186 protein-coding genes, 5 tRNA genes and 4 pseudogenes (2 of these 195 only partly in view) are annotated in these 230,686 nt (G+C 65.1%); 100 read left to right on the top strand and 95 right to left on the bottom strand.

Annotated elements, in window-relative coordinates:
- Positions 1-2,638: the 5' portion of a response regulator gene (locus tag ABDW49_RS09510; protein WP_343611462.1), read on the bottom strand. 815 nt of this gene lie to the left of the window's left edge; the window shows 2,638 of its 3,453 coding nt (coding positions 1-2,638); the start codon lies at positions 2,636-2,638; the stop codon falls past the left edge of the window.
- A 346-nt stretch (positions 2,639-2,984) separates the two neighbouring features.
- Positions 2,985-3,185 carry a hypothetical protein gene (locus tag ABDW49_RS09505; protein WP_343614220.1) on the bottom strand — a complete coding sequence of 67 codons (201 nt, stop codon included), beginning with the start codon at positions 3,183-3,185 and terminating at the stop codon, positions 2,985-2,987.
- Between the two features lie 166 nt (positions 3,186-3,351).
- Here ABDW49_RS09505 and ABDW49_RS09500 point away from each other — a divergent pair, with 166 nt between their 5' ends.
- The 5 genes from ABDW49_RS09500 (at position 3,352) to ABDW49_RS09480 (ending at position 8,081) form a co-directional block, all read left to right on the top strand.
- Entirely contained in the window at positions 3,352-3,636 is a 285-nt protein-coding gene (locus ABDW49_RS09500; protein ID WP_343611460.1) for a hypothetical protein, read from the top strand.
- A gap of 229 nt (positions 3,637-3,865) precedes the next feature.
- Complete coding sequence (locus ABDW49_RS09495; protein WP_343611458.1) at positions 3,866-5,074, top strand: GGDEF domain-containing protein; 1,209 nt, start codon at positions 3,866-3,868, stop codon at positions 5,072-5,074.
- 71 nt (positions 5,075-5,145) lie between these two features.
- The gene (locus ABDW49_RS09490; RefSeq protein WP_343611457.1) at positions 5,146-5,817 is read left to right on the top strand and encodes a hypothetical protein; all 672 of its coding nucleotides are present in this window, start codon (positions 5,146-5,148) and stop codon (positions 5,815-5,817) included.
- Between the two features lie 482 nt (positions 5,818-6,299).
- Positions 6,300-7,571, top strand: a complete 1,272-nt coding sequence (locus ABDW49_RS09485; RefSeq protein ID WP_343611456.1) for a hypothetical protein — start codon at positions 6,300-6,302, stop codon at positions 7,569-7,571.
- A 336-nt stretch (positions 7,572-7,907) separates the two neighbouring features.
- The gene (locus tag ABDW49_RS09480) at positions 7,908-8,081 is read left to right on the top strand and encodes a YezD family protein (protein WP_343611455.1); all 174 of its coding nucleotides are present in this window, start codon (positions 7,908-7,910) and stop codon (positions 8,079-8,081) included.
- Positions 8,082-8,087: 6 nt separating this feature from the next.
- Here the strand turns inward: ABDW49_RS09480 and ABDW49_RS09475 are convergent, their stop codons facing one another.
- Positions 8,088-9,191: a L,D-transpeptidase gene (locus ABDW49_RS09475; RefSeq protein ID WP_343611454.1), complete on the bottom strand. Its 1,104-nt coding sequence runs from the start codon at positions 9,189-9,191 to the stop codon at positions 8,088-8,090.
- 175 nt (positions 9,192-9,366) lie between these two features.
- On the opposite strand from ABDW49_RS09475, the gene ABDW49_RS09470 reads away from it, so the two are divergent.
- The 7 genes from ABDW49_RS09470 to ABDW49_RS09440 all read left to right on the top strand — a co-directional run bounded on the left by ABDW49_RS09470 (position 9,367) and on the right by ABDW49_RS09440 (position 16,448).
- Complete coding sequence (locus ABDW49_RS09470; RefSeq protein WP_343611452.1) at positions 9,367-9,939, top strand: hypothetical protein; 573 nt, start codon at positions 9,367-9,369, stop codon at positions 9,937-9,939.
- A gap of 184 nt (positions 9,940-10,123) precedes the next feature.
- Complete coding sequence (locus ABDW49_RS09465; protein ID WP_343611450.1) at positions 10,124-11,530, top strand: FAD/NAD(P)-binding protein; 1,407 nt, start codon at positions 10,124-10,126, stop codon at positions 11,528-11,530.
- Between the two features lie 31 nt (positions 11,531-11,561).
- Positions 11,562-12,119, top strand: a complete 558-nt coding sequence (locus ABDW49_RS09460) for a helix-turn-helix transcriptional regulator (RefSeq protein ID WP_343611448.1) — start codon at positions 11,562-11,564, stop codon at positions 12,117-12,119.
- Between the two features lie 58 nt (positions 12,120-12,177).
- Complete coding sequence (locus ABDW49_RS09455) at positions 12,178-13,359, top strand: MFS transporter (RefSeq protein WP_343611446.1); 1,182 nt, start codon at positions 12,178-12,180, stop codon at positions 13,357-13,359.
- A gap of 31 nt (positions 13,360-13,390) precedes the next feature.
- On the top strand, positions 13,391-14,662 hold the full coding sequence (gene serS, locus ABDW49_RS09450; protein ID WP_343614219.1) for a serine--tRNA ligase: 1,272 nt from the start codon (positions 13,391-13,393) through the stop codon (positions 14,660-14,662).
- A 20-nt stretch (positions 14,663-14,682) separates the two neighbouring features.
- A complete protein-coding gene (gene surE / locus ABDW49_RS09445) occupies positions 14,683-15,447 on the top strand; it encodes a 5'/3'-nucleotidase SurE (protein WP_343611445.1) in 765 nt (254 codons plus the stop codon).
- A complete protein-coding gene (locus tag ABDW49_RS09440; RefSeq protein WP_343611443.1) occupies positions 15,444-16,448 on the top strand; it encodes a M23 family metallopeptidase in 1,005 nt (334 codons plus the stop codon). The genes surE and ABDW49_RS09440 overlap by 4 nt, the downstream gene beginning before the upstream one ends.
- 254 nt (positions 16,449-16,702) lie before the next feature.
- Here ABDW49_RS09440 and ABDW49_RS09435 read toward each other — a convergent pair whose 3' ends face one another.
- The gene (locus tag ABDW49_RS09435) at positions 16,703-17,059 is read right to left on the bottom strand and encodes a DUF1761 domain-containing protein (protein WP_343611442.1); all 357 of its coding nucleotides are present in this window, start codon (positions 17,057-17,059) and stop codon (positions 16,703-16,705) included.
- A gap of 82 nt (positions 17,060-17,141) precedes the next feature.
- On the opposite strand from ABDW49_RS09435, the gene rimO reads away from it, so the two are divergent.
- From rimO to ABDW49_RS09410, 5 genes are all read left to right on the top strand, one after another.
- Complete coding sequence (gene rimO / locus ABDW49_RS09430; protein ID WP_343611441.1) at positions 17,142-18,533, top strand: 30S ribosomal protein S12 methylthiotransferase RimO; 1,392 nt, start codon at positions 17,142-17,144, stop codon at positions 18,531-18,533.
- Between the two features lie 287 nt (positions 18,534-18,820).
- Positions 18,821-19,444: a hypothetical protein gene (locus ABDW49_RS09425; RefSeq protein ID WP_343611440.1), complete on the top strand. Its 624-nt coding sequence runs from the start codon at positions 18,821-18,823 to the stop codon at positions 19,442-19,444.
- Positions 19,445-19,454: 10 nt separating this feature from the next.
- Entirely contained in the window at positions 19,455-20,231 is a 777-nt protein-coding gene (locus ABDW49_RS09420; RefSeq protein WP_343611439.1) for a molybdopterin-binding protein, read from the top strand.
- The gene (locus tag ABDW49_RS09415) at positions 20,231-20,761 is read left to right on the top strand and encodes a hypothetical protein (protein WP_343611437.1); all 531 of its coding nucleotides are present in this window, start codon (positions 20,231-20,233) and stop codon (positions 20,759-20,761) included. The genes ABDW49_RS09420 and ABDW49_RS09415 overlap by 1 nt, the downstream gene beginning before the upstream one ends.
- Before the next feature lie 52 nt (positions 20,762-20,813).
- On the top strand, positions 20,814-21,389 hold the full coding sequence (locus ABDW49_RS09410) for a YqgE/AlgH family protein (RefSeq protein ID WP_343611435.1): 576 nt from the start codon (positions 20,814-20,816) through the stop codon (positions 21,387-21,389).
- 360 nt (positions 21,390-21,749) lie between these two features.
- Here the strand turns inward: ABDW49_RS09410 and rplA are convergent, their stop codons facing one another.
- The 8 genes from rplA to ABDW49_RS09370 form a co-directional block, all read right to left on the bottom strand.
- Positions 21,750-22,451 carry a 50S ribosomal protein L1 gene (rplA, locus tag ABDW49_RS09405; protein WP_343611434.1) on the bottom strand — a complete coding sequence of 234 codons (702 nt, stop codon included), beginning with the start codon at positions 22,449-22,451 and terminating at the stop codon, positions 21,750-21,752.
- Positions 22,452-22,455: 4 nt separating this feature from the next.
- The gene (rplK, locus tag ABDW49_RS09400) at positions 22,456-22,887 is read right to left on the bottom strand and encodes a 50S ribosomal protein L11 (protein ID WP_343611433.1); all 432 of its coding nucleotides are present in this window, start codon (positions 22,885-22,887) and stop codon (positions 22,456-22,458) included.
- A gap of 155 nt (positions 22,888-23,042) precedes the next feature.
- Positions 23,043-24,098, bottom strand: coding sequence for an acyltransferase (locus ABDW49_RS09395; protein ID WP_343611431.1), 1,056 nt, complete (start codon positions 24,096-24,098; stop codon positions 23,043-23,045).
- A 40-nt stretch (positions 24,099-24,138) separates the two neighbouring features.
- A complete protein-coding gene (locus tag ABDW49_RS09390; RefSeq protein WP_343611430.1) occupies positions 24,139-25,218 on the bottom strand; it encodes an acyltransferase in 1,080 nt (359 codons plus the stop codon).
- A gap of 130 nt (positions 25,219-25,348) precedes the next feature.
- The gene (gene nusG / locus ABDW49_RS09385; RefSeq protein WP_343611429.1) at positions 25,349-25,885 is read right to left on the bottom strand and encodes a transcription termination/antitermination protein NusG; all 537 of its coding nucleotides are present in this window, start codon (positions 25,883-25,885) and stop codon (positions 25,349-25,351) included.
- Between the two features lie 66 nt (positions 25,886-25,951).
- Positions 25,952-26,170 carry a preprotein translocase subunit SecE gene (gene secE, locus ABDW49_RS09380; protein ID WP_343611428.1) on the bottom strand — a complete coding sequence of 73 codons (219 nt, stop codon included), beginning with the start codon at positions 26,168-26,170 and terminating at the stop codon, positions 25,952-25,954.
- Between the two features lie 175 nt (positions 26,171-26,345).
- Positions 26,346-28,046, bottom strand: coding sequence for a hypothetical protein (locus tag ABDW49_RS09375; RefSeq protein ID WP_343611426.1), 1,701 nt, complete (start codon positions 28,044-28,046; stop codon positions 26,346-26,348).
- Positions 28,047-28,467: 421 nt separating this feature from the next.
- Positions 28,468-28,543: transfer RNA gene (locus ABDW49_RS09370), tRNA-Trp, on the bottom strand.
- Positions 28,544-28,694: 151 nt separating this feature from the next.
- Between ABDW49_RS09370 and aat the strand changes: the two genes are divergently transcribed.
- Entirely contained in the window at positions 28,695-29,615 is a 921-nt protein-coding gene (aat, locus tag ABDW49_RS09365; protein ID WP_343611424.1) for a leucyl/phenylalanyl-tRNA--protein transferase, read from the top strand.
- Between the two features lie 35 nt (positions 29,616-29,650).
- On the opposite strand, the pseudogene ABDW49_RS09360 reads toward aat, so the two are convergent.
- The 3 genes and pseudogenes from ABDW49_RS09360 to ABDW49_RS09350 form a co-directional block, all read right to left on the bottom strand.
- Positions 29,651-30,094, bottom strand: a pseudogene (locus ABDW49_RS09360) (DUF2155 domain-containing protein); the annotation flags it as partial.
- Between the two features lie 29 nt (positions 30,095-30,123).
- Entirely contained in the window at positions 30,124-30,528 is a 405-nt protein-coding gene (locus ABDW49_RS09355; RefSeq protein ID WP_343611422.1) for an NADH:ubiquinone oxidoreductase subunit NDUFA12, read from the bottom strand.
- A gap of 109 nt (positions 30,529-30,637) precedes the next feature.
- Positions 30,638-31,288, bottom strand: coding sequence for a regulatory protein RecX (locus ABDW49_RS09350; protein ID WP_343611420.1), 651 nt, complete (start codon positions 31,286-31,288; stop codon positions 30,638-30,640).
- 196 nt (positions 31,289-31,484) lie between these two features.
- On the opposite strand from ABDW49_RS09350, the gene ABDW49_RS09345 reads away from it, so the two are divergent.
- From ABDW49_RS09345 to acs, 7 genes are all read left to right on the top strand, one after another.
- Positions 31,485-33,269 (top strand): fatty acyl-AMP ligase, encoded by a 1,785-nt coding sequence (locus ABDW49_RS09345; protein ID WP_343611419.1) that lies wholly within the window; start codon positions 31,485-31,487, stop codon positions 33,267-33,269.
- Between the two features lie 226 nt (positions 33,270-33,495).
- On the top strand, positions 33,496-34,644 hold the full coding sequence (locus ABDW49_RS09340) for a polysaccharide pyruvyl transferase family protein (RefSeq protein WP_343611417.1): 1,149 nt from the start codon (positions 33,496-33,498) through the stop codon (positions 34,642-34,644).
- Positions 34,645-34,725: 81 nt separating this feature from the next.
- Positions 34,726-35,931 (top strand): toxic anion resistance protein, encoded by a 1,206-nt coding sequence (locus ABDW49_RS09335; RefSeq protein WP_343611415.1) that lies wholly within the window; start codon positions 34,726-34,728, stop codon positions 35,929-35,931.
- A gap of 3 nt (positions 35,932-35,934) precedes the next feature.
- The gene (locus ABDW49_RS09330; protein WP_343611413.1) at positions 35,935-36,672 is read left to right on the top strand and encodes a hypothetical protein; all 738 of its coding nucleotides are present in this window, start codon (positions 35,935-35,937) and stop codon (positions 36,670-36,672) included.
- A gap of 156 nt (positions 36,673-36,828) precedes the next feature.
- Complete coding sequence (locus tag ABDW49_RS09325) at positions 36,829-37,215, top strand: c-type cytochrome (RefSeq protein ID WP_343611411.1); 387 nt, start codon at positions 36,829-36,831, stop codon at positions 37,213-37,215.
- Positions 37,216-37,255: 40 nt separating this feature from the next.
- A complete protein-coding gene (locus tag ABDW49_RS09320) occupies positions 37,256-38,032 on the top strand; it encodes an energy transducer TonB (protein ID WP_343611409.1) in 777 nt (258 codons plus the stop codon).
- A gap of 90 nt (positions 38,033-38,122) precedes the next feature.
- Positions 38,123-40,054, top strand: coding sequence for an acetate--CoA ligase (gene acs / locus ABDW49_RS09315; RefSeq protein ID WP_343614217.1), 1,932 nt, complete (start codon positions 38,123-38,125; stop codon positions 40,052-40,054).
- 54 nt (positions 40,055-40,108) lie between these two features.
- On the opposite strand, the gene ABDW49_RS09310 is transcribed toward acs, so the two are convergent.
- From ABDW49_RS09310 to ABDW49_RS09260, 11 genes are all read right to left on the bottom strand, one after another.
- Complete coding sequence (locus ABDW49_RS09310) at positions 40,109-40,870, bottom strand: helix-turn-helix transcriptional regulator (RefSeq protein ID WP_343611407.1); 762 nt, start codon at positions 40,868-40,870, stop codon at positions 40,109-40,111.
- 144 nt (positions 40,871-41,014) lie between these two features.
- Complete coding sequence (locus tag ABDW49_RS09305; RefSeq protein ID WP_343611405.1) at positions 41,015-42,466, bottom strand: efflux transporter outer membrane subunit; 1,452 nt, start codon at positions 42,464-42,466, stop codon at positions 41,015-41,017.
- Positions 42,466-45,642, bottom strand: a complete 3,177-nt coding sequence (locus ABDW49_RS09300) for a CusA/CzcA family heavy metal efflux RND transporter (RefSeq protein ID WP_343611403.1) — start codon at positions 45,640-45,642, stop codon at positions 42,466-42,468. Before ABDW49_RS09300 ends, ABDW49_RS09305 begins: the two co-directional genes overlap by 1 nt.
- A gap of 7 nt (positions 45,643-45,649) precedes the next feature.
- Complete coding sequence (locus ABDW49_RS09295) at positions 45,650-46,948, bottom strand: efflux RND transporter periplasmic adaptor subunit (protein WP_343611401.1); 1,299 nt, start codon at positions 46,946-46,948, stop codon at positions 45,650-45,652.
- Between the two features lie 628 nt (positions 46,949-47,576).
- Positions 47,577-49,436: a glycogen debranching protein GlgX gene (glgX, locus tag ABDW49_RS09290; protein WP_343611399.1), complete on the bottom strand. Its 1,860-nt coding sequence runs from the start codon at positions 49,434-49,436 to the stop codon at positions 47,577-47,579.
- 2 nt (positions 49,437-49,438) lie between these two features.
- The gene (locus tag ABDW49_RS09285) at positions 49,439-51,079 is read right to left on the bottom strand and encodes an alpha-D-glucose phosphate-specific phosphoglucomutase (RefSeq protein WP_343611397.1); all 1,641 of its coding nucleotides are present in this window, start codon (positions 51,077-51,079) and stop codon (positions 49,439-49,441) included.
- Positions 51,076-52,614 (bottom strand): glycogen synthase GlgA, encoded by a 1,539-nt coding sequence (gene glgA, locus ABDW49_RS09280; protein WP_343611395.1) that lies wholly within the window; start codon positions 52,612-52,614, stop codon positions 51,076-51,078. Before glgA ends, ABDW49_RS09285 begins: the two co-directional genes overlap by 4 nt.
- 1 nt (position 52,615) lies before the next feature.
- Positions 52,616-53,884 carry a glucose-1-phosphate adenylyltransferase gene (gene glgC / locus ABDW49_RS09275; protein ID WP_343611394.1) on the bottom strand — a complete coding sequence of 423 codons (1,269 nt, stop codon included), beginning with the start codon at positions 53,882-53,884 and terminating at the stop codon, positions 52,616-52,618.
- A complete protein-coding gene (gene glgB / locus ABDW49_RS09270) occupies positions 53,881-56,145 on the bottom strand; it encodes a 1,4-alpha-glucan branching protein GlgB (protein WP_343611393.1) in 2,265 nt (754 codons plus the stop codon). Before glgB ends, glgC begins: the two co-directional genes overlap by 4 nt.
- A complete protein-coding gene (locus ABDW49_RS09265) occupies positions 56,142-58,553 on the bottom strand; it encodes a glycogen/starch/alpha-glucan phosphorylase (protein WP_343611392.1) in 2,412 nt (803 codons plus the stop codon). The genes glgB and ABDW49_RS09265 overlap by 4 nt, the downstream gene beginning before the upstream one ends.
- Positions 58,554-58,829: 276 nt before the next feature.
- Entirely contained in the window at positions 58,830-60,923 is a 2,094-nt protein-coding gene (locus ABDW49_RS09260; protein ID WP_343611391.1) for a bifunctional (p)ppGpp synthetase/guanosine-3',5'-bis(diphosphate) 3'-pyrophosphohydrolase, read from the bottom strand.
- A gap of 265 nt (positions 60,924-61,188) precedes the next feature.
- Between ABDW49_RS09260 and ABDW49_RS09255 the strand changes: the two genes are divergently transcribed.
- Complete coding sequence (locus ABDW49_RS09255; protein WP_343611390.1) at positions 61,189-63,021, top strand: M28 family peptidase; 1,833 nt, start codon at positions 61,189-61,191, stop codon at positions 63,019-63,021.
- 119 nt (positions 63,022-63,140) lie between these two features.
- On the opposite strand, the gene ABDW49_RS09250 is transcribed toward ABDW49_RS09255, so the two are convergent.
- The 5 genes from ABDW49_RS09250 to sdhC all read right to left on the bottom strand — a co-directional run bounded on the left by ABDW49_RS09250 (position 63,141) and on the right by sdhC (position 67,905).
- Entirely contained in the window at positions 63,141-63,458 is a 318-nt protein-coding gene (locus tag ABDW49_RS09250) for a hypothetical protein (protein ID WP_343611389.1), read from the bottom strand.
- 124 nt (positions 63,459-63,582) lie between these two features.
- Complete coding sequence (locus ABDW49_RS09245; protein WP_343611388.1) at positions 63,583-65,061, bottom strand: M28 family peptidase; 1,479 nt, start codon at positions 65,059-65,061, stop codon at positions 63,583-63,585.
- Between the two features lie 236 nt (positions 65,062-65,297).
- Positions 65,298-67,106, bottom strand: a complete 1,809-nt coding sequence (gene sdhA, locus ABDW49_RS09240; RefSeq protein WP_343611386.1) for a succinate dehydrogenase flavoprotein subunit — start codon at positions 67,104-67,106, stop codon at positions 65,298-65,300.
- A gap of 1 nt (position 67,107) precedes the next feature.
- A complete protein-coding gene (gene sdhD / locus ABDW49_RS09235) occupies positions 67,108-67,491 on the bottom strand; it encodes a succinate dehydrogenase, hydrophobic membrane anchor protein (RefSeq protein WP_343611384.1) in 384 nt (127 codons plus the stop codon).
- Between the two features lie 12 nt (positions 67,492-67,503).
- Positions 67,504-67,905: a succinate dehydrogenase, cytochrome b556 subunit gene (gene sdhC / locus ABDW49_RS09230; protein ID WP_343611382.1), complete on the bottom strand. Its 402-nt coding sequence runs from the start codon at positions 67,903-67,905 to the stop codon at positions 67,504-67,506.
- A gap of 222 nt (positions 67,906-68,127) precedes the next feature.
- Here sdhC and ABDW49_RS09225 point away from each other — a divergent pair, with 222 nt between their 5' ends.
- Positions 68,128-69,159, top strand: coding sequence for a 50S ribosomal protein L11 methyltransferase (locus ABDW49_RS09225; RefSeq protein WP_343611380.1), 1,032 nt, complete (start codon positions 68,128-68,130; stop codon positions 69,157-69,159).
- A 274-nt stretch (positions 69,160-69,433) separates the two neighbouring features.
- Here ABDW49_RS09225 and ABDW49_RS09220 read toward each other — a convergent pair whose 3' ends face one another.
- From ABDW49_RS09220 to ABDW49_RS09195, 6 genes are all read right to left on the bottom strand, one after another.
- Positions 69,434-70,198 carry a methyltransferase gene (locus ABDW49_RS09220; protein ID WP_343611379.1) on the bottom strand — a complete coding sequence of 255 codons (765 nt, stop codon included), beginning with the start codon at positions 70,196-70,198 and terminating at the stop codon, positions 69,434-69,436.
- 109 nt (positions 70,199-70,307) lie between these two features.
- Positions 70,308-72,479: an NAD-dependent DNA ligase LigA gene (ligA, locus tag ABDW49_RS09215; RefSeq protein ID WP_343611377.1), complete on the bottom strand. Its 2,172-nt coding sequence runs from the start codon at positions 72,477-72,479 to the stop codon at positions 70,308-70,310.
- 10 nt (positions 72,480-72,489) lie between these two features.
- Positions 72,490-73,167 carry a GNAT family N-acetyltransferase gene (locus ABDW49_RS09210; RefSeq protein WP_343611375.1) on the bottom strand — a complete coding sequence of 226 codons (678 nt, stop codon included), beginning with the start codon at positions 73,165-73,167 and terminating at the stop codon, positions 72,490-72,492.
- A 268-nt stretch (positions 73,168-73,435) separates the two neighbouring features.
- Positions 73,436-75,121, bottom strand: a complete 1,686-nt coding sequence (gene recN, locus ABDW49_RS09205; protein ID WP_343611373.1) for a DNA repair protein RecN — start codon at positions 75,119-75,121, stop codon at positions 73,436-73,438.
- A gap of 71 nt (positions 75,122-75,192) precedes the next feature.
- Positions 75,193-75,423, bottom strand: a complete 231-nt coding sequence (locus tag ABDW49_RS09200) for a hypothetical protein (protein WP_343611371.1) — start codon at positions 75,421-75,423, stop codon at positions 75,193-75,195.
- 136 nt (positions 75,424-75,559) lie between these two features.
- Positions 75,560-76,036, bottom strand: coding sequence for an Rrf2 family transcriptional regulator (locus ABDW49_RS09195; RefSeq protein ID WP_343611369.1), 477 nt, complete (start codon positions 76,034-76,036; stop codon positions 75,560-75,562).
- A gap of 232 nt (positions 76,037-76,268) precedes the next feature.
- Here ABDW49_RS09195 and ABDW49_RS09190 point away from each other — a divergent pair, with 232 nt between their 5' ends.
- Complete coding sequence (locus tag ABDW49_RS09190) at positions 76,269-76,730, top strand: hypothetical protein (RefSeq protein ID WP_343611367.1); 462 nt, start codon at positions 76,269-76,271, stop codon at positions 76,728-76,730.
- Positions 76,731-76,809: 79 nt separating this feature from the next.
- On the opposite strand, the gene ABDW49_RS09185 is transcribed toward ABDW49_RS09190, so the two are convergent.
- Positions 76,810-77,589, bottom strand: coding sequence for an outer membrane protein assembly factor BamD (locus ABDW49_RS09185; RefSeq protein WP_343614215.1), 780 nt, complete (start codon positions 77,587-77,589; stop codon positions 76,810-76,812).
- 293 nt (positions 77,590-77,882) lie between these two features.
- Here ABDW49_RS09185 and ABDW49_RS09180 point away from each other — a divergent pair, with 293 nt between their 5' ends.
- A complete protein-coding gene (locus tag ABDW49_RS09180; RefSeq protein WP_343611365.1) occupies positions 77,883-79,619 on the top strand; it encodes a diguanylate cyclase in 1,737 nt (578 codons plus the stop codon).
- 103 nt (positions 79,620-79,722) lie between these two features.
- Here the strand turns inward: ABDW49_RS09180 and dapA are convergent, their stop codons facing one another.
- The gene (gene dapA / locus ABDW49_RS09175) at positions 79,723-80,604 is read right to left on the bottom strand and encodes a 4-hydroxy-tetrahydrodipicolinate synthase (protein ID WP_343611363.1); all 882 of its coding nucleotides are present in this window, start codon (positions 80,602-80,604) and stop codon (positions 79,723-79,725) included.
- 110 nt (positions 80,605-80,714) lie between these two features.
- Between dapA and ABDW49_RS09170 the strand changes: the two genes are divergently transcribed.
- A complete protein-coding gene (locus ABDW49_RS09170) occupies positions 80,715-82,976 on the top strand; it encodes a lytic transglycosylase domain-containing protein (protein ID WP_343611361.1) in 2,262 nt (753 codons plus the stop codon).
- 2 nt (positions 82,977-82,978) lie between these two features.
- The gene (locus ABDW49_RS09165) at positions 82,979-83,518 is read left to right on the top strand and encodes a molybdenum cofactor guanylyltransferase (protein ID WP_343611359.1); all 540 of its coding nucleotides are present in this window, start codon (positions 82,979-82,981) and stop codon (positions 83,516-83,518) included.
- Between the two features lie 3 nt (positions 83,519-83,521).
- Here the strand turns inward: ABDW49_RS09165 and cobA are convergent, their stop codons facing one another.
- Together cobA and ABDW49_RS09155 are read right to left on the bottom strand one after the other, a co-directional pair.
- Positions 83,522-84,298, bottom strand: coding sequence for a uroporphyrinogen-III C-methyltransferase (gene cobA / locus ABDW49_RS09160; protein ID WP_343611357.1), 777 nt, complete (start codon positions 84,296-84,298; stop codon positions 83,522-83,524).
- Positions 84,299-84,565: 267 nt separating this feature from the next.
- On the bottom strand, positions 84,566-85,555 hold the full coding sequence (locus ABDW49_RS09155) for a LysR family transcriptional regulator (protein WP_343611355.1): 990 nt from the start codon (positions 85,553-85,555) through the stop codon (positions 84,566-84,568).
- 511 nt (positions 85,556-86,066) lie between these two features.
- Here ABDW49_RS09155 and ABDW49_RS09150 point away from each other — a divergent pair.
- The 8 genes from ABDW49_RS09150 (at position 86,067) to ABDW49_RS09115 (ending at position 108,762) form a co-directional block, all read left to right on the top strand.
- Positions 86,067-88,847 carry an EAL domain-containing protein gene (locus ABDW49_RS09150; RefSeq protein ID WP_343611353.1) on the top strand — a complete coding sequence of 927 codons (2,781 nt, stop codon included), beginning with the start codon at positions 86,067-86,069 and terminating at the stop codon, positions 88,845-88,847.
- A 92-nt stretch (positions 88,848-88,939) separates the two neighbouring features.
- A complete protein-coding gene (locus ABDW49_RS09145) occupies positions 88,940-90,589 on the top strand; it encodes a TolC family protein (RefSeq protein ID WP_343611352.1) in 1,650 nt (549 codons plus the stop codon).
- A 120-nt stretch (positions 90,590-90,709) separates the two neighbouring features.
- Positions 90,710-99,004 (top strand): hypothetical protein, encoded by an 8,295-nt coding sequence (locus ABDW49_RS09140; protein ID WP_343611350.1) that lies wholly within the window; start codon positions 90,710-90,712, stop codon positions 99,002-99,004.
- Positions 99,005-99,027: 23 nt separating this feature from the next.
- Positions 99,028-100,701 carry an ABC transporter transmembrane domain-containing protein gene (locus ABDW49_RS09135; RefSeq protein WP_343611349.1) on the top strand — a complete coding sequence of 558 codons (1,674 nt, stop codon included), beginning with the start codon at positions 99,028-99,030 and terminating at the stop codon, positions 100,699-100,701.
- Complete coding sequence (locus ABDW49_RS09130; RefSeq protein ID WP_343611348.1) at positions 100,701-102,866, top strand: ATP-binding cassette domain-containing protein; 2,166 nt, start codon at positions 100,701-100,703, stop codon at positions 102,864-102,866. The genes ABDW49_RS09135 and ABDW49_RS09130 overlap by 1 nt, the downstream gene beginning before the upstream one ends.
- Positions 102,866-104,197 (top strand): HlyD family type I secretion periplasmic adaptor subunit, encoded by a 1,332-nt coding sequence (locus ABDW49_RS09125; RefSeq protein ID WP_343611347.1) that lies wholly within the window; start codon positions 102,866-102,868, stop codon positions 104,195-104,197. The genes ABDW49_RS09130 and ABDW49_RS09125 overlap by 1 nt, the downstream gene beginning before the upstream one ends.
- A gap of 6 nt (positions 104,198-104,203) precedes the next feature.
- On the top strand, positions 104,204-105,226 hold the full coding sequence (locus ABDW49_RS09120) for a response regulator (protein WP_343611345.1): 1,023 nt from the start codon (positions 104,204-104,206) through the stop codon (positions 105,224-105,226).
- Between the two features lie 65 nt (positions 105,227-105,291).
- Positions 105,292-108,762, top strand: a complete 3,471-nt coding sequence (locus ABDW49_RS09115; RefSeq protein ID WP_343611343.1) for an ATP-binding protein — start codon at positions 105,292-105,294, stop codon at positions 108,760-108,762.
- Here the strand turns inward: ABDW49_RS09115 and ABDW49_RS09110 are convergent.
- The 6 genes and pseudogenes from ABDW49_RS09110 to ABDW49_RS09085 form a co-directional block, all read right to left on the bottom strand.
- Positions 108,714-109,691 carry a nitronate monooxygenase family protein gene (locus ABDW49_RS09110; RefSeq protein WP_343611341.1) on the bottom strand — a complete coding sequence of 326 codons (978 nt, stop codon included), beginning with the start codon at positions 109,689-109,691 and terminating at the stop codon, positions 108,714-108,716. The genes ABDW49_RS09115 and ABDW49_RS09110 overlap by 49 nt on opposite strands.
- Positions 109,692-109,711: 20 nt before the next feature.
- Positions 109,712-111,353, bottom strand: a pseudogene (locus tag ABDW49_RS09105) (electron transfer flavoprotein-ubiquinone oxidoreductase).
- Between the two features lie 5 nt (positions 111,354-111,358).
- Complete coding sequence (locus tag ABDW49_RS09100; protein ID WP_343611340.1) at positions 111,359-111,796, bottom strand: PaaI family thioesterase; 438 nt, start codon at positions 111,794-111,796, stop codon at positions 111,359-111,361.
- An 8-nt stretch (positions 111,797-111,804) separates the two neighbouring features.
- On the bottom strand, positions 111,805-113,595 hold the full coding sequence (locus ABDW49_RS09095) for an acyl-CoA dehydrogenase C-terminal domain-containing protein (RefSeq protein ID WP_343611339.1): 1,791 nt from the start codon (positions 113,593-113,595) through the stop codon (positions 111,805-111,807).
- 36 nt (positions 113,596-113,631) lie between these two features.
- The gene (locus tag ABDW49_RS09090) at positions 113,632-115,947 is read right to left on the bottom strand and encodes a 3-hydroxyacyl-CoA dehydrogenase NAD-binding domain-containing protein (protein WP_343611337.1); all 2,316 of its coding nucleotides are present in this window, start codon (positions 115,945-115,947) and stop codon (positions 113,632-113,634) included.
- Positions 115,947-117,092, bottom strand: coding sequence for a thiolase family protein (locus ABDW49_RS09085; RefSeq protein WP_343611335.1), 1,146 nt, complete (start codon positions 117,090-117,092; stop codon positions 115,947-115,949). The genes ABDW49_RS09090 and ABDW49_RS09085 overlap by 1 nt, the downstream gene beginning before the upstream one ends.
- Positions 117,093-117,279: 187 nt before the next feature.
- On the opposite strand from ABDW49_RS09085, the gene ABDW49_RS09080 reads away from it, so the two are divergent.
- From ABDW49_RS09080 to ABDW49_RS09060, 5 genes are all read left to right on the top strand, one after another.
- Complete coding sequence (locus tag ABDW49_RS09080; RefSeq protein ID WP_343611333.1) at positions 117,280-117,726, top strand: DUF2147 domain-containing protein; 447 nt, start codon at positions 117,280-117,282, stop codon at positions 117,724-117,726.
- A 55-nt stretch (positions 117,727-117,781) separates the two neighbouring features.
- Positions 117,782-119,125 carry a porin gene (locus ABDW49_RS09075; protein ID WP_343611331.1) on the top strand — a complete coding sequence of 448 codons (1,344 nt, stop codon included), beginning with the start codon at positions 117,782-117,784 and terminating at the stop codon, positions 119,123-119,125.
- A gap of 41 nt (positions 119,126-119,166) precedes the next feature.
- A complete protein-coding gene (locus tag ABDW49_RS09070; RefSeq protein WP_343611329.1) occupies positions 119,167-120,840 on the top strand; it encodes a long-chain fatty acid--CoA ligase in 1,674 nt (557 codons plus the stop codon).
- A 62-nt stretch (positions 120,841-120,902) separates the two neighbouring features.
- On the top strand, positions 120,903-121,340 hold the full coding sequence (locus ABDW49_RS09065; RefSeq protein ID WP_343611327.1) for a MerR family DNA-binding transcriptional regulator: 438 nt from the start codon (positions 120,903-120,905) through the stop codon (positions 121,338-121,340).
- Positions 121,341-121,438: 98 nt separating this feature from the next.
- Positions 121,439-121,993 (top strand): DNA-3-methyladenine glycosylase, encoded by a 555-nt coding sequence (locus ABDW49_RS09060; protein WP_343611325.1) that lies wholly within the window; start codon positions 121,439-121,441, stop codon positions 121,991-121,993.
- On the opposite strand, the gene ABDW49_RS09055 is transcribed toward ABDW49_RS09060, so the two are convergent.
- Together ABDW49_RS09055 and ABDW49_RS09050 are read right to left on the bottom strand one after the other, a co-directional pair.
- Positions 121,982-122,365, bottom strand: a complete 384-nt coding sequence (locus ABDW49_RS09055; protein ID WP_343611323.1) for a glyoxalase superfamily protein — start codon at positions 122,363-122,365, stop codon at positions 121,982-121,984. The two genes, ABDW49_RS09060 and ABDW49_RS09055, sit on opposite strands and share 12 nt — an antisense overlap.
- A 14-nt stretch (positions 122,366-122,379) precedes the next feature.
- A complete protein-coding gene (locus ABDW49_RS09050; protein WP_343611321.1) occupies positions 122,380-123,120 on the bottom strand; it encodes a glutaredoxin in 741 nt (246 codons plus the stop codon).
- A gap of 67 nt (positions 123,121-123,187) precedes the next feature.
- On the opposite strand from ABDW49_RS09050, the gene ABDW49_RS09045 reads away from it, so the two are divergent.
- Both ABDW49_RS09045 and ABDW49_RS09040 read left to right on the top strand, forming a co-directional pair.
- Positions 123,188-123,631, top strand: a complete 444-nt coding sequence (locus ABDW49_RS09045) for a MerR family DNA-binding protein (RefSeq protein ID WP_343611320.1) — start codon at positions 123,188-123,190, stop codon at positions 123,629-123,631.
- A gap of 25 nt (positions 123,632-123,656) precedes the next feature.
- A complete protein-coding gene (locus tag ABDW49_RS09040) occupies positions 123,657-124,439 on the top strand; it encodes a hypothetical protein (protein ID WP_343611318.1) in 783 nt (260 codons plus the stop codon).
- A gap of 34 nt (positions 124,440-124,473) precedes the next feature.
- Here the strand turns inward: ABDW49_RS09040 and ABDW49_RS09035 are convergent, their stop codons facing one another.
- A complete protein-coding gene (locus tag ABDW49_RS09035) occupies positions 124,474-125,910 on the bottom strand; it encodes a diguanylate cyclase (protein WP_343611316.1) in 1,437 nt (478 codons plus the stop codon).
- Positions 125,911-126,088: 178 nt separating this feature from the next.
- Between ABDW49_RS09035 and ABDW49_RS09030 the strand changes: the two genes are divergently transcribed.
- Positions 126,089-127,426 (top strand): anti-phage deoxyguanosine triphosphatase, encoded by a 1,338-nt coding sequence (locus ABDW49_RS09030; RefSeq protein WP_343611314.1) that lies wholly within the window; start codon positions 126,089-126,091, stop codon positions 127,424-127,426.
- A gap of 4 nt (positions 127,427-127,430) precedes the next feature.
- On the opposite strand, the gene ABDW49_RS09025 is transcribed toward ABDW49_RS09030, so the two are convergent.
- From ABDW49_RS09025 to ABDW49_RS09015, 3 genes are all read right to left on the bottom strand, one after another.
- Entirely contained in the window at positions 127,431-128,111 is a 681-nt protein-coding gene (locus ABDW49_RS09025) for a LamG domain-containing protein (protein ID WP_343611313.1), read from the bottom strand.
- A 77-nt stretch (positions 128,112-128,188) separates the two neighbouring features.
- Positions 128,189-130,105 (bottom strand): acyltransferase family protein, encoded by a 1,917-nt coding sequence (locus ABDW49_RS09020; protein WP_343611311.1) that lies wholly within the window; start codon positions 130,103-130,105, stop codon positions 128,189-128,191.
- Positions 130,106-130,193: 88 nt separating this feature from the next.
- The gene (locus ABDW49_RS09015; protein WP_343611309.1) at positions 130,194-130,796 is read right to left on the bottom strand and encodes a hypothetical protein; all 603 of its coding nucleotides are present in this window, start codon (positions 130,794-130,796) and stop codon (positions 130,194-130,196) included.
- Positions 130,797-130,985: 189 nt separating this feature from the next.
- Between ABDW49_RS09015 and ABDW49_RS09010 the strand changes: the two genes are divergently transcribed.
- On the top strand, positions 130,986-131,897 hold the full coding sequence (locus tag ABDW49_RS09010) for a hypothetical protein (RefSeq protein ID WP_343611308.1): 912 nt from the start codon (positions 130,986-130,988) through the stop codon (positions 131,895-131,897).
- 165 nt (positions 131,898-132,062) lie between these two features.
- Here ABDW49_RS09010 and ABDW49_RS09005 read toward each other — a convergent pair whose 3' ends face one another.
- A complete protein-coding gene (locus ABDW49_RS09005; RefSeq protein ID WP_343611307.1) occupies positions 132,063-132,344 on the bottom strand; it encodes a hypothetical protein in 282 nt (93 codons plus the stop codon).
- Positions 132,345-132,549: 205 nt separating this feature from the next.
- Here ABDW49_RS09005 and ABDW49_RS09000 point away from each other — a divergent pair, with 205 nt between their 5' ends.
- From ABDW49_RS09000 to ABDW49_RS08985, 4 genes are all read left to right on the top strand, one after another.
- A complete protein-coding gene (locus ABDW49_RS09000) occupies positions 132,550-133,557 on the top strand; it encodes a hypothetical protein (protein ID WP_343611306.1) in 1,008 nt (335 codons plus the stop codon).
- Positions 133,557-133,889: a hypothetical protein gene (locus ABDW49_RS08995; protein ID WP_343611304.1), complete on the top strand. Its 333-nt coding sequence runs from the start codon at positions 133,557-133,559 to the stop codon at positions 133,887-133,889. Before ABDW49_RS09000 ends, ABDW49_RS08995 begins: the two co-directional genes overlap by 1 nt.
- 28 nt (positions 133,890-133,917) lie before the next feature.
- Complete coding sequence (locus tag ABDW49_RS08990; protein ID WP_343611302.1) at positions 133,918-134,931, top strand: lysozyme inhibitor LprI family protein; 1,014 nt, start codon at positions 133,918-133,920, stop codon at positions 134,929-134,931.
- A gap of 75 nt (positions 134,932-135,006) precedes the next feature.
- Entirely contained in the window at positions 135,007-135,348 is a 342-nt protein-coding gene (locus ABDW49_RS08985; RefSeq protein WP_343611301.1) for a hypothetical protein, read from the top strand.
- Between the two features lie 40 nt (positions 135,349-135,388).
- On the opposite strand, the gene ABDW49_RS08980 is transcribed toward ABDW49_RS08985, so the two are convergent.
- Complete coding sequence (locus ABDW49_RS08980) at positions 135,389-136,351, bottom strand: aldo/keto reductase (RefSeq protein WP_343611300.1); 963 nt, start codon at positions 136,349-136,351, stop codon at positions 135,389-135,391.
- Positions 136,352-136,737: 386 nt separating this feature from the next.
- On the opposite strand from ABDW49_RS08980, the gene pncB reads away from it, so the two are divergent.
- Positions 136,738-138,042, top strand: coding sequence for a nicotinate phosphoribosyltransferase (pncB, locus tag ABDW49_RS08975; RefSeq protein WP_343611299.1), 1,305 nt, complete (start codon positions 136,738-136,740; stop codon positions 138,040-138,042).
- Between the two features lie 102 nt (positions 138,043-138,144).
- On the opposite strand, the gene ABDW49_RS08970 is transcribed toward pncB, so the two are convergent.
- Entirely contained in the window at positions 138,145-138,762 is a 618-nt protein-coding gene (locus ABDW49_RS08970) for a flavin reductase family protein (protein ID WP_343611298.1), read from the bottom strand.
- Between the two features lie 127 nt (positions 138,763-138,889).
- Between ABDW49_RS08970 and ABDW49_RS08965 the strand changes: the two genes are divergently transcribed.
- The 4 genes from ABDW49_RS08965 to ABDW49_RS08950 all read left to right on the top strand — a co-directional run bounded on the left by ABDW49_RS08965 (position 138,890) and on the right by ABDW49_RS08950 (position 143,539).
- The gene (locus ABDW49_RS08965; protein ID WP_343611297.1) at positions 138,890-141,343 is read left to right on the top strand and encodes an ATP-binding protein; all 2,454 of its coding nucleotides are present in this window, start codon (positions 138,890-138,892) and stop codon (positions 141,341-141,343) included.
- A 95-nt stretch (positions 141,344-141,438) separates the two neighbouring features.
- A complete protein-coding gene (locus ABDW49_RS08960) occupies positions 141,439-141,765 on the top strand; it encodes a hypothetical protein (RefSeq protein ID WP_343611296.1) in 327 nt (108 codons plus the stop codon).
- 131 nt (positions 141,766-141,896) lie between these two features.
- A complete protein-coding gene (locus ABDW49_RS08955) occupies positions 141,897-142,979 on the top strand; it encodes a hypothetical protein (RefSeq protein ID WP_343611294.1) in 1,083 nt (360 codons plus the stop codon).
- 104 nt (positions 142,980-143,083) lie between these two features.
- A complete protein-coding gene (locus ABDW49_RS08950; protein ID WP_343611293.1) occupies positions 143,084-143,539 on the top strand; it encodes a host attachment family protein in 456 nt (151 codons plus the stop codon).
- Positions 143,540-143,590: 51 nt separating this feature from the next.
- Here the strand turns inward: ABDW49_RS08950 and ABDW49_RS08945 are convergent, their stop codons facing one another.
- The gene (locus ABDW49_RS08945) at positions 143,591-144,088 is read right to left on the bottom strand and encodes an Lrp/AsnC family transcriptional regulator (RefSeq protein ID WP_343611291.1); all 498 of its coding nucleotides are present in this window, start codon (positions 144,086-144,088) and stop codon (positions 143,591-143,593) included.
- Positions 144,089-144,172: 84 nt separating this feature from the next.
- Between ABDW49_RS08945 and ABDW49_RS08940 the strand changes: the two genes are divergently transcribed.
- Genes ABDW49_RS08940 through ABDW49_RS08930 form a run of 3 tightly spaced genes read left to right on the top strand, consistent with a single transcriptional unit; the run spans position 144,173 to position 147,516 of the window.
- Positions 144,173-145,081 (top strand): DMT family transporter, encoded by a 909-nt coding sequence (locus ABDW49_RS08940; RefSeq protein WP_343611289.1) that lies wholly within the window; start codon positions 144,173-144,175, stop codon positions 145,079-145,081.
- A gap of 54 nt (positions 145,082-145,135) precedes the next feature.
- On the top strand, positions 145,136-147,043 hold the full coding sequence (locus tag ABDW49_RS08935; protein WP_343611287.1) for an ABC-F family ATP-binding cassette domain-containing protein: 1,908 nt from the start codon (positions 145,136-145,138) through the stop codon (positions 147,041-147,043).
- On the top strand, positions 147,043-147,516 hold the full coding sequence (locus ABDW49_RS08930) for a GreA/GreB family elongation factor (protein WP_343611285.1): 474 nt from the start codon (positions 147,043-147,045) through the stop codon (positions 147,514-147,516). The genes ABDW49_RS08935 and ABDW49_RS08930 overlap by 1 nt, the downstream gene beginning before the upstream one ends.
- A gap of 6 nt (positions 147,517-147,522) precedes the next feature.
- Here the strand turns inward: ABDW49_RS08930 and ABDW49_RS08925 are convergent, their stop codons facing one another.
- A complete protein-coding gene (locus ABDW49_RS08925; protein WP_343611284.1) occupies positions 147,523-147,795 on the bottom strand; it encodes a hypothetical protein in 273 nt (90 codons plus the stop codon).
- Positions 147,796-147,985: 190 nt separating this feature from the next.
- On the opposite strand from ABDW49_RS08925, the gene ABDW49_RS08920 reads away from it, so the two are divergent.
- The 6 genes from ABDW49_RS08920 (at position 147,986) to phoB (ending at position 155,370) form a co-directional block, all read left to right on the top strand.
- Complete coding sequence (locus tag ABDW49_RS08920; RefSeq protein WP_343611283.1) at positions 147,986-150,418, top strand: TonB-dependent receptor; 2,433 nt, start codon at positions 147,986-147,988, stop codon at positions 150,416-150,418.
- Positions 150,419-150,614: 196 nt separating this feature from the next.
- On the top strand, positions 150,615-151,295 hold the full coding sequence (locus ABDW49_RS08915; RefSeq protein WP_343611281.1) for a Fe2+-dependent dioxygenase: 681 nt from the start codon (positions 150,615-150,617) through the stop codon (positions 151,293-151,295).
- Complete coding sequence (locus tag ABDW49_RS08910; RefSeq protein WP_343611279.1) at positions 151,292-152,383, top strand: alpha-hydroxy acid oxidase; 1,092 nt, start codon at positions 151,292-151,294, stop codon at positions 152,381-152,383. Before ABDW49_RS08915 ends, ABDW49_RS08910 begins: the two co-directional genes overlap by 4 nt.
- A gap of 149 nt (positions 152,384-152,532) precedes the next feature.
- Positions 152,533-153,756, top strand: a complete 1,224-nt coding sequence (locus ABDW49_RS08905; protein ID WP_343611278.1) for an ATP-binding protein — start codon at positions 152,533-152,535, stop codon at positions 153,754-153,756.
- Positions 153,757-153,916: 160 nt separating this feature from the next.
- The gene (gene phoU, locus ABDW49_RS08900; protein ID WP_343611277.1) at positions 153,917-154,597 is read left to right on the top strand and encodes a phosphate signaling complex protein PhoU; all 681 of its coding nucleotides are present in this window, start codon (positions 153,917-153,919) and stop codon (positions 154,595-154,597) included.
- Positions 154,598-154,680: 83 nt separating this feature from the next.
- Complete coding sequence (gene phoB / locus ABDW49_RS08895; protein ID WP_343611276.1) at positions 154,681-155,370, top strand: phosphate regulon transcriptional regulator PhoB; 690 nt, start codon at positions 154,681-154,683, stop codon at positions 155,368-155,370.
- An 86-nt stretch (positions 155,371-155,456) separates the two neighbouring features.
- On the opposite strand, the gene ABDW49_RS08890 is transcribed toward phoB, so the two are convergent.
- A complete protein-coding gene (locus ABDW49_RS08890) occupies positions 155,457-156,959 on the bottom strand; it encodes an amino acid permease (protein WP_343611275.1) in 1,503 nt (500 codons plus the stop codon).
- Between the two features lie 186 nt (positions 156,960-157,145).
- Between ABDW49_RS08890 and panB the strand changes: the two genes are divergently transcribed.
- Both panB and ABDW49_RS08880 read left to right on the top strand, forming a co-directional pair.
- Entirely contained in the window at positions 157,146-158,015 is an 870-nt protein-coding gene (panB, locus tag ABDW49_RS08885) for a 3-methyl-2-oxobutanoate hydroxymethyltransferase (protein ID WP_343611274.1), read from the top strand.
- A 22-nt stretch (positions 158,016-158,037) separates the two neighbouring features.
- On the top strand, positions 158,038-159,090 hold the full coding sequence (locus ABDW49_RS08880; RefSeq protein ID WP_343611272.1) for a DUF475 domain-containing protein: 1,053 nt from the start codon (positions 158,038-158,040) through the stop codon (positions 159,088-159,090).
- Between the two features lie 211 nt (positions 159,091-159,301).
- On the opposite strand, the gene prsR is transcribed toward ABDW49_RS08880, so the two are convergent.
- The 3 genes from prsR to ABDW49_RS08865 are packed head-to-tail and all read right to left on the bottom strand — an operon-like array spanning position 159,302 to position 164,182.
- Complete coding sequence (gene prsR, locus ABDW49_RS08875; protein WP_343611271.1) at positions 159,302-160,690, bottom strand: PEP-CTERM-box response regulator transcription factor; 1,389 nt, start codon at positions 160,688-160,690, stop codon at positions 159,302-159,304.
- Positions 160,687-162,774 (bottom strand): XrtA/PEP-CTERM system histidine kinase PrsK, encoded by a 2,088-nt coding sequence (gene prsK / locus ABDW49_RS08870; RefSeq protein ID WP_343611270.1) that lies wholly within the window; start codon positions 162,772-162,774, stop codon positions 160,687-160,689. The genes prsR and prsK overlap by 4 nt, the downstream gene beginning before the upstream one ends.
- A gap of 22 nt (positions 162,775-162,796) precedes the next feature.
- Complete coding sequence (locus ABDW49_RS08865; protein WP_343611269.1) at positions 162,797-164,182, bottom strand: TIGR03013 family XrtA/PEP-CTERM system glycosyltransferase; 1,386 nt, start codon at positions 164,180-164,182, stop codon at positions 162,797-162,799.
- Between the two features lie 462 nt (positions 164,183-164,644).
- On the opposite strand from ABDW49_RS08865, the gene ABDW49_RS08860 reads away from it, so the two are divergent.
- A complete protein-coding gene (locus ABDW49_RS08860) occupies positions 164,645-165,520 on the top strand; it encodes a sulfotransferase family 2 domain-containing protein (protein ID WP_343611267.1) in 876 nt (291 codons plus the stop codon).
- A 43-nt stretch (positions 165,521-165,563) separates the two neighbouring features.
- Here ABDW49_RS08860 and ABDW49_RS08855 read toward each other — a convergent pair.
- The 3 genes from ABDW49_RS08855 to efp all read right to left on the bottom strand — a co-directional run bounded on the left by ABDW49_RS08855 (position 165,564) and on the right by efp (position 167,192).
- Positions 165,564-165,647 (bottom strand) — tRNA-Leu (locus ABDW49_RS08855).
- Positions 165,648-165,745: 98 nt separating this feature from the next.
- Positions 165,746-166,567: an inositol monophosphatase family protein gene (locus ABDW49_RS08850; RefSeq protein WP_343611265.1), complete on the bottom strand. Its 822-nt coding sequence runs from the start codon at positions 166,565-166,567 to the stop codon at positions 165,746-165,748.
- A gap of 61 nt (positions 166,568-166,628) precedes the next feature.
- Positions 166,629-167,192, bottom strand: coding sequence for an elongation factor P (gene efp / locus ABDW49_RS08845; RefSeq protein WP_343611263.1), 564 nt, complete (start codon positions 167,190-167,192; stop codon positions 166,629-166,631).
- Between the two features lie 114 nt (positions 167,193-167,306).
- On the opposite strand from efp, the gene ABDW49_RS08840 reads away from it, so the two are divergent.
- Positions 167,307-167,657: a hypothetical protein gene (locus tag ABDW49_RS08840; RefSeq protein WP_343611261.1), complete on the top strand. Its 351-nt coding sequence runs from the start codon at positions 167,307-167,309 to the stop codon at positions 167,655-167,657.
- A 106-nt stretch (positions 167,658-167,763) separates the two neighbouring features.
- Here the strand turns inward: ABDW49_RS08840 and ABDW49_RS08835 are convergent, their stop codons facing one another.
- From ABDW49_RS08835 to tkt (ABDW49_RS08805), 7 genes and pseudogenes are all read right to left on the bottom strand, one after another.
- A complete protein-coding gene (locus ABDW49_RS08835; protein ID WP_343611259.1) occupies positions 167,764-169,728 on the bottom strand; it encodes an oligopeptide transporter, OPT family in 1,965 nt (654 codons plus the stop codon).
- A 90-nt stretch (positions 169,729-169,818) separates the two neighbouring features.
- Positions 169,819-170,551, bottom strand: a pseudogene (gene thiE, locus ABDW49_RS08830) (thiamine phosphate synthase).
- Between the two features lie 300 nt (positions 170,552-170,851).
- Positions 170,852-171,763, bottom strand: coding sequence for a class I fructose-bisphosphate aldolase (locus ABDW49_RS08825; protein ID WP_343611258.1), 912 nt, complete (start codon positions 171,761-171,763; stop codon positions 170,852-170,854).
- Positions 171,764-171,880: 117 nt separating this feature from the next.
- Positions 171,881-172,921, bottom strand: a complete 1,041-nt coding sequence (locus ABDW49_RS08820) for an acyltransferase (RefSeq protein WP_343611257.1) — start codon at positions 172,919-172,921, stop codon at positions 171,881-171,883.
- Between the two features lie 86 nt (positions 172,922-173,007).
- Positions 173,008-174,207 (bottom strand): phosphoglycerate kinase, encoded by a 1,200-nt coding sequence (locus ABDW49_RS08815; protein WP_343611256.1) that lies wholly within the window; start codon positions 174,205-174,207, stop codon positions 173,008-173,010.
- 112 nt (positions 174,208-174,319) lie between these two features.
- Positions 174,320-175,327 carry a type I glyceraldehyde-3-phosphate dehydrogenase gene (gene gap, locus ABDW49_RS08810; protein WP_343611254.1) on the bottom strand — a complete coding sequence of 336 codons (1,008 nt, stop codon included), beginning with the start codon at positions 175,325-175,327 and terminating at the stop codon, positions 174,320-174,322.
- Positions 175,328-175,382: 55 nt separating this feature from the next.
- A complete protein-coding gene (gene tkt / locus ABDW49_RS08805) occupies positions 175,383-177,383 on the bottom strand; it encodes a transketolase (RefSeq protein WP_343611253.1) in 2,001 nt (666 codons plus the stop codon).
- A gap of 211 nt (positions 177,384-177,594) precedes the next feature.
- Between tkt (ABDW49_RS08805) and ABDW49_RS08800 the strand changes: the two genes are divergently transcribed.
- From ABDW49_RS08800 to ABDW49_RS08785, 4 genes are all read left to right on the top strand, one after another.
- Positions 177,595-177,822, top strand: a complete 228-nt coding sequence (locus ABDW49_RS08800; RefSeq protein ID WP_343611252.1) for a hypothetical protein — start codon at positions 177,595-177,597, stop codon at positions 177,820-177,822.
- Positions 177,819-178,253, top strand: a complete 435-nt coding sequence (locus tag ABDW49_RS08795; protein ID WP_343611251.1) for a cell division protein ZapA — start codon at positions 177,819-177,821, stop codon at positions 178,251-178,253. Before ABDW49_RS08800 ends, ABDW49_RS08795 begins: the two co-directional genes overlap by 4 nt.
- A 222-nt stretch (positions 178,254-178,475) precedes the next feature.
- On the top strand, positions 178,476-179,048 hold the full coding sequence (locus tag ABDW49_RS08790) for a 5-formyltetrahydrofolate cyclo-ligase (RefSeq protein ID WP_343611250.1): 573 nt from the start codon (positions 178,476-178,478) through the stop codon (positions 179,046-179,048).
- Entirely contained in the window at positions 179,048-179,290 is a 243-nt protein-coding gene (locus ABDW49_RS08785; protein WP_343611249.1) for a DUF2842 domain-containing protein, read from the top strand. The genes ABDW49_RS08790 and ABDW49_RS08785 overlap by 1 nt, the downstream gene beginning before the upstream one ends.
- 99 nt (positions 179,291-179,389) lie before the next feature.
- Here the strand turns inward: ABDW49_RS08785 and ABDW49_RS08780 are convergent.
- Positions 179,390-179,466: transfer RNA gene (locus tag ABDW49_RS08780), tRNA-Asp, on the bottom strand.
- 33 nt (positions 179,467-179,499) lie between these two features.
- Positions 179,500-179,576, bottom strand: a tRNA-Asp gene (locus tag ABDW49_RS08775).
- A gap of 266 nt (positions 179,577-179,842) precedes the next feature.
- Between ABDW49_RS08775 and ABDW49_RS08770 the strand changes: the two genes are divergently transcribed.
- Entirely contained in the window at positions 179,843-180,373 is a 531-nt protein-coding gene (locus ABDW49_RS08770; RefSeq protein WP_343611247.1) for a hypothetical protein, read from the top strand.
- Positions 180,374-180,439: 66 nt separating this feature from the next.
- Here ABDW49_RS08770 and ABDW49_RS08765 read toward each other — a convergent pair whose 3' ends face one another.
- On the bottom strand, positions 180,440-181,030 hold the full coding sequence (locus ABDW49_RS08765) for a YdeI/OmpD-associated family protein (RefSeq protein ID WP_343611245.1): 591 nt from the start codon (positions 181,028-181,030) through the stop codon (positions 180,440-180,442).
- Positions 181,031-181,042: 12 nt separating this feature from the next.
- Positions 181,043-181,996 (bottom strand): thymidylate synthase, encoded by a 954-nt coding sequence (gene thyA / locus ABDW49_RS08760; protein WP_343611243.1) that lies wholly within the window; start codon positions 181,994-181,996, stop codon positions 181,043-181,045.
- Positions 181,997-182,176: 180 nt separating this feature from the next.
- Between thyA and ABDW49_RS08755 the strand changes: the two genes are divergently transcribed.
- A tRNA-Pro gene (locus ABDW49_RS08755) sits at positions 182,177-182,253 on the top strand.
- A gap of 88 nt (positions 182,254-182,341) precedes the next feature.
- Here ABDW49_RS08755 and ABDW49_RS08750 read toward each other — a convergent pair.
- Complete coding sequence (locus ABDW49_RS08750; RefSeq protein ID WP_343611241.1) at positions 182,342-183,250, bottom strand: bestrophin family protein; 909 nt, start codon at positions 183,248-183,250, stop codon at positions 182,342-182,344.
- A gap of 171 nt (positions 183,251-183,421) precedes the next feature.
- Between ABDW49_RS08750 and dapF the strand changes: the two genes are divergently transcribed.
- From dapF to ABDW49_RS08730, 4 genes are read left to right on the top strand one after another with little or no spacing between them, the layout of a single operon-like run.
- Complete coding sequence (gene dapF / locus ABDW49_RS08745; protein WP_343611239.1) at positions 183,422-184,237, top strand: diaminopimelate epimerase; 816 nt, start codon at positions 183,422-183,424, stop codon at positions 184,235-184,237.
- Positions 184,234-185,400: a MiaB/RimO family radical SAM methylthiotransferase gene (locus tag ABDW49_RS08740; protein WP_343611238.1), complete on the top strand. Its 1,167-nt coding sequence runs from the start codon at positions 184,234-184,236 to the stop codon at positions 185,398-185,400. The genes dapF and ABDW49_RS08740 overlap by 4 nt, the downstream gene beginning before the upstream one ends.
- Entirely contained in the window at positions 185,397-186,323 is a 927-nt protein-coding gene (ftsY, locus tag ABDW49_RS08735; protein ID WP_343611236.1) for a signal recognition particle-docking protein FtsY, read from the top strand. Before ABDW49_RS08740 ends, ftsY begins: the two co-directional genes overlap by 4 nt.
- Positions 186,320-186,958 (top strand): inner membrane-spanning protein YciB, encoded by a 639-nt coding sequence (locus tag ABDW49_RS08730; protein ID WP_343611234.1) that lies wholly within the window; start codon positions 186,320-186,322, stop codon positions 186,956-186,958. The genes ftsY and ABDW49_RS08730 overlap by 4 nt, the downstream gene beginning before the upstream one ends.
- A 114-nt stretch (positions 186,959-187,072) precedes the next feature.
- On the opposite strand, the gene ABDW49_RS08725 is transcribed toward ABDW49_RS08730, so the two are convergent.
- The 7 genes from ABDW49_RS08725 to tkt (ABDW49_RS08695) form a co-directional block, all read right to left on the bottom strand.
- The gene (locus tag ABDW49_RS08725; protein ID WP_343611233.1) at positions 187,073-187,699 is read right to left on the bottom strand and encodes a hypothetical protein; all 627 of its coding nucleotides are present in this window, start codon (positions 187,697-187,699) and stop codon (positions 187,073-187,075) included.
- A gap of 35 nt (positions 187,700-187,734) precedes the next feature.
- Positions 187,735-188,064 (bottom strand): hypothetical protein, encoded by a 330-nt coding sequence (locus tag ABDW49_RS08720; protein WP_343611231.1) that lies wholly within the window; start codon positions 188,062-188,064, stop codon positions 187,735-187,737.
- A 102-nt stretch (positions 188,065-188,166) separates the two neighbouring features.
- Complete coding sequence (locus ABDW49_RS08715) at positions 188,167-188,988, bottom strand: Cof-type HAD-IIB family hydrolase (RefSeq protein ID WP_343611230.1); 822 nt, start codon at positions 188,986-188,988, stop codon at positions 188,167-188,169.
- 10 nt (positions 188,989-188,998) lie between these two features.
- Positions 188,999-190,435 carry a glucose-6-phosphate dehydrogenase gene (gene zwf, locus ABDW49_RS08710; protein WP_343611228.1) on the bottom strand — a complete coding sequence of 479 codons (1,437 nt, stop codon included), beginning with the start codon at positions 190,433-190,435 and terminating at the stop codon, positions 188,999-189,001.
- Positions 190,435-191,415 carry a phosphogluconate dehydrogenase (NAD(+)-dependent, decarboxylating) gene (gnd, locus tag ABDW49_RS08705; RefSeq protein WP_343611226.1) on the bottom strand — a complete coding sequence of 327 codons (981 nt, stop codon included), beginning with the start codon at positions 191,413-191,415 and terminating at the stop codon, positions 190,435-190,437. Before gnd ends, zwf begins: the two co-directional genes overlap by 1 nt.
- Positions 191,416-191,463: 48 nt before the next feature.
- The gene (locus ABDW49_RS08700; protein WP_343611225.1) at positions 191,464-194,292 is read right to left on the bottom strand and encodes a bifunctional transaldolase/phosoglucose isomerase; all 2,829 of its coding nucleotides are present in this window, start codon (positions 194,290-194,292) and stop codon (positions 191,464-191,466) included.
- Positions 194,289-196,406 carry a transketolase gene (gene tkt, locus ABDW49_RS08695; RefSeq protein ID WP_343611224.1) on the bottom strand — a complete coding sequence of 706 codons (2,118 nt, stop codon included), beginning with the start codon at positions 196,404-196,406 and terminating at the stop codon, positions 194,289-194,291. Before tkt (ABDW49_RS08695) ends, ABDW49_RS08700 begins: the two co-directional genes overlap by 4 nt.
- Before the next feature lie 213 nt (positions 196,407-196,619).
- Between tkt (ABDW49_RS08695) and ABDW49_RS08690 the strand changes: the two genes are divergently transcribed.
- Complete coding sequence (locus ABDW49_RS08690; protein ID WP_343611222.1) at positions 196,620-197,195, top strand: DNA-3-methyladenine glycosylase I; 576 nt, start codon at positions 196,620-196,622, stop codon at positions 197,193-197,195.
- 114 nt (positions 197,196-197,309) lie between these two features.
- Positions 197,310-198,542: an acyltransferase gene (locus tag ABDW49_RS08685; protein ID WP_343611220.1), complete on the top strand. Its 1,233-nt coding sequence runs from the start codon at positions 197,310-197,312 to the stop codon at positions 198,540-198,542.
- Here ABDW49_RS08685 and ABDW49_RS08680 read toward each other — a convergent pair.
- The 3 genes from ABDW49_RS08680 to amyA form a co-directional block, all read right to left on the bottom strand.
- Entirely contained in the window at positions 198,531-199,658 is a 1,128-nt protein-coding gene (locus ABDW49_RS08680; protein ID WP_343611218.1) for a glycosidase, read from the bottom strand. The genes ABDW49_RS08685 and ABDW49_RS08680 overlap by 12 nt on opposite strands.
- A gap of 86 nt (positions 199,659-199,744) precedes the next feature.
- Positions 199,745-200,071, bottom strand: coding sequence for an alpha-amylase domain-containing protein (locus tag ABDW49_RS08675; protein ID WP_343611216.1), 327 nt, complete (start codon positions 200,069-200,071; stop codon positions 199,745-199,747).
- Between the two features lie 186 nt (positions 200,072-200,257).
- A complete protein-coding gene (gene amyA, locus ABDW49_RS08670; protein WP_343611215.1) occupies positions 200,258-201,232 on the bottom strand; it encodes an alpha-amylase in 975 nt (324 codons plus the stop codon).
- Between the two features lie 439 nt (positions 201,233-201,671).
- Here amyA and ABDW49_RS08665 point away from each other — a divergent pair, with 439 nt between their 5' ends.
- The 14 genes and pseudogenes from ABDW49_RS08665 (at position 201,672) to purQ (ending at position 217,166) form a co-directional block, all read left to right on the top strand.
- Entirely contained in the window at positions 201,672-203,405 is a 1,734-nt protein-coding gene (locus ABDW49_RS08665) for a Tad domain-containing protein (protein WP_343611213.1), read from the top strand.
- Positions 203,402-204,010 (top strand): TadE family protein, encoded by a 609-nt coding sequence (locus ABDW49_RS08660; RefSeq protein WP_343611211.1) that lies wholly within the window; start codon positions 203,402-203,404, stop codon positions 204,008-204,010. The genes ABDW49_RS08665 and ABDW49_RS08660 overlap by 4 nt, the downstream gene beginning before the upstream one ends.
- A 14-nt stretch (positions 204,011-204,024) precedes the next feature.
- Entirely contained in the window at positions 204,025-204,723 is a 699-nt protein-coding gene (locus tag ABDW49_RS08655; protein ID WP_343611209.1) for a TadE/TadG family type IV pilus assembly protein, read from the top strand.
- Between the two features lie 198 nt (positions 204,724-204,921).
- Entirely contained in the window at positions 204,922-206,028 is a 1,107-nt protein-coding gene (locus tag ABDW49_RS08650; RefSeq protein ID WP_343611208.1) for a PLP-dependent cysteine synthase family protein, read from the top strand.
- Between the two features lie 197 nt (positions 206,029-206,225).
- On the top strand, positions 206,226-207,011 hold the full coding sequence (gene purC, locus ABDW49_RS08645) for a phosphoribosylaminoimidazolesuccinocarboxamide synthase (RefSeq protein WP_343611206.1): 786 nt from the start codon (positions 206,226-206,228) through the stop codon (positions 207,009-207,011).
- Between the two features lie 91 nt (positions 207,012-207,102).
- A complete protein-coding gene (locus ABDW49_RS08640; protein WP_343611204.1) occupies positions 207,103-209,934 on the top strand; it encodes an insulinase family protein in 2,832 nt (943 codons plus the stop codon).
- Between the two features lie 372 nt (positions 209,935-210,306).
- Positions 210,307-211,527, top strand: coding sequence for an efflux RND transporter periplasmic adaptor subunit (locus tag ABDW49_RS08635; RefSeq protein ID WP_343611202.1), 1,221 nt, complete (start codon positions 210,307-210,309; stop codon positions 211,525-211,527).
- A 9-nt stretch (positions 211,528-211,536) separates the two neighbouring features.
- Positions 211,537-211,968, top strand: coding sequence for an efflux RND transporter permease subunit (locus ABDW49_RS08630; protein WP_343611201.1), 432 nt, complete (start codon positions 211,537-211,539; stop codon positions 211,966-211,968).
- Positions 211,922-212,293 carry an efflux RND transporter permease subunit gene (locus ABDW49_RS08625; protein WP_343611199.1) on the top strand — a complete coding sequence of 124 codons (372 nt, stop codon included), beginning with the start codon at positions 211,922-211,924 and terminating at the stop codon, positions 212,291-212,293. Before ABDW49_RS08630 ends, ABDW49_RS08625 begins: the two co-directional genes overlap by 47 nt.
- A gap of 282 nt (positions 212,294-212,575) precedes the next feature.
- Positions 212,576-214,447, top strand: a pseudogene (locus tag ABDW49_RS08620) (efflux RND transporter permease subunit); the annotation flags it as partial.
- 70 nt (positions 214,448-214,517) lie between these two features.
- Positions 214,518-214,724 (top strand): efflux RND transporter permease subunit, encoded by a 207-nt coding sequence (locus ABDW49_RS08615; protein WP_343614213.1) that lies wholly within the window; start codon positions 214,518-214,520, stop codon positions 214,722-214,724.
- On the top strand, positions 214,721-216,148 hold the full coding sequence (locus ABDW49_RS08610) for an efflux transporter outer membrane subunit (RefSeq protein WP_343614211.1): 1,428 nt from the start codon (positions 214,721-214,723) through the stop codon (positions 216,146-216,148). The genes ABDW49_RS08615 and ABDW49_RS08610 overlap by 4 nt, the downstream gene beginning before the upstream one ends.
- A 107-nt stretch (positions 216,149-216,255) precedes the next feature.
- Positions 216,256-216,492, top strand: a complete 237-nt coding sequence (gene purS, locus ABDW49_RS08605) for a phosphoribosylformylglycinamidine synthase subunit PurS (RefSeq protein ID WP_343611197.1) — start codon at positions 216,256-216,258, stop codon at positions 216,490-216,492.
- Complete coding sequence (purQ, locus tag ABDW49_RS08600; protein WP_343611196.1) at positions 216,489-217,166, top strand: phosphoribosylformylglycinamidine synthase subunit PurQ; 678 nt, start codon at positions 216,489-216,491, stop codon at positions 217,164-217,166. Before purS ends, purQ begins: the two co-directional genes overlap by 4 nt.
- 283 nt (positions 217,167-217,449) lie before the next feature.
- Here the strand turns inward: purQ and ABDW49_RS08595 are convergent, their stop codons facing one another.
- The 3 genes from ABDW49_RS08595 to ABDW49_RS08585 all read right to left on the bottom strand — a co-directional run bounded on the left by ABDW49_RS08595 (position 217,450) and on the right by ABDW49_RS08585 (position 222,154).
- The gene (locus tag ABDW49_RS08595) at positions 217,450-219,738 is read right to left on the bottom strand and encodes an EAL domain-containing protein (RefSeq protein WP_343611195.1); all 2,289 of its coding nucleotides are present in this window, start codon (positions 219,736-219,738) and stop codon (positions 217,450-217,452) included.
- Positions 219,739-219,846: 108 nt separating this feature from the next.
- On the bottom strand, positions 219,847-221,232 hold the full coding sequence (locus ABDW49_RS08590; protein WP_343614209.1) for a mannitol dehydrogenase family protein: 1,386 nt from the start codon (positions 221,230-221,232) through the stop codon (positions 219,847-219,849).
- Between the two features lie 148 nt (positions 221,233-221,380).
- The gene (locus ABDW49_RS08585) at positions 221,381-222,154 is read right to left on the bottom strand and encodes a FadR/GntR family transcriptional regulator (RefSeq protein WP_343611193.1); all 774 of its coding nucleotides are present in this window, start codon (positions 222,152-222,154) and stop codon (positions 221,381-221,383) included.
- Positions 222,155-222,264: 110 nt separating this feature from the next.
- Between ABDW49_RS08585 and manD the strand changes: the two genes are divergently transcribed.
- Positions 222,265-223,473: a D-mannonate dehydratase ManD gene (gene manD, locus ABDW49_RS08580; RefSeq protein WP_343611191.1), complete on the top strand. Its 1,209-nt coding sequence runs from the start codon at positions 222,265-222,267 to the stop codon at positions 223,471-223,473.
- 423 nt (positions 223,474-223,896) lie between these two features.
- A complete protein-coding gene (locus tag ABDW49_RS08575) occupies positions 223,897-224,034 on the top strand; it encodes a hypothetical protein (RefSeq protein WP_343611190.1) in 138 nt (45 codons plus the stop codon).
- A 239-nt stretch (positions 224,035-224,273) separates the two neighbouring features.
- Here the strand turns inward: ABDW49_RS08575 and glmS are convergent, their stop codons facing one another.
- Complete coding sequence (gene glmS, locus ABDW49_RS08570) at positions 224,274-226,097, bottom strand: glutamine--fructose-6-phosphate transaminase (isomerizing) (RefSeq protein ID WP_068081434.1); 1,824 nt, start codon at positions 226,095-226,097, stop codon at positions 224,274-224,276.
- Between the two features lie 81 nt (positions 226,098-226,178).
- Positions 226,179-227,552 (bottom strand): bifunctional UDP-N-acetylglucosamine diphosphorylase/glucosamine-1-phosphate N-acetyltransferase GlmU, encoded by a 1,374-nt coding sequence (gene glmU / locus ABDW49_RS08565; RefSeq protein WP_343611187.1) that lies wholly within the window; start codon positions 227,550-227,552, stop codon positions 226,179-226,181.
- A 61-nt stretch (positions 227,553-227,613) separates the two neighbouring features.
- Between glmU and gph the strand changes: the two genes are divergently transcribed.
- Together gph and ABDW49_RS08555 are read left to right on the top strand one after the other, a co-directional pair.
- A complete protein-coding gene (gene gph / locus ABDW49_RS08560; RefSeq protein ID WP_343611186.1) occupies positions 227,614-228,342 on the top strand; it encodes a phosphoglycolate phosphatase in 729 nt (242 codons plus the stop codon).
- 45 nt (positions 228,343-228,387) lie between these two features.
- Positions 228,388-229,485 carry a hypothetical protein gene (locus ABDW49_RS08555; RefSeq protein WP_343611184.1) on the top strand — a complete coding sequence of 366 codons (1,098 nt, stop codon included), beginning with the start codon at positions 228,388-228,390 and terminating at the stop codon, positions 229,483-229,485.
- On the opposite strand, the gene ABDW49_RS08550 is transcribed toward ABDW49_RS08555, so the two are convergent.
- The 3 genes in view from ABDW49_RS08550 to ABDW49_RS08540 are tightly spaced (at most 57 nt apart) and all read right to left on the bottom strand, a layout consistent with a single transcriptional unit that may run on beyond the window.
- Entirely contained in the window at positions 229,482-229,823 is a 342-nt protein-coding gene (locus tag ABDW49_RS08550) for a DUF2794 domain-containing protein (RefSeq protein WP_343614207.1), read from the bottom strand. The two genes, ABDW49_RS08555 and ABDW49_RS08550, sit on opposite strands and share 4 nt — an antisense overlap.
- 57 nt (positions 229,824-229,880) lie before the next feature.
- Positions 229,881-230,582, bottom strand: a complete 702-nt coding sequence (epsC, locus tag ABDW49_RS08545; protein WP_343611182.1) for a serine O-acetyltransferase EpsC — start codon at positions 230,580-230,582, stop codon at positions 229,881-229,883.
- Positions 230,583-230,627: 45 nt separating this feature from the next.
- A protein-coding gene (locus tag ABDW49_RS08540) for an ATPase (protein WP_343611180.1) crosses the window boundary here: on the bottom strand, positions 230,628-230,686 show its end. 562 nt of this gene lie beyond the right edge of the window; only the last 59 of its 621 coding nucleotides appear in the window; the start codon falls outside the window, past its right edge; it ends in the stop codon at positions 230,628-230,630.

Below are 230,686 nucleotides of genomic sequence, written 5' to 3'. Positions count from 1 at the left end.
GGTGCATGCGCTGGGCGAGCTTGGCCTCCAGACGGCGCAGCACCTCGGCCAGATCCTCGCGTTTCACGGGTTTGAGCATATAGCCCACCGCGCCCAGCGAGAGCGCGGTCTGCGCGTGATCGCTGCCCGAAACGACATGGATCGGGATATGCCGCGTCTGCACATCACGCTTCAACCGATCAAGCACCGACAGCCCCGACTGATCGGGCAGACCCACGTCCAGCACCACCGCGCTGGGCATATATTGCTGAGCCAGCACCATGGCCTCTTCCGCCGTGCTGGCGACCAGCGCCTGGAAGCCCATCTCACGCGAGAGATCGCGCAGGATACCCGCGAAAGCCTCATCATCCTCGATCACCAGCAGGATACGGCGGGTCTGGTCGACGGCCTCGCCCAGATGGTCGCGGTCATCCTCCACCTTGCGCGGCAGCACCAGAGGGGCCAGCGCGGGCGGCGCCGGTTCGGCGGCGACAGGGGCCTGTGCGATGCTGGCCGTGGGCCGGTCGGGCCGGGGCTGCACCGCCGCCGGATCATAAGCGATCGGCAGCTCGACCGAGAAGGTGCTGCCCTCGCCCAGCGTGCTTTCCAGACTGATCGTGCCCCCCAGCAGCCGTGCCAGCTCGCGCGAGATCGACAGGCCAAGCCCCGTGCCGCCATATTTGCGGCTGATCGTGCCGTCGGCCTGACGGAAGGCATCGAAAACGCTCTGCTGCTGCTCGGGCGACATGCCGATGCCGGTGTCGCGCACCGACAGCGCCACACGCCCCTCGCCCACGCGCTGCAGCGCCAGTTCGACCCGGCCCTTCTCGGTGAATTTGAAAGCGTTGGAGAGCAGGTTCTTGAGCACCTGCTGCAGGCGCTGCACATCGGTCTCGATCACATCGGGGCAGCCCGGCGCGACCTGAATGGAAAATTCCAGCTTCTTCTCGCGCGCGATGGGCTCGAAGGTCTGCTGCACCTCCTTGACCAGCCGGTCGACCGAGGCGCTTTCCGGGCGGATCTCGACATGCCCCGCCTCGATCTTCGACAGGTCCAGAATATCGTTGATCAGATTGAGCAGATCGGTGCCCGAGGACTGGATCGTGCGGGCAAACTTCACCTGCTCTGCGGTCAGGTTCTCCAGCGGATTGTCCGACAGCAGCTTGGCCAGAATCAGCAGCGAATTGAGCGGCGTGCGCAATTCATGGCTCATATTGGCAAGGAAATCAGACTTGTACTGGCTGGCCTGCTCCAGCTCGCGCGCCTTGAGCTGTACCGCGCTGGCCGTGCGGACCAGATCGTCGCGCTGGGTTTCAAGCTGCTGGGCCTGTTCCTCAAGCTGGGAATTGGTGGTTTCCAGCTCGGCCTGCTGCTGCTCCAGCCGGACCTGCGATTCCTTGAGCGCCCTGCTCTGCTCCTCCAACTCCTCGTTGGAGACGCGCAGTTCCTCGCTCTGGACCTGCAGTTCCTCGGACTGGCGCTGGGTTTCCTCGATCAGATCCTGCAATTCGCTGCGGTAATCGGCCGAGCGGATCGCCACGCCAATCGCCTCGGACGCCTGGCCGAGCAGCTCCAGCGTCATCCTGTCCATGGCATGGATAAAGCCGAGTTCGATCACCGCATTGACGCTGCCATCCATGCCCGCCGTCGAAACGACCAGATCGCGCGGCTTGTCACGCCCCAACGCGGAGCCGATGGTGAGATAGCCCTCGGGCACATCGCGGATGACGATGGGCCTACCCTCGGCGGCCGTCTGGCCCAGCAGGCCCTCGCGCATGCCGAAACGATCGGGCAAGGGCGCGTCACTGGGCACGCCATAGCTGGCGACCCGGCGGAAATCCCCGCCCGAACGCACGAAAAGCGCCCCGGCATGAGCGTCGAGATAGCGCGCCAGAAACTGCAGGATGTTGTCGCCCAATTCCTCGGTGCGCTGGTCGCCCTGCATGGCGGCGGCAAGGCCCATCTGGCCTGACTGCAGCCACTCCTGACGCTGACGCGCCGCCGTTGCCCGCATGATCAGAATGCCCACCACACCGGTCAGCAGCATGCCGAGCAGGCCCGAGAGAATGCCGCTGGCCAAGGCCGTCTGATAGGCGCCGTCCATTTCGGTGAGGCGCGACTGGCGCAGCGCGGCCTCTTCCTGATCCATCACCGCAAGCTGGGCGCGGATCGTGTCCATCTCCGCCTTGCCCCGGTCGGAGCGCACCACCGCAAGCGCCGCTTCCTCGCCCTTGCCGCGACGCAGGTCGATGGTTTCGCGCAATTCGCCCAGCTTGGCCTCGACATGCAGCCGCAGCGGCTTGATGCGCGCCTGCTGCTTGGCATTGTCGCGCGTCAGCTCCGCCAGCGTGGCGATCTGCCCCTGCAGCGAGAGCACCGCCGCGCGATAGGGCTCCAGATAGCGCTCATCCCCGGTCAGCAGAAAGCCGCGCTGGCCGGTTTCGGCATCCTTCACGCTGGAGAGCAGCTCATCGAGCGTGCCGATCACCTCATGCGAATGGATGATCAGCTCATTGTCCTGCTTGAGCGTGCGGATGTTGAACCAGGCAATCCCGCCCACGATCAGGAAAAAAACCAGAACGGCCGCAAGGCCTGTCATCACGAGGGGTTCCAACGCCGATTGACGCTTGGCGGTGGCAGGCGCGGAGATGGTGTTCATGGAGGCTTTCACAGGGAAGGTGGGGCACAGGAAGGATAAGGCGCCGGAGTGTCATGCATGGCGCCGACCGAAAAGCATATGGGGAAAGAGGCCGCGGAGCCTCAACGCGATTGGCGCATGATCGCTTTTACGAAAGGCCGGACATCAGCCTGCCGCATCGGCCCTGCAACAAAGGTTTCTGAATGCCCGGTTTTTGCACATATCCCCCATTGATGCGCGACCACCGGCTTTAAACACCCTTGTCGGCACATGGTTCCATGGGTTTGCGTATTTTTGCGCGAACTGCGCGCATCGGGCAGGACGCGCGCAGCATTAACCTTTATCTCTCGCGAATTGACGGGCCTTTTCAACCCTTGGGCGTCACCCAGACCTCGACCGGCGCAACGAATTTCCCCGGCGCGGGCTTGCCGACATGGACGCGGTCGGCGGTGACCAGTTCACCACTGGCAAGATTGAAGCTGACCCAGGGTTTGGGCATCCGGCCGAAGGTCATTTTCTGGATCGGCTGGCCGGTGGTCGAATTCATGATGGTGGCGATGATGCTCATCCGCCCGCCGCTAGCGCCGCCCGCCCCCTCGCGTCCACCGCCGGCCACCGGTTTTCCACGAGGCGGCAAAAGCTTCGCCATGGATCAATTGAGGCAACCGGCGCTTTCATCCCGGCACCCTGAACCATCAGGGGCCATCCGCAGCAGCAAACCGAAAGGAATGTTCATGAGGTTCCATCCCAAGACCACCCTGCCCTTCACCGCCGTGGCGCTGGCCGCCATGGTCAGTGTCGCGGCCCCCGCCTCGGCGCAGGTCACGCATGAGACCCAGGAACACCACAGCACGAGCACCAACACCACCGTGCCGGGCAATGTCTCGACCAACAAGGTGAAGACCGTGCACATCAAGAAGCATTTGGCAGCCCCGGCCAAACCCGCGCCCGGCTCCGCCGTCCACACCACGGTGACCAAGACGGAGCATCGCAGCGCTTCGAGCCAGTCGGGCCAGTAACGTCCCTTTGGCCAGCCGGCCATAACGCCGCCCGCCTCTTCCCCCAAGAGGCGGGCGGCTTTGCCTGATGCGCGCATCCCGCGGCTTGAGCGCAATCGATGGCACAGCCCAAACGAAGGCAAGACCTCCGTTTTTTCACGGGACGGCATGCTCGCGGAAAATTTAACTCAAAATTTTTCTCTCCACGCCATGGTGCGTCGCAACACGCCACGTAACCACGGCCATACCCATGCATGTCGACCTGACCACCCTTTATCTTCTTGTCATCGGAACGCTGCTGGTCAGCGCTGGCATGACCCTGTGGGAGCGCAAGATCCGCCCGGAGCGCAGCCTGTCGCTCGACCTGTGGGCGTCGGGTTACGTGATGCTGGCGCTGGGCTGCTTCGCGGCGACGGACCGGGGCCATCTGCCCGGCGTCTGCGGCGCGGCGCTGAGCAATCTGGTGATCATGAGCGGCTATCTGCTGATCCTCAACGGCGTGGCCTCGCTCAGCGGTCGGCATTATCGCCTGTCCTCGATCGGCATGCTGGCGGGCCTTGCGCTTATGTGGTCGCTGGGCGGCACGCGCTGGCAGGGTGTCATCTGGGCCTATATCTCGGCAGGGCCGATCGCGCTGGTCAGCGCGGCCACGGCATGGGAAATGCTGCGCTGCAAGGGTCTGCGGCATCTGCGCTCCAGCCGGATCGTCATCGCCGCGACCAGCGCCTATGCCCTGCTCTATGCCGCGCGGGTGGTGCTGCTGCCGTTTCTCACCAGCCTTTACGGACAGGACTTCCTGGCCTGGGCCAGCGTGGTGACGATGTATGGCGGCGTGCTCTATTCGGTCGGGCTGCCCATGGCGCTGCTGACGCTGATGCGGGAGGAAGCCCATGACCGCCTGCTCCAGCTCTCGCTCACCGATTATCTGACCGGGCTGGGCAACCGCCAGTGGTTCTTCGAGCAGGGCGCGAAGGTGCTGGGCAGCGCGAAACGCTCGCTCTCGCTGCTCGCCTTCGACATGGACCATTTCAAATCGATCAACGACCATCATGGCCATGCCACCGGCGATGAGGTGCTCAAGGTCTTCGCTCGCATCGCGCGCAGCCTGCTGGGCCCCGATGCCGTGATCGCCCGCATCGGCGGCGAGGAATTTGCCGCCCTGCTGCCCGATTGCGATGGCACACAGGCGCGCCACATCGGGCAATTGGTGGTCCAGACCTTCGGCAGCACCGTCGCCCTGACCGCCAGCGGTGTGGCTGTGCGCTCGACCGTCAGCATCGGTCTGGCGGAAATGAACTGTGCCCGAGCTCCCCATTCAGCCTCCGAAAGCGAGCTGCGCAAGGATCTGGCGGCGCTGCTTTCGGCGGCGGATCGCGCGCTTTATGCCGCCAAGGCTCTGGGGCGCAACCGGGTGGAAACCGCCGCATCTGCCGGGCTGCCGCGTGTCTCCTTCGGCTGAGATAAAATTTCCATACGAAAGGCACCCGTCGAGCGCTTGACGCAAGCGTGATCGCGTGATGGAAGGCCTCGGTGACCGACCAGCTCAAACCCGAATCGTCCGCCGAAAACCGCCCTCACGCCAAGGCCGAGGTGCGCGCCGCCGAAGCCGCAGCGATCCGCCGCCGCTGGATCACGCTGGGCGAGGTGCTGGCCGTGCTGGCGGTGATCATCTCGGCGCTGACCCTGTGGAACAACTGGAGCGAGCGCCACGCCAGCGATGCGGTGAAGAATGCCGATGCGGCCAAGGCCTCGGCGCGGGCGGGCACTTTGCTGCTGGTCGCGATCAATTCGGGCAAGAGCGAGCTGGTGCTCAAGCCGGGTTCGGCCGAGCAATCGGTGCAGAGCCAGCAGATCAGCTTCCCCTCGGCCCTGGGCATCGCGCCTGCCGAGACCACCGGCGAGCCGCGCCTTGAGGCCGCCTGGTTCGACAGCGCGCTGAAAAAGGCGCGCAGCGACGCGCAGATGCCCGATGACAGCCGGGGCGACGAACGCCTTCCCGTGATCATCACCACCCATTTCCTGGTCGATGGCGAGCCGCATGAGGATGTGGCGCTTTACGACATCGGCTACAGCATTTCCGGCCGCTGGCTGGGCGGCCACAGCGTGACCCTGCGCGGTGTCTCGCTGGTGTCACGCACGAAGGGCAATCATGCCCAGGCCGCGCTCGATGCGCGATGGAGCCGATTGTTTCCCAAGACATAATCCGGCAGCTTAGGTCTCACCCCGAGGCCGTCGGGGCATGCGGAGAATGGCATGCGCACAATCCTTCTCGGGCTGACTTTGAGCATCTCCGCCGCGCAGGTCGCGGCCCAGCCTGCCCCTCCCGGTCAGGCGCCATCCCCGCCGCCCTCCACCTCCGGCGGCCATGACATTCTGGTCAAGGCCACTCCGGGCAAGAGCAGCGGCTGGCGTCGCGCCGAAACCGACCATTTTATCGTCCTGAGCGATGGCAGCGAAAGCGAATTGCGCCGCGTCACCGCCAATCTGGAAACCTTGCGCCATCTGCTGACCCGGCTCTATCTGGGCGGCGAGAAGGACGATCCCACCGCCCGGCTGACGATCACCCTGCTGCCCTCGCGCGATGCCCTGCGCGATCTGGGGCTGGCAATCAGCACTATCGCGAAGGCCCCTATGGCGGCGGGATCGGCGATCAGCGCTATTATGACCCGCGTGAGGATGGCGCGGTGCTGGCGTTGGCCCGTGTCGACCAGAACCTCCCGATGGACACCGCGAAAGCCCGCGACCGCGATTGCGAGGATATGGCGGCCCAGGGTCTCGACTGCATCGACGCGAAGCCCGTCTATCACCCCGCCCTGGTCCGCACATGGCAGGCGGTGCTTTATGGCGCCTATGCCCAGCACTTCATCCTTTCGCATCAGCCCGCCGCCTATCCGCGCTGGTATCTCGACGGGATCGGCGCGCTGTTCTCCACGGTGGAGTATCGCCGCGATGGCGCCGTGGATTACGCCGGACCGCCGGAGAATTATCGGCAGGTCACGCGCTCCTACGGGCTGCTCAACATCAGGGATGTGCTGACGGGGCGCTATCTCGATCCGGCCTATCACCCCATGGTCTGGACGCCCTATCACGCCTGGCTGATGGCGCAGTTCTTCCTCTACTCCCCGATCAAGCCTGAGCGGCGGGAGCAATTGTCCCGCTATATGGCGGCCATTGCGCAGGGCACGCCGATGGCGCGGGCCGCCACGGTTTTCGGCGACATGCAGCACCTGCAGCGCGAGTTCGAGGTCTATGCCGAAAAGCCCGCCAGTCTCGCGCGCACCGACAAGCATGCCGTCCAGTCCGCCGAACCGGTGATCGCTGCCCTGTCGCCCGAGCAGGCCGCGCTGATCGCGCCGCGCATCCAGCTCGCCGGATGGACCTCCACACCCGATGCTTCCGGCGCGGAGCGGTTGAACCAGTTGCAGCAGGGCCTTGCGGGGCTTGGGCAGGACAGCGACGCGCTCCTCCTGGCCGCTCAGGCCGATTGCCGTGCTGGCCATGCCGAGCGCTGCCTCGCTCAGGCGGAGCAGGTGCTGGCACGCACGCCCGACAATGCCACGGCGCTTGCTTGGAAAGGCATTGCCCTGACCGATCGCGCGCTCTCGGGGCCCGCCGCTGACCGCGCCGCTGGTCTGGCCGCCGCTCGCGACGTGCTAGGCCGGGCGATCCACGCCGATGACAGCGCGACCCTGCCGCTGATCTTCTATTTCGAAAGCTTCACCCGCGCGGGCGAGCCTGTGCCCGAACCCGCGATGCAGGGCATGGTGCGCGTGGCGCGGGCGATGCCCGAAGCACCGCAGCCCCGGCTCGAACTGGCCGGAGAGCTGCTGCGCGAGGGCAAGGCGGATCTGGCGCGGCGGGTGATCGCGCCTGTGCTCTATGATGCCGATGAAACCCCGGACAGGATCCGGGCGCAAAGCCTCTTCGCGATGAAGGATACGGCAGCGCATCCCTGATCTACAGGCAAAAAAGCGACGGAGGCGGGGCTTGGCCGCCCCCGTCGCGAGATCAAAGGGTCATGCGCCGGATGAAGAGCAGCCTTCGATCGCGGCGGCGCATCGACGCGGAGGGTCCAGATGGGCAAGATCCGGCTTCCGCGTCGATCGGTTAATCCCTACTCATAAAATAGGATATTGTCCTGCAACGCATCTTTTGCCCCGCCGAAGAAAAACTTCGATGCCCGCGCCTTGCGCGATTTTCGGGGTTTATCGCCTGACAGAACAAGTTTATTCCTATTTATCAAATAGGGTTTAACCTGAGCGTCATGGCGCCCCCGCCGGATGGAGACAATCATGACCCTGCCCACCCCGATCCAGCGCGGCGATGATCATGCCTCTGCGCTGGAAAACAGCCTCGCCGAGGTGCGCAATGCGCTGCAACGCCTGAAATATGGCCAGATCGCCATCACCATTCATGATGGCAGGGTGGTGCAGATCGACGTGACCGAGAAAAAGCGCTTCGCCTGAGCCGCCTCAGCCCGCTTCACGCTCCCCCATGAAGTGGACCAATATGCCCGGCAACACACCCGCCGCCAGAGCGTTGGCATCCCAATTGGTCATCCGCACGCAGCCATGGCTGGCGGTCTTGCCAATCTTGTCGGGATCGGGCGTGCCGTGCAGGCCATAGCTGGGGGCATTGAGATCGATCCACACCGCGCCGACCGGATTGTTCGGCCCCGGCTTGATCACCAGCTTGCCCGCCTTGCGCGGCCCCCAGTTCAGCTTGGCCGGATCATAGGTGTAATCGGGGTTGAAGGCCACACCCACCACCTTATGCGTGCCGCTTGGCGAGGGGCGATCGGTTGATCCGACGGTCGCCGGATAAAAGGCGATCAGCTTGCCATCCTTGCCATAGGCGCGCACCGCTTCCTGTGCCTTGGCGACCTCGATCCGGGAGACATCGCCCTTGGCCAACGCCGGCGCCCCGGCGTCGACCACCAGGATCCGCTGGCCGGCTTTCGTGAAATCCACCCCGGCATTCAGCGCCTTGAGCAGGTCCTGGCTCATATGGAACCGCTCGGCCAAGGCCTCGACCGGATTGGTGAATTGCGGGCCGTTTGGCAGGGCCGCCAGCTTGACGAAGTCCTCGCCCACATCCTGCGCGAAGGGCCCCTGCACATCCTGAGGCGTCAGTGTGTAAAGCTGCGCCACCCCGCGCCCGCCCTGAGCCTGCGCCAGCAGCGCCTGCCACGTCTTGCCATCGATGCTGCCGTTGTCGGGCAGATCATGCGCGCTCTGGAAAGCCGCGACCGCGTGACGCAGATTGGTGCCCAGTTTCCCGTCGATCACCCCCGGAGAAAAGCGCGCGCGGGCCAGCAGCACTTCGGCTCGAATGATAAAGGGATCAGGCGCGGCCTGAGCCGCCGGGCTGGCAGGCATCGGCGCAACACCCTCGGGCAGGGGCAGCGCCTGATTGATCCGCGCCACATCGCCCGCACGCGGATCGGGAGAGGCCGGCGCGCTCGCCCCGGCTGATGCGGCACTCTGCCCGGCTTGTCCCACCGCGGCCTGACCGGGGCCATTGTCGCAGGCGCAAGCCAGTAAGGTCAGCGGCCACAGGACAAGCTGTTTCTTCATGATATCACGACCCTTTACGGTTAAGCTTGCCTATCGGAAGCCGCGCGCCGGGGGCTTTGTTCCACAAGCATCTCACCCCATCGCAAGGACGGAACGCGCCGCGCCCCGCTTCATCCACCGTTCAGCCAGCGCCGATAGATTTCCGGGCACTTGAGACGGAGAGGAGCCACACCCAATGCGCATGTCGCCCAAAGTCCTGATCACCGCCGCCGCCCTGTCGCTGGCGGTGGCCTGCACGGCGCAGGCCGCCACGGCCAAGCTTCACACCATGCTGGTCAATCTGCCCGACGGCACCGTCGCCCATGTCAGCTATGCCGGCGATGTGGCGCCGAACATTGTGTTCCAGCCGGTCGATGCGCCTCAGGAGGCCGCCATGGAGACCCGTGCCATGGCCGATCCTTTTGCCCAGATGGCGATGATCTCGGCCATGATGGACCGCCAGACCGATGCGATGATGCAGCAGGTCGCCGCCATGCAACAGGCAGCCGCCACGCAGGGCAGCGCGCCGGGCATGACCGCCACCGGCGCCCAGGCTCTGCCTCAGGGCATGCATATGACCTATGTGTCGACCACGCAGGATGCCAATGGCTGCACCCGCACGATCTCCTATTCCTCGGACGGCACACAGGCCGCCCCCAAGGTGACCGAGGCCGCCTCGCACGGCTGCGGCGCCGCCACGCCCGGCCAGCAGGCCGCTCCGGGCAAGGCCCCTGCCGAGCAGGCCGTTTCGCCCGACCGCCGCGTCTGATTTTCACCACACCCGAACCATGCGCGAGCGGTTCCCGATGGGAGCCGCTCGTTTGCTTTGAGCCGAAGCCATGGAGCCGCAAAGAATTTCTTGTAAGACGATATGGTTGGTAGAGTTTACACGAAGGCTCACCGGCCCCGCCCGTCATGGCAGGCGCCCGGAACAGTCTTCAGGATGGAATAATATGGTTCAGACAACACCCCATCCTCTGGCCGATATCGAAACCGCCCCCCTTCCCATTGCTATCGTCGGCGCCGGATTTTCAGGGACACTGCTGGCGATCAACCTGCTGGCGCAAGGCGCCCATGTCGTGCTGGTCGAGCGCCAGCGCGAGAAGCTGGCGCAGGGTCTGGCCTATCAGACAAAGCAGCCCGAGCATCTGCTCAACGTCCGCGCCAACAATATGAGCGCCTATGCCGACGACCCGGACCATTTCCTGCGCTGGCTGGAACAGGGCCAACCGGCTTCCGCCACATCGAGCGAGGAACAGGCCAACCGTTTCGTCCCCCGCCCCACCTATGGCCGCTATCTGCGCGAGCAGTTGATGAAAGCCATGGCCAGCGCGCCGGGCCGCTTCACGCTCAAGGAACAGGATGCGGTCGCGGTCGAATGGCGTCAGGACCGCGCGGTGCTGCAACTCGACAGCGGCGAGGTGGTGCATGCCGCCTCGCTGGTGCTGGCACTGGGCCATGTCGAGCCCTCGCCCTTGCCGGTCTTCGCCCATCTGCCCCCGCATCTTGCGGTGAGCAACCCGTGGTCTCCCCGCGCCATCGAGGGCCTGGGGCCAGACGACCATATCCTGCTGGTGGGCACGGGGCTGACGATGGTCGATGTCGCCATGTCGCTCGATGCGGCGGGATGGCGCGGGCGGATCACGGCCTGCTCGCGCCGGGGGCTGCTGCCGCGGGTTCATGCCGAGACGGGCCCCAATGTGACGCCGGTCTTCCCGCCGCAGAAACATGGTTCATGGCTGCTTCACCATCTGCGCGAGCGGGCAAGGCAGGTCGACTGGCGTCAGGCCGTGGATGAGATCCGCCCCCATGCGCAAAGCCTCTGGCGCCTGCACGACACAAGCGAACAGGCCCGTTTTCTGCGCCACGTCCGCCCGTGGTGGGATGTGCATCGCCACCGCATGGCCCCGCCCGTGGCCCAGCGCCTTCACGCCATGCAGGAAGACGGTCGCCTGACCCTGCTGGCCGGGCGGATCGAGGCGGCGCAGCAGCAGGGCGATGCGCTGAACGTCACCCTTCAGCCGCGCGGCACCGAGCGGGTGGAAACCTTGCGCGTCACGCGCATCATCACCTGCACCGGGCCCGAGGGCGATATCACGCTGAACCCTGCTCCGCTGCTGGCCGCCCTGCTGGCGCAGAAGCGCGCGCGGCCCGATGTGCATCGCATGGGGCTCGATGTCGATCGGCGGGGCCATGTGCTCAACACCGTGGGCAAACCGCAGCCACGCCTCTTCGCGGTCGGCCCGATGACACGGGGCGAGGCATGGGAGACGGTCGCCGTGCCCGATATCCGCCGTCAGGTCTGGCATCTGGCGCGCACGCTGACGGACTCGCATTGGGTCGAGGGCGACGGGCTTTGACGCGATAAGCGCGCGGGGATAGAAACGGGCCATGGATGACGCTCTGTCAGACCCTTTGTCGCTTGGTCGCGCGCTGCGCCGTTTCCGGCGGCTGCATGCCATCAAGCAGACCCATCTGGCCGAGATGCTGGGGGTGAGCCAGGGCAGTGTTTCGCGCTGGGAAAGCGGCACGCATCAGCCCGACCCGGCACAGCATGACCGCCTGCTCGACCTGATGGCGGCGCGCGCCGATGCGGTCGGCGATGCCGCCCTGAAGCGCCTGATCGCCACCTCGACCGCGCGGGTTCATCTGGTCTGCGATGTGACGCATCGGCTGCTGGCGGTGTCTCCGGCGCGGGCGGCATCGTGGGGCGGGGATGTCGGGGCCTATATGGACCGCTCGCTCTGGCGCTTTGCCACGCCCGAGATCGTTGAGGCGCAGGAAGGCCTTGCCACGCAGGGCTGGTTCGAGCGGCCCTTCGGCACGAAACGCTTCCGCACCAGCGCCAATGGCAGCAACACCATCTCGATCCAGCCCGGCATCATGATGTGGGAAAGCCTGCCGCTGGCCGATGGCCGGGTCGGGCGCCTGACCACCGCGCTGGATTGAGGCTCCACGCATAATTCATTCGTGGGCGCGGCGGCGATGGCGGCGCAGAGACGCCGCCATGAACAGACCCTGGAACACCATCACCCTGCTGTGGCTGACCGGCGTGATCGCCGCCGCCCAGCTTGCCAAATTCTCCGCATTGGCGCCGTTGCTGCGCGATATCTTCGGGCTCGATCTGATGCGGGTCGGGCTGCTGATCTCGCTGCTGGAGGTGGGCGGAGCGCTGCTGGGCTTTCCCGCCGGGCTGATGCTGGGGCGGATCGGCAGCCGGAGGGCGCTGCTGACCGGATTGGTTGTGCTGGCGGTGGCCAGTCTGGTCGAGGCCTGTTCTCAAGCTCCGGGCCTGCTCTTCGCCACCCGCGCCATCGAGGGGCTGGGCTATGTGCTGGTCGTGGTGGGCGCCCCCACGCTGATCACCGCCATCGCCGGTGATGGGCCACGACGCGGCAAGGCGATCATCCTGTGGAGCAGCTTCGTGCCCGTCGGGCTGGGGCTGGGCACCATGCTGACCGGCTTTGTCGCCGGACTGTCGAGCCCGCGCATCGCCATCGCGCTGTGGTCCCTGCCGTGCCTGCTGGCGCTGGTGCCGGTTCTGCGCCTCGATGCGGAGGCGAATGCCTCGCGCGCCAGGGCATGGCCAGCGCCGGGCGCATGGCTGCTGGCGGCGGGCTTCGGCTGCTACACGATGTTTGTCTGCGCATTGGGCGGGCTGCTCCCCAGCTTTCTGATCGAACGCCACGGCGCCAGCCTGACCGATGCCGCGCTTGCCGCCGGTCTGGTCTCGCTGGCCGCGCTGCCCGGATCGCTGCTGGCGCTGCCGGTGCTGCGGCTGAGCGGCAGGCCGGGGCGTGTGCCCTGCCTTGCGCTGCTTGGCGCGGCGGTGCTGGCGCCGCTGGTCCTTCGCGCCTCGGGGATGATCGCCTGCACGGCTCTGGCCATCGCGCTGGTGGTGCTCAGCGGACTGGCGCGCAGCATGCTTTTTGCCCGGCTTCCGGTGCTGAGCGGTAGCGAGCGGCCTGGCGATCCGCGCATCGCCTCGGCGCAGGGGCTTTTGACGCAATGCGGCGCGGGCGGTGCTCTGCTGGGCCCGCCGCTGGGCGCCTGGGTGGTGGAGCGCGCCGGGTGGGACGGGCTTGGCCTGCTGGCCTGCGGGCTGATCCTGCTGCTCACCCTGCTTTACGCGGCCGCAGAACATGCTGAAAGCCACCGTCATCGTGCATTGCGGCAAGCCAGTGCTTGACCCGGTGCGGGCGGGCCAATACCCCGCAAACATGCACGATATCCGATTCATCCGCGAAAACCCGCAAGCCTTTGACGCAGGCCTCGCCCTGCGCGGACTGGCCCCTCTGGCTGACAGCATTCTGGCCGCCGACGCCTCGTCGCGCTCGATCCAGAACAGCCTGCAGGAGCTGCTGGCCGAACGTAACGAGGCCTCCAAGGCCATCGGTCAGGCCAAGGCGAAGAAGGATGAGGCGCTGGCCGCCCAGTTGATGGAGCGCGTCACCGCGCTGAAGGAAACGATCCCCGCTCTGGAAGCCCAGCACCGCGAGGCGGCCGAGGCTGTCAGCACCCTGCTGGCGGGCCTGCCCAACCTGCCGAGCGAAGGCGTGCCCGAAGGCAAGGATGAGGACGAAAACGTCGAGGTCAAGCGCTGGGGCGATCCCAAGCCTGCCGAGGGCGCGAAGGAGCATTTCGACATTGGCGCCCCCCTGGGCCTCGATTTCGAAAGCGCCCAGAGCGTTTCGGGCGCACGTTTCGCCTATCTGCGCGGCGGCGTGGCGCGGTTGAGCCGCGCGCTCGGCCAGTTCATGCTGGACACGCACACCACCAAATTCGGCTATGAGGAAGTCGCCCCGCCCGTGCTGGTGCGTGACGAGGCGCTGTTCGGCACCGCCCAGCTCCCCAAGTTTTCCGAAGATCTGTTCCAGACCACCGATGGCCGCTGGCTGATCCCCACCGCCGAGGTGAGCCTCACCAATCTGGCGCGCGACCAGATCGTCGAGACCGCCGCCCTGCCCCTGCGCTTCACGGCGCTGACCTCCTGCTTCCGCAGCGAAGCCGGTGCGGCGGGCAAGGACACGCGCGGCCTCATCCGCCAGCATCAGTTCGACAAGGTGGAACTCGTCTCGATCACCACGCCCGAGGAGTCGGACGCCGAGCATGAGCGGATGACCGCCGCTGCCGAGTATATTCTCGAAACGCTGGGCCTGCCCTATCGCCGCATGCTGCTCTGCACCGGCGACATGGGCTTTTCGGCCCGCCGTACCTACGATCTGGAAGTCTGGCTGCCGGGTCAGGGCAGGTATCGCGAGATCAGCTCCTGCTCGAACTGCGGCGATTTCCAGGCCCGCCGGATGGATGCTCGCTACAAGCCCGAAGGCCAGAAGAGCACGCGCTTCCTGCACACGCTCAACGGTTCGGGTCTGGCCGTGGGCCGCACGCTGGTCGCCGTGCTGGAAAATTACCAGAACGAGGACGGCAGCGTGACCGTGCCCGAGGCCTTGCGCCCCTATATGGGCGGCCTCGACGTGCTGCGCCCCTGAATTCAATAGAAAGTTGCCCCATGCGTATCCTGCTGACCAATGACGATGGTATCCACGCCCCCGGCCTGAAGGTGCTGGAAGCCATCGCCCGCCAGCTTTCCGACGACATCTGGATCTGCTGCCCCGAAGAGGAACAGTCGGGCGCGGGCCACTCGCTGACGCTCAGCCGCCCGGTGCGCATGCGCCAGTATGAGGAGCGCCGTTTCGCCGTCAGCGGCACGCCCACCGATTCGGTGACCATGGCGCTGAAGAAGATTTTGCCCGCCGCGCCGGACCTGATCCTGTCAGGCGTCAACCGCGGCGCCAATCTGGGTGATGATGTGACCTATTCGGGCACCGTCTCCGCCGCGATGGAAGGTGCGCTGGCCGGAATCCGCTCGATTGCGCTCAGCCAGGTCTATTCCAAGGAGGGCATGGGTGATTCGGTGTCCTTCTCGGCGGCGGAAGCATGGGGATACAAAGTTTTACAGCCATTGGTGAATGCCCCGATTGCGCCACGCACCTTGGTTAACGTAAATTTCCCTCCGATTGCGGGCGATCAGGTGAGGGGCATTCGCGTGGTGAGGCAGGGTTTCCATGATTACGCACGCGGCTCGGTGGTCGAGGGGACCGATCCGCGCGGCTATCGCTACTTCTGGTTCGGCCTGCATGGCATCGAGCACACCACCGGCCACAACACCGATCTGGAGGCCATTGCCGACGGTTTCGTCTCGGTGACGCCGCTGCAGCTCGACCTGACGCATGATGCCTCTCTGGCCGCGCTGGGCGCAAGGTTTCAGGCGTGAAGGCGCTGCCGCTGCTGGCAGCAGCTCTGGTGATCGCCGCTCCCGCTGTTGCCGCGCCCGAAAAGGCGCCCGCGAAAAAGCACAAGCCTGCCGAGGCCAAAGGCGAGAATGACGTCCCGCTCGACCGCGAGCATGTCCATATGGTCAAGCCCGGCGAGACGCTGGGGGGCATCGCTCACCGCGCCAAGGTGCCGCGCATCCTGATCATCGAGGCCAACTCGATCAAGCCGCCCTATGACGTCCATGCCGGGCAACGCCTGATGCTGCCCCGCACCCGCCGCCACACGGTGAAGGAAGGCGAGACCGGCTTCGACATCGCCTATCACTATGGTGTGCCACTGTCCTCGATCCTGGTCGCTAACGGCCTGAAGGATGGCACCAAGCTGGATGTGGGGCAGTCGCTGCTGATCCCGACGATGCTGTCGTCGGGCAAGCAGGCCGCCGCCGCACCGTCAGAGGACAAGCCCGCCAAAAAGGACAAGCCGGCCGCCGACAGTGATCCCGCTGACACCCCCGCCCCGCGCGAGGCCAAGGCGGATCATGGCGACGGCGGCTCGGCCAAAAGCGCGCCGCATTTCTCATGGCCGCTGGCCGGCAACGTACGCCGTGGCTACACCCCGCGCGGCAAGGCCAACTTCCACGACGGGCTCGATATCGTGGCGCCGGAAGGCAGCGCCGCGCGTGCCGTCGCATCGGGCACCGTGCTCTTCGCCAAGGAAGAGCCCGACAGCTTCGGGCGTCTGGTGGTGATCGACCACGGGAATGGCTGGCAGTCGGCCTATGGCTTCCTCAACAAGATCACCGTGAAGGAAGGCGATCCCGTCAAGGCGCATGAACGAATCGGTCTGGTCGGCCACTCCGGCAAGGCCACGCGCGACGAGCTGCATTTCGAGATCCGGCAGGATAATCATCCCGTCGATCCGGCGGGCTTGCTGCCTGCGGCTCCGGTTGTAGTTAATGCGGAGAAGCTCGCTGTTAAGAAGGTCGTGAAGAAAAAGTGAGGAATGCGAGGGCCATCGCCCTCGCGCTCCCTTTACTGTCTACGTCGCGCTTCGGGTTCGACCTTGGGCCCAAGATCGCTGCGCCGCAGGCTTTAAAACCCAAAGACCGCTTTGATGGATCACTGCCTGCGGCGCTTTGGTTCGCGCAGGTGGAGAGACGGAGCACTCCGATGCGGGATCACCGCCCTATCGCCGGAAGACGTTATGGGAGCGCGAGGGGGTAACCCCCTCGCATCTTTCTTACCTTCAACCCCTTACCTCAAAACCCAGAACACCGTCCCCATCCCCAGAAACGCAACCATCCAATACCCGGCATCCACCAGCGTTTCCCGCCAAGCCACCCCATGCCGCCCATCGGCCACAACCTGCGCGGGGATGATGATCGACAAGGCAAAGCCCCCGCTCATCATCCAGTAAAGCCATGGCTTCACCGCCAGCGCATCCACACCGATCCGCGCGAAATTGTGCCCGATCAGCGAGGTGGGGATGAACAGCGCCAGCAGTCGCCACGCCGGAGGCACGCTGCGGCGGCACAGGGCATACCATGGCCACGCGATGCCCGCGGCCACCGCCGCTCCGAGGATCACCGCGATCCAGTTGACGGGCCCCATAGGTGCAATCCTTTCGCGCGCATTCACGATATAACGCCAGCAGTAGCGTTTTGGGCGCTTTGGGTGTAGGGGCGCGTCCGTTATGTCCAGCGAAAACACGATCACCGTTCTTCCCGATGCTCCCAAGGTCGGCATGGTCAGCCTTGGCTGTCCCAAGGCCCTTGTCGATTCCGAGCGGATTCTCACGCGTTTGCGGGCCGATGGCTATGCCATGAGCCCCGACTATGCCGGCGCCGATGTGGTGCTGGTGAACACCTGCGGCTTCCTCGATTCCGCCAAGGAAGAATCGCTGGCCGCCATCGGCGAGGCGATTGCCGAAAACGGTCGCGTGATCGTGACAGGCTGCATGGGCAATGAGGCCGATGTGATCCGCGCCCGCTTCCCCGATGTGCTGGCCGTCACCGGCGCGCATCAGTATGAGCAGGTGGTCGACGCGGTGCACACCGCTGCGCCGCCCTCGCAGGGGCCCTTTGTCGATCTGATCCCGAGCCGCGATGGCGAGGTGAAGCTGACGCCGCGCCACTATTCCTATCTGAAGATCTCGGAAGGCTGCAATCACTCTTGCTCCTTCTGCATCATCCCGCAACTGCGCGGCAAGCTGGCGAGCCGCCGCATCGATGCCGTGCTGCGCGAGGCGGAAAAGCTGGTTGCGGCAGGGACGCAGGAACTGCTGGTCATCAGCCAGGACACCTCGGCTTATGGCGTTGATATCCGCCATGAAAGCCGCATGTGGAAGGGCCGCGAGGTCCGCGCGCACATGACCGATCTGGCGCGCGAGCTTGGCAATCTGCGCACCGCCGACGGCACGCCGCCCTGGGTGCGCATGCATTACGTCTACCCCTATCCGCATGTGGATGACATCATTCCGCTGATGGCCGAGGGGCTGATCACGCCTTACCTCGACATTCCCTTCCAGCACGCCGCGCCCAATGTGCTGCGCGCCATGAAGCGCCCCGCCAACGAGGCCAAGGTGCTGGAGCGCGTGAAGAAGTGGCGCGAAATCTGCCCCGATCTGGCGATCCGCTCGTCCTTCGTGGTGGGCTTCCCCGGCGAGACCGAGGAGGATTTCCAATATCTGCTCGACTGGCTGGATGAGGCGCAGCTCGACCGCGTCGGCGGTTTCCGTTTCGAGCCCGTCGAAGGCGCCACCGCCAACGATCTGCCCGGCGCCGTGCCCGAGGCGGTCAAGGAAGAGCGCTACGCCCGCCTGATGGAAAAGACCGAGGCGATCAGCGCCGCGCGGTTGCAGGCCAAGATCGGCCGCACCATTCCCGTCATCATCGACGAGGTGGGCGAGGCTGACGAAGAGGGCGATCGCGGCGCCACCGGCCGCAGCCAGGCCGATGCGCCGGAGATCGACGGGCAGGTGCTGCTGCGCGATGTGCCGGCGGATCTGGCGCCGGGCGACATCGTGCGCGTGCATGTCGAAGATGCCGATGCGCATGATCTTTTTGGGGTGATTGTCGAAAATTAACCTCGTTTCAGCGACGAACCGTGCCTCAATGCAGGGTGAATTGCTGGAACGAAATCCTCAGTTGCATTTATTGCAATGCACTACGTCATTTTCGCATTTGCAACAACAACCGTTTTCCGGCTTAAGGAGCAGGCCTTTCAGGCATCCTCTCCCAAAACTTTCATAGCCCGGTCGCAAGACCGGGCTTTCTTTTTGCCGGCATCCGGTCGGGCGGAGACCGCCTTCCTTTTCAACCATCGCGGCGCAGGCCAATTGCCGCGCGGATCAAGCCATGTCACCTTGCTGTCATGCTGCTTCTCGCCCTGGCCCTGCTTGCGCAGGATGCATCTTCGCCCTCCCCTCAGGACGCCATCAGGGCGCAGATGGGAGCTTGCGGCTTTCCCCATGCCAAGGTGGAGGAAGCCTATGACAGCTATGCCGTCACCCTCAATCCGGCCACCCCGCCCGGCGATCAGCAACTCGAATGCGCCGCCAAGCTGATGGTGGCCGACAAGCTGTGGCCCGGCGACAATGCCCCGGCGCTGGCCCAGCAATTGCGCCGCTTCCTGCTGCCCGCCATGCTCAGCAACGGGGAAGACATGCGCCAGCAGATGATCGAGCGCGACCAGCTTGCCCCGCAGATCGCCAAGCTCGACGCGGTGCGCAACGATGCCCCGGCACTGGCCAAGCAATTGGGCGATCTGTGCGGGCCCCACAGCAAGGCCATGCTCAAGCTGGTCAGTGCCCCCGGCGGCGGTCAGCCCAGCCTGGCGCTGGGCCGCATTACCAATCCCGGCCATAATGCCGCAGAGACCGACAAGGCCTTTCTCTGCCTGCTGAAACTCTCCTCCGCCGCCGATCTGCACATCGGCTTTGTGGGCGATGAAGGGGGCAAGTCAGCCCCCCTTCCCAGCCCGGCTCCCGCCCGCTAATCCTCCCTCCATGTCAGCAGCTTCCCCCGAGTCCGCCCGCATCTACACCGCCGCCCTGATCGTGATCGGAGACGAGATCCTCTCGGGCCGCACGCATGACAAGAACATCGCCCAGATCGCCAGTTGGCTGGGGGTGCAGGGCATCCGCCTGCGCGAGGTGCGCGTGGTGCCCGATGTCACCGAGGCCATCGTCGAGGCGGTGAACGCGCTGCGGGTGCGCAACGACTACCTCTTCACCACCGGCGGCATCGGCCCGACGCATGACGACATCACCGTCGATGCCATCGCTCAGGCGCTGGGCGTGCCCGTGGTGGTCCATGAGGAAGCGCGCGCCATCCTCGAGGCCTATTACACCAGCAAGGGCAGCACGCTGACCGAGGCCCGCCTGCGCATGGCCCGCGTGCCCGAGGGTGCCGGCCTGATCCCCAACCGCTATTCCGGCGCGCCGGGCATCCAGTGGGGCAACATCTACATCATGGCGGGCGTGCCCCATATCACCGCGGGCATGCTCGACGCGCTGACCGGATCGCTGGAAGGCGGCGCCCCGGTGCTCTCGGCCACGCTGGGCTGCTGGGTGGGCGAAAGCGAGATCGCCGACCTGCTCGCCAGCACCGAAAAGGCTTTCGCGGGTGTGCAGATCGGCAGTTACCCCTTCTTCCGTGATGGCAAGACCGGGGTCAATTTCGTGATCCGCTCCACCGATGCCGAAGAGCTGGCTGCCTGCACCACCCAACTGACACAGGATCTGGCCGCTCAGGGACATCACGCGATCGAGGGAGGCATCTGATGCTGCTCCCCCTGCTGATCGCCCTCCAGGCCGCTCCCGAGGCCCCTCACGGCAAGCTGATCGACCAGTTCGAGGCGACGCTCAACAGCACCGACAGTGCCACCATGGCGCTCACCCAATGGTGCGGCCAGCGCAAGATGATGCCCGAGCCGCGCATCACCGCCACGCTGGTCAAGGGCGAGGACGCCTTGCCCGCTCCCGACCTCTCCGAAACGCTGGGCACCGAAGACCCCGGCTACCGCCATGTGCGCCTGAGCTGTGGGCCCCACGTGCTCTCCGAGGCGCACAACTGGTACAATCCCGAGCTGCTGACGCCCGAGATGAACAAGCTGCTGGCCACCACCGACACCCCTTTCGGCAAGGCCGTCGCCGCGCTGCATTTCAGCCGCGAAAAGCTGGCAAGCCGCCGTGGCCCGCTGCCCGGCTGCCCCGCCGACACGATCCTTGCCAACCGCGCCCTGCTCCGCCTGCCCGATCATCGCGTGCTGGCCCTGGTGGTGGAGTGCTATACGTCGGCCAATCTGCGCTGAAGCGGAGCTTCTGCCCATTGCGCCGGGCGGCAGCTCGCCTTACCTTGGGCCTATGACTGTGGCCCCCTCTCTCGATGCCTGCCACCTCGACGGGCACCTGCTGCTCGCCCTGCCCGGCATGCCCGATACTCGCTTCGAGGATGCGGTGATCGCCCTGTGCCTCCACAATGCCGATGGCGCGATGGGCATTGGCATCGGCCATGAGCTGGACGGCATTTCGCTCCACATGCTGCTGAAAGATCTGGAGATCGACCCCGGCACGGCGCCGGATGCCGCGATCCACTTCGGCGGCCCGGTCGAGCCACAGCGCGGCTTCGTCATCCACTCGCCCGACTACACGGGCGCGGGCACGATCACGCCCAGCCCGCTGTGGTCCGTGACCGCCAGCCGCGAGATCCTCACCAGCATCGCGCAAGGCCATGGGCCAAGGCACTGGCTGGTGGCGCTGGGCTATTCAGGCTGGGGCGCCGGGCAGCTTGAGGATGAGATGCGAGAGCACGGCTGGTTCGCCGCTGACAGCCATCCGCGTATTCTGTTCGAAACACCCGTCGATGATCGATGGCATGCGATCTGGATGGCGGAAGGGATCGATCCTTCGCATCTGTCCGGGCAGACTGGGCGGGCTTGAGGTTTTTCAAGGTATTAAGGCAAGAAGTTAAGAGGAAATGCGAGGGCCATCGCCCTCGCGCTCCCTTTAATGTCTACGTGGCGCACCGGGTTCAGCCTTGCGCCCAGCTTGCCGCGCCGCAGGCTTTCATATCCCAAGCGCAGCCTATGATATCCGCTGCCTGCGGCGCCTTGCGTTACGCAGGTGGAGAGGCCGGGCGCTCGGATCGGGAGCCACTGCCGCATCGTCGGAAGACGTTCCGGGAGCGCGAGGGTGTAACACCCTCGCATTTTCTTTTCTTCCCTCCTGCACCGCAGACAAAAGAAAAGGCCGGAAGGTTTCCCTCCCGGCCCAATCTCTGTCAGCAAAACGACTGAAAAATCAGCCGCCCTGCACCTGGCTCAGGTCGACCTTCAGGCCGGGGCCCATCGAGGTCGAGAGGCCGATCTTGCGCAGGTACTTGCCCTTGGCGCCCGACGGCTTGGCCTTGACGATGGCATCGACGAAAGCGTCGAAGTTGGCGCGCAGCGCTTCGTTCGAGAACGAGAGCTTGCCAATGCCGCCGTGGATGATGCCGGCCTTTTCGACGCGGAACTCGATCTGGCCGCCCTTGGCAGCCTTGATCGCTTCAGCGACGTTCGGGGTCACGGTGCCCAGCTTCGGGTTCGGCATCAGGCCCTTGGGGCCCAGCAGCTTGCCGAGGCGACCCACGACGCCCATCATGTCGGGCGTGGCGATGACGCGACCGTAGTCGAGGTTACCGGCCTGCATGTCTTCCAGCAGGTCCTCGGCACCAACCTTGTCGGCGCCGGCGGCCAGAGCGGCCTCAGCCTTGTCGCCACGAGCGAAGACGGCAACCTTGACGTCCTTGCCGGTGCCCGAGGGCAGGGTGACCATGCCGCGGACCATCTGGTCGGCGTGGCGGGGGTCAACGCCCAGGTTCAGCGAGATCTCGAGGGTCTCGTCGAACTTGGCGCTCTTGAGGTCCTTCAGGAACTGGATGGCATCGTCGATGCCGTGCAGGTTCTGGTTGTCACCCAGCTTTTCGGTGAGCGACTTCTGCTTCTTGGTCAGCTTGGCCATGGTGTCAGCCCTCCACAATCTTCAGGCCCATCGAACGGGCCGAACCTTCGATGATCTTCGCGGCAGCGACGATATCGTTGGCGTTGAGGTCCTTCATCTTGGACTCGGCGATCGACTCGAGCTGAGCACGCGTGATCTGGCCGACGCTGTCCTTGCCGGGAGCCTTCGAACCCGACTTCAGGCCCAGAGCCTTCTTGATGAAGAAGGTGGCGGGCGGGGTCTTCGTCACGAAGGAGAAGGACTTGTCCGAATAGACCGTGATGATGGTCGGCAGCGGGGTGCCCTTTTCGACTTCCTGAGTCGCGGCGTTGAATTCCTTGCAGAAACCCATGATGTTCACGCCGCGCTGACCCAGTGCGGGGCCGATCGGCGGGCTGGGCTTTGCTTCACCAGCTGCGATCTGCAGCTTGATGTAACCGTCAATTTTCTTGGCCACAGTGGCCTCCTTTCACTCTGTCGGGGATGGTTTGGGCCAGCCCCCTCAAGTCAAGCGGTCAAGCGGGGCGGAGCCCCTCCCGCACGGACACCCGGCGGCGCATGCCACCGGGAAGCGGTGCCCTTAGACGGATCAGGCGAAAAAGCAAGCAAAAATCAGGCAGGTTGCATGCCCGCTGCCGGATCATGCGCCTGGCGCGCGGCCCAACGAGCGCGGATCGCGCGGCGGGCGGGCACTTCGACCAGCCGATAGGCCGCCTCGGCCGCCAGCAGGGCCAGCAGCAGGATCATAGCCTGGCTCAGCGCCAGGGCCGCCATGCTCAATCCTTGCGGCGGCCAGATCGTATCGACCGTTTCGACCACCAGCATATGCATCATGTAGAGGCCGAAGGAGCGTTCGCCGAGCCATAAAAACAGCCCGCGATCCAGCAGAGACAGACGCAAGGCCAGAACCACCAATGACGTCCAGGACAGCACCAGCAGGGGCACCAGCGCGCCGATCCTTGTGTCATTGAAGTACAAACCGGCTCCGGCGGCCAGCACCAGCACCAGCCAGGGCACTCGCGCCAGAGGCCCTCGCCCCCGCCAGAGCAGTTGCCCCAGAAAGAACCCCAATCCGCCGCGTGGCAGGAATTCCCCCGTCCAGGCTCCCGGCAGAGACCCCATAGAGGCCAGCCACACTCCACAGACCATCACCATCAGCAGGCTGACCGCCAACAGCGCACGATCTCCGGCGCGCGCGCCCAAGCTGAACAGCGCATAGCAGGCCATTTCAATGCTAATCGACCAACTCACCCCATTGAAGGCGGTGGCGGCGACAGGATCGAAGCCCTGGAGCATCGCCAGATGCCACGCCAGAGTGCGGATCGTGTTGTCACCGCCCCATGCGAAGAGCGCGAAGCTTCCCAGCGTCACCAGATGCAATGGCCACAACCGGGCCACCCGCGCCACCCAGAAATCTGCCAGCGCGCCGGGACGGCCAAGCTGTTGCGGCGCTCCATAGACATGAGCGAAGACATAGCCGGAAAGCACGAAGAACAGATCCACCAGTGTCCAGCCCCAGCCAAACAACCAATGGAAAGGCCAGATCAGCACAGGATGGAGATGCGGCCAACTGGCCATGTGATAGACAACCACACCCATGGCCGCCAAACCGCGCAAGGCGTCCAGCCGGGTCAGGCGAACTCGGCCTTCTTGTGCCGTTATCCCCATCCGCAGTCTCCTGAATACTGCGGCACACGGCAGGGAGAGCTCATGCCATCTGCTCCCTTCCCGTCGCGAAACCTGTGCGCCACGCACTCCAGCGCGCGCGGATCATTCTGCGCGATGGCACTTCCACGAGCCGATAGGCAGCGTCCGCCAGAACGAGAATGAGTCCAGCAGCCAGCAGTTGAACCAGCAACATCATCGGCCGTTCAAGCTGCGCCAAGGGCAGGACGCTCCGCAAGGCGCGGATCACCCCCATATTTACCAGATAGATGCCATAGGAGCGCTCCCCCAGCCACAGCATCAGCCTAGCCTCCATCAAAGGGAAGCGCAGCGCCAGCATCAGCAGCGACGGCCAGACCAGCAGGCCCAGAGGCACCAACGGACTATAATCCCCCACCTGCCACCAGAAACCCGCCATGGCCAGCAGCCCCCAAATCGCCGTCGGCACGCGCTCCAGATGGCGGTGGTTGCGCCACAGCAACATCCCGCCGAAGAAGCCCAGCAAGCCGCGCGGCAGGGCGTCAGCGACCCAGGGGCCACCCGGCTGCCCCACCATGGCGCACCACCACAGCCCCGCGCCCCATGAAAGGCCAACAATCCAACCGCCCCGGCGTCCGCCTAGCCAGCTGGCCAGGCAAAAGATCGCATAACAGGTCAGCTCGATAGTCAGCGACCACGCCGCATTGTCGAAGCTTCGTACAACGGGCGCAACAAAGCCCTGCAGCATCAATAGATGAGCCAGAAAATGCGGCCCATCATGAGCTGGCTCACCCCATGCGAAGAGAGCGAAGAACCCCAGCATCACCAGATGAAGCGGCCACAGGCGCGCCACCCGTGCGACCCAGAAATCGCCAAGCGCCGAGGCGCTTTTCAATTGCCCCGGCGCTCCATAGACGTGCGTGAACACCGCTCCCGATAACAGAAAAAACAAATCGACAAGGCTCCAGCCCGACGTCCAGAGCCAATCGGTCATCCAGCGGAGGGGCACTGGCGCGAGAGGCCAGCCTCCCATGTAATAAAACATATGATGCAGCGCGACACCGAAGGCGGCCACGCCGCGCAAGCCGTCGAGCCGGGCAAGACGGGGCGCCCTGTCTGAAACGGTGGATGGGGCGTTAAGCATGATGGTTCCGCGAATGCACCATCACGCCTCTACCCGCACGATGGTTAAGAACCGGTGCCAAACAGCGCCCACAAACAAAACAGGCCCCTTTCAGGGCCCGTTTTCCGTTTCCCGCAAAAAGCGGAAAGGCTTACTTCGAGAGTTCGACGTGCTCGAAGTCCAGCTCGACCGGGGTGGCGCGGCCGAAGATCGACACCGACACCTTGACGCGGTTCTTGTCGAAATCCAGCTCTTCCACGATGCCGGTGAAGCTGCTGAACGGGCCGTCGAGCACCTTGACCGAATCGCCGATCTCGTAATCGACCGCGACATGCTTCTTGACCTGCGAGGCGACAACCTCGCGGTTGCCGAAGTAACGCTCGGCATCGCGCTCGCTGATCGCCTGCGGCTTGCCGTTCAGGCCCAGGAAGCCGGTCACCTTGGCGGTGTTCTTCACCAGGTGGTAGATGTCGTCGTTCATCGCCAGCTTGGCCAGCACATAGCCGGGCATGGTCTTGCGCTCGACCTGAACCTTCTTGCCGCGCTTGACCTCGGTCACCTGCTCGGAAGGCACCTCGATCTGCTCGACCAGCTTTTCCAGACCCAGGCGCTCGGCCTCGGCGATGATGGCTTCCTTGACCTTGCTCTCAAAGCCGGAATAGGCGTGAATGATATACCAGCGGGCCATGTTTGCCTCTTGTCGTCAATGGTTTGCGCCAGAAGCGCAATGAATGGGTGAAAACGGGCGCGAAGCTTACGCCAGGGACAGCAGGAACTGCACCAGCTTGCCGAACACGGTGTCGATGCCCAGGAAGAACACGGCCAGGATCAGCATCAGGATGCCGACGAAGATACCGGTCGTCAGCGTTTCCTGACGGGTGGGCCACACCACCTTGCGTGCCTCGACCTTCACCTGATTGATGAATTCGCCGGGGCTCAGCTTGGCTCCGTCATTGGCGGCGCGGTCATTCATGCCTGTCACATCCTTGGCAGTTTCATCATGCCTTCCGCCAAGGGCTCCGCGCCGCCCCGGATCAGGTCCGGGAGGGGCTTTTCAGAACATCCATGTCGGGAGGTTTCTTTGGACTTAATGCGGACAGCCGGATTTTGCAAGCACCGGGCGCGCAAAACGCCCGAGACGCCGCGCTTCAGTCATCATCACGCGGCGGGTGAGGATTGGCGCTGCCCTCCAGCTTCAGGTCAGGCATATGCTTGAGCTTGGCGTCGATCTTCCGCTGCGCCGGCGAATCGGGCAGACGCGGCTTCTTGCAGCGATCGGGCACGATGCCGGTGTTGGGCAATTGGGCCAGCAGCACATCCTTGCCCTGCCACACCAGTTGCGCGTGATCCGGCAGCGTTTCAGGCACCTTGGCGCCGACATAGAGCAGCCAGTCGGCATGATAGGCCGGACGGATGCAGTCAAGCCGCACCGGCTGGTAGATCGACTGCAGCAAGCGGTGCGAGGGGTCGGCGAAACCGGGGCCGCCCTCCTTCACATGCAGCATATGGATATGCGGCAGGGCGAAATTCATGTTCACCAGCGCATGGCGCCGGATCACGATGTAGCCGCCGACATGCTCCTGCTTGTTGAACCACCAGAATTCGCGCGGGGTCAGCACCACGCTGGCCACCTTGGCGCCTTCGGGAAGATAGTTCAGCGCGGTGAGGATCTCGTCGGTCTGGCGCGAATCTTCCTGCCAGCTCAGCGTGGTGGTCGCCAGACGCACGGCATAGAGACCCGCGGGCGCGCTCAGCACCCACCATGGCGGACACCAGTCGATCGCCATCACGCAGACCATCAGCCCGGTGGTGATCAGGCGATAGTCGGCCAGATCGCCGCCCGAAATATGGCGGGGCACCACCCAGCTCAGGATCAGCAGGCCAAGCCCGGCCCAGCCCAGACGGCCGTCGATCCAGCGCCGCCCGTCAAGGAACCACCAGCCGCCCTTCCAGCGCTTGAGCCCCATGGACAGCGCCGTCAGCAACAGGCCAAGCACGATCGCGCTGCCCATCGCCCAGAGCGACACATGGTCGAGCAGCCAGTTGGTGTCGCGCATCGCGCGTTCCCAGGTCGACTTCTTGTAGAGCCACCAGAAACGCCCATAGCTGTTGTCGCTGGAAGTGCCGGGGATCAGCACCATCACGATGACGGGCACGAACATCGGCAGGCTGGTGAGCGCGGGGCGCCACCAGCGCCGCCAGCCCTCGCCCAGCCGCTGGCTGAAATCGGCGCCCGCGACCATCACGATCAGCACCGCCCAGGCCGAGATATGGCTGACCCATACCACCAGCCCCGCCGCCAACAGCAGCAGCCAGCGCCAGTCCATGGCGCGCTGCCATACGCCGCGCGGCCCCATCTCCACCCAGGCGGCGAAGAAGATCAGCGCCAGCGCCTGCCCCAGCGCATAATTGACCAGCCCCAGATTGAGCATCGGCGACCAGATGAAGGACAGGCCCAGCAGCGTGCCCACGCCGATCCGGCGGCGCAGCGCCCATTCGCTCCACACGATGCCGATGCCCGTCAGCGGCGGCACCAGCGCGACGATGATCCGCGCGCCCGCTTCCAGCCCGAAGATTTTGGCGAAGGGGAAGATCAGCAGATCGACGCCCAGATTGCCGGTCCATTTCCATTCGAAGCTGTAATATTGGGCGAACCACGGATTGGCGCCATGATCGAGCATGACCGCATAACGCGCCATATGCGCGGGGAAATCGATCATCTCGGTATGCGGCGCCATCAGCACCGGCAGTGCCGATGCCAGAGCAAGGATCAGCGCCGCCCACACCGACGCCGAGCGATACCAGGATCGCGACCGGATCAATGCCTCATCGGCCGTGCGAAGCAACATGGATACCCTATCCCCCGAGCGCCGCCATCCCGTGCGAGGCCGTGTTCAAAATCGTAAAAACGCACAGGCGCCCTCAAAGGACGCTTTTGTGCAAACCACGCCTGTTAGCCGCCGCTCCGACGAAATCAAGCCACCTGCTGAGTGATGCGGGGCATCGATCCCGTTCGTCTGGCAGAGGGTTGATCCACGAAAATCGGCTGATCGGCAAGAAAACGCGCAAATGGAACACCGCCAAGCCGCTGTCTGGCGAGGGATTTTCACATGAATTCACAAGGCTGTTCGCGGCAGCGGCATGGTGGCACGAATCGCCACCATCATGCGCATCGTCCCGTCGGCCAGGATGCGCCAGGCGCGAAAACAATTGAGGCGGTTCACGCTTAGCATGAACCGCCTCAATTTTTACCCTGTCGCCATTCGAAAATGGCAGGAGCGGAGGGACTCGAACCCACGGCCCTCGGTTTTGGAGACCGATGCTCTACCAACTGAGCTACGCTCCTGCGGGGTTCGCGGCCACTAGAGCGAGCGAACCGGGATGGCAAGGGCAAACAGGCAGGCCGATGTGAAATTTTCCGAGTTTATTCACAGCCACGCTCCATTTCGGTGTCAGCAATATCTGGGTCAGGCGCGACGAACTGCTATAATGGGACGATGGATGATCGCAGCAGCCCCCTCATCGACCCGTCACTGGTGATGCTGGCCTATCGCAGCGGTATCTTTCCCATGGCCGACCGGCGCGACGACCCCGACATCTTCTGGGTGGAGCCCAAGCGGCGTGGCATCCTGCCGCTCGACAGGTTTCGCTGCTCGCATTCGCTGGCCCGCACGCTGAGGCGCGGCAGGCTGCGCGTCACCTGCAACGCAGCCTTCTCACAGGTGCTGGCCGCCTGCGCCGCCCCCCGCATGGCGCACAGCGGCGATTCGGGCGAGGAAGCATCAGGGGAAACCTGGATCAGCCATCGCATCGCGGGCACCTATGAAAAGCTGCATACGCTGGGTTTCGCCCATTCGCTCGAATGCTGGCAGGATGGGCCCGATGGCGCGCCCGTGCTGGTGGGCGGCCTTTATGGCGTGGGTTTCGACCGGGTGTTCTGCGGGGAAAGCATGTTCTCGCGCGTCAGCGAGGCATCGAAAGTGGCGCTGGCCTGGTTGGTGGTGGCGCTGCGCATGGGCGGGGTCGAGCTGCTCGACTGCCAGTTCATCACACCGCATCTGGCCTCGCTAGGGGCGGTGGAGATCAGCCAGAAGCGCTATCTCTCGCTGCTGCGCCATGCGCAAAGGGGCGAGGGCTATGAAACCTCGCACCGCTCGGCCGAATTGCTGAGCGCACAGCAGGCGCATCAACTGGCCAAACCTCAATTGGCCAAACCTCAATTGGCCAAACCTCAATTGGTAGGCGGAGCATCCCCGCCATCAGCCTCATTCCCGCCCGGCAGCACCGGCGGCGGGGTCACCACCGGCGTGCTGGCGCTGCCCGAAGCCTTCGGCGCCTTGGAGGCGGCCTTGAAGTCTTCCGGTGCTTCTTCCTCGCCGGGGAATTTCATCGCGCAGTCCTTGACCCAGACGTCATAGACCGGGTGCTCGACGACATTGAGCGAGGGGCTGTTCTTGAACAGCCAGCCCGAGAACACCTTGCGCCACACCAGCGGCTGCGACACGCTGGTCCGCTCATGCACCAGCACCTGCACGAAAGCGCCGATCTCCTGAGGGCTTTCCCAGGGCGCGGTCTTCTCGCAGGTGGCCAGACGCACCACCACATTGCCGATGGTGCGCTGCTCGCCCGATTTGAGCTTGAACTCTTCGGTCAGATTGTTGCGCTTGTTGATGATGCCCAGCGTGGCGACCCGGTCCTTGACCGGCGTGCCATACTGCGTCTCCACCGTACCGCCAGCGGGGCGCGCGGTGGGTTTGGGCGCATCCTTGTCCGAACTGTCACCGCCGCCGATCTTCTGGCAGCCGCCCAGCGCCAGCAGGGCCACGCCCGCACACACCAAGGCGCGCGGACGAAGCCCGCGCAACACCGGGGCGACTCGCAGAACGGAAAGGACCATCAGCAGGACGCCCGGCGCTCAGCTTGCGCTCAAGCCTCGGGCGACCAGGCTTCGTAATCGCCCGTCGCGGCGGGGCGATGGCCACCAGCGGCCAGCGAACCGGCGGGGTGATGCGCCTTGGCGGTGCCGGTGGCGTTGGGGGTGTACTCCACCTCCCAGATGCGCGGCGGGGGCAGATGGCTCTCGGGCACGCCGTCATAGGAATTGTGCAGCCAGCCGTGCCATTCGGCGGGCACGCGGCTGGAATCATTGTTGCCGTTGTAGATCACCCAGCGACGCTCACGCCCGGCGAAGGGGCTGTTGGCGCCAGCGGGGATCTTCTTGGTGCTGCGGTAATACTTGTTGCCCTGAAAGTCGGTGCCGACATGCTCACCGTGCAGCTTGTTGTTGAGCCAGGTTCCGAACGTCGAACCGTTCCACCAGGTGAAGAGCATCGGACACATCCTTCAAAAGACAAAGCCAGGCCAAAGCCAAGCATTACGCCTGCCGCCTAGCGGAGGAAAGGGGGCAAGGGCAATAGGCGATAAGGCGAAAGAGGCAGGATCAGTCCCAAAATCCGCCCGACGGCGTTTCTCCGGCCTCCGCCACCCAGCTTTCCGCCTCTTCCGGCGAGGTCTGGGCCAGCAGGGCGCGGGCCACACCCATGGCGTGCCCGGCGCGCAGCAGGCTGGCCATCTGCTTTTCGCGCAGGGCCGGATCGAGCCTCTCGCCCTCGCCCAGCCCGCGCGTGAAAGGCCCCAGCCCCTTGCGCCGGGCGAGCGCGAAAACCGCGCGGCGGGCGGCACCTTCGTCGGGGGCATGATCCGAGCGGATCGCCTCGCTGATCCCCGCCGCATTCAGATCCTGGGCGATGCGCCTTGCCCCATAACCCCGGCGCAGCAGGCTGGTGGACCGCATCCGCGCGAAACCGGCATCATCGACATAGCCAAGCTCCGCAAAGCGCGCGAGCAGCGCCGCGATGGCCTCGCGCCCGTCCCCCTCGCCGTCCCAGCCGCGCTCCTGCAGCTTGCGGGCCAGATAGGCTTCCAGCTTGCCCGCGCTGGTGGCGAAGCGCGCGACATAGGCCAGCGCCATCTCCTCCAGCCGCGCGGGGGCCAGCGGGCGCGGGGCCTTGCGCTCCTTGCGATCACGGGATGGGCGCCCACGGGATGGTAAATCGTCCTGGCTGTCCATATCTGCCTTATTGTCCATCATGCGGCCTTAATCGTGCCACAGTCGCGCCGCAAAGGGGAGCCTGCCGCTGCCCCTGCAAGGTGGTGAACAGACAGTTTTTGAACCCGGCCTTCCGTCTCTCGCGGCCGAATCAGCCGGATACACACGGAGGCGCCTCCCCTAAAGCGCCCCGCCGGAGGATGCGAGAGGAGGGCCGAGACCGATGGACCCGAGACCCATGAGCGAAGTGTCGCAAACAAACGTGCTTGAACGCAGCGAAACCATTCTGCAGCCCACGCCCAACGCGTGTTCGGTGCCCCGTCGTCTGGGCACCTTCGGCACTTTTGGCGAGGCGCTGGACTATGCCGCCAGCGGCAGCCGGGGCATGAATTTCCACGATCCGCGCGGCAATCTGACGCGCCCCTATCCTTTCTCGGAACTACGCAAGGACGCGCTGGGCGTCGCCTATCGCCTGATCGCGCGCGGCGTGAAGAAGGGCGACCGCATCGCCCTGGTGGCCGAGACCGGCCCGCAATTCGCCGCCCTGTTCTGCGGCGCGGTCTATGCCGGCGCCTGGCCGGTGCCGCTGCCCCTGCCCACCAGCTTTGGCGGCAAGGACAATTACATCGACCAGCTCGCCGTTCAGCTTCGCAGCTCGGACCCGTCGCTGTTCTTCTATCCGCCCGAGATCGCCGCGATGGGCGATGCCGCCACCGCCGCCCATAACGATGCCAATGGCGCTGCCTGCCTCGGCCTTGGCTGGGACGTGCTCTATGGCGAGCCTGTCGTCCCCGCCGATCTGCCCGCCGTGTCGGGCGATGACATCTGCTATCTGCAATATTCCAGCGGCTCGACGCGCTTCCCGCATGGCGTGGCCGTGACGCATGCCTCGCTGCTCAACAATCTGGCCGGCCATGGCGAGGCGATGAGCCTGATCGAGAGCGATCGCTGCATCAGCTGGCTGCCCTGGTATCACGACATGGGTCTGGTCGGCTGCTTCCTGTCGATCATCGCCAATCAGGTGTCGACCGACTATCTGCGCACCGAGGATTTCGCCCGTCGTCCCCTCGCCTGGCTCGACATGATCAGCCGCAACGAGGGCACCTCGATCAGCTATTCGCCCACCTTCGGCTATGACATCTGCGCCCGCCGCATTTCCAGCCAGACCCATGTGGACGAGCGTTTCGACCTGCACCGCTGGCGTCTGGCCGGCAATGGCGCCGACATGATCCGCCCGGACGTGATGCAGGGCTTCGTCAACGCCTTTGCCCCCGCCGGTTTCAAGGCCAGCGCCTTCCTGCCCTCCTATGGTCTGGCCGAGGCGACGCTGTCGGTCACCATCATGCCGCCGGGCGAAGGCATCCGCGTCGAGCTGGTCGAGGAAGAGCGCCTGTCGGGCACGCCGCGCGATCTCTCGCGTCCGGCCCGCTATCGCGCCATCGTCAATTGCGGCAAGCCGGTGAAGGACATGGTCGTCGAAATCCGCGACGGCGTCGGCCACATTCAGGCCGACCATCACATCGGCAAGGTGTGGTGCAAGGGCCCCAGCGTCATGCACTCCTATTTCCGTGATCCCGAAGCGACCGAGGCCTGCATGGTCGACGGCTGGCTGGACACCGGCGACATGGGCTACATGGTGGATGGCTATCTGTTCATCGTGGGCCGCGCCAAGGACATGATCATCATCAACGGCAAGAACCACTGGCCGCAGGACATCGAATGGGCCGTGGAACAGCTTCCCGGCTTCCATCAGGGCGACATCGCCGCCTTCAGCCTTGAGACCGCCGCTGGCGAGGAAACCGCCGCCGTGCTGGTGCACTGCCGCGTCTCCGACCCCGAAGAGCGCGTCAAGCTGAAGAATGCCGTGGCCGAGAAGGTCCGCTCGATCCTGGGCCATCCGGCCGTGGTCGAGCTGGTGCCGCCGCGCACGCTGCCCCGCACCTCCTCGGGCAAGCTGAGCCGCGCCAAGGCCAAGAAGCTGTATCTCTCCGGCGAGATCGAGCCGTTCCAGCTGGCGGCATGATCGCGCCCCGCTGAGAACAGGCTTGTGGAACGGCCCGGTGCGACTGTCGCACCGGGCCGTTTTGCTGTCTGGGCTTCGGGCATCCATATCCGGAATGGAGGGGATGAGGCCCGGATTGCGGACAATGCGCTGAATTGCCTTCGTAACGGTTGCTTCCTCGCCTTGGCGGATGAGGATGCGCTGCGCATGCTCGGCTCCGATGGTTCCCACCATAAAGGATGCGACCTTGAGCAAGCGCCCCCTGCTGATCTTTTGCGATACGCTGGTCAATCTGGGCGATCTGGCCCTGCTGGCCCAGAGCGTGGCGGCGGGGCGAAGCCAGGGACGGCAGGTCTATGTTCGCCAATGGGCGCCTCCGCCGCCCGTGATCGCCCGACAGGTCGAGGCTCTCGGGGCCACCATCGTCTCGGAACGCGAGCTGGCGGCCCTGCTGCGTCTGGCCCCACGCTGCGATGCGGTGATCGGTGGCGGGCAGATGGTGCGGGGCAATGTCTCGCTGCCCAGCCTGATCGCCATGATCTGGACCCTGATGCTGGTCAGGCTGGGCGGCGGCAGGGTGTCGGGATGGGGCATGGGCGTCGGGCCGGTGCGCGGGCGGCTGACGCGCAGCCTGTGGCGTCTGGTGTTCAGGCCGGGCGAGCGGATTGCCGTGCGCGATGCGCGCTCGCTGGATCACGCAAGGCGGCTGTTTCCGGCACGCACGGTGGTGCAGAGCGCCGATATGGCCTTTCTGCCGGGCACTCTGCACCGCAGCCTCACCGCGCCGGACAGCGAGCGCACCACCGTCCTGATCGCTCCCTGCATCGAAGGCAGCGAGGGCCGCTCGATCGATGGCGACGGCTTTCCCACCCTGCTGGCCTGCGTGCGGCAACAGATGCCCAAGGCGCCGCTGGTGCTGGCCTGCCATGACCCCAGACCCGAGGTCGATGGCGGGGCCGCCGACTGGCTGATCGCCTATTACGACCTCAACGATGCCCAGAAGCTGGACGACAGCCAGCTTTCCACCCTCTGCGAAGCCTATCGCCATGCCATGCTGACCATCACCAACCGGCTCCATGCCAGCATCTTCACCCTTTTGTCGGACGGAGCCTTGCTGGTGGTGGATGATGGATCGGACAAGATGCGCGCGCTGTGCCGCGATTTTGGCATTCCCTCGATCCGCATCAGCGGGCCGCCCGATGCCGCAGTCATCGCCAAAACCCTGACGGCGGCGCTGAATTTCGACCGCAAGGCCCGGAAAAAGGCCATGGTCCGTATCGCGCGGCGGGCTCAGGGCAATCTGCTGGCACTGGGTGGGCATGCCGGCACGCAACCGCTCGACAGATCTGGTCTGGTCGCGGCGCAAAGCCCGTCTGCCGCGCGCCAAGCGCCTTAGTCTCGCAATACAGCTTGCAGTCAGCGGCTTGATGCCCCACATCATAAGGCCATTCATGTCGTTGACGAAAAGCAGGTGCCCATGGCCTCCACGCCCACGCAACTCGATGCTCCCACCATCACGCTGACGCCGCCCGATCCGGTGCCGGTGGTCGCGCCCGCACAAGCCGCCGGGCTTGTGCCGCTGTCGAACGAGCAGACCAGCAAGCTGGACCAGAAAGTCGATGCCTTTGTCGCCGATCTGGTGGCGCAGGATTCGGCCAGCCCGGAATTCGGCAAGCGCGTCGACCAGCTCACTTCCATGGGCCGCAAGGAGATCGCGGCCGCCGCCGGCCTGTCCAACCGCTTCCTCGACCGGCCCATCCGCGCCATGGACAAGGACAGCGGCGTGGGCGCCAATCTGCTCGAACTGCGCAAGACGGTCGAGGATCTCGATCCGGGCAAATCGGGCATCATGGGGAAGCCGCGCAAGCTGCTGGGGATCATCCCCTTCGGCGGCAGTGTGAAGAAATATTTCGACGGCTATGTCTCGGCGCAGAGCCATATCAAGGCCGTGCTGGACAAGCTCTCCAGCGGCAAGGACGAGCTGCTGATGGACAATGCCGCCATCGATGTGGAGCGCGGCAAGCTGTGGGAGGCGATGGGCAGCCTCGAACAGATGATCCATATCTCCAAGAAGCTGGACGAGAAGATCGAGGACAAGGCGAACGATCTGGACGCCACCGATCCCGCCAAGGCCAAGGCCCTGCGCGAATCGGCACTGTTCTACACCCGCCAGCGCACGCAGGATCTGCTGACGCAGATGGCGGTGACGGTGCAGGGCTATCTGGCGCTCGATCTGGTCAAGAAGAACAATGTCGAGCTGATCAAGGGCGTCGAGCGCGCCAGCACCACCACCGTGGGCGCGCTGCGCACCGCCGTGACCGTGGCGCAGGCCATGACCAACCAGCGGCTGGTGCTGGGGCAGATCACCGCGCTCAACACCACCACCGCCAACATCATCGATTCGACCAGCGCCCTGCTGAAGGACCAGACCAGCAAAATCCACGAGCAGGCCGCCAGCAGCACCATCCCGGTCGAGACGCTGCAGCGCGCCTTCCAGAACATCTATGACACGATGGACACGATCGACACCTTCAAGCTGAAGGCGCTCGATTCGATGAAGCAGACGGTCAACACGCTCTCGGGCGAGGTCGAGAAATCGCGCGCCTATATCGCCCGCGCTCAGGGCACGGCCCAGGCGCAGGTGGCGCATGACACGCCCAACCTGCTCTCGCTGGAAGGCTGAGCCATGGCGGATTCAGCCCGCGATTCCGATGCGATCCTGGCCGCCGCGCGTTCGACGTTGAACCAGCAGCGCGCCGGTGGCCGCCGCGTGCAAGGTGCCATCGGCCAGCGCTCGGCAGCGATCCGGCGTGAGGCGCAGTGGCGCCAGTTGCGCAAGATCATGGTGGCGCTGATTGCCGGTCTGGCGCTGATCGGCATGGGGTCGTTTATCCTCCACGCCATCAGCACCATTCTGGTGGTGGTTGTGCTGGCGCTAATCGCCGTGGCGGTGCTGGCCCTGGGGCGCCAAACCGCGGTGAAGATCCCCAAGCTGGACGATCTGCGCAAGGCCCCCGCCAAGACGCTGGTGGGCAACACGCAGCTCTGGCTGGAGGCGCAGCGCCCCGCCCTGCCCGCGCCTGCACTGAACCTGGTCGGCCAGATCGGCGGGCAGTTGGATCTGCTCGGCACGCAACTCGACAAGCTGGATGAAAGCACGCCCGCCGTGGCGCAGGTGCGTACGCTGGTCGGCCAGAACCTGCCCGATCTGGTGAATGCCTACACCGCTATCCCTCAGCCTCTGCGCTCGCAAAAGCAGGGCGATGCTTCGCCTGACGAGCAGCTTGCCGCCAGCCTTGGGCGGATCAGCACCGAGATCGACAGCGTGACCCGGCAGTTGGCGGAGGGCTCGATCGACAACCTCGCCATTCAGACGCGGTTTCTGGATTACAAATACGGCGGGGATGAGGTTTCCAAGGAATAGAGGGCATCGGTCTTTCCGATTCTTACGCGAAGAACAGTCCTGCATGTGCATGCCCAACATTCGCATACGTAATAGCCGGTTGATCCGTAGCGCCCCCTTGTGACAAGCCGGGCAGGACATGGCGGAAAACTATCCGCATGATTCGGAGAGATTAGCATGGTTCTGCGTTCAGCCGTTGTGGGTGGGTTTATTGCGGCCGCCCTGTCCTTCAGCCTGCCGGCCTACGCCGCGGGCGATGCTCAGGCGGGTGCGGCGCTGGTGAAGGCCCGCTGCCAGATGTGCCATGTGCTGAACAAGGGGCAGAAGTCCACCGCTCTGGCGCCCAATCTGAACGGTGTGATCGGGCGCAAGGCCGGTTCGACCAGCGATTTCGCGCTCTATTCGCCCGCGCTGAAGGCTTCGAACATCGTCTGGACCCCGGCCAAGGTCGATACCTTCCTGCAGGCGCCGGGCAAGATGGTGCCGGGCACCAAGATGGTGATCAGCGTGGCCGATGCGAAGGACCGCGCCAACATCGTCGCCTTCCTGGCCGGCAACAAGTAATTAACCAAAGGCTCATCCCCTCCGTGCTAGAAGCCGGGGGATGAGCCTGAAGGTCGATCCTGCCCCGCATGATCCGGGCCATTGGCACGGAGCCGGTGGCTGGCAAGCGCGCGCCGGCAGTGCCGCGCTGGCCTTTGTGGTGCAGGCTCTGGTGCTGGCGGTCCTGCTGCTGGGCCTGAGCCCGGCAGCTCGACAAGCCGTCAGGCAGAATGCGCTGGCGGCTTTTGTGGTGGACGATACGCCTCCCCCGCCACCGCCCTCCCCAACAAAGGCACCGCTTCATGCGGCCCCGCAAGCTGCGGCCTTGAGCGGCGCGGCGGGTGCCCATGCCGTGCCTCGCGCGGTGATCGCACCTGTCCCCCTTGTTCCTCTGGTCCGCCCGCCGGCGCCTCAGGTGGCGGCCTCGGGTTCTGCCGACACCTCGGGCATGCGCGATGCCGGGTCAGGCACGGGTGCTGGCGCAACCGGCACGGGCGGCGGCAATGGTGCCAGCGGCACCGGTCAGGGCGGAGGCGGCGGATCGGCGCTGGTGCAGATCTCGGGCAACATCGACTCGGCAAAGGACTACCCCCGATCGGGCCGGGACGCGCGCATCGGCCACAGCGCGCTGATCGTCTTCACCGTGGGCACCGATGGCCGCGCGCATGACTGCCATGTGCGCGAAAGTTCGGGCGATGCCGACAGCGATGCCATCACCTGCAAACTGGCTCAGGAACGCTTCCGTTTCCGCCCCGCAACCGATGCCTCGGGCCGCCCTGTCGAGCAGGTGCATGGCTGGCGGCAATCGTGGTTTTACGGCGCCGCTCCAAAACCTTGATCCCCCTTGACGCGGGCGTTGCAACCGCGAAGACTGCCCCCCGCCGGTTGACGGACCTTTCCAACCGGCACGTATAAGTATGGGAGCCTGATCGTGTCCACCACCTACCCCGTGCCCGCCGAATGGGCGGCGCGCGCCTTGATCTCGGCGGAAGCCTATGCCGACAAATACCGCCAGTCGATCGAGGAGCCCGAGGCTTTCTGGCGGCAGGAAACCGCAAGGCTGGACTGGATCAAGCCCTGGACGCAGCTCAACACCTCCAGCTTCGATGAGGCCGATTTCGGCATCGGCTGGTTTACCGACGGCACGCTGAATGTTTCGGCCAACTGCCTCGACCGCCATCTGGCCGAGCGCGGCGAGCAGACCGCGATCATCTGGGAAGGCGACGACCCCAGCCAGACCGTCCGCCTGACCTATGCGCAGCTTCATGCCGAGGTGAACCGCTTCGCCAATGTGCTCAAAAAGCTGGGTGCCAAGCGGGGTGACCGCATCACCATCTACCTGCCGATGATCCCCGAGGCGGCCATTGCCATGCTGGCCTGCACGCGCATCGGCGCCATTCACTCGATCGTTTTTGCCGGTTTCAGCCCCGATGCTCTGGCCGGGCGCATTCTCGATTGCGGCTCTCGCCTCGTGATCACCGCCGATGGCGGCAATCGCGGGGGCAAGCTGGTTCCCCTGAAGGACAATGTCGACAAGGCGCTGGAGCAGTGCCCGGATGTCAGCGCGGTGCTGGTGGTCGATCACGCCCAGAACCCGGTGAAGATCGTCGAAGGCCGCGACGTCTGGTGGCTGGATGAGCGCGATGGCGTCGCCGCCGACTGCCCGCCCGAGGAAATGGGCGCGGAAGATCCGCTGTTTATCCTCTACACCTCAGGCTCCACCGGCAAGCCCAAGGGCGTGATGCACACCACCGGCGGCTATCTGACCTGGGCCGCGATGACGCATGAGTATGTCTTCGACACGCGCCCCGGCGATATCTACTGGTGCGCCGCCGATGTGGGCTGGGTGACGGGGCACTCCTACCTCGTCTATGGCCCGCTGGCCAATGGCGTCACCACCGTGATGTTCGAGGGCGTGCCCAACTACCCCGATTTCAGCCGCTTCTGGCAGATCGTCGACCGTTATCAGGTCACCGCTTTCTATGGCGCGCCCACCGCTCTGCGCGCGCTGATGCGCGAGGGCGACGAATGGGTGAAGAAAACCAGCCGCACAAGCTTGCGCATTCTGGGCAGCGTGGGCGAGCCGATCAACCCCGAGGCCTGGGAATGGTACTATCACGTCGTGGGTGAAGGCCGCTGCCCCATCGTCGACACCTGGTGGCAGACCGAAACCGGCGGCCATATGATCACGCCTCTGCCGGGCGCAACACCGCTCAAGCCCGGCAGCGCGAGCTGGCCGATCTTCGGCGTGGTGCCCCAGATCGTGGACGCCGATGGCACGGTGCTGGAGGGCGCCACCGAGGGCAACCTCGTGATCGCGCAGAGCTGGCCGGGGCAGATGCGCAGCGTCTGGGGCGATCATGAGCGCTTCTTCCAGACCTATTTCACCACCTATCGCGGCAAATATTTCACCGGCGACGGCTGCCGCCGCGACGAGGATGGCTATTACTGGATCACCGGCCGTGTGGATGACGTGATCAACGTCTCGGGCCACCGCATGGGCACCGCCGAGGTGGAGAGCGCTCTGGTGGCGCACACCAAGGTGGCCGAGGCGGCGGTCGTGGGCATGCCGCATGAGATCAAGGGACAGGGCATCTATGCCTATGTCACGCTGAACGCGGGCGTCGATGGCGATGAGGCCACTCGCAAAGCCTTGATCGCATGGGTCCGTCAGGAAATCGGGCCGATCGCGACGCCCGATGTGATCCACTTCGCGCCGGGCCTGCCCAAGACGCGCTCGGGCAAGATCATGCGGCGGATTTTGCGCAAGATCGCCGAGGGGGATACGTCGAATTTGGGCGATATATCGACCCTGGCTGATCCCGGCGTGGTCGACCATCTGATCAAGACCAAGGTTTGACCATAAGGGGGAAGGCGCGAGCATGTAACATAGCCGCGCCTTCCCCTTCCGTTTTCAAAGGCGCTCGATCTTCTGGGTCGCCTCATCGATGATCTTGGCGATTTCGAAGCCAAGCTGGCTCTCGGCGCCCTCGCGGCCCAGACGCTCCATCAGAGCAGCCTTCATATTATGGACCGCGCGGCGCACCGGGGCACTGTCGGTACGGCTCGAGGCCTCGCCCAGCTTGGCGAGACGGGCGAAGAGCGCCTCGATGGTCTCCTTGTTGGTTTCGACCTCGGCGCGACCGGCTTCGGTGGGCACCCATTGGCGCTTTGAGCCGGTGCCGCCCTCGGCATGCTCGATCATCTCTTCATCCTCCAGCAGCGAGAGCAGCGGATAGAGCACGCCGGGGCTGGGCGTATAGGCATCATTGCTGCGCTCGGCAAAGAGACGCTTGAGCTGGTAGCCATGCTCGGGCTTTTCGACCAGCAGGGCCAGCAGCATCAGCCGCAGCTCATCGCCGGTGAACATCTTGCCGCGACGACCGCGTCCGAAGCCATCGCCCCGGCCACCGCCAAAGGGGCCACCACCCCCGAAACCGCCGCCGCCGAAACCGCCCCCGAAGGGACCGCCAAAGCCGCGCCCGAAGCCTTCGCCATCGGGGCCGTCGAAGCCGCCGCCAAAACGGCTGGCGAAACGATCGCCGAAGCCGCGCTCCATCATCATATGCATCATGCGGGCGGCCCGGCCATGGCGCTCACCATGGCCATGTCGTTCGCCCCGGTGCTCGTGCCTTTCACCCTCGCCGCAGCGGCGTCCATGAAAGTGTCGCATCATTCTTTCTCCTGTGAGTCTTGTCATGAGGAGAAGATACGCATCACTCACGATCTTTCAAGATATATCTTGAAAGATTTTCAAGGCACGAGAAAGGCGGCGCGGAGATGATCCCCACGCCGCCTGTTCCGTTACGCCAAGCGCCTGTTATTCGGCGGAAACGCCTCCACCCAGCGCCTGATAGAGCGCCACCGTATCAGCAAAGCGGCTGCTGCGCGCCACCACCAGAGCCGCCGCCGCCTGAGCCCGCGCGCTCTGCGCATTGAGCAGATCGAGCGTGCCCACCCCGCCCAGCTCAAGCTGGCGACGGGTGAAAGTGAGCTGGCGCGAAGCGGCATCATCAGCACGCGAAGCGGCATCCAAAGCCCGCCCATCGCCCGACAAGCCAGCCAGCGCATCCGACACATCGACAAAGGCCTGCAGCACGCTGGCACGATATTGCGCCTTGGACTGGTCGAAGGCCGCCTTGGCCGCGCGCTGCTGGTTGAGCAATTGCCCGCCATGGAAGATCGGCTGGGCGGCATTGCCGATCAGCGTCCAGAACAGATTGCCGCCCGCGAACATCTGCGAGAAGGTCTCCCCCTGCCCGCCGACATTGGCCGCCAGACTGAGCGCGGGCAGACGCGCCGCAATCGCGCTGCCTACATCGGCCGCCGCACCCTGCATCGCGGCCTGAGCCGCGCGCACATCGGGCCGCTCCGCCACCAGCACCGAGGGCACCGAGACCGGCAGATCGGCAGGCAGATGCAGCTCCGACAGCTTGGGCAAAGTCGGCAAAGCCGTGCCCGGCGCCACGCCCAACAGCGCCGCGATCAGCGCCTGCTGATGAAGCTGGCTGCGTTCCAGCGCCGGCAAAGCCGTTTCCGCCGTCGCCAACTGCGTTTCCTGAACCGCAATGTCCGAAGCGCCCACCGCGCCCAGCGCCTGCCGCTTCTTCAGCAGATCAAGCACGCCACGCGCCGAGGCAATCGCCTCACGCTGCGCCGCGACCTGATCGGCCAAAGCCGCCTGCTGCACCACCGCCAGCACCAGATTGGCAACCACGGTGGTTTTCGCGGCCCGCGTCCGCCACGCCTGAGCAGCGGCGGCGGCACGGGCGGATTTCACCTTGCTGGCCACCCCGCCGAACACGTCGAGCGGGAAGGTCACCGAGGCGGTTGCCGTATGCAGCGTGTAGAGCGTCTGGTTCGGATCAGCCAAGGGCGGCGAGATCACATTCGAAACCTGCGCGCGCTGCGCATTGTAGCCGACATCGACCTGAGGCAGGCGATCGCCCGCCGCAGCGCCAGCCAGAGCCCTGGCCTGACGCAGCGCCGCATCCGCTGCGGCCAGATCATTGTTGGCCTTCAGCGCCTGATCGACCAGCGCATCCAGATCGGCATTGCCGAAGCCCTTCCACCATTGCGTGGGCACCTTGGCGCCCTGGGTGAAGTGCTGAGGCTCGCCGCTCACTGGATCGACCGGCAGGATCTCGGCATTGCCGGCCCCGGTGGGGGCCAGCGAGACCGGCGTTTCAGCCTTGGGCCCCAGCGAGGTGCAAGCGGCCACAGCCCCCAGAGTCAAAGCCATTGGGGGCATCAGAAGGAAAAGACGTTTCATCACGCGCCCTCCCCCTGCGCTTCGATGGAGTGGTGCGGATCGCTGCCATGAGCGCCGCGATCATTGGGGCCAACGTGACGGCTGAACTTCTCGACCAGCACGGGCAGCACCAGCAGGATCAGGATGGGGGCCAGCGTCATGCCGCCCACCACCACCAGCGCCAGCGGCTTCTGCACCTGAGAGCCGATGCCCGTGGCAACGGCGGCAGGCAGCAGGCCGATGGCGGCGACCAGACAGGTCATCACCACCGGACGCAGGCAGTTGCTAACGATCACATGGCGCGCCTCGCTCCGGCTGGAGCCTTCGTTCAGCGCCTGGTTGAAGGTCGTCACCACCAGGATGCCGTCCATCACCGCGATGCCGAACAGCGCCACGAAACCGATCGCCGCCGAGATCGAGAAGGCCGTGCCCGTCAGCGCCAGCGCCATCACGCCGCCGATGATCGCCATGGGGATCACGCTGAAGGCCAGCATCGAATCGCGGAACGACCGGAAGTTGGCCATCAGCAGCCCGAAGATCAGCAGCAGGCTGATCGGTACCACGATCTCCAGACGATGGACGGCGTTGGTCAGATTGCCCATCTCACCCGCCCATTCCAGGTGATAGCCCGGCGGCAGGATCACGTTCTTCTGGATGCGGGCCTGAGCCTCGCCCACCGCGCTGCCAAGATCGCGGTTGCGCACCGAGAACTTGATGGGAACGTAACGCTCCTGATGCTCGCGATAGATGAAGCTGGCGCCGGTGGTCAGCTTGATGTCGGCCAGTTCGGACAGCGGCACCTGCATCATCCCGCCATTGGGATTGGTGACGCCCACCGGGATGCGACGGATCGCTTCCAGACTGTCACGCTGTTCGGCCTTCAGGCGGACCATGATCGAGAAGTGGCGGTCGGTGCCCTTCTCATAGAGGTCGCCCGGAGACTGGCCACCGATAGCGGCCTGCACCACGGCATTGATGTCGTCAGGCAGGATGCCGTAGCGGCTGGCCTTCACCCGGTCGATGTCGATGCGCACGGTGGGCTGGCCCAGCGACTGGAACACGCCCAGATCGGTGATGCCCTGCACCTTCTGCATCTCGGCCTTCAGCTTGTCGCCAAGCTGGACCAGCGTCGCCAGATCGGGCCCGAAGATCTTGACCGAATTGGCCCCCTTCACGCCCGAGGCGGCTTCCTCGACGTTATCCTCGATATACTGGCTGAAGTTGAACTCGATGCCGGGGAAGCGCTTTTGCAGATCAGCGTTCATCTGCTGAGTCAGCTCTTCCTTGGTGATGCCGCCGGGCCATTCCTTGGCAGGCTTCAACGGCACGAAGAATTCGGCGTTGAAGAATCCGGTGGCATCGGTGCCGTCATCCGGACGCCCCTGCGCCGAGAGCACGCTTTCGGCCTCGGGATAGGTGGCGATCACCTTGCGGATGGCGTTGACCGTGGGCTGGCCGCCCTCAAGGCTGATCGAGGCGGGCAAGGACGCGCGGATGTACATGTTGCCTTCCTCCAGATGGGGAAGGAACTCCACGCCCAGCGAGCGCATGCCGAACATCGCGATGACGAACAGCAGGCACGCGCCGCCCAAAGTCAGCACGCGATTGGCCAGAGCGAAACGCGCGGCAGGCACATAAAGCCCGCGAATGCGCGCCACCAGCCAGGTGTCGACCTCATCCAGCTCATCGGGCAGCAGCATGGTGGCCAGCACCGGAGCGATGGTGAAGGTGGCGATCAGACCGCCCAGAATGGCATAGGCATAGGTCTTGGCCATGGGGCCGAAGATATGCCCTTCCACACCGGTGAGGGTGAAGAGCGGCAGGAAGCTGGCGATGATGATCGCTGCGGCAAAGAAGATGCCACGCGACACTTCGGACGATGCATGCAGCACCGAGGACAGCCGCGTCGCCAGCGAGAAATGGCCATGGCCAGATTTCACATGTTCTGATCGCTCGACCATATGGCGGAAGATGTTCTCCACCATGATGACCGTGGCATCGACCACCAGACCGAAGTCCAGCGCGCCCACCGACAGCAGGTTCGCGGATTCGCCCTGAAGCACGATGATCAGCACCGCGAAGGACAAAGCGAAGGGGATGGTGATCGCCACAATGATCGCGCTGCGCAGATTGCCCAGAAAGGCCCATTGCAGCACGAAGATCAGGATGATGCCCACCACCATGTTCTCGATCACGGTCGAGGTGGTGTGGTTGATCAGATCCGAGCGGTCATAGATGCGCTCCAGATGGACACCGGGCGGCAATATGCCGCTGGCGTTGATGTCCTCTAACTGCTGCTTGACGGCGGTGATGGTCGGCATCGACTTGGCGCCGCGCTGCATCAGCACCACGCCCTCGACGATGTCGTCCTCCTGACCGTAGCCCGCGATGCCCAGACGCGGCTCATTGCCGATCTCGACCTGCGCCACATCTTTCAGCAGCACGGGCACGCCGCCATTGGTCGTCACCAGCACATTGTTGATCTGCTCGACCGACTGGATCAGGCCCACGCCGCGCACGATGGCGGCCTGGGGACCAAAGTTGATCGTCTGGCCGCCGGCATTCGCGTTCGAATGGCCGATCGCCTGCATCACCTGCGCCACGGTGGCGCCGTGACCGCTCAGCTTGTTGGTATCGACCGTGACCTGATAGCTGCGGATCTTGCCGCCCCAGCCGGTCACATCGATGACGCCGGGAATGGCCTTGAACTTGCGCTCCAGCACCCAGTCCTGCAGCGTCTTCAGGTCCATCACCGAATAGCCCTTGGGGCCAACGACGCGGTAGCGGAAGATTTCACCGATGGGGCTGGTGGGCGAGATGCCCGGCTGGGCCCCGCCCGGCAGCGTGCCCATCTGCGACAGGCGGTTGATCACCTGCTGCTGGGCTTCCTGGAAGGTGTAGTCGTAAGTGAACTGGATCTTCACGTCCGACAGGCCGAACAGCGAAATCGCCCGGATGGTGTTGAGATGCGGAATGCCCGCCATCTGCACCTCAATGGGGATGGTGACGTTGCGCTCCATCTCCTCGGCGGAAAGCCCGGAGGTTTGCGTGACGATCTCCACCATCGGCGGAACGGGGTCGGGATAGGCCTCGATGTTGAGCTGTGAAAAGGCAATGCCGCCCGCCGCCAGCAAGGCGACAAGGAAGCCGATGATCAGCATGCGGTTACGCAGCGACAGGCGGATGATACTGTTCATGGCAGTATCAGTTGTCCAGCCCGGCTTCGTTGACGAAGATCGCCCCGGTGGTGGCCACCACCTCGCCCGCCTTCAGCCCTTCGGTGATGCGCACGCGCCCGCCGCTGCTGTCTGCCACCTGCACCTCGCGCGAGACGAGCCGGCCATTGCCCTGCGAGATCCACACGCGGGCGGCGTCGCCCTCATGGATCACCGCCTGAGCCGGCACCGTTACGCCATCAGGGCGGTTGCCGGTGTTGACGGCATGGCGAATGGTGAAATTGGCGAACATCTGCGGCTTGAGCGCGCGATCAGCGTTCGCGATCGTGGCGCGCACCGGCAGGCGGTGCGTGGTGGGATCGAGTTGCTGGGCCACATTGTCGATGGTGGCATGGAAAACGCGGTTGCCGAGGCCCGGCACCGTCACATCCACGCCGTCGCCCAGATGGACGGCGGAGGCATCGCTCTCAGCCAGTTGCGCCACCAGCCAAACGCGGGCCGGATTGGCGATGGTCAGCACCGGGCTGGAGCCGCCCGACTGCACATACTGCCCGGTCGACACCGCACGCTGCGAGATCACGCCCGCGATGGGCGCGTGGAACACGGTTTCGGCATGGAGCCCGCCAATGTCGCCCGCATGCTGCAGCTTGCCGATTTCCGCGCCGGTCTTGCCGAAGACCACCAGCTTGTCGCGCGCGGCGGCAAGGGCGCTTTCGGCGCTGCGCTGGGCGGCCTGGGCGGCAACGAAGTCGTTCTGCGCCTGCTGATAGTCCTTCAGCGCGCCGCCTGCCGTCTTGTAGACCTGCTCGGCACGGGCGAGGTTGGACTGGGCCAGCTTCAACTGCGCGGTGGCGCTGGCATGCTGGGCCGTGGCGGCAAACAGCGTGTTGCGCGCGTCGACCACATCGCCAGTGCGCACCTTGAGCAGCGGCTGGCCCGGCGTCACCTGAGCGCCCGCCTGCACATACACATCGGTCACCTGCCCGGAGTAAGGCAGGAAGACCGGCGTGGAGAGCGTATCATCCGCCGCGATCTGGCCGGTGGCCTGGGTGCGCTGGTAATCGTCGCCAGCGTCCACGCGTTCAAGCTTCACGCTGGCCATCTGGCTCTGCGAAAGCTGGACCACGCCGGGCGGGAGCGGTGCCGCGGGCTTGTCCTCATGATGAAACAGGGTTTTCCCCAGCATCACCAGTGCCGTGATGGCAGCAACCCCGACACCCGCCAGGACCAGATAACGCACTTGCACCGATTTGGGCAAAGCATGACGCGCATCGACCGAATCATGGCCAACACCATCATGCCCGCCAGACACGTGGTCTGCAGACATTCCAATTCCTATCCCCAAAATCGTCGGGAAGATCCCGACAGATTTTGCCAAAGCCACACTGCCTTATGCGTCAGCCTGATTGAACTCAAGCTTTCCGGTAACGCAGGGGGTCCCCCTGCATCTGGCGGTAACACAAGACAATACGGTGACTGACGGAAGAGAAACCTGTCCTTAAGACCAACCGTGCCAGACATGCGGCAGGGCCATCAAGGCAAAAAACCATATAAAACAGGAAGAAGCAGGGGCACAAAGGCCCCTGCAGTCGAACATCAATCCATCGAGCACAGGCGCCTCGATGCACCTCGATAGCCCTCGTTGCCGAGGGGGGCCTTCAGCCCCGGCGCCCGCCTTGTGGTCGGTGCGCCAACAGGCACCGCGTGGATGCCTGACAATCGAGCATCGAAACGCCCATTCAGTGTGATCCGAATCCGGCGCGGGTCCGGATGGGGGTATCCTCTGCGGGGACAGAGGCGGGTGGATCACCATGGAAGGGGTCACCGAGGGGGGAAGATCGGCGGCCATCATCCATATGTCTGAGCGGATCGTAAAATCCATGGGCCGACAGCAGATGCCGACGACACCACAATGATCGATCTGACGCGTTGTTCCCGGACCTGCTGAATTTTTCTTATAAGGGCGGTGGCGCGGCCGGAAACAGGTCTGCAGCGGCATCATCGCTCATCGTCACCCGCCGCGTCGCGCGGTCGAGGATCAGGCGATAGGCGCTGCTGGCATAGGCGAGAGAACCGGCATCGGGGGCCTCCCAATCCGCCACGCTCATCGCCTCGCCCTGCCTGTTGGTCCAGACGCCGTCAGTCGGGAATTGCTCGAAACGCTCGGCCCTTGCCGCGCGCCAGGCCGAGAGTAGCGCGACATCATCCTCCAGCGCCTCATCGCGACCGGCCCAATCAACCCAGCCAATCGGGCTGTCCTGACAATAGGCATTGTTGTTGCCCTGCTGGCTACGACCGAACTCATCCCCCGCGGTCAGCATGATCGTGCCGGTGCTGGCAAACAGCGTGGCCAGCAAGGCGCGCGCATCACTGGCGCGGGAGGCCTGCACCCCGGCATCATCGCTGGGCCCCTCCACCCCGTGGTTCCAACTGTGATTGTCGCCATGGCCATCGCGGTTCTGCTCGCCATTGGCCTCATTGTGGCGCTGCTCATAGGCGAGCAGATCGGCCAGGGTGAAGCCGTCATGCGCGGCGAGGAAATTGACACTGCGGCAGGCCTGCTCGCCAAAGACATCGCTGCTGCCCGCCAGCCTTGTGGCCAGAGCGCCGATCCCGACCTCCCCCTTCCAGAACCGGCGCAGATCGTCGCGATAGCGATCGTTCCATTCCAACCAGTTGTCGGGGAAGCGCCCCAAATGGTAACCATCCTCGCCGATATCCCATGGCTCGGCGATCATGATGCGGTCGCCCAGCACGGGATCGGCAGCGATGTCTTCGAACAGCGGCGCATGGGGATCGTAATCGGGCGAGCGCGCCAGCACCGGTGCCAGATCGAAGCGGAAGCCATCGACCCCGGCCTGCTCGACGAAATGGCGCAGGCTGGCCAGGGTCAGCGCGCGCACATGCGGCCGGGCGAAATCCAGCGTGTTGCCGCAGCCGGTGACATTCACCAACTGGCCATCCGCCTCATGGGCGTAGCTCTCATTGTCCAGCCCGCGCAGGGACAGCACCGGGCCGCCCTCATCGCTTTCGCCGCTATGATTGAACACCAGATCGAGGATCACCCCGATCCCCGCCGCATGCAGCGCGGCGACCGTATCGCGCAACTCGGCCACGCCACCCGGACACAGGCCCGGATCGAGCGCCATCATCGCCACCGGATTGTAGCCCCAGAAGTTGCGCAGCCCCAGCGGCGGCAAATGCCGCTCATCCACCCAGGCGACGATGGGCATCAGCTCCACCGCGCTGACCGACAGTTTCTTCAGATGCGCAAGGATCACCGGATGGGCCAGTGCCGCAACCGTGCCGCGCAAAGCCTCCGGCACATCGGGGTGCAGCAGGGTAAATCCGCGCACATTCAGCTCATAGATCAGCCCACCGCGCACGAAATGCGGCGCCTCACCGGGGACAGGCTCGCGCTTGCCCGGCACGATGGCACGGGGCACCAGCGCCGCCGTATCGACGCCGAACCGCGACAGTGCAGGATCGTAAACAAAGCGCCGATCCAGCTCGACGGCATAAGGGTCGACCAGCAATTTGGCCGGATCGAACCACTGGCCCTGCTCGGGCGCCCAGAGGCCGTCGGCGCGGTAGCCATAGGTCGCGCCCGCCAGATTGCCTTTCAGCGTGGTGCGCCAAAACTCGCCCTGCCGGTGCATGGGCGTGGGATATTCCTCGCCCTGAGCGAAGATGCACAGGGTGACCGCCTCGGCATGAGGGGAGCGCACCGCGAAATGAGTGTACTCCCCGCCCTCGCCGGCGATGACATGGGCGCCCAGCAAGGCATCCGATGCGATTCCGGCGGTCTCCAGCATGATCAGGTGATCACGTCAGGCTCGGTGCGGCCCGTGTGACGGGTGATGCCCGCCAGTTCCTGAGCCGCGGCGATCAGATCGGCCAGCATATCGGGCGTCTGCGCCGCCAGATTGCCGCCGACCGGTTCGTAACGTTCCAGATAGACGCGCAGCGTGGCGCCCTCGGTCCCGGTGCCCGAGAGGCGGAACACGATGCGCGATCCGCCCTCGAACAGGATGCGCAGGCCCTGATTCTTGCTGACCGAACCATCGACGGGATCGGTATAGGAGAAGCTGTCAGCCGTCGCGATGGTCAGCGGGCCAACGACCTTGCCGGGCAGCGCAGGCAGCGAGGCCGTCAGTTCCGCGATCAGCGCATTGGCGACATCCGTGGGCAGCGCCTCATAATCGTGGCGGGCATAATAGTTGCGGCCATAGGTCGCCCAATGCTCGGCGGCCAGATCGCAGACGGGGATCTGCCGCACCGCCAGAATGTTGAGCCAGAGCAGCACCGCCCAGAGCCCGTCCTTCTCACGCACATGGTCGCTGCCGGTGCCCGCGCTTTCCTCGCCGCAGATCGTGGCCATGCCCGCATCGAGCAGATTGCCAAAGAACTTCCAGCCAGTGGGGGTTTCAAAGGCGGGAATGCCCAGCGCCTTGGCCACCAGATCGGCCGCCGCGCTGGTGGGCATGGAGCGAGCGATGCCCTTGAGCCCGCCCTTATAGGCCGGGGCCAGATGAGCGTTCGCCGCCAGCATCGCCAGACTGTCAGAAGGCGTCACGAAGATGCCCTTACCCAGGATCAGATTGCGGTCGCCATCGCCATCGCTGGCCGCGCCGAAAGCCGGAGCATCCGGGCCGAACATCGTGTCGAACAGCACCTTGGCGTGGACCATGTTCGGATCGGGGTGATGGCCGCCGAAATCCTCCAGAGGGGTGCCGTTGCGCACCGTGCCAGGCTTGAAGCCCAGCCGCTTCTCAAGGATTTCATGCGCATAGGGCCCGGTGACGGCATGCATGGCGTCGAAGGTCATCGACAGGCCATCCTTCACCGCCGCACGGATCGCGTCGAAATCGAACAGGCTTTCCATCAGCGTGGCGTAATCGGCCACGGAATCGATCACCTCGACGGTCAGGCCCGCGACATCGGTGCTGCCCTGCACGTCCAGATCGACATCGGGCGTGTCCACCGTCAGCCAGCGGTCGATGTTGGTGGTGCGCTCATAGACCGCATCGGTGATACCCTCGGGCGCGGGGCCGCCATTGGCGATGTTGTATTTGATGCCGAAATCTTCATCCGGCCCGCCCGGATTGTGGCTGGCCGAAAGCACCAGACCGCCGCTGGCCCCATAATGGCGGATCACATGCGAGGCGGCGGGCGTGGAAAGAATGCCCCCCTGCCCCACCAGCACCCGGCCATAGCCATTGGCCGCCGCAATGCGGATCGCCTGCTGGATCACGGTACGGTTGTGATAGCGGCCATCGCCGCCGATCACCAAAGTCGCGCCCTTTTCGGGCTTCACCACATCGAAGACGCTCTGGATGAAATTCTCGGCGTAGTTTTCCTGAGCGAAGATCTTCACCTTCTTGCGCAGGCCCGATGTGCCCGGCTTCTGCCCGGCAAAGGGCGTGGTGGGCTTGGCGATGACGGTCAGCGTGCTCATTGGTCCCCCGGAAGGTTGACAGCGCCCTCGACAGAGGGCTGATCTACGTAATTGCGGTAAAGCGCGGCATAGGCTGCCGCACTCTGGTTCCAGCTGAAATCCATGCGCATCCCGGCGCGGCGCACCTCGGTCCAGGCGTCCTGCTGGTGATAGAGATCGACGGCGCGGGTGATGCCCAAGGCAAAGTTCTGATAATCCACCCCGGCGAACTGGATGCCGGTGGCAGCCCCCGCCTTGATCGCGGCAAGATTGGCATCGACCACCGTATCGGCCAACCCGCCGGTGCGCGCCACCACCGGCACGCAGCCATAGGCAAGGCCGTAAAGCTGGGTCAGCCCGCAAGGCTCGAAACGGCTGGGGACGAGGATGGCGTCGCCGCCGGCCTGCATGCGATGGGCCAGCGCCTCATCATAGCCGATGCGCAGCGAGACGCGGCCCGCATGGCGCGCGGCGCCCCGGTGCAATTCGCTGACCAGCGCGGCGTCGCCCGTGCCCAGCAGCGCCAGACGCCCGCCAAGGCCGACCAGATGGTCCAGCACCTCGCACAGGACATCCATGCCCTTCTGCCAAGTCAGGCGGCTGACGACGATAAACAGCGGGCCATCGTCGCGATCGAGCCCGAATTCCTTTTCAAGCGCGCGCTTGTTGGCCACCCGCTTGGCCAAGGCCCGCGCGGAGAAATGAGCCGCGATGGCGGGATCCTTGGAAGGATCCCATTCCTTCGCATCGATCCCGTTGACGATGCCGCGCACATTGTCGCCCCGGCTCTGGATCAGCCCTTCGAGGCCCATGCCGAACTGCGGGCTGCGGATTTCCAGCGCATAGGTCGGCGAGACGGTGGTGATGCCATAGGCCGATTCCAGCCCGGCCTTCAGAAAACCGACGCCGCCGTGATACTCCACACCATTGACCGCCCAGGCCTCGGGCGGCAGGCCCAGACGCGGGAAGATGTCCGCCGGATAATAGCCCTGAAAGGCCATATTGTGGATCGTCATGATCGAGGGGACGCTGCGCCCTCCGGCAGGCGGTGCGAATTTGAGATAGGCAGGGGCCAGCCCCGCCTGCCAGTCATGGGCGTGGAGCAGGTCGAAGGTCAGCCCCTCCACCACGCCGCCCGCGACATCGGCTCCCGCGCGCGACAAAGCCGCGAAACGGCGCCAATTGTCGATCCAGTCACGCCCCGAGCCATCGGCATAGGGGCTGCCGTCGCGGTTGAAGAGATGCGGCGCATCCAGCACCAGCAGATCGCCCGCGTGATCGCCATCGAGCTGACCCGAAACCAGCCGCGCCGGGCCGCCGAACAGGTCTTTCCATTCATGGACGACCGGCGGGGCGGCAGCCTTCCTGGCCTTCCCCTTGCCCTTTACGGCAGGCGGGCCGAGCCGCGTGAGCACCTGCGGATAGCCGGGGATCATCACGCTCATCTGAACGCCATGGGCGGCAATGGCATGCGGCAGAGCGCCCACCACATCGGCAAGGCCGCCGGTTTTCACCAGCGGCACAGCCTCCGAAGCGAGCGAGAGAACCCGGATCATCCTATTGCCCCGCCAGATAGTGGTCCATCATCGCCTTGGTGATCAGGCATACACCATTTTCCGTGCGGCGCCAGCGGGTTGCGTCGAGTTCCGGGTCTTCTCCGACGACCAGATTTTCCGGAATGCGCACGCCCGAATCGACGATCACCCGCTTGAGCGAAGCCCCTCGCCCGATGTTGCAATAAGGCAGGATCACCCCTTCGCTGACGCTGGAGTAGGAACCCATCTTCACGCCGGTGAACAGCAGCGAGCGATGCGCCGTGGCGCCCGAGACGATGCAGTCCTGCGAGATCAGCGAGGAGACCGCGGAGCCGCGCCGCCCTTCCTCGTCATGCACGAATTTGGCCGGGCTGGCGACGACCTGATCGGTCCAGATGCGCCAGTCGCGGTCATACATGTTGAGACGGGGGACGACATCGGTGAGGTCCAGATTGGCCTCGAAATAGGCGTCCAGCGTGCCGACATCGCGCCAGTATTCGCCGATTTCCTCAGCCGCGCGCACACAGCTTTCGGTGAAGCGATGCGCCACCGCCTTGCCGTGTTTCACGATGCGCGGGATGATGTCGTTCCCGAAATCGCGGCTGGAGTTGGGATCGGCGGCGTCTTCCTTCAGCCGCTCGAAGAGATATTTGGTGTCGAAGACATAGATGCCCATGCTGGCCAGCGACCAGCCCGGCATGCCGGGGATCTCGGGAGGATTGGCGGGCTTTTCGACGAAATCGGTGATCGTGTCGCTTTCGTCGACATGCATCACGCCAAAGGCCGTCGCCTCTTTCTGGGGGACCACCAGACAGCCGATCGTGACATCCGCGCCGCTGTTGACATGCTGGCGCAACATCAGCTCGTAATCCATCTTGTAGATGTGGTCGCCCGCCAGAATGACCATATAGCGCGGGGCATGCGCCGCGATGATGTCGATGTTCTGATAGACCGCATCCGCCGTGCCTTCGTACCACTGGCTTTCGGAGACGCGCTGGCTGGCGGGCAGGATGTCGAAGCTTTCGTTACGCTCCGGGCGCATGAAGTTCCACGCGCGGTTCATGTGGCGGATCAGGCTATGCGCCTTGTACTGCGTCGCCACGCCGATGCGGCGGATGCCCGAATTGATCGCATTGGACAACGCAAAGTCGATGATCCGGCTCATGCCACCGAAATAGACGGCGGGTTTCGCGCGATTGTCGGTCAACTCCTTCAGACGGCTTCCCCTGCCGCCTGCCAGCACATAGGCCATTGCCTCACGCGCCAGTGGTTGTCCGGAGGTGTCCCTCATGCAGCCTTCTCCCCTTTGGTCTTTTGACCGGTTGTCTTGCCCGAAGTCGCCCGCACGGCGGCCTTCGACGTATCCTTCTTGCCGGTCCATTCCAGCATCACCGTGGCGAGCGGCGGCAGGACCATCACGCCGCGCCCATCGACCGCCACCACCTGTCCCATATTGCCCACGCCGCTGCCGCCATATTCGACGGCATCGGTGTTGACGATCTCGGCCCAGATGCCGTCATGCGGCAGGGGGACGCGATAGCCTTCGTGGACGTTCGGCGTCATGTTAGCGATCACCGCCACCGGATGTTCCCCCGGCGCCTTGCGCAGCCAGGCAAAAACCGAATTGGCCGCATCATCGACGATCAGCCATTCAAAGCCCTCAAGTTCGCAATCGCGGGCGTGGAGCGCGGGCTTCTCGCGATAGGTGCGGTTGAGGTCGCGCACCACATCGCGGATGCCGCGATGGGGGGCATAGTCCAGCATCTCCCAGTCGAGCGCGCGTTCCTCGGACCATTCGCGGCGCTGGGCGAACTCCTGCCCCATGAAGAGCGACTTCTTGCCCGGATAGGCCCACATCATCGCGTAATAGGCGCGCAACGTGGCGAATTTCTGCCAATCATCGCCCGACATTTTGTGGATCAGGCTGGCCTTGCCATGGACCACCTCATCATGGCTGAGCGCCAGCACGAAATTCTCGTCGAAAGCGTACATCAGGCCGAAGGTGATGTCGTCGTGGTGGTACTTCCGATGCTCAGGCTCGCGCGCCAGATAGCGCAGCGTGTCATGCATGAAGCCCATGTTCCACTTGAAGCCGAAGCCCAGCGCCGAGGGGCGCCCCGCGGGCGACGGCGCCTCCACCTCATAGGCGGGGGTGGTGACGCCGGGCCAGCTTGTCGCTTCCTCGGCGATGGTCAGGAAACCGGGGTGGCTGGCATGGACGGCGCGGTTCATCGCGCGCAGGAAATCCACCGCCTCCCAGTTCTCGCGCCCGCCCTGATCGTTGGGAAGCCAGTCGCCGCCCTCGCGGCTGTAATCGCGGTAGAGCATCGAGGCGACCGCATCGACGCGCAGCCCGTCGACATGATAGCGCTCGGCCCAGAACAGCGCGTTGTTGACAAGGAAGGCGGCAACCTCGCGCCGCCCGAAATTGTAGATCGCCGTGTTCCAGTCGGGGTGAAAGCCGAGGCGCGGGTCTTCATGCTCATAGAGCGCCGTCCCGTCGAAGCGGGCGAGGCCATGGGCATCGGTGGGGAAATGGGCGGGGACCCAGTCGAGAAGTACTCCGATCCCGGCGCGATGCGCGCCATCGACAAAGCGGGCAAAGCCCTCCGCATCGCCAAAACGCGCCGAGGGGGCGTAAAGCCCGGTCGTCTGATAGCCCCATGACGGATCATAGGGATGTTCGGAGATCGGCATGAACTCGATATGGGTGAAGCCCATATCCACCACATAGGGGATCAGCCGGTCGGCCAGAGCATCCCAGGTGAGGAACCAGTCATCATCATCGCGCTGCCAGCTTCCGGCATGGACCTCATAGATCGAGATCGGCACGCGGCGCGGATCGACGCTGGCCCAATGCTTGAGATGGGCCTCATCGCGCCAGTCGATCTTCACCGGATGGGCGGTGAGGCTGGCGGTGGCGGGGCGCAATTCGCTGGCCAGAGCGAAGGGGTCGGCCTTCAGGGGCAGCACCGTGCCATCCTCGCCGGTGATGCGGAACTTGTAGGCATGGCCCACACCGAGGCCCGGCATGAAGATTTCCCAGATGCCGGTGTCGGCGCGGCGGCGCATCACATGGCGCGCGCCGTCCCAATGGTTGAAATCGCCCACCAGCGCCACGGTTCGGGCATGTGGAGCCCAGACGGCGAAATGCACGCCCTCGGCTCCCTCATGCTCGATCAGGTGAGCGCCCAGCTTGTCGAACAGGCGCAGATGGCTGCCCTGCCCGATCAGGAAATCATCAATGGGCCCCAGCACCGGGCCGAAGCTGTAAGGATCGCCGACCAGCCATTCATGACCATTGGCGCTGGCGCGATAGCGCAAGGGCTGAGGGGGGCCTTCCAGCACACCCTCGAACAGCCCTCGCCCATCAACCTGCTCCAGCACGCCCAAAGGCGCGCCGGAGAGGCTTTGGGCCTCGACATGCTCGGCCCCCGGCACGATCACTCGGGCGAAGGCGCCCAAAGGCCCCCGATGCACCCCCAACAAAGAGAAAGGATCACTATGGCGCCCTTCGATCAGGGCTGAGATGGCGTCTTGGTCTGGGTTCACAAAACGCCCCAAATGTCCTTTGCATATTCCGCGATGGTCCGGTCCGAAGAGAACCACCCAACATTGGCAATGTTCCGTATCGCACTGGCGCGCCACGCCTTTTGGTCGAGCCAGCGGGCATCGACATCGCGCTGGGCGGCGGCATAGGAGTCGAAATCGGCCGCGACCATGAACCAGTCATGCTCATGCAGGCCCGCCATCAGCCCGGCATAGCGGTCCGGATCGTCGGGGCTGAAGACGCCGCTGGCGATGGCATGGACGGCCTGCTGCAGCTCGCAACTGTTGTCGATGATGGACTGCGGATCGTAGCCATTGGCGCGCTTCTCATTCACCTGATCGGCGGTGAGGCCGAAGATGAAGATGTTCTCGTCGCCCACGCGGTCCTTGATCTCGATGTTGGCGCCGTCGAGCGTGCCGATGGTCAGCGCGCCGTTCAGGGCAAACTTCATATTGCCCGTGCCCGAGGCTTCCATCCCCGCCGTGCTGATCTGCTCGGAGAGGTCCGCCGCCGGGATCAGCCTTTCGGCAAAGCTGACATTGTAATTGGGCACGAAGACCACCTTGAGCAGCCCGCCCACGGTCGGATCGGAATTCACCCGCCGCGCGATGTCATTGGCCAGTTTGATCGACAGCTTGGCGTTGTGATAGGATGAGGCCGCCTTGCCGCCGAAGATTTTCACGCGGGGCACCCAGTCCTTTTCGGGATGGCTGCGGATCTGGTCGTAGAGCGCCACCGTCTCGATCAGATTGAGCAACTGGCGCTTGTATTCATGGATGCGCTTGATCTGCACATCGAAAAGCGCATCGGGATCGAGCCGCACGCCCATCGTCGAACGCAAATGGGCGGCCAGCGACACCTTGTTGGCACGCTTCACCTCGGCGATGCGCTCACCAAAGGCGGCATCATCGGCCAGAGCATTGAGGTCGCTCAGCTTCTCGGTGTTGTCGAGGAAATCGGGCCCAATGGCGTCGCGGATCACGCCGGTCAGCCCCGGATTGCACTGCTGCAGCCAGCGGCGTGGGGTGACGCCATTGGTCTTGTTGTTGATCCGCGTGGGATAGAGCTTGTGCAGATCGGCAAAGACCGTGGTCTTCATCAGATCGGTATGCAGAGCGGCCACGCCATTGACGCTGTGGGCGCCCACGAAAGCCAGATTGGCCATGCGGACGCGGCGCTCGCCGCCCTCGTCGATCAGGCTGATGGCGGAAATCTGCTCACCGCTCATGCCGGCCTTGCGCGCCTCGCGCAGAACCCGGCTGTTGATCGAATAGATGATCTGCATATGGCGCGGCAGCAGGCGTTCGAACAGCGGCAAGGGCCAGCTTTCCAGCGCCTCGGGCAGCAGCGTGTGGTTGGTGTAGGCGATGGTGCGCTTGGTGATGTCCCAGGCCTCGTCGAAATCCAGATTATGGACATCGACCAACAGGCGCATCAGCTCGGCCACGGCCACGCTGGGGTGGGTATCATTGAGCTGGATCGCGGCGCGGTCCGGCAGGGTGCGGATGTCCTCATCATACTGCACATGGCGCCGCACGATGTCCTGAATGGAGGCACTGGAGAAGAAATACTCCTGACGCAGCCGCAGCTCCTGCCCGGCGGGCGTGCTGTCGGCGGGATAGAGCACACGCACGAGGCTGTTGGCCCGCACCTGCGCCTGCAGCGCCCCGGCATGGTCGCCCGCGTTGAAGGCATCGAGCCGCAGCGGATCGGGCGCATTGGCCGTCCACAGGCGCAGCGTGTTGACGCGCTTGCCGCGCCAGCCGGCGACGGGCGTGTCGATGGCGCTGGCCTCGATCTGCTCCTGCGGGTGCCATGTCACCCCGCCCGAAGCGCTTTCGCCCACCTCGCCGCCGAAGCCGACGAAATAGCTGCTCTCACGCCGGTCGAACTCCCACGGATTGCCATGGCTCAGCCAGGTCTCGGGCAGTTCGACCTGCCAGCCATCGTCGATGCGCTGGCGGAACATGCCGTTCAGATAGCGGATGCCATAGCCATAGGCCGGAATGTCGAGGCTCGCGAGGCTCTCCATAAAGCAGGCGGCCAGACGGCCCAGACCGCCATTGCCCAGCGCCGCATCGGGCTCCAGCTCCTCAAGCTGCGCCAGATCCAGGCCATGGTCGCGCAGCGCCTTGGCCATCTCGTTGGTGAGGCCCATGTTCGAGAGCGCATCGCGCATCAGCCGCCCGATCAGGAATTCCAGGCTGAGGTAATAGACCCGCTTGCCGCCGGTGTCGTAGGTGCGCCGCGTCGAATCCATCCAGGCATCGACGATCTTGTCGCGCAGCGCGAGGATGGCGGCATGAAACCAGTCATGCGGCTTGGCGGCGCGCTCATCCTTGCCGATCCGATGGCGCAGCACATCGAGCACCAGATCGTGGATATCGTCAGCAACGGCGGTGTCGGGCAAAGGCTGCACTCCCAGACGGGGCCACGCGCCTGAAACCTTCCGCGCGACCGGTTATTCCTGATGCCCTTCGCGGCGGTGGGGCTGGTCCGAGGGGGTTTGCACTCCCCCGGCCAGCCCTCTCCTCTTCCCATACTTCCAATTGCGGAGGCTAAGCCAGACAAGGCCGCCGAGACAAGCACAGATCAACAGGGCAGTGAAATTTTTCCGCCGAGTCACGCCTTCCTAGAGATGGATCGTTGCGCAAACCTTTCCGCCCCCTCCCGAAGCCGCGAAAGATCAGAGCCTTTCGGCCTGAGCCACCGAACCGCTGGCCCGCAGGGAGGAGACGATCCGCGTGAGATGCGCCAGATCGGCCACATCCAGATCGACCTCATAGGTGCCGAACAATTCATCGCGGCTGGCCATCTTCAGGCTGACGATGTTGGCCTTGGTGCTGGCGAAGATGCCGGTCACCTCGGCCAGCGTGCCGGGGCGGTTGTAAAGCACGCAGCGCACGCGCCCGATGGCGCCCGTGGTGCGCGCGCCCCATGACAGGTCCAGCCAGTCATGATCCTGCCCACTGGCCAGCACGTCACAGGAAATGGAGTGGACCTCCACCCCCACGCCGGGCTTCTTCACGCCCACGATGCGGTCGCCGGGCACCGGATGGCAGCATTCGGCCAGATGGAAGGCCAGACCGGGCGTGAGCCCCTTGATCGAGATGGCACGTTCCTGCTTGGGCCACTGGTCGGTTTCGGCCAAGGTCTTGGCGCTGCCGGGCAGCACGGCTTCCATCACCGCGGCATCGTCCAGCTTCGCGCTGCCGATGGCGACGAGCATCTCTTCCTCGGTCTTGAAGCCGAGACGCTTCACCGCCTCGCCGCGCGCCTTCTTGCCCACCTTGGTCGGCAGGCGTTCGACCAGTTCGTCGAAGAGATCCGCGCCGATGGCGGCGATTTCCGAACGTTCTTTCGCGCGCACCGCGCGGCGGATGGCAGCGCGCGCCTTGCCCGTGACGGCAAAGCCCAGCCACGCCAATTGCGGACTGGCGCTGCGGTTCTTGATGATCTCCACCACATCGCCATTGCCCAGCGCGGTGCGCATCGGCACATGGCGGCCATTGATCTTGGCGCCCACCGCCATGCTGCCCAGGTCGGTATGCACGGCATAGGCGAAGTCGATCGGCGTCGCGCCCTTGGGCAACTGATGCAGCGCTCCCTTGGGGGTGAAGGCGAAGATGCGATCCTGATAGATCGCCATCTTGGTGTTTTCGAGCAGCTCCTCGGCATCGTGGCTGTCGTCGATCACCTCGATCAGATCGCGCAGCCAGCCCACCTGACCATCGGGCGCCACCCCACCCTGCTTGTAGCTCCAATGCGCGGCGAGGCCATATTCATTGGTCTCATGCATGTCCCAGGTGCGGATCTGCACCTCCATGCGCATCGAGTTCTCATAGATCAGCGAGGTGTGCAGCGACTTGTAGCCATTGCTCTTGGGGGTCGAGATGTAATCCTTGAAGCGCCCCGGAATCATCTGCCACGTCGTGTGCAGCAGGCCGATCGCGCGATAGCAATCCTCGACATCCTCGACCAGCACGCGGAAGGCCATGATGTCGGTGATGCTGTCGAAGGAGACATGGCGCTCGGCCATCTTGCGCCAGATCGAATAAGGATGCTTCTCGCGCCCCCAGACCTGACATTTCACCCCCATCGAGGTCAGCGTCTGGCTGATGGCCAAAGCAATCTCATCGACCTGCCCGCCATCGGTCTCGCGGATCTGCGCCAGACGGGCGGTGATGGTCTCGTAAGCCTCGGGCTCCAGCTGCTGGAAGGCCAGCAACTGCATCTCGCGCATATACTCATACATACCCACGCGCTCGGCGAGCGGGGCATAGATTTCCATGGTTTCCTTGGCGATGCGGCGGCGCTTGTCCTCGCTCTTGATGAAATGCAGCGTGCGCATGTTGTGCAGCCGGTCCGCCAGCTTCACCAGCAGCACGCGCAGATCCTCGCTCATGGCCAGCAGGAACTTGCGCAGGTTCTCCGCCGCGCGCTCCTTTTCGGTCATCGCCTCGATCTTGGAGAGCTTGGTCACGCCATCGACGAGCCGTGCCACATTGGGCCCGAAGAGCTTCTCGATCTCGTCGACGGTGGCCAGCGTGTCCTCCACCGTATCGTGGAGCAGCGCGGTGATGATCGTTTCGACATCGAGCTTCAGCTCGGTCATCAGCCCCGCCACCTCGACCGGATGGCTGAAATAGGGGTCACCGCTGGCGCGCTTCTGGCTGCCGTGTTTCTGCACGGTGTAGACATAGGCACGGTTCAGCATCGCCTCGTCCGCGTCCGGGGCGTAGGAAAGCACTCTTTCGACAAGTTCGTATTGGCGTAGCATCGTGGGCTTAATGTGAGCGATGCGCCACGGGCGGGCAAGCCTTAATGGGCGATTTGTCTGATCGTGAATGTGCTTTTGATGCGTGTTTGCCACAGGGTGTGCCGCAATAGCCAGATACCGGCCAGATACGTCAAATCCCCCAAGCGGCTGCAGCCTGTCGCTGGCGCGGAACCTCTTGCCGTCGCGCGCAACACTCGTAATAAAGCTGCCCACACGCGCAAGGATTCTAAAGCGCGCCGAACAGTTCCGGGAGCCGCCTGCAATCATGACCAAGTTTCGCTCTGCCCTGCGCTCTTTCGCGCTGATCTCTGTCGCCTCGCTGGCACTGGCCGCCCCGCTGGCCGCCCATGAGGATGACGATGCGCTCGACATCGCGGGCATGACGCTGGGCATGGGCCCGCAGACCCCGGCCAAGGAAGAAGCCGTCTCCACCGCAGGCCCGACGATCGCCGAGGCCGCCCTGCCGCTCGACCCGCGCTTTTCGCCGGCGCGCATTCAGGCCGATGTGACCTTCTTCGCCGACGATCTGCTGCTGGGCCGCGACACGGGCAGCCAGGGCCATGAGATCGCCGCCCGCTATGTCGCCTCGCGCTTCACCGGCCTGGGCCTGACGCCGATGGGCGACCAGTCCGCGAATGGCCGTAGCTGGCTGCAGCGCATCACCTTCCAGAAGACCACCCGCGCCGAAGGCCCCTCGGGCGTGGACTTCACGGGCGCCAACGGCAAGGCGATCACCTTTGCCCAGGGCAAGGACGCGCTGGTCGGCATCTCGGTCACCGAGAGCAAGCTGGACGTCTCCGCCCCGCTGGTCTTCGTCGGCTATGGTCTGGAAAACGCCCAATACGGCCTCGACGACTACAAGGGCCTGGATGTGAAGGGCAAGATCGTGGTCCTGCTCTCGGGCTTCCCTTCGGGTCTGCCCTCGGAAGAAGCCGCCCATATCGGCGCCACCAAGGGTGAGGCCGCCGCCGCTCACGGCGCCATCGGCATCATCACCATCGGCACCAACGCCTCGCTGAAGGTCCGCCCGTGGGAGCGCAGCCTGCAATATGCCGGCACCCCGCGCTTCAACTGGGTCGACACCACCGGCCCCAACGCCGGCAAGGCACATGACAATGCCACCGGCATCCGCGCCAGCGCCTCGCTGGACGACGATGCCGCCAATGCCCTGCTGGCGGGCGCGCCGCAGTCGCTGACGCAGCTCCGCGCACTGGCCGAACGCCCGTGGGTCAAGGGCAAGCCGGTGGCGGTGAAGGGCTTTGCGCTGAAGGGCAGCGCGCGGATCTATGGCAACTTCGCCTCGACCCGCGTCACCAGCCCCAATGTCGCGGGCATGATCCCCGGCAGCGATCCGGCGCTGAAGGACCAGTATGTGGTGCTCTCGGGCCATCTCGACCATCTCGGCGTCGATGCCCCCAAGCCCGGCGAGCCTGCGGACAAGGACCGCATCTACAACGGCGCGCTGGACAATGCGGCGGGCACCTCCACCCTGCTCGAAGTCGCCCACGTGATGGCGCAGGAGGCCAAGCAGGGTAAGGGCCCGCGCCGCAGCGTGATCTTCCTGGTCTCGACTGGCGAGGAAAAGGGCCTGCTGGGCGCCGACTTCTTCGCCCGCCATCCCGCCGTGCCGGTCGAGAAGATCGTCGGCAATGTCGATCTCGACATGCCGGTGCTGCTCTATCCCTTCACCGATCTGGTGGCCTTCGGCGCCGACCATTCGACGCTGGGCAAGATCGTGGCCAATTCGGGCAAAGCGATGCAGCTCTCGCTCAGCCCCGATCCCATGCCCACCGAGAACATCTTCGTCCGCTCGGACCACTATATGTTCGTGAAACAGGGCGTGCCTGCCGTGTTCCTGGCCACCGGCTATGCCAATGGCGGCGCGGCGCAGTGGGGCCAGTTCATGAAGACCACCTACCACAAGCCGGGCGACGACCTGTCGCAGCCCATCAACTGGCGCGCGGGCGCCCGCTTTGCCGAGGCCAACTGGCGCATCACCAGCGCCATGGCGGATTCGGACACGCCGCCGCTGTGGTACAAGGGTGACTTCTTCGGCAACCTCTTCGCGCCCAAGGCGGCGCGCGCCGACAGCAAGTAAGCCTTCGCGAAGGGGCGCGGTGCGCCGCGCCTCTTCAGGCGGATGGCAGGCAAAAGAAAACCGGCGGGGGCATTATCGCAGCCCCCGCCGGTTTTTCGTTTCAGCGCGTCAGGTGCCGATCAGCACTTCACGAACTTGCCCTTGGCGTCCTTGCAGGGGCCCTTCTTCTTGGCGGGGGCGGCAGCAGGCTCGGCCTTGGCCATGGGCTTCATCGCCGGAGCGGCGGTCATCGCGGGCGCGGCCTTCATGGCGGGAGCCGCCTTCATCGCGGGCGCAGGCTTCATGGCAGGAGCCGCCTTGGCAGCACCGTCGGGCTTGGCGCCGGGCGTGCCGCACTTGGCGAACTGGCCCTTGGCATTGCGGCAGGTGGCCGCTTCGGCCGTGGCGGGAACGGCGAGAACAGCAAGCAAAGCCAGAGGCAAAATCAGTTTCTTCATGTCATCCCTCCTCAAGAGACAAGTCGCGCCAGGCACGCAAGCGAAGCGCGGATGGGAAACTATTGCGCGGCGACCGAACCGTCAATGAACAGCCTCACCATCACAAGAATTTACGCGGATGACATTATCGCTCGGCGCTGGAAACGCTGGCACTCCAGCGACGCGGATCGGCGAAATAGCGCACCAGCGCGACATGAAACCACACATCCTCGGCCGCGCCGCCCAGTTCCAGCCCCGGTTTCACCACATCGCCGGGCCGGTGATAGTCGGTTTCGAGGTAATGCTGGAAACGCGGCCGGTCGCCATAGGCCGAGGTGATCATCACCGCGGGAATGTCATGGCTGATCAATGCCCAGCCATCCTGCCGCTTGAGAAAGGTGTTGGGCCAGTCCGAGGCAGCGATCTTGCGATGCTGCTCACGCGCGACGGTGGCCAGCCCCGAGTCGAGCCGCGTCATCCCCTGCCCCACCACGCCCAGCGGGCCACCGGCGGGCGCAATCGCGATGCTGTCGAGGTTGAAGGCCGCCACGATCTTGCCCAGCGGCAGCGGCGGGCTCTCGGCAAAGGCCTGGGCGCCCAGCAGCCCCATTTCCTCCGCCGTGGTGGCCAGCACATAAATGTCGCGATCCGGCGGCCCGCCCGGCTGATGCACCAGACGGCGCGCGATCTCGGTCAGCCCGGCCAGGCCGCTGGCATTGTCGATGGCGCCATTGCAGATCAGATGCTCGCCGATCTTGCCCGTGCCGCAGGTGCCGAAATGGTCCCAATGTGCCAGCAGCAGCACCGCGCCTTCCTCGGGATGACGCCCCGGCAGGCGACCGATGACATTGTGGGTGCGGATGGTGGTCTGGCGGGTGGTCGCCTCGAAACTGCCGGTCAGGTCGAGCAGACGCGGCGCGAAATCCGGGCGATTGGCCTCGTTGGACAGCGCGTCGAGCGCATCGCGTCCGCCCAGAAGCCGCGCCATGCCCTCCATGGTGACATAGGCCTCAAGATCGCCCTCGGGCGCGTCATCGGCCAGAGCAAAACCCTGATGGCGCCGCCGCTCGCTGACCGAAGCGATGGTGCGATAGCTGTCGAGAATGGTGAGCACCGCCGCCGCGCCGCCCTCGAGCAGGGCGTTCTGACGCACCGCCAGCGGCAGCACCTCGCCCCCCACGCGCGGCGAGGGCTTGTCGAAGATCACCGCGACGCGCCCCGCCAGTTCGGTGCGCGAAGGCAGATCACCCGCCATGCGGCCCACGAAATAGAAAGGCGCATTCTGCACGATGCCCCGGCGCCCAAAGGTCATCACCCGCACGTCCTCGGGCCCGACCAGCACCGGTCGACCTCGCCGCGCGAAACTCGCGCGCGAGCCCACCGGTTCGCGCCCCACCAGCGTCACGGGCTGAAACCAGGGATGCGAGGGATCATTGGTGCCCGAGACCAGCCCGATATCGAACCATTGCTTGGCCAGATAGCGCAGGGTCTTTTTCTCGCCCTCGGTGCCCGGCTCGCGCCCGGCGAAGTCGTCGCTGGCCAGTTGCGTGATGCTGGCGAGCAATTGCTGCTCCAGCCCGGAATCGTGATGCGACGAGGCAGCCGCCAGCGGCTGGCACACCATGGCGACCATCGCCATAGCGGTCAGGGCAGCACAGCTTGACTGTGTGTTTCGATTCGTCGCCAACTTGAACCAGTTCATCGGCGTGTAAACCATCACAAAGCGGCGCGCCGGGCAAGATGCTTCCTGCCCCATCCCGCGCGTGATACACAGCATCGTCAGCCAGCAACGGCTGCGCAACAAAAGGGCCGGAAAGCCCAAGCTTTCCAGCCCCTCTTTTCAGACCGTGCGAAGAGCGATCAGTAGACGCGCTTCTTGGGCTTGATGTAGCTGACGTCGTCGGTCAGCGTGTATTCGTGGACCGGACGGTAATCCAGCTTCACACCGCCGCCATTGCCGCCCCAACCGTCGAACCAGGCGACGGTGTGCTTCATCCACTCGGCGTCGTTGCGATCGGGGAAATCCTCATGCGCGTGGGCGCCGCGGCTTTCCTTGCGGGCATGGGCGCCATGCAGCGTGACCGAAGCCTGGCTGATCAGGTTGTCCAGCTCCAGCGTCTCGACCAGATCGCTGTTCCAGATCAGCGAGCGGTCGGTCACCTTGATGTCCTTCATGCGGGCATAGGTGTCGGCCAGCTTGTGCTTGCCTTCGGCCATCAACTCGTCGGTGCGGAACACGGCGGCGTGCTGCGACATGGCGCGCTGCATCTCGGTGCGGATTTCCGCCGTCGAGGCAGTGCCATTGGCGTTGCGGAAGTGGTCCAGACGGCCCAGCGCCAGATCGGCCGAGTCCTTGGGCAGTTCGGGCTGGGCAGCGCCCGCCTTCACGATTTCCTTCAGACGGTGACCAGTGGCGCGGCCAAAGACCACGAGATCGATCAGCGAGTTGGAACCCAGACGGTTGGCGCCATGCACCGAAACGCAGGCCGCCTCACCCACGGCGAACAGGCCGGGGACCACGTGATCCGGATTGCCGTCCGGGCCGATGGTCACGACTTCGCCGTGATAGTTACAGGGGATGCCGCCCATGTTGTAGTGCACGGTGGGCACCACAGGCAGCGGCTGGCGGGTCAGGTCGACACCGGCGAAGATCTTGCCGCTCTCGGTGATGCCCGGCAGACGCTCGGCCAGCACCTTGGGATCGATGTGATCGAGGTGCAGGTAGATGTGGTCGGCATGGGGACCCACGCCGCGACCTTCGCGGATTTCCAGCGCCATCGAACGCGACACCACGTCACGCGAGGCCAGATCCTTCGCCGAGGGAGCATAACGCTCCATGAAACGCTCGCCCTGCGCGTTGGTCAGATAACCGCCCTCGCCGCGCGCGCCCTCGGTGATCAGCACGCCCGCGCCGTAAATGCCGGTGGGGTGGAACTGCACGAATTCCATGTCCTGCAGGGGCAGGCCGGCGCGCAGCACCATGCCGCCGCCGTCGCCGGTGCAGGTATGGGCCGAGGTGGCGGTGTAATAGGAACGGCCATAGCCGCCGGTCGCCAGCACCACGGCCTGCGAACGGAAGCGGTGGATCGTGCCATCATCCATGCACAGCGCGATCACGCCGACGCATTTGCCATTGTCCATGATGAGGTCGATGGCGAAATATTCGATGAAGAAGTCGGCGTCATACTTGAGCGACTGCTGATACAGCGCGTGAAGCATGGCGTGGCCGGTGCGGTCGGCAGCGGCGCAGGTGCGCTGCACCGGCGGGCCTTCGCCCATGTTCTGCATGTGGCCGCCGAAGGGGCGCTGATAGATCGTGCCGTCGGCGTTGCGGCTGAAGGGCACGCCGGCGTGCTCCAGCTCGTAAACGGCGGCAGGGGCCTCGCGCACCATATATTCGATGGCGTCCTGGTCGCCCAGCCAGTCCGACCCCTTCACGGTGTCGTACATGTGCCAGGTCCAGTGGTCGGGCGTGTTGTTGCACAGGCTGGCCGCGATGCCGCCCTGCGCCGCCACGGTGTGGCTGCGGGTGGGGAACACCTTGGTGATGCAGGCGGTCTTCAGACCGGCTTCGGCAGCACCCATCGTGGCGCGCAGGCCCGAACCGCCCGCGCCCACCACCACGGTGTCATAGATATGGTCGATGATCTTGTAGGAAGGGGCGGACATCTCAAGCAGCTCCCAGAGCGAGGCGGGCGATGGTGAACACGCCGTAGAAGGCGGCGCCGAAGACCACGAGGTTCAGCGCGGCGAGCGCAACGAACTTCGTGCCGGCTTCATGCAGATAGTCCTCGATCAGGACCTGCATGCCCAGGCGCACATGCCAGAACACAGAAATGATCAGCAGCGACAGCGCCACCGCCGACACCGGGCTGACGATCCAGTCATGCACGGTGATGTAGTTGAAATTGGGCAGCAACAGCAGCGAGACGGCGAACCATGCCGTCAGCACCAGATTGCCGATGGCCGAGACGCGCTGCACGATCCAGTGATGCGCGCCCGAATGCGCCGAGCCCAGCCCGCGAACGCGGCCGATCGAGGTTCCGTTACCCATCGTTTCTCTCCCTCAGCGCAGCAGCAGGATGGCCCAGAAGGCCACGGTGAGCGCAACGCCGAACACATGCGTCAGGATCGACCACATGTTGTTGGTCTTCACCTCGAAACCGCCGCCGATGTCCATCAGCAGGTGGCGCAGGCCCGAGCACAGATGGTTGAAATAGGCCCAGCTGATGCCCACGAAGATGATGCGGCCCAGCGGGCTCACCGCGAAGGCGGCGTATTTCGCATAGGCCTCGGGACCGGCAGCCAGCGTGCCCAGCCAGCACAGCAGGGCACCCAGCCCAACCACGGCCAGACCATTGCCCGACACGCGGTGCATGATCGAGGTGAACATCGCCGGGCCCCAGCGCCAGATCGAAAGGTGCGGGGAAAGCGGCCGTGCCTTTTTGCCAGTGGCGCCTTGGGCCATCGGTGAAATCCTTTGTGCTTGCTGCATTCACGTTGCTGCATTGCGGGACATATCCCGCGCGAATGCTTCCCATAGCCAAAACGCGACACCATGCAAGCGCCAGAAAGGCCTTACGACCATCCGCCGTTCAGCTTCTTGCCATACGCATGCGCTCCCGAGGCATATCAGCCGGTAAGCCGACTACCCCTTGGCGCGGCCCGGCACTGGCGCTATGCCGCGCGGATGGCCCGTAAACCCGCATCCCAGAACCCCGTCACACCTCCCGCCGATGAAGCGCAGGAGCAAAGCTGGCAGATCACCCTCTTCGGCCCACGCTGGCAGATCGAGGCCGCGCTGATCGCCCATGAAGACGCCTGGGACTGGGACGAGACGGTCATCCTCTCGGGCTGCGAAATCGCCGACGACAAGCCCGAAGACTGGCGCATGGACGTCTTCCTGCCCCGCAAGCCCGCCGCCGCCGACCGCGCCGCGATCAAGGCGCTGTTCGCCGGAGACGACGGCAAGGGCAAGGCGCCCAAGCTGATCGAGGAACGCCTGCCCGATCAGGACTGGATCACGCTGTCGCAATCCGGCCTCGAACCGATCCACGCCGGGCGTTTTATCGTCCACACCCCCGATTTCCCGGTGGACGCCCCAGAAGGCATCCGCGCCTTCACCATCCCCGCCAGCCGCGCTTTCGGCACCGGCCACCACGCCACCACCGCCGGATGCCTGACCATGCTCAGCCTGATGAAGGCCGAGGGTCTGGTGGTACGTAACATCGCCGACATCGGCACCGGCACGGGCCTGCTGGCCTTTGCGGGCCTGCATCTGTGGCCCCGCGCGCTGGCCACCGCCTCGGACATCGATGCCGCCTGCCTCGGCGTGGTCGAGCATAACATCGAGATCAACGATATCGCGCCGGGTGCCGGTCTGGGCCAGCTCACCATGCTGATCGCCGACGGCATGGACGATCCGGTGCTGCAATCGCGCGGGCCCTATGACCTGCTGATCGCCAACATCCTCGCCGGGCCATTGATCGATCTGGCACCCGATTTCGCCAAGGCGCTGGTGCCAGGCGGGTCGCTGCTGCTGGCCGGGCTGCTCTCCACGCAGGAGGAGCAGGTGCGCGCCGCCTGCCGTCGCGCCGGGCTGCGGATCGCGCGCCGGGCAGTGCATGGGGACTGGTCCGTGCTGTGGCTGCGCAAGCGGAACGATGTGCGGGTGCGGGCGAGCCGTCCGGGACAGTTGCCAGATTGGGCGAAGAAGTGGTGATAAGGATTTAAGGTAGAAAGAGAAAATGCGAGGGCCATCGCCCTCGCGCTCCCTTTAATGTCTGCCTCACGCATAAGCTATCGGGCAGGCACGGGTTCATAGCGCCGCAGGCTTTCATGCCGCCAGCGCAACCCATCGTTTAAAGATTGATTGCCTGCGGCGCATTGCACCGCGCAGGTGGAGAGGTCAGACGCCACGACCGGGCGCCACTGCCCTTGCGCCGGAAGACGTTATGGGAGCGCGAGGGGATAATCCCCTCGCACCTTCCCTTACCTTATTTCCCCTTGGGCTTCTGGAACAGAAACACGAACTGATCCGTCTTGTCGTGGATCTTGAACACGCTGACGGTATGGTCATCGGCGGCATTGGCCAGAGCCTTGCTCTCACCCACCAGCTTGAACCCGGCCTTGGCGACTTCGCTCTTCACCAGTTCGGGATCGATGCGGTGCAGCGCATCGGTCTGGCTGTCCCCCGTACCCTTAACCCCGGCGTGGTCGGTCACGAAGTAATAGCCGCCGGGCTTCAACGCCGCGAAGGCCGCCGCATTGGTGGCTTCGGCATTGCCGCCATGGTGGTGAAGGTCGTGATAGTTCTGGCTGGTCCAAACCAGATCCAGCTTCTCGGGCGCCGAGAAGGCAGCGCCGCGCACCAGCGAGACGTTCGTGTAGTTCACATCGGGCACAACCTTGAAGTTCGCCACCGACTTGGGCGAGGCAACATCGGGAATCCACGAATAGACCGCGCCCGCATCACCCACCGTCTTGGAAAGCAGGCGCGTGAAATAACCGCCGCCGGGCAGCAGTTCGCCCACCTTCTCGCCGGGGTGGACGCGGGCGAAGGCCAGCAGCGTGGCGGGCTTGCGGGCGGTATCGCGCGAGGTGTCCGTTTCGGGGCGCGCCTTATCGGCCAGAGCAGAGGCGATGGCGGGCGATGTGCCTGCCGCATGGGTCGGCTTGGCCGTGGCCAGTCCCGCGCCCAGCACGCCAAAGCTCAGCACCATGGCCAAAGCCGCGCCGCGTCCTACAGACTTGCTTATCATCGCACTCTCCCTTGGGACGCCGTCAGAGCGAGAGCGTCGCGGCGATATGGCTAATCCAATCGCGGCAGCGGCCCAAGAGGGAATTGCCGTATAGCGTTACAAGCGCAATTTATCCCGCGCGCGCAACGATCTGGGCCCATTCGGCCTCGTCGATGACGGGAATGTCGAGCGCGGCGGCCTGCTTCAGTTTCGAGCCCGCACCGGGGCCTGCCACCACCAGATCGGTCTTGGCGCTGACCGAGCCTGCCGAGCGCGCGCCCAGCCTCTCGGCCTGCGCCTTGGCCTCGTCGCGGCTCATGGTTTCGAGCTTGCCGGTGAAGACGACGGTCTTGCCCGCGACCTCGCTGGCCTTGGTTTCCACGATGTAGTCGGGCGGGCTGACCTGATCCATCAGGTCTTCCCACACATCGACATTGTGCATCTCGTGGAAGAAGTCGATCAGGCCGACCGTCACTTCCGGGCCGACGCCGGGGACGCCGATCTGTGCGGCCATTTCATTGGCCAGCTTGCGGGCGAAACGGATCTGGTCGGGGGTCTTGATATCCTCGCCATCATCGGAGGTCAGTTCGGCATGATAGCTGGCCTCTTTCTCGTCGCGGTGGCGCGAGAGCACCTCGATCTTGCGGCGCAGCGCATCGAGCGTGACGAAACGCTTGAGCAGATCGCGCGCCGTCACCACGCCGACATGGCGGATACCAAGGCCGAACAACAACCGGGCGGCGTCGGGCTGACGCTTGGCCTCGATGGCTTTCAACAGGTTGTCCACAGACTTATCCTGCCAGCCCGGACGACCGACGATCTCGTCGCGGCGGGTTTTCAGGCGGAAAATGTCCGCGGGGCTCTCCAGCCAGCCAAGGCCGAAGAACTCGTCGATGGTCTTTTCGCCAAGCCCTTCAATGTCTAACGCGCCACGGCTCACAAAATGCTTGAGCCTTTCGGTGCGCTGGGCCGGACAGATCAAGCCGCCGGTGCAGCGGACATCGACCTCGCCCTCTTCCGCAACCGCTTCGCTGCCGCATTCGGGGCAGTGGTCGGGGAAGTGGAAGGGCTCGCGGTCCTCGTCGCGGGTGACGTTCTCCACCACCTGCGGGATCACATCGCCCGCGCGCTGCAGCACCACCCGGTCGCCCACGCGCACGCCGAGGCGCCCAATCTCGTCGCGATTGTGCAGCGTGACATTGGTGACGGTCACCCCGCCCACCAGCACCGGCGCCAGACGGCCCACCGGGGTCAACTTGCCGGTGCGACCGACCTGAATGTCGATGGCCTCCAGCGTGGTTTCGGCGCGCTCGGCGGGGAATTTGCGGGCGATCGCCCAGCGCGGCGCCTTGGCAACGAAGCCCAGACGAGCCTGCCATTCCAGCGAGTCGACCTTGTAGACCACACCGTCGATTTCATAGGGGAGCCCGGCGCGGCGCTTGGCCAGATCGTTGTAATAGCCGACCGCGCCATCCAGATCGCGCGGATGCCATTCCTCCAGGGCGGTGTCGAAGCCCCAGCCCGCGATGGCCTCCATCACGCCGCCCTGCGTGGTGGCGGGCAGCGCGGAATGCGCCCCCCAGCCATGGGCGTAAAACCGCAAGGGGCGGCTGGCCGTCACCTTGGCATCCTTCTGGCGCAGCGAGCCGGCGGCGGCATTGCGCGGATTGGCGAAGACCTTGTCGCCCTTCTCCTCCTGCGCGACGTTCAGAGCGGCAAAGGCGGCCTTTTCCATATAGACCTCGCCGCGCACCTCGAAGAGGTCCGGGACGTTATCGCCCTGCAACTGCTGGGGAATATCCGCGATATGGGCCACATTGGGCGTCACATCCTCACCCACCTGACCGTCGCCGCGCGTGGCGGCGCGCACCAGCACGCCCTTCTCATACCGCAGCGAGCAGGACAGGCCGTCGATCTTGGGCTCCGCCGTCATCGGCACCGGAGCATCCTCAGGCAGCGCCAGAAAGCGGCGGACGCGCGCCACGAACTCGGCCAGTTCCTCGTCGGAAAAGGCATTGTCCAGGCTCATCATCCGCACATCATGCGTGACCTTGGACAAAGGTGACGCCGCCACCTCGAACCCGACCTTATCCGTGGGCGAGTCGGCGCGCTTCAGATGCGGGAAGGCCTCCTCCAGCGCCTCATTGCGCCGGATCAGAGCATCATACTCGGCATCCTCGATCTCGGGCGCATCGTCGAGATGGTATTTCTGCCGGGCCCGGTTGATCTGGCGGGCAAGCCGCATCAACTCATTGGCGGCATCGGCTTCGTTCAGGTTCAGATGGTCTTGCGGGTCACTCATAAGCTGCCCCTTAGCCGCGCCGCAGCGCCATCGCTACCAGCCTTGCACGCTGGCGGAAACCCAACTGTTCATAAAGCGCGATTGCCCCGGCATTATCAGCCCAACTGTGCAGAAAAGCCGCATCGCCGCGCGCCGCAAAGCCCGCCATCACCCGCCCGATCAACCTTGCGGCATAGCGCTTACCGCGAAACGCAGGATCGGTGCACACGCCGCTGACCTCCGCGAGTCCCTCTTGCGGCCGCATCCGCTCGCCTGCCATGGCGATGACGCTTGTCTTGTGGCGAATGCCGTAAAAGGTGCCGTAGAGATGGGTTTTCGCGCCCCAGGGCCCCGGCTGATTGGCCAGCGCCAGAGCAGTCATGTCGGGAACATCGCTTTCACCCAAAACCTCGATACCCTCGGGATCGAAGGCAGGCGGAGCGCCCTGTGCCACCATCTGTGTCAACGCGCCTTGTTTCACCACGCGAAGATTGGGCGGAGGGGTGAAGCCCTCGGGCTCGACGACCCAGATTTCATCCTCATCGGTGGTGAGAAGGTCGGCCAAGGCATGGTCCTCGCCGGGCGCGGCGGCGGCGAAGGGGCCGTAGCCGGGGTCGATCCTCAGGGCTGTTTTTGCCGAATTCCATTGCGCCAATGCGGATTGGGGGCCGTTGAGAGCGGACCAGGCGGGGCGATCCAAAGGGAGCATGAAGGGCCTTTAAGAAAATAGATGCGAGGGCCATCGCCCTCGCGCTCCCTTTAATGTCTTCGTCGCGCCCTGACTATGCGTCAGCCACGTATTCAGAGCGCCGCAGGCTTTAAAATCTCGGGTTCCGCCTTGGGGTTCAAGGATCGATTGCCTGCGGCGCATTGCCTTGCGCAAGTGGATAGTCCAGACACACCATCCGGGTGCCACTGCCGCTTCGTCGGGAGACGTCATTGGAGCGCGAGGGGGTAACCCCCTCGCATTTTCTCCCTTAAACCCCTTCCAGCAACCTATCAGCCTGAGCCCGAGCCTCCGGCGTAATCTCCGCGCCCGAGAGCATGCGGGCGATCTCGTGCCGCCGCCCGTCCTCGTTCAACTGCTGAACCCCGGTGCGCGTCACCGTCCCATCGCTGGATTTGGCGATAAAATAGTGCTGGCGCCCACGCGCCGCGACCTGAGGGCTATGGGTAACCGCCAGCAACTGGCCGCCGCCCTGCCCGCCAGCAAGGCGCGCCAGACGCTCGCCGATGGCCTGAGCCACCGCGCCGCCCACGCCGCGGTCGATCTCGTCGAAGATCACAGTGGCCGCTCCGCCTTCTTCGGCCAGCGCGACCTTCAACGCGAGGATAAAGCGCGAAAGTTCACCACCCGAGGCGATCTTGTTCAAGGGCGCGAAATCGGCTCCGGGGTTGGTGGCGATCATGAACTCCACCGCATCGACGCCGCCGGAGCCCCAGCGATCCTCGGGCAGGCGGACGACGGCAGTGCGGAAGCGCGCGGCGTCCAGCTTCAGTGGGGCCAGCTCGCCCTTCACCGCCACGTCCAGACGCGAGGCGGCCTCGACTCGCGCGACGCTCAGCGCTTCGGCGAGGGCGCGATATTCCAGACCGCCTTCATGGGCCGCTTTTTCCAGTGCGGCGAGACCTTCCTCGCCCGCCTCGATGGCGTCGAGTTCCTCACGCATGTCGCGCATCTTGCCGGGCAGATCATCGACCGCGCAAGCGTGTTTGCGGGCGGCGGCGCGCAGCTCGAACAGGCGGGTTTCGATGCGGTCGAGGGCCATGGGGTCGTGGGCCAGCGCCTCGACGGCGCGCTCGATGCGCTCCTCGGCCTCGCCCGCCTCGATCATGGCGCGGTCCAGCGATTCCAGCGCCTCGCCCAGCAGGGCATGCTCGCCGGCGATACGGTCGAGGCGCCGGGCGGCAGCGCGCAATTGCGCCAGAGCGCTGTCGGAACCGCTAAACAGATGCGACAATTCGCCCAGATCGCCTGACAGGCGCTCTCCCTTCTGCATATCGGCGCGGGCGGCGGCGAGTTCATCCTCCTCGCCCTCTTCGGGGGCCAGCGTCGCCAGTTCGGCGACATGGGCCAGCAGCAGGTCGCGGTCTTCCGAAGCCTTGGCCAATCGGGCGCGAGCGGTGGAAAGGGCCTCCTCGGCCTTGCGCCAGCGGCGCCATGCCATTTCGACCGCGCCCGCATCCACCCCGACACCATGCCCGACATAGCGATCGAGCAAAGCACGGTGGCCGCGCGGATTGACCAGCCCGCGATCATCGTGCTGACCATGGATTTCGACAAGGAAGGGAGCGATTTCGCGCAGCAGCGCCACACTGACCGGCTGATCGTTGATATAGGCGCGCGATCCGCCATCCTGCTTCAACTGGCGGCGCAGGATCAGCGGCTCGCCCGGTTCGATCTCCACCCCGGCCTCGCCCAGCGTGGCGGCGATGCCTGGCGCCAGATGCGCGCCGTCGAAGCTGGCGACGACGCTGGCCACGCTTTCCCCGGCACGAATCAGCCCGAGATCGGCGCGCGCGCCCAGCACCAGCCCCAGCGCATCGAGCAGGATCGACTTGCCCGCACCGGTCTCGCCGGTCAGCACGCCCAGGCCAGCATGAAAGTCGAGGTCAAGCGCCTCGATCAACACGATGTTGCGGATGGAGAGGGTCGTCAGCATGTTCGCGCGCTGTTCTAGCGCAGCATCCCCGGCCCGTCACCCCGATATTACGATTTTCGTAAATCCGCCGATCACATCAGCAGGCGATAGAGGCCCAGCCCGACAGCGGCCAGCAGGCCCACGGCAATCAGCACATATTCGATATGGATCGTGCGATCATCCCCGGCCACGGACAGCGCATCGCAGATTTCCTCGGCCGAAAGGCGGGTTTCGTCACGCACATCATTGGCAGGCGCACGGCGCACGGCGCGATCGTCATCAACCAGCGGCGCGGCAGCGGCAAAATGCGGCAAGGTAGCCATGGATCACAAACCCCAATGCGGGGCGCGACAACCGGCCCACTGGCGTTGTTTTTACGTCAGGGGCATTAACAGATGTTCATATGGGGATACTTAAAAATGTTCACGCGGACATCGTTAAGAAAACATCACCAGCACCCTAGCGAAGACCCTTATTGACCCGAGAAGGTCGTGGTAAATCAGGTGATTGCTCGAAGGGAGCCTCAACTTCGATGGGGTCGGCCAGCGTCAGCCTGTCGAGCATGGCGGCCATTTCGTCGCGAAGGGCTAACATTAATCCGCGCAGCCTGCACTCAACCTCGGGCAGGCAGTTGGTGCAGTGTTCATGAGCATAGCGGCTGGCGCAGGGAACCAGTGCCAGCGAGCCGCGCGTCAGCCGGATGATGTCGCCATAACGCAGGTCGCAAGGTGGAAGGGCCAGCTCATAGCCGCCCTCACGCCCGCGATGCGAGATCACCACGCCTTCGCGCACCATCTCCGAGAGGATGACGGTGAGGAATTTGCGCGGAATGTTCTGGGTCTGTGCGATATCGTCGAGCCGGATCGGCCCCTGGCGATAGCGATCGGCCAGATGCTGAAGGGCACGGATCGTATAACGGGTTTTTTGCGAGAGCATGGGATCGATCAGCCGGGGTTGCGGCCACCTTGGGCCGCGTGGGTCACTTGAGCGCGCATTGGCCCGAAATGTCAACCTCAGCGCTAGATTTTTACAGCCGGACGAAGATTGATCGAAGGAATCGATCAGGGTTGAGTCTTCCCATGGTAAACCCCGCAGCTTGGCATACCGCTACAATGATTGCCGTCATGGGGCGGACATGGCACAAGGACGGTAACCAAGGATGATCGTCATGCTCCCGCTTCTGATGGCCCTCGCCCTGATGGCCGATGGCCCCACCAAAGCTCCTGTCCACGACAATGGGGTCTGCACCGGCATCTCGTGGATCACGCTGGCGCCCGGAGAAAGCGCCACGGTCGACACCGGCGCCGATTTCGAGGTGATGCGTTTCTCTGGCCCGCTGGGGCCCGAGGACAATTGGTGGAGCGTCTACAATGGCGACCATCCGCAGGTCACCGGCAATGGGCCCGTGCTGCTGGAGCGCGATGGCGTCACCGTGCGCAGCGCGCTGACCAACGGCCTGTTCCGGGGCTATGTCGCGCAGAAGGGCGATGGGGCGCTGAACCATTTCTTCGGCTCGATCTTCACCGGCACGCCCACGGACAAGGCGATTTTCGACCGCATCGATTTCGGTCGCAAGCGCGATCTGCTCTGCGGCAAGGACAAGGGCGGCGAACATCCCGCCGACAAGTAGGCGTTAACACAGGCTACGGAAAAAGGCCCCGCAGTCACCCGCGAGGCCTTTTTCATGGGCATCCCCGATGAGGGGCCGATCAGGTGACCTTCAGGCCCGGATCGTACTTGTTCATCAGCTTGTAGGCCTTTTCATACCACTCGCTGCCCGGATAGTTGGCGCCCAGCACGGCGGCATACTTCTGTGCTTCCTCGGGCAGGCCGATCGACAGGTTGCTTTCCACCAGACGGAACAGCGCCTCCGAGGCGTGGCTGGTGTTGGCATAGTGGTCGACCACATTGCGGAAGCGGATATCGGCGGCCAGCCAGCGACCCGAACGCTCATAGAAACGGCCGATGTCCATTTCCTTGCCCGCGAGGTGGTCGTTGATCAGGTCGATCTTCAGCTTGGCATCGACCGCATAGCGCGTGTCGGGATAGCGGCGCACCACATCGTTCATGGCGCTGAGCGCCTGAAGCGTGATCTTCTGGTCGCGGGTCACATCCTGGATCTGCTCGTAATAGCTGAGCGCGATCAGGTAATAGGCATAGCCCGCATCCTTGTTGCCCGGATGGATCGACAGGAAGCGCTGAGCGGCCTGGATGCCCTTGGTGTAATCCTTGGCGCTGTAATAGGAGAAAGCGCTCATCAGCTGGGCGCGGCGGGCCCAGGGCGAATAGGGGTGCTGACGCTCCACCTCGTCGAACAGCGCGCCGGCGGTCTTGGCCTCGCCATCGTCGAGCTTCTTCTTGGCCGCCAGATAGAGCGAATCCACATCGCGCGCCACATAGGCAGTGTCCTTGGCCTTGCCGCCCTTACCGGCGCAACCGGCTGTCAGCGTAACCGCCATGGCACAACCCGCAAGAGCAAGCGCGCGCATCAGCGACAGGGAAGCAAAGGGCGAAACCGAGGGCGAAACCGAGGGCGAAACGCGAGGCGATGCATGATCCATGATCAGCGCCTATAACCAGCCCTTGGCGGATCGCCAAGCGAAAGGCGTGGTGCCGATCGGGTTGTGACATCTCTTTTTATCCAGCGCCACGCAGGCCTGCCTTCCTGAACGGGTCTAAGGGTTTATTATGGATTTCTCCCTAGCTGCACCACCTCATGATCGCCGCTCCACATCAGACCGATTCCCGATGGCGCGCGCGATGCCTTGCCATGGCTCGAATCATGGTGAAGCTGGCGTTCACCCTGCTGGCGATCCTGATGGTGGCGATGCCGGCCATGCGGGCCGAGGCGGCGCCTGTCTCGCCCGATGCCGATATCCCGCTTCAAGTCTGCACGGCCGCCATTGCCCCCGGCGATTCGCCCATGGCGCGGCTGGCCTCGCTCAAGGGCTTTGACTGCCAGACCCGCTCCTACCGGCTGGGTTCGGGCTCCTATTGGGTGCGCTTGGTGCCCGGTCCGCACATGCATGGCGGCATGCGCAACCTCTCCTTCATTCCCGGCTGGCAGCGCAATGCCACGCTCTATCTGCACCATGCCAACGCCGCAGTGGAGCAGATCGCCCTCGACAATCGCACCCTTTCCCGCCTGACGCATATTGGCGCGCAGGTCGTCGTCCCCCTGCCCGACCGCGCCTCGACACCCGATGCCATGCTGCTGCGGATCGAAGGAGCGGTGAACACCAACGGGCTGATCTCCTGCCCCACCCTGCGCACCCTGCCCGCCAGCCACCGCGATGAATTGCAGGAAACCGCGATCTATTGCGCCTTCGCGGGCCTGTGCCTGGCGCTGATGGCCTACAATCTGGCGCTGCTGATGCCGATCCGTCAGGGCTTCCAGCTCACCTACTGCCTGATGCTGGTGAGCATGCTGACCTATGCCTGGGCCCATTCGGGCGGCTGGTCGCTGTGGTTCCCAGACAGCGACATCAGCGGTCGCATCCGCCTCGGCTATGTCGCGCTGGGGATGACATCGGCCTTGGCGGTGCGCTTCTTTATCGACTTCTCGGAAAGCGGCACCCTGCCTGCCTGGCTGCAAAGGCTGGCCCTGGCACAGCGGCTGGCCCTGATGAGCTGTTCGGCGCTGATCGTGATGGCCCCGCTGAGCCTGCTGCCCGTGCTTGATCGGATCTATGTCTGGCTCTTCGTCGCGCTTCAGGCGCTGGCCCTGACCATGACCATCACCGCCCTGCGCCGGGGCAGCCGGGCGGCGCGCGTCCTGCTGCTGAGCTGGACCATCCCGCTGCTCAGTTGCGTGATGCGCATCGCCTACACGCTGCATCTGGTCAGCTACACGCTGCTCAGCGACCACGCCCCGCTGCTGGCGATGAGCGTCAACGCGCTGCTGTCCTCACTGGCCATCGCCCTGCGCGTCAAAATCCTCACCGAGGAACGCGACGAGGCCCGGCAGGAAGAACGCATCGCCCGCCGCCTCGCCGACATCGATCCGCTGACCGGGCTGCTCAACCGGCGCGGCCTGCTCGGGCGGGCGGCGCTGGGACAGGAACCCCAGCGGCTGCTGGTGATCGATGTGGACCACTTCAAGGTGATCAACGACGGCCACGGCCATGATTGCGGCGACGCGGTGCTGCGCGATCTGGCGCAGCTTCTCACACGCCGCTGCGGCGCGCGCGGTCAGGTAGCACGGCTTGGCGGCGAGGAATTTGCGGTGATCGGCCCGGCGCGGGATATCTCCTCCGGGCTGGCGCTGGCCATTCTGAACGATGTGCGCGGACACAGCTTTGCCCATGGGCTGAAGGTGACCGTCTCGATCGGTGTGGCCGAAGGGCTGATGGCTCAGGACCCGCAGGACACATCGGGCTGGAACGCGCTGTACCGCCGCGCCGATACCGCGCTCTATGAGGCCAAGACGGGCGGGCGTAACCGCGTGGTCGATGCCGGGCTGTTGGAGGCCGGGATCGGCGGGCTGGGCGATGAGCCTCAGCAGGTTTTGGTCAGTTAGAAAGAAGATGCGAGGGTGTTACACCCTCGCGCTCCCATAACGTCTCCCGACGCAACGGCAGGGGCGCCGAAATGTTGCGCCCTGCCTCTCCAACTGTGATGGGTCAGATCAGGCCGGCGTGTTCCAGCGCGGCATCCACCGCCTTCTTCGCTTCGGCGCTGGCTTCGACCAGCGGCAGGCGCAGCTCCTCGCGGAACCACGGATGCACGCGCGACAGCGCATACTTCACCGGGCCCGGCGAGGCATCCTCGAACATCGCATAATGCAGCGGATAGAGGATGTCGTTCAGACGGCGCGCCTCGGTCAGGTCGCCAGCAGCGCAGGCCGCCTGGAACTGAGCGCACAGAGCGGGCGCGACATTCGCCGTCACCGAGATGCAGCCCACGCCGCCCGCCGCGAAGAAGGGCAGCGCCAGTTCATCGTCGCCCGAAAGCTGGCAGAAATCCTTGCCGATCCCCATGCGGTGGTCGGTCACGCGCGACAGGTCGCCGCTGGCGTCCTTGATGGCCACGATCTTATCGGGATAGCGGCGCGCCAGCTCGCATACCGTTTCCGGCTTGATGTCCGTCACCGTGCGCGCGGGCACGTTGTAGAGCACGATCGGCAGGTCGTTATGCTCGGCCAGATAGGAAAAATGCGCGATCAGACCGGCCTGGCTCGGACGGTTGTAATAAGGCGCGACCAGAAGAGCGGCACTGGCCCCGCTCTTCTTGGAAAAATTCATGTGGAGAAGCGCATTCTGCGTGTCGTTCGAACCGCAGCCCGCAATCACCGGAACCCGGCCCGCCGCCTGCTCCACGCAGAGTTCGATGACCCGATGGTGTTCAGCATTGGAAAGGGTGGAATTTTCCCCCGTGGTGCCGCATGGAACGAGGGCCGACGAACCGTTCTCGATCTGCCAGTCCACAAGGCGGCGAAAAGCGGCCTCGTCAAACGCTCCGTCGCTGAAAGGCGTCACCAGAGCGGGAATCGAACCGGAGAACATGGACATTATTCCTGATTATGCCCCAGCCTGAAGGCGATTGCCGTTCCAGCATCCACCCGACCCGAGCCGTTGTTATCGCGTGCCCGCCTGATAGGGAGCCATTGCCCCATATGTCCACCCTTTCCTTAGGCCATCCCCCCGCATCCCCCTCGATCCCCCCGCACGCACGCGCGGCGCGGCTGCGGCGGCGCATTGCGGCGCTTTCGCTGGGCATTCTGGTCTGCATGGCGGCGCCCGCCCAGTGTCAGGACGGATCGGAATGGGACCGCGCCCGCGCGCAATTGCTCAGCTCCGCGCCGGGCAGCATCGGCACGGCGATCAGCCGCTGGCGCCAGTTGGTGGGCACCGACTCGGCGGGCTTCGATGCCTATGCCAGCTTCCTGCTGGCCTGGCCCGGCCTGCCCGATGAAACCCGCATGCGCATGAATGCGGAAAAATCGCTGGCGCTCTATCCGGTGGACGCCGGGCGTCTGGTGGCCTTCTTCGACCGCTTCCCCCCACTGACCAACCCGGCCCGCGCGCAATACGCCCTCGCGCTGGCGCAGGTCGGCAGGCCCGAGGCCGCGCAGGTCGCCCGCGCGGCATGGCGCGGCGGCACCATGGCCGACAGCGCCGAAAGCGCGATCCAGCAGCGCTGGGGCAGCAGCTTCACGCAGGAAGACCAGAACGCCCGCCTCGACGCCGTGCTGTGGGACGGCAACCGCACGCAGGCCGCGCGCGTGCTGCCCTATGCGAGTCCCGCGCTTCAGGCCGTGGCTCAGGCCCGCATCGCCATCCAGAGCGCCAATGGCGGCAGCGACGCGCCCAATGGCAGCATCCAGCCCTCCGACGATGCCGCCGCGATGGAGGCCGCCACCCGCGCCGCCAACCCCGGCCTGTTCACCACGCCGGTGCCCAGCGCCTCCTACGCGCCACCGCCTCCGCCGCCCGCTCCGGTGGTACCGCCGCCCAGCGCCGAGATGTTGTCCGATCCGGGCTATCTGGTCGACCGCGCCCGCATGCTCTTCCGCCAGAGCCGCAGCTATGAGGCGGCCGGCATGTATGCCCAGCGCCCGACGCCGACAAAGCCCGCGCTCGACGCCCGCCGCTGGGTGCAATCGAACCTGATGGCCGCCCGCGCCGCCGATCCGCGTACCGCGATCAATGTGGCGCTCAATGCCCAGAACGGCTTTGCGCCGGGCACCGATATCTCGCGCCAGCCTTTTGGCGTGCGTGACGATTACACCTCGCTGATGTGGCTGGGCGCCTCTCAGGCGATGTGGGCGCAGAACGATCCGATGTCGGCCTCGACCCTGTTCGTCCGCTATGCCGGGGCCGCGCGCACGCCCCAGACGCGGGCCAAGGGGTTCTATTGGGCCGGGCGCGCGCTGGAAAAGGCCGGGCAGTCGGCGCAGGCACGCAGCTATTTCCAGTCCGCCTCGGCCTTTGCCGATGAGTATCACGGCATGCTGGCGCTCGAACGCCTTGGTCTGCCCCTGCCGCCGCTGGCCGACCCGCGCCACCCCGTGCCCGACGCCCGCGCCCGCGCCGCCTTTGCCGCGCGTCCTATCGCTCAGGCCGCGCGTGAGCTGGCGCGCGACACGGACTGGACGACGGCCATCAAATTCTTCCGCGAACTGGCCGATCAGGCGAAGACCGAGCAGGATTTCGTGCTGCTGGAGGATTTCGCCCACAGCATCGGACGCCGCGATCTGGGCGTGATCGGCGGCCAGGCGGCGGAGAACCTCGACATTCCCGGCTTCCGCGCCATGGCCTTCCCGCTGATGCCGGTGCCCGCCGGGGCCAACTGGACCATCGACCATGCCATCACCCGGCAGGAAAGCCAGTTCAGCCAATATGCCATCAGCCGCACCGGCGCGCGCGGGTTGATGCAGTTGATGCCGGCCACCGCCGCCGATCAGGCGCGCAAGCTGGGCATCGCCTACAGCCCCTCGACGCTGAGCAGCGATCCGCAGGCCAATCTGCAACTGGGCGACGCCTATTTCGCGCGGGTGTTGGCGGGCTTCAACGGCTCCTATCCGCTGGCGATCGCAGCCTATAACGCGGGCGGCGGCAATGTCCGCAAATGGCTGGCGGCGCGCGGCGATCCGCGCGGCGGCTCGACCGACAACTGGGTCGACTGGATCGAGAAGATCCCCTTCAGCGAGACCCGCGGCTATGTTCAGCATGTGCTTGAAAACGCCGTGGTCTATGAGGCGATGAACCCGTCCCGCGCCAAGGTGAGCCGGGGCAGCACGCCGCTCAGCCACTTTATCAAGGTGCCAGCGCCCATGCCCGTCACGCCTCTACCCCCGGCGCCGGTGGACAGCGCGCCTGCCGATGGCTTCGTCTCGCAGCCGGTGGTGCAGCAGATCCCCCCCGGAGCCAACTGAGTATGCGCGTGCTGGGCGCCGTGTTGGCGGGCGGGCGCTCCTCGCGCTTTGGCAGTGACAAGGCGCTGGCGCTGCTGGAGGGGGTGAGCCTGCTCGACCATGCGCGGGCAGCCCTCTCCCCCTTTTGCGCCGAGGTGGTGGTCTGCGGTCACCCCCATCCCGGCGCCCGCGTGCTGGCCGACCGGCCCGCGCCCGATATGGGGCCTTTGGGCGGGCTGAACGCCGCACTGCATGAAGCGCTGGCGGGCGGCTTTGATGGGGTGCTGGTCACCGGCTGCGACATGCCCAGCTTTCCGCCCGCTCTGGCCCATGCGCTGATCGGCGATGGTGCGGCGGTGCTGGAGGGGCAGCCGCTCGCCGCATGGTGGCCAGCCAATCTGGCCGAGGCGCTCGATCGCCATCTGGCCGAAACGAGCAGGCATTCGATCCATGGCTGGATCGAGACGGTGAAGCCGCGCATCGTCACCATGCCCGATCTGGTGCTGCCCAATGTCAACCGGCCCGGCGATCTGGAACAGTTAACGCGGGCGACGCGCACCTGAGCCTTAACGCTGCAGGGCCTCTTCCACGCTGACAAAACGGCCCTGCCCGCGCGGCGCCAACGCCTCGCCGATCAACAGCAGCGTCGGGTCCTCCTCGCTGATGGCCGCCACCAGAAAAGGCAGCGCTGCCAGCTTGCCACGGATCAGCCGTTCATCCGGCCGCGAGACATTGACCGCCACCATCACCGGCGTTTCGGGATCGCGCCCGGCCTCGATCAGTTGCCGCGCGATCTCGCCCGCCGCCGCGCGGCCCATATAGATCCCCAGCGTGGCATGGGGCAGCGCCAAAGCCTGCCAATCGAGCTGCAACGGCTCCCCGGCGCGCAGATGGGCGGTAACAAAGGTCACGCCGCGCGCCGCACCGCGCAAGGTCAGCGAAGCCAGAGCACCCGCCGCCGCCGCGCTGGCGGTGGTGACGCCGGGGCAGACCCGCATCGCAATGCCATGAGCGGCCAGATGATCCATCTCCTCGGCGCTGCGCCCGAAGATCGAGGGGTCACCGCCTTTCAGCCTCACGACCCGCAGGCCCTGACGCGCCGCCTCAACCAGCAGATCGTTGATCTCGGCCTGGGTTTTGCTGTGGCAGCCTGAACGCTTGCCGACGCCTTCCAGCCGCGTCTCCGCGCGGGCCAGCGCCAGCACCCCGGCGCCCACCAGCGCGTCGTGAAAGATCACATCGGCGGCGCGGATCAACCTTTCGGCCTTACGCGTCAACAGCTCGGGATCGCCCGGCCCGGCGCCGACCAGCCAGACCATGCCAGCGGGAAAATCCTCAGTCATGGTGCTTCTCCATGCCGGGATCATAGCGGAAAACGGGATGGGGGTTAAGCCGCCCCAAAAAAGGAGAGGGGTGTGCGAACCCACTCCGCACACCCCTGAGGTAACACCTGCGCAAGACAACGTCAGGTCGGGAGACCCGGACGCCATGGTGGAGACACGGCGTCCGGGATGTTTGAGGCATCGATCCGGGCCAGATCCGGACCGATGCCCCAGAGCGAAACCGCAGCGCTGACCCACCAGCTGCGCACGGTTTCGTTTCGGAAAAACTCAGGCCATGGCGGGCACCCGATGCTCGGCCGGAGCCGGGGTTTGAGCGCAGGCATCCGCCAGCAGATCGATCAGCCACGACAAGGCGGCGTCACCCCGGCTGCGCTCGCTCCACAGGGCGCGACAGGTGAAGCGGCCCAGCTCGCGCGGCGCCTCGACGATGCGCCAGCGGCCAGAGGCACCCTGCTCGGCCAGACGGCGGGGCACGGTGGCAATCAGGTCGCCGCTCAGCATGGCGGGGGCGAGGAAGGCATAGGGCAAGCTCATCACCACGCGGCGGGGCCTGGTCGAGGCCGCCTCGACAACGTCCTTGCCGTCATGGGCGGCCGCCACAGCGATATGGTCGCAATCGAGATAGCTCTCCAGATCGATGCGTCCGCGCGCGGCAGAAGGCGTGGCCAGCCAGCGATGGTCGGGCGCCATCAGGCAGACCAGATCATCCTCGAACAGCAGGCGCTGATGGTGCTGGGCGGGGTCGCCCTCGCCGCCGGTCAGGATCAGGTCGATGTCGCCCGCCGCCAGAGCGCGATGGCTGTCGCGCGACAGAGGCACGATATCGATCCCGGCATGCGGAGCCTGCGCCATCAGCCCCGGCAAGGCCGGCCCCGCCACCGCCAGAGCGCCATAATCGCTGCTGGCGATGCGAAAGCGCCGCGTCAGCGTTTCGGGCGCGAAAGGCGCCACGCTGACCAGCGAGGACACACCCTCCAGCCATGAGGACAGCGGCCCGGCGATGCATTGCGCATAATGCGTCAGTTGCATCCGCCCATTGGCGCGGATCAGCAGCGGATCGCCGAAAAGATTGCGCAGCCGCGCCAGCGAACGGCTGACGGCGGGCTGGCTCATCCCCAGATGCTCGGCCGCGCCGGTCACATTGCGGCGGTTGAGCACCACCGCCAGAATGCGCAGCAGGTTGAGATCCACCGTGGCGGGGTGAAAACCGCCGACCGGGCCGCCCAAAGCGTGGTTCGAGAGGGGATGGGTTCCCATAATGATCCTCAGAGCCGGGTCGAAAGGGCGGTTGCGGCACTCCGGTCCGCCACGCCCGCTTGGGACGAGGTGACAGGCCGGCCGACAGACCGGAGCGCCGACCGCGCCTGAGCGATGGCCCACTCAGGCGCAGAAAGAACAGGGCGGCAGAAGCGAAGCGACGCAACCGTGGCGGATACGCGATCAGCCGAGGTCCGGGCTCTCTTCACGGCGGCGATGCCGGGGCGTAAGGAAAGGATCATCACTCGCTCCTGTCTGCTGCATATTGCTATAGATTCGCAATATCATATTGCAAGCAAAACCTGACATATCCCGCGCGGCATTTCCGACATGCCGCCGATGCATGGCGGTCGGTGCGAAAATCGCCTCTGCGCCGCCCCCATCCCCGTCATCTCCCTTATTCCCCTAAGGGCGTGCTTAGCAGGCTGTTCATCGCTCGGGCCTAGAACGGATCCCCATAAACCGGGGCTTTTGCAGCAGTGTCGACATTTCTCCCCCGGACAGGGCGGCTATGAATTACTTGTGGATGTGCCTGCGCGATCAACATGACCATCGCCTGGTCCTGCTCGCCGGGCTGGTCTGCATGATGGGCGCGCTCTCCGCCGTGCTGCTGATGCGGCAGGCGCGCGACACCTATCCCGACAAGCACAGGCGCTGGGTGGCGCTGGCCGGGCTGGTGGCGGGCTTCACCATCTGGGCGACGCATTTCATCGCCATGCTGGGCTATCTGCCGGGGACCGCCATCGGTTTTCGGCTGTGGCCCACCCTGTCCTCGCTGTGTCTGGCGAGCGGGGCGACATGGCTGGGGTTCCTGATGGCCCTGCGCTATCGCGGCAAATCCGCGCGGATGCTGGGGCCCCTGGCGGTGGGCGCGGGGATCGCCGGGATGCATTATGTCGGCGTTACCGCGCTGACCCTGCCGGTGAAGGTGATGCTGGACTGGCGCTATGTGATCGCCTCGCTGGTGTTTGCCGTGGTGCCGCTCTACCCCGCCATGGTGCTTTGCCTGAACTACCGGGGCTATCGCAGCAGCCTGGAATCGGCCTTCCTCGCCTGCATGGCGGTGATCCTCCTGCATTTCACCGGCATCGCCGCCATCCGCCTGCTGCCCGATCGACAGAGCCCCGGCGATGATCTGATCCTGTCCTCGCAATCCATGGCCTCGGCGCTGGCGGCGGTGGCGCTGATCGTGGTGGCCAATTGCCTGATCGTGCTGATCGCCAGCCGCCACACAAGAGAAGCCATCCACGCCAGCGAGCGCGACTTCGCCCTGCTGGCGCAAGGCATTTCCGATTACGCGATCCATATGCTCACGCTCGACGGACATATCGCCAACTGGAACGCGGGGGCGCAGCGCCTGATGGGCTATAGCGCGGATGAGGCCATGGGGCGCCATGTCTCGATCTTCCACACCGCCGCCGATCGCGCGCGCGACAGCGCCAGCCATGCGCTGGCCATCGCCACGCAGACCGGGCGCTGCAGCGGTGAAGGCTGGCGCAAGCGGCAGGACGGCTCGACCTTCTGGGCGCATTTCACGCTGGAGAAAATCCACGACGCGCAGGGCTATCCCATCGGCTTTGCCCAGATCACCCGTGACATGACCCGGCTGAAGGAGGATCAGGACCGTCTGGCGCGGCTGACCGCCCAGCTCGACACCGCGCTCGACAATATGCATCAGGGCTTGTGCCTGCTCGATGCCGGGCACCGACTGGTGCTGCATAACCGGCGCTTTGCCGAAATCTGGCAATTAGGCGACATCGATCTGGAGGCGGGCCTCGATCTGGATCAGTTGGCCGCGCAGGCTCTGGCCGCGCGCCTGCCGCAGAATGGCGGCGACCGGGCCGCTTTGGCCACCATGCTGCGCCATGCGATCCTGAGCAGCGATGCCGAACCGGTCACCGGCGAATTCGGCGAGGGTCTGGTGCTGGCCATCGCCAGTCGCCCCCTGCCCGATGGCGGTCTGGTCGCCACCTTCGAAGACATCACCGAGCGCCGCCGCAATGAGGCGCGCATCGCCCATCTGGCCAACCATGACGCGCTGACCGCCCTGCCCAACCGCGCGCGCTTCGTCGACTGGATGAACAGCGAGCTGCCCCGTGCCCTGGCGCAGGAACGCCACGTCGCGCTGGTCGCCTTCGACCTCAACAGCTTCAAGGAGGTGAACGACCTGCGCGGTCAGGCGGTGGGCGACCGGGTGATGGTGGAACTGGCCGCCCGGCTCAACACGGCCCTGACCGAGGGCGAGATGGCCGCGCGGCTGGGCGGCGACGAATTTGCCGCGGGCAAGCTGCTGAGCGCCGACCATGATCTCGACGGCTTTGTCACGCGCCTGGCCTCCTGCTTCGAGCGCCCCTTCGACATTGAGGACACGCCCGTGGTGCTCACCGCGCGCTTCGGCATCGCGGTGGCACCCATCGACGCTCAAACACCCGAGGCCCTGCTGAACAACGCCGATCTGGCCGTCCAGCGGGCCAAAAGCAGTCTTCCCGGCAACATCGCCTATTACGAAAGCGGCATGGACAAGGCCGCGCGCACCCGCCGCCAGATCGCCGCCGATCTGCGCATGGCCATCGTGCGCGACGAGTTCCATCTGCTCTATCAGCCCCAGCACAATGTCGCTTCGGGCAAGCTGACCGGCTATGAGGCGCTGATCCGCTGGAACCACGGCAGGCTGGGCGTGGTCTCGCCCGATGCCTTCATCCCGGTGGCGGAGGAAACCGGCGAGATCCTCGCCATCGGCCAATGGGTGCTGCGCCGGGCCTGCAGCGATGCCGCCCAATGGGGCGATGGGTTAACGGTGGCGGTCAATCTCTCGCCGATCCAGTTGATGCAGCCCGATCTGGTGCGGACCGTTGGACAGGTGCTGATCGACAGCGGTCTGCCCGCAAGGCGGCTGGTGCTGGAGATCACCGAAAGCGCGATCATCGCCGACAAGGCCCGCGCGCTCCATGTGCTGCGGCAGATCAAGGCGCTGGGCATCTCCATCGCAATGGATGATTTCGGCACCGGCTATTCCTCGCTCGACACGCTGCACGCCTTCCCCTTCGACAAGATCAAGATCGACAAGTCTTTCCTTCTGCAATCCTCCACCAGCCGTCAGGCAGTGATGATCATCCGCGCCGTGGCGGCGCTGGGCCGCAATCTGGGCATTCCCGTGCTGGCCGAAGGGGTGGAAACCGCCGAGCATGTCGCCCTGCTGGTGCAAGAAGGCTGCGATGAGGCTCAGGGTTATTACTATGGCATGCCCATGGATCTTTCACAAAGCAGTAATCATGAACAGGCTGCGCTGTAGAGCCAACAAATTGACCAAGAAGTAGCCAACTCCGGATTTTTCCTCAGTATGTATTTTCCGGATTGTATTCGCTTCGTGGTTAAAAGCGGCTTATGGTTTCTTTTTCCCTCAATTGGAAACTCCGTAAGGGAGCATGCGGCACCTCGCTGGGTACAGCGTCGCTGATCTGCGCCGCGCTGATCTGCGCCACGCCGGCCATGGCCAAGCACAAGGCCCCGCCGCCCTGCGAGCATGATTGCCCGCCCCAGCCCGGTCTGGTCACCATTCCCCCGGCCGATGCCGAGTTCTGGGCCGGTTTCGACGCGCCCGAACTGTCCGCGCTGATCGCTCAGGGCATGGCGGCCAATCAGGATCTGGCCAGCGCCAAGGCCCGCCTCGCCGTGGCCCGCGCGCGGCTCAAGACGGCCAACTCCAAGCTGCTGCCCTATCTGTCGGCCGGGGTTAACGGCACCAAGAACACCACCGTGGTGGGCGACATCCTGCAATCGGGCCTGCTGCCCAGCGCCGAGCTGGATGTCGGCTACGACCTCGACCTGTTCGGCGCCAACCGCGCCACCCGCCGCGGCGAAAGGGCGCGCGTCAAGGCCAGCGCCCATGATCTGGCCGCTTTGCGCCTCTCGCTCTCGGGCGAGATCGCGCGGGCCTATATCGCCCTCTCCTCGATCGATGCCGAACTGACCACGCTGGGCACGCAGAAAGGTCTGGTCGACAATCTGGCCCGGCTGATCGCCATCCGCACCGCCGAACATGAATCCGGCGCCTTCGAGGCGGGCCTTGTGGTGCAACAACAGGCCAGCCTGCTCGCCCAGCTCGAGGTGCTGAAGGAAAACCGGCAGGAAATCCTCGCCAGCCTCGCGGTGTTGATCGGCCAGGAACCCGGCCAGTTGCAACTGACGCCCATTGCCTTCAACGCGCTCACCCTGCCCTCGCTGGGCGAGGTCCAGCCCAGCGATCTGCTGGCCCGCCGCCCCGATGTGCTGGCCGCCGCCGACCGGCTTGAGGGCGCGCGTTTCGACGAAAAGGCCGTGCGCGCCTCGCGCCTGCCCAGCGTCAAGCTGAGCGCCAGCGGCGTGATCGGCATCGCCACCGGCGGCGGTTTTGCCGCGCTGGCCAGCGCGGGCGGCACGCTGTTCGCCGCGCTGTTCCAGGGCGGGGCGATCACCGCCCGCAACCGCGAGGCCGCCGCTATCAGCGATGATGCGCTGGCCGCCTATCGCAAAGCCCAGCTTAACGGTTTGCGCGAAGCCGTCTCGGGCCTGGCCGCCCAATCCTCGGCGCAGGCCCGCGAAAGGCTGTGGCTGCTCTCGATCGACGCGGTGGGCCGCTCGGCCCGCGTGGCGCAGGCTGCCTATCTGGAAGGCGAAGTGCCGATCAATGTGGTGACCGACGCCCGCGCCAATGAGGTCGCCAGCCGCCGCGCCCTGATCGAGGCAAGGCGCGACCGCATGAACGCCGCCATCGACATCTACCGCGCCATGGGCGGCGCCCCCGCTCCAGCCGACGTGCTGGTCCCCGCGCCCGCCGTTCTTCAGGCCGATCCGGCCACCTCGCCCTCCGGAGCGCCCCTGCCGCGCAAGCCATCTCCGCCCACGGCAAACGCGGAGCCGCCCGTCTCAAAGCCTGTCGCCGCTGCCACGCCCGCGCCTGACGCAAGGCCTGCGCCACCAACACCAAACCCGCCGTCTTCCGCCCTTTCCGGCGGCAATCTCGCCGTCTCCGCCACTAGGGACTTTTATCGTTAATCCTTTGCATGCGCGCTCCCTGCGCGATCAGCTAGGCCCGACTTCACGGCCCAATAGGCCTGAAGGGCTAAGTTGAAAGAGTGCGGAACCACATGTGTGCCGCTTAGGAGCTTGAAGACGATGCCCGATCCTGTCACCAATCTTGATGCCAAGGTCTACGAAGCGGTTGATACCCTTGGCCTTAGCGGAAACCTGTCGCCGCTGAGCAGCCTGGATCAGGCTGCCGGTTCGCTCGCAACGGCACCGCAAACGGTTGTCGGCGGCATCGCGAATCAGGTGGACAGCACGCTTGGCGGCGGTCTTGCTCAGGTTAACAATCTGGCAGCAACGCCGCTCAGCAGCGGCCCCTCCTTCGGCGCCCTGCCCACCATCGACCTCAATCAGGCCGAGCAGGGCGGCACGGTCGGCGGCCTGACCGCTGCGGCCCAGCCCGTGGTTCAGGCCTCCTCGGTGGGCCAGTCCGGCAATCTGACGCCCGAGCTCGGCGCCGGTCAGCTCAACGCCGCGTCGCAGAATGTGCAGAACGCGGTCAATCAGGCCGCCGCGCAGGCTGGCGGGCCCTCGATCACGAACATCACCAACAACACCGGCGGCACGGGCGGCACCGGCGCCAGCGGCCAGAACGGCACGAATGGTGGCACCGGCGGCAATGGCGCCCCCGGCGCGCCCGGCACCACCACGGTGATCGAAGTCCCCGGCACCGGCGGCACGAATGGCAACAACGGCTCGAACGGCAGCAATGGCGGCGGTGGCGGCACGGATGGTACACCGGGCACTCCCGGCACCCCCGGCCTGAACGGCAACCCCGGAACCCCCGGCACCCCCGGTACGGATGGCAACCCCGGTACGAACGGCCATGACGGTTCTCCCGGCATTCCCGGCCTGCCCGGCATCCCCGGTCTGCCTGGTATCCCCGGCCTGCCCGGCACCCCCGGCAACCCCGGCACCGATCCCGGCAATCCCAGCAACCCCAGCAATCCCAGCAATCCCAGCAATCCCGGCACCACGCCCGACACCGACCTGATCGCCAATGTCGACGTCAACCACCTGCCCGGTCTGGGCGACGTGAACCTTGGCGCCAACATCAACCTCGATCCGCTGGAAAACCTGCTGGGTCAGGACATCGACCTCAATCTGGGCAGCATCGTCAACACCGCCCCCATCACCGGCGCGCTCAATGATGTGCTGGGCGGTCTGGGCACGGGCCTTGGCACCGGCGGCAGCACCGGCCTGAACATCACCACCGGCCCCACGGTCGATCACAGCCCCACCGACACCGATCTGGTGGTCAATGGAGCTCTGGGCATTCCGGGTCTTGGCACCACCGGGCTGAACACCAACGTCAACCTCGATCCGGTCGAGAACCTGCTGGGTCAGGACATCGACATCAATCTGGGCGCGGCGCTCAATGCCTCGAACCTCACCGGCAACCTCACTCCGGCGATCACCAATCTGACCGCGCCGCTGGGTGAGGCCCTTGCCCCTGTCACCGGCCCTGTCGGCGATGTGGCGAACAGCCTGCTGGGCACGGTCGGCGGCCTGACCGGCGGCGCCGTCACCGGCTCGCTCAACCTGCCCGGCAGCACCGGCGACAGCGCTCTGGGTCAGGCGGTCAACAATCTGACCGAGGCCCTCTCCCCCGTAACCAACCCGGTCGGCCAGGTGCTGAGCGAGACGCTGGGCACGCTCAATGACGCCACTGCCGCCACCGGCGGCGTGGCCGGTGTGCTCAACGGTCTGGCGGCCCCGCTCTCGCCCGTGACGGAGGCGCTGGCCCCGGTGACCAGTCTGGTTAACTCCAGCGGCCCCGTGCGCGAAGCGGTGGAAGGCCTGAACGGCGTGGTCAATGAACTGGTCGGCAACGTTCTGTCCGGCATTCCCAACGGCGCGGGCAGCCCGACCGCCGCGATTGGCAACACGCTGGGCTCCACGCTCGGCGGCGCGACCAGCGCGCTTAACGATGCGCTGGCCCCGGTCACCAACACGGTCGGTCAGGCGCTGGGCGACACGCTCGGGCAGCTCACCGGCGCGGCTGCCGGGACAGGCGCGAGCGCTCCCCTCACCGCGCTGGGCGACACGCTCGGCGCCCTGACCGGTGGCGGCGGTGCCACCGATCCGGTTGCACCGCTCAATGGCGCGCTGGGCGGCCTGGGCAATACGGTCAACGGCACGGTCGGCTCGGTTGAAAACGCCCTGAACGGCGCCGTGAGCAACCTCACCGGCGCGGCGGGCGGCTCGGATCTGGCCAATGCGGTGAATGGCGCACTCGGCTCGGTCGCGGGCGCCCTGAATGGCGCGGGCGGCACCACCGGCGGCGCCAGCGTCGGCGAGCTGACCAATGCGCTGGAAAGCGCTCTGGGCGGGTTGACCGGCGGCGCAGGCACCACCGATCCCACCTCAGTGATCAACAATGCGCTCGGCGGCGTGACCGGTGCCCTGAACGGCGCGGGCGGCTCGGTGGCCGATGCGCTGAACGGCGCGCTTGGCCAGTTGAGCGGCGTGGGCGGCGGCCAGGACCTGACCGGCGCGCTGAGCAACGCCCTGGGCGGCCTGACCGGAGCGCTCAACGGCGGCGCCACGGGCCCTGTGTCCGGCATCAATGGCGCAATCGGCAATGTGAACGGCCTGCTTGACGGCGCGACCGGCACGCTGGCGAACGCCCTGAACGGAGCAACCGGCGCGCTGAACGGCGCAGCGGGCAGCACCAATCTGGGCGGCACGCTGAGCAATGTCGTGGGCGGCCTCACCGGCGGCGCTGGCACCACTGACCCTACCGCTGCCCTGAACGGCGCGCTTGGAAACCTGACCGGCGCCCTCAACGGTACCGTGGGCGGCGTGGCCAACACTCTGAACGGAGCCCTCGGCGGCCTCACCGGCGGCGCTGGCACCACTGACCCCACCGCTGCCCTGAACGGCGCGCTTGGAAACCTGACCGGCGCCCTCAACGGTACCGTGGGCGGCGTGGCCAACACTCTGAACGGAGCCCTCGGCGGCCTCACCGGCGGCGCTGGCACCACCGACCCCACCGCTGCCCTGAACGGCGCGCTTGGAAACCTGACCGGCGCCCTCAACGGAACCGTGGGCGGCGTGGCCAACACTCTGAACGGAACCCTAGGCGGCCTCACCGGCGGCGCTGGCACCACCGACCCCACCGCTGCCCTGAACGGCGCTCTGGGCAACCTGACCGGCGCACTCAACGGAACCGTGGGCGGCGTGGCCAACACTCTGAACGGAGCCCTCGGCGGCCTCACCGGCAGCGCTGGCACCACCGACCCCACCGCAGCCCTCAACGGCGCCCTCGGCAACCTGACCGGCGCACTCAACGGAACCGTGGGCGGCGTGGCCAACACTCTGAACGGAGCCCTCGGCGGCCTCACCGGCAGCGCTGGCACCACCGACCCCACCGCAGCCCTCAACGGCGCCCTCGGCAACCTGACCGGCGCCCTCAACGGAACCGTGGGCGGCGTGGCCAACACTCTGAACGGAACCCTAGGCGGCCTCACCGGCAGCGCTGGCACCACTGACCCCACCTCTGCCCTGAACGGTGCCCTTGGTGGACTGACCGGCGCTGTGAACGGCGCTCTAGGTTCGACTACCGGTGCCCTCAACGGCGTACTTGGTTCGCTGCAGGGCGCGGCTGGTGGCACGGGCGCCACTGATCCCACGGCTGCTCTGAACGGTGCTCTCAGCGGGCTGACTGACGCTGTGAATGGTGCTCTAGGCTCGACCGCTGGTGCTCTCAACGGCGCGCTCGGCTCGCTGCAGGGTGCTGCAGGCGGCACGGGTGCTACCGATCCCACGGCTGCTCTGAACGGTGCGCTTGGCGGGCTGACGGGCGCTGTGAACGGCGCTCTGGGCTCGACCGCAGGGGCTCTCAATGGCGCGCTCGGTTCGCTGCAGGGTGCGGTTGGTGGCACGGGTGCTAACGATCCCACGGCTGCTCTGAACGGTGCTCTCAGCGGGCTGACTGACGCTGTGAATGGTGCTCTAGGCTCGACCGCTGGTGCTCTCAACGGCGCGCTCGGCTCGCTGCAGGGTGCTGCAGGCGGCACGGGTGCTACCGATCCCACGGCTACTCTGAACGGTGCGCTTGGCGGGCTGACGGGCGCTGTGAACGGAGCTCTGGGTTCGACCGCTGGTGCGCTCAACGGCGCGCTCGGTTCGCTGCAGGGCGCGGCTGGTGGCACGGGTGCCACTGATCCCACGGCTGCCCTGAACGGTGCTCTTGGCGGATTGACCGGCGCTGTGAATGGCGCTCTGGGCTCGACCGCCGGGGCTCTCAACGGCACGCTCGGTTCGCTGCAGGGTGCGGCTGATGGCACGGGTGCTACTGATCCCACCGCAGCGCTGAACGGTGCGCTTGGCGGGCTGACTGGCGCTGTGAACGGCGCTCTAGGTTCGACCGCTGGCGCTCTCAACGGTGCACTCGGTTCGCTGCAGGGCGCGGCTGGTGGTACGGGTGCCGCTGATCCCACGGCTGCCCTGAACGGCGCGCTTGGCGGGCTGACCGGCGCTGTGAACGGCGCTCTGGGTTCCACCGCTGGCGCTCTCAACGGCGCACTCGGTTCGCTGCAGGGTGCGGCTGGTGGCACGGGTGCTACTGATCCCACCGCAGCGCTGAACGGAGCGCTCGGCGGGCTGACTGGTGCTGTGAATAGCGTTCTGGGCTCGACCGCTGGTGCCCTCAATGGCGCACTGGGTGGGCATGACCTGACAGGGGCGCTTAACGGTGCTCTGGGTTCGACCACTGGTGCTCTCAACGGCGCGCTCGGTTCGCTGCAGGGCGCGGCTGGTGGCACCGAGCTGGCCAGCACGCTTGCAGGCACCGTCAATGGTACGCTGGGTGCGGTGGGCAGCACGCTCGACAATGCAATGGGCAATCTGAATGGCGCTCTGGGCAGCAGCGGGCTGACCAATGCGGCCAATGGCGCGCTCGGTTCGGTGACCAATGCCGTCGGCAGCGCCCCCATCGCCAACACGCTGGGCAGCCTGCTCAACGGCACCGGCACCACCGATCCTGTCTCCTCGCTGACCGGCGGCGTCAATGGCACTCTGGGCGGGTTGACCGGCGGTCTCAACAGCGCGCTGGGCACGCTGCAAGGCGCGGCTGGCGGCCATGACCTGACCGGCGCGGTGACCAATGCGGTGAACGGCCTGACCGGCGCCGCCGATCCGACCGCGGCGCTCAACGGCGCGCTGAGCGGCCTGGCCGGAACGGTCAATGGCGCGCTGGGCGCCCTGAACGGCGCGGCCGGCGGCACGGGTGCCACCGATCCCACGGCGGCGCTCAATGGCGCTCTGGGCGGGCTGACCGGCGCGGCCAATGGCGCGGCAGGTTCGGCAGCCAACGCTCTGAACGGCGCTCTGGGCCAGATCACCAACACCGGTACCGGAACCGGCACGGGCGGCGGGGCGGCCTCGCTCTCCTCGCTGACCGATGCGCTGGGCAATCTGCTTGGCGGCACCGGCACCGGAACGGGCGGCAGCACCGGCGGCCAGCATTCCGCGCTGACCGTCAACACCGACACCGGCCTGCCGGTCCTGGGCGACCTGGGCCTCAACGCCAATGTCAACCTTGATCCGGTCGCCAGCCTGCTGGGCCAGCCCGTCAACATCAATCTGGGCACCAACCTCGACACGCAGTCGGCGCTGAGCGGCGTGACCCATGCGCTGTCGCCGGTCACCACGCCGCTGGCTCCGGTGACCACGGCTGTCGGCAATGCGGTCAACAGCACGCTGAACGGCGTGGGCAGCGCCACTGGCGGTCTGGTAAGCGGCAGCCTGCTCCACGGCAGCACGGGCACCGATCCGCTGGCCTCGCTGACCACCGATGTCGGCAGCCTGCTGAACGGGACCACCGCCGTTGATCCGACCTCCTCGGTTGTCGGCGCGGTGAGCAGCCTGCTCAACGGGTCGAGCACCGGCGGGACGGGCTTCAACGACATCTTCACCCAGATCGGCCACATCACCTCGGTCGACTCCTCGGTGGGTGACATCGCCTCGCCTTCGGCTCTGGCCAGCACGGTGAGCGGCGTCCTGTCGACGGCCCTGCCCAGCGTGGCAACCACCACCGGCGATATCTTCCAGGCGGTGAACACCAGCCTGAGCGATGCCGGCTCGACCCTCAACTCGACGCTTTCGGGCACGGGCAGCGTGCTGACCGGCACCTCTGCCGATCTGGGCCATGCCCTGACCGGTACGCTGGGTGATGTGGGCAGTGCTCTGGGCGGCACGGTTTCGGGTGTGGGCTCGGCTGTGACCGATACCACCTCTGGCCTCGGCTCGGCTCTGGGCACCACGCTGGGGAACGTTGGCACCACGCTGACGGGCACCACCGGGACTGTGGGCACCGATCTGGGCCATGCCGTGACCGGTACGCTGGGCGATGTGGGTTCCACCGTGGGCGGTGTGGTTTCGGGCGTCACTGGCGCCGTCGGCACCACCGCCTCCGATCTGGGTTCGACGCTGGGCAGTGTGCTGTCCGGCACGGGTTCGGCGGTGACCGATACCACTTCGGGCCTCGGCTCGGCTCTCGGCACCACGCTGGGCAATGTCGGCACCACGCTGACGGGCACCACTGGCACTGTGGGCACCGATCTGGGCCATGCCGTCACCGGTACGCTGGGTGATGTGGGCTCCACTGTGGGCGGTGTGGTTTCGGGCGTCACCGGCACTGTCGGCACCACCGCCTCCGATCTGGGCTCGACGCTGTCGGGCGTGGGTTCGACACTGACCGGCACCACCGGCACAGTGGGCACCGATCTGGGGCATGCCGTCACCGGTACGCTGGGCGATGTGGGTTCCACCGTGGGCGGTGTGGTTTCGGGCGTCACCGGCGCTGTCGGCACCACCGCTTCGGATCTGGGCTCGGTGCTGTCGGGTGTGGGTTCGACACTGACCGGCACCACCGGCACTGTGGGCACCGATCTGGGCCATGCCGTCACCGGTACGCTGGGCGATGTGGGTTCCACCGTGGGCGGTGTGGTTTCGGGCGTCACCGGCGCTGTCGGCACCACCACTTCGGATCTGGGCTCGACGCTGGGCAGCGTGCTTTCTGGCACGGGTTCGACGCTGACCGGAACGGCCGCCGACGCTGGCCATACGGTCAGCTCCACCGTGGGCAGCACGCTGGGTGATGTTGGCTCGACACTCTCGGGCGTGGGTTCGACCCTGACCGGCACCACCGGCACCACCGGCACTGTGGGTACCGATCTGGGCCATGCCGTCACCGGTACGCTGGGCGATGTGGGCTCCGCGCTGGGCGGTGTGGTTTCGGGTGTGACCGGCGCTGTCGGCACCACCACCTCCGATCTGGGCTCCGCGCTGGGCAGCACTCTTTCGGGCGCCACTTCGGCGCTGGGCGGGACCAGCAGCACCGCGACCGATGCCGCTCACGCCGCGACCTCTACGCTGGGCAGCACGCTGTCGGATGTGGGTTCGACGCTGGGCAATGTCGTCACGGGTGTGACCGGTGCGGTGGGAACCACCACCACCGATCTGGGCTCGGCCGTGGGTGGCCTGCTTTCGGGCACCACCTCCGCTCTGACCGGAACCAGCAGCACCGGCACCGATGCCGCCCATGCGGCGACCTCGACGCTGGGCAGCACGCTGGCCGATACCACATCGGCACTGGGCAGCGTGGTCGGCGGCACGACCAGCGCGGTGGGCACCACCGTCAGCGATCTGGGCTCCACGCTGGGCAGTGTCCTGTCGGGCACGACCTCGGCGCTGAGCGGATCGTCCAGCAGCGCGACCGACGCCACGCACGCCGCGACCTCCACGCTGGGCAGCACGCTGTCGGATGTGGGCTCGTCGCTGAGCAGCGTTCTGTCGGGGACGACCTCGGCCCTGACCGGGGCGGGCACGACCACCGGCACCGCGACCGACACGGGTTCGTCCCTGTCGAGCCTGCTGTCGGGCACGACCTCGTCGCTGACGGGTACGACCGATACCTCGCACACCACCTCCTCGCTGAGCGGGCTGCTTTCGGGCGCCACCTCGGCGCTGAGCGGGACCACCGCGAGCACTGGCACCACCGGCACGGCCACCGATACCAGCTCGACCCTGTCGAGCCTGCTCTCGGGTGCCACCGGATCGCTGACCGGCGCCTCCACGGGCACCACCAGCGGCACGACCGGCAGCCTGACCGGCTCGCTGCTCAGCGGCACCAGCTCGCTGACCAGCCCGGCCAATGACACCAGCAGCCTGTCGCACACCACCTCGTCGCTGCTGGGTTCGACCACCAGTTCGCTGGGCAGTGCCTTGGGGAGCACGACCAGTTCGCTGGGCAGCAGCCTGCTTTCGGGCACTACCAGCAGCGCTCTGGGCACCGGTTCGGTGGCCAGCAGCTCGACCAGTGCGTTGACGGCCATCACCAAAACCTTGGCGACCACCAAATCGCTCATCGGAGTCTAGCGGGGTCACGAATGCAAAGATTAGTGCTAGCCAGCCGGCCATCGCGCGCGGTTCTGTTCACTGCCACCCTGGTCATCAACCTGACCGCACTAACCCTGCCCATGGTGGCCCGCCAGATCATCTCTCGCGGGCAGCAGAACCCCCATGGGTCCACGGTGATCGTGCTGGTAGCACTTGTCATTGCGGCAGCAGCCATCGAGGGCCTGCTGAAACTGAACCGGAATCTGGTGATCGCGCATACCGATCGCCTGTTCCTCACCCAGCGGTTGCATTGGCTGATCGACCGGGTGGTGCGGGCGCGGCGGCTGGATTTCAAATCCGCCGCCGCGGCCAGTCTCGATTACTCCGGGGCCATTCACCAGCTCAAGGGCATCGCCAATGGCGAGGTCCAGCTGGCCAAGGCCGAGATCGCCTTCGCGCCGGTCATCCTGCTTCTGATCTATGTGATTTCATGGCGCAGCGGCATCGTCGTCACGGTGTTTCTGGGCTGTCTGGCCGCTTTCACCTGGCATTCGGCGCATCGCTATTCGGTGATCGCCGAAAACAGCCGCGATGCCATCGAACACCGTTTCGACATGCTCTTCACCATTCTGGAGCGCATGCATCTGGTCAAGGCGCTGGCCGTCGAGCCCCAGATGGTGCGCGTCTATGAACAGGCCCATGGCGAGGCCATGCGCAACAATCTGGCGCTGGCCAATTCGGCCTCGCGCCTCACCCATTCCAATGCCATTGCCGGCATGCTGCTCAACATCATCCTGCTGTTCAGTTGCGCTCTGGCCGCCGAGCGCGGGGCGATGAACCTGGCCATGGTGATCTCCACCATCCTGCTGGCCAGCCGCCTGATGGAGCCGATCCAGCGCGCCGTCTTCATGCATATTCAGGCGCGCGACCGCGATGCCGCCCATGCCAAGATCCGCAAGCTGGACGAGGAAACCCGCATGGATGCCCCGCCCCGGCGCGGCGTCACCTTCACCACGCTGCAGCAATACCGGCTGGACGGCGCGGTGCTGGCTCCGGTCTCGCACACCAGCACCGGCCCCGTGCCGCTGCCCGCGCCGATCGATCTGGTGATTGAGCCGGGCGAATGCATCGCCATCTCCTCGGCCAGCCGCAAGGAAGCGCGCGCCCTGCTGCGCGCCATGGCCGGGCTGGACGAGCTGGCGGGCGGCGCGGTGACGGTCAACGATGTGCCCTTCGAGCACTATGGCCCCGCCGATCGCAACCGCATCCTGACCTATCTGTCGGCCGACCACCGCCTGTTCGACGGCACCATTCAGGACAACATCACCCGCTTTGGCGAAATTTCGGTGGAGGCGGCCTATGAGGTCGCCCGCCTGCTGGGCATCGACAAGCGGCTCGACGAGCTGCCGGGCGGCATGCAGACCCCGGTCGGGGATTCCGCGGGCGGTACGGTGGCGCCGGGGCTGGAGCGGCAGATCGCCATTCTGCGCGCGCTCACCCATCGTCCGCGCATCATCCTGTTCGATCACGCCGATCAGGGGCTGGACCGCGACGGTTATGCCCGCCTGATCAACTTCTTCAGCGAGGTGCGCGGCATGGCCACGGTGGTGATCGCCAGCGAGGACGCCAACCTCGCTTCTCTGGCCGACCGGGCTTTCCGCATCGAGGACGGGGTGCTGACGCCCTGCGACACGATCGTGCCCTTTGCCCTTCCCTATCGCTCGCTGGTGCTGTGATGCAGACAACAACGCTTTCCAATCCGGCGCTTTCCGATCAGGCCCCGGCTGTGTCGGGGGCTTCATCCAAGGCCTCCGCTCTGGCGACCATGCTGAGCCGATCGGCCCATGGCGCGGATCATGATCCGGCCTTCTTCACCCTGCTCAGCCTGCTGTGCACGCGCTTCATGCCCAATGTGCAGATCAAGGATGTGCTGGGCACCGTGCCGCGCAACCACCATCGCGGTACCGGGCAGCGCCTGCTGGCCGCCGCGATGAATCTGGGCTTTACCGTGCGCGAGCACAAGTTCGGCCTCGACCGACTGCGCCCGTGGGACTGCCCCGCCCTGCTGCTTCCCGCAGGCGGCGAGGAAGCCTTCCTGCTGCTGAGCGAAGGCACCACCATCACCGCGCTGGACGGCGAGGGCAAGGAACGCGATCTGGACTCGCTGCCCAAGGGCGCGATCCGCAAGCTGCAGCTTGAAGCGGCGGCCAATCCGCTCTCCCCCGAAAGCCGCAAGCATACCGGCTATAGCTGGCTGCGCGCGCTGGTCAGCTCCTTTGGCTCGATGCGCTGGGTCGTGGTGGCGACCACTTTGGCGGTGGTGATCGTGACGATCGCCCAGCCCTTCGTGATCTCGGCCTTCTACCGTTCGGTCTTCACGCGCGGCGACGAGCTGGCCATGCCGTGGCTGCTCACCCTGCTGCTGATCCTGGTGGTGATCATGTGGGGGATGCTGGCGCTGCGATCGCATGCTCTGGCGTGGTTTGCGGCGCGCCTTAACTATGTCGTGGGCTGTGCCACTTTCGACAAGATGATGCATCTGCCCGCCTTCCTGACGCAAAGGCTGGACGCGAAAGACCAGTCCTCCCGCGTGCGATCCTTCGAGAACGTCAGCGACTTTCTGACCAGCCCGCTGGCCGCGATCCTGCTCGATCTGCCGGTGTCGATGCTGGGGCTGATCGCCGTGCTCTGGGTGATGCCGCCTGCCGGGATCGTGCTGGTGGGCGCGGGGCTGTGCTATGGCGGGCTGTTCTTCTTCTGTGACCGGCGCATGGGCGTGCTGACCAGCATGCTGGCCGACCAGGCCACCGAGCTGCAGCATGTGATGGTCGAGACCTTCGAAAAGCGCGAACTGATCCGCGAATGCGGCCTGCAGCACCGCTGGGCCGATCTGCAGGAGCGCCGCATCGAACGCGCGCAGCTGGTGCAATATGCCATGTCGCGGCTGATGGCGATCGTCGAGGGTCTGGCCAGCTTCTTCTTTGCCGTGGCCTTCATCATGGTGATCGGCACGGTCGCGCTGTGGTCGGTGAAGTATGAGCTGGGCCCGGCCGAGCTGCTGGGCGTGGTCCTGCTGACCTCCAGCGTGCTGGCGCCGATGCATGCGCTCTGCCTTGCGCTGCCCCGCTTCGAGCAATGCGGCAAGTCGGTCGAGCAGATCAACGCCTTCATGGATCTGGAGACCGAGGCCGTCACCGATGTGCAGCGCCGCCGCCTGCCGATCATTCGCGGCAATGCCACGATGCGCAACATCACCATGCGGATCGGCAATGGCCGCCCGATGCTCTTCGGTCTCGATCTGGACATCAACGCGGGCGATCTGATCGGCATCCATGGCTCGGCCGGCACCGGCAAGTCGACCATCCTGCATCTGCTTCAGGGGCTGACCCAGCCCTCTTTCGGGGTGGTGCAGATCGAGGGCGTGGACATGGAGCAATTGCCCGTGCGCACCCTGCGCAGCGCCATCGGCTATATCCCGCAGAACCCCAGCCTGCTCCCCGGCACGCTGCGCGACAATCTGGACATGGCCAATCCGGTCGCCTCACCCGCCGATGTCGAGCGGGTGCTGGCCGCCGTCGGCCTGCAGAACATCGCGCTGGACGACATCCATATCACTGAAAACACACAGATGTCGGAAGGTTTCATCTGGCGCTTCGCCCTTGCCCAAGCCTTGCTGTCGGGCAGCGGACTTATCCTGATAGATGAAATCCCCAATGCTGTGGTTAATGCCGGTTTTGACAAGATCTTCCATAATGTTCTTCGCTCAGCGAAAGGACGAGTCAGCGTGGTCTTTGTTTCCGGTCGATCCGATCTGCTTGCCCTGGCTGACAGGGTGGTGGTGCTGCGCCAGGGCCGCGCGCCCGTGGTGACCTCGCCCGAAATGCTGGCGGATGCTGCCTGATGCCGGCCCGCCTCCACCTCGTTCAGGCCGCGCGGGATGCCTTCCCCGGCGCGGACAACGCCTCCAACGACACGCTGGAGCTGCCCGAACTGCTGATGCCGCTGGGCGCCAGCGACGCGCATTCCGGCCGCATCCTGCATGGCACGCTGATCGCCCTGAGCGCCGCCGTGGTGGTCGCCATCGGCTGGGCCGCCATGGCGCAGGTCAGCGATGTGTCGCAGGCCGTCGGCACGCTGGAACCCGATGCCCATGAACGCCGCATCGAGCATGTCGATGGCGGCCAGATCTCGCGCCTGCTGGTGCATGAGGGCGACAAGGTGGTCGCCGGACAGCCGCTGATGGAACTCGACGGCGCTCAGGCGGCGGGCGATGTCGCCTATGCCAAGGAGCGGCTGGCGATGATCGACAAGCAGCTCAGCACCGTCAAGGCGCTGGAAAACAAGGGTCTGGTGGTGCGCGGCGACAGTGCCGAAGCCCAGCGCGCAGCTTTCCTCGGTGCCGAGAACCGCGCCGCCGCCGCCCGTGCCCAGCAGCAGGCCGCCAGCATCGCGCTGATCCGCGCCCAGCTCACCACGGCGGAATCGGCCGCCAAGATCGCCCGCGATGACCGCGACCGCGCCCAGCGCCTGTTCTCGGCCGAGGCCGTCACCCGCTCCTCGCTCAACCAGCGTGAACAGCAGCTCAACGATGCCGATGGCCGCGTCAATGCGCTGCGCCAGCAGCTTTCGGTCGCCAGCGGTGGCTTCGAACAGGCTACCAGCGAGGCGGCCAGCGTGCGCTCGCGTCAGCAGGTCGATCTCTATCAGGAGGGCAACACGCTGGCCCTGCAGGGGATCGAGGCCAATGTGCTGCTCAAGCGCGCCATGGCCCGCACCGATCGCCTGATCGTGCGCAGCCCCGTGGCGGGCATGGTCAAATCGCTGACCATCGCGCCCGGCAGCGTGGTGGCACCCGGCGGCCTGCTGGCCGTGGTGGTGCCCTCCAACGAGAAGCTGATGATCGATTCGCAGATCCCGGCCACCAACATCCACGATGTCCGCGCCGGGCTGGACGCCCATGTCCGCATCAACGGCTTCGACCTGCCCGGCAAGGGTTGGATCGACGGGCAGGTCCATTCGATCTCGCCCTCATCCTTCGCCGATGATCGCGGCAACCGTTTCTACAAGGTGCGCATCGCGATCACCGACAAGGACCTCGACCGCCGCACGATGGCGTCGCTGGCTCCCGGTCTGGAGGCGCATGCCGATATCATCACCGGCCATAAATCCGTGCTGTCCTTCCTGGTCAGCCCCGTCCGCCACGGGCTTGACGCCGCCCTGACCGAAAAGTGAGCCAGCATGAGCGCGCTGCCCGACTTCCAGAGCTTCGACGCCGCCGTTAACCATGGTCAGGTGGCTCCGCAGCCGCCCGTGCCCCCGGTGGCGCAACCCGCCGCTCCCGGCGCCGCGCCTGCGGGCGGCCAGGGGATGCGTGTTCTGCTGGTCGAGGATGACCGCATGGCGGCGATGATGGTGTCGTCCATGCTTAGCGATCTTGGTTACCAGGTGGAGATCGCCCAGAATGGCGCGGAGGCCTATGCGCTGCTGCGCGAGGCCCCTGCCCGTGCCGATATGGTTCTTACCGATCGTTTCATGCCCGCGCTCGACGGGTTGGGCCTGACCCGCCGCCTGCGCCGGGAACCGGCCACCCAGCACATGCCGATCATCATGCTGACCGGCACCGGCGATTCCTCCTCGGTGGCCGAGGGGATCGAGGCCGGGGTCCAGCAATATCTTACCAAGCCGGTCGACCCCAATCTGCTGCAGCAGGTGATGCAGGCCACCGTCCGCCAGATCGAACAGCGCCGCGCCGCCGCCCGCACGCTGCAATCGCACCAGTCCGGTTTCGGCAACATCCAGCGCATCGATTTCCATCTGCGCAAGATGTCGGATGTCGCCCCGGTCGCGAGCCTGCTGGCCAGCCTGGCCGACAATCCCGAAAAGGTGATCGTGGGCCTGCGCGAACTGCTGACCAATGCGGTGGAGCACGGGCTCTATCGTCTGGGCGGGCAGGCCAAGGCGCATTATCTGGCCAATGGCACGCTGGATGCCGAACTCGCCCGGCGCGAGGCTGACCCCGCCTATGCGGGCGTGGCCGAGGCCGCCGCCCAGCGCCTGCCCGAAGGGCTGAAATTCGCCTTCCGCGATCCGGGCCCCGGTTTCGCATGGCAGCGCTTCATCCGGCCCGATCCGGCGCAGGGCATCGGCCAGACCGGGCGCGGCATCGCGCGCGCCGCGCTGATCTTCAGCAAGCTGGAATTCCACGGCACGGGCAATCTGGTCACCGCCACGCTGGCCGCGCGTGCGGCCACCGTATGGTGACGCTGATCAGGCGCGCTGCACCCTCTTCTGCCGGATATGACGGCATTGCCCTCAAAGGTGGCCCCATGAGCATCCTTCTCAAGCGCCATCTGATGGCCATCGTGCTGGGTTTTGTCGGCCTGCTGGCCGTGATCTTCACACTCTCCGCGCTGGAGACGATGGACCGGCTGGGCCACGCACAATTCGTCTCCCAGACCGAGGCGCATGAAACCGCGCTGCGCACCCAGATCGACCATCTGGTGATCCGGCTGAAGGACACCGCCAATTACGTCAACAGCAATGCCCCCGATCTGGCCGCCCAAAAGCTGACAGGCGCGCTCAACGGCTCGCCCTATGTGCAGGATGAGGGCTATCTGGGCGCCGACGATCATCTGCGCCATTCGGGCATGGGGCGTAACGCCCTGCCTTCACCGCAGGCCGCTGCCGAGATCGACAGCCTGCGCGCCCTGACGCAGGCCCGGCCTGCCTATGTCCATGTGGTGGCGGCCAAGGCCTATCCGGCGCTGTTCGGGCAGGACAAGCAGGATGCGCTGGTGCTGGTGCAGAGCCAGCCCGTCGCCACCCCCGCCGACCGTCTGACCTATGTCCTCTTCGACTTCGCCCGCCTCTGCCGCGACGAGGCCCGCAAGGGCAATTTCGCAAACAGCTGGTCGATCCGCACCGTTGGCGGCGGCATCGATGCCGGTTGCACCACGCAGCGCACAGGCGCCCCCGGCTGGCCGATCTCCGGCGAGGACATCATCCACACCCTGCCGATGACGCATACGGTGGGGCTCGAAATCCATACCGAGCGGCTGGTGCCGATGCTTGGCGCCGTGATGACGATGCTGATCTTCGCGCTGGTCGCGGTGGCCGCCATTGCCGTGGCGGCCTTTATCTCGCGCCGCTGGCAGCAGCAGGCTTCCGACGCGCTGATGGAGGCCGTGCATACCGCTCAGGCCGCTGCTGCCTCGAAGGATGAATTTCTCGCCAATATGAGCCATGAGATCCGCACGCCCCTCAATGGCGTGCTGGGCATGGCCGAACTGCTGGGCCGCCGGAACCTCTCCGAGACCGACATGCGCTATGTCGATCAGATCCGCAATTCGGGCTCGGCGCTGCTGGCGATTTTGAACGATGTGCTCGATCTGGCCAAGATCGATCAGGGCATGCTGGCGATCGATCCGATCCGCACCAATCTCTATCAGCTCTTGCAGGATGTGCTGGGACTCTATGCCGGCAAGGCGCATGAGAAGAACGTCAGCCTGATGATCGATGTCGATCCGCAGGTGCCCAAATGGGCGATGATCGATCCGACGCGCCTGCGCCAAATTCTGGGCAATCTGGTCTCCAACGCGGTAAAGTTCACCGAAAATGGCGAGATCATGGCCCAGATCGCCACGGGCGCCGCGCAGGGCCGCGAGTGGCTGACGATCTCGGTGCGCGACACCGGCATCGGCATGACGCCCGAGCAGCAGGCCTCGCTCTTCGAACGCTTCACCCAGGCCGAGGCGGGCACCGCGCGCAAGTTCGGCGGCACGGGGCTTGGCCTGTCGATCGTACGCCAGCTCTGCACGCTGATGGGCGGCGAGATTTCGGTCGAGAGCCAGTATGGCCGGGGCTCGACCTTTATCGCCCGCCTGCCTCTCGACCGGCTCGACGGCGACACCGCCAGCCAGCCGATGACCGCGCAGGGCGTCGGCCTTGTCACGCCCTCGCCCTTTGTGCGACAGGTGGTGGAGCGCGTTCTGGCCAAATCCGGGCTGCGGCTGCAGGCCTTCGCCTCGATGGATGAGGCGGTGCGCGCGCTGGTGCCGGGCAACAGTCTGGACCTCTCCGGCCTGATCCTCGATGAGGCGCAGGATGTCCATGCCGCCTATGACGGCTGGACGCGCATTGCCGCGCAGCGGGTGCTGAACGGTCAGGGCTGGGCGATCCTGCTGGCCGACAAGCAGTTGCATCAGCGCTACAGCGCCTTCGACAAGGCACTGTGCAAGCCCTTCCTGCCCGAGGATCTGGAGCGCGCGCTCGCCGCGCTGATCAACCGCGGCGGCGCTGCTGTGGCACCGGCCACCCCGGCGATGGCCGCGCCTGCAGGCCCGGAAAGCTGGCCCACCGTGCTGGGCCCCGATGCCAACAGCACCGTGCGTTTCGACGGCAAGACCTGCCTTGTGGTGGATGACAACACCGTCAACCAGCTCGTCATTTCCGAGCTGATGCAGGATTTCGGCTTCACGATCACCACGGCCAGCGACGGGCGCAAGGCGCTGACAGCGGCTCAGGAACAGAAGTTCGACATCATCCTGATGGATTGCCGCATGCCGAACATGGATGGCTATGACGCCACCCGCAATCTGCGCCAGATGATGAAGGCGGGCACCGTGCCGCATACGCCCATCGTGGCCCTGACCGCCAACGCCATGAAGGGCGACAGCGAGAAGTGCCTGGCCTGCGGGATGGACGCCTTCCTCTCCAAGCCGGTCCGCGTGCCCGAGCTGATCGACGTGCTGGTCTGCCTGCTGCCGCTGACCGATGACGCCTCTTCGGGCGATGTGATGTGGCTGGATGCCGCCGATACGCCGCCGGCCCCGGCACCTGCGCCCGCTGCCCCGATGGCTGCGGCTGCGGCTCCGGTGTTTGCCGCTCAACCCGCGCTGACCGCGGGGGGGCTCCGATACGGCCCCGGTCTTTGCGACGCAACCGGCACCCCCGCCTTTCGCTCCGCCGCCGATGGCCGCACCTGCGCCCTCGCCGGTCTTTGCCTCCCAGCCTGCCGTGGCGCCTTTCACGCAGGCGCCCGCATCGCCGCCGGTGCTCGCCGGGCAGCCTGCGGTCCAGCCGTTTGCCCAGCAGCCTTTCGCGCAAGCGCCTGCCGCCGTGCCACCCTTTGCCGGGCAGTACCAACAGCCGCCGCTGGACATGACCGAAGCGATGGCGCTGCCCCCCTTGGCCCCGCCGCCTCCGGCTTTTGCGCCGGTCACTCAGCAGCCTGCGCTGGCCCCTCAGGCGCCGCGTCCCGCGTTGCAGGCGGTCGTGCCTGCGCCCGCTCCCGCACCGGTGGCCCAGCCTGCTCCGCCCCCGGCACCGGCACAGCCCGCGCCCGCCGGGTCACCACCTCGCGTCTCGCTCTTCGACGAGGCCACCTTCGAGACCCTGCGCACCACCATGCGCAGCTTCCCGCAACTGATCGAACTCTATCGCACCGATACGGTCGATTACCTCAACCAGATCGAAAAGGCGCTGGCGCTGGGCGAGAAGGAGGAAGCCGTCCTGCCCGCCCACACCATCAAGAGTTCGAGCAAGATCGTCGGCGCCACCGGCATGGCGGCGCTGGCCGAGGTGATGGAAAAGCGCCTGCGCACCGGCCAGGGCGACAGCATCGGCGAGATGACCGAGCTGCATGCCCGCATGAAGGCCGCCTACGCCCAGACTCTGCTCTGCATCGACATGCTGCTGGCCCGCCAGAGCGGCAGCCCCCCGCCACCGCGCGCGGCAGCGGGGTGAAATCTCAGGCCGGGGCCATCGCGCCCAGACGGATGAAAACCGCCTCGGCCTGATCCATGATGCGGGCGATCAGATCGGCGCAGGTGGGAATGTCGTGGATCAACCCCTGCGACTGCCCCGCCCAGACCAGACCATTCTCGATATCGCCGTTTTCCAGCGTCTGGCGGCCCTTTTCGCCCGCCACATAGGGGCGCAACTGTTCAAAATTCACGTCGGGCTGGCGCTGCAACTCGACCACCTTGCCCGAAACCGGCGTGAAGGCCACGCGCCCGGTGTTGCCGATGCCGCGCAGGATCAGGCGCGTATCGCGCTCGTCATTGTTCAGGATAACCTGTTTGACATTGGCATGGATCGGCGCCTCCTGCGTGGCGCAGAAACGCGTGCCCATGGTGATGCCCTGAGCCCCCAGCGCCAGCGCCGCCGCCAGACCGCGCCCATCGGCAAAGCCGCCACAGGCCAGCACCGGGATCTCCAGCGCATCGACCGCCGCCGGGATCAGCACCAGACCGCCGACATCATCTTCGCCGGGATGACCCGCGCATTCGAAGCCGTCGATGGTGACGATATCCGCCCCCATCCGCTGCGCCGCCAGAGCATGGCGCACCGAGGTGCATTTGTGGATCACCGTGACGCCATGCGCCTTGAAATCCTCGATATGCTCATGCGGGGAATGGCCGGCGGTTTCCACCACCTTGATCCCGCTCTCGATGATGGCGCGGCGGTATTCGGGATAGGGCGGCGCGCGGGTGATCGGCATGAGGGTGAGGTTCACGCCAAAGGGCTTGTCGGTAAGGGCACGTGTCGCATCGATCGCGCGGCGCAGATCATCCGCCGTGGGATAGATCAGCGCCGTCAGCAGGCCCAGCGCGCCCGCATTGGACACCGCCGAGACCAGCTCGGGCTTGCCCACCCACATCATCCCGCCCTGAACGACGGGATGGTCGATGCCCAGCATCCTTGTGATCGTGGTGGAGATGGGCATCGCCTGACAAACCTTTCCTCTTACATGTTGGGGTAATTGGGTCCGCCGCCGCCCTCGGGGGTGACCCAGTTGATGTTCTGTGTGGGGTCCTTGATGTCGCAGGTCTTGCAGTGGACGCAGTTCTGCGCGTTGATCTGCAGGCGCTTGTCATCCGCCTCGCCCACGAATTCATAGACGCCCGCCGGGCAATAGCGCGCTTCGGGACCGGCATAGACCGGCAGGTTGACCTGCGTCGGGATCGCCGGATCGGTCAGGCGCAGATGGCAGGGCTGGTCCTCCTCATGGTTGGTGAAGGAGAAAGCCACATTGGTCAGCCGGTCGAAGCTGAGCACGCCATCGGGCTTGGGATAGGCGATGGGCTTGAAGGCGCTGGCCTTCTGCGTGGCCGAGGCATCGGTGTGATGCTTCATCGCGGGCAAATTCACCCCCGCCACGCGCAGCCACATATCCGCGCCCGCCAGAACCGTGCCGATGGTGCCGCCGAATTTGGCGACCAGAGGCTGGGCGTTCTGCACCAGCTTCAGCTCATCGGCGATCCAGCTTGAGCGCAGGGCGGTTTCGTATTCGGCCAGTTCGTCCTGACCGCGCCCCGCCTCCAGTGCCGGGGCAATCGCCTCGGCGGCCAGCATGCCGGATTTGAGCGCCGTATGGCTGCCCTTGATGCGCGGCACATTGACGAAGCCCGCCGCGCAGCCCGCCAGCACACCGCCGGGGAACGTCAGCTTGGGCACCGACTGCCAGCCGCCCTCGTTGATCACGCGGGCGCCATAGGAGACCCGCTTGCCGCCCTTCAGGATGGCCGCGATCTCCGGGTGCTGCTTCCAGCGCTGAAATTCCTCATAGGGGCTGACGAAGGGGTTCTTGTAATCGAGCGCCGTCACAAAGCCGAGCGCCACCTGCCCCCCCGCCTGATGGTAGAGGAAGCCGCCACCCCACGATCCGCTTTCCGACAGCGGCCAGCCCTGCGTATGCAGCACCCGGCCCGGCACATGGTTTTCGGGAGCGATATCCCACAATTCCTTGATGCCCAGACCGTAAACCTGCGGCTGGCAATCGCGCTCCAGATCGAACCTGGCCTTCACCTGCTTGGTCAGCGATGCCGCGCGCGCCCTCGGCCAGCACGGTGTAGCGGGCCAGCAGGCGCATGCCGGGCTGGAAATCGGCCTTGGGCTCGCCATCGCGGCCCAGCCCCAAATCGCCGGTCTGCACGCCGATCAGCACGCCACTGTCGTCGTAGATCACCTCGGCGGCGGGGAAGCCGGGGAAGATTTCCACGCCCAGTTCCTCGGCCTTGCCCGCCAGCCAGCGGCACAGGCTGCCCAGCGAAGCGGTGTAGCAGCCATCATTGCTCATAAAGGGCGGCATGATGGCATGGGGCATCGCGGTCTTGCCGCTCTTGCTGAGCACCCAGTGCCAATTGTCGGTCACCGGGGTTTCGGCCAGCGGGCAGCCCTCGTTGCGCCAGTCGGGGAACAGCTCATCCAGAGCGCGCGGATCGACCACCGCGCCCGACAGGATATGCGCCCCGATCTCGCTGCCCTTTTCCAGCAGGCAGACCGCCAGATCGGCATTCAACTGCTTCAGCCGGATCGCCGTGGCCAGCCCCGCCGGGCCGCCACCCACGACGACCACGTCATACTGCATCTCGTCGCGCTCGACCACGAAGCTCATGCCGCTACTCCTTCAATCGGCTGGACAATCAGCGTGGAGGTCGCCGTCGCCAGATCGCGGCCCTGCGCGTCACGGATCACGCCCTCGGTGACCACCACCTGACGGCCCGCCTTCTGCACCCGCCCGACGATCTCGAGCGTCCCGCTGTCCGCATGGATGGCGCGAAGATAGGCAACCTTGATCTCCAGCGTCAGACAATAATGCCTGCCGTCCTGCACCGAATGCGCCGCGGCCCCGCAGGCATTGTCGAGCAGGCTGGCAATGTAGCCGCCATGCGCGATCCCCACCTGATTGTCGAAGCGGTGGTCAGGCGTGGCGCTGAGCACGACTTCGCCATGCTGCGCGGAGACCACCTCGACCTCCAGCAGACGCATCATCGGCGAACGAGCCATCGTCTCCTTCAGCGCCAGCACCTGATCCACACCGCTCATCATCCAACCTTTCAGAACAACGCCTCATCCAGCGCCATCATCGAGCCCTTGCCCGATTTGATCGCCAGATAGCAAGCCGCCGTCTGTGGCAGGATACGGTCGTAAAAGAAACGGGCCGTGGTGATCTTGGCCTGATAGAACTCCTTTTCCTGCGTGCCGGAGGCCAGTTCCTGCACGGCGATCTTCGCCGACAGCGCAAAGCAATAGGCCAAAGCCGTCAGCCCCAACTGGCGCAGATAGTCGGTGGCGGCGGCGCCGGCTTCCTCGGGGTCTTTCAGCCCACGCTGGGCGATGATCGCGGTGGAGCCCTGCAAAGCCTCGAAAGCGCGCTTCAGCCCGGTGACGAAGGGTTCGATCGGCCCTTCCCCGGCATTGTCCTCGATAAAGTTCGAGACCGGATGGAAGAAACTGCGCAGATAGCGGCCCATATGCGCGCTCAGCTTGCGGCCGATCAGGTCGAGCGCCTGAATGCCATTGGTGCCCTCATAGATCATGCTGATGCGGGCATCGCGCAGATACTGCTCCACGCCGCTTTCGACGATATAGCCATGGCCGCCATAGACCTGCACCGCATGGCTGGCGCTCTCCAGCCCCAGATCGGTGAAGAGCGCCTTCACCACCGGCGTCATCAGCGCGACGAAATCCTCGGCGCGCTGGCGGGTTTCGGGATCGGTCGCGTGCTTTTCAGCATCGAGCGCACGGCTGATCCAGCCCGAAAGCGCGCGGCAGCCCTCATTGTAGGCGCGCATCGTCATCAGCATGCGGCGCACATCGGGGTGGACGATGATCGGATCAGCCGCCTTCTCGGGATATTTCGGGCCCGACAGGCTGCGGCCCTGCAGGCGGTCCTTGGCGTACCACACGGCGGACTGATAGGCCGCCTCGCCCACGCCCAGGCCCTGAATGCCCACGCCCACGCGCTCGGCATTCATCATGGTGAACATGGCTTCGAGACCCTTGTTGGGCTCGCCCACCAGCCAGCCGAGCGAGTCCTCGAACTGCATCTGGCAGGTGGCGGAGGCCTTGATGCCCATCTTGTGCTCGATGCCGGTGCAGGCCACCCCGTTGCGGATCGCGGGCTGGCCATCGTCATCCAGCAGCAGCTTGGGCACGAGGAACAGGCTGATCCCCTTCACGCCCTTGGGCGCATCGGCCAGGCGCGCCAGCACCAGATGGACGATGTTGCCCGACAGATCATGCTCGCCCGCCGAGATGAAGATCTTGGCGCCCGAAATCTTGTAGGTGCCGTCGCCCTGATCCACCGCCTTGGTGCGCAGCAGGCCCAGATCGGTGCCGCAATGCGATTCCGTCAGGCACATCGAGCCCGACCATTCGCCCGAGACCATCTTGGGCAGCCAGATCTGCTTCAGCTCATCGCTGGCATAGGTGGTGAGCGCAGCAATCGCCCCGCTGGTCAGGCCCGGATAGAGGCTGAAAGCGACATTGGTCGCGCAGACCATCTCCTCCACCATCTTGCCGACGGCCTCGGGCAGGCCCTGCCCGCCCCATTCGGGCGGCGCGACCAGCGAGGACCAGCCGCCTTCCACAAACTGGCGATAGGCCTCCTGAAAACCCTTGGGGGTGCGGACGGTGCCATTCTCGAAATGGCAGCCCTCGGCGTCTCCGCTGGCGTTGAGCGGCAGCAGCACCTGCTGGGTGACGCGCGCGGCTTCCTCCAGCACGGCGTCGATCAGGTCGGGGGTGAAGTCTTCATGGCCGGGCAGATCGCCGAAGCCATCGCCCTGATGCAGTTCATGAAGCACGAAACGCATATCGCGCAGGGGAGCGGTGTAGACTTGCATGATAATCCTCTCCGGCGGACTGTTGCCCGCTCGATCTTAGTTTCGCAGGGGCTTGCCGGTGGTCAGCATCGCCTCGATGCGCGCCATGCTGCGTTGGTCGCGCACCAGCGTCACGAATTGCGCGCGTTCCATCGCCAGCAGATCCGCCTCGGTGACGGTATCGACCATATCGAAATCGCCGCCGCTCAGCACATGGGCCAGCTTGCCCGCGACCACCTCGTCATACGGCGTGGCGAGCCCCCTTGCCCGGAACCCCCGCACCGCCAGATCGAGCGCGGCCTTGCCCCCGGCACCCGGCAGGCGGAAAACCGGCGGCGCGGGCGGCTGATAGCCCTCGGCCAGCGCCAGAGCCTTGGCCTTGGCATCGTTCAGCAGCCGGTCGCGGTTCATGGTGATGCCGTCGCTGGCGCGCAGATAGCCCACCTCCTTGGCATTGGCCGCCGATTTGGCGACGGTGGCAGTGGAGATCGTCTCGAAGGCCTTGGCCACGGCAGGCATCGGGCCATGCGGCAGCTTGGGGTTTTCGCTGAAACGCTGGATCATCTCGCCGCAGCCGCCCCAGCCGGGGATCAGCCCCACGCCGCATTCGACCAGACCGATATAGGTCTCGGCATGAGCCTGCACGGCATCGGCATTGAGGCAGATTTCGCAACCGCCGCCCAAAGCCATGCCGAAGGGCGCAGCGACCACCGGGAAGGGTGCGTATTTCAGCGCCTTGTAGGCCGCCTGACCGCCTGCGACCAGCTTCTCCACCTCGCCCCATGCGGCGATGTTGATGGCGAACATGGCAAGGCCCAGATTGGCCCCGGCGGAGAAATTGCGGCCCTCATTGTAGACCACCAGCGCCTTGTACTGGCTGGCCACAAGCGGGATCGCCTTGCCGATCAGCATCATCACATCGCCGTCGAGCGCGTTCATCTTGCCGGTGAACTCCAGCGCGACGACGCCATCGCCGACATCCCACAGCGCCGCCGAACCATTCTTCAGCAGAGGCTTGGAGGCGGCCTTGATGTCCTCCAGCAGCAACACGCCTTCGGGGCGGGTGATGGCATGGTACTCGCCATCGAGGCCGAGGAACTGGCGCTGGCCATTGTCCACGCGGTAGAAAGGCCGCCCCGCAGCGATACGCAGGATTTCGGGCACCGCGATGCCTTCGGCTTCCAGACGCTTGGCCAAGACATCGCTGCCCAGCCGGTCGATCAGTTCGAAGGGGCCATAGCTCCAGTTGTAGCCCAGCTTCATCGCCGTATCGATGCCGAGCACATCATCGGCCGCCTCGCCCACCAGCGAGGCCGAGTAGGCCAAGGTCGGCCCAAGCACCGCCCAGGCATAGGCGCCCAGCTTGCCCGGCAGGCTGACCAGCGCGTGCAGATCCTTCTGCGCCGCGCCCGGAATGGAGACGGGCTTGGCGGCCTTGCGGTACTCGCCCGTCGCCAGATCGATGGCCTCCTTCACCTTCCCCGCCTCGCGGTTGATGCGATAGAAGCCGCCCTTGCCCTTGCGCCCGGTATAGCCATCGCCGATCATCTTGAGGATCAGCGGATGGTCCTTGGCGATGGCCTGATAGGGGTCGTCCTGAGGCAGGCTGCGCGTCAGGCTGGTCTTGAGGTAGGGCATCAGATCGATGCCCACCAGATCGACCAGGCCGAAGATGCCGGTCTTGGGCACGCCCATCGGCTTGCCCGCAATGGCATCGGCATCTTCCACCGAGACACCCAGATCGAAGGCCGCATTGATTGCCGACTGCAGCCAGAAGGTACCGACGCGATTGGCGATAAAGCCCGGCGTGTCGCGCGCCGTCACCACGCTCTTGCCCAGAGCGCGATCGGCGAAGGCGCTGATCCCGGCGACCAGAGCGGGATCGCTCTGCGGCCCGGCGACCACCTCCAGCAGACGCATATAGCGCGGCGGGTTGAAGAAATGGGTGATGAGGAAATCACGCTGAAACGCCTCGCTGCGGCCCTGCGTCAGCACAGCCAACGGCATGGTCGAAGTGTTGGAGGACACAGCACTGCCGGGGCGGCGCACCGCCTCCAGCTTTTCATAGAGCGCCTGCTTCGCCTCGATCTTTTCGATGATCGCCTCGATCACCCAGTCGCAATCCGCGACCTTGGCCAGATCATCCTCGATGTTGCCGACTTCGACCAGCTTGGCGGCAGCTTTGCTCATAAAGGCAGCCGGTTCGGCCTTGCCCAGCTTTTCCAGTGCCTTGCGGGCGACCACGCTGCGGTCCGGCCCCTCGGTCATCATATCGAGCAACAGCACCGGAACGCCCGCATTGGCGACCTGAGCGGCAATCCCCGCCCCCATCGTCCCCGCGCCGATGACGCAGACTTTTGAAACGCCGCTCATCACACCGCCTCCAGAACCGTGGCGATGCCCTGCCCGCCGCCGATGCACTGCGTCGCCAGCGCATAGCGCCCGCCCGTGCGTGCCAGCAGCGAGGCCGCCTTGCCCACGATGCGCGCGCCCGTGGCGCCCAGCGGATGGCCGATGGCAATCGCGCCGCCATCGATGTTCACCTTGGAAGGATCGAGCCCCAGATCGGCGATGCAGGCCAGCGCCTGGCTGGCAAACGCCTCGTTCAGCTCGATCACATCGAGGTCGGCAGCGGTGATCCCGGCGCGCTCCAGCGCTTTCTTGCTCGCCGCGACCGGGCCGATGCCCATGATTTCCGGGCTGCACCCGCTGATCGCCACGGCTTTTACGCGGGCCAGCAACGGCAGATTATGCGCGCCTGCAAAGGTCCCGCTGGTCACCAGCACCGCGCTGGCGCCGTCGGTCAGCGGCGAGGCGGTACCCGCCGTTACGCTGCCGGTGGCGCTGAAGGCCGGCTTCAGCCCGGCCAGCGCTTCCGCCGTGGTGCCGGGGCGCAGGCAGCCGTCCTTGTCGACCACGCCCGCCTTGGTGGCGATGGGGACGATCTCTTCACTCAGGCGCCCTTCGGCCTGCGCTTCGCCGGCCTTGCGCTGGCTTTCGACGGCGAAGGCTTCCTGCTGCTCGCGGCTGATGCCATAGGTTTTGGCCACATTTTCAGCGGTGTCGCCCATGCCGATATAGGCGGCGCTGCGCTTGGCCAGCTCGGCATTTGGCAGCGGATTGAAGCCCATCATCGGCACGCGGCTCATCGATTCGACGCCGCCGCACAGGAACGCCTGCCCCGCGCCCAGAGCGATCTGCCCCGCCGCATAATGGATCGCGCTCATCGAGGAACCGCAAAAACGATTGACCGTCATCCCGCCCACCGACAGCGGCAGATCGGCCAGCAGCCCCACCAGACGCGCGACATTGAAGCCCTGCTCGCCCTCCGGGAAGGCGCAGCCCAGCACCAGATCCTCCAGCGCGGCGGCATCGATCCCGGTCCGCTCGACCAGCGCGCGCACCACGGCGGCGGCCAGATCGTCGGGACGGGTACGGGCCAGAGCGCCCTTGCCCGCCAGATGGAACGGGGACCGGGCATAACCGGCAATCACCACATCTTGGCTCAACTCAGCCATCACACATCTCTCCACATGGCGTCCGTGAGTCGCTTGCTCCGGACCATCTGCATTAATGGTGCCCAAATTGACCTATACGTCAACATAGTTTTGATGCATGATGTGATTCGCCAATTCGGAAAGTTCTGGCACAAAGCGAAAGAGGGCGAAGACAGCCCTCTCGCTTTCCAAGAGGATGGAGATACCCATGAGCCTGATGCTGATGGCAGCAGCCCTGATGGCCCAGAGTGTGGCAGTCGCAGACGCGCCCAAAGGTGCGCCTGCCGGAGGCACCGCCAATGCCGTGATCGGCCGTTGGGCCACGCCCACCAAGCAAGGCGTGGTCGAGATCCACCATTGCGGCCCGTCGATCTGCGGCACGCTGGTCGATTCCGAAGGCATTCGCGCCAATTCCGACCTGCGCGACATCTACAACAAGACCGAATCACAGCGCAGCCGCGTGCTCAAGGGCATCGAAATTCTGCGCGATTTCCGTCAGATGCCCTGGGGTTGGGACAAGGGCACCATCTACAATGCCGATGACGGCGGCACGTATAAAGCCACCATCACCGTTATGGATGCCGATACGCTCAATGTGAAAGGCTGCATCGTCTGGCCGCTCTGCAAGAGCCAGACATGGAAGCGGATTCGATAACAAACGCATTCGGTGAGCCCGGTCAACCGGGCCACCAACAAGTGGGAGAAGACTGATGAAAGCATTTGCCACCCGCTGGCAGGCGCCGGCCTATGGTAAACGCATGCTTTGGCTGGCCGGCGGCCTCCCCGGAGCCATAATCGCCGGAACCATGCTGAGCGCCGCACCGGCCATGGCCGGCGGCTTCTATCTTCAGGACCAGTCGACCAAGGCCTCTGGCCGTGCCTTTTCGGGCGAAGTGGCCGACCAGGGTGCCGAAAGCCTGTGGTGGAACCCCGCCTCGATCGGCGGGCTGGAAGGAGGCAGCGCGGCGATCAGCGTCACCGCCATTCTGCCGCGCGCGGACGTGTCCAATGTGAACACGCTGATCGTGCGGCCGGGGCAGGCTCCGGCGCCGGTGGGCGGCGACCAGACCACGCATAACCCGATCAACAATGGCGTGCTGCCTTCGGGCTCGATCGCCCATGGCATCGGCTCGCATCTCTCGCTGGGTCTGGCGATCACCGCGCCCTACAACTTCACCACGGAATATTCCCCGACGAGCTGGGCGCGCTATACGGCGATGACCACGCGCCTGCGCACCATCGACATCCAGCCCTCGATCGCGGCCGAGCTGGCGCCCGGCTTCAGTGTCGGCGCGGCGGTCAATGTCGAACGGGCCACCGCCTATCTCAGCAATGCCCTGCCCAATCTCTCGCCGCTGCTGCCCGATGGCAGTCAGGCGCTGAAGGGCAGCGGCTGGGATGTCGGCTTCTCGCTGGGCGCGCAGTTCCACCGCGGGCCGATCAGCCTTGGCGCCAGCTACAAGTCGGCGATCACCCATACGCTCAACGGTTCCGTGACGGTGGCCGGGCTGCTGGGCCCGCTGGCCGGGCAGAACACCACGCTCAACACCAGCGCCCAGTTCACCACGCCGTGGCAGGTCAACATGGGTGCGCGTTACAAGATCACCCCCGGCCTGACGCTGAACGGCAGCGTGACCCGCTATGGCTGGAACAATTTCAAGAACATCTATCTGGGCGCGCCGCTCAACACCGCCATGCCCGAGAACTATCGCAACACCTGGAGCTATGCCGCCGGTTTCGATGCCGACCTCTCCCCCACATGGACGATCCGTGGCGGCGTGCAGCGCGACCTGACCCCCGTGCGCGGTGACCAGCGCGACGCCCGCGTGCCTGACAGCAACCGCTGGAACTTCGCGGCGGGTGCCACGCATAATTTCGGCAAGAGCTTCAAGATCGACGCCGCCTTCAACTATCTCACGCTGGACAATGGCGCGGTCAACCGCACCACCGCCGCCTATGCGGGCACCGTGGTGCAGACGCCCATCCTGGTGAACGGCGCGGTGACCTCGCCGCATGTGTTCATCCTCTCGCTGGGTGGCCGGGTGAGCTTCTGACGCAACGACACGACACAGATTAAGCAAGGCGATCCCCTTTCATGGCCACCAAACCACGCCCCGTCATCGAGCCGATCCCGCACAATTGGGAGTTCGAGCCACGGCTGGTCACCGACTTTCTCGACCATGCCGTGCTCGAACATGCCGAGCGCCCCGCCGTCGATTTCCTGGGCCGCACCTGGGCCTATAAGGACATCGGCATATTGGTGGAGCGCACGGCACGCGGCCTGCAGGATCTGGGGCTGGCGAAAGGGGATCGCTTTGCGCTGTGTCTGCCCAACACGCCCTATTTCATCGTGCTGTATTTTGCCGCGCTGAAACTGGGCGCGGTGGTGGTCAACATGAACCCGCTCTACACCGAGCGGGAGATGGAGCACATTCTGCGCGATTCCGGCGCGCGCATGGTTGCCGTGCCGGATATCGCCGCGATCCATGCCAAGGTCCGCAATGTGGCGCAGGCCGTGGGGATCGAGAAGATCGTCATGTGCCCGATGGCCGCGATCCTGCCCGCGATGAAGTCGCTGGGCTGGCGCGTGCTGAAAATCCGCGAGCATGCCCATTTCACCGAAGATGGCCTGCATGTCGCCTACAACCGCCTGGTCGAGCGGCGCGAGCCCCATGATCCCGTGGAGGTTCTGCCCGAGGATCTGGCGGTGCTGCAATACACTGGCGGCACCACCGGCACGCCCAAGGGGGCGATGCTGACCCATGGCAACCTGACCGCCAATGCCCTGCAGCAGCGGGCGCATATCGGCCAGGGGCTGAAGGGCCCGCAGCGCACGCTGGCGGTGCTGCCGATGTTCCATGTCTTTGCCTTAACGGCGGTGCTTAACTTCTCGGTAGAGATCGCCGCCGAGCTGGTGCTGCTGCCGCGTTTCGAGATGGGCCAGTTCCTGGAAACCATCAAGCGCAAGCCGCCATCGCTGTTCTTCGGCGTGCCCACGCTGTTTATCGCCCTGAACGCCCTGCCGGAAGAGCAACGGCCCGATTTCTCGGGTCTGCGCGCCTGCATTTCAGGGGGCGCGCCGCTGCCTCTGGATGTGCGCCAGACCTTCGAGGAGCTGATGGGCGCGCGGGTCTGCGAAGGCTATGGGCTGACCGAGGCCTCGCCGATCGTCGCCTGCAATATGGTGGACGGGGTCATCAAGGAGAACAGTTGCGGGCGGCGGTTCCCCGGCACGCTGATCGAGATCCGCGATATGGACGATCCCACCCGCGTGCTGCCGGTGGGCGAAAAGGGCGAGATCTGCGTGCGCGGCCCTCAGGTGATGGCCGGTTACTGGAACAAGCCGGAGGAGACGGCCAATGTCTTCGTCGATGGCGCGCTGCGCACCGGCGACATCGGCTATATCGACGAGGACGGCTATATCTTCCTGATCGACCGCATGAAGGACATGATCCTGTGCGGCGGCTACAACGTCTATCCCCGCGTGATCGAGGAGGCGGCCTATCAGCACCCCGCCATCGAGGAGGCCATCGCCATCGGCGTGCCCGATCCCTATCGCGGCCAGGCACCCAAGCTTTTCGTGAAACTGCGCGAGGGGCATGAGGCCACGCCGCCCGAAATCCGCGCCTTTCTCGAAGGCTGGCTCAACCGTATCGAGCTGCCGCGCGAGGTGGAAGTGCGCGAAAGCCTGCCCAAGACAATGGTCGGCAAATTATCGAAGAAGGAACTTGTGGAGGAAGAGCGTCTGAAGCGGGAAAAACCCGGCTAAACTGCTCATTGACGCTTAGGTTAACCATCATTACGGCATCGATCAGGCATGGAAGGGACGCCATGGACGAGATTGCCCAACAATCAGGCGCTTCGCCGCCCCCCCGCAGCACCGCTGACGCCAAACAGGCGCCGTCCTTGCGCGGCATTCAGGATGTGGCGACACATCTGGGCGTAACCCACCGCACCTTGCGTTTCTATGAGGACAAGGGGCTGATCGAACCGCAGCGCGTCGGCAACACCCGTATCTATGCCAAGCGGGATGTGGCGCGCATGCAGCTGATCCTGCGCGGCAAAAGGCTGGGCTTTTCGATCAAGGAGATCAAGGATTTCCTCGATCTCTATGATGCCGACCCCCAGCATGTCGAACAGAACCAGATGCTGCTGGGCCAGGTCCGCAAGCGCATCGCCCAGTTGGAGCATCAGCGCGAGGCCATCGACAAGACGCTGGTCGAACTGCGCGCCATCGAGGCCGAGAGCAACGCCTACGATGGGCAATAAAGCGTTTCCAGGCCGGGTGGCATCAGCCGGCGGCTCGGAAAACGCTGCCAAGCTTTCCCGCATGGAACCGGCGCGATGCGCGCGGCCTTTCCATGGCGATGGCTGAGCTTCCTCCCAACTTCTTCGACCGCGATTCCGTGTCTGTCGGGCGTGACCTGATCGGGGTCACGCTGCTGGTCGATGGCGTGGGCGGACCGATCGTCGAGACCGAGGCCTATGACCCGCTCGACCCGGCCAGCCACGCCTTTCGCGGCCCCACGCCGCGCACCGCCAGCCTGTTCGGGCCGCCGGGCCACACCTATATCTATCGCAGTCACGGGCTTCACTGGTGCCTCAACATGGGCTGCGGCAAGGGGCGCGGCGTGCTGATCCGCGCGCTGGAACCCATGTTCGGCATCGAGGCCATGATCGCGCGGCGCGGCATCGCGGACAAGCGCGGCCTCTGCTCGGGCCCCGGCAAGCTGACGCAGGCGCTGGGGGTGGATCATGGGCTCTACGGCCAGCCGCTCAGCCAGCCGCCGTTTCACCTGATCCCCGGCGAACCGGTGGAGGTGGTCGAAGGCCCGCGCATCGGCATCAGCAAGGCGGTGGACACGCCATGGCGCTTCTGCCTCAAAGGCTCGCCATGGCTGAGCAAGCCTTCACCGGCCTGAGGTCTTCTCGCAGAAACGGATACGGTTGCCGAAGGGGTCATGCACCTCGATCTGGTCGCCCCACGGCAGGGCCTCGACGCCGGGGCGGCCATAGCCATAGCGTTTCGCGGTCAGCTCGGCATGATAGTCATGCAGCCCACGCATCCAGACAAAGACCGTCGATCCCGGACAGGCATCGCCGTGATGCTCGGAAAGATGCAGGTCCAGCCCCGCCCGCTCCACCGCCATGTAAAGCGGCAGGTCGGGTTCGAAACGATGCTCCATCGTCACGGTGAAGCCCAGGAAATCGAGGTAGAACTCCCGTGCCTTGGCCACGTCGAAGATACGCAGGATGGGGATCGTGCGTTCAAAAGCGATCGTGGCATCAGGCATGAGATCGGCCTCCCTCAGCGCAGCACCATCCACAGCGCCATCGCCACCATCATCACATTTTCGGTCAGCGAGAGAAAGCCCAGCGGCACGGTGCTCGATCCGCCGACACAGGCGCATTTGAGCTCCCGCTTGTCGATATAGACCGCCTTGAACACCGACACCGCGCCGATCCCGCCGATGAACAGGGCGATCGGCACCGAAAGCCATGTCAGCACCCCGCCCACCATCAGCACGCCTGCCAGCGCTTCGGCAAAGGGGTAGATGCGGCCATAGGGCACCCATTGCTTCGCCAGCAGATCGTAATTGAGGAACATCGTCGAAAAACGCTCGATATCCTGCAGTTTCAGCAGCGCCAGAACGCACATCGAAAAGCCGATAAACCATTGTGCCGCCTGCATTGTGAAAGGCGTGCCCGCCACCGCCTGACTGGTGCTTAGCGCCATCAGCGCGGTGATCGCAAACAGCGCCGCGACGGGGCGATAGCTGGTCGCCTTGGGATCGGCCACCGCAAGGCCCAGATGGCGGCGCAGATCGTCATGCCCGCCGATGCGCTGGTCGTCGATGAAGATCTGAGGCGTGGTCTTCACATCATGCGCGGCCTTGAAGGCGTCGGTTGCTTCGCGCGTGGTCAGCCATTTGTCCTCCACCACATAGCCTCGGCTGCGCAGCAGATGGCGCGCCTTCAGGCCGAAGGGGCAGGTGTGGCCGGGCATCACCATGCGATAGAGCGTGGCGGTTGGGGCGGATGGGGACATGGCAAGCATCTTTCCTGTTGGACAGGCCTGCTCTATACGCTCCGTACCATAGTACGGAGTCAAGCGCATGAGTGACATGACGATCTCGACACTGGCCCGCGCGGGCGGCGTGGGGGTGGAAACCATCCGTTTCTACCAACGCCGGGGCCTGCTCGACGTGCCGGCGCAGAGCCAGATGCATGGCCATGGCGGCAGCATCCGCCGCTATGGCCAGGGCGATCTGCGGCGGCTGCGCTTTATTCGCTCGGCGGCGACGGCGGGGTTTACGCTAGACGAAATCGGCGAGTTGATCGCGCTGGACAGCACGCTGGACCGCCCAAGGGCCCGCGCCATGGCCCAGACCCGCATCGCCGCGCTGGAGCGCAACATCGCGGAACTGACAGCGGCGCGCGATGCGCTTTCCCGTCTGGCGCGGGATTGCGCGCATGGGCAGGAAGGCCCCTGCCCGATCATCGAAGCCTTCGAGACCACCGCCTGCCACACGGCGCTTGGTCAGCACGCAGAGCTTTGATATCGAAGCACTTCAACAGGAGCGGATGAAGACCATGATGGCAAGGCTGTGGCGTTCGACATGGGTGCTGGCCGCATTCTGCGCGGCAGGCACGGCCATGGCCAAGCCGGGCGAGCTTGCCTCGATCAACTGGCCCAATTCGGCATGGCGTCTGACCGCCACGCAAGGCCCCGAGGTGCCCGACCCGGTGATGGACGAAGGCACCGTCCCCGGCGCGATCCGCCTGTGCCTCAGCAAGGATGGCGGGCGCAGTTGCTCCCCCGCCCTGCCCAATCTGCTCGCCCTGTCGCATGGGCCCGGCGATACCTATTCGGACGCCCATTATCTCAATGACGCCCGCATCGTCTATCCGCGTGAGGGCAGCCCGCTGCTGCTGGTCGGCGTCTCCAGCATTCATGCCGTCAACAACGACCAGCGCGTGGGCTTTGCCGCCCTCACCTATGACAAGGCGAAGGACGGTTTCACCCTTGCCTATCGCGCGCAGACCGGGCGGAACAACAATCAGGAAATCCGCTATATGGAAAGCGGCCCGCTGCGCGGCGCGATCATCTGGGCCGAGCCGACCAGCGATGCGCCTTTCGGCTTCTGGATCACGGTCAGCAAGCCGGGCGCGAACGGCATCTATACGCAGGCCCTGCGCTATCGCAGCGCGACCCGCTATGGCGACGGCAATCCGCTGGCGGCGATCGATTCCGACATGCCCAACATCCTGCAGCGGCTGGGCCTGTGGCATCCGGGCATGAAGCTGCCCGTGCCCAACGCCAAATGCACCACCCCCCATCTGAAGGCGGGGGCCCTGTGGTGCTGATATGTGGTGCTGATATCCGCAGAGAGCCCCGCCATCACTGCCGCGGGGCCATCTCCACGATATCCTCGAAGCTGCGCACTCTGTGATGGGCGATCACTTCATCATCTTCGCCAAGATCGTCCCTGATCTTCTTGATTTCATACATGATCCTGTCGGCAGCATTGATCACCTCCTCGACCGAGGCCTTCGTCCCCGGCATCAACACCACCGCCCCTGAACTCACCCCCACCCGCCAGTCGGTATGGGCGATGCGCAAGGCAATCGCATCGTTGAGGCGGCGCAGAATGCCATCGACATCCTCCATCCCCGCGCCGGGCAGCAGCAGCACGAACTCATCGCCCGCAATGCGATAGAGCGTATCCCCGCCACGGATCGCGCCCTGAATGCCGCGCGCCACCTCGACCAGACAGGCATCGCCCACCGCATGGCCCAGCCGGTCATTGACCTGCTTGAAGTGATCGAGATCGAGATAGGCCACCGCCAGACTGCGCGGCGCCTCGGGCAGCCCGCCCATCTCGGTCGCCAGCCGCTGAAGCATGGCGCGGCGGTTGGGCAGGCCGGTCAGCGCGTCGCGCAGGGCCAGGTTTTCGGCCTCCTTGCGCTGGGAGATATCCTCCACCACGGCGAGGAAAAAGTCGGGCGTGCCATCCTCCAGCGTCACCATCGAAACGGTCAGATAGGTCCAGACCGCACCGCCATCGGGCAGCAGATAGCGCTTTTCGAGCTGATAGTGGTCGATCTCTCCGGCCGTCAACGCGGCAAGCTGCTCCAGATCGAGCGCCAGATCGTCGGGATGGGTGATGTCCTGAAAGGTAAGCTGGCACAGCTCATCGGCGCTGCGCCCGGTCACCACGCAGAACCGCTTGTTCACCCGCAGAAAGCGGCCATCCGGGCCGACATGCACCATGCCGACCGCCGCCTGTTCGAAGGTTGCCTCGAAACGGCGGGCCATGCTCCTGTGGTTTTGCGCGGTCTCGATCTGGACGGCGCTGGCGATGCCGCAGGCGATGGGGGCGACCAGCAGCCCGGCCACCATCATATCGTCCTGACCGAAGGCCTCGGGCTGGCTGGAAAACACCTTGAGCACGCCGACATGCTCGCCCTGAAACGGGATCGGCACCACCACCATCGAGCGGACATGCGTGGCCCGGCAGGCCTCGCGGTTGACGCGGTTGTCGCTCTCGCTGTCATGGCAGAGCAGTGCCTCGCCGCTCAGCAGGCAGGTGCCCGACAGGCTGCCCGCCAGCTTCATGCGCAACCCGATCCGGTCGCGCAGCATGGCGCCGCTGGCCGCGCGATAGACGATCTCCTCGCCGTCGCGCATCTCGATGACGGCGCCGCTGGCTTGCGGCATCGCCACGAAGACCGCTGTCACCACCGCTTCAAACACCGCCTCGATCTGGCCTGCCGCCGCGATGATCGCGCCATGGGCATCGAGCAGGCGATGGAACTGATCCTGCCAGTCCTTCACGTCTTGCCTCCCATCCCTCCATGCGCGGCAATGCACCCAAGTGGTTAAAACCAGTCGAGAGACTATGATTAACGGGCCTGTGGGCTGCGCGCGTCGAAGCTCTCGGGGGGCCTTGCCAGCGCGGCGGCAATATCCCACAGCATCCGTGATCAGCGAGCAGAAGGATGATGCGGGATCGATGTGGCTGGAACGCAGAACCCCCGAAACCCCCAAGAGCTTCGACGCGCGCAGCCCCGGCGATGTCGATTACGGACGGGTGGTGCATTCGGCCTCGTTCCGGCGGCTGCAGGGCAAGACGCAGATCCTCAATCTGGGCGACAGCGATTTCTACCGCACCCGCCTCACCCATTCGCTGGAGGTGGCCCAGATCGCGGGCGGCCTGATCAAGCAGTTGCGCCACAATGAGCCCACCCATCCCGCGCTGGAGCATCTGCCCGATCACGCGCTGATCCAGGCAATTGCCTGCACGCATGATCTGGGCCATCCGCCCTTCGGCCATGGCGGCGAGGTGGCACTCAACTATTGCATGCGCGACAATGGCGGTTTCGAGGGCAATGGGCAGACCTTGCGCATCCTCTCAAGGCTGGAGAAGTTCTCGGCCAGGCATGGCTCCAATCTGACCCGCGAGACCTTGCTGGGCGTGCTGAAATATCCGGTGGCCTATGCGCAGGTCGCCAATCCCGCGCTGCGCCCGGCGATGCTGGACGGCACCAGCGGGACGCCTCTGCTTGATCGCCATGCCTCGGTGCCGCCCAAATGCTATCTCGACGGCGAGAGCGACGTCGTGGACTGGGTGCTGGCGCCGCTGGATGACAGCGACCGCGAGCGCTTCATCAGCTTCGACATGCGCGAGGGCAAGCATGGGCGGGCGCGGCACAAGTCGCTGGCCTGCTCGATCATGGATCTGGCCGACGATATCAGCTTTGGCATCCACGATATGGAGGATGCGCTGGCGCTGAAGCTGGTGGATGCCGCCCAGTTCCACCGCCATCTGCCCGCCGAGCGCTGCAAGGGCCTGCTCGATTATCTCGCCCAGCAGTATCCCGGCGAATATGGCAATGATGTGCATGGCGAACTGGCCAAAAGGCTGTTTGCCGATGGCGGCAAGCGCAAGCACCAGATCAACCGCATCCTCAATTTCGTGATTCCGCAGGTATGTTTCGCGCAGGATGAAGCTTTCCACGAACCGCGCCTGCGCTATCGCGCCAGCCTGCCGGGGCCCGTCGCGGATTTCCTGAAAGCGGTGACCGATTTCGTCTATCAAACGGTGATCCGCAGCCCCAGCGTCCAGCATCTGGAGTTCAAGGGCCAGCAGATGGTCATCGCCGTCTTCGAGGTGATGAAGTCGGAGCCCAGCGCCTTCCTGCCCATCGACATTCAGGCGAAGCTGGATCGCGCCCCGGACCCGCTGCGCATCATCTGCGACTATGTCTCGGGCATGACCGACGCCCATCTGCTGCGCACCTATGAGCGGCTGTTCGCCCCGCGCATGGGATCGGTCTTCGACAAGTTATAGCGCCTTACATCGCCGCATAGGGCGAAAACCGCGCCATGCGGATTGCCCCGTGGAAATGGTCCACGCCGTTGAGCCGCGCCCCCACCGAGCACCGCCCCGGCCCCTGAGGCGCGAAAGGCAAAGGCGTTTCCATCTGCAGCTCGCCATTGACGAAGCTGCGGTAATGCTGCCCGTCGAAGCTCTGGGCGACATGATACCACTGCCCCAGCGGATAGCGGCGGCCCGGCACGATCAGCGTCTGCTTGTAGCCCGGCCCTGTGGCAAAGGCGTCAAGATACCATTGCCCATCGGCCACCCGCAGCTCGAAGAGCATGCGCGTGGTGCTGGCGCCGGGCGCCGCGGCAGGGTCGAGAATGCTTTCCAGATGGAACCAGCGCTGGGCAAAGGCGCCACCATCGGGGCGGAACTGGGCCTCGAAGGTAAAGGTTTTGGCGCCCGCCAGCGGATGGTTATCGATCAGCAGCGCATCATGCGCGCCGTCGAAGACGATGGCCGGGCCCCATGGGCTGGTGGTCAGGCCGGGTTGCCCCAGCACCTTCACCGCATGGCCGCCGATCCTGTCGAGATTGTCGAAGTGCCATTCAGTGGGGGCTTGGGCGGCGCTGACTTTGGCAGCAAGCGCGGCTTTGGGCATCAGCCCCATGGCGGCACCACCCAGCATCACCCCGCGACGGTTCAACAGCACATCCTCTCTCCCTGACGCCCTGTCCGGCGTCCGGGTGTACCATTCACCGATTGTCTTACGATGGCAAGCCGTCGGCGTTACCGCTTTTGCATCGCCAGAATGGCCGCCACCAGATCGCGCGCGCCGCCCGGCGTCAGATGCGAATGGTCGAAATGGATCGGTGCCCCGTCGCTCGCCAGCATGCGGCAGCGGCCATCCGGGCATTCCAGCGCTGTGGCCGACACGAAGGTCACGCCCTTGCCTTGCATCGCCTGCGTCATCTCGCGATCGAGCGCGATGCGGTCCATCAGGCGATGCGAGGCCAGCGGGTCGGCGCCGCCCCGGTCGGCCTTCTCCCAGGCATGGCCCAGCAGCGAGGGCATATCGGCATCATACTCCACCATCGGGCCGACCACCGTCACGCGGGCACCATCGGCCTGAAGTGTGCGGATCGTGGCCAGCAGGTTCGGAATCTCGTTGGGAGCCCACCGCCCGGCGAGAATGACCTCATCCACGCGGTGCGCCGCCACCAGAGCAAAGCCGCGCGCATGGATGCGGCGACAGCGCGGCAGCCCCGGCCCCTCGATCAGCGGACGACATCCCGCCGCCGTCACCTGCAGGAGTTGGGCAGGCGCGGGGCCTTTCGCCAAAGCCTCACGCAGGGCCTGCGAGAGCTGGGCGGCATGGCTATCGCCCACCAGCATCACATGGCGCTGTCCGGGCTGCGGCGTGACACAGGCCAGATGATCGGCCCGGTCATCGGGCGAGCCATCGGTGGGCAGGATAAAGCAGTGTCCGGTGCTGAACTGGCGCTCGCCCGCGGGGGTCTTGTCCCAGTCCAGATAGCTCACGATGCGGCGGACATCAGGCGCGATGGGGCGGATATGCTCGGAATTGGCCGCCACCGCCTGCCCCACCAGCGCCATGCCCACCAGACCGACCAGCGCCGCAACATGCGGGCCCCGGCTCTTGCCATGCCGCCAGCGGCGCAGCGCGGGCTTTTCCACCAGCCAATAACTCAGCGCTCCGGCCAGCAGGCACAAGGCGAACAGCGTCAGCTTCGCCGTCCAGCTTGCCCATTCCACGCCCTGGTTCATCTCGTAAAAGGCGATGATCGGGCGATGCCAGAGATAGACCGAATAGGAGATCAGCCCGACCGCACGAAACGGCATCCACGACAGAATGCGCGCCGCCACCGTATCGGGCCCCAGCGCGATCAGCAGCGCCGCCCCCGCCACCGCTGGCACTGCGGTGGGCGACGGGAAGGACCATGTCGCCTTGAGCAGCACGCAGCTTCCGCCAATCGCCGCCAGAGCGGCAAGGCTCAGCACGTCGCGCTTGGCCTTGTCACCCGGCACCTTCACCGCGCCCAGCGCAACCAGAGCGCCTGCCATCAGCTCCCAGATGCGCGAGGGCAGCAGGAAGAAGGCGCCCGTGCTGTCGGCCAGCCCCCACGCCCAGCCGCCCAGCAGCGAGAGCACCGAGGCGCCGATCACCCAGCGCCGCGCCTCACCCATCGGGCGGCGGACCAGCAGCGAGAGCAGCAACGGATAGATCAGGTAGAACTGCTCCTCCACCGCCAGCGACCATGTGTGCACCAGCGGCTTGGCGTCGGAGGCCTGAGCGAAATAATCGGCGGTGAAATAGAAATAGATGTTGGAGGCAAAGGCGCTGGTCGCCGTGACCGACTGGCCCAGATCGCGCAGCCTTACCGGCCACATGGTGAGCAGCGCCACGCCCAGCATCACCACCATCATCACCGCCAGCGCAGGCAGGATGCGCACGATGCGGCGGCGGTAGAAGCCCATCAGGGTGAAGTGCCCCTCGGCCATTTCGCGCCCGATGATCGCGGTGATCAGATAGCCGGAAATGACGAAAAAGACGTCGACCCCGACAAAGCCGCCGCGCAGGCCCGGCAGGCCGCAATGCAGGAACAGAATAGGCAGAATGGCGAGGGCACGCAGGCCGTCGATATCGCCACGATGGGCCAGTGGCGCTGTAACGGCTCGATCCATGGGCTTGGGTTATATCGCTTTGCTGCGTTGCGGCAATCGCTTTTAGGCGTATTCCCTGATCCGCTCATGGCATCCGCGACACGGCAGCTTACGAGCCTTTGTCCGCCCCGCACCCATCCTTGACCCTGGCGTCGATATCCTCGTCGCCGCCATCGACATAGACCAGCACCTGCTCGGCCTGCTCGGTCGCGACATAGGCGGTATAGCCCTGCGCATTGCTGACGCCCTCATAATGCCGGGGCGGCTTCGAGCAGACCACCAGCACATAGCCCATACCCGGCAGCCCATGTTTGCCTTTCGGGTCGGTGAGATGGAAATCCTCGCCATTGGGCCCCGAGCCGAACCTTTCGCGCAGGCGCCAGTTGGCGGGCTTCACCCGGAAGGGCAACGCGATGATCGGTGTGCGCCCCTGCGCATCGGTCACGCCCTGATAGACCTTTTTGGCATCCGCCACGAAAGGCAGGCCATGGCCCCGCATATTCTGGGTGCTGAGCGCAAAGGGCTTGTTCGGTTCAAGCGCATGGCGGGCGTCGCGCAGTTCGAACTGATAGAGATAGCGACCAGAGCCCAATTGCGCCGGGCCGGAGGGCTGAAGATTGACCGGCGCCAGATAGGAGCCCCCGCGATCCGCCGCGCATCCCGCCAGCGCCATACTGGCCGCGGCAAGGCAACCATATGCAAAAACCTTCAACCCATCAGCCTTTCATCTTCCCGATATCGCGATGGCCCTGATAAAGGCCCGATCCTGAACCGCCAGAGCACAAACCGGTTCCTGCCAACACCGAAAACACGCTTTACCTCTTCACAGCGCGTTCCACCCTTGCGGCGCGGCGCCATCACGAATAGCCGATGTTTCAATCGACAGCATCAGGATCACTGCATGAGCATCAAGCGATATTCTGCCGGCATGCTGCTATCGGCCCTGCTGGCGCTCGCCGTGACGGACAGGGCGGAGGCCGCGCCCACGCCCAAGGGTTGCGCCTTTGTGACCGGGCTGCTGGAAAAGGCCGTCACGCCGCAGAGCAAGGTGGAGATGACCGAGGCGGGCTGCCATATCACCGATGTGCAGCTCAAAAAGGGCACCTATCAGTCCTGGATGATCGCGGATCTGAGCGTGGCGGGGCTGGAAGGGTGGGATCGCAAGTCGAAAACCTTCCCCAGCCACATCAAGCTGACGGCCAGGGGCATCCGCTTTTTCCCGCAGATCGGCAATTCGCACACGCGCTATCAGATCGCGCTGACGCAAAAACCCTTCGATGTGCGGCTCGATGCCGGGTTCGATCTGGCCAGCAAACAGATCGTCATCCGCGAACTGGCGCTGGAAAGCCCGTGGATCGGCCATATCGGCTTTGAGGTCGAGGCCAGTTTCGCGCCTGACGAAGCGGGCGGACCCGATCAGCCCTCGCTTCAGGATATGAAAGGCGGCTTGCGGATTTTGCACACGCGGCTCGTTCTGGACAACCGCACCCTGTTCGAGGGCATGCTGATGCCCATGATCATCGCAATGATCCCGCCTGACGATGATCCGGCCGAGGTCATCCCCAAATGGCAGAAAAAGGCCGAAGCGGATCTGCGCAAACTGCCCGACAGTCTGGTGGATGCGGCCAGCCGCGATGCGCTGATCCGCTTTACGCGCGATTTTCCGCATCCCACGGGCCATTTCGACCTCGACATCCGGCTCGCCAGGCCGCTGGGGCTGGGGGAACTCAAGCCCGGCAAGGATGGCAACAATCCGCTGAAAGGGGCGAAGCTGACCGCGGTTTACGAAACGCCCACCGCACCTGCGAAATAGGCCTGCGCCAGCCTGTAATCGCATTTGGCGCAAAGTCTGATCGATTTTTCGCAATTGCAGCAAAAGGCGCCTTCTGCCAGAAGGGCTGTGCCTTTCAGGCATCCTCTCCCAAAACTTTCCAAGGGCCGGTCTTCTGACCGGCCTTTTTTTTCGCGCCTCGGCCTGTCAGGCGGTGATATCGATATACAGCCCCGACCCGTTGTAGAACCGCCGCCCGTCCTGATAACCATCGAGCGAGGCCGAGGGCGAGAAAGCCTCCAGCGCCTTTTCGATCGCCTGCAGCGTGGGCGATGAAGCCGCCTTCAGGGCCGCCGTCACGGTTTGCGCGGCGTTGGCCTGTGTGTCGCTGTCAGGCACGGCCGCACCGCTCTGCTGCTGCAGCCGCGCCGTACCCGAAATGCTGATCGAGAGATGGCTGCCCATCACGACATTGGAAACGTCCATCATGCTCTCCTTCGGGCCGCCCCAGAATGCAGCCCGCGCCCCAGAACGGCGCGGCATCGGATTTTTTGAGATTACCCTCTTTTTTCAGCGACGAAGCGTGCCAAAGTTCAGGGCGAGATGAAGCCCGAGAACAAACGCCCGGCCCGTTGCGCATCATCGCCAGCGATCTATACACAGGATCGACTTCACCGCAGGACGAACAAGCAGCATGATCCTCGCTCTGACACTGGCCCTGGCCGCAGCGCAACCGGCCATGGGGCAGGATGGTCCCAATGACGTCTTCATCGGTACGATCACCATCGAGCAGAACGCCGCCGTCCTCTCCCGCTGCGATCTGGGCAACACGCCCTATGTGCTGCGCGATGCCGCCGGACACCATACGGTGCTCGATCTGGTGCGGGGATACAGGTCCGGCGACCAGCCGATCTATGGCGAGGTGATCGCCAGCTATCAGGAGCAGGATGGCACCAACATCCTGACCGTCGCCAGCATCGAATCCCGCAAGATGGGCAAGGATTGCCATTTGACCCCGCCGCCGGCGCCTGCCGGAGAAGCCAAGGGCGATCAGGCCTTTACCGGCCATTATTACCTTTCTGGCGTGCATGAGGTCGGTTCGGAACTGCTGCTTGGCGCCGATGGGCATTTCGACTGGATGATGGCCTATGGCGCGGCGGACAATGCCGCGAAGGGGCACTGGGCACGGCAAGGCAACCAGATCGTCCTGACCGCTCAGAAGCCCGAGCATGACAAGCCCCTTTTCGCACTCAAGCAGGTCACCGGCTGGACCGACGAAGCCGAAGAGCTGATCCGCGACGAACGCCGCGATGCGCTGGAAAGCAAGGTGCACGCCGCCTGCCCCTTCTTCGCCGAGGATGCCGCCGCCACCGCGACGATGATGCCCGATCCCAACGACCACCCCACGCAAGCGATGCTGGAAGCCCGTGCCGCCAAGGCACTGGCCGACGCTTTGGCCGAGCGCGGCAGGCTGGAGGCCTTGGCCCAAAAGATCATGGCCCTGCCCGATCCTCTCTCTCGCAGAAAGAGGCGGCGCAAAGCGCGCTGTTTGCCTGGATCGCCGCGCATGATGCCGCCGACAATGCCGCCGTGGAGGCCCGCCTGCCCAAGCCCGAGATCGCGGAGCCCAGACTGCCGGCAGCCTGCACCCTGCCCTCGCCGGATGATCCAGCGGCGGCCCCCATCGGCGGCAGGGCGGTGATGATCGGCGATGACGCAGGCTATGGCATCAAGGGCGTGTCGGTGCAGATGGTGCTGGCCAGTGGGCGGCGCGAGGCGCTGCGCACCAATGGCCACGGCTATGCATGGCTGGCCAATGATACGGCCCCCGGCGCGGTCACGACGCTGATCCTGAAGCTGGCAGATCATGAGCAGACAATCGATCTCACGCCCTTCGACAAGGGTGTCATCGCCCTGACGGTAGATGTCGGCCAGTTGGTCCAGCCCGCCTTCGAAACGATGAGCCTGACCATCAAGGGCAAGGATCTGCTGCCCGAAGGTATGGGCACGGGGCGCTACACCCGCACGCCCTGAACACCCGCACAGCATTTCAGGAGTTACCATGCGTTACCGCCTGCTCGCTCTGGCCCTCGCCTGCCTTCCGGCCGCGGCGATGACCCAGATGTCCTCCGGCAATTGGGACGATACGGCAGCCAGCATCAAGGCCGCATGCCACCGCATCGGCCAGCCCCGCCCGCCTGCCGCCGACCGCCCCTCGCCCGCACAGATCAAGGCGCTCAAGGGCTGCGATGCCGAAGCGCTCTACTATGGCGAGGGCATGGCGGTGGATTACGTCAAGGCGCGGCAATGCGCATTTGCCCAAGCCACCGAAGGTCAGAACGTTGTCCCCGTCTTCGGGGGCGAGACCATGCTGATGCAGATCTATGCCAATGGCCATGGGGTGAAGCGCGACCTCGATCTGGCGACCGCCTATGCCTGCCGGATCGACGGCGCGCCCATGGAGAATGAGTTGCGGGTCACCCATCTCCAGTCGCTGAAGGTCAAGCCGGGCAGCTTCGACTATTGCGACGATATCACCAGCGGGCTGGCGCAGGGCGAATGCCAGAGCCGCCGCTCCAACCAGGCGGCGGCCCGGCGCGACAGCCAGTTGCGCGGCATGCTGGCCCTGTTTCCCGCCGCCGCGCGTCCGGCCTATGCGCCGCTGGCCAAGGCCTTCGATGCTTTCGTCGATGCCCATGGCGATGGCGAGGTCGATCTGACCGGCACGGCCCGCGCCGCTCTGGTGATCGAGGAGCAGGACCGCGTGCGCAACCAGTTCCGCAAGGATCTCGACCGGCTGCGCCTTGGGCAATGGCCTGCCGACAGTGACGCCCAGACCGCCGATGCGCAGTTGAATACCGCCTATCGCAAGGCATTGCTCTGGGCGGCGGGCAAGGACAATCTGACCACCACCAAACCCGAGGATATCCGCAAGGCCCAGCGTGCATGGCTGGCCTATCGCGATGCCTGGCTCCGCTTTGCCGCCCTTGCCGCGCCCGGCACGCCGAGGGATGCCGTGCTGGCACGGCTGACACGCCTGCGCACAGCCCAGCTCGACGATCTGTCGCGCATGTGAGCGCCGATGGGTGTGGCCATGGCGACGGCTTGTCTGTAGGGAGCGCAGGAAAATCCCGTCCAGTCAGGCAGACCCATGGCTCGCAAGCATTCCAAATACGATCCCTATGAAGGCATCCAGAGCGAGGATGACGAGGCCGCGCCGCCGCCCGTCCCCTGCTGGCTGTGCGGTCGCCCCACCGGCAAGACCATCGTGTGGCACCACCCCGTCCCCAAGAGCCGGGGCGGGCGCGATGTGGTGCCGATGCACCCCATCTGTCAGCAGACGCTGATCGCCAATTTCACCAATTCGGAATTGCAGCGCGCCGGCATGGATGTCGAGCTGCTGCTGGCGCATCCGCCGATCCGCAAATTCGTGGACTGGGTGGCCAACAAGGACCCCGATTTCACCGCAACCACCGCCAAGAAGCAGCGCTGAACAACTGCCCCCATGGCCACCATGGGGGCAGGCTCAAGGGTCAGACAGCAACGGGCAGCGTGCTGGCCTTGTCCAGCCGCGACAGGTCATCCGGGGTCAATTCCAGCCGCAGCGCGCCCAGCAGGTCTTCCACCTGTTTTACACTGGTGGCGCTGGCGATCGGCGCGGCAATCCCCGGCTGAGCCGCGATCCAGGCCAGAGCAACCTGCGCCAGACTGGCCTCATGCGCCGCCGCCACGGCATCGAGCGCATCAAGCACGCGCGGGCCATGGCCCTCGATATATTTCCCGACAGCGCCGCCGCGCGCGCCCTTGGCATCCTCCGCCTTGCGGTATTTGCCGCTGAGATAGCCACTGGCGAGACCGTAATAGGGCGTCATGCCGATATCATGGGCGACGCAATAATCCTGCACCGCGCCTTCATAGTCGCCGCGTTCCAACAGATTGTACTGGTTCTGCAGCGCCTGATAGCGCGCCAGCCCCTGCGCCTTCTGCCCCTCGACCGCCGAGGCGAGCCGGTCGGCGGTGAAGTTGGAAGCGCCGATGGCGCGCACCTTGCCTTCTTTTACCAGACGGTCGAAGGCTTGCGCGACCTCGGCCTGATCGGTGCCCTCATCGTCGCGATGGGCCAGATAGAGGTCGATATAATCGGTGCCCAGACGCCGCAGCGATCCCTCGACCGCCTTGGCGATATGCGCGGGTGTAAGGCCCTGCACGCCATCGATGGGCAGCATGCCGACCTTGGTGGTGATGACCACATCGTCACGCCGCCCGCGTTGTTTCAGCCATGCGCCGATCACCGCTTCGGACTCGCCGCCCTTGTGGCCGTCAACCCAGGCGGAATAGACGTCGGCGGTGTCGATCACCTTGCCGCCACCCGCGACAAAGGCATCGAGCACGGCAAAGCTGGTGTCCTGATCGGCCGTCCAGCCGAAGACGTTGCCGCCAAGGATCAGCGGCGGGGTGGTGAGATCGGATCGTCCGATGCGGCGCAGTTCGGTCATGGGAGGCTCCTTTGCTGAGACGCTTGGCTCTGCCGGCAAGATAGGAAGACAGGGGGAGCCCGACCAATGAGAAGATGTCATGTCATGGCTCGACACAGCGCGATTGAAACACAGATCGCCCGCGCGCCAAACAGCGGTTGCGACCACCCGCCACTGACCATCGACCAATGGAGCTTTGCCTTGCCTTCCATGAGTTTAACCAGTCCCGGGTGGAGAGGTTGAGCGCAACGGTTGGATGCCCCTGCCCTGGCGTCGGGAGACGTTATGGGAGCGCGAGGGTGTAACACCCTCGCCCTTCTCTTCTTCCCCTTACTTTGGTCCACTGTTGTTAACCCAAACCCCGCCCGCTAGACTTCGTCCAACCCCACCCTCAGCAAGATCGCCGCATGACCGTCACCGATATTGCCAAGCGCACGTATGACCACAATTTCCGGCTCGATCCGATTGTGCGCAGCCTGCTCGACACCGATTTCTACAAGCTGCTGATGCTGCAGATGATCCGGCACATCCATCCGGAGGTGCGGGCGACCTTTTCCCTCATCAACCGCAGCAGGCATGTGCGCCTTGGCGAGATCATCGATGAGGGCGAGTTGCGCGCGCAGCTCGATCACGCCCGCACGGTGCGCTTTTCCAAGAAGGAGCTGATCTGGCTGGCGGGCAATGCCTTTTACGGCAAGCAGCAGATGTTCGCCCCCGATTTCATCGCCTGGCTCGCGGATTTCCGCCTGCCCGAGTATGAGCTGCGCAAGGCCGATGGCCAGTATGAGCTGCATTTCGACGGCCTCTGGACTCACACCACCATGTGGGAAATTCCGGCGCTGGCGATTGTCAACGAGTTGCGGTCACGCGCTGCGATGCGCGGCCGGGGGCGGTTTGCGCTGGATGTGGTCTATGCCCGCGCCAAGGCGCGGCTGTGGGAGAAGGTGGAGCGGCTGCGCAGCCTGCCCGATCTGCGCATTTCCGACTTCGGCACGCGGCGGCGCCACGGTTTTCTGTGGCAGCGCTGGTGCGTGGAGGCGCTGAAGGAAGGCCTCGGCGAGCGGTTTATCGGCACCTCCAACGTGCTGCTGGCGATGGATGCCGACCTGGAGGCCATCGGCACCAATGCCCATGAGCTGCCGATGGTGGCAGGCGCTCTGGCACGCGACGATGCCGAGCTGGCCCATGCGCCCTATCAGGTGCTGGAGGAGTGGCGCGCCCATTATAACGGCAATCTGCTGATCGCCCTGCCCGACGCTTTCGGCAGCGCGGCTTTCCTGCGCAACGCCCCGGCATGGCTGGCGGGCTGGACCGGCTTCCGCCCCGACAGCCTGCCCCCCATCGAGGCGGGCGAGCAGATCATCGCCTGGTGGCAGAAGCATGGCGTCGATCCGCGCGGCAAGCTGCTGATCCTGTCGGACGGCATGGACATCGACAGCATCGAGGAGGCCTATCGCCATTTTCACGGGCGCGTGCGGCTGAGCTTTGGCTGGGGCACCAACCTCACCAATGATTTCCGGGGCTGCGACCCGGATGGCGCGGAGGGTCTGGAGCCGATCTCGCTGGTCTGCAAGGTGACCAGCGCGAACGGCCGCCCGGCGGTGAAGCTGTCAGATAATCCGGCCAAATCCACCGGCGATCCCGCCGAGATCGCGCGCTATCTGCGCGTTTTCGGCAAGGAGGGGCAGGTTGCCCTGCCCGTCTCGGTTTAGATCAGTTGATCCGATTACATCGGGTCAACTGATCTAAGCTTTTGTTTAGACGCGTTTTCCGAATCGCCGGATGATTCCATCCGGCTTGAAAACGCTCTAGGTTCAGCGCGGGCGGTACATCTTGAACAACTGCTCCGGCGTGATCTCGAAATAATCCGCCGGGCCGCCGCCGCGCAGGATCGTGCCCGATTTCGCGGTCTGATAGACGCCATCCTCGATCAGCGCGCGGTCGATATGGATGCCCACCGCCTCGCCCATCACCAGCCATTGGTCCAGTTCACGGCCCTCCTTGGTGGTCAGGCGGATGATCTGGGTCACCTTGCATTCGAACTGCACCGGGCTGCCCGCCACGCGCGAGGGCTTGACCAGATGCGAGGGCAGTTTCTCGATCCCCGCCAGCGCGAACTCGTCAACCTCGGGTCCAACGGCGGCGCAGGAGGCATTCATCACCTCGGCCTGAGGGCGGGTGACCAGATTCCACACGAATTCGCCGGTGGCCTGCGCATTGGCCACGCTGTCCTTCCAGCCCATCGAGGAAAAGCCGATGAGCGGCGGCGTGTAGTTGAAGACGTTGAAAAAGCTGTAGGGCGCCAGATTGGCCACGCCATCCTCGCTCAGCGTGCTGATCCAGCCGATGGGGCGCGGCGCGACAATGGCGTTGAGCGGATCATGGGCCAGTCCATGGCCAAGGCGCGGCTCGTAAAAATGCTGGTCAGTCATGGGTTTCTTCCGCAAAGAGGAACAAGATCTCTGGCCAACAGATAAGGCCATCAGCGGGAAAGTGAACAGCCGATGGCCTCACGCCAGAGGATCGGCTAAACAGCGCGAAAGGGGGGAACGAGGCAGCATGAACGGATCTGACGTCACATCGCTCTCCCGCGCCGCGCTCGAAGCCGAGGTGCTGCGGCTGCGTCAGGCGCAGGAGGCGGGCGGCATCGGCCTGTTCACCATCGACCTGCGCGAGGATCTGCTGATCCCCACGCCGGAGTTTTGCCGCCTCTATGGCCTGCCGGTGGTGGACCAGTGCCCCGCCTCGCTGATCGAGGAGCGGGTGATCGAGGAAGACCGCAGCATCATCTCCAACGCGCAGTCACGCCGCGCGGGCACGATCCGGGGCGAAGCGGAGTATCGCGTGATCCGCGCCGACACTGGCGCATTGCGCTGGATCGCGCGCAAGGGCGAAACCGAATTCGATGCCGATGGCCAGCCGCTGCGCTTTATCGGCATTGCCCGCGATGTCACCGCCGAGCGTGAGGCCCGCGACGCGCTGGCCCGCAGCGAGGAGCGTTACCGCGCCCTGTTCGACGCCATCGACGATGGCTTCTGCATCATCGAATTCTTCGACGGGCCCCATGGCCCCCTGAGCGATTACATGCATGTCGAGGCCAATGCGGGCTATGAACGCCACACCGGCATCGCGGGCATCGTCGGCAAGACGCTGCGCGACATCGCTCCCGACGATGCCGATGGCTGGCTGGAGCTGTATGGCGGCGTGCTGCGCACCGGCAAGGGCGTGAGCTTCGAGCGCCATTTCGCCGAGGCCGGGCGCCATATCGAGGTTTCCGCCGCGCGGGTCGAACCGGCCAGCCGCCGTCAGGTCTCGGTGCTGTTCCGCGATATCGAGGCGCGCAAACAGGCCGAAAACGCCCTGCGCGCCAGCGAGGCCATCGCGCGCGAGAACATCCAGCGGGTGCAACTGGCGCTTTCGGCCGGGGCGATCATCGGCACATGGTTCTGGGACATTCCCGGCGACCGCTTCACGGTGGACGAGGCCTTTGCCCAGGTGTTCGGCCTCGATCCGGCGCTGGGGCGTGACGGGCTCAGCCTGGAGCAGGTGATCCTCGGCGTCCATCCCGACGACAAGCCCGGCCTGACCGAAGCGATCAGCGAGGCGATCCGCCGGGGCGGCGCCTATGCCCATCAATATCGCGTGAGCCGCGGCGACGGCCACTATCGCTGGATCGAGGCCAATGGAAGGGTCGATCTGGCGCCGGACGGCTCGCCGCTCAGCTTCCCCGGCGTGCTGCTCGATGTACAGCAGCGCCGCGCCGTGGAGGAAGAGCGCGACCGTGCCGCCGCCGCCTTGCGGGCGCTCAACGAAACGCTCGAACAGCGCGTGGCCGACCGCACCGCCGAGCTGATGCAGGCCGAGGAACGCCTGCGCCAGTCGCAGAAGATGGAGGCGGTGGGCCAGCTCACCGGCGGGCTGGCGCATGATTTCAACAATCTGCTGGCGGGCGTCTCGGGCGCGCTGGAGATGACGACGCGGCGGCTGGAGCAGGGCCGCGTGGGCGATGTGGGCAAATACACCGCCATCGCTCAGGATGCGGTGCGCCGGGCCGCCGCTCTCACCCACCGCCTGCTGGCCTTTTCACGGCGCCAGACGCTCGACCCGAAACCCACCGATGTTCAGGCGCTGGTGCAGGATATGATCGATCTGGTGCAGCGCACGGTGGGGCCCGCCATCGCCATCGAGACCCGCGTCGGGCCCGATCTGTGGCCCACGCTGGTCGACCAGAGCCAGCTTGAGAATGCCTTGCTCAACCTGTGCCTCAACGCACGCGATGCCATGCCCCATGGCGGACACATTCTGATCGAGACGGCCAATGTGTCGCTCGACGGGCCTGAGGCGCGCGCGCTCGATCTGCCGCCGGGCGACTATCTTGCGCTGCGCGTCACCGACGATGGCGTGGGCATGAGCGAGGACACGATCGCCAAGGCCTTCGACCCCTTTTTCACCACCAAGCCGCTGGGGCAAGGCACCGGGCTTGGCCTGTCGATGATCTATGGCTTTGCCACGCAATCGGGCGGGCAGGTGCGGATCGCCTCGCAGCCGGATGAGGGCACCACGGTGACCCTGCATCTGCCCCGCCATGCCGAGGCCCTGCCCGACACGGCCGGCGAAACCGCCAAGGGCGCCCTGCCCGTGCCTCAGGGCGAGACGGTGCTGGTGGTCGATGACGAGGCCAGCGTGCGCCTGCTGATCGTCGATGCGCTCGAAGACATGGGCTATCGCGTGATCGATGCCGAGGATGGCGCTTCGGGCCTGAAGCTGCTGCAATCGGAGGAGCGGATCGACCTGCTGGTCAGCGATGTCGGCCTGCCCGGCGGGATGAACGGTCGCCAGATGGCCGAGGCCGGGCGGCAGTTGCGCCCCGACCTGAAAGTGCTGTTCATCACCGGCTATGCCGAGCATTCGGTGATCGGCGATGACCGGCTGGAAACCGGCATGCAGGTGCTGACCAAACCTTTCGCGGTGGAGGCGCTGGGCGCCCGGATCCGGACCATGATCGAGGGCTGATCGCCTCCATCAGGGGGCAGCGTAAAAAAATACCGAAATGGTGGATCTTTTTCAGCGCCGAGTCGTTTCATATGAGCGATGAAAGGAGTTGAACCATGACGGTGCTGACAAACTTCTCGGAAAAAGCCCATTCTGACAGCAATGTTTCGGAACTTGCCCTCGCACCCAGAACCAGCCCGGTCAGCGATGAGCTGCGCGCGCTGACCCATCTTGTCGAAGATGCCTGCCCCTGCCCCATGCAGGTCAGCTTCACCTTCGGTCAGGAACTGAAGATCTCCATCGATGTGCGCACCCTCGAGGAAGTGAACATGGTGGAAACCACCCTGCCCCGCCTGGCGGGCGGGCTGTTTGACAACATCTGCCGCAGCGCCATCCCGCATCACGCTTTTCTCAAGCGGGTGAGCGCAACGGTTCACAAATAACCCCAGCCCGCTCCGGCAGGGGGAACGAGAAGGCTGCACCTCGGCCGATGAAGGGCCGATGCGCGAAAGCTTTACGCCATGTGCGGTAGCGCGCTATCGCTCAGCGCAGCCTCTTGCCGGAGATCCCCTTGATGCCCCTCGCTTTTCCCTCTCGCCTGCTGGCTTTGTCCGCCTGCCTGATCGCGGCCGGCCCGGCGATGGCCGAGCAGGTCTATGAAGGCACCGTCGGCAGCGCCCGCATCGTTCTGGCGCTCGATGACGACGGGAAGGGCGGGGTCAGCGGCCATTACTTCTACCATGCCACAAGGCTGGACATCGACCTGACCGGCACGCATCAGGGCACGGCGCTCACGCTGGCCTCCGAAATCACCGGCGATCATCTGGCGCTGACGCAGAGCGGCGCAGGCCTTGCGGGAACGCTGACCACCGCCAAGGGCAGCGCCCTGCCCATCCATCTGCATAGCGCCGCCGCGCCGCACGACCTGCCCGCCGATCTGCCGCCCAAGCTGGGCCTTTACGAGACGTTGCAGCTCTCCGGCCTGTCACTGGCGCCGCAGCAGAGCGTCAGCCTCAACGGCAAGACCATCCGCTGGTATCGCGAGGGCCTGACGGGGCTGCGCCTCTTCCGCCTCGAAAGCGGCTATCCGGCACCCGCCATGGCGGCGATCAACCATGCGCTGACCCGCCAGCAATGGAGCGAGGTCTCGGCCTTTCTGGGCTGCACCGGCAGCGATGGCCACCCCGGCAGCGAGATGTCCAAGGCCGACACGCCATGGCTGGGCGCCCATGCGATGAGCTACACATGGAGCTCAAGTTGGAGCTGCGCCCGCGCCGCGCATCCTGACTTCGGCACAGAGGGCCACAGCTTCGACACGGTGACCGGACGCGAACTAACGCTGGATGGCGTACTGCCCTTCGGCAAGGGCCCCATCCCCAGGGCGGATAGCGATGCCTGGTACAGCTACCGCGACAAAGTCTTCGCTCCGGGCCTGATCGCCCTGCTGCGCCGCTATCACCCGCAAGAGATGAAACCCCCAAAAGCTGGCGACGAGGATGATTGCGACTACACGCAGACCGATGTCTGGAATTTTCCCGCCTGGTCGCTGGGGCCCAAGGGTCTGTGGGTCGGCGCGATCTTCCCGCGTGTGATGCGCCCTTGCGACAGTCCCGACTGGGCGATCATTCCATGGTCGGCGCTCAAACGGCAGCCATAAAGCCCATCCTGCGGGGACTTGTGGCCGATACGCGCCGGGCAGCCGCGCCCGGTGGACCCAAGCCCCGGCCCCAGCCCTTCCCTCCTGCACAGAGGAGAGAAGGAATGAACATTTCCCACGATGCACTGATCCTGGTGGCCGATGGCCGCAAGCGGCTGTTGCTGCGCAATGGCGGCAGCGCCGAAGAAATCGCCCTGCGCGTCGAGGAGCATCAGACTCACGACAGCCCCGCCGACCGCGACCAGAAAAGCGATGCCGCAGGCGCTGCCTCCTCGACGCAGGGCGGCGGCACCTTCGCCCCCTCACGCGGGACGATGGGCGAGACCGACTTCCACCAGCAGGAGGAAGACCGTTTCGCCATCCAGACCGCCGATCTGGTGAACCGCATGGCGCTGGAATCCGCCTTCGAGACACTGATCGTGGTGGCCCCGCCGCAGGTGCTGGGCACGCTGCGCAAGCATTACCATGGTGAGGTCAAGGCACGCCTGGTGGGCGAGTTGAACAAGGACCTCACCTCCATGCCCGTGCCCGATATCGAACAGGCACTGCTGGCGGCCTGACCTGCCGCGCAGGGCGCAGGGCGAAGTTGCCTGGGCCCTGCGCCCTGCGCCTTACAGCGGCTCGCCCTCGCGCAGGTGCCCCTCGCGCAGATGACGGGGCCGAACGATCTCGCGCAGCGTGACCAGCGTTTCGAAATCGCGGACATTCTCGTCGGCGGCCAGCACTTCATCGGAGAAACGCTGATAGGCCTCGATCGAGGGGACGGTGACCGTCAGCAGGAAATCGGTGCGCCCGGTGACGTTCCACGCGCCGATCACCTCCTCGCGCCCGGCGAGGCGTGCGGCAAAGGCCTGCTCCACCCGCAAACCGCTCTGCTTCAACTCCACCAGCACATGGATCAGGATGGCCGGCGCCAGCCGCGACGGGTCGATCACCGCGATATCCGCCATGATCACCCCGGTGGCGCGCAGCCGCCGCAAACGGCGCAACACCGCGCTTTCCGACAGCCCGACCTGCGTGGCGATAAGGCGTGCGGGTTCCAGATTGTTGCGGCGTACAATGGCGATGATTCGCCGGTCAAAATGATCGAGATCGACAGGTTCCGCCATTTCAGCTTCCCAAAATGATGAATTCCGTCACCTGATGCATGATTTCGCCGACCTTCGCCAGCGCAGCATTGCTATGAGGAGGACATGACCACGCTTTCCGCCTCTTCCCCCAGCAGCTCCCTGTCGCGCGCCTTGCCCTATCTGGCGCTGTGCGGTTCGATCGCCTCCTTTTGCGTGGGCACATCCTTCGGCAAAAGCCTGTTTCCGCTGGTGGGAGCACAGGGCACGGTCAGCTACCGCGTGGGCTTTGCCGCGCTGATCCTGCTGGCGATCTGGCGGCCTTGGCGCCAGAAAATCAGCCGCGCCGACCTGCTGGCCACCATGCGCTATGGCGCGGTGCTGGGGCTGATGAACTTCTGTTTTTATATGGCGCTGCGCAGCATTCCGCTGGGTCTGGCCATCGCCATCGAGTTTCTCGGGCCGCTGACCGTCTCGCTGCTGCATGCGCGGCGGCTGGCGCATATCGCCATGGTGGCGCTGGCGGCGGCGGGTCTGGCCCTGCTGCTGCCCCTGCGCCAGATGAACCATGCGCTGGACTGGACGGGCGTGATCTATGCCCTGTGCGCGGGCGTGTTCTGGGGCCTCTACATCGTCTTCGGCAAGAAAACGAGCCATCTGCCCGGCGGACAGACCGTGGCGCTGGGCATGGCCACGGCGGCGCTGGTGGTGGTGCCGATCGGCGTCCACGATGTCGGCGCGGCTTTGCTCACGCCCTCGCTGATGGCGAGCGGCGTGGTGGTGGCCATGCTGTCGAGCGCGCTGCCCTATTCGCTGGAAATGATCGCGCTCAAGAGCATTCCCGAGAACCGTCTGGGCATCCTGCTGAGCGTCGAGCCCGCAGCGGGCGCGCTGGCCGGGGCGCTGATCCTTGGCGAGCATCTGACCCCGCTGCAGCTTCTGGCGATTGCTCTGGTGGTGGCTGCCTCGGTGGGCAGTGTGCTGATGGGCGACAAGGTGCCCGAACATGCCAAATGCGTGGGTGACCCGCTTTAAGATGGGTTTTCGCTAGGGCTTTTGATTTGGGCACTCTGCTGCTAGGCGCGGCCCATGCTTAATCTGACGGGAATCACGGTCCGCCTGGGCGGACGCACCATCATCGACGACGCCGGGGCCAAACTGCCGCCGCGCGGGCGCATCGGCCTGATCGGTCGCAATGGCGCGGGCAAATCGACGCTGGTGCGCGTGATTGCCGGCATGCTGGAACCTGACGCGGGTTCCGTCAGCATGCCGCGCGGCGCTCGTCTGGGCTATATCGCTCAGGAAGCGCCGGGCGGCGACGCCACGCCTTTCGAGACCGTGCTGGCCGCCGACACCGAGCGCGCCGAGCTGATGGCCATCGCCGAAGCCGAGGACAATCACGACGACCTCCACCGCCTGGGCGAGATCCACGAGCGGCTGATCGCCATCGACGCGCATACCGCGCCCTCGCGCGCCTCGCGCATTCTGGCGGGTCTGGGTTTCGATGAAGAGGCGCAGCACCGTCCGCTGGAAAGCTTCTCCGGTGGCTGGCGGATGCGTGTGGCGCTGGCCGCGCTGCTGTTCTCGCAGCCCGATCTGCTGCTGCTCGACGAACCTTCAAACCACCTCGATCTGGAAGCCGTGCTGTGGCTGGAGGATTTCCTCAAATCCTATCCCGCGACCATCCTGCTGGTCAGCCATGAGCGCGACTTCCTCAACAATGTGGTCGATCACATCCTGCATCTCTCGGGCGGCAAGCTGACGCTGTACCCCGGCGGCTACGACGCTTTCGAGCGCCAGCGCGCCGAACGGCAGGCCCAGATCGCCTCGGCCCGCGTCAAGCAGCAGGCCGAGCGTGAGCGCCTGCAGGATTACATCGCCCGCAATTCGGCGCGTGCCTCCACCGCCAAGCAGGCGCAGTCGCGCCAGAAGGCCCTCTCCAAGCTGCAGCCCATCGCCGAGATGATCGACGATCCCTCGCTCAGCTTCAACTTCCCCAATCCGGACGAGCTGCGCCCGCCACTGATCACGCTGGACCTCGCCTCGGTGGGCTATGGCGACAAGACGATCCTGAGCCGCCTCAACCTGCGCATCGATCCCGATGAGCGCATGGCCCTGCTGGGCCGCAACGGCAACGGCAAGACCACGCTGGCGCGCCTGCTGGCGGCGCAACTGACGCCGATGGATGGCGCGATGAACGCCAGCGGCAAGATGCGCGTGGGCTATTTCACCCAGTATCAGGTGGAAGAGCTGGACCGCGACGAGACCCCGCTGCAGCATATGACCGCGCTGATGAAGGGCGCCACGCCCGGCGCGGTGCGCGGGCAGCTGGGCCGTTTCGGCTTCTCGGGCGACAAGGCCACCACGCAAGTCGGTCGCCTGTCGGGCGGTGAGCGCGCGCGTCTGGCTCTGGCGCTGATCACCCGCGATGCGCCGCATATGCTGATCCTCGACGAACCGACCAACCACTTGGACGTCGACGCGCGCGAGGCGCTGATCCAGGCGCTCAACGCTTACACCGGCGCGGTGGTGATCGTCAGCCATGACCGCCACATGCTGGAAATGACCGCCGACCGTCTGGTGCTGGTGGACAAGGGCACCGGCAAGGATTTCGACGGCTCGATCGAGGATTACATCGCCTTCGTGCTGGCCAAGGAGCCTTCGAAGGAGGGCAGTTCCGCCTCCAAGGGCATGAACAAGAAGGACCAGCGCCGCGCCGCCGCCGAGGCCCGCGAAAAGAGCCAGGAGCTGCGCAAGCAGGCCAAGAAGCTTGAGAGCGAAGTCGAGAAGCTGACCAACACCCGCAACGCCATCGACAAGGCGATGTTCGACCCCTCGACCGCCGAAAAGCACCTCACCAAGCTGACCATGACCGAGCTGATGAAGCGCCGCGCCGAAACGGACGACGCCATCGAAAAGGCCGAAGCGGCGTGGATGGAGGCCAGCGAGGCGGTGGATACCTTTATGGCGCTGGCCTTGTCGGCGTCTCAGGCCTGATGAGCGTCGCCTTCCGCCGCGACGGCGATGACGAGCATCTGGAACCCAAGTTCGAGATCCCCATCCCGCCCGGCCCCAATCTGGTGACGGCGCGCGGGCTGGCGCTGATCGGCGAGAAGCTGGCGGCGCTGGAGGTGGAACTGGCCGCCAAACTGGCTGACGCCGGCGAAGAAGCGCAGATCAATGCGGTCAAACGCCAGCTGCGCTACTGGACCACCCGGCAGATCACCGCCGAACTGGTGCCCGCGCCCGATGGCAGCGTGGTGGCCATCGGCACGCGGGTGAGTTTCACGCTGAACGGCAAGCGCCGCGATCTGGCCATCGTGGGCGATGACGAGGCCGATCCGGCGCAGGGCAGCATCGCCTTTTCAGCGCCTCTGGCCCGCGCGCTGATCGGCGGCGAAGAAGGCGAGTTCCTGCCCTTCAACGGCAAGGAAGACGCCCTGGAAGTGCTTGAGATCGCGGTGATCTGAGGCGACTTAACCCTCTGCTTCGCCCTGCTGGGCGCGCTCCATCATCTCCATAAAGTCGCGGGCCGTGTCGCGGTCCGCCGGATCCTTGAAGGCCACGTCCAGATCGGGCGCGGCCCCCAGCATGGTGAGCAGCGCCCAGAGCGCAAAGCGGCGCCCGCGATCCTCTTCCATCCCCAGATCGACCTGCATCTTCTCGATGCCCGATTCGAGCGCGCCTTGCGGCACCTGCGACAGGTCGGTGGTGGCGAAATAGCGGCGCAATTGATCGTCGAAATCCATGCCAGCGGCCTAACACATCATACCGCCAGGCGCATAAACGAATTTCACCGGACTGCGAATGAGTTGCAAAAGCTTAAATTCCACGATACATTAGGTGATAGTCGGATACATGATCGCTAATGAGAATCATTATTGACTGACCGGGCAAATGCCCCTAGGTCGCCCCCAACCATCCAAACAGGGGGAAATCATGAGCAAACTCTCCAGCCCATCGCGCGTCCGGGCCTCGCTGGCGCTGTCCTGCGTCAGCACCGCGATCCTGCCCTTCACCGCCGCCGCCCTCCACGCGCAGGACAGCAAGCAGGGTGAAGAGCGTTCGCTCGGCGGCGTCACCGTGTCGGACACGGCGATCGACGATGTGGAACTGGGTCGCCGTCAGGCCTCCCCCAAGGCGCTGCGCCCCCTGCGCGACACGCCCCAGACCGTCACCGTCCTCTCGCGCGAGGTGATGCAGCAGCAGAACATCGTCTCGCTGCAGGAGGCCCTCTCCACCGTGCCGGGCATCACCTTCGGCGCGGGCGAAGGCGGCAGCGGCTATGGCGACAGCATCACCCTGCGCGGCTACACCGCCAGCAACGACATTCAGGTCGATAATGTGCGCAGCAGCGCGCAATACACCCGCTCGGACAATTTCAACGTCCAGCAGATCGAGGTGACCAATGGCGCCAGCTCGGTCGTCAATGGCTCGGGCTCGGTCGGCGGCAACATCAACCTCGTCAGCAAGCGCCCGACCGACAAGGACCAGACGCTGGTGCAGGGCGTCGTCGGCACCGCCAACTATTATCGCGGCACGATCGATGCCAGCCATCACCTGTCGGAGACCGTGGCCGTGCGCCTGAACGGCATGGTCCACCACAATGACATTCCAGGCCGTCAGGTCGAAAAGAACGACCGCTGGGGCATCGCGCCCTCGGTCACCATCGGCATGGGCACCCCCACCCGCCTGACGCTGATGTATGTCCATCAGGAAGACCGCAACATCCCGCAATATGGCCTGCCTTATTTCGCCAACAATGCGGCGGGCACCAACGGCTACACCGGCGTGCTGCCGGGCGTGGACCGCAGCGCCTATTACGGCTTCAGGAATTACGACACGCAGCGCATCAACTCGAACCAGATCACCAGCATCTTCGAGCATGACATCAGCAGCAAGGTGAAGCTGCGCAACCTGATGCGTTACGATCAGGTGTCCCAGTTCTCGCGTTCGGACGGTCCGGAAGGCACCTTCTGCATGCCCAATGGCCTGACCCCGGTGGGTCTGGCCTGCGCCACGGGGCAGGCACGCGGCACCTTCGTGCCCAGCGGCGGCTCGCGCGGCAACACCCGCGATACGCAGAACCGGATGTTCTATGAGCAGGCCGACCTTTCGGCCACCGTCAACACCGGCGGCATCGAGCATACGCTGGACGCGGGGCTTCAGGTCTCCAAGGAGTATTACAACCTCTCCTCGGGCAATTCGCAGCGCAATGCCGATGGCAGCACAGTGACGATCCCGGCCTATGATCTGTTCAATCCGAACAATGGCAACACCTACACCGGCCCGGTCAACTTCATCGTCGGCAGCAAGAGCCGCAACGATATCGAGGACTATGCCCTCTATCTGTTCGATGCCGCCAAGTTCGGCAGCCATTTCGAGCTGAACGGCGGCGTGCGCATCGACCGCAACATCGGCCACTCCACCGCCTATACGCTGGCCACCGCCGCCGGCGCCGCTCCCGCCACCGCCAATCTGGTGACGCCGGGCTCGGCCGTCACGCTGGGTCAGGCGACCACGCTGACCACGCTGCGCAATGCCGCCACCATGTTCTCATGGCGCATCGGCGCGGTCTACAAGCCGATCGACGCGGTCAGCGCCTATATCGCCTATGGCAATTCCAAGACGCCTTCGCAGAACACCGTCAACGGCGCCTGCACGGTTTCGACCAGCACCACCACGACATCGACCTGCAATACCGCCCCGGAAACCGCCAAGAACTACGAGATCGGCGTCAAGGCCGAGCTGGTGAAGGGCCTGCTGCTAACCGCCGCCGTGTTCCGCAACGAGCGCAACGCCTACAAGGTCGTCTCGGGCGATCCGCTGGTGCCGGACCAGACCAACCAGGGCAAGTCGCGCGTCAACGGCGTGGCGCTGGGCGCCAGCGGCAACATCACCGACCGCTGGCAGGTCACCGCCAACTACACCTATCTGGACAGCAAGCTGATCCGTTCGGTCTCGGCCCAGTGCCTTGCCAATCCGGGCACGGGCACCTGCACCAACACGGTGGCCTATCCCAACCCCGGCGGCGGTTCGGAACTGGTGCAGACGCCCAAGCATTCCGGCAGCATCTTCACCACCTATCGCTTCCCCTTCGGCCTGATGGTCGGTTACGGCGCGACCTATCAGGGCAGCTTCGCGCTGAACACGCCCGGAACCACGCTGGCGTCGCAGACGGTCTATCGCTCGCAGTCCTATGTGGTTCACAATGCGACGATTTCCTATGACATCACCAAGCGTCTGAACGCGCAGATCAACGTCAAGAACATCGGCGACAAGCTCTATTACACCCGCATCCGTGCCAACAATGGCTGGGCCACGCCGGGTGATGCCCGCTCGGCCACGCTGACGGTGTCGTACAAGCTGTAAAGGGGCCGCCTTCGGGCTGACCTCAAAGCCTTGAGGGCCGGGTGTGGAGAAAGCCCCTCTCCGCGCCCGGCCCTCTTCGCGTTCTTGCCTTATGGCGAGCGAAACCGCACAAGACGTTTCTGATTTGCGTTAGCGCATTTTATGTCCGCCATCATGGGCTTAAAGAGCCGCCATCACCTCTGCGAAAGAACGCCCAATGCTGCTGCACATCCCCTCCCTGCTGAGCGCCGACGACCTGCAACAGGCCCGCGCCCTGCTGGAGGATGCCCAATGGCAGGATGGCCGCAGCACCGCCGGCCATCGCGCCCAGGGGGTGAAACGCAACCAGCAACTGCCCATCGACAGCCCTGCCGCCCAGCAACTGGGCGCCCTGATCGCGGGCCGTCTGATGCAGAGCCCCGCCTTCCTCTCCGCTGCCCTGCCCCTGCGCATGGTGCCGCCCCGCTTCAACCGCTATGAGGGCGAAGGCGAGTATGGCAACCATGTCGACAATGCCATCTTCCCGATCCCCGGCACGGCGCAAAGCGTGCGCACCGATTGCTCGATGACCGTCTTCCTGAGCGATCCCGAGGAGTATGACGGCGGCGAACTCATCATTCAGGACACCTTCGGCCAGCAGGAGGTGAAGCTGCCCGCAGGCGATGCCGTGCTTTACCCCGGCACCAGCCTGCACCGCGTGACGCCAGTAACGCGCGGTGCCCGCCTCGCCTCCTTCCTCTGGGTGCAGAGCCTGGTGCCACAGGACCATCGGCGGCGGCTGCTCTACGATCTCGACCAGTCGATCCAGGCCCTGTCCGCCGATCATCCCGATCATGAGAGCGTCGACAACCTGACCAATGTCTATCACAATTTGCTGCGCGAATGGTCGCTGACATGAACGCCCTGCCCGAGGATATCCATACTCTCGCCGATTACGAAAGGCATGCCGCCAACCGCCTGCCGCCCGCCATCTGGGGCCATATTCAGGAGGGCAGCGGCTTTCACGGCGCGCCCGACAACGACCGCATCGCGCTCGACCGCCTGAAGCTGCTGCCCCGCCGCCTCACCGATCTGCGCGGCGGCTCGACCGCGATCGAGCTGTTCGGCCAGCATCACGCCACGCCGATCCTGCTGGCGCCGGTCGCCTATCAGCAATTGGCCCATCCCGAAGGCGAACTGGCCACGGTGCGCGCCGCCACCGCCATGGGCATCGCGATGGTGCTCAGCATGCTGTCGAGCATCACGTTGGAAGAGGTGGCCCATGCCGCGCAGGATGCCGCGCGACAATTGGCCAAACCCGCCCTGCCGCACTGGTTCCAGCTTTACGCCCAGCCTGACCGGGAGGCCACGCTGACACTGGTCCGCCGCGCCGAGGATGCGGGCTATCAGGCCATCGCTTTCACCGTCGATGCGGCGGTCAAACGCGCGGGCTTCCCCCTGCCTCCCGGCGTCGAGGCGGCCAACCTGCGCGGCTTTCCCACGCAGCAGCAGATCACCGCGCATGACGCGATCCTCTTCGGCACGCCGCTCACCGAGCATGCCCCCCGCTGGGAGGATCTGGCGTGGCTACGCGCACAAACCACCTTGCCCCTGCTGGTCAAAGGCCTCGCCGCGCCCGAGGATGCGCGCCGCGCTGCCGACACAGGCGCCGATGCCGTGGTGATCTCGCATCACGGCGGGCGGGTGCTGCCCGGCATGCCCTCGGCGTTGGAGCTGATCGCGCCGGTGCGCGATGCTGTCGGGCCCGATTTGCCGCTGCTGGTCGATGGCGGGCTGCGCTCGGGCACGGATATCGCCAAGGCGCTGGCGCTGGGGGCTCAGGCGGTGCTGGTGGGCCGGCCGCAGATGCATGCGCTGGCGGTCGGCGGCTTTACGGGCGTCGCCCATATGCTGCACATCCTGCGCGCCGAGCTGGAGCTGGCCATGGCGCAACTGGGTTGCCCGCAAGTGTCCGCGCTCGGCAGCCAGCATCTTTTCAGGCCCTGATTTTGCGGGCCTGATTCCTCCCCAATCGCGGTCGGGGCAGAGATTGACATGGCCGTGTCACACACAGAATACATGACGCCCTTTCGCGATCATGGCCATCGGGGCCGACTGCGCAACATTGGAAGGCCCCCCGGCGCATGAGCGGACAGATGAGCGGACAGCGGCAGATCCCCTGGACGGGCATGGTGCTGGCCCTGGTGACCATGCTGGCGATGGTCGTGGCCAGCGTCTCGCTGGTGCTGGTGCTGGTGGTCACGGCGATCTGGCTGTTCACCCTGTGGCTCGGCCGCCCGCCCGCCGAAGACCCCGAGCCGATCCGTCCGCCGCTCTCCGAACGCCCCGATCTGGACGCCATCGCCCGCAATGCGATGGAGGCGACCGTCGAATCGCTGAGCATCCCGATGATCCTCACCGACGAGACCCGCATCCGCGCCGCCAATGCCGCCGCGCGCGCCGTGCTGGGCAAGCATCTGGTGGGGCAGGACACGCGCATCGCCCTGCGCCATCCCGACGCCATTCGCCTGCTCGATCAGCCCGATGGCGCGACGGTGACCGTGCCTGCCCTCACCGTCAGCGACAGCGTGTGGCATCTCACGCGCCACGGCATCGATGGCAGTTATCGCGTGATCGAGATGCGCGACCGGACCGCCGAGGCCGATGTCAGCCGCGCCCATACCGATTTCGTCGCCAATGCCGGGCATGAGCTGCGCACCCCGCTCTCCTCGATCATCGGCTATGTCGAGACGCTGAGCGATGCGGGCGACAAGGTCGATGGCGCGCTGACCCAGCGCTTCCTGGGCACCGTGCTGCGCGAGGCGCGGCGCATGCAGACGCTGCTGACCGACCTGATGTCGCTCTCGCAACTGGAGGCTGAAAAGCACGATCTGCCCGCGACGCTTATCGAGCTGCCGCAACTGGCCCAGCGCGTGGTCAGTGAATTTGGCCCCACACCGGGGGGGGCAATCCGCGTGCAGTTCGACAAGCAGAGCGAGCTGCCGGAAGGCACCGCGCCGCCGACCGTGCGCGGCGATGTCAAACAGCTTGAGCAATTGCTGCGCAACTTCATCGACAATGCGTTGAAATATGGCGATGGCGAAACCCCGGTGCGCGTCGCGCTGAAGCCCGCTCCGCGCAACATGACCGAACTGAGCGTCACCGACAGCGGCGCGGGAATCGCGCCCGAGCACCTCCCCCACCTCACCCGCCGTTTCTATCGCACCGATCCGGGCCGCAGCCGCGCGGCGGGCGGCACCGGGCTGGGGCTGGCGATCTGCAAGCATATCGTCGAGCGCCATCGCGGGCGGCTCGATATCGCCAGCAAGCTGGGGGTGGGCACGACCGTCAGCGTTCGCCTCCCGCTCGCTTCGGACTGACACGTACAAGACGAAAAATTACAAAACGTCACAACACTGTCATCATTTTTCGGCACGGATGCAACCATCGAAGCGGGGCCGCGCAGGCTTTGTTACTTTTTTGTGACATAGCTGGACGCACGGTTTAAGGCCGTCGTTTTGGTCAGAGTGAGGTTGCACGGTGGTTGAGCATACGGTCAAGGCGTTTGATGAAGACATTACCCGTCTGCGCGGTCTGATTGCGGAAATGGGCGGTTTGGCCGAAGTGGCGATCAGCGAGGCGATGACCGCGCTGGTCAAGGGCTCCACCACGCTGGCCGACGCCGTGATCGCCCGCGACAAGAAGATCGATGCCCTCGAAGCCCAGGTCGACAAGCTGGCGGTCCGCGTGATCGCCCTGCGCGCGCCCATGGCCGACGACCTGCGCGAGGTGATTGCCGCGCTGAAGATCGCGGGCATTCTGGAACGCATCGGCGACTATGCCAAGAACATCGCGCGGCGCACCAGCCGCATCACCGACCGCGACCGCTTCGGCCCCTTCCCGCTGATCCCCGCCATGGCCGAGATCGCGGGCGAAATGGTTCATGACGTGCTGACGGCCTATGCCGCGCGCGATCCCAACCTGGCCACCGAGATCGTCGAGCGCGACGCCAAGGTCGACGCCTTTTACGACAGCATTTTCCGCAATCTGGTCAGCCATATGGTTGAAAAGCCCGAAAGCGTGGGCACGGCGGCGCATCTGCTGTTCGTGGCCCGCAATCTGGAACGCATCGGCGACCACGCCACCAATCTTGCCGAACAGGTCTATTTCGCCGCCACCGCCGACTATCTGGGCGATCGCGGCGAACGACCTGAAAATTAAGACAGTTTTTATTGCCGCATCGTTCTTGCGAAAACCGGTTCTCACGTTTTCGCACGATGCTCCCAAGATGGAGGGATAATCTGATGAATCCGCCCCGTCTGCTGCTGGTCGAGGATGATCCAGCGCTTGCCGAACTGCTCGAATTCCGCTTCCGCGCGGAAGGCTATGGCGTTTCGGTCACGCCCGATGGCGACGAAGCCCTGCTGCTGGCCGCCGAGGAAATTCCCGACCTCGTCATCCTCGACTGGATGATCGAGGGCACCAGCGGGATCGAGGTCTGCCGTCGCCTGCGCCGCGACAAGGCCACGGCCCATGTGCCGATCATCATGCTGACCGCGCGCGGCGCGGAAGACGACATGATCCGCGGACTGGAAACCGGGGCTGACGATTATCTCACCAAGCCCTTCTCCCCGCGCGAGCTGATCGCCCGCGTCGCCGCGATCATGCGCCGCATCCGCCCCGCCCTTGCCGGCGAGATGGTGACGGTGGGCGATCTGACGCTGGACGCCACGGCCCACCGGGTCACGCGCCGCAGCCAGATCATCTCGCTGGGGCCGACGGAGTTCCGCCTGCTCAAATTCTTCATGGAGCATCCGGGCCGCGTCTTCTCGCGCGGGCAGTTGCTCGATGCGGTGTGGGGCACGGACAGCGATATCGAGCTGCGCACGGTGGACGTCCATATCCGCCGGTTGCGCAAGGGTATCGAGCAGGAAGGCGCACCCGATCCGGTGCGCACGGTCCGCTCGGCAGGATACGCACTCGAAGCGGTGTAACATCCTACGTAATGCTGAAAACAAAAAGGCCGGGGCGAACACCCCGGCCTTTCTTTTGGCATTGATGCGGCGGATCAGCCCGAAGATCAGGCTTCCTCACCCGGCTCCGTACCAAGGCCGACATGGCTGTGCTTCTTGCCATAGGCAAAATAGATCACCAGACCGAATGCGGCCCAGCTGAAGAACAGCAGCAGCGTGTAGAACGACAGGCTGAAGAACAGATAGATGCAGCCGATCAGCGAGATCGCAGCGACAACGTTCACCGCCGGCGTGCGGAAAGGACGCGGACGATCGGGATCGGTACGGCGCAGCACCGGCACGGCAATCGTCACCATGGCGAAGGCGAACAGCGTGCCCGAGTTCGACACATCGGCCAGCAGACCCACCGGGAAGAAGGCCGCGAACACCGTCACGAAGATGCCGGTGGCGATGGTCACCACATGCGGCGTCTTGAACTTGGGGTGGACGTTGCTCAGCTTGGCGGGCAGCAGACCGTCGCGGCTCATCACGAAGGCGATGCGCGTCTGGCCGTAGATCATCATCAGAATCACCGAGGGCAGCGCCATGATGGCCGCCAGGCCCACGAAATTGCCGATCTTGGGAAAGCCGATCTGGCGCAGCGTCCAGGCCAGAGCCTCCTTCGAGCAGACCACAGCCTGGCCGTTGATCTTGCCGCAGGCGTCAGTCAGTGCGGTCGAACCGGTCGGCAGGGCATGCCCCATCGAGTCGAGCATAGGCTGGGCGCCCACGCTGCCGATCACGCCGGCGGCGACCAGAATGTAGAACAGGGTGCAGATGGCAAGGCTGCCGATCAGGCCGATCGGCATGTTGCGCTGGGGGTTCACCGTCTCTTCAGCGGCCGTCGACACAGCGTCGAAGCCGACATAAGCGAAAAAGATCGAGGCCGCCGCCGCCGACACGCCGCCAAAACCGGTGGGCATGAAGGGGGTGAAATTCGCGCCCTTGATCACCGGCAGCGCCAGCAGGCAGAACACCGTCAGCGCGGTGATCTTGATCACCACCAGAACGGCGTTGACCGTGGCGCTCTCGGTGGTGCCAAGCACCAGCAGGGCGGTGGTCGCCGTGGCGATCAGCATGGCGGGCAGGTTGACAATGCCGCCAGCGGTCGGCCCATTAGCCAGCGCATGGGGGATCACGATGTTGGGCAGAAAATCCGCATAATCATGCAGATGGCCCAACATGCCGGTAAAATAGCCCGACCAGCCGACCGAGACCGCGCCTGCCGCAATGGCATATTCCAGCACCAGCGCCCAGCCGACCATCCAGGCCACCAGCTCGCCCATCACGGCATAGGAATAGGTGTAGGCCGAGCCCGACACCGGCACCATGCTGGCCATTTCGGCATAGCACAGGGCCGCCACCGCGCAGACGAAGCCCGCGATGATGAAGCTGATCATCATGCCGGGGCCGGCCTTTTGCGCCGCTTCCGCCGTCAGGACGAAAATGCCCGTACCGATGACCGCACCCACGCCCAGCATCGTCAACTGGAATGCTCCCAACGATCGGTGGAGCGATTTTTTTTCAGCCGTCGCCAAAATGGCATCCAACGGCTTGATGCGACCAAACATGCAGTTCCCCTCGGGCGAAGCCTCTTGGGCAAGAAAATTAACGACCTGCGCAACATTCGCAAGGGGCATCTGTCCACTGCACAGTCAGAAATCTGTGAATCCCCGAGGGTTTGTGCCAATTTGACCGCCCCAGGGTTGATGCTCCTTTGACTTTCCCCCGCCGCCACGCTGGTCTATCAGACTGATATGTCCACGACCTTTCAGCTCGATACCGCCACCAGCCGGGCCAACCCCACGCCCGCGCCGGTCAAGCGCCTGACCATTCCGGCGATCCGTCGCCGCAAGAAAAATGGCACGACCGATCAGCCGATCGTGATGCTCACCGCCTATACGGCGCGGCAGGCCCAGTTGCTCGACGAACATTGCGACCTGCTTCTGGTGGGTGATTCGCTGGGGCAGGTGATCTATGGCCTGCCCTCCTCGGTGCCGGTCACGCTCGACATGATGATTGCCCATGGCGCCGCCGTGGTGCGCGGCAGCTGGCATGCCGCCGTGCTGGTCGATCTGCCCTTCGGCACCTATGAAGCCAGCCCGGCGCAGGCTTTCCAGACCTCCGCGCGCATTCTGAAGGAAACCGGCTGCGCGGGCGTGAAGCTGGAAGGCGGCGAGGCCATGGCCGAAACCGTGCGCTTCCTGACGCAGCGCGGCATCCCCGTGATGGGCCATGTCGGCCTGACGCCCCAGGCGGTGAACCAGTTGGGCGGCTATGGCGCGCGCGGCCGCGACGCTGCCGAGGCCGAGAAGATCATCGCCGATGCCAGGGCGCTGGACGAAGCCGGAGCCTTCTCCATCGTGGTCGAAGGCGTGGTGGAGCCCATCGCCATCGCCATGACCGAAGCCGTGTCCTGCCCGGTGATCGGCATCGGTGGCTCGGCGCGCTGTGACGGGCAGGTGCTGGTGACCGAGGATATGGTCGGCATGTTCGAGCGCGTGCCGCGTTTCGTGAAGCGCTATGCCGATGTCGCCAGCGTGATCTCGCAGGCCGCCGCCGATTATGCGGCAGAGGTCAAGGACCGCAGCTTCCCCGGTATCGAGCAGACCTATCAGCCGAAGTGAGTCGGCCGAAGTGACCGGAACCGTGCTGTCTCTTGTGCGCCGCAATTTCACCGGCGCCTTGCTCTTCACCCTGCTCTGCCTGATCGGCGGGGCGGCCTATGGCTGGCAGGAAAGCCACAGCGTCGAAGGCGTGTTCGAGGTGCTGTGGATCGTCGGCGTGCTGGCGGTGCTGGAGATCTCGCTCTCCTTTGACAATGCCGTAGTCAATGCCTCGGTGTTGGGGGAGATGGACGCGGTATGGCGCAAGCGCTTCCTGACCTGGGGCATGGTGATCGCGGTGTTCGGGGCGCGGGTGGCCTTTCCGCTCGCCATCGTCGGCATCGGCGCCGGGCTGGGGCCGGTGGAGGCGCTGCGCCTTTCCCTCACCCACCCGGCTGACTATGAGCGAATCGTCAGCGGCGCGCATGTCGGCATTGCGGGTTTTGGCGGCGCCTTTCTGGCGCTGGTCGGCCTTGGCTTTTTCCTCGACGACGAGAAAGATGTTCACTGGCTGGGCTGGGTAGAACGGCGACTAAGCAGCCTTGGCGGCATTCATGCGGTCGGCATCGCGCTGGTGCTGGCGGTGCTGCTGCTGATCGCGCGGGCCTTGCCCGAGCATGATGGCTTCGTGCTGCTGGGCGCGGGCATTCTGGGCATCGTCACCTTCGTGGCTGTCGAGGGGCTGGGCCACTGGCTGGAAAGCCGCGCGGCGGTGCGGGCGGTGGCCGGGGTCGCGGCGCGGGCCGGGCTGGGCAGTTTTCTCTATCTCAATGTGCTCGATACCTCCTTCAGCCTTGATGGGGTGGTCGGGGCCTTTGCGCTGTCGAACAATATGGTGGTGATCGCGCTGGGCCTGTCGATCGGCGCGATCTTTGTGCGCTCGCTGACCGTGCTACTGATCGAGCGCGGCGCGCTTTCGGAATATCGCTATTTGGAGCATGGCGCTTTCTGGGCCATTCTGGCGCTCAGCGTCATCATGCTGGCGGGTACGCTGATGGAGATTCCCGATGTGCTGACCGGCCTGATCGGCGCGGTGCTGATCGCGGCCTCGCTGGGCTGGTCGCTGCGCTATCGCCGCAAATTCGGCGCCGAATAAATGACGTGATTTTCTATAAACCAACCACTGTGGTTATACGGCAACGCTTCATGTCATTTTTTTGACTTATGCCGAAAGCTTGTTGCGGAAAGGCCCGCAGTTTGGCAATTCTGGTGTCGGAAGATAATGGGAGGGGAAAGGGCGGCTCTAAGAGCCGCCCTTTTTCACGCCATATTGGTGAAATTCCAGACCAATCAGCGCTTTACCATAGTTAACGGGGTGTTACCCCGCCCTCGCCCTGCAGATCATACTGTTTGAGCAGATCGTAGAGCGTCGGGCGGCTGATTCCCAACAGCCTTGCCGTGCTGGAAATATTGCCCTCGCTGCGAGTCAGGGCATGGCGGATGACCTGACGGTCGGTCTGCTCGCGCGCGGCCTTGAGGTTGAGTGGCAGATCCTCCTGAACACCGCCCGGCGTGCCCAGATCAAGATCCTGCGCCGTCACCAGCTTGCCATCGGCCATGATCGCGGCGCGCTTCACGCGGTTTTCGAGTTCGCGCACATTGCCCGGCCAACCCCAGCCGTCGATGGCGGCCAGAGCATCGCCCGAGAAGCCCTTGGCGGGCAGGTTCAGTTCGACAGCAAAGCGCTGCAGAAAAGCGCGGGCCAGCAGCACCGAATCGCCGGGCCGCTCGGCCAGCGTTGGGATTTTCACCACGATCTCGGCGAGGCGATACCACAGGTCCTCGCGGAAGCGGCCGTCGACGATCATCGCCTCAAGGTTCTGATGGGTGGCGCAGACGATGCGCGTGTCGACCGCGATGGGCTTGCGCCCGCCGATCCGCTCGATCACGCGTTCCTGAAGGAAGCGCAGCAATTTCACCTGCAGCGGAAGCGGAATATCGCCCACCTCGTCGAGGAACAAAGTACCGCCCTGCGCCTGCTCGATCTTGCCCTCGGTGGTCTTGACCGCGCCCGTGAAGGCCCCCTTCTCATGGCCGAACAGTTCGGATTCGAGCAGGTTTTCGGGGATCGCCGCGCAATTGATCGCCACAAAGGCCCCTGCCCTGCGGTCGCTGGCCTCATGCAGCCCGCGCGCCAACAGTTCCTTGCCCGTGCCGCTGGCGCCCAGCAGCATCACCGAGACATTCGTGCCCGCCACCCGCTCGATGGTGCGGGCCACTCGCAGCATTTCGGGCGCGGCGGTGATCATCCCGCCCAGCACGCGGTTGTCCGAGCCGACGCGCGCCGCCAGCGCCCGGTTCTCCGCCTCGATCCGCGCCAGCTTGAAGGCACGGCGGACGATCAGCCCCAGTTCCTCGATATCGACCGGCTTCTGGTAGAAATCATAGGCCCCGCGCGCGATGGCGTTGAGCGCGCTTTCCCGCGCCCCATGCCCGCTGGCGACGATCACCTTGGTTTGCGGGCGCATCGCCATGATCGCATCAAGCACGGCAAAGCCCTCGCTGGTGCCATCCGGGTCGGGCGGCAGGCCGAGGTCGAGCGTCACCACCTCGGGCTCAAGCGCGCGCATCGCGGCCAGCGCCGAGGCGCGGTCACCCACCACCGTGACCTCGAAATCCTCATAGGCCCATTTGAGCTGGGCCTGCAGCCCGGCATCGTCCTCGACGATCAGCAGACTTGGGCGATCGGCCATCATGCCACCTTCCGTTTATGCGCAGATGCCAGCGGCAGGCGCACAACAAAGCGCGTGCCGATCCCCTCGCGGCTTTCGACCAAAATATTGCCTTTCATGGCCTTCACCAACTCGCGTGCCTCATAGACGCCAATGCCGAAGCCCCCCGGCTTGGTCGAGACGAAGGGGCGGAACAGGCGGTTGCGGACGAAATCCTCGCTCATGCCTGAACCCGAATCGACCACCTCGATGCGGGCTGCCGCACCATCCTCGGAGATGGCGATGAAGACCGGGTTGCCTTGCGGGCTGGCCTCCACCGCATTCTGCAGCAGATGGGTCAGCACCTGTTCGATCGAATGGCTGTTGCCCGAGACCACGCAAGGATCGCGCTCGATCACCTCGACCGGATGGCGGCCCTCAAAGGGCTTGACGACTTCGCGCGCGATACCGCCCAGCGCCACCGGCTCGACCTTGTCGACCTGGCTGCCATAGCGCGACAGGCGCGCCACCAGCGTGTTCAGCTTCTCCGCCGAGTTGCGCAAGGTTACCAGCATATCGGCGCGAAATTCGGGGTTTTCGGCATGGCGCTCGGCATTGCGGGTGAGCAGGGTGAGCTGGCTCGACAGATTCTTGATGTCATGCATCACAAAGGCGATACGGCGGTGGAAATCGTCGAAGCGGCTCGCCTCGGCCAGCGCCAGTTGCCCGCGATGCTCGGCCAGATAGGTCGCAAGCTGCTGGCCGACCAGGCGCAGCAGGTCGAAATCCTCCCAGTCGAGCTTGCGCGCCTGCGGGGGCCGGGCCAGCACCACGGCGCCGACCATCCGGTCGTCATGCACCAGCGGCACCAGCGCCCAGGCCAAAGGTTCGTCACGCAGCCATGCCGGGATCAGATGGCTTTCATCGCCACCACCATCGCGCAAATCGTCGAGGTCGATGATGAAATCATGCGTGTCGAAAAAGCGCACCGCCTCGGGTGAGAGCGCCGGGCCCGGCACATCGGCGGTGGGCCAGCGCCAGCGGGCGCCCAGCACGATCTCGCCCATATCGTCGGGCACCAGCAGCAAGCCGGAGGGGCTGTCGGTGATGTCGGCCACGGCCTGAATGGCGCGCTGATGCAGCGGCGGCGCCTCTTCATCCGGACTGCCGATGGTGCGGGTGAAACGCATCCATTCGGCGCGATAATCATAGCGGTGCTGGAACAGATGCTTGACCATCGTCACCCGCAGCCAGCCGCGCAGCCGCCGCGAGGGCAGCATCAGCAGCGCCGCTGCCGTCGCCAGAATGATGAAGCCATATTGCAGCCAGCGCGCGTAATTGCCCCCGGCATAGGCCAGCCATTGCGCCACGCCGATCATCGCCACGAAATAGGCGCCCATCACCAGCAGCGAGACCGAATGGAAGGTCATCGCGCGCGAGGGGCGGATGCGCAGCATCTCATGCCGCCGCATCGCGCCGATCGATATCAGCACGGCAAAGGCGACGTCGATCACGCCATGCAGCGCCGAAAGCTGCAACGGCCAGTCCGAATCGAGATAGGCGACGGTATAGAGGTTCAGCTCGAACACCCAGACTGCCGCGAAACCCAGCGCCGGCCAGCGCAGCATGGCACGCGGCTGCGGGTCGGCGCCGACATAGAGATTGTGCACCAGCACCAGCGACCCCACCACCGCCAGCATCAGCAGCAGCATGTTGAACCGCCCCAGCGCGGGATCGGCAAGCAGGCCGGGGTCGACACGATATTCCGCGACAAACACCGCTGGCACCAGCAGATCGACCAGGGTCAGCGCCACAATCACCGGGCGTACCGGGCGCACGCTGGTCAAGCGGCCATCATGGGCGAAAAGGCGGTAGAGCGTCGCCAGCCAGGCCAGATTGCGCAGCGCCAGCAGACTGGTGGTCGCAAGGCTGCCCGCCCCTTCCACCGCCATCGACAGGCACCATAGCGCATGGGTGACCAGCGCCGCGACAATCGCGCCGCCCGCGCTGCCGAAACGGTCGCGATGGCTCCACACCGCCACGGCCACAGTGACTGCGGCGACGGCCCCCGCGCCATGGGTGACGTCAGCGATGGTGCCCCACAGGCTCTGGGCGGCGATGGTGCTCATTGCCGCAAGGCTTCAGGGGGCCTCACCGCGCGCCCTCGTGCCAGATCACCACGCGCAAGGTCTGCAGGATGATGAGGATGTCGAGGAAAGGTGTGTAGTTCTTCACGTAATAAAGGTCATATTCCAGCTTGTTACGCGAATCCTCGATCGAGGCGCCATAGGGATAGTTGACCTGTGCCCAGCCGGTGATGCCCGGCTTCACCATATGGCGCTCGGCGTAATAGCGCAGCTTCTCTTCCAGATCGGCGACGAATTCGGGGCGCTCGGGGCGCGGGCCGACGAAGCTCATCTCGCCCTTCAGCACCGTCCAGGCCTGAGGCAGTTCGTCGACGCGGATCTTGCGGATGAAATTGCCGACGCGGGTGACGCGCGGGTCGTTCTTAGTGGCCCATTGCGCGCCATTGGCCTCGGCATCGACACGCATCGAGCGCAGCTTGATCACATCGAAAGGCTGGCCGTAGAGGCCGACGCGCTTCTGGCGGAAAAAGGCGGGGCCCTTGCTGTCCAGCTTCACCACCAGCGCGAAGAAGAGGATGACCGGCGCGGTCAGCGCCAGCAGCAGCAGGCTGAGCACAATGTCGAACAGCCGCTTGCCCGCGCTGGAAAAAGACCGGCCCGAGGAAAAACCGTCCGAAAAGATCAGCCAGCTTGGGTTGACCGTATCGAGATCGACACGGCCGGTCTCACGCTCCACGAAGGAGGAGAAATCGTTGACGTGAACGCCCGCCGTCTTGATGCGCAGCAGGTCTTTCAGCGGCAGGGCATTGCGCCGCTCCTCCAGGGCCAGCACCACCTCGGACACGCCAAGGTTCTCGACATGGCGCTTGAGATTGTGGATCGCGCTGCGCGGGATGGCCTCCTCGACGATATGGCTGCCCTCGCTCATGCCGACGTAGCCGACGATGGCAAAGCCTGCCGATCCGCTCTCGGCCAGATGGCGCAGACGTTCGGCGCGCGCGCCCGCACCCAGCACCAGCACGCGGCGCCGAAAGGCCGAAGCGCCCAGAATGCCCCCCACCAGCAGGCGGTTGGCCACCAGCAGGACGATCGCGGCGACCATCGCGTAGAACAGAGTGGAGCGCCAGAACTCATAGCCGCCAGCAATCGAATTGAGCACCGCCAGCGTGATGATCCCCAGCGAGATCGCCACCAGCAACCGCGCCGAGGCGAAACGCACCGAGCGCAGCGCATCGGCGCCATAGACGCCCACCGCGATCATGGCGGTCAGGATGATGAGGGTGAAAAGCGCGAGCGGATGCAGACGCTCACCGATCGGCCCGGAGGCCATGCCGAGCTGTTCGGCACGCAACCGCCATGCGAAATCGCCCGCCATCATCAGCAGGCCCAGATCGATCAGGCCCAGGAGCAGCACGGCGTGAGGAATATAATGCTTGAACAGGCGGATCATGGCTTTGCCGTCTTGACGTCCAGCCCCGACACGGACCTTGGGCGAAGGCTTAGGCCCCAAGCCGTAAAATGTCGGTAAACCTGACAGGTCACGCCCTGGGAGGGTGGCAGCACCATACGCAACTCTATGAAAATATCAATTTATTGCAACTCGCTCAGCCGCACCTGTGAAGAGCGTTTCAGATACATTGCGCGTGACCTCGCCGCCTTCGACTTGAACAAGGCACCCCTATGAAAATACATCTATAAAAAATGGAGATATGCCATCTTTTTAACGCAAAAGCGACTCTTGCAATGGATACAAATCATGCAAGTATTTACAGTCATTATCTTTTTAAAAAAGATAGAAATATACAATTGAAGCAATAACTTCAATTATCGCCACTTCACAACACAACCAGCCCAGCCCTCTTGCTTCCACATCAATAAGGAGTATAAAAATTCCATAAAAATGGAGCACCATATGCCGCAGTCCACCGCATCCGATTTGCCTTTTGTGACGGGTGCCGAACGAAAAAATAGCCTGACCCTGGTGAAAGTCGAAAGCGGCCACGGCTCCAATCAACTCTCCTCAAACGACCCCGGCGAGAACGATTATCGTCCTTTTCCAATCGATTGGCGCTTTCTGCCAGAACCAGTTCTGCTGGTCAAAGATGCACTGCGCCACCTGTGCGTTGAAACGAGCATGGCGATGGCGAAATTCCCGGTCACGCGGTCCATCTGGGCACAGATCGCCCGGGATCGCGTTCTCGCTCCAGCGCTGGCCGCGCACCGCCTGTTCATTCACATTCCCAAGACAGGCGGCACATCGATCTGCTCGCTGCTGTATCAGCGCAACGTCCCCCATCTGACCGCCAACACCATTTTTCGCCTTTACGGGCAGGACCTGGGCGATGTGCCGAGCTTTTCCGTCGTTCGCCATCCCGTCGAGCGCCTGCTCTCAGCCTTCCGCTTTTTGAAACATGGCGGCACCACGCTCATGGCTACTTCTCGTTTCGAAATGGCAAGGGTAGGCTCTTTGACTCATTTCGAGGATTTCGTGGCACGCCTCACGGAAAAACCGTCGCGGATGTCCTGTTCCGCCCTGTTGACCCCCCAGCATGCGTTTGTCTGCAATCCGCAAGGAACGGTGATGGTGGATGAGCTGTTCTCACTATCCTCAGAGCGTTCCCTGCAGGACTTGTGTCGATGGCTGAACACCGGCCCATTGCCGCATCTCAATGCATCATTCCGTGAACCGGTGTCCGTGGACAGCGTCACCATCAGACACATCGAACAGCTTTATGCCCGTGATTTTGAGCTTTTCGAGCAGGTGATGGCTCGCACCAGAGGAGGATAACCAATCCTCTCACTCCGGCAACCAATCTCTTGTCAGATAGAAATGGTGCCCCCGGCCCGACTCGAACGGGCACATCTCTCGACAACCGATTTTGAGTCGGTCGCGTCTACCATTCCGCCACGGGGGCATTGCGAAGGCCAGACTGCCTTGCGGTTCGGCCCGCCTAGCGGACCTTTGATCGGGGATCAATGCCAGAAAGCATCAATCCCCGATCAATCAACAGACTCAATCCTTCAGCGCGCCGGCCAGGATCTTGTGCAGGCGCGAATGCAGCGCATCGTTGCCCGCCAGCACCTGCACGTCGCAGACCGGCTGCGACACGCCGCGCCAGTCGGAGACGAAACCACCGGCCTCACGCACCAGCAGGCAGCCCGCTGCCGTGTCCCAGGGCTTCAGATTGCTTTCCCAGAAGCCCTCGTAACGGCCCGAAGCCACCCAGGCCATGTCCAGCGCGGCCGCGCCGAAACGGCGGATACCCGCCACCTGAGGCGCCAGAGCAGCATAGATCTTCTGCCATTCCAGCGTGTCGCCATGCCCTGCGAAGGGAATGCCGGTGGCGATCAGGCTCTCGTCGAGGTGACGGCGGCCCGAGACGCGCAGGCGGCGGTCATGCAGCCATGCGCCGCGTGCCTTTTCGGCCCAGAAGCTCTCGTCGGTGATCGGCTGATAGATCAGCCCGGCGATCACGTCGCCCCAGCCATTGCCATCCAGACGCGGCTCCTGCGCGGCGATCGAGATCGCGAAATGCGGAATGCCGTGCAAGAAGTTGCTGGTGCCGTCGAGCGGATCGATGATCCAGCGCGGCTTGGTCGGGTCGCCCTCGATGATGCCGCCCTCTTCCAGCACGAAGCCCCAGTCGGGGCGCGCGGCGCGCAGTTCATCATAGAGAGTGCGCTCGCTCGCCTGATCGGCGCGGCTGACGAAGTCGGCAGGCCCCTTGCGGCTGACCTGAAGGTGCTCGACCTCGCCGAAATCGCGACGCAGGCGCTGGCCTGCCTTGCGTGCGGCGCGCTCCATGACGCGGATAAGACCTGAAACGACAGTCACTGGGCAATTCCTGGATTAGAAAGAAGGGGGCGAGGCGCGCAAAACGGCCCCGCCCGAAAAATCAGTCGGCCTTGCCGACGTAGCTGCGCTCGTAAACGTTCACGACGATGCGCGTGCCCGAGCTGATGTGGGGCGGCACCATCACGCGCACGCCATTGTCGAGCAACGCGGGCTTGTAGGACGACGAGGCGGTCTGCCCCTTCACCACGGCGTCGGCCTCGACGATGGTGGCTTCCACCTGATCGGGCAACTGCACGCTGATCGGGCGGTCGTCATACATTTCCAGCACGGCGGTCATGCCATCCTGCAGGAACGCCGCGGCATCGCCCAGCAGGTCGGTCGGCAGGGTGATCTGGTCGTAGGTTTCCACGTCCATGAACACCAGATCGTCGCCCTCGGCGTACAGGAACTGGAAGTCCTTGGTGTCGAGGCGCACGCGTTCCACCGTGTCGGCGCTGCGGAAACGCACATTGGTCTTGCGTCCGTCGATCAGGTTCTTCATCTCGACCTGCATGAAGGCGCCGCCCTTGCCGGGCTGGGTATGCTGGGTCTTGGCGACTTTCCAGATGCCCTTTTCGTATTCCAGAATGTTGCCGGGGCGGATATCGACGCCGCTGATCTTCATGGGGATGAACCTTTGATGCGAAAGAACGAAGTACAGGCCCCGAAAGGCCGGCGCCTGAAAAGCGCAAGCCGCGCCCTTAGCGCGAGTGGGCGCCTGTGGCAATCCGGGGCGTTCATGAGTGTGATGGCCGCCATGCTGACCATCCTGCCCGCCCAGGCCAGCGAGGTCGGCAACATCGCCGTGATGAAGCAGGGCACCTATCAGTGCGAAACCCCCGGCAACGCGCTGGGCAAGACTGGCGTGCGCCAGGAGAACGAGGATTTCACCATCCTCCACGCCTCGGTCTACAGCGTGGTGGGGGGGCGCGGCACCTATCTGCTGACCGGGGATGTGATCCGCTTCACCACCGGCCAGCGCAAGGGTCAGAGCTTCCGCCGCGTGAGTGAGAACTTCCTGCGCCGGCTCGATGCTCAGGGGAAGGATACCGATCTGCGGTGCATCCGGGCGGTGCGGAACAATCAGTGATGCCGTAAAAAGAGAGATGCGAGGGTGTTACACCCTCGCGCTCCCATAACGTCTCCCGGCGAGATGACAGCGGCACCCTATCCGTGTGCCTGACCTCTCTGCCGGATTATTGTGCGGCTTGCTTCTTGACCCGCAGGTAAATCCACACAATCCCTGCCGTGAACACCACCAGACCAGCGCCATCGGCATAGGGATTCTCCGCGATCAATTGCAGCGGGGTCGCCTTCTGGGTCACGCCCGCCAGCAGCGCGAAGATCACGCCGAACAGGCTCTCGCCCACGATCAGGCCGGTCGCCGCCAGCATGCCCAGACGTTCCGCCAATTCCGGATTGGCCGCGCGCTTTGCCCAGCGGTCATAGACATGGCCGATCAGCGCGCCGATCGGGATCAGCAGCGTCAAGGCCATCGGCAGATAGATGCCCATGCCCAGCGCCAGCGGCGGCAGCATACCCTTACCGCTCTTGCGCAGCGCTTCGTCGATGGCAATCACGACCACACCAATGGCCGCACCGATGCCGATCAGGCTCCAGTCAAGCTGACCGCCCAGCACGCCCTGCGCCAGCGTGGAAATCAGCGCCGCCTGAGGCGCGGCCAGAGCATTCGGACCCGCGCCCGGCACACCGACAAAGCCGAAGCGCTGGTTCAGCAGGCTAAGGACCGGCGGGATCACCAGCGCGCCGAACAGCACGCCCAGCACCAGCGCCACCTGCTGGCGCCACGGAGTCGCGCCGACCAGTTCGCCGGTCTTCAGATCCTGAAGGTTATCATTGGAAATCGTCGCCACGCCGAAGATGATCGCCGTCACGAACAGCGAAAAGGCCACCAGAGCCTTGGTCGCCGCCGGATCGATGTTGCGCCCGAAGAACGCCGCCAGCAGCAGCGCAATGCCCAGCGCCGAGATGATCCCCGTGCCCGACACCGGCGAGTTAGACGCGCCGATCAGCCCCGCCATATAGCCACAGACCGAGGCAATCACGATGCCGATCACCAGCACATAGGCGATGGTCGCCAGCAGCACCGGCCAGAAATGCGCCTCGATCGGGCCGCCCTTGGCGAAATCGGCCAGCAGCAGGCCAATGGGCAGCATCGCCGCCACGATCACCGCACCAACGATGCCGATGGGCAGGTCGCGCTCGGTCAGCGGCAGGGAGGCCCCCTGCCCGGCCTGACGCTGGCGCTGGGCGGCGATGGCGCCCGCGATGCCCTTCACGATGGGCCCGATCACCCGCAGCAGCGTGTAGACCGCCGCGATGCCGATGGTGCCCGCGCCGATGATCCGCACCTTCATCTTGAAGGTCGCACTGATCGCCGCGCTGATGTCGTCACCGACGAAGCCATGCGTGTAGAGCGGCACCAGAATGCCCCAACTGATCAGCATGCCCGTCAGCATGGCGATGCCCACGCCCAGCCCCACCAGATGCCCGACGCCGATCAGCGCCATGGAAAAGCTGGTCGAAACCTGGCTGAGGCCCGAGCCGAGGCGGAAGGATTTGGCGGCTTCCTCGGCCACCAGCCCCATTTTCGCCAGCAGGGTGTAAAGCGCCGAAAGGCCGGTGCCGCCGATGATGGCGGAGAGGCCCTTGCGGTTTTCGTCATCCCCCTCGCCCGTGGCGCTGCTGCCGGCGCCGACCTTCAGCACTTCGGCGGCGGCAACGCCCTCGGGATAGGGCAGATCGGTGCCGGTCACCAAAGCGCGGCGCAAGGGCACGGAATACATCACGCCCAGAATGCCGCCGACCGCGATCACCGCCACCGATTGCCAATAGGGGAAGTCCACCCACCAGCCGATCATCAGCAGGCCGGGCAGCACGAAGATGATCGCGCTGAGCGTGCCCGCCGCGCTGGCGATGGTCTGGACGATGTTGTTCTCCTGAATGGTGGAGCCGCGCATGGTGCGCAGCACCGCCATGGAGATCACCGCCGCCGGGATCGATGTGGCGAAAGTCAGCCCGATCTTCAGGCCGAGATAGACGTTGGCTGCGGTAAAAATCACCGTCAGCAGCGCGCCGAGGATGACGCCGCGCAAGGTCAGTTCGCGCGCGGGTGCGGGCGTTGAGGTCTGTGTGGTCATGGCGCCTGATGCCACGGCGCAACTGGGCTGAAAAGCCCCATACGTGCGCTTGTTGACATGAGTGTCAGCAAGCGCACGTGAAGTTCGTGCTCAGGCGGCGTGGATCGCCGCGATCAGGGCCTGCACATTGGCCACCTCGTCGCCGTCCCAGATGGCGCTGGAGACGGCGAGGAAATCGGCGCCCGCGCGCACCAGAGGGCCGCAATTCTCCGGCTTGATGCCGCCGATGGCGACGCAGGGAATCTCGAAAACTGTCTGCCAGCAGGCCAGCGTGGAGAGCTTGGCGGTGTGCTTGGTTTCCTTGGTGGTGGTGGGGAAGAAAGCGCCGAAAGCGACGTAATCGGCCCCGGCCTCACCCGCGCTCATCGCCAGATGGCGGCTGTCATTGCAGGACACGCCGATCTGCGCGTCCGGCCCAAGGCGGTCGCGGGCTTCGCGCGGGTCGCCATCATCCTGGCCCAGATGGACGCCATCGGCATTGAGGCGCTTGGCGAGGCTGATCGAATCGTTGACGATAAAGGCCACCTCACGCTCGGCGCAGATCGCCTGAAGCGGGGCGGCCAGAGCGGCGGCGGCATGCTCGTCCAGCCCTTTGACGCGGAACTGGAAGGCGGCGACGCCATGCTTGTTCTTCACGCCCGCCTCGATCACGCGGCGCAGGCGCTCGGGGAAATCACCCGTCACATCGAGGGGGGGAGATCAGATAGATCTTGGTGCGCGGGCGCAGCTCCGGATCGATCTCGTCGCCGAAGGAGGTTTCGTCGGGCAGAATGCCCGATTCGAAAGGGTTCTCGAAGTCGTCTTCAAAGGTTTCGTCAGCCATGGCCGCGCTCTAAACCCGCGCAGGCGCTGGCGCAACGTAGATTGCACAGGTGGAGAGCCGTGACGCAAGGATGGGGTGCCACCGAGGCTTCGCCGGAAGACGTCATGGGAGCGCGAGGGTGTAACACCCTCGCATCTTCTCTTCTTAAACCCCTGAATCCCAAAACGCGAACGGCGTCGGCCCTCTCTCCCATTCATACCCCCGCACGCAGGGACAAAAATGGAAAAACGGGCCGACGCCGCTGCTCGCCGGGATGTCGCCGACGGGATCTTTAGACGATTCCCATCGGCGCAAAGGCGATTATTCCTTGCCCTTATAGATTTTCACCAGCTTGTCGAGCATGGCAAGCGCCTCGGCGCGCGGGCGCTGGAAGGTGTTGCGGCCGATAATCGAGCCATTGCCGCCACCGGCCAGAATATCGCGCGCGTCCTGATAGACGGCATCGGCGCCCTTGGCCGCGCCGCCCGAGAAGACGACGATGCGGCGCCCGGCAAAGCAGGACTGCACGACATGCTTGACGCGGTCGGCCTGATCGGACCAGTCCTGACCGGCGTAGGCAGCCTTGGCCTCTTCCTGCTCGATATGGGCGCTGGGCAGCTTCACCTTGACGATATGCGCGCCGATCAGCGAGGCGATGTGGGCGGCATAGGCGCCGACATCGAGGGCCAGTTCGCCGCTCTTGGGCAGCTTGCCGCCGCGCGGATAGGACCAAATGACGGTGGCGATGCCAACGCTGGCGGCCTCTTCGCGCAGCTCGCGGATTTCCTCGATCATCTCGAAGACATCGTCCGAGCCGGGATAGATGGTGAAGCCGATGGCCGAGCAGCCCAGACGCAGGGCATCGGCCACGCTGCCGGTGACGGCCTGATTGGCGGCGGTGCCCCAGCTGTTGGAGGAGTTGACCTTCAGGATGGTGGGGATCTGCCCGGCGAATTTGTCGGCCCCGGCCTCCAGCATGCCAAGCGGCGCGGCATAGGCCGAGAGGCCCGCGTCGATCGCCAACTGATAGTGGTAGTGCGGATCGTAGGCATCGGGGTTCACCGCGAAGGAGCGGGCCGGGCCATGCTCGAAGCCCTGATCCACCGGCAGGATGATCAGCTTGCCGGTGCCGCCCAGACGGCCCTGCGACAGGATGCGATAGAGATTGGCCTTAACACCAGGATTGTCGGACTCATAGTTGGCAAGGATCTTCGCCACGGCCTTGGTCGTCATACAGGCTCCTGTCGGGGGCTAAAAAGCGGGTTTCCGAATATTCTGCATAGGTATGCAGAAGCCTCCCGATAAACGCGGGCGATCGATTTCGCAACTGCGGAAAATCGGCTTTGAGGATTATTTTTGCGGCAAAAAGCCTGCAAAACGACGCGAAAGCCACCCTCGCAGAGGCTTATCGACCCATTTCGCGCAAAAGCTCGCGCAACCCAGCGCGAAGGTGAGGAAGGTCGCGATCGTCAGCCACAGCGGCCAGCCATGGCGATAGCCGATGGTGGTGGCAGCATAGGTCCAGAAGAAATGCACGGCATAGAGCGGATAGGAGATCGCGCCCAACCGCTCACCCCAGACCGAGAACGCGGCAGGCATCTCCAGTGAGGCCCCCGCCAGCACCAGCGCGGGCGACAGCAGCAGGATGAAACCCAGATCGAGCGCAAAGCGGCTCCATCCCGACAGCGGCAGAAACAGCGGCACGGCCCCCAGCGCCAGCACCGCCAATGACCAGCGGCTGACGCGCGGCAGGCGCCCCTCCAGATGCCGGGAAAGCACCATGCCCGTCAGAAAGGAAAAGATCGTGCGCACCACGCCAAGATGCACATCGCCCCAATGATAGCCCACTTTCACGATGGAAGCGTTGTCGACAAAGGGCGTCAGGGATTGCGTCAAAGTCAGATCGATCACCAGCACCACGGCCGCGATCGCCAGCAGCACCGTCAGCCCGCGCGTCGAGCGGCGAATGGCGAACAGCGCCATCAGCGCATTGGCGCCAAACTCCATCAGCAGCGACCAGGCCGGGGGGTTGATCGGCGAAATGTCGCGCCCCGCCACGCTCGGCAGAAACAGCAGATTGGCGGCAAGACCACTCAGAAGCGTGCCCCAGCCAATGTCGGTGGCATTGCCCGCAACCAGCACAGCCAGCCAACCAAAGCACAGCACCAGCCCGCACAGATGCAGCGGCCAGAGCCGCGCGAAACGGGCCAGCATGAATGCCCTCACCCCCAGCCCTGCGGCAAAGCGCGGGCGGTAGGTGCGGTCCAGCACGAAGCCGGAGAGCACGAAGAAGAAATCCACCGCCAGATAGCCACCCGGCACCAGCGGATTGTACACATGGAACACCGCAACCGCCAAGGCCGCCAGCCCGCGCATCGCGTCCAGCGTCACGAAACGGTGGCGCGCAACACGGACAGGCCCGCCGCCATCGGGCGACGGGCCTGCAGTGTGCTTTATAGAAAGGGTTGGCGTTATGCTCAGATTTCCAGCGCCTTCACGCCGGGCAGTTCGCGCCCTTCCATCCATTCGAGGAAGGCACCGCCAGCGGTCGAGATATAGCTGAAGTCATTCGCCACGCCCGCATGGTGCAGCGCCGCCACCGTATCGCCACCACCGGCGACCGAAACCAGCGAACCTTCCTTGGTCAGCGCGGCGGCGATCTTGGCCAGCGCCACGGTGGCCGCGTCGAAAGGCACGGTCTCGAAGGCGCCCATCGGCCCATTCCACACCAGCGTCTTGCAGGTCTTCAGCGCATCGGCGACCGATTCCACCGCCGAGGGGCCAACGTCGAGGATCATCTCGTCGGCAGCAACCTCATGCACGTTGGAGGTGCGCAGCGAAGGCGGATTGGCGGCGAATTCCTTCGAGACCACCACCTCGTAAGGCAGGTGGATCGTGCAGCCAGAGGCGTCGGCGGCGTCCATGATCTCCTCGGCGGTGCCGGTCAGGTCATGCTCGCACAGGCTCTTGCCAACGTCCACGCCGCGCGCGGCCAGGAAGGTGTTGGCCATGCCGCCGCCGATCACCAGATGATCGACCTGCGTCACCAGATGCTTCAGCACGTCCAGCTTGGAGGACACCTTGGCGCCGCCCACGACAGCGGCCACGGGCTTGACCGGATTGCCCAGCGCCTTTTCCAGCGCCTCCAGCTCGGCCTGCATGCTGCGACCGGCATAGGCGGGCAGCACATGGGCCAGACCCTCGGTGCTGGCATGGGCGCGATGCGCGGCGGAGAAGGCATCGTTGACATAGATGTCGCCATTGGCGGCGATGGCCTTCACCAGCTCGGGATCGTTCTTTTCCTCGCCGGGCCAGAAGCGGGTGTTCTCAAGGCAGGCCACATCGCCATCGCCCAGAATGCCCACCGCCTGCTTGACGATGTCGCCCGCAATCTCGGGCACGAACATCACTTCGCGGCCCAGCACCTTCTCGACCGCGCCCAGCACGAGAGACAGCGACTGGTTGGGATCGCGCAGCCCCTTGGGACGACCGAAATGCGCCAGCAGCAGCACCTTGGCGCCCTTGAGCGAGAGTTCCTTGATCGTCGGCGCGGCGGCGCGCACGCGGGTGTCGTCGGTGACGGCGCCATCCTGCATCGGCAGGTTCAGGTCGACGCGCAGCAGCACGACCTTGCCCTTCACATCACCCAGATCGTCGAGCTTGCGGAAATTGGCCATCGTTTCCCCCAGCCCCTCGCCGCGCGAGAGGACATAGCAGCAAATATCCGGAGCCTAGAACCCCGGACCATAAAGAGAAAGGGCGGGACTTTCGCCCCGCCCCGCTTTTGGATCAGAGCAGCTTGCCCATCGCGCCGGCCGTATCGACCATGCGGTTGGAGAAGCCCCACTCATTGTCGTACCAGCTCAGAACGCGCACCATCTTGCCTTCCAGCACAGCCGTTTCCAGGCTGTCGATGGTCGAGGAGTGCGAGTCATGGTTGAAGTCGCCCGAAACCAGCGGCTCCTCGGTGTAGCCCAGCACGCCCTTGAGCGGGCCCTCGGCGGCGGCCTTGAGCAGGCTGTTCACTTCCTCCAGCGTGGTGTCGCGCTTGGGGGTGAAGACCAGATCGACGACCGAGACATTGGGGGTCGGCACGCGGATCGACGAACCGTCCAGCTTGCCCTTCAGCTCGGGCAGAACCTCGCCCACGGCCACGGCGGCACCGGTGCTGGTGGGGATCATGTTCAGCGCGGCGGCGCGGGCACGACGCGGATCCTTGTGGATCTGGTCGAGGATCTTCTGATCGTTGGTGTAGCTGTGGATCGTGGTCATCAGGCCACGCTCGATGCCGATGGCCTCATGCAGCACCTTGGCGAAGGGGGCCAGGCAGTTGGTGGTGCAGCTGGCGTTCGAGACGATCAGATGCTCCGAGGTCAGCTTGTCATGGTTGACGCCGTACACAACGGTCAGATCGACCTTCTTGCCCGGCGCCGAGATCAGCACGCGCTTGGCGCCGGCGGTCAGGTGCTTGCCGGCGCTCTCGCGGTCCACGAAGAAGCCGGTGCACTCCAGGGCGATGTCGATGCCATTGGCGGCATGCGGCAGGTTGGCGGGGTCCTTCTCGGCGGTCACCTGGATGCGGGTGCCGTTGATGATCAGGTCATTGCCCTCCACCTCGACGGTGCCGGGGAAGGTGCCATGCACGCTGTCGCGCTTGAAGAGCAGGGCGTTGGCCTTGGCATCGGCCAGATCGTTGATCGAGACCAGTTCCAGACCGCAGTCCGGGCGCTCCAGAATGGCGCGCGCGACGTTACGGCCAATGCGACCGAAACCATTGATCGCTACCTTCACAGCCATGTCTTGCTCCTCAATTGGATGGATTTAGGTGTTCTAAGAAATCAGGCGTAAGCGCTCAGGCCTTCAGGGCCGCGACGATCTGCGGCGTGATCTTGGGCGCCGTCAGACCGAAGTAATCGTAAAGCGCAGCCGCCGGAGCGCTGGCGCCGAAAGTGTCGATGCCGAAGCGCAGACCGTCAGCGCCGGTGAAGCTTTCCCAACCGAAGGTGGTGCCAGCCTCGATCGAGACCTTGAGCACATCGGCGGGCAGCAGATCGGCCTGATAGGCAGCATCCTGATCACGGAAGCGGCTCATCGAGGGCATGGAGACAACATCGGCACCGATGCCCTGCTCTTCAAGAGCGGCGCGCACGGCGACGGCGATTTCCACTTCCGAACCGGTGGCGATCAGCACCACCTTGCGGTCAGCCGAGGCCTCGGCAAGGCGGTAGGCGCCCAGAGCCGACAGGTTCTCGCCGCTCTTGCGCAACTGGCTGACGTTCTGGCGAGTCAGGGCCAGCACGGTCGGGCCATTGTCGTTTTCCAGAGCAAGCTGCCAGCACTCGGCGGTCTCGATGACGTCGGCGGGACGGAACAGTTCGAGGTTCGGGATCATGCGCATGCTCATCACATGCTCGATGGGCTGGTGGGTCGGGCCGTCTTCACCCTGACCGATCGAGTCATGCGTCAGCACGTAGATGACGCGAGCCTGCTGCAGCGCCGACATGCGGATGGCATTGCGGCAATAGTCCGAGAACACCAGGAAGGTGCCGCCATAGGGGATGATGCCGCCATGCAGCGCCATGCCGTTCATCGCGGCGGCCATGCCGAATTCGCGGATGCCGTAATAGACATAGCGGCCGCTGTAATCGTCGGCGGTCAGCGGCGTCGTGGCCTTCACCTTGGTGAGGTTCGAACCGGTAAGGTCAGCCGAGCCGCCCACCAGTTCGGGCACCAGCGGGGCCAGCACCTCAAGCGCCAGTTCGCTCGCCTTGCGGGTGGCGACCTTCTGATTGCCTTCGAGCCAGCCCGCGAAGGTGGCCTCGGCCTCCTCCAGCGAGGGCAGTTCGCCAGCCATGCGGCGAGCAAATTCCTGACCCTGCGCGTCAGAGGCCAGACGCTCGGCCCATGCGGCATGGGCAGCGGCGCCCTTGGGGGCCAGCGAGCGCCAGTCGGCGAGAATTTCGGCAGGCAGCTCGAAGGGCGGCAGGGTCCAGCCCAGCACCTCGCGAGCGGCGGCGATTTCGGCGTCGCCCAGCGGCGAACCGTGAACATTGTGGCCGCCCTGCTTGTTGGGGGCGCCCTTGCCGATGATGGTGCGGCAGGCGATCAGCGAGGGGCGCGGATCGGCGATGGCTTCGCTGATGGCGCGCTCGATATCGTCGAAATCATGGCCGTCGCATTCCACGACATGCCAGCCGGTGGCGCGATAGCGGGCCGGAATGTCCTCGCTGGTCGACACCGAGGTGTCGCCGTCGATGGTGATGCGGTTGTCGTCCCACAGCACGTTGAGGCGGCCCAGCTTGAGGTGACCGGCCAGACCGATCGCCTCATGGTTGATGCCTTCCATCAGGCAGCCGTCGCCCGCGATCACGAAGGTGTTGTGATCGACCAGACCGTCGCCGAAAGTGGCGTTGAGATGACGCTCGGCCAGCGCGAAGCCGACCGACATGGCCAGGCCCTGACCCAGCGGGCCGGTGGTGCATTCCACGCCCGGCAGCTCGAAATTCTCGGGGTGGCCGGCGCAGACGCTGTGAAGCTGGCGGAACTTGCTGATGTCATCCATCGTCGGCTGGGCATAGCCGGTCAGATGCAGCAGCGAGTAGATCAGCATCGAGCCATGGCCCGCCGACAGGATGAAACGGTCACGGTCGGCCCAGCGCGGGGCAGCCGGATCGAACTTCAGAAACTTCGAGAACAGCACCGTGGCCACATCGGCCATGCCCATCGGCATGCCGGGGTGGCCGCTGTTGGCGGCCTGAACGGCATCCATGGAAAGAACGCGGATGGCATTGGCCATCGCCTGCAACCTTGCGTGATCGAGCTGGGGGGCTTCGAACGGGGCGGCGATGGTCATGCTTTGCTGGCTCCAGATGATACGCGAATCGCGCGGACCTCTTTGCGGATGGGCCCTGCCCCGTCAACCGCCCGGAAGGCACAAGGGGAATAATAAGTATGCGCAGATGAATACGAATGTGCGGCCATGCCCCGCTCATCGCCGCATCTTGCTCTATTTCCATCGCAGAGCCGCTTTGCAGCCGGGCGTGGCTGGGCTAGGCTCAGCCCATATGGACCAGACCCGGCGCGACGCAGCATGGCAGAGAATCGAGGCAGCCCTCACAAGGCTGGACGCAGCGGCGCGCAGCCGCAGTGACGCCGCCACGCTGGAACTGCGGCTGCTTGAAGAGCAGGAACGGCATCAGGCGCTGCGCAGCGGTCTGCGCGATACGCTGTCGCGAATCGACGCCCTGATCGGTTCGCATGCCCCCAGCACAGGTGAGGTCGGCCCGGCGTGAGCAATGTGACCCTGACCATTGCCGGTCGCGACTATGTGGTGGGCTGCGCCTCGGGCGAGGAAGAGCATATCGCCGATCTGGGCCGGATGATCGATGCGCGGCTCGCCAGCCTGCCGCCCGCCGCCGTGCAGGGCGAAAGCCGCGCGCTGCTGTTTGCCGCGCTGCTGCTGGCCGATGAGGTTTTTGAGGCGAAGAAGGGCGATCTTGGCCTGCCGCCGCATGCCGAAACATTCGATGGCGAGGAATTTCTGCCCGAGGCGGTCGAAGCCACCCCGGCGATTCCGCTGCCTGTTGAAGAGGCACCGCCCACCCCCGCCGCTGCGCCGGAATGGGTCGATGACACCGATCGCCTGACCGATCTGGCACTGCGGCTGGAAAATCTGGCCTCTTTGATGGAAGACCCCCTTGAGGATCGGCCCTTTAGGTCCTAAATTGCATCGCGACGGGTACTGCCGCGCACGAGCCTTTCGAACATCCCTGAGGCTATAAGCAAATCCTTGGGGGCTGTCTCTGCCCAGACCCTGGTCTGTGGTACATGGTCCCCACCTGACGTGTAGGCGTCGGTGGATTTCTAGGCAAACGACCCATGGTGGTCCCGTCACCCCTTTCTCGCGCCGGCCGCTGGACGCCCGCGCCATTCCATGAGGCATCCCTTGGATCAGAAGAAGGCGCTGCGGGCCGGTTTGCGCAAGGCCCGGCGCGCGCATGTCGCTGCCCTTGACCCACGCGTGCGGGCGCTGATCTTCCTGCGCCCGCCCGCTGCCGTGGCCGCCCTGGCGCCCGAGGGCGCGACAGTCGGCCTCTATCACGCCCTGCCCGACGAGGCGCCGACGCGCGGCTATGCCAAATTCTTTGCCGAGCAGGGCCGCAAGGTCGCCCTGCCATGGTTCGCCGACAGGGATGCGCCGATGCAGTTCCGCCTCTGGCTCGATCCTTATGATGATGAAGGGCTGGAAGTCGGCCCGCACGGCGCGCTTCAGCCCGCCGCGGATGCGCCCGAGGCCGAGCCGAATCTGACTTTCGTGCCGCTGGTCGGCTTTTCGGCCGATGGCGCAAGGCTGGGTCAGGGCGGTGGGCATTACGACCGCTGGCTGGCGGCGCATCCGGAGGCGACCGCTTTGGGGTTGGGCTGGGACTGCCAGCTGGTCGAGGATCTGCCGCTGGAGGCCCATGACCAGCCCCTGACCGCCATCATCACCCCCACCCGCCTTTACGAGGCCTCCTGATGGCAGAGACTCCACGCAAGGCCCCGCCGCGCAAGGCCCCGACATGGCGCATCCCCATCGGCATTCTCGCACTGGTGGGGGCCTTGCTGGTCTATGGCGGGCTGGTCGCGCGTTTTGTGGCACCATGGATCGCATCATGGACCGTGCTGCTGCAGGTGCCCGTCTACGCCCTGCTGGGCGTGGTGTGGCTGCTGCCCTTGCGGCGCTATCTGATCTGGATGGAAACCGGGCGCTGGGGCTGAAACCCCGGCGCTTTTTTTGAACGCTTTCAAGCGCACAAACAGAAACGGCGACCCGAAGGCCGCCGCTCTTGCTCTTCTCAAGGAAGAAATATCCCAAGGTGGCGCGAGTGACGGGACTTGAACCCGCGACCCTCGGCGTGACAGGCCGATACTCTAACCAACTGAGCTACACCCGCGCAATGCTGGGTACCTCTATATTGAAACACAAGTGGCGCGAGTGACGGGACTTGAACCCGCGACCCTCGGCGTGACAGGCCGATACTCTAACCAACTGAGCTACACCCGCTCACCTGTGTTTCCTAAGAGGCAGCGCCCCTTGGGAGACGCGCCTCTAGGCGGGACTGCCGGGGCTGTCAACAAGGATTGGCCAGCTTTCTCAAATTTGCAGTTAAGCTGTGGAAAACTATGCCTTAAGCCGCCAAAATGCGGCTCCATACCCCCGTGATGGCGGTTCGGCCCCGCTTCGGGCTTATGCCAAACATCGCGTTAACCATAATTTTTATCGATCGGGCGCAGAATCATCGGATGGTCCCGCGAGTGAAAGTTCTGCCCATGCGCGCAACATCCGCTTCACCCCTCCGCTTCCCGCTGCGCGGTGCGGCCTGCCTGGCCTCGCTGGCGCTTGGCTTTGCCCTGACGGCCGGCCCCGGTCGCGCGGCGCATGAGAACGTCCATGTGCAAACCGCGGCTGTGGGGGTGCAGCCCGATGTGATGCTCGAATCGAGCCTGTTCGTCGAACACACGCGCCAGAACGCGCGCGGATTGGTGCATATGCTGGAGCCTGCCAAACAGGTCACCACAGGCGACCGGGTGGTCACCTTGCTCAGTTGGTATCGTCTGGGCGGATCGGGCGGCTTTATCGTCACCGAAGCCCTGCCCTCGGGCATGAGCTGGGAGCCGGGCGAGAAGGATGAGGCCGAAGTCTCTGTCGATGGCGGTCACACCTGGGGCTATCTGGGCAAGCTGCGCATCGGGCAGCGGATCGCCGGGGCGCAGGATGTGACGCATATGCGCTGGCATATCTCTCCGGCTCAGGCGCTGGCCGGGTCGGGGCGGATCGCTTACGCGGGCATGGTCAGGTAAGAGCGCGCGCAAAAGCAGACGCATCGTTTGCGCGAAAAACCGGTTCCCACTTTTTCGCACGATGCTTCAGCACTTCTCATACTTCCAGTTGCGCCGCTTGCCCTCCGCGATCCACTCCACGGCCTGAGCGATGCGCTTGGCGCGAGTGGCGGCCTGCCTGGCCTCCACGATCCATTCCAGATAGTCGCGACGGTTGGAGGGGGAGAAGGTTTCAAACACGGCACGGGCCGCCGGATGGGCCTCCAACGCCTGTGCGAAGTCATCAGGCATGGGAATCGCTTCGCGCGGCGCCTTTTTGGGGCGGGCCATGCCGCCGCCTTGCCGGATGGCCTCGGCAGCGGCGATCAGCTTGGCCTTCATCTCTTCGGCAGGTGGCAGATCATCGAGGCTGGCAATCTTGCCGTAATCACCCATACCGGGATCACGCTCCATGCCCTGACGGCCCGTGCCGTGGATCACGAAAGCGCAATGCGCCTTGAAGGCGGCGATCCCCGCCAGATTTTTCCCGCCGACCGTGAAATGCGGCATGCCCCATTTGATGGTCTCGCCAAGGTCGGACACGGCCTCATGCAACAGCGCGCGCAGATGAGTCAGGATCGGGCGGGCGAAGGGCGCCGCTTTCTCGATATAGGCATCGATTCGCGGCTCCTTCTCCATCGCTCTCTCCTTTTATACCGCGACCGGCGCGGCAAGCTTGCCCTGAGGCGCGTAGTCAGAGACGACAAAATCCTCGATGGTATAATCGAAGATCGTCTCCGGGCGCCGGGCCAGCGTCATGCGCGGATCGCCCGAAGGCTTGCGCTGCAACTGCGCCTCCACCAGTTCCTCATGGTTGAGATAGAGATGCGTGTCGCCGCCGGTCCACACCAGCTCGCCCGGCTCCAGATCGCATTGCTGGGCCAGCATGCGGATCAGCAGGGCGGCGCTCCACAAATTGAAAGGCAGCCCCAAGGCCACGTCAGCACTCCGCTGATAGAGCAGGCCCGAGAGGCGCCCGTCGGCCACATGGAACTGATAGGTCTTGTGGCAGGGCGGCAGCGCCATCGAATCAAGCTCGGCCACATTCCAGCCCTCGATGATATGGCGGCGGCTGCCCGGATTGTGACGCAGGCTGTGGACCAGCTCGGCAATCTGGTTGACGCCCTGCCCCTTGCGGTAAATCCCCTCGCCCACCGGCTGATAGGTCGGCCAGTCGACCCACTGCTTGCCATAGACCGGGCCTAGGTCACCCCATTGCGCGGCAAAAGCCTCATCCGCCACGATGCGGGCAGAAAAATCCTCGCGGCTGATCGGATCGCCGGTTTCCTTGCGATAACGGTCGAGCGGCCAGTCGGTCCAGATTTCCACCCCCTGCGCGCAGAGCGAGCGGATGTTGGTGTCGCCAGTCAGGAACCACAGCAATTCGCGCGTCGCCGTCTTCCAATAGACGCGCTTGGTGGTCAGCAGCGGCATGCGGTTGTCGGAGAGATCGCAACGGATCTGCGCCCCGAAGATCGAGCGCGTGCCGACACCGGTGCGGTCGCGGCGTTCGTCACCATGGCGCCAGATATGGTCCATCAGGGCAAGGTACTGGTCTTCCCAATGGGCGGCGGACTCGGTGCGGAGCGTATAAGGCAAGGTCATCGACGCAGTTTGGCCCAAGGCGCGGGCGCCGTCATCCGATTTTCAGCAACACGCTCAAATCCGGGAAAATTCACGAGGTTGCAAAAAAATGCGAAACGCCGCTTGCGTGGTTCGGAATCGCTGTCTATAGGCCCGCTCCTGCCTCGCAGAGACGCTTCAAACCGCCTCTGCAGCACCGGTCGGGGAATAGCTCAGCCTGGTAGAGCACTGTCTTCGGGAGGCAGGGGCCGGAGGTTCGAATCCTCTTTCCCCGACCATTTTATTCCCTGCGAAAGCAAGGAATTGAGAAAGCCGGCCTTCTGGTCGGCTTTTTTCTTTCCCGGAGTTATCCGGCGCTTCTCCACCTCACATCAACACATTATCCACAGGCATAAGCACAGGCGGCAAATCCGTCTGCCCCAGCGCCGAAAGCATGTCGCGCTCGATCACCCGCACCATGGCATCAAGCGGCAGATCGTTGACATCATGGCCAAAGGGATCCTCCAACTGATCCCCCAGCGCATCCAGCCCGAAGAACGTATAGGCCACCAGCGCCGAGGGCAGCACCGCCCACCAGCCCAATGTCCCCGCCAGCGCGAAAGGCAGGCTGAGGCAGAAGATATAGGCCGTGCGATGCAGCAGCAGCGAATAGGCAAAAGGCACCGGAGTCGCCGCGATCCGCTCGCAGCCGGTCTGCACCGTGGTCAGCGCGGCCAGATGCTGCTCCAGCACCGACCAGCGCATCGGGTCGATGATGCCCTGAGCCAGCAGGCGCTGGCTGGTCTGCCCCATCGCATGCACCACGCCATTGGTGGGATTGGCCATGGCCCGCCACTCGCCCTCACCCCACCCCGCCCCACACCAATGCCGGATGGCGGTGGATTCATCATCGCCACGCAGTCGCGCACGCAGCCCCCAGGCAAAGGCGCAGAGCCCCATCACGAACTCCTCGCGCTCGGCTTTGGGCAGGCTGGCCACTTGCCGGGCAATGGTACGCGCCTCGATCACCAGAGCGCCCCATAACTGCCGCCCCTCCCACCAGCGGCCGTAACAGGCATTGTTGCGAAAGCTCATGAAGATCGACAGCGCCAGACCGATCAGCGTGAAGGGAAAGGCGCTGATCTGCCCGAAGATGCCCGGATGGTCGCGCGCCGCCAGCACCGCCCCCACGCTGGCCAGCAGGATCAAGGCCAGACGCCCGCCAATGCGCGGCAGGATCGTGCCCTTCCACGCAAAGAGGATGTCCATCAGACCGGGTTTCGAGCGCTGGATCATGGCCCTCTCCTTGAAAGTGTCCCTGAAAGCCCGAGCCGCGCGGAGATACACCCACGCCCCGGCAAATCCACCCCCGCATCAGACCAGACACCTTTCCAGACCGTGAAACCGCGCAATTTACCGCCTTCCAACACTGGACGGCGCCCCCCCATGCGCCTAGAGCGCCCCCTTATGCGTGTTCCTTTCGTCAAGATGCATGGGCTGGGCAATGATTTCGTCGTGCTGGACGCGCGCGAAGGCAATGTGCCGCCCATGACCGCCACTCTGGCCGCCGCTCTGGGTGACCGGCATCGCGGCATCGGCTGCGATCAGTTGGTGTTGCTCGAAAACTCCGAGATCGCCGATCTGAAAATGCGGATCTTCAACCAGGACGGCAGCGAGGTCGAGGCCTGCGGCAACGCCACCCGTGCCGTGGGTCTGCTCCATGGCAGCGCGGCTTCCATCGAGACGCTGGCGGGCGTGATCTATGCCGCACCCACGCCCGATGGCATTTCGGTCGATATGGGCCGCCCCCGCTTCGAGTGGGACGCGATTCCGCTGGCCTATGCCATGGACACGCTGACCATGCCGGTGGGCTGGGAGGAGCTGAATGCCCCCACCGCCGTCAATGTCGGCAATCCGCATGTGATCTTTTTCACGCCCGACACGCATGGCGTGGAGCTGGACCGCCTCGGCCCGCTGATCGAGCATGATCCGCTCTTCCCCGAACGCATCAACGTCAATGTCGCCACCGTCACGGCGCGCGATGCCATCACCCTGCGCGTGTGGGAACGTGGCGCTGGGCTGACACTGGCCTGCGGCACCGGTGCCTGCGCCACCGCCATCGGCGCCATGCGTCGCGGTCTGGTCGACCGCCGCGTAACGGTCACCCTGCCGGGCGGCCCGCTGGTGATCGAATGGCGCGGCGACGAGGGCATCACCATGACCGGCCCTGCCACCGAAGCCTTCCGCGGCGCGTTCGAGCTGTCCGCGTTTTATCAGGGATGAGCGTCGAGGTCGTCTCGCTGGGCTGCCGGATGAATCTGGCGGAGAGCGAGCATATGCGCGCGCTTCTCGCGGGCGAGCGCGACATGGTGGTCATCAACTCCTGCGCCGTCACCGCCGAGGCCCTGCGCCAGACGCGTCAAGCGATCCGCAAAGCGCGCCGCACCCGCCCCGATGCGCGGCTGATGGTGACGGGCTGCGCGGTGGAGGTGGAGCGCGATTCCATCGCCGCGCTGGATGTCGACGGCCTGATTGCCAATGCCGACAAGCTGGACGCCCGCGCCTGGAATGTACCGCCCGCGCCTGCCATGCCGATGCCTTCGGGCCAGCATACGCGCGCCTTTGTGGCGGTGCAGAACGGCTGCGACCATGCCTGCACCTTCTGCATCATCCCCGCCGGTCGCGGCCCGAGCCGTTCGCGCGGCATCGCCAATGTGGTCACCGAAGTGCGCGCCCATGCCGAAGCTGGCGTAGGCGAAGTGGTGCTGACCGCCGTGGACCTCACCGGCTGGAACCATGGCGATCAGCGCCTCGGCGATCTGGTTGCCGCGATCCTGCGCGATGTGCCTAAACTGCCCCGCCTGCGCCTCTCCTCGATGGATGGCGTGGAGATCGACCCGCTGCTGCGCGAGATCATCGCCAGCGAAAAGCGGGTGATGCCGCATCTCCATCTTTCGCTGCAGCATGGCGCCGATCTGATCCTCAAGCGCATGAAGCGCCGCCATCTGCGCGCCGATGCCGTGAACCTCGTGGCCGATCTGAAGGCCCGCCGCCCCGATATCGCCGTGGGCGCCGATCTGATCGCCGGCTTCCCCACCGAGGATGAGGCCGCCCATGCCGACAATCTCTCGATCATCGGTGAACTCGGGATCGTCCACGGCCATATCTTCCCCTACAGCGCCCGCCACGGCACCCCCGCCGCGCGCATGCCGCAACTGCCGCGCCCGCTGGTGAGCGAGCGCGCTGCTGAACTGCGTCATGCCGTCGCCACAAGCCGCGCCGCCTGGCTGGAAAGCCTGATCGGCCAGCCCCAGACCGTGCTGGCCGAGCGCGACGGCACCGGCCATGCCGAAAATTTCGCAAGGATCGCCCTGCCCACCGGCACGCCTGCCGGGCAGATGCTGACCATCACCCCAACACGCATCACCGAAGGATTGCTCTCATGAGCGCCGATAGCTGGACCTCCCGCCTGATGGGCGGCCTCGCCAAGACCTCCGAACGTCTGGCGGGCAATCTCTCTGGCATCACCGGTGCCGCGCGCCTGACCGACGACCAGCTCGATGAGCTGGAGGATGCGCTGATCCTCTCCGATCTGGGGCCGCGCGCCGCCGCCCGCATCCGTGGCGCCATGGCGCAGCGCCGGTTTGAGGGCTCTGCCGGCGAAAATGCCATCCGCGAGGCCGTCGCCGAGGAAATCGCCGCCATCCTGCGCCCGGTGGCCAAGCCGCTGGAGGTCACCGCCTTCCCGCGCCCGCATGTGGTGCTGGTGATCGGCGTCAACGGCAGCGGCAAGACCACCACCATCGCCAAGCTGGCCCACCTGTTCCAGGAAGAGGACTATGCGGTGATGCTGGCAGCGGGCGACACCTTCCGCGCCGCCGCGATCGGCCAGCTGGGCGTCTGGGCGGACCGCCTTGGCGTACCCATCGTGAAGGGCCCCGAAGGCGGCGATCCGGCGGCCATCGTCTTTGACGCCGTGAAATCCGCCAGCGAGCGCGGCACCGACGCCCTGATCGTCGACACCGCCGGACGCCTGCAAAACAAGCGCGAGCTGATGGACGAGCTGGCCAAGATCCACCGCGTGCTGGGCCGCCTCAACCCCGCCGCGCCGCATGATGTGGTGCTGGTGCTGGATGCCACCAACGGCCAGAATGCGCTGGCCCAGATCGAGACCTTCAAGGAGGTGGCGGGCGTGACCGGTCTGGTCATGACCAAGCTGGATGGCACCGCGCGCGGCGGCGTGCTGGTTGCCGCTGCCGAGCAATATGGCCTGCCCATCCATGCCATCGGTGTGGGCGAGCGGATCGATGATCTGCGGCCCTTCGATCCCGATCTGGTGGCGCGTGTGATCGCCGGGGTCGCGGCATGACCGCGCCCGAACGTAAGAACCATTCGCCGCTGGTCAATCTGGCGATCGATTATGGCCCGGTCGCGGCTTTCTTTGTCGCCTATCGCCTGTTCAAGCCCTCGGGCGCGGCGAGTCTCAGCGATGTGGCTGCCGTCACCAAAAGCACCGGCGTCTTTATGGCGGCCACGGTGCTGGCGCTGATCGCGTCGAAATGGATTCGCGGCAAGGTGTCGCCCATGCTGTGGCTTTCCACCGTGCTGGTCTGCGGCTTTGGCGCGCTGACGATGATCAGTCAGGACGAGGGCTGGATCAGGCACAAACCCACCGCCGTCTATGCGCTGTTTGCGGTGATGCTGCTGGTGGGCTGGGCCAAGGGCAAGCCGACGCTGAAGTACCTGCTGGAAAGCGCTTTTGACGGGCTTTCCGACGAGGGCTGGATGAAATTGTCGCGCAACTGGGGCTGGTTTTTCCTGTTCCTCGCCGCGCTGAACGAGGTGTTTGCCTACAAGGGCTGGTTCACCTTCGACCAGTGGCTGCGCGCCAAGCTGATCGTCTTTATGCCGCTCTCGTTCCTGTTTACCTTTGCCCATATGCCGATGCTGCTGCGCCACGGTCTGGGGCAGGAAAAACAGCCTGACAGCGAAAAGGCTGAATAAACAAAAGCCCGGCTCCCTTCTGGAAGCCGGGCTTTCTGTTGCAGGACCTAGTTTAATGGTCGCATCGCTTTTGCGAAAAACCGGTTCCCACTTTTTCGCGCGATGCTCCGGGCCTTAGCGCCAGCGGGCGCGTTCGGCCTCGATCTCGGCATCGGTGTAGGGGTCAAGCGTGTCGTCGAAACGCGACCAACCCTGCCCCTGATAGAGCGCGCGGCGCTCGGCAATGTCGACATAGGGCGTGTTGTCGAGGGCAGCCTGCGCCGTCAGCACCAGCTCATCATCGACCTTGGCGCTGACCAGCGTGCCGCCGCGCCTCACGCTTTCGGCATAGACATCGGCCTCGGCGCGGCTGACACCGGCATGGGTCAGCGCGCCAACGATGCCGCCAGCCCCCGCCACGACCGCGCCGCCAACCGCAGCGCCAACGGCCGCCGAGGCCAGCCAGCCTGCCGCGATCACCGGGCCAAGCCCCGGAATGGCCAGCAGGCCAAGGCCCGCCAGCACGCCGCCACCGGCGCCGATCACACCGCCCAGCGCCGCGCCGACACCGGCGTCACGCGCGGCGGCATCGCCGGCGGTGCTGTCACGCGGTTCGCGCACATCGGCAACCGGGTGCGAGGTGCCTCGGCGGTTCGACACCAGGCTGATGTCGCCATGGGGAACACCGACGCGTTCGAGTTCGATAACGGCATGTTCGGCATCGGAAAAATTGTCGAACAGGCGAGTGACGATCTGAGACATGGGTCTATCCTTTCCCGTTGATTTGGGCGGGTCGCTTAACGCGTTGCCACATTGCCCTTGTAATCCAGCGCCACCTTCACCGGCTTGCCGTGGCGGGTCGCGCTGGCCTGCCACAGGCCGTCAGCATCCTTGTTGAGATCGCTGACATTGGCATAGCCCGCCTTTTCCAGACGCGACTTGGCTTCGCCTTCCGTGAAGGAGTTCGCGCCCTTGGCGAGCGGCGCCTTGGTCATATGGTCGGGCGATTTCATCGCCGGGTTGGGCGCGGCATTGTCATGCGCGACAGGCTGGGCGTGAGCGGCAGAGATACCGCAGACAGCAAGGCTCGCGGCGCAAAGCGCGCCGATGGTCGATTTCAATGTCATGAGTTCCACCTCCTTGATGGCAAGGTTTGGAACGCCAGCGACAGGCGAATGTTCCGGTCGATATTTTACATCGACCGGATAGCATCCATCATGATTTATCAGTTACTTGGGGCGTGCTTCCACGATGGGCAGCAGGATTGTGTCGATAGCCTGAGCCACGCCATCCTCATCATTCGACGCGGTGACATGGGTGGCGGCCGCAAGCACCTCTTCCGGCCCCTGCCCCATGGCGATGGAGAGCCCCGCCTCACGAAACATCGGCATGTCGTTGCGCTGGTCACCGATCACCGCGACCTGCTCGACAGAGACCCCGAAGGCCCGCGCCAGAGCCAGCACGCCATCGCCCTTGTTGGCCTTCGGCGCAGTGATATCGAGGTAATAGAGCTGCGACCGCCCCACCGTGGCGCGGTCGCCCACCGCGCGTTCCACCTCGGCCTCCAGATCGGCCAGCATGGCGTGGTCGTCGGAAACGGCGACGATCTTGTCCACGCTGTCGGCATAGGCCTCCAGATTGGCGTCATAGGTCGGTTCCTGGCTGACCGATTTGCGCTCGCGGTCGTCATAGGTGTCATTGGGGCGCTGGGCGATCCAGCGGCCCTTGTGGAACAGCCAGATGGTCACATCGGGCCGGTCGATCAGCGCCAGCACCTCTCGTACCGCATCGGCGGGCACATGCTCGGCAAAGACCACCGTGCCGTCGGGCTCGACGATGGTGCCGCCATTGTAGGCGCCGATGGGCCGCGTCAGACCGAGCTTTTCCGCGATCCAGTACAGTCCGCTGGGCGGGCGGGCGCTGATGATCGTGAAGGGCACGCCCGCCGCATCGAGCCGGTGCACGGCATCCACCACGGCGGGGCTGATGGTCTTGTCGCTGCGGGTGAGAGTACCGTCGATGTCGGAGATAAAAAGGCGCAGGTCTTTCATGGGGCGGGTTCTATCCAATCTCATGCCAGGCGCGGCCATCGCGCGCGATCAGCTCATCCGCGCCCGCGGGACCGGCGCTGCCCGGTTCATAGGCTTCCGGTTCTCCGCTTGTCCATGCATCAAGCAGCGGCTGCACCGCGCGCCAGCCCGCCTCGATCTGGTCGGCGCGCTGAAACAGCGACGCGTCGCCGATCAGCACATCATAGATCAGCGTCTCATAGCCGGTGCGGTGGCCCATATCGAAGATATCAGCATAGGCAAAAGACATGCTGGCGGGCACGGCCTCGATCAGGGGACCGGGGCGTTTCACCGCCATATCCATCTTGATCCCCTCATTGGGCTGGATTTGCAGCACCAACTGGTTGGGGGGCAGGCTGTCGGTCGGCGTATCGCGGAACAGGGCGATGGGGGCGTCGCGGAAACGGATGACGATTTCCGTGTCGCGCGCGGTCAGGCCCTTGCCGGTGCGCAGGTAGAAGGGCACGCCGTGCCAGCGCCAGGTCTCCACCGCCAGCTTGAGCGCGACATAGGTTTCGGTGCTGCTGTCGGGCGCGACATCCTCGGTCTCGCTGAAGGCGGGCACTTTCTCCTTGCCGATCTTGCCCGCGCCATAAGCGCCGCGCACCGCATCTTCGGGCGCGATGGGCTGGATCGCGTCGATCACCTTCACCTTTTCATTGCGCAGGCTTTCGGCTTCCAGATTGATCGGCGGCTCCATCGCCACCAGCGCCAGAAGCTGGAACAGATGGTTGGGCACCATATCGCGCAGCGCGCCCGTCGCATCATAGAAGGCTCCGCGCGAGCCGACCGTCACCGTTTCGGCGGCAGTGATCTGGACGTGATCGATATAGCGATTGTTCCAGACCGCCTCATTGCGCGCATTGGCGAAGCGGCTGACGATGATGTTCTGCACCGTTTCCTTGCCCAGGAAATGATCGATGCGGTAAAGCTGCTCCTCGCCGGCCTGAGCCAGCAGGCGGGCGTTCAGCGCCTTGGCCGAGGCCAGATCGGTGCCGAAGGGCTTTTCCACCACCACGCGGCGGAAGCCCTTGCCCTCATCGAGCAGCCCGGCCTTGCCCAATTGCTCCACGATAGGCCCGAAGAAGCTGGGGGCCACGGCCAGATAGAACATGGCACTGGCGTCCAGTTGCTCCCCCAGCGCCTGATAAAGCGCCTCATCGCCGAAATCGCCGCGCTGATAGGCGATGCGCGGTTTCAGCGATTTCCACGCGGCGCCATCCTCCTCGAAGAAGCCCGGAAGGCGTTCCTTGCAGAGGATATCGGCATCGATATCATCACGACCCACACCGATGATCTTGGTGGCCGGATCGAGCAGCTCTGATTGCTGGAGATTGACGATGGCCGGCAGCAACAGGCGACGGGTGAGGTCGCCTGTCACACCGAAGATCACGATCGTCGCGGGGGGAGCAACGGGCGCTTTCTTCATTATTGCGGGATCTCCACATGGCCGCCAAAGCCGAAGCGCATGGCCGAGAGCAGCTTGTCGCCAAAGGTGTTTTCCACCCGGCTGCGATAGCGGGCAAACAGCGCCGCCGAGAGGACATAGGCGGGCACGGCCTCTTCCATGGCGGCGTCGATGGTCCACTGGCCTTCGCCGGAATCGGCGACATTGCCGCTGAAGGCATCCAGCGCCTGATCCTTGGCCAGCGCCGAGGCCGAAAGATCCAGCAGCCATGAGGACACCACGCTGCCCCGGCGCCACACTTCGGCGATATCGGTGAGGTTGAGGTCGAAGCGCTCATCCTCGGGCAGCCTTTCGGACATCTTGCCCTTGAGCACATCGAAGCCCTCGGCATAGGCGGCCATCAGGCCATATTCGATGCCATTGTGGACCATCTTGACGAAGTGCCCGGCGCCTGCGGGACCGGCATGGATATAGCCCTTTTCCGCGCGCGGATCGCTGTCTCCCTTGCGCTCGGCGGTGCGGGGGATGGTGCCCAGGCCCGGCGCCAGCGCCTCGAAGATCGGGTCGAGCAGGTCGACCGCTTCCTTCTCGCCGCCGATCATCATGCAATAGCCGCGCTCCAGCCCCCAGACGCCGCCCGAAGTGCCCACGTCCACATAGGTGACCTGCTTTTCGGCGCAGACCTTGGCGCGGCGGATATCGTCCTTGTAGAAGGTGTTGCCGCCATCGATGATGATGTCGCCGGGGCGCGAGAGGCCCAGCAGCTTCTGGATCATGCTCTCGGTCGGCTCGCCGGCGGGCAGCATCACCCAGAAGATACGGCGTTCATCAAGCTTTTCGGCCAGATCCTCGATCGAGGTGGAGCCGGTGGCGCCATCCTTCACCAGCGTTTCGACGGCTTTTTCGCTCAGATCGAAGGCCACGATCTCATGGCCGTTGCGCATCAGCCGACGCGCGATGTTGGCGCCCATCCGGCCGAGGCCGATCATTGCAAGACGCATGCAGAGAGTCCTTATGCTTTGAGTTTCTTGGGGGGGTATCAAAAGGCGTTACAGGGCCGCGAGGATCGCCGTCTTGAGCGCGGCGAGTCCGCCACCGCCCTGCTTGAGATGAACCCGTAGCACGCGCCGCCCGCGCTGCGCCAGCACCTCTGCATCCCCCTTGGCCTGAGCAATCTGCACCCAGCCAAAACTGGCCCGATGATCGGGAATGGCCAGATCGGGATCGGGGTCGCGGGTGATGACAAGGAAGGCGCCGCTGTTGGGGCCCCCCTTGTAAGCCTGCCCGGTAGAATGCAGGAAACGGGGGCCGAAACCGGCGACGGTCGCCACCTTCTTCGTATCGCGCAAGGCGATGCGGATGGATTCGATCAGCAGGCTGTCGGTCTCATTGCGCTCGATATAGGCGAGGAAACCGGCGTAATCGCCCGGTTTCAGGCTGGCGAGATGGGCCTTGAACAGATCCGCCGCATCGCCCCTGGTGCCTTCACCAAAACCGAAGATCGCGAAATCATCTGTCTCGGCCACGGGCCGATCTTCAGCCTCATCGCCGTCCTGTTCATAGGCATCGACCAGCTTGCGGGTGGCCACCTTGGCATCCTCGACATCGGGCTGGTCGAAGGGATCGATGCCGATCACCGCGCCGGCAATCGCCGTGGCGACCTCCCAGCGGACAAACTCCTGACCGATGTTCTCCGCCTCGGCCAAGGTGATGCGCAGCACCGGATGGCCCGAGGCGGCCAGCGCTTCAAGGCGGGCCTCCTGCTCGGCATCACGCTCGCCCGCCAGAGTGAAATAGGCGAAGAGGCGATCCGCGCCATAGCTTGCAGGCGCGCCCAGCGGTTCCAGATCGACCGGGACGATGCCCTTGCCTTGCTTGCCGGTGGATTCGGCCAGCAATTGCTCCAGCCAGGATCCGAAAGGCAGCAGTTTTGGCGAGGCAAGGATGGTCAGCTTGTCACGCCCGCTCACCGCCGCCTCGCCGATGATCGCGCCCAGCTTCACGCCGGGATTGGCGGCAGGCGGCACATCCGGCCCGCAGGACAGCACCATTGGCGCCGTGGCGTGATAAAGCGCGGGAGCCACAAGGCCGCTTGCCGCCGCGGGCACCATGCCGAAGACCGACAGCACCGAATAACGCCCGCCAATCGCCGGATCGCCAAGGAAAATATGGGCGAAACCATCCTGTTTGGCCTTGGCCTCCAGCTTCGAGCCGGGATCGGTGACGGCAACGAAATGATCGCTCTGACCGCCGCTCAGCGCGTGGAAATAGGTGCGCAGCAGTTCCGGCTCCATCGTCGAGCCCGATTTGCTGGAGACGATAAACAGCGTCCGCGCCGGATCGATCACCCTGGCCACACCGGCGATCTGTCCCGGATCGGTGGTGTCCAGCACATGCAGGCGCGGGCTGCCCTCGCCATGGCCGAGGATCAGCGACAGCACCTCTGGCCCAAGGCTCGATCCGCCCATGCCGAGGAGCACGGCGTCGGTGTATTGGTGCGCGTCCTGACGCAGGGCTTCCAGCGCCTCGGGATCGACCTGTTTGCCCTCGGCGGCTGCCAGCCAGCCGAGCCATTTCCCTTCATCCTTCCCGCTCCACAGCGAGGCATCGCCTTGCCACAGACGGCGGGACCAGCCCTCACTCGCTGCTGTTTTCAGCCGCGCATCGACGGCCTGTTGCAGATCATGCGGCAGGGTGGCGTCGAAAGTGTTGATGGCATCGCCCGCGAATTGCGTGCGCTTGGCCGCCACAGCGCCCAGCAGGGCGTCGGCGGCATCGGCGAATTGCTTCACCCCATCCTCGACCAGAGCGGCGGTCACGCCCGGCAGATCCAGCCCCAGCCGGTCGGCTTCGGTCAGCACATGGCGGGCGCCATCCACATCCTGCGTCAGGGTCTGGGCGACGGTGCCGTGATCGCGGAAGGCGTCCATCGTCTTGGGCGGCATGGTGTTGACCGTATCCGGGCCGATCAGCGTGTCGATATAGAGCGTATCGGGATAGGCCGGGTCCTTCACCCCGGTCGAGGCCCAGAGCAGGCGCTGAGGCCGCGCGCCCTTGGCGGCCAGCTTCTGCCAGCGGTCGCTGGCGATCAGATCCTGATACCAGGCATAGGCCAGCTTGGCATTGGCGATGGCCACCTTGCCGCGCAGGGCCTGCAGCGCCTCGCTATCCTTGTCGCCCTCCTTCACGCGGGCATCGATCTTCTTGTCGATCTGCGTGTCGATACGGCTGACGAAGAAGCTGGCCACGCTGGCGATATGGTCGATGGGTTCGCCCTTGGCGACGCGCGCCTCCAGCCCGTCGAGATAGGCATGGGCCACGGCCTTATAGGCCTCGATGGAAAACAGCAGCGTGACGTTGATGTTGAGCCCATCGGCGATCAACTGCCGGATCGCGGGCACACCCGCCTGCGTGCCCGGCACCTTCACCATCAAATTCGGCGCATCGACCTGCTGCCACAGTTCGCGCGCCTCGCTGATCGTGGCGGCGGTGTCATTGGCGAGATAGGGCGAGACCTCAAGGCTGACATAGCCGTCCTGCCCCTGCAGCCTATCGTAAACCGGACGCAGGTCAGCCGCCGCCGCCTTGATGTCGACGATGGCCTGCTTTTCATAAAGCCGCTGGACGCTCAGATCGCCCTGGGTCAGCGCCTGTTTGAAGCCCTCGTCATAGGCATCGCCATGGCCCATCGCCTTCTCGAAGATCGAGGGGTTGGAGGTGACGCCCGTGGCATCGTCCTCCTTGATCAGCTTTTGGAGGCCCCCCTGCTCCAGAAAGCCGCGATCCACGAAATCCAGCCACACGGCCTGCCCGGCTTCATGCAACTGCTTCAACAGGCTGGTCTTGGTGCGCACCACCACGCCGCTCTGGCCGGTCATCGGGCATTCTCCATCACGTCGCGGGCGACTTTGCAGACATTGTCGAGGGTAAAGCCGAACTTCTCCTGAAGCTTGGCCAGGGGAGCAGAGGCGCCGAAACTCGACATGGTGATGGTGGCGCCATCAGAGCCGACATAACGGTCCCAGCCCAGAGCGCCGCCCTGCTCCACAGCGAGGCGCGCTCGGATATGGGGCGGGAACACGCTGTCACGATAGGCGCGGTCCTGCTTTTCAAAGAGATACCAGCTTGGCAGCGAGACGACGCGGGATTTCACGCCCTCACCCTTCAGCCTTTCATGCGCGGCCACCACCAGCGGCAGTTCCGAACCGGTACCGATCAGGATGATCTCGGGCTCGCCATCGCTGTCGGCCAGAACATAGCCGCCCTTTTCGAGGCCATCAGCCGAAGCATATTGGCCGCGATCCAGCGTCGGGATCGCCTGACGCGAGAAGATCAGCGCTGTCGGTTCATGGGTGTGGGTCAGCGCCACCTTCCAGGCCACCGCCGCCTCATTGGCGTCACCGGGGCGGATCGTATCGAGCCCCGGAATGGCGCGCAGGGCGGCCAGATGCTCGATGGGCTGGTGGGTGGGGCCATCCTCGCCCACGCCGATGGAATCATGGGTGAAGACGAAGATCACCGGCAGTTCCATGATCGCCGCCAGACGGATCGGCGGGCGCATATAGTCGGAAAAGACCATGAAGGTGCCGGTGTAGGGCCGCAGATAGCTGAGCGCCATGCCATTGGCGATGGAGCCCATCGCATGCTCACGAATGCCGAAATGCATGTTGCGGCCGCCGGGGGTGCTGGCCTCCAGCGAGGGCGCGCCCTTCACATCGGTCTTGGTCGAGGGCGAAAGGTCCGCCGCGCCGCCCACCAGCCATGGCGCCTTGGCGGCGATGGCATTGATCACCTTGCCACTGGCCTCGCGGCTGGCGATGCCCTTGGCGTCGGGCTCGAAGATCGGCAGGGCTTCCTGCCAGCCATCGGGCAGCTTGCCTTGGCGCAAGGCCTGAACCGCTTCGGCCAGATCGGGATGGGCCTCGCGATAGCGGGTGAAGGTGGCCTCCCATTCCTCCCGCAGAGGCTTGCCGCGCCCGGTAACGGCTTTTGAGAATTCCGCCTTGGCCTCTTCCGGCACAAGGAACTGCGCATCCTCGGGCCAGCCGTAGCTGTTCTTGGCGCCGCGAATCTCTTCCTCGCCGGGGGCATCGCTATGGGCCTTGTGCGTGCCCGCGCGGGTGGGGAAGCCGATGCCGATCACCGATTTCACCACGATCAGCGCGGGCTTGTCCTGCGTCGCCTTGAAGACATCCAGAGCCTTGGCGAAGGCGGCCACATCCTCGGCATCCTCGACGGTCACGGTCTGCCAGCCATAGGCCTCGAAGCGCTTGGCCACATCCTCATCGAAGGCCAGATCGGTCTCGCCCTCGATGGTGATATGGTTGCTGTCATAGATCCAGCAGAGGTTGGGCAGCTTCAGATGCCCGGCGATGGAGGCCGCCTCGCTGGCCACACCCTCCATCAGATCGCCGTCCGAACACAGCACATAAACGTCATGATCGAACAGATCGAAGCCGTCGCGGTTGAAGGTGGCACCCAGCCAGCGCGCGGCGATCGCCATGCCGACCGAATTGCCGCAGCCCTGCCCCAAAGGCCCGGTGGTGGTCTCCACGCCGGTGGTCATGCGGTATTCGGGATGGCCGGGCGTCTTGGAGTCCAACTGCCGGAACTGTTTGATATCGTCGAGGCTGACGGCAGGCGCGCCGGTCTTGCGCCCTTCGGCGTCGATTTCCTCAACGCCCGCCAGATGCAGCAGCCCATAAAGCAGCATCGAGGCATGCCCGCAGGAGAGCACGAAACGGTCCCGGTTCGGCCAGTCCGGCGTGGCAGGATCATAGCGCAGATAGCGACTCCACAGCGTATGGGCGACAGGCGCCAGCGCCATGGGCGTGCCGGGATGGCCTGAATTGGCCTTTTGCACGGCGTCCATCGCCAGCGTGCGGATCGTATCGATGGCAAGACGCTCGACCGAACTGTCTTCCCGCACATGCGGGGCGTAAGGGGTCAGCGTGGTGCCGACAGATGTCTTGGGGGCGAGCGTGTCGGTCATGCGAAGTGCATCCTTCCTAAGCTTATCCCCGTAACGAAGGGATCGCGACTTGGGTCCTGAGACCAAGGCTAAAGTCCTGTGTCATCGGCCCTTCCTTGCGGATTTTGCGGCAGGATGAAGGCCTTGGCGCGCGGGCTGTGATTTTGCCCCTTCCCCTGTGGCGATACGATGCTAGATTAAGAACATATTGCGAACAAAAAGGATGGTTTTCCGATGGCAGATGCCCTTCAACGCTGCGGTTGGGCGCAGGGCGATCCGCTGATGGAGGCCTATCACGATCAAGAATGGGGCGTGCCCATGCATGACCCGCGTGACCTGTGGGAAATGCTGCTTCTGGAGGGATTTCAGGCGGGCCTGTCATGGCGCACCATCCTGCACCGGCGCGAAGGGTTTCGCCGCGCCTTCGAGGGGTTCGATCCTGCGGTCATCGCCCTCTATGGCGCCGAGGATGTCGAAAGGCTGATGCAGGACGAAGGCATCATCCGCGCCCGCGCCAAGATCGAGGCCACCATCACCAATGCCCGCGCCTTTCTGGCCATGCGCGATGCGGGCGAGGATTTCTCCGCCTGGATCTGGAGCTTCGTGGACGGCAAGCCCCGGATGGGCGATGGGCAGGTGGTGCTGGCCAGCACGCCTGCCTCGCTGGCCCTGTCCAAGGCCTTGAAAGCCAAGGGGTTCAAATTTGTCGGCGCGGTCACCGTCCATGCCTTCATGCAGGCGGCGGGGCTGGTGAACGACCATGCGCTGACCTGCCCCTGCCGTGACAAGCCCGGGCAAGGCATGGGGTAACCGCCGGCCTGCCCCGCCGCTGGCCCGTCTGGTCGCGGAAGGCCTCTCGCGCAACCTTTCGCCGCTTGGCAGCTTTGCAATTCTGCCTAACAGCGGCAGGATGACAAGATGCGCATGGAATTGTCTGAACAGGACGCGGCCTGGCCGAAGCGCGACAACAGGCGGGACAGTGTGAAGCCAGCGACGACGACATCTGCCCGCGCTCTGGCCCGCACGGCGTCCCCCACCCAGACCGCCCTTGCCCACGAGACCGCCCCGCTCGATGAAAAGACGCGCCTGTCGCGGGCAATCGGCATCGCGCGGGTGATCTGCATCATGGGCATCGTCTATGTCCATGCCTGGACGGGGCGCAACGGGCAGGATCTGCAACTGTTCAACGACACCTCGCAGGGGCTGATGCGCTGGGCGCTGATCGACCTGATGGCGCGCAGTTCGGTGCCGCTGCTGTCCATGATCTCGGGCTGGCTGGTGGGGCCGTCTTTCGCGAAACGCGGCTGGCAGGTCTTTCTGAAGGGCAAGGCGCGCACGATCCTGCTGCCGATGGTGCTGTGGAACGCGCTGGCCATCTTCTTCGTGTCGGGGGCAGCCTATCTGGGGCTGATCTACGCCCCGCGCCCGGACACGCTGTGGTGGACCATCGACGAGCTGTTCTGCCTGGTCACGCCCAACGATATCAACGTGCAGATCCCCTTCCTGCACGATCTGTTCGTCTGCATGCTGGCGGTGCCGCTGCTGGTGCGCCTGCCCAGCCGGGTGCTGATCGCTGTGGCGCTGGGCGCGCTCGCATGGTCGCTGGTGCCGGTGAACCCGGTTCCGGTGCTGCTGCAGCGCCCCTCTATCCTGCTGTTCTTCATCGCTGGCCTGCTGGCGCGGCGCCATCATCTGGCGGCGTGGATGGCTTCACGCCCGCTGGTGCTGGTGGGGGCACCCTATGCCGTGATCGCGACCGCAAAGGTCTGGCTGGAGGTGGTGGGCGTGGATCGCGGCTACAACGATCCGCTGATGCTGGCGTCGATCGATCTGGCGATGCGCTGTGCCACGGCGATCTTCTTCTGGGCCATCGCCTGGCGGCTCGCGGCCAGCCGGGTGGCCGCGCCGCTGCTCAGGATCGAGCCCTACATGTTCCTGATGTTCTGCGCCCATCTGATCATGATCTGGCTGCTGGGACCGCTGATCGGTGACCATATCTTTGGGCCCATCGGCTCGCCGGCCTATCCGCTGTTCCTGATCGGCCAGCCCTTTATGGTGCTGGCCGCCACGGTGGGTCTGGGCAACCTGATGATGCGCGCGGCGCCCAAAGCGACCAGATTGCTGAGCGGCGGGCGCCTCCACGCATCACGGCTCTAGGCGAAGATCCGCCTTGAGCACATGGGTGATCCGGCACGCCAGATCGCCTTCGCCCGAGGCCACCACAAAGCGATCCCCCTGATCGACGATCCCCGTGGTGAACACCACATCGCGCAGATAGATCTGATGCTCGATGGGCCGCAGAAGCTCGGGGTCGGCCTCCAGCAGAGGCCCCTCGCCGCTGCGCAGCACCACGCCGGGGTCATCCCTGTCCAGCAGCGACCAATAGGTGCGATAGATGCCCACGATCTCCTTGGGCTCGACGCCATGCCACAAGGTGAGCCACCCCTCATCGGTGAGGATCGGCGGCGCCCCGCCCCCCATGCGCGCGGTGGCCACCGTACCCGCGTGAGGGCGAATGCCGGGCTGCCGATGCGGCTTCCAGTGCAACGCATCAGGCGAGGTCGCGAGATTGATCGAGGGACCCGCCCGCCACTCACTGCCCGGCGGATAGGCGAAATAGAGATCCCCCAAGGGTCGCGTCTGAGCCCAGTACTGCCCACCGATCAGCCCTTCAAAGATCAGCATATCCTTGTTCTGATGGTCCAGCACGATATCGGCGAAGACCCAGTCCAGCCCGTTGCCTGAGGTATAAAGCGTCGTCGAATGCCGCTCGGGACTGACCGAGCAGGTGGTCATCAGCCAGCGCTCCCCCACCTTGCTGATCCGCGCATCCTCCACGCCATAGCATTGCAGGCTGTTTTGCGGCGCGATGGCCTTGTCATAATGGATCGCGACGCGCCGCGTGCCATCAGGGCTCAGCTCCACCGGCAACAGCCATGACAGCGAGGTCAGCGCCATGATCTTCCAGCCGCCGCCCAGCAGCATGAATTTGCGCGGATCGGCGGTGTCGGCATGCTCCAGCGGCCAGGCGTCCAGCACATAACGCCCCTCATCCCAGCGGATGGCATGGACATGGCCGTCATGGATCGGCTCGCGCAGCGCCTCGGCCACGCGCACCATCATCAGCAGATTGCCATTGGGCAGCCGCGTCAGCCCCGGATTGAAGGCGCCCAGCACATAGGTTTCCGCCCCCAGATGCCCGGCCAGCGGCGAGCGCGTCAGGTCGATGTCATCGGGCACCAGCAGCAGTTGGTCGAAGGGATGGTCAGCCATAACGCTCACTCCTTTTCCTGACCGCGCGGCACGCCTTCAGGAACAGGCCGTCGCTGCCAGAGTTCCGCAGGGAAAAGACGCCTGGGTTACAGCGCGTCGGCCCGCACCCAGACGCTGACGCTGCCGCCGTTCACCCTGAGGTTGACGCGACCTTCCTCATCGGCATGCATCTCCTCCTCGCAATGGCCGAGAAAGTCACGGAAGGCGGCTCCGGCATGGTCGGGGCCGAGTTCGACCACCTTGTTGCCCTCGTCACCATTGGCCAGCAGCACCACGCAGCCCGGCTGCTCCTGCGTGCCGTGGCGGATGAAGGCGATGGTGTTGGCATCGTCGAAGATGTCGGTCTGCTCGCCATGGGCGAAGCGCTGCCGGGCCTCGATCAGTTGGGGCAGGCAAGGCACGGGTTCGATCACGATCTCGTGATCCTCGCCGTCGCCCCCCCTTATCGGTGTAACGCGCGCCATAGAGGTCGGGATAGAACACGCAGGGCACGCCGCTCTCGCGCAGCAGCACCAGCGCATAGGCCAGCGGCTGGAACCAGCTTTCGACCGGCGCCTCCAGCGCCTGAAGTGGCTGGGTGTCGTGATTGCCCACCAGAGTCACCGCATGGTCGGGCTCCTCGGCAACCAGCGTACCATCGAAGATCGTGCGCAGATCGTAATCCCCCCGACGCGTGAAGCCTCATGGAAATGGTGAAGCAGCGCCACATCGAAAAGCATCAACTGCTTGTCGACCAGATCGAGATACTGGCGCAGCGCCTCCATATCGGGCTTCCAATATTCGGCGACCACGAAAAGCTCGCTGTCGACGGTGTCGCGCATATGGCCGACCCAGTCGCGGAAGAACCAGGCGGGAATATGTTTGGCCGCATCGAGGCGGAAACCGTCGGTGGGAAGCTGCCCGGCCAGCCAGCGGCCCCAATATTTCAGCTCCTCATAGACCGCGCGGTTGCGGAACTCGACATCGGCGCCCATCAGATAGTCGAAATTGCCGAGTTCGTCGTCGACTTCCTCGTTCCATTCGCCGTCGCCATATTCGTTGACCAGCCGGAACACGCCCTGCTCGTCGGGGTTCTCGATGCAGTCCACCCCGGCAAAGCATTTCACATCCCAAACGAATTGCGAATGCTGCCCCGCCCGGCCTGGGAAGGTGAATTTGGTGTAGGCATCGGCCTCGAAGGCCTCCTCCTCGATCTGGGTGCGATCCTCGGGATTGACGCGGTGGACCTGCACGCGCTCCTTCTCGTCGGCGCCCATCTTGTGGTTGAGCACCACATCGTGGATCACCCGCAGACCGGCATCGCGCAGGGCTTTGGTGGCCTTTTCCAGCGCGGCGCGGTCGCCATATTTGGTGGGGACGGAGCCCTTCTGGTCGAACTCGCCCAGATCGAAGAGGTCATAGGTGTCATAGCCCACCGACGCCCCGCCCGACGCTCCCTTATAGGCCGGGGGCAACCACACATCGGTGATCCCCATCTTGGCCAGCGCGGAAGCCTTGTCGGCAGCCTCACCCCACAGATGGCCGCCCTCGGGATAGTACCAATGGAAGAACTGGATCAGGGTGCGTGCCGTCATCTTCATGTCCCCGTCTGTGAGCCGACACACGCTAAAAGTGCGGAAATCAGGATTGTTCCTCAAAGGGTTCGTCCATAGAAGCGCCATCCCTAAGGAACCGCCGGAAATGGCGATCTTCACCATGTTCGCTTACCCTTGGCGGACCGTGGCCGCGCCGGGACCGTGCCAAGGCGGTGTCATGATACCGTTTCCCTCCGGCATCTTGCGGAGGGGCCTGCTCAGCCTTGCGTCATGAGGGTTAGCGCAGCGCCGCAATCGTTAAGCACATATGCTGAATCGCCCACTCGCAGGCTATCAATCAGCCCATGCCATGACAGCATGGTGCCACCCATGGAGGATGGCCGTAACAGGCGAGGCGATCCCCACCATGGCGGACATCCCCCCCCGTCGCGCCCCTGGACTGCTTTCTCGGCTGCGCAGGGACAGAGCGGGCAATGTGATGATCATGATGGCCGGCATGATGTTCGTGCTGGCCTGCTTCGTGGGCTGCGCAATCGATGCGGCGCGCTTCTATGTGGTGAACTCCCGCCTGCAGCAGGCCTGCGACGCGGGCGCGCTGGCCGGGCGCCGGGCGATGACGGACACGACGCTCAACGGCATTCTGGACGCCGTCGCCACCGCCCAGGCGCAGAGCTTTTTCAAGAACAATTTCAGCAGCGGCTGGTTCGGCACCACCGGCGTGACCTTCACCCCGTCGAAAACATCGGACGGGCAGTTGTCCGCCTCGGCGCAGGTGACGGTGCCCACCGTCATCATGCGGATTCTGGGGATCAACTCGGTCTCGCTGACGGCCACCTGCGCCGCGCGGCTCGATGTGCCCGATACCGATGTGATCTTCGTGCTGGACACCACCGGATCGATGGCCTGCCTGCCCGGCGACGATGACAACACCTGCAACAATTACGCGGGCAGCGCCGGCAAAGTGTCCTATCTGCGCCCGCTCGACGGCTCTGCCAGCGGCAACAACAGCATGGCGGGCTATCCGGGATCGACAGCCTATTATGTCCCTGAAAAATCGGGATCGCGCATATCGGCGCTGCGCACGGCGGTGCTCAGCTTCTACGACACGCTCACCGCCGCCTCCAGCGCGCAGACCCATATCCGCTACGGCTTCGTCACCTATACATCGACGGTGAATGCCGGGCGGGCAGTGATGGATATCTCGCCCAAATACATCGTGGGCGGGCTCGGCAGCCCCAACACGAACTGGACCTACAACGCGCGCAGCATCTCGCTCAGCCTGTTGGGCATTCCATTGGCCTATACCTATCAGCCAGTGTCGGAAAATCTGAGCGTCTACGCCACCGGCCTGCCCACGCCCGATCCGACCAAGATCGGCGTCAACAGCGGCTGGGCGGGCTGTCTGGAGGAACGCTATACCACGCCGGGCGTCACCAGCTTCAACATCAACGCCCTGCCTTACGATCTCGACCCCGATCTGGTCCCCACCAGCGACATCAGGACGCAGTGGAAACCGATGTGGCCCGATGTCTTTTACCTGCGCAATTCCTCGACCAGCAACTGGCCGTATGTCTCTGCTTCCTATTACAACAACCCTTCCACGGGAACGACCTCGACCCTGCTGGATTTCGCCGACCCCAACCCCAACATCCTCAACCCCAGCCTTGTCACATCGGGCTACGTCACCTGCGGCAAGCCGGTCTCCCGCCTGTCGACGATGACGCGGGCCCAGGTCTCGGCCTATGTCAACGCGCCCGATTTCAAGCCCATCGGCGGCACCTATCACGATACGGGGATGATCTGGGGCACGCGGCTGATTTCACCCACCGGCATCTTCGCCAATGACACCGCCCCCTGGCCGGGACGCACCGCCCCCAACCGGGTGATCGTTTTCCTGACCGATGGCGCGATGGCCCCCGACCTGCGCATCTATGGCATGTATGGCAACGAATATTACGACCGGCGCGTCTCCGGCGGTGATTTCAGCAACCTCACCAACTATCACATCCAGCGCTTCCTTGCCGAATGTTCGGCGGCCAAGGCGCGCAACATCAACATCTGGACGGTGTCCATCGCCACCACAGCTCCGGCTCCGCTGGTGTCCTGCGCCACATCGAACAGTCAGGCGCTGGCCACCACCAGCGGCACCGGCCTCTCGGCGGCCTTCACCAACATCGCCAAGCAGGTCTCCAGCCTGCGGATCTCGCAATGAGCGTGGCGCGACGGATATCCCGCCTGCTGCGCGCTCTGGCGCGGGCGCGCAAGGGGGCGGCGGCGATCGAATTTGCCATGACCGCGCCGGTCGCGCTGCTGATGGTGATGGGGCTCTGCGATTTCGCCTATCAGCTCTACATGCAGGCGATCCTGAGCGGCGCGGTGCAGAAGGCCGGGCGCGATTCCACCATCCAGAACGCCACTCCGGCTACCATCGACGCGCAGGTCCTCACGCTCGTGCAGGCGGCCAATCGCAATGCCGCCTATGTCAGCGGCTATCCCACGCGGATGAGCTATGCCCAATATGGCTATATCTCGCCCGAGCCCTTCACCGACAGCAACGGCAATGGCGTGCGCGATCCGGGCGAATGCTTCACCGATGTGAACGGCAACAGCCAGTGGGATGCCAACCCCGGCATCAGCGGCAATGGCGGCGCGGGCGACACGGTGGTCTACACCTCGACCATGACCTATCCGCGCCTCTTCCCCACCGGGGGATGGATGGGCTGGGGCAAGCTGGTGACGATCTCGGCCACCACCATTCTCAAAAACCAGCCCTACACCGCCCAGACCGTGCCCACCCCCACCACGATCTGCACATGAGGGGGAAGCGCAAAATGATGGGCATCACGCGGCGCCTGTGGCGCGACCGCCAAGCCGCCGCCGCCATCGAATTTGCCTTCATGCTGCCGCTGGTGATGTATCTGGGCGGGGCGGGCATCGAATTTGCCAATTATGGCCTTTCGCAGATGCGTGTCAGCCAGGTCGCCATGACTCTGGCCGACAATGCCAGCCGCGTGGGCCTGGCCAGCACGCTGGCCACCACCCAAATCCGCGAGACCGACATCAACGACATCTTTTCCGGCGTGCGCCTGCAAAGTTCGGGGATCAAGCTGTCCACCTATGGCCGCGTCACCCTGTCCAGTCTGGAATATGTGCCACAGACCTATGATGTGGTGCCGGTTCAGCGCATCCACTGGCAGCGTTGCCTCGGCAAGCGCAGCGGCACCGGTTACGACAGCTCCTACGGCACCACCACGACCACGGCGGGCACCACGGCCACGCTGGCCAATGCGGGGACAGTCTCGGCAGGCATGGGCGATTCCTCACCTCAGGTGAGCGCGCCGCTGGGCTATGGCGTGATGTTCGTGGAGATCAATTACGATTATCAGGCGCTGTTCGGCACACTGTATGTCAAGCCGATGCTCATCCATTATGTCGCCTCTTATGTGGTGCGCGACACCCGCGATTATTCGATGATCTACAACCCCGCCCCCACCGTCACCGCCTCGACCTGCAATCTTTACACCGTTTGAGACCATCCGGCTGCGCCGGATGGTCCGGCACCGGCCCTCTCCCCCGCCCGGCCACCCATAGAATACTGCCGTTGGGTGGCCGGGCGGGGGAGAGGGCCGGTGCCGCGAAAATGTGCCCTTTCGCACATTTTCCAAACATGCTCATGCAATCGGTGATCTGCTCCTTGACAACAGCCCCGCCAGAGAGAAGTGAGCGGCATGACGCAAGCAGCCCTGAGCGAGAGGCGCGCCTGGAACGCCCAGGCCATCCGCCGCATCGAAGCCGACATCACGCGCACCAGCGACACGCATCTCATCAACCATGCGATCGAGGGTACAAGCCAGATTCCAGGCGGGGGCATCACGCTCTATTTCAAGGATGAGAGCAGCCACCCCACGGGCAGCCTGAAGCATCGCCTCGCCCGCTCGCTGTTCCTTTATGCCCTGTGCAACGACTGGATCGGGCCCGACACCACGGTGATCGAGGCCTCTTCGGGCTCCACCGCCGTGTCGGAGGCCTATTTCGCCCGTCTGCTGGGGCTGCGCTTTATCGCCGTGGTGCCCAAGACCGTGGCGGCGGCCAAGATCGCGCTGATCCGCTTCCATGGCGGCGAGATCCATTATGTCGACAGCCCCGGCGAGGTCTACGAGGCAAGCGCGCGTCTGGCGGCCGAAACCGGCGGCCATTACATGGACCAGTTCACCTATGCCGAGCGGGCCACCGACTGGCGCGGCAACAACAACATCGCCGAATCGATCTTCCAGCAGATGGCGCGCGAAGAGCATCCCATCCCCGCCTGGGTGGTCTGCGGCGCGGGCACGGGCGGCACATCGGCCACCATCGGGCGCTATCTGCGCTATCGCCGGGTCGACACGCAGCTTTGCGTGGCCGATCCGGAGGCCTCGATCTTCCACCGGCACTATGCCGATCGCTCGATCACCTCGCTGGGCGCCTGCAAGTCGAGCATCATCGAGGGGATCGGGCGCCCCCGCCACGAACCCTCCTTCATCCCCGATGTGATCGACCGGATGGACGCCATTTCCGACGCGCGCTCGATCGCGGCGATGCGGGTGATCTCGGCGCGGCTGGGGCGGCCTGTCGGCGGCTCGACGGGCACCAACATCTGGGCCTGCGCGCGGCTGATCTCCGACATGGCGGCGCGCGGGCAAAGCGGCTCGGTCGTCACCATCCTGTGCGATGGCGGCGAGCGCTACACCGACACCTGCTGCTGCGATGACTGGCTGGCCGAGCGCGGCATCGACTGGCAGCCCCATGCCAAGGCACTGGAATCCTTCTTCGCCACCGGCGTGCTGATCGAGGATTGAGTGTCATTCGCCCCCTTGACACAGCAGGCCCCACACGTGGTTGAACCCGCGCGAAGCTTGGCCTATATGGCCTTTATGCCCCGGCCGCGCGGCGCTGTCGTCTTTGCGCGACAGACCTGTGTGCCGGGGCTCGCCTTTTGGGGCCGGATGCTGCGTCCGACCCGTTCGCTACCGTTGAATTGATAAAGGATTTGCCCATGTCCCGTCGCCGCCAAATCTACGAAGGCAAGGCCAAGATCCTTTACGAGGGCCCCGAGCCGGGCACGATCATCCAGTATTTCAAGGATGACGCCACCGCCTTCAACGCACAGAAGAAGGGCACGATCAACGGCAAGGGCGTGATCAACAACCGCATCAGCGAGTATGTGTTCACCCGCCTGAACCACATCGGCATCCCGACTCATTTCATCAAGCGCCTCAACATGCGCGAGCAGCTTGTGCGCCAGGTCGAGATCATCCCCATCGAGGTGGTGGTCCGCAATGTCGCCGCCGGCTCGATCAGCAAGCGCCTGGGCATCCCCGAGGGTGAGCCCCTGCCCCACACGCTGATCGAATATTACTACAAGGACGATGCGCTGGGCGATCCGATGGTCGCCGAAGAGCATATCGCCGCTTTCGGCTGGGCCTCGAACGAGGAGATGCATGACATCTCGTCGATGGCCATCCGCGTGAACGACTTCATGTCGGGCATGTTCGCCGCGATCAACATCCGCCTGATCGACTTCAAGCTGGAATTCGGCCGCATCTGGGATGGCGACTACAGCCGCGTGATCCTGGCCGACGAGATCAGCCCCGACGGCTGCCGCCTGTGGGACATGACCACTGGCGAGAAGCTCGACAAGGACCGTTTCCGCCGCGATCTGGGCGGCGAGGAAGAGGCCTATCAGGAGGTCGCGCGTCGCCTCGGCCTGCTGGAGAACGAGAACAACGGCCCGTCCGAAGTGTTCGACCTCTCGGTCCACCGCAAGCTGCGGGGCAAATAAGCTGAACCTGCCTCCGACGCGTTCGCGCCTTTCGTTCAAAACCCTGCTGCTGGCCGCCTGTGCCGGCAGCATGGTGCTTGCTCAGGCCTCCGTGGCCAAACCTGCCACCGGCAGGGCAGCGGCGGGCGCGAAAGCGAAAGAGGCAGCCAAGCCCAGCCAGATATCTGGGAATTGGGCTTTTGAAAAAAGTGACGTGCCGCTCGACCCGGCATGGCGCTTCGGGCGCCTGCCCAATGGCATGCGCTACATCATCCGCCCCAACACCACCCCCAAGGGCGAGGTGCTGGTGCGGATGGAGGTCGCCACCGGATCGCTCGACGAAAGCGATGCCGAGCGCGGCTATGCCCATTATGTCGAGCATATGGCCTTTCAGGGCTCGACCCATGTGCCCTCGGGCGAAATGATCCGCCTGCTGGAGCGGCTGGGGCTGGCCTTCGGTGCCGACACCAACGCCCAGACCAGCTTCGATCACACCACCTATCAGCTCGATCTGCCGCGCAACGATGCCTCGCTGATCGACACCGCGCTGATGCTGATGCGCGAGACCGCCAGCGAACTGACCTTCCCCGCTGCCGAAACCACCCGTGAGCGCGGCGTGGTGCTGGCCGAAAAGCGCGACCGCAACAGCTGGTCCTACCGCGCGCTGGAAGACCGGCTGAAGTTCACCGTGCCGGGCGCCCGCTTTGCCCAGCGCCTGCCCATCGGCACAACCGAGGCGCTCGACGCCGCCACGCCCGACACGCTGCGCGCCTTCTGGTCGCGCCATTACGTGCCCGCGCGAACGACGGTGATCGTGGTGGGCGACGTCGATCCGGCAGCGGTGGAAAGCGCCATCAAGGCCCATTTCGCAAGCTGGAAATCCGCGCATAATCCGCCCGAGGAAAAGGGCGGACCGATCGATCTGACCAACAAGGGCCGCACCTCGATCTATCTCGATCCCGCCAGCCCGGAGCGGATCGACATCACCGCGCAGGGCCCATGGCCCGAGGAGCCCGACACACAGGCCCAGCGCGACGAGGATACGCTGCGCTCGATCGGCTATGGCATCATTCAGCGCCGGTTGCAGCATCTGGCGGCGCGGACCAATCCGCCCTATCGCGGCGCGGGCTATGGCACCTCGGGCCTGCAGAAGGCCGGGCGCAGCACCACGCTGATGGTCGAAACCGACATCGGCGGCTGGCACAAGGGGCTGATCGCGGCGGTCAGCACCTTGCGCCGCGCGCTCGATCGCGGCTTCACCAAGGCGGAGGTCGCCGAGCAGGTCGCCAATCTGAAAACCAATGCCGAACATGCCGCCGCCGCTCAGGATACGCGCAGCAGCGGCGCGCTGCTGGGCAATGCCTTCGCCCTGCTGCGCGACGATATGGTGCCCTCGACGCCGGTGGCGACGGATGCGCGCATTCAGGCCCTGATCCCGCGCATCACCCCCGAGGCGGTGCTGGCAGCCCTGAAAACCGAGGCCGTGCCCTTCGAGGACCCGCTGATCCGCTTCGAGGGTGCCAAGGCGCCCGAAGGCGGCGCGGCAGCCCTGCGCGCGGCATGGGAGGAAGGCGTGAAAGCCGCCCTGCCCGACGACGAGCAGCAGGCCGAAACACCCTTCGCCTACAAGGACTTCGGCCCGGCGGGCAAGATCGTCTCCGACCATCGCGAGCCGATACGCGGCATCCGCGAGATCCGTTTCGCCAATGGCGTGCGGCTCAATCTGAAGCACACCGATCTGGCCAAGGATCAGGTGATGGTCTCCATGTCGCTCGACGGCGGCACGATGCTGGCCACCAAGGCCGATCCGCTGGCGGTCGCGATGACCTCGGCGCTGGGCAGCGGCGGCCTGGGCAAGCACAGCCGCGAGGATCTGCGCACGATCCTGGCTGGGCACTCCTATGGGCTGGGGCTGACCAATGGCGGTGACACCTTCATCAGCGCGGCGGGCGTGCTGCCCGTCGACCTCGACCTGCAGATGGAGCTGATGGCCGCGCTGCTCACCGATCCGGGCTATCGGCCCGAGGGTGAGGTGCCCTTCCGCCAGTCGGTCGACACGATGTTCGCGCAGAGCATCTCCACGCCTGCCGCCGCGCTGGTCTCGCAGTTGGGCGGCATTCTTTCGGATGGCGATCCGCGCTTCACCCGCCAGCCGATCACCGCCTATCGCGCTCAGAATTTCACCAGACTCAAGGCCGCGATGAGCGACCGTCTGGCCCATGGCGCCATCGAGGTGGGCATCGTCGGCGATGTGAATGAGGACAAGGCCATCGCCTCGGTCGCGCGCACGCTGGGCGCCCTGCCCGCGCGTGAGCCCGAGTTCCAGCCCTATGCCGACCGCCGCACGCGGCCTTTCACCGCCAACCATGCCTTGCGCGTGGTGCGCCATGAAGGGGCGAAGGACCAGTCGCTGGTCTATCTCGTCTGGCTGACCCGCGACGACAATGACCCGCAGGAAAAGCAGGTGCTCAACATGCTGGAGCGTGTGGTGCGCATCCAGCTCACCGAAACCCTGCGCCAGAAGCTGGGCAAGGCCTATTCCCCCGGTTCCAGCAGCGACACCTCACGCACCTACAAGGGTTTTGGCCTCTTCACGATCAACGCCTCGGTCGATGTGAAGGATTTGAACGCCACCCGCGCCGCCATCCGCGAGGCGCTGGCGGCATTGCGCGATCATGGCGTCAGCCAGGATGTGTTCCAGCGCGCCCGCGCGCCGCTGGCCGAGGGCTTCGACAATGCGCTCAAGAGCAATGCGGGCTGGATGGGCCTGACCATGCGCGCCCAGAGCGAGCCCGAGCATATCGAGCGCAATCTGCACGCCAAGGAAAGGCTGATGGCCGTCACGCCCGAGCAGGTTCAGGCCGCCGCCCGGCGCTATCTGGGCGATGCCCTTGCGGTGGAAACGGTGGTCCTGCCTGAGGGAGTCGATCTGCCCAAGCCCTGAGAGCCCGTGTGGAAAATGCGCTAAAGCGCATTTTCAGTGCGGCACCAGCCCTCTCCCCCACCCGGCCACCCATATCATCCTTTCGTTGGGTGGCCGGGTGGGGGAGAGGGCCGGTGCCGCAATCCGACTCTGAGCCACTGCGCAGACCTCGGGCAACATGGCATAAGACAAAAGTAGAGGGTGGTTGATGCGATAGCGCCGACCACCTTTCCAATTCCCCATACGGGGGAAAACAGCGATGCCCCTCTGGCAGAGCCCCCGCAAAACCGGCAAACACCGGGCCGGGCGGCCGCGTAACAAATTGTCACGATGTCGCCAAGTGCACGCTCTCCACCTTGACTTGCCCCCTACCTTCGCCCGAAGAGCCCGTTCATGACCCATACAGTTTTCGCCCTCGCGCTGGCCAAGCGCCAGCCCCTTCTGCCTGCCCCGCGCATGCGTGTCGCCGTGGCGCTGCTGCTGGCCGGCAGCCTTGGCCTTGCGGCCTGTTCGGGCAAGGACAAGGGCAAGGCGAAAGGGCCGGTCGAGGTCGGCTATTGGGTCGCCACCGAAAGCACCGTGCCGCTGGAGGTCGAACTGCCCGGCCGCACCGCGCCTTTCCGCGTCTCGCAGGTGCGCCCGCAGGTCAATGGCATCATCGAGAAGCGCCTGTTCGAGGAAGGCGCCATCGTGAAGGAGGGCCAGCCGCTCTACCGCATCGACCCCAGCCTCTATCGCGCCGCCGCCAATCAGGCGCAGGCCAATCTGACCAGCGCCCAGGCCAGCGCCGAGGCCGCCAAGGTCAAGGCCGACCGGTACAAGCCGCTGGCTGCCGCCCAGGCCGTCTCGCAGCAGGATTACACCGATGCCGCCGCCACCGCGCGCACAGCGGCGGCCAGCGTGCTGCAGACCCGCGCCGCGCTCGATACCGCGCGGATCAACTTGCATTACACCACCGTGCCTGCCCCGCTGACCGGGCGCATCAGCCGCTCGGCCTATACCGATGGCGCGCTGGTCACGGCCAATCAGGCCGATGCGCTGGCCACCATATCGGTTCTCGACCCGATCTATGTCGACATTCAGCAGAATGCCGCGGACATGATGAAGCTGCGTCAGGCGCTGGCCGATGGCGGCGCCCAGGCGCGCGAGCCCGATGTGAAGCTGAAGCTGGATGACGGCAAGGATTACCCCCTGCCCGGCAAGCTGCAATTCTCCGAAGTGACGGTCGATGCCGCCACCGGCACGGTCACGCTGCGTGCCCGCTTCCCCAATCCGCAGGGCTTGCTGCTGCCCGGCCTCTTCGTGCGTGCGCGGCTGAGCCAGGCGGTGCAGACCAGGGTCATTCTGGTGCCTCAGGGCGCGGTCAGCCGCGATGCCAAGGGCACCGCCACGGTTTTCGTGGTGGCGCAGGGCAACAAGGCCGAGATGCGTCAGGTCACCGCGCTGCGCACCGTGGGCGACAGCTGGGTGGTGACCGATGGCATCAAGCCGGGCGACAAGGTGATCACGCAGGGCCTTGGCCTGCTGCGCCCCAATGGCGAGATCAAGCCGGTGCCGGAAAAGACCGCTCAGGGTTACAAGCTGGGCAAAAACGGCGCCGCTGGCGCAAAGTAAGGCTGATCCATGTCGCGCATTTTCATCGATCGGCCCATTTTTGCCTGGGTGATCGCCATCATCATCATGCTGTGCGGCCTGATGTCGATCAACTCGTTGCCTGTTTCGCAGTACCCGGACGTCTCACCGCCGCAGATTTCCATCTCCGCCACCTACCCGGGCGCAGACGCGGAAACGCTGGAAAACAGCGTCACGCAGGTGATTGAGCAGCAGCTCACCGGCCTGGACGGCCTGCTGTATTTTTCTTCGACCAGCAGCTCCAGCGGCTCGGTCAGTATCAACGTCACCTTTGATCAGGGCACCGATCCGGATATCGCGCAGGTGCAGGTGCAAAACAAGGTGCAGCAGGCGGAAAGCCGCCTGCCCAGCGCAGGTGCCGCAGCAGGGCGTGACGGTGACGAAGTCCCCGAGCAGCTTCCTGCTGATCGTCGGGCTGTATGACGAAAGCGACAAGGCGACGATGGCCGATATCTCCGACTATCTGGTCAGCAACCTGCAGGATCCGCTGTCGCGCATCGAGGGCGTGGGGGACGTGCAGGTGTTCGGCTCGCAATACGCGATGCGCATCTGGCTCGATCCCAACAAGCTGGCCAGCTATGCGCTGATGCCCAGCGACATCACCAACGCCGATCAACGCGCAGAACGCCCAGGTGGCCGCCGGCCAGCTCGGCGCGCTGCCCAGCCCGGCGGGCCAGCAGCTGAACGCCACGGTAAACGCCCAGTCGCGGCTGCAGACGCCGGAACAGTTCGCCCAGATCATGCCTGAAGAGCGACAGGCCAATCGGCGCCCAGGGTGCGGCTGGGGGCACGTGGCCCGCATCGAGCTGGGCGCGGAAAGCTATGGCGTGGTCAGCCCGCGTCAACGGCCACCCCGGCGGCGGCGCTGGCGGTGCATCTAGCTGGCCTCCGGGCGCCAACGCCCTGAACACCGCCAAGCTGGTGAAGGCCAAGGTCGGAGCGCGCCAGAAGCTGCCCCCACGGGGCTATGAAGATGGCCTAGGTCGCCAAAGACACCACGCGACTTCATCAACAACCCTCGATCGAGGACGTGGTGAAAACGCTGCTCGAAGCCATCGTGCTGGTGGTCCTGGTGATGTACCTGTTCCTGCAGAACTTGCGCGCCACGCTGATCCCGACCATCGCCGTGCCGGTGGTGCTGCTGGGCACCTTCGGCGTGCTGGCCGCCTTCGGCTATTCGATCAACACCCTGACGCTGTTCGGCATGGTGCTGGCGATCGGCCTGCTGGTGGACGACGCCATCGTGGTGGTGGAAAACGTCGAGCGCGTGATGCGCGAGGAAGGGCTGAGCCCGCGCGAGGCCACGCGCAAATCGATGGGGCAAATCACGGGCGCGCTGGTCGGCATCGCGCTGGTGCTGTCGGCGGTATTCGTGCCGATGGCGTTCTTCGGCGGCTCCACCGGCGTGATCTATCGCCAGTTCTCGATCACCATCGTCTCGGCCATGGTGCTGTCGGTGCTGGTGGCGATGATCCTGACGCCGGCGCTGTGCGCCACCCTGCTCAAGCGCCCCGAGGATGAGGATGAAACCAGTCTGGTGGGCCGCGCCAGCCATTGGATGCGCGTCAAGTTCGACCTCTATTTCGGCAAGCTGATCGGCTGGTACTATCCCCGCGCCGAAAAGGTGGCGCATCACAAGCGCCGCCCGCTGATCGCCTATGTGGTGATGCTGGCGCTGCTGGCCTTCCTGTTCCTGCGCCTGCCCACCGGCTTCCTGCCCAATGAGGATCAGGGCTTCGGCCAGCTCAGCTTCCAGCTCCCCTCGGGCGCCACCATCGAGCGCACGCAGCAGGCGCAGCTCGCCATCGAGAAATATTTTCTCGATCAGGAGCCCAAGAATGTCGATGTGGTGCTAACGGTGGCCGGCGGCGGCGGCGGCGGCAACGGTCAGAATGTGGGCCGCGGCTTTATCTCCATGACCGACTGGGACGACCGCGCGGGCGATCAGAACACCGCCGAGGCCATCACCAACCGCGCCACCAAGGCGATGAGCGGCTTCCGCGATCTGGAATTCTATGCGCTGCAGCCGCCTATTGTGCGTGGGTTAGGTCAGGCCACGGGCTTTCAGGCCGAGCTGCAGAACACCGGCGGCCTGTCGCGCGAGGAATTCGCCAAGGTGCGCGACCAGGTGCTGGCCGATTGCCGCGCCGACAAGCGCCTCGCCAATGTCCGCCTGACCAACCTGCCCGACCAGCCCACGCTGAAAATCAGCACCGACACGCAGAAATTGCAGGCGCTGGGCATCACGGCGGCCAATGTGAACAACACGCTCTCGACCGCCTGGGGCGGCACCTATGTCAACGATTTCGTCGATCGCGACCGTGTGAAGCGCGTCTATGTGATGGGTGACGGGCCGTTCCGCTCGCGTCCGGAAGACCTCAACAACTGGCATGTGCGCGGCGGTGACGGGCAGATGGTGCCCTTCTCCACCTTCGCCTCGGCCAGCTGGGGCAAGGCGCCGACCTCGCTGCTGCGCTTCAACGCCATCTCGAACTATGAGTTCTCGGGCCAGCCCGCAGCAGGTTATTCCTCGGGCGATTCGATGAACGCCTTCCAGGAAATCGCCGACAAATATCCCGGCGTCGGCGTGGCCTGGTCGGGCACCTCCTATCAGGAGCGGCTGGCGGGCGGTCAGGCGCCGATCCTCTATGGCGTATCGCTGATCGTGGTCTTCCTGTGCCTTGCCGCGCTCTATGAAAGCTGGAGCGTGCCGGTGGCCGTGCTGCTGGTGGTCCCGCTGGGTCTGGTGGGCGCCATCGCCATGGTGACGCTGCGCGGTCTGGAGAACGATGTCTATCTGCAGATCGGCCTCACCACCACCATGGGTCTGGCCGCCAAGAACGCGATCCTGATGATCGAATTTGCCGAGGCCGAGGTCCACAAGGGCAAGGGCATTCTGGAGGCCGCGCTCAATTCGGCCAGGATCCGCCTGCGCCCGATCCTGATGACGTCGCTGCGCCTTTATCTTCGGCGTGCTGCCGCTGGCGCTGGCGCATGGCGCGGGTGCCAATGCGCGCATCGCCATCGGCACAGCGGTGATCGGCGGCATGCTGACGGCGACGGTGCTGGCGGTGTTCTTCATCCCGCTGTTCTTCGTGCTGATCCGCCTGACGCTGAAGGAGCAGTGGGAGAAGCTGCGCGGCAAGAAGGGCGGCAAGGCGCAGGAGGTTCAGGCATGAGCCGCCTGCCCGCCCTTATGGCTCTGGTAGGCGTGCTGACCGCCAGCGCTGCTCAAGCTGCGCCCAAGTCAGATGGCCCGCTGCCCATCCCAGCGCAGTTCCCCTCCGGCCCGGCCTATGGTGCGCCCGGCGTGGAGCAGACCCCGACCTATGCCTATCGCGACGTGCTGGCCGATCCGCGCCTTGCCGCGCTGATCGAGCAAGGGCTGGTGCATAATCAGGATATCGCTCAGGCCGTGGCCAATGTGCAGGCGGCGCAGGCGCAGTTCCGCATTGCCCGCTCCGCGCTCTTCCCCGAACTGGATGCCAGCGCGGGCTGGACCCACTCGGGCGGCGACCGCGCCTTGGGCATTTCCAGCAGCGCCAAGGGCGATTCCTTCAACGCGCAGGGCGTGGTGTCATCCTATGAACTGGACCTGTTCGGGCGGCTGCGCGATCTGACGGCGGCGGCTCGCGCCTCCTATCTCGGCACGCAGGCGGCGGCGCGCAGTGCGCGGCTTTCGGTGGTCTCCAGCATCGCCACGGGCTGGCTGGCCTATGCCGCCGACACCAGCCTGCTCAAGCTGGCGCATGATACCGAAACCGCCGCCAAAGACAGCGTGCAACTGACCAAAAAGCGCGTCGATGGCGGCGTGGCGCCGCTGGGCGACCTGCGCAAGGCGGAGATCACGCTGCGTCAGGCGCAGTCCGATATCGCCAGCCAGACCAATGCTCAGGCCGCCGATCTCAACGCCCTGCGCCTGCTGGTCGGCGATAACATCGATCCGGCCAACCTGCCCCTCAGCCTGACCGATGCCAATCTGCATCTGGCGACCATCCCCACCGGCCTGTCCTCCGACATCCTGCTGCGCCGCCCCGATGTGATGCAGGCCGAGGACGCGCTGGAAGCCGCCAAGGGCAATGCCGCCGCCGCGCGCGCCGCGCTCTTCCCCAAGATCACCCTGACCGGCCTGCTGGGCACGGCCAGTTCGGCGCTGGCCAGCCTGTTCACCGGCGGCACCTTCGCCTGGGCGGGCGGCGCAACGCTCAGCTACCCCATCTTCAAGGCCGGCGCCGCCAAGGCCACCGCCCGTCAGGCCGAGGCCCAGCAGGACGCCTCGCTGGCGGCCTATCGCAAGGCGGTGCAATCGGCCTTCTCCGACGTGGCCAATGTGCTGGCCCGGCGCGGCACCATCGCCGACCAGCTTGAGGCCAGCACCGCCGCGCGCGATGCGGCGGCGGACAATTTCCGCCTCTCAACCCAGCGCTATCAGGGCGGGATCGACACCTATCTCGATGTGCTGACCGCCCAGCAGACGCTCTACACCTCGGAAAAGACGCTGATCGCCACGGTGCTGGCCGATGGATCGAACCGCGTTTCGCTCTACCGGGCGCTGGGCGGAGACCGTCTGGACGGCGCCGCAACACCCCGCAACGGCGGCTGATCGGCTGAAAAGGGGCAGGCGGTCTACCCTGCCCCTTGGCTTTTGCGCTTTTCGGGGCCATAGGGGCCGCGATTCCTGTTTCCGCCGGATAGAAAGGCCCTGCCCCCATGAAAGTGCGCGTTTTCGTCAGCCTCAAGAACGGCGTGCTCGATCCGCAGGGCCGCGCCATCCATCACGCCATCGAGGGCCTCGGCTTCTCGGGCGTGTCGGACGTGCGCGCCGGCCGCCTGATCGAGCTGGACGTCGATGACAGCGTGACCGACGCCGCCCTGGACGAGATGGCCCAGAAGCTGCTCGCCAATCAGGTCATTGAGAACTACCGCATCGAAAGGGTCGCCGCATGACCTTCCGCGCTGCCGTCATCACCTTCCCCGGCTCGAACTGCGACCGCGACATGGCGGTGGCAATCGAGAACGTCTGCGGCGGCGAGGTCCATCGCGTGTGGCACGGCGACGCCGCCCTGCCCGAAGGCCTTGATTTCATCGCCCTGCCCGGCGGCTTCTCCTATGGCGACTATCTGCGCAGCGGCGCCATGGCCGCCCGCAGCCCCGTGATGCAGGCCGTTGTCGCCGCCGCCAACAAGGGCGTCGCCGTCCTTGGCGTGTGCAACGGCTTCCAGGTGCTGACCGAAGCCGGCCTGCTGCCCGGCGCGCTGATGCGCAACGCCGGCATCCGCTTCGTCTGCCGCGAGGTGGCGCTGAACGTCGAGAACAACGACTCGCTGTTCACCAGCCGCTACTTCAAGGACCAGCGCATCACCATCCCCGTGGCCCACCACGACGGCAACTTCTTCGCCGACGACGCCACGCTGGACCGCATCGAGGGCGAAGGCCGCGTGGCTTTCCGCTATGCCGAAGAGGTCAATGGCTCGGCGCGTAAGATCGCGGGCGTGCTGAACGAGAAGGGCAATGTGCTGGGCATGATGCCCCACCCCGAGCGCCATATCGAAAAGGCGCAGGGCGGCATCGATGGCCGCGCCCTGTTCGAGAGCGTGGTGCGGACGCTGGTTTCGGCCTGATCGTTTTCGGGTTTGACCGATTTGAAAGGGCGGCGAGGCTTCGGCTTCGCCGCCTTTTTCTTTTCAAGGGGTTTAAAGAGAAGATGCGAGGGGGTTACCCCCTCGCGCTCCGATGAATGTCTACGTTGCGCTTCGGGTTCGGCCAAAGAGCTAAGGTTGCAGCGCCGCAGGCATGAAAGCCTCCGGCGGTGGGACGTTTGCGCCTCGTTCCGGCCTCGCGCTTCCTCCGTGTCGGAAGACGTAACGGGGGTGCAGGGGGCGATGGCCCCCTGCTTTCATCCCTTCAAGCCTGCTTCTGCCTCTCAAACAACCGATCGATCGCGCTGCTATCCATCGGGCGGCCAAAGTAATAGCCTTGCGCCCAGCGGCACCCCAGATCGCGCATCAACGCCAGCTCCTGAGCCGTCTCCACACCCTCGGCGGTGCTGCCCATATCCAGCCCGTCGGCCATGGCGACGATCGCGCGGATGGTGGCGAGGCTCTCCTGATGCCCGGCAAGCGCGCCCTTCACCAGACCGCGATCAATCTTGATCGAGGAGAACTGCAGGCGGCGCAGATAGTCGAGCGAAGACGATCCCGCCCCGAAATCATCCAGCGACACCCGGCACCCCAGCGCCAAAACCTGCTCCAGCACGCTGCGCGCACGGTCGGCATCGCCGGCAAAGATGCTCTCGGTCACCTCGATTTCCAGCCGCTGCGGTTTGACGCCGGATGTCGCCAGCACCTGCACCAGCCCCTCGACGAAATCGGGCGCCATCAGTTGCAGCGGCGCCACATTCACCGCCACGCGCAGCGGCCCGGACCAGCGTGCCGCCTCACGCGCGGCGGCGCCCAGCACCCAGCGCCCGATCGGCAGGATCAGCCCGCAGGCCTCGGCCAGAGGGACGAAAGCATCTGGGCCGATCACGCCGCGCTCCGGATGGTGCCAGCGCAGCAGCGCCTCGAAACCCACCACGCGCTCGCCGACCAGATCGACCACGGGCTGATATTGCAGCAGGAATTGCTCACTCTCGATGGCGCGGCGCAGGGCGTCCTCCTGCTCGCGCCGGTCGCGCACCACGGCGCTCAGCGCATCGTCATAGGCGATATGCCGCCCGCGCCCGCTGTCCTTGGAGCGATAGAGCGCCATATCGGCATGGCGCATCAGCTCCTCGACACTATCGCCATCGCGCGCCCCCATGGCCGAGCCGATGCTGACGCCGATGGCCAGCGTATGGCCGCTGATCAGATAGGGCCGCGACAGATCGCGGATGATCTGCTGGCCAAGCTGCTCCAGCCGCCGGGCATCGGGCAGCACCACGGCGAACTCGTCGCCGCCAAGCCTGCCCGCCATCTCGCCCGGCCCCATCAGCGCCTGAAGCCGCTGCCCCACCTGAGCCAGCAGCGCATCGCCGACCGGATGGCCCAGCGTGTCATTCACCGCCTTGAACCGGTCGAGATCGAGCAGCATCAGCGCGCCGCCAGCCTCACCCGCCAATGTTGCGGCCAGCGCTTCGGTCAGCATCACGCGGTTGGGCAGGCCGGTCAGCGTGTCATGGCGGGCCTGCCAGGCGATGCGCTCGGCGGTTTCACGCTGTTGGGTCACATCGGAGACGACGCCATGGAAGCCCTCGAAGGCCCCGGCGCCATCCCAGCGCGGCGCGCCCGACATCTCCCACCAGCGCAGCCGCCCCATCACCTGCACGCGCAAAGCAAGGCCCGCAAAGCCCTCGCGGTCGCGCAGGCGGATGGCCAGTTCGCGCCAGCCCGGGTCGCCGCCCTCATCCGCGATCAATTGAAGCAGCGGCCTGCCCTCGATCTGCGCGGGCGAAAGGCCCAGCGCATCGGCGAAACGCCGTCCGGCGCCGCGAACGCGGTGCTGCGCGTCGATCTGCCACAGCCAGTCGGCCTCATCCTCCGATTCCCGCAGCAGCAGGCTGACCACCTCATTGCGCTCGGCGATGCTGGCGGCGGTGATCCGCGACAGCAGCATATTGCGCGCAGACTCCACCGTGCCCAGCGCCACAAAAGCCACGAACAGACCCGACACGCCGGCCATCGCCGGATAGTCGCTCTGAAGGAAGGAGCCCACCGCCGCGCCGCCCACCACCGCCGCGAAGAGCAGCGTGGCCAGAGGCACCGCCGGAATGATCAGCGCCGAGACCGTCATCAGCATGGCCAGCACGGTCCAGATCTCGAAATGGCTCTGCTGGCTGCCAAAGGGCACGAAAAACCACAGCGCGGCAGCCCAGACCAGTCCGTTGCCGACGGTCATCGCGCCTTGCAGCAGCCTTTCGCGGCGCTTGGTGGTGCGGCGGGCCGCTCTGGCCAGAGCGCGATCGGCATGCGCCGCGAGGCCCAGTGACAGGCCCAGCGCCACCAGCCAGCCGGTCAGCGCCATCCAGCTCACGCTTGCGGCATAGAGCGCCAGCACCACGATGGCGGCCAGGGCCTGGGTCAGCAGGCGGATGCGGGCGATCTTGGCCAGTTGCACATCCTGCAAACCGCCCAGATGTGCCGATACCGCGCTGCCACGCCTCCCCAGGCCCAGCACCGTCAACACATCCAGATCGCCGCTTTTGGCGATTGCCACATTCCCACTCATGGGCGGAGCATAGGCGCCCAATCCTTGGCACACTGTAAATGCCCGTGGTTTATTTGGTAACCTTCTGTTGGGATTTGCGCCGGGTTCGGCCTCGCCTCACGGGACGGGTTGGTGGCCTTTCCACGCCATAATGAGGGCCCTGTCGGCACTGCTCGGTTGCCATGCGCTGGCCATCGGGCCGCCTTCGCCAAAGATCGCGTTAATCTGTTCCTCAGCTTGCGAATTTTGGACCAGAGCCGTGAGTTCATCCGCACGCGGATCGTCGACCGTGCCCCATGCGGCAATGTTCTCGCCGCGCAGATGGGCCAGCCATGCGCCGATGGCGGTGAGAATGGCCGGGCACTGCCGCCCCTGAGCATGAGCCAAAGTCGCCAGCCAGCGCTGGGAAATCTTCTGGCTGCCATCCATCGCGATCTGGATCAGCCGGTGATTGAGCGCGGGATTGGCAAAGCGCTCCAGCAAGGCTGCCGCATAGGCCGCCAGATCCTGATCAGGCCCGGCGTGAATGGTGGGAGCGGCTTCCTCGCTCATCAGACGGCTGACGCAGGCACGCAGCACGGGGTCAGCCACCGCCTCATGGACATGAGCGTGGCCGCGCGCCAGCCCCAGATAGGCCAGCGCCGAATGCGCGCCGTTCAGCATGCGCAGCTTGGCGGTTTCATAGGGCGCCACATCGCTCACGATCTGCGCGCCGACCGCCTCCCAGGCGGGGCGCGGCCCGGCGAAGGCATCCTCGATCACCCATTGGCTGAAGGGCTCGGTCACCACGGCGCCTTCATCGCGCAGGCCGGTCATCGCCTCCAGCGCGGCGCGATCCTCCTGCGTTGTGGCGGGCACGATGCGGTCGACCATGGTGCAGGGGGTGGTGCAATGGTGCTCGAACCAGTCGAGCAACGCCGGATCGGTTTCACCGAGATAGGAACGCAGAAGCGCGCGCAGTTGATGACCATTGTCCGCCAGATTGTCGCAGGACATCAAAGTCAGCCCGCCCAACCCCGCGCTTTTGCGGCGCTCCAGCCCCGCGGCCAGCAGGGGATAGAAGCCGCGCTCGGCCATTGCGGGATCGAGGCTGCCGTCAGCGCCGCGGCAATAGCCCTTCTCCGTCACGGTGAAGCTGACGATATGGGTGGTGGGCGCCGCCAGATGTTCGACGATGGCCCCGGTGTCCTCGCCGGCCTGCAGCACCTGCGCCACGCTGCCGATCAGGCGCAGTTCCACCCCCTCGGCCGAGCGTTGCGCCAACGTGTAAAGGCCGCCTTGCGGGTTCAGTTGCGCCCCCACATCGGGCGAGCGCATCGACACGCCGACGATCATCCAGTCGCCGCCCGCCGTGTCCATGGCGCGGTCGGTGTACCAGGCCTGATGCGCGCGGGTGAAGGCGCCGAGGCCAAAATGGACGATGCCGATCGCGCGCTGATCGCGGTCATAGGCAGGCCGGGCGGCCACCAAAGGCAGATGGGCAGGCGCAAGGCGCGTCGACATCGTCACTGTATGCAAACCCTTTTTCGCCCGATCAGCGGCCAGCCGATGGGTACACCTGCCTCGCGACAAGGCAGGCGAAGCCCATAATGGTCAGGCCGAAACACCCCGTCAGCGGCATGACCGAAACGGCAGTCCCATCAGGCTGGTGTCAACTGGTGGCGCGGACATAGCGCTCCCGCTTGGCGCGCGCCGCGCGGCGGGCTTCCTCGATGGCCTTTTCCTCGGTGGCGAAGAGCAGGCTGTCGAGCACGGCAGCCAGATGCGTGCGCATCGCCGCCCGCGCCGCGTTGGAATCATGAGCGCGCAGCGCCTCAAGCACGGCGGTATGCTCCTCGACCACGGGGATGACGTTGGCGTTGCGCGCCTTCTCATGAAGCAGGGCGCTTTCCGGCGACAGTTGCCGCAGCTCCCACAGGCGCTCAACCGCTTCGGCCACGGCATTGTTGCGCGAGGCGCGGGCGATGGTCAGGTGAAAGGCGCGGTCGGCCTTCACCGCCCCCTCGGGGTTGCGGTCCATTTCATCGATCAGGCCGGCCAGCTCTGCCAGCTCATCCTCGCTGATCTGGGTGGCGGCCAGAGCGGCAGCCTCGCCCTCGAACAGCAGGCGGGCCTCGGTCAGTTCGAAGGCCGAGATGTTGAAGCCCGGCGTGTCGTCACGCCCCGGCAGACGGCGGACATAGGCGCCCGAGCCGACCTTCACCTCGACAAAGCCCTGTACTTCCAACGCGATCACAGCCTCGCGCACGGTCGGGCGGCTGACATTGTACTGCGTGGTCAGCTCCCGCTCGGCCGGCAGGCGGTCGCCCACCTTGAACTTGCCGGTCGCCAGTTCCGCCATCAGCTTGCGCGCCAGATCCTGATACAGCCGATCATGCGAGCCGGCTTCGGGGCCGGGGCTCTGTGGGCGCGTGGCGTCAGTCATTATGCTCTCCTGTAAATGGCCTTACCACGTAAATCAAAATTGACAGGCCAAATGGAATTGGTCAAGGAGGTTGTCTAACACAAGTTGACCAAATCCGGAAACCTCGCGCCATGAAAATCAAGTCTGCCCGCGTTATCGTCACCTCGCCAGGCCGCAATTTCGTGACCCTCAAGATCGAGACCGATCAGGGCGTCTATGGCATCGGCGATGCCACGCTCAACGGGCGCGAGAAATCGGTCGTCAGCTATCTGGAAGATCACGTTATTCCCTGCCTGATCGGCATGGACCCGCGCAACAGCGAGGACATCTGGCAGTATCTCTATCGCGGAGCTTATTGGCGCCGCGGCCCGGTGACGATGCGCGCGATTGCCGCCGTCGATGTGGCGTTGTGGGACATCAAGGCGAAGATGGCGGGGATGCCGCTCTATCAGTTGCTGGGCGGGCGCAGCCGCGATGGCGTGATGGTCTATGGTCATGCCAATGGCAGCGACATTGCCGAGACCGTCGATGCGGTGGGCCAGTATATCGATCTGGGCTATAAGGCGATCCGCGCGCAGACCGGCGTTCCGGGAATCAAGGATGCTTACGGCGTGGGCCGGGGCAAGCTGTTCTATGAGCCCGCCGATGCGGCGCTGCCTTCGGTCACGGGCTGGGATACGCGAAAAGCTCTCAACTACGTCCCGAAACTGTTTGAAAAGCTGCGTGAAACCTATGGGTTTGACCATCATCTTCTCCATGATGGCCATCACCGCTACACCCCCACCGAGGCAGCGCAGCTTGGCAAGGCGCTGGAGCCCTACAGCCTGTTCTGGCTGGAGGATGTGACCCCGGCTGAAAATCAGGAAGCCTTCAGGCTGATCCGCCAGCACACCACCACCCCGCTGGCGGTGGGTGAGATCTTCAACACGATCTGGGACGCCAAGGACCTGATCCAGAACCAGCTTGTCGACTATATCCGTGCCACCATCGTGGGCGCGGGCGGCATCACCCATCTGCGGCGCATCGCCGATCTGGCCAGCCTGTATCAGATCCGCACCGGCTGCCATGGCGCGACCGACCTCTCGCCGGTGACGATGGGCACGGCGCTGCATTTCGACACCTGGGTGCCCAATTTCGGCATTCAGGAATATATGCGCCACACGCCCGAGACCGACGCGGTCTTCCCTCACGATTACAGCTTCGACAAGGGCATGCTCTATTGCGGCGAAACCCCCGGTCACGGCGTGGACATCGACGAGACGCTGGCCGCAAAATACCCCTACAAGCCCGCCTACCTGCCCGTCGCCCGCCTGGAAGACGGGACCATGTGGAACTGGTAAGGCCTCAACGGCAGCGGGGCATACCCTGTTGAAACAACATCGAGCCCGGCCTGATCCTACAGGCCGGGCCTTTTTATTGGCGCCAGCGCGCCCGTTTTTATCTGGCTGCCGGATGAACGAGCCCACTCCCGTCAACGTGCCTGAGGGGGCGTTCACCGCAATCGATTTGCATCCGGATCTGTATCGTTGTTCATAGAGGCTCAAGGCGATGCAATTTTTGAATTTAATCAAGACCATCCAAGGTTAACGGCCGAAATTTCGGCCACATAAGGCCATCGCCAATCCACGGGAGTCCATCTGAAGCAACCGGCCAAAGGGTTACCCTTGGCCGACTTCGGTCGATCGGCTGAGACCGTCGACCGGACAGGACTGACGCGGGCGGAACAGGGATTCCGCCACGTCAGCACGATGTTGGAGAATGACATGAAGAATGACGACACCGAAGTGCTGGAACGCGGCACATTGGTCAAATGCATGGGCCGGGGCGGCGTGGTTGTGGCCAGCTCGCCCGCCAACCATGCCAACCGGGAAGATAAGAGCGATATCAGCGATCTGGGCTGATTTCGCACCCTCTCCATGATGCGATCGGCACCTTGCGGCTGAAACAGCCCTCCCCCGCTGAAACAGGGCTAAGGCTGCCTTTCGCTTTCCCTTTCTGCCCATGCATGCGCGCTGATGCAGCATGCTCTGGTCAAGATCGGAACGATGCGGGCGGCGAGCACATTGTCGCTTGGCAAATAGAAAAGGCCTCCCTCTCAGCCGAGAGGGAGGCCTTTTCTCATCACAGCCGCGCTGCGCCGTTATTCGACGGTGACCGACTTGGCCAGATTGCGCGGCTGATCGACATCGGTGCCCTTCACGCAAGCCACATGATAGGCCAGCAACTGCACCGGCACGGCATAGACCAGCGGCGCGATTAGCGGGTGGATCTTGGGCATCTCGATGGTGGCGATGCAACCCTCGCCCGCCTCGGCCAGGCCTTCGGCATCAGAGATCAGCACGATCTTGCCGCCGCGCGCCCGCACCTCCTGCATGTTGCTGACGGTCTTCTCGAACAGCGGGCCCGAAGGTGCCAGCACGATGACCGGCACGTTCTCGTCGATCAGCGCGATGGGGCCATGCTTCATCTCACCCGCAGCATAACCTTCGGCGTGAATATAGCTGATTTCCTTCAGTTTCAACGCACCTTCCAGCGCCAGCGGGAAGTCCTGCCCACGCCCCAGATAGAGCACATCGCGCGCCGGGGCGATCAGATGCGCCATGGCGGCGATCGCATCGTCATAGGCCAAGGCAGCGTTCAAAGCGGCGGGCGTCTCGATCAGCTGATGGACGACATGGCGCTCTTCCTCGCGGCTCATGCGCCCGCGCTTCACTGCCAGATGCGCGGCCAGCGCGGCCAGCACGGCAAGCTGGCAGGTGAAGGCCTTGGTGGAGGCCACGCCGATTTCCGGCCCGGCATGGGTGGGCAGCAGCAGATCGGCCTCACGCGCCATGGAGCTGGTGGGCACATTCACCACCACGGCGATGGTCTGGCCGTTTTCCTTGCAATGGCGCAGCGCGGCCAGCGTGTCGGCGGTCTCGCCCGACTGGCTGATGAAGATGGCCAAGCCGCCCGGCTCCAGCACGGGATCGCGGTAGCGGAATTCGCTGGCGACATCGATATCGACCGGCAGGCGGGCGAATTGCTCGAACCAGTATTTGGCGACAAGGCCCGCATAGAAGGAGGTGCCGCAGGCCACGATGGTCACGCGGCGGATGGCGGAAAGGTCGAAATCGATCTGCGGCAGGGCCACGCTCTCATCGACCTGACGCACGTAGCTCCGCAGCGTCTGGGCGACCACGGTGGGCTGCTCGTAGATTTCCTTCTGCATGAAGTGGCGGTAATTGCCCTTCTCCACCGCCGCCGCGCTGGCGCCGCTGGCGACGATGGGGCGCTCGACAGGGTTGTTGTCCTTGTCGTGGATGCGGGCGCCCTCGCGGGTGATGACCACCCAGTCGCCCTCTTCCAGATAGCAGATGCGCTGCGTCAGCGGGGCCAGCGCAAGGGCGTCGGAGCCCAGATAGGTCTCACCCTCGCCATAACCCACCACCAGCGGCGAGCCGAGGCGCGCGCCGATCAGCATGTCCGGGTATTCGCGGAAAGCGATCGCCAGCGCAAAGGCGCCGCGCAGCCGGGGCAGCGCCTGCGCCACGGCTTCCTCGGGCGAGAGGCCGGATTCCACCAGATCCGAAACGAGATGGGCCACCACCTCCGTATCGGTATCGGATTCGAAGCTGCGGCCCTTGGCCGTCAGCTCGTCACGCAGCGGCTTGAAGTTCTCGATGATGCCATTGTGGACCAGACCCAGCACGCTGGTGGCATGCGGGTGGGCATTGGCCGCCGTCGGCGCGCCATGGGTGGCCCAGCGCGTATGCGCGATGCCGACATGGCCCGGCGCCGGATTGACCGCCAGCTCCTTCACCAGATTGAGCAGCTTGCCCGGCGCGCGGCGGCGCACCAGCTCGCCCTCATGCACGGTGCAGACGCCCGCCGAGTCGTAGCCGCGATATTCCATGCGGCGCAGACCATCGACCAGACGGTCCGCCACTTCATCCTTGCCGACGATGCCGATGATGCCACACATGCGCGCTCAATTCCCTGTTTGGTAAGGCCCTGTCTATGGGCCGCAATTATATCGTTCAGGCTTTCCGGCAGCTTAAGGGAACTATCCCTTGCTGCCGTCCTTTTCGGCCTTTTTCTTGCGCATGATGTCGTGGAACTGGTCGGCCCAGCCCGGCTTCACCATTTGCTCGGCGCGCACCACGCGCAGCTCGCCGGGCGCCACATCGCGGCTGACGGCACTGCCCGCCGCCACGATGGCATCGGCCCCGATCGTCACCGGAGCGATCAGCGCGCTGTTCGAGCCGATAAAGGCCCGCTCGCCGATGATCGTCTTGTGCTTGAAATAGCCGTTGTAATTGCAGGTAATCGTGCCCGCGCCCAGATTGGCGCCCGCCCCCACATCGGCATCGCCGACATAGGAAAGGTGGTTGGCCTTGGCGCCCACCCCCATCACGGCATTCTTGATCTCGACGAAATTGCCAACCTTGGCCTTCTCGCGAATATCCGCGCCGGGGCGCAGACGGGCGTAAGGCCCGATGTCAGCCTTGCTGGCCACCTTCGCGCCTTCCAGATGCGAGAAGGCATGGATGACCACATGATCCTCCACCGCAACGCCGGGCCCGAAGACCACATTGGGCTCCACCACCACATCGCGGCCAAGCTGCGTGTCCCAACTGAACCACACCGTCTCGGGCGCGATCAGCGTGGCGCCATCGACCATCGCCTGCTTGCGGCGACGGTCCTGCCAGAGGCGCTCGGCCTGAGCCAGTTCGCCACGGCTGTTGATGCCCATCACCTCGTCGGCATCCTCGGTGACGGTCACGGCGCAGATCCGCCCGTCCGCATTGGCGATGTTGACGATATCGATCAGGTAATATTCGCCCTGGGCATTGTCATTGCCCACGCGCGCCAGCAGGCCGAAGAGATCGCGCGCCTTCACCGCCATCAGCCCGGAGTTGCAGAGGCGGCAAGCGCGTTCCTCGGGCGTGGCGTCCTTGTGCTCGACCATTTTCAGGATGCGGCCGTCCTGCGCGATCACCCGGCCATATTGCAGCGTATCCTCAGGCTCGAAGCCCAGCACCACCACGGCGGGGGCATCGGGAGCATTCAGCCGCGCGATCATCGCCTGCATGGTTTGCGTGCTCACAAAGGGCACATCGCCATAGAGAATCAGCACATCGCCATCGAAACCCTCAAGCGCCTGCTCGGCCATCTGCACCGCATGGCCGGTGCCGAGCTGAGGCTCCTGAAGCGCGATATCCGCCCGGCCCTTCAGCGCCTTTTCCAGCTGGTCGCGCCCATGGCCCGCCACCACCACGCGGCGCTGCGGATCGAGCGCTTCGGCGCTGGCCAGCAGATGGTCCAGCATCGGCCTGCCCGCGATGGCGTGCAGCACCTTATGCGTGTCGCTTTTCATGCGGGTGCCCTTGCCCGCGGCAAGGACGACGATAGCCAGAGCGGATGTCACATCATTCATATGACGCTCCTTGCCAGTAAAATCTTGCGGTTTCCATACGGAGCGGGCACGGATCGGGGTGATGACCGCATTTTCCCCCAATGCTTTGCAGCAGTCCGCCTTTCCCTTCGACCTCGTGGGTTTCGACCTTGACGGGACGCTGCTCGACAGCGCCCCCGATCTGGCCGATGCGCTCAACCATGCGCTGGTGCAAGCCGGGCGGACGCCCGCCTCGCGCGCGGAAGCGCGCGGCTTCGTTGGCGGCGGCACGCGCATGATGCTGGAACGGGCGCTGGCCTTCACGGGAGGCCCGCTGCCCGACGCCCAGGTCGACACGCTGCTGCCCCAGCTCATCACCTATTACGAAGAGCATATCTCGGTCCATACCCGCCCCTATCCCGGCATGGAGGCCATGCTGGAAGGCCTCGCGGCGCGCGGCGTGAAGCTGGCGCTGGTCACCAACAAGCTGGAGCGTCTGGCGGTCAAGCTGCTGGAGGAGCTGGGCCTCACCCATCATTTCTACACCATCATCGGCGGCGACACACTGGGGCCCGGCCGTGCCAAGCCCGCGCCCGATCTGCTGCATCTGATGATCGAGCGCTCGGGCCTGACCAACCCGCGCGCGGCCTATGTGGGCGACACCCATTACGACACGGGCGCGGCGGCGGCGGCGGGCCTGCCGGTGGTGGCGGTGACCTTCGGCTTTTCCGAGGTGCCGGTCGACACGCTGGGCGCCGATGCGGTGATCGAGCATTTCGACGCCCTGATCCCCGCGCTGGAGCAGTTGGGCGCCGAAGCACCGGCAGCTTGACTGTAGCACTCGGATAAGACACCCTCCCGATCATCGGAGGCAGATATGTATTCGGAAAGCGAACTGGCCGGCGCCGTCAAGGCGGGCATCCTCACGCCGCAAACGCTCGACGCGCTGCGCAGCCATATCGCGGCCACGCGCGGCGAGACCTCCACGGCGGATGACGAGCAGGTGCGGCTGGTCACCGGCTTCAACGATATTTTCGTCACCATCGCCTGCACCCTGGTGATCTTCGCCGCCGCGACGGCGGGCCGGTCCTTCGGCGGGCTGCTGGTGGCGATCGCAAGCTGGGGCATGGCCGAGATGTTCACGCGGCGGCGGCGCATGGCGCTGCCCTCGATCGTGCTGCTGCTGTCCTTCGTGATCGGACTGGGTGTGTTCACGGGCACGATGGTGCATGGCGCCCTCACCCCGCATGAGATCATCCACAATTACCTCGATTACGAGAACAAGCCCCAGCATTACGTCACGCAGGAACTCTACCCTTGGCAGACCGCGCTGATCGGGGCTTCCGCAGCGCTCATCGCCGGGCTTGGCGCGCTGGGCCATTGGCGGCGTTTCCATGTGGCAATCACCGTGGCCGCCGCCGTGGCCGCGCTGGTGCTGCTGATCCTCTCGGGCGTGGCCGCAGCCACGGGCATGGTGCTGGAAAGCAATGCCATCATCGCCCCTGCCGCGCTGGTCTGCGGTCTGGGTGTCTTCGCCTTTGCCATGCGCTGGGACATGGCCGATCCGGCCCGCACCAGCCTGAAGGCCGATATCGCTTTCTGGCTGCATCTGCTGGCCGCCCCGCTGATCGCCCATCCACTGTTCTACTGGATGGGCGTGACCAGCGGCGACAGCATCACCACCGCCACCGCCTGCGGGGTGATCGCCCTCTATGTCGCTTTCGGCTTTGTCGCTCTGGCGGTGGACCGGCGGGCGCTGCTGGTCTCGGCGCTGGCCTATGTGCTGATCGCCCTGGCCCGGTTGTTCGACAAGGCAGGCCATGTCGAACAGAGCGTGGCGATCACCGCGCTCATCATCGGCTGCGCGCTGCTGGGTCTTTCCGCCTTCTGGGGTGCGATTCGCGGCGCCTTGCTGGCCCGCCTGCCGGTGGGGCTCACCGCCCATCTGCCGCATGGAGCGAAAAAGGCGGCCTAGCTTTCGACCGCCTTCACCAGCCGCCGCTCGATGGGGCTGAGCACGCCCGCCAGCTCATGCCCGCGCTTGAGCACCTGTCCGCTTTCGCCGAACAGGGTCCACATGCCCTGTCGGCCCCGCAGGGCCGGGCATTTCTCGATGCGGGCCTGAGGGCGCTCCGCCGTGCGCTGAAAGGCGCTGAAGCTGGCGGCATCCTTGTCGAAATTCATCGCATAGTCGCGCCACAGCCCCGCCGCGACCATCCGCCCGTAAAGGTCGAGAATGCGCGTCAGCTCCAGCCGGTCGAAGCCGACCTGCTGCGCCGGGCGCGGAAAAGGCACAACGGTCGGGCCGGTCAGGCCCGATGCAACGCCAGCCTTGCCACCCGGCCCGGAGGAACTGCCCGGCTCCGCCACTTAGCCCTTGGTCCCGTCGCGCGGCGTGTCGGGCGAATGCACGGCGGTCAGCGCCGCGATCTGGGCACGCAGCGCTGCCAGCTCATCCTCCAGCGCCTCGATCCGACTGATCGAGGGCTCCGCATCCGAGCAAGGCTCGCGGCAAGGCGTGCCATAGGGGATGAAATCGCGCGACCACGTCTCCGCCGCCACCAGAGTCGAGCGCGCCTTCACGCCGACCATCGTGGCGCCCTCGGGCACATCCTCGGTGACGACGGCATTGGCGCCGACGCGGGCGCGGCGCCCCACGGTGATCGGCCCCAAAATCTGCGCGCCCGAGCCGATGATGCAGCCATCCTCCAGAGTGGGATGGCGCTTGCCGCCCACACCATTGGCCGGATTGGTGCCGCCCAGCGTCACGCATTGATAGATGGTGACCGTATCGCCGATCAGGCTGGTCTCACCGATCACGGTAAAGCCATGGTCGATGAACAGGTGCCGCCCGATGGTGGCGCCGGGGTGAATGTCGATGGCGGTCAGGAAACGGGCGAAATGGTTGATCGCCCGCGCCAGAAAGAACAGCCGCGCGGTGAAGAACCGATGCGCCACGCGATGAAAGGCCAGCGCCCAGAAGCCGGGATAGAGCAGCACTTCCCAGCGTGAGCGCGGCGCCGGGTCGCGCGCCACCACGGAATCGATATAGGCCAACAGACGCCGGATCATGCCCACTTATCCCATGCCGCCGCGCCCGGCACAAGCACCCGCCCTTCAGGCAGGACCAGCCGACCCCGACACCTCCTCCACGGCCTCGCGCCAGATCGACAGGC

The organism is Novosphingobium sp., from assembly GCF_039595395.1.
Classification (GTDB): Bacteria; Pseudomonadota; Alphaproteobacteria; order Sphingomonadales; family Sphingomonadaceae; genus Novosphingobium.
The sequence above is the reverse complement of the archived record's forward strand: the minus strand, read 5'-3'. Positions and strand labels throughout refer to the sequence as shown.

Coding starts and splice junctions, on each gene's coding strand:
- ABDW49_RS09420 (WP_343611439.1), top strand. CDS start 19,455: ATGTCAGCAGCTTCCCCCGAGTCCGCCCGCATCTACACCGCCGCCCTG.
- sdhD (WP_343611384.1), bottom strand. CDS start 67,491: ATGGGTAACGGAACCTCGATCGGCCGCGTTCGCGGGCTGGGCTCGGCG.
- thyA (WP_343611243.1), bottom strand. CDS start 181,996: ATGACCTTGCCTTATACGCTCCGCACCGAGTCCGCCGCCCATTGGGAA.
- ABDW49_RS09070 (WP_343611329.1), top strand. CDS start 119,167: ATGGCCACCAAACCACGCCCCGTCATCGAGCCGATCCCGCACAATTGG.
- ABDW49_RS09110 (WP_343611341.1), bottom strand. CDS start 109,691: ATGCCCATCTCCACCACGATCACAAGGATGCTGGGCATCGACCATCCC.
- ABDW49_RS08730 (WP_343611234.1), top strand. CDS start 186,320: ATGACCGCGCCCGAACGTAAGAACCATTCGCCGCTGGTCAATCTGGCG.
- ABDW49_RS09300 (WP_343611403.1), bottom strand. CDS start 45,642: ATGAACAGTATCATCCGCCTGTCGCTGCGTAACCGCATGCTGATCATC.
- ABDW49_RS09285 (WP_343611397.1), bottom strand. CDS start 51,079: ATGAGCACGCTGACCGTCATCGCCAAGCCCACCACGCCCTTTGCCGGG.
- phoB (WP_343611276.1), top strand. CDS start 154,681: ATGAATCCGCCCCGTCTGCTGCTGGTCGAGGATGATCCAGCGCTTGCC.
- ABDW49_RS09055 (WP_343611323.1), bottom strand. CDS start 122,365: ATGCCTGATGCCACGATCGCTTTTGAACGCACGATCCCCATCCTGCGT.
- ABDW49_RS09220 (WP_343611379.1), bottom strand. CDS start 70,198: ATGATAAGCAAGTCTGTAGGACGCGGCGCGGCTTTGGCCATGGTGCTG.
- ABDW49_RS08935 (WP_343611287.1), top strand. CDS start 145,136: ATGCTTAATCTGACGGGAATCACGGTCCGCCTGGGCGGACGCACCATC.
- ABDW49_RS08825 (WP_343611258.1), bottom strand. CDS start 171,763: ATGACGACCAAGGCCGTGGCGAAGATCCTTGCCAACTATGAGTCCGAC.
- ABDW49_RS08555 (WP_343611184.1), top strand. CDS start 228,388: ATGTATTCGGAAAGCGAACTGGCCGGCGCCGTCAAGGCGGGCATCCTC.
- ABDW49_RS08585 (WP_343611193.1), bottom strand. CDS start 222,154: ATGACTGACGCCACGCGCCCACAGAGCCCCGGCCCCGAAGCCGGCTCG.
- ABDW49_RS09330 (WP_343611413.1), top strand. CDS start 35,935: ATGGCGGATTCAGCCCGCGATTCCGATGCGATCCTGGCCGCCGCGCGT.
- ABDW49_RS08655 (WP_343611209.1), top strand. CDS start 204,025: ATGATGGGCATCACGCGGCGCCTGTGGCGCGACCGCCAAGCCGCCGCC.
- ABDW49_RS08915 (WP_343611281.1), top strand. CDS start 150,615: ATGCTGCTGCACATCCCCTCCCTGCTGAGCGCCGACGACCTGCAACAG.
- ABDW49_RS09245 (WP_343611388.1), bottom strand. CDS start 65,061: ATGGTGTGCCAGCCGCTGGCGGCTGCCTCGTCGCATCACGATTCCGGG.
- ABDW49_RS08690 (WP_343611222.1), top strand. CDS start 196,620: ATGGCAGATGCCCTTCAACGCTGCGGTTGGGCGCAGGGCGATCCGCTG.
- ABDW49_RS09295 (WP_343611401.1), bottom strand. CDS start 46,948: ATGTCTGCAGACCACGTGTCTGGCGGGCATGATGGTGTTGGCCATGAT.
- ABDW49_RS08980 (WP_343611300.1), bottom strand. CDS start 136,351: ATGACCGAACTGCGCCGCATCGGACGATCCGATCTCACCACCCCGCCG.
- ABDW49_RS08930 (WP_343611285.1), top strand. CDS start 147,043: ATGAGCGTCGCCTTCCGCCGCGACGGCGATGACGAGCATCTGGAACCC.
- ABDW49_RS09125 (WP_343611347.1), top strand. CDS start 102,866: ATGCCGGCCCGCCTCCACCTCGTTCAGGCCGCGCGGGATGCCTTCCCC.
- ABDW49_RS09120 (WP_343611345.1), top strand. CDS start 104,204: ATGAGCGCGCTGCCCGACTTCCAGAGCTTCGACGCCGCCGTTAACCAT.
- ABDW49_RS09505 (WP_343614220.1), bottom strand. CDS start 3,185: ATGAGCATCATCGCCACCATCATGAATTCGACCACCGGCCAGCCGATC.
- ABDW49_RS08770 (WP_343611247.1), top strand. CDS start 179,843: ATGCGCGCAACATCCGCTTCACCCCTCCGCTTCCCGCTGCGCGGTGCG.
- ABDW49_RS09100 (WP_343611340.1), bottom strand. CDS start 111,796: ATGATGAGCGGTGTGGATCAGGTGCTGGCGCTGAAGGAGACGATGGCT.
- ABDW49_RS09155 (WP_343611355.1), bottom strand. CDS start 85,555: ATGGGAACCCATCCCCTCTCGAACCACGCTTTGGGCGGCCCGGTCGGC.
- ABDW49_RS08925 (WP_343611284.1), bottom strand. CDS start 147,795: ATGGATTTCGACGATCAATTGCGCCGCTATTTCGCCACCACCGACCTG.
- cobA (WP_343611357.1), bottom strand. CDS start 84,298: ATGACTGAGGATTTTCCCGCTGGCATGGTCTGGCTGGTCGGCGCCGGG.
- purQ (WP_343611196.1), top strand. CDS start 216,489: ATGACCTTCCGCGCTGCCGTCATCACCTTCCCCGGCTCGAACTGCGAC.
- ABDW49_RS09305 (WP_343611405.1), bottom strand. CDS start 42,466: ATGAAACGTCTTTTCCTTCTGATGCCCCCAATGGCTTTGACTCTGGGG.
- ABDW49_RS09010 (WP_343611308.1), top strand. CDS start 130,986: ATGAGCATCAAGCGATATTCTGCCGGCATGCTGCTATCGGCCCTGCTG.
- glmS (WP_068081434.1), bottom strand. CDS start 226,097: ATGTGTGGCATCATCGGCATCGTCGGCAAGGATGAAGTGGCGGACCGT.
- ABDW49_RS08740 (WP_343611238.1), top strand. CDS start 184,234: ATGAGCGTCGAGGTCGTCTCGCTGGGCTGCCGGATGAATCTGGCGGAG.
- rplA (WP_343611434.1), bottom strand. CDS start 22,451: ATGGCCAAGCTGACCAAGAAGCAGAAGTCGCTCACCGAAAAGCTGGGT.
- purC (WP_343611206.1), top strand. CDS start 206,226: ATGTCCCGTCGCCGCCAAATCTACGAAGGCAAGGCCAAGATCCTTTAC.
- ABDW49_RS08685 (WP_343611220.1), top strand. CDS start 197,310: ATGGAATTGTCTGAACAGGACGCGGCCTGGCCGAAGCGCGACAACAGG.
- tkt (WP_343611253.1), bottom strand. CDS start 177,383: ATGACCATCGCCGCCCCGTTCGAAGCCCCCCAGCTCGATCACGCAAGG.
- surE (WP_343611445.1), top strand. CDS start 14,683: ATGCGTATCCTGCTGACCAATGACGATGGTATCCACGCCCCCGGCCTG.
- ABDW49_RS09130 (WP_343611348.1), top strand. CDS start 100,701: ATGCAGACAACAACGCTTTCCAATCCGGCGCTTTCCGATCAGGCCCCG.
- zwf (WP_343611228.1), bottom strand. CDS start 190,435: ATGAAGAAAGCGCCCGTTGCTCCCCCCGCGACGATCGTGATCTTCGGT.
- tkt (WP_343611224.1), bottom strand. CDS start 196,406: ATGACCGACACGCTCGCCCCCAAGACATCTGTCGGCACCACGCTGACC.
- ABDW49_RS08590 (WP_343614209.1), bottom strand. CDS start 221,232: ATGTCGACGCGCCTTGCGCCTGCCCATCTGCCTTTGGTGGCCGCCCGG.
- ABDW49_RS08860 (WP_343611267.1), top strand. CDS start 164,645: ATGCCGCAGTCCACCGCATCCGATTTGCCTTTTGTGACGGGTGCCGAA.
- ABDW49_RS09415 (WP_343611437.1), top strand. CDS start 20,231: ATGCTGCTCCCCCTGCTGATCGCCCTCCAGGCCGCTCCCGAGGCCCCT.
- prsK (WP_343611270.1), bottom strand. CDS start 162,774: ATGAGCACCATCGCCGCCCAGAGCCTGTGGGGCACCATCGCTGACGTC.
- ABDW49_RS09090 (WP_343611337.1), bottom strand. CDS start 115,947: ATGAGCGGCGTTTCAAAAGTCTGCGTCATCGGCGCGGGGACGATGGGG.
- prsR (WP_343611271.1), bottom strand. CDS start 160,690: ATGATGGCCGATCGCCCAAGTCTGCTGATCGTCGAGGACGATGCCGGG.
- amyA (WP_343611215.1), bottom strand. CDS start 201,232: ATGACGGCACGCACCCTGATCCAGTTCTTCCATTGGTACTATCCCGAG.
- ABDW49_RS09005 (WP_343611307.1), bottom strand. CDS start 132,344: ATGATGGACGTTTCCAATGTCGTGATGGGCAGCCATCTCTCGATCAGC.
- ABDW49_RS08965 (WP_343611297.1), top strand. CDS start 138,890: ATGAACGGATCTGACGTCACATCGCTCTCCCGCGCCGCGCTCGAAGCC.
- glmU (WP_343611187.1), bottom strand. CDS start 227,552: ATGAATGATGTGACATCCGCTCTGGCTATCGTCGTCCTTGCCGCGGGC.
- gph (WP_343611186.1), top strand. CDS start 227,614: ATGACCGCATTTTCCCCCAATGCTTTGCAGCAGTCCGCCTTTCCCTTC.
- ABDW49_RS09250 (WP_343611389.1), bottom strand. CDS start 63,458: ATGAAGAAACTGATTTTGCCTCTGGCTTTGCTTGCTGTTCTCGCCGTT.
- ABDW49_RS09435 (WP_343611442.1), bottom strand. CDS start 17,059: ATGGGGCCCGTCAACTGGATCGCGGTGATCCTCGGAGCGGCGGTGGCC.
- ABDW49_RS08680 (WP_343611218.1), bottom strand. CDS start 199,658: ATGGCTGACCATCCCTTCGACCAACTGCTGCTGGTGCCCGATGACATC.
- ABDW49_RS08945 (WP_343611291.1), bottom strand. CDS start 144,088: ATGGCGGAACCTGTCGATCTCGATCATTTTGACCGGCGAATCATCGCC.
- ABDW49_RS09185 (WP_343614215.1), bottom strand. CDS start 77,589: ATGCGCGCGCTTGCTCTTGCGGGTTGTGCCATGGCGGTTACGCTGACA.
- aat (WP_343611424.1), top strand. CDS start 28,695: ATGGATGATCGCAGCAGCCCCCTCATCGACCCGTCACTGGTGATGCTG.
- ABDW49_RS08720 (WP_343611231.1), bottom strand. CDS start 188,064: ATGACATTGAAATCGACCATCGGCGCGCTTTGCGCCGCGAGCCTTGCT.
- ABDW49_RS08700 (WP_343611225.1), bottom strand. CDS start 194,292: ATGACCGGCCAGAGCGGCGTGGTGGTGCGCACCAAGACCAGCCTGTTG.
- ABDW49_RS08650 (WP_343611208.1), top strand. CDS start 204,922: ATGACGCAAGCAGCCCTGAGCGAGAGGCGCGCCTGGAACGCCCAGGCC.
- ABDW49_RS09040 (WP_343611318.1), top strand. CDS start 123,657: ATGAAGACCATGATGGCAAGGCTGTGGCGTTCGACATGGGTGCTGGCC.
- ABDW49_RS09395 (WP_343611431.1), bottom strand. CDS start 24,098: ATGGGGATAACGGCACAAGAAGGCCGAGTTCGCCTGACCCGGCTGGAC.
- ABDW49_RS08660 (WP_343611211.1), top strand. CDS start 203,402: ATGAGCGTGGCGCGACGGATATCCCGCCTGCTGCGCGCTCTGGCGCGG.
- ABDW49_RS09030 (WP_343611314.1), top strand. CDS start 126,089: ATGTGGCTGGAACGCAGAACCCCCGAAACCCCCAAGAGCTTCGACGCG.
- ABDW49_RS08665 (WP_343611213.1), top strand. CDS start 201,672: ATGATCATGATGGCCGGCATGATGTTCGTGCTGGCCTGCTTCGTGGGC.
- glgX (WP_343611399.1), bottom strand. CDS start 49,436: ATGCTGGAGACCGCCGGAATCGCATCGGATGCCTTGCTGGGCGCCCAT.
- ABDW49_RS09115 (WP_343611343.1), top strand. CDS start 105,292: ATGAGCATCCTTCTCAAGCGCCATCTGATGGCCATCGTGCTGGGTTTT.
- ABDW49_RS09350 (WP_343611420.1), bottom strand. CDS start 31,288: ATGATGGACAATAAGGCAGATATGGACAGCCAGGACGATTTACCATCC.
- ABDW49_RS09080 (WP_343611333.1), top strand. CDS start 117,280: ATGAGCCTGATGCTGATGGCAGCAGCCCTGATGGCCCAGAGTGTGGCA.
- ABDW49_RS09020 (WP_343611311.1), bottom strand. CDS start 130,105: ATGGATCGAGCCGTTACAGCGCCACTGGCCCATCGTGGCGATATCGAC.
- ABDW49_RS09465 (WP_343611450.1), top strand. CDS start 10,124: ATGGTTCAGACAACACCCCATCCTCTGGCCGATATCGAAACCGCCCCC.
- ABDW49_RS08970 (WP_343611298.1), bottom strand. CDS start 138,762: ATGACTGACCAGCATTTTTACGAGCCGCGCCTTGGCCATGGACTGGCC.
- gnd (WP_343611226.1), bottom strand. CDS start 191,415: ATGCGTCTTGCAATGATCGGCCTCGGCCGGATGGGCGCCAACATCGCG.
- ABDW49_RS09455 (WP_343611446.1), top strand. CDS start 12,178: ATGAACAGACCCTGGAACACCATCACCCTGCTGTGGCTGACCGGCGTG.
- ABDW49_RS09075 (WP_343611331.1), top strand. CDS start 117,782: ATGAAAGCATTTGCCACCCGCTGGCAGGCGCCGGCCTATGGTAAACGC.
- ABDW49_RS09145 (WP_343611352.1), top strand. CDS start 88,940: ATGGTTTCTTTTTCCCTCAATTGGAAACTCCGTAAGGGAGCATGCGGC.
- ABDW49_RS08955 (WP_343611294.1), top strand. CDS start 141,897: ATGCCCCTCGCTTTTCCCTCTCGCCTGCTGGCTTTGTCCGCCTGCCTG.
- ABDW49_RS08910 (WP_343611279.1), top strand. CDS start 151,292: ATGAACGCCCTGCCCGAGGATATCCATACTCTCGCCGATTACGAAAGG.
- ABDW49_RS09495 (WP_343611458.1), top strand. CDS start 3,866: ATGCATGTCGACCTGACCACCCTTTATCTTCTTGTCATCGGAACGCTG.
- ABDW49_RS08960 (WP_343611296.1), top strand. CDS start 141,439: ATGACGGTGCTGACAAACTTCTCGGAAAAAGCCCATTCTGACAGCAAT.
- dapA (WP_343611363.1), bottom strand. CDS start 80,604: ATGTTCTCCGGTTCGATTCCCGCTCTGGTGACGCCTTTCAGCGACGGA.
- ABDW49_RS08940 (WP_343611289.1), top strand. CDS start 144,173: ATGACCACGCTTTCCGCCTCTTCCCCCAGCAGCTCCCTGTCGCGCGCC.
- ABDW49_RS09050 (WP_343611321.1), bottom strand. CDS start 123,120: ATGTCCCCATCCGCCCCAACCGCCACGCTCTATCGCATGGTGATGCCC.
- ABDW49_RS09470 (WP_343611452.1), top strand. CDS start 9,367: ATGCGCATGTCGCCCAAAGTCCTGATCACCGCCGCCGCCCTGTCGCTG.
- ABDW49_RS09225 (WP_343611380.1), top strand. CDS start 68,128: ATGGCCCGTAAACCCGCATCCCAGAACCCCGTCACACCTCCCGCCGAT.
- ABDW49_RS08630 (WP_343611201.1), top strand. CDS start 211,537: ATGTCGCGCATTTTCATCGATCGGCCCATTTTTGCCTGGGTGATCGCC.
- ABDW49_RS08985 (WP_343611301.1), top strand. CDS start 135,007: ATGGCTCGCAAGCATTCCAAATACGATCCCTATGAAGGCATCCAGAGC.
- panB (WP_343611274.1), top strand. CDS start 157,146: ATGTCCACGACCTTTCAGCTCGATACCGCCACCAGCCGGGCCAACCCC.
- rimO (WP_343611441.1), top strand. CDS start 17,142: ATGTCCAGCGAAAACACGATCACCGTTCTTCCCGATGCTCCCAAGGTC.
- dapF (WP_343611239.1), top strand. CDS start 183,422: ATGCGTGTTCCTTTCGTCAAGATGCATGGGCTGGGCAATGATTTCGTC.
- ftsY (WP_343611236.1), top strand. CDS start 185,397: ATGAGCGCCGATAGCTGGACCTCCCGCCTGATGGGCGGCCTCGCCAAG.
- ABDW49_RS08815 (WP_343611256.1), bottom strand. CDS start 174,207: ATGGCCAATTTCCGCAAGCTCGACGATCTGGGTGATGTGAAGGGCAAG.
- ABDW49_RS09310 (WP_343611407.1), bottom strand. CDS start 40,870: ATGATGCGACACTTTCATGGACGCCGCTGCGGCGAGGGTGAAAGGCAC.
- ABDW49_RS09200 (WP_343611371.1), bottom strand. CDS start 75,423: ATGGCTACCTTGCCGCATTTTGCCGCTGCCGCGCCGCTGGTTGATGAC.
- ABDW49_RS09375 (WP_343611426.1), bottom strand. CDS start 28,046: ATGTTGCTTCGCACGGCCGATGAGGCATTGATCCGGTCGCGATCCTGG.
- ABDW49_RS08725 (WP_343611233.1), bottom strand. CDS start 187,699: ATGTCTCAGATCGTCACTCGCCTGTTCGACAATTTTTCCGATGCCGAA.
- ABDW49_RS08835 (WP_343611259.1), bottom strand. CDS start 169,728: ATGACCACACAGACCTCAACGCCCGCACCCGCGCGCGAACTGACCTTG.
- ABDW49_RS09140 (WP_343611350.1), top strand. CDS start 90,710: ATGCCCGATCCTGTCACCAATCTTGATGCCAAGGTCTACGAAGCGGTT.
- ABDW49_RS09170 (WP_343611361.1), top strand. CDS start 80,715: ATGTCCACCCTTTCCTTAGGCCATCCCCCCGCATCCCCCTCGATCCCC.
- ABDW49_RS09210 (WP_343611375.1), bottom strand. CDS start 73,167: ATGCTCCCTTTGGATCGCCCCGCCTGGTCCGCTCTCAACGGCCCCCAA.
- ABDW49_RS09355 (WP_343611422.1), bottom strand. CDS start 30,528: ATGCTCTTCACCTGGTGGAACGGTTCGACGTTCGGAACCTGGCTCAAC.
- ABDW49_RS09475 (WP_343611454.1), bottom strand. CDS start 9,191: ATGAAGAAACAGCTTGTCCTGTGGCCGCTGACCTTACTGGCTTGCGCC.
- manD (WP_343611191.1), top strand. CDS start 222,265: ATGAAAATCAAGTCTGCCCGCGTTATCGTCACCTCGCCAGGCCGCAAT.
- ABDW49_RS09000 (WP_343611306.1), top strand. CDS start 132,550: ATGATCCTCGCTCTGACACTGGCCCTGGCCGCAGCGCAACCGGCCATG.
- sdhC (WP_343611382.1), bottom strand. CDS start 67,905: ATGGCCCAAGGCGCCACTGGCAAAAAGGCACGGCCGCTTTCCCCGCAC.
- ABDW49_RS09045 (WP_343611320.1), top strand. CDS start 123,188: ATGAGTGACATGACGATCTCGACACTGGCCCGCGCGGGCGGCGTGGGG.
- ABDW49_RS08800 (WP_343611252.1), top strand. CDS start 177,595: ATGGACCAGACCCGGCGCGACGCAGCATGGCAGAGAATCGAGGCAGCC.
- efp (WP_343611263.1), bottom strand. CDS start 167,192: ATGAAGATCAGCGGCGTCGATATCCGCCCCGGCAACATTCTGGAATAC.
- ABDW49_RS08785 (WP_343611249.1), top strand. CDS start 179,048: ATGGCAGAGACTCCACGCAAGGCCCCGCCGCGCAAGGCCCCGACATGG.
- ABDW49_RS09320 (WP_343611409.1), top strand. CDS start 37,256: ATGAGCCTGAAGGTCGATCCTGCCCCGCATGATCCGGGCCATTGGCAC.
- ABDW49_RS09410 (WP_343611435.1), top strand. CDS start 20,814: ATGACTGTGGCCCCCTCTCTCGATGCCTGCCACCTCGACGGGCACCTG.
- purS (WP_343611197.1), top strand. CDS start 216,256: ATGAAAGTGCGCGTTTTCGTCAGCCTCAAGAACGGCGTGCTCGATCCG.
- ABDW49_RS09325 (WP_343611411.1), top strand. CDS start 36,829: ATGGTTCTGCGTTCAGCCGTTGTGGGTGGGTTTATTGCGGCCGCCCTG.
- ABDW49_RS09335 (WP_343611415.1), top strand. CDS start 34,726: ATGGCCTCCACGCCCACGCAACTCGATGCTCCCACCATCACGCTGACG.
- ABDW49_RS09195 (WP_343611369.1), bottom strand. CDS start 76,036: ATGCTCTCGCAAAAAACCCGTTATACGATCCGTGCCCTTCAGCATCTG.
- nusG (WP_343611429.1), bottom strand. CDS start 25,885: ATGGCCCGCTGGTATATCATTCACGCCTATTCCGGCTTTGAGAGCAAG.
- ABDW49_RS09085 (WP_343611335.1), bottom strand. CDS start 117,092: ATGGCTGAGTTGAGCCAAGATGTGGTGATTGCCGGTTATGCCCGGTCC.
- ABDW49_RS09060 (WP_343611325.1), top strand. CDS start 121,439: ATGGCTGAGCTTCCTCCCAACTTCTTCGACCGCGATTCCGTGTCTGTC.
- ABDW49_RS08995 (WP_343611304.1), top strand. CDS start 133,557: ATGATCGGCGATGACGCAGGCTATGGCATCAAGGGCGTGTCGGTGCAG.
- ABDW49_RS09165 (WP_343611359.1), top strand. CDS start 82,979: ATGCGCGTGCTGGGCGCCGTGTTGGCGGGCGGGCGCTCCTCGCGCTTT.
- ABDW49_RS09480 (WP_343611455.1), top strand. CDS start 7,908: ATGACCCTGCCCACCCCGATCCAGCGCGGCGATGATCATGCCTCTGCG.
- epsC (WP_343611182.1), bottom strand. CDS start 230,582: ATGATCCGGCGTCTGTTGGCCTATATCGATTCCGTGGTGGCGCGCGAC.
- gap (WP_343611254.1), bottom strand. CDS start 175,327: ATGGCTGTGAAGGTAGCGATCAATGGTTTCGGTCGCATTGGCCGTAAC.
- sdhA (WP_343611386.1), bottom strand. CDS start 67,106: ATGTCCGCCCCTTCCTACAAGATCATCGACCATATCTATGACACCGTG.
- ABDW49_RS09345 (WP_343611419.1), top strand. CDS start 31,485: ATGAGCGAAGTGTCGCAAACAAACGTGCTTGAACGCAGCGAAACCATT.
- ABDW49_RS08950 (WP_343611293.1), top strand. CDS start 143,084: ATGAACATTTCCCACGATGCACTGATCCTGGTGGCCGATGGCCGCAAG.
- ABDW49_RS08575 (WP_343611190.1), top strand. CDS start 223,897: ATGAAGAATGACGACACCGAAGTGCTGGAACGCGGCACATTGGTCAAA.
- ABDW49_RS08905 (WP_343611278.1), top strand. CDS start 152,533: ATGAGCGGACAGCGGCAGATCCCCTGGACGGGCATGGTGCTGGCCCTG.
- ABDW49_RS08990 (WP_343611302.1), top strand. CDS start 133,918: ATGCGTTACCGCCTGCTCGCTCTGGCCCTCGCCTGCCTTCCGGCCGCG.
- ABDW49_RS08920 (WP_343611283.1), top strand. CDS start 147,986: ATGAGCAAACTCTCCAGCCCATCGCGCGTCCGGGCCTCGCTGGCGCTG.
- ABDW49_RS08635 (WP_343611202.1), top strand. CDS start 210,307: ATGACCCATACAGTTTTCGCCCTCGCGCTGGCCAAGCGCCAGCCCCTT.
- glgC (WP_343611394.1), bottom strand. CDS start 53,884: ATGAGGGACACCTCCGGACAACCACTGGCGCGTGAGGCAATGGCCTAT.
- ABDW49_RS09460 (WP_343611448.1), top strand. CDS start 11,562: ATGGATGACGCTCTGTCAGACCCTTTGTCGCTTGGTCGCGCGCTGCGC.
- ligA (WP_343611377.1), bottom strand. CDS start 72,479: ATGAGTGACCCGCAAGACCATCTGAACCTGAACGAAGCCGATGCCGCC.
- ABDW49_RS09390 (WP_343611430.1), bottom strand. CDS start 25,218: ATGCTTAACGCCCCATCCACCGTTTCAGACAGGGCGCCCCGTCTTGCC.
- ABDW49_RS08890 (WP_343611275.1), bottom strand. CDS start 156,959: ATGTTTGGTCGCATCAAGCCGTTGGATGCCATTTTGGCGACGGCTGAA.
- serS (WP_343614219.1), top strand. CDS start 13,391: ATGCACGATATCCGATTCATCCGCGAAAACCCGCAAGCCTTTGACGCA.
- ABDW49_RS08840 (WP_343611261.1), top strand. CDS start 167,307: ATGAGTGTGATGGCCGCCATGCTGACCATCCTGCCCGCCCAGGCCAGC.
- recN (WP_343611373.1), bottom strand. CDS start 75,121: ATGCTGACGACCCTCTCCATCCGCAACATCGTGTTGATCGAGGCGCTT.
- ABDW49_RS08610 (WP_343614211.1), top strand. CDS start 214,721: ATGAGCCGCCTGCCCGCCCTTATGGCTCTGGTAGGCGTGCTGACCGCC.
- ABDW49_RS09260 (WP_343611391.1), bottom strand. CDS start 60,923: ATGCTACGCCAATACGAACTTGTCGAAAGAGTGCTTTCCTACGCCCCG.
- ABDW49_RS09180 (WP_343611365.1), top strand. CDS start 77,883: ATGGTGAAGCTGGCGTTCACCCTGCTGGCGATCCTGATGGTGGCGATG.
- ABDW49_RS08765 (WP_343611245.1), bottom strand. CDS start 181,030: ATGGAGAAGGAGCCGCGAATCGATGCCTATATCGAGAAAGCGGCGCCC.
- ABDW49_RS09190 (WP_343611367.1), top strand. CDS start 76,269: ATGCTCCCGCTTCTGATGGCCCTCGCCCTGATGGCCGATGGCCCCACC.
- secE (WP_343611428.1), bottom strand. CDS start 26,170: ATGAATGACCGCGCCGCCAATGACGGAGCCAAGCTGAGCCCCGGCGAA.
- pncB (WP_343611299.1), top strand. CDS start 136,738: ATGACCGTCACCGATATTGCCAAGCGCACGTATGACCACAATTTCCGG.
- ABDW49_RS08865 (WP_343611269.1), bottom strand. CDS start 164,182: ATGATCCGCCTGTTCAAGCATTATATTCCTCACGCCGTGCTGCTCCTG.
- glgA (WP_343611395.1), bottom strand. CDS start 52,614: ATGATCCGGGTTCTCTCGCTCGCTTCGGAGGCTGTGCCGCTGGTGAAA.
- ABDW49_RS08750 (WP_343611241.1), bottom strand. CDS start 183,250: ATGATCCAGCGCTCGAAACCCGGTCTGATGGACATCCTCTTTGCGTGG.
- ABDW49_RS08715 (WP_343611230.1), bottom strand. CDS start 188,988: ATGAAAGACCTGCGCCTTTTTATCTCCGACATCGACGGTACTCTCACC.
- ABDW49_RS09065 (WP_343611327.1), top strand. CDS start 120,903: ATGGACGAGATTGCCCAACAATCAGGCGCTTCGCCGCCCCCCCGCAGC.
- ABDW49_RS09255 (WP_343611390.1), top strand. CDS start 61,189: ATGACCAAGTTTCGCTCTGCCCTGCGCTCTTTCGCGCTGATCTCTGTC.
- ABDW49_RS09150 (WP_343611353.1), top strand. CDS start 86,067: ATGAATTACTTGTGGATGTGCCTGCGCGATCAACATGACCATCGCCTG.
- ABDW49_RS09095 (WP_343611339.1), bottom strand. CDS start 113,595: ATGCAAGTCTACACCGCTCCCCTGCGCGATATGCGTTTCGTGCTTCAT.
- ABDW49_RS09425 (WP_343611440.1), top strand. CDS start 18,821: ATGCTGCTTCTCGCCCTGGCCCTGCTTGCGCAGGATGCATCTTCGCCC.
- ABDW49_RS09500 (WP_343611460.1), top strand. CDS start 3,352: ATGAGGTTCCATCCCAAGACCACCCTGCCCTTCACCGCCGTGGCGCTG.